This is a genomic window from Micromonospora palomenae, from assembly GCF_007829925.1.
Taxonomy (GTDB): domain Bacteria; phylum Actinomycetota; class Actinomycetes; order Mycobacteriales; family Micromonosporaceae; genus Micromonospora; species Micromonospora purpureochromogenes.
The window spans coordinates 1-230686 of sequence record NZ_VIXA01000002.1 but is presented as its reverse complement, the minus strand read 5'-3'; the positions used below and the strand labels follow the sequence as shown (position 1 = coordinate 230686).

General features: G+C 72.8%; 211 protein-coding genes, 1 tRNA gene and 1 other RNA gene (1 of these 213 cut by a window edge). 132 read left to right on the top strand and 81 right to left on the bottom strand.

Annotated elements, in window-relative coordinates; all coding sequences use genetic code 11:
* The 3 genes from FHX75_RS11980 to purE all read left to right on the top strand — a co-directional run.
* On the top strand, positions 1-562 hold the 3' end of the coding sequence (locus FHX75_RS11980) for a thioredoxin domain-containing protein (protein WP_154939409.1). Its footprint begins 1475 nt before the window's first position; 562 of the gene's 2037 nt are visible here — the last part of the coding sequence; the start codon falls outside the window, past its left edge; the stop codon is at positions 560-562.
* A 75-nt stretch (positions 563-637) separates the two neighbouring features.
* On the top strand, positions 638-1795 hold the full coding sequence (locus FHX75_RS11975) for a 5-(carboxyamino)imidazole ribonucleotide synthase (protein ID WP_154939407.1): 1158 nt from the start codon (positions 638-640) through the stop codon (positions 1793-1795).
* Between the two features lie 53 nt (positions 1796-1848).
* A complete protein-coding gene (purE, locus tag FHX75_RS11970) occupies positions 1849-2340 on the top strand; it encodes a 5-(carboxyamino)imidazole ribonucleotide mutase (protein WP_154939405.1) in 492 nt (163 codons plus the stop codon).
* Between the two features lie 151 nt (positions 2341-2491).
* Here purE and FHX75_RS11965 read toward each other — a convergent pair whose 3' ends face one another.
* Both FHX75_RS11965 and FHX75_RS11960 read right to left on the bottom strand, forming a co-directional pair.
* Positions 2492-7405, bottom strand: a complete 4914-nt coding sequence (locus tag FHX75_RS11965) for an SCO7613 C-terminal domain-containing membrane protein (protein ID WP_154939403.1) — start codon at positions 7403-7405, stop codon at positions 2492-2494.
* A 157-nt stretch (positions 7406-7562) separates the two neighbouring features.
* Positions 7563-8990, bottom strand: coding sequence for a UDP-glucose dehydrogenase family protein (locus FHX75_RS11960; RefSeq protein ID WP_154939401.1), 1428 nt, complete (start codon positions 8988-8990; stop codon positions 7563-7565).
* Positions 8991-9240: 250 nt separating this feature from the next.
* Between FHX75_RS11960 and FHX75_RS11955 the strand changes: the two genes are divergently transcribed.
* Positions 9241-10404 carry an acyl-CoA dehydrogenase family protein gene (locus FHX75_RS11955; RefSeq protein WP_154939399.1) on the top strand — a complete coding sequence of 388 codons (1164 nt, stop codon included), beginning with the start codon at positions 9241-9243 and terminating at the stop codon, positions 10402-10404.
* A 49-nt stretch (positions 10405-10453) separates the two neighbouring features.
* On the opposite strand, the gene FHX75_RS11950 is transcribed toward FHX75_RS11955, so the two are convergent.
* A complete protein-coding gene (locus FHX75_RS11950; protein ID WP_154939397.1) occupies positions 10454-11119 on the bottom strand; it encodes a hypothetical protein in 666 nt (221 codons plus the stop codon).
* 23 nt (positions 11120-11142) lie between these two features.
* Here FHX75_RS11950 and FHX75_RS11945 point away from each other — a divergent pair, with 23 nt between their 5' ends.
* Both FHX75_RS11945 and FHX75_RS11940 read left to right on the top strand, forming a co-directional pair.
* On the top strand, positions 11143-11661 hold the full coding sequence (locus FHX75_RS11945) for an acyl-CoA thioesterase (protein ID WP_154939395.1): 519 nt from the start codon (positions 11143-11145) through the stop codon (positions 11659-11661).
* A 172-nt stretch (positions 11662-11833) separates the two neighbouring features.
* Positions 11834-13825, top strand: a complete 1992-nt coding sequence (locus FHX75_RS11940; RefSeq protein WP_154939393.1) for an acetoacetate--CoA ligase — start codon at positions 11834-11836, stop codon at positions 13823-13825.
* A 40-nt stretch (positions 13826-13865) separates the two neighbouring features.
* Here the strand turns inward: FHX75_RS11940 and FHX75_RS11935 are convergent, their stop codons facing one another.
* Positions 13866-14555 carry a TIGR03089 family protein gene (locus tag FHX75_RS11935; RefSeq protein ID WP_154939391.1) on the bottom strand — a complete coding sequence of 230 codons (690 nt, stop codon included), beginning with the start codon at positions 14553-14555 and terminating at the stop codon, positions 13866-13868.
* A 151-nt stretch (positions 14556-14706) separates the two neighbouring features.
* Between FHX75_RS11935 and FHX75_RS11930 the strand changes: the two genes are divergently transcribed.
* Complete coding sequence (locus tag FHX75_RS11930) at positions 14707-15852, top strand: glycosyltransferase family 4 protein (protein ID WP_154939389.1); 1146 nt, start codon at positions 14707-14709, stop codon at positions 15850-15852.
* Positions 15853-15915: 63 nt separating this feature from the next.
* Positions 15916-17007 (top strand): mannose-1-phosphate guanylyltransferase, encoded by a 1092-nt coding sequence (locus tag FHX75_RS11925; RefSeq protein ID WP_154939387.1) that lies wholly within the window; start codon positions 15916-15918, stop codon positions 17005-17007.
* Between the two features lie 24 nt (positions 17008-17031).
* Here the strand turns inward: FHX75_RS11925 and FHX75_RS11920 are convergent, their stop codons facing one another.
* Entirely contained in the window at positions 17032-17637 is a 606-nt protein-coding gene (locus FHX75_RS11920) for an NUDIX hydrolase (protein ID WP_154939385.1), read from the bottom strand.
* 39 nt (positions 17638-17676) lie between these two features.
* Between FHX75_RS11920 and FHX75_RS11915 the strand changes: the two genes are divergently transcribed.
* Both FHX75_RS11915 and FHX75_RS11910 read left to right on the top strand, forming a co-directional pair.
* Positions 17677-18717, top strand: a complete 1041-nt coding sequence (locus tag FHX75_RS11915) for a DUF4185 domain-containing protein (protein WP_154939383.1) — start codon at positions 17677-17679, stop codon at positions 18715-18717.
* A gap of 277 nt (positions 18718-18994) precedes the next feature.
* On the top strand, positions 18995-19999 hold the full coding sequence (locus FHX75_RS11910) for an ArsR/SmtB family transcription factor (RefSeq protein ID WP_154939381.1): 1005 nt from the start codon (positions 18995-18997) through the stop codon (positions 19997-19999).
* Positions 20000-20010: 11 nt separating this feature from the next.
* Here FHX75_RS11910 and FHX75_RS11905 read toward each other — a convergent pair whose 3' ends face one another.
* Entirely contained in the window at positions 20011-21099 is a 1089-nt protein-coding gene (locus FHX75_RS11905) for a coenzyme F420-0:L-glutamate ligase (protein ID WP_154939379.1), read from the bottom strand.
* The gene (cofD, locus tag FHX75_RS11900) at positions 21096-22043 is read right to left on the bottom strand and encodes a 2-phospho-L-lactate transferase (RefSeq protein WP_154939377.1); all 948 of its coding nucleotides are present in this window, start codon (positions 22041-22043) and stop codon (positions 21096-21098) included. Before cofD ends, FHX75_RS11905 begins: the two co-directional genes overlap by 4 nt.
* Positions 22044-22140: 97 nt before the next feature.
* Here cofD and FHX75_RS11895 point away from each other — a divergent pair, with 97 nt between their 5' ends.
* The 6 genes from FHX75_RS11895 (at position 22141) to FHX75_RS11870 (ending at position 28829) form a co-directional block, all read left to right on the top strand.
* Complete coding sequence (locus tag FHX75_RS11895) at positions 22141-23082, top strand: hypothetical protein (RefSeq protein ID WP_154939375.1); 942 nt, start codon at positions 22141-22143, stop codon at positions 23080-23082.
* A 237-nt stretch (positions 23083-23319) separates the two neighbouring features.
* Positions 23320-25830 carry a bifunctional FO biosynthesis protein CofGH gene (locus FHX75_RS11890; RefSeq protein ID WP_154939373.1) on the top strand — a complete coding sequence of 837 codons (2511 nt, stop codon included), beginning with the start codon at positions 23320-23322 and terminating at the stop codon, positions 25828-25830.
* Positions 25831-25956: 126 nt separating this feature from the next.
* Positions 25957-26238 carry a hypothetical protein gene (locus tag FHX75_RS11885; protein ID WP_088963882.1) on the top strand — a complete coding sequence of 94 codons (282 nt, stop codon included), beginning with the start codon at positions 25957-25959 and terminating at the stop codon, positions 26236-26238.
* A 105-nt stretch (positions 26239-26343) separates the two neighbouring features.
* Positions 26344-27741, top strand: a complete 1398-nt coding sequence (locus FHX75_RS11880) for a DUF4331 domain-containing protein (RefSeq protein ID WP_154939370.1) — start codon at positions 26344-26346, stop codon at positions 27739-27741.
* 16 nt (positions 27742-27757) lie between these two features.
* Positions 27758-28102: a phospholipase gene (locus FHX75_RS11875; protein WP_154939368.1), complete on the top strand. Its 345-nt coding sequence runs from the start codon at positions 27758-27760 to the stop codon at positions 28100-28102.
* Between the two features lie 469 nt (positions 28103-28571).
* A complete protein-coding gene (locus tag FHX75_RS11870; RefSeq protein ID WP_007455784.1) occupies positions 28572-28829 on the top strand; it encodes a WhiB family transcriptional regulator in 258 nt (85 codons plus the stop codon).
* 82 nt (positions 28830-28911) lie between these two features.
* Here the strand turns inward: FHX75_RS11870 and FHX75_RS11865 are convergent, their stop codons facing one another.
* The gene (locus FHX75_RS11865) at positions 28912-29361 is read right to left on the bottom strand and encodes a metallopeptidase family protein (RefSeq protein ID WP_154939366.1); all 450 of its coding nucleotides are present in this window, start codon (positions 29359-29361) and stop codon (positions 28912-28914) included.
* A gap of 153 nt (positions 29362-29514) precedes the next feature.
* Between FHX75_RS11865 and FHX75_RS11860 the strand changes: the two genes are divergently transcribed.
* Positions 29515-29883, top strand: coding sequence for a DUF3499 domain-containing protein (locus FHX75_RS11860; RefSeq protein ID WP_154939364.1), 369 nt, complete (start codon positions 29515-29517; stop codon positions 29881-29883).
* Positions 29884-30016: 133 nt separating this feature from the next.
* Here the strand turns inward: FHX75_RS11860 and FHX75_RS11855 are convergent, their stop codons facing one another.
* The 4 genes from FHX75_RS11855 to FHX75_RS11840 form a co-directional block, all read right to left on the bottom strand.
* Positions 30017-31393, bottom strand: a complete 1377-nt coding sequence (locus FHX75_RS11855; protein ID WP_211364453.1) for an NAD(P)/FAD-dependent oxidoreductase — start codon at positions 31391-31393, stop codon at positions 30017-30019.
* Entirely contained in the window at positions 31393-32112 is a 720-nt protein-coding gene (locus FHX75_RS11850; protein ID WP_154939360.1) for a pyridoxamine 5'-phosphate oxidase family protein, read from the bottom strand. The genes FHX75_RS11855 and FHX75_RS11850 overlap by 1 nt, the downstream gene beginning before the upstream one ends.
* Positions 32097-33443: an aspartate aminotransferase family protein gene (locus tag FHX75_RS11845; RefSeq protein WP_154939358.1), complete on the bottom strand. Its 1347-nt coding sequence runs from the start codon at positions 33441-33443 to the stop codon at positions 32097-32099. The genes FHX75_RS11850 and FHX75_RS11845 overlap by 16 nt, the downstream gene beginning before the upstream one ends.
* Before the next feature lie 176 nt (positions 33444-33619).
* Complete coding sequence (locus FHX75_RS11840) at positions 33620-34132, bottom strand: Lrp/AsnC family transcriptional regulator (RefSeq protein WP_154939355.1); 513 nt, start codon at positions 34130-34132, stop codon at positions 33620-33622.
* 210 nt (positions 34133-34342) lie between these two features.
* Between FHX75_RS11840 and FHX75_RS11835 the strand changes: the two genes are divergently transcribed.
* Genes FHX75_RS11835 through FHX75_RS11800 form a run of 8 tightly spaced genes read left to right on the top strand, consistent with a single transcriptional unit; the run spans position 34343 to position 42349 of the window.
* Complete coding sequence (locus tag FHX75_RS11835) at positions 34343-35527, top strand: polyamine ABC transporter substrate-binding protein (RefSeq protein ID WP_154939353.1); 1185 nt, start codon at positions 34343-34345, stop codon at positions 35525-35527.
* A 5-nt stretch (positions 35528-35532) separates the two neighbouring features.
* Positions 35533-36684: an ABC transporter ATP-binding protein gene (locus tag FHX75_RS11830; protein ID WP_154939351.1), complete on the top strand. Its 1152-nt coding sequence runs from the start codon at positions 35533-35535 to the stop codon at positions 36682-36684.
* Positions 36681-37595 (top strand): ABC transporter permease, encoded by a 915-nt coding sequence (locus FHX75_RS11825; RefSeq protein ID WP_154939349.1) that lies wholly within the window; start codon positions 36681-36683, stop codon positions 37593-37595. The genes FHX75_RS11830 and FHX75_RS11825 overlap by 4 nt, the downstream gene beginning before the upstream one ends.
* Positions 37596-38438, top strand: coding sequence for an ABC transporter permease (locus FHX75_RS11820; RefSeq protein ID WP_246157975.1), 843 nt, complete (start codon positions 37596-37598; stop codon positions 38436-38438).
* Complete coding sequence (locus tag FHX75_RS11815; RefSeq protein ID WP_154939347.1) at positions 38435-39856, top strand: NAD(P)/FAD-dependent oxidoreductase; 1422 nt, start codon at positions 38435-38437, stop codon at positions 39854-39856. Before FHX75_RS11820 ends, FHX75_RS11815 begins: the two co-directional genes overlap by 4 nt.
* On the top strand, positions 39856-41058 hold the full coding sequence (locus FHX75_RS11810; protein WP_154939345.1) for a saccharopine dehydrogenase family protein: 1203 nt from the start codon (positions 39856-39858) through the stop codon (positions 41056-41058). Before FHX75_RS11815 ends, FHX75_RS11810 begins: the two co-directional genes overlap by 1 nt.
* Positions 41055-42068: an agmatinase gene (gene speB / locus FHX75_RS11805; protein ID WP_154939343.1), complete on the top strand. Its 1014-nt coding sequence runs from the start codon at positions 41055-41057 to the stop codon at positions 42066-42068. Before FHX75_RS11810 ends, speB begins: the two co-directional genes overlap by 4 nt.
* On the top strand, positions 42032-42349 hold the full coding sequence (locus FHX75_RS11800; RefSeq protein ID WP_154939341.1) for a hypothetical protein: 318 nt from the start codon (positions 42032-42034) through the stop codon (positions 42347-42349). The genes speB and FHX75_RS11800 overlap by 37 nt, the downstream gene beginning before the upstream one ends.
* A 168-nt stretch (positions 42350-42517) precedes the next feature.
* On the opposite strand, the gene FHX75_RS11795 is transcribed toward FHX75_RS11800, so the two are convergent.
* Genes FHX75_RS11795 through FHX75_RS11785 form a run of 3 tightly spaced genes read right to left on the bottom strand, consistent with a single transcriptional unit; the run spans position 42518 to position 45695 of the window.
* Positions 42518-42865, bottom strand: coding sequence for a DUF779 domain-containing protein (locus FHX75_RS11795; RefSeq protein ID WP_154939339.1), 348 nt, complete (start codon positions 42863-42865; stop codon positions 42518-42520).
* Positions 42865-44370, bottom strand: coding sequence for an aldehyde dehydrogenase (adh, locus tag FHX75_RS11790; RefSeq protein WP_154939337.1), 1506 nt, complete (start codon positions 44368-44370; stop codon positions 42865-42867). The genes FHX75_RS11795 and adh overlap by 1 nt, the downstream gene beginning before the upstream one ends.
* Positions 44371-44408: 38 nt before the next feature.
* Entirely contained in the window at positions 44409-45695 is a 1287-nt protein-coding gene (locus FHX75_RS11785) for a GAF domain-containing protein (RefSeq protein WP_154939335.1), read from the bottom strand.
* A gap of 163 nt (positions 45696-45858) precedes the next feature.
* Between FHX75_RS11785 and FHX75_RS11780 the strand changes: the two genes are divergently transcribed.
* Positions 45859-46053 carry a hypothetical protein gene (locus tag FHX75_RS11780; protein WP_154939333.1) on the top strand — a complete coding sequence of 65 codons (195 nt, stop codon included), beginning with the start codon at positions 45859-45861 and terminating at the stop codon, positions 46051-46053.
* Positions 46054-46252: 199 nt separating this feature from the next.
* The gene (locus tag FHX75_RS11775; RefSeq protein ID WP_246157973.1) at positions 46253-46933 is read left to right on the top strand and encodes a septal ring lytic transglycosylase RlpA family protein; all 681 of its coding nucleotides are present in this window, start codon (positions 46253-46255) and stop codon (positions 46931-46933) included.
* Positions 46934-47053: 120 nt separating this feature from the next.
* Here FHX75_RS11775 and FHX75_RS11770 read toward each other — a convergent pair whose 3' ends face one another.
* From FHX75_RS11770 to FHX75_RS11750, 5 genes are all read right to left on the bottom strand, one after another.
* Positions 47054-48043 carry a transporter gene (locus tag FHX75_RS11770; RefSeq protein ID WP_154939331.1) on the bottom strand — a complete coding sequence of 330 codons (990 nt, stop codon included), beginning with the start codon at positions 48041-48043 and terminating at the stop codon, positions 47054-47056.
* A complete protein-coding gene (locus FHX75_RS11765; protein ID WP_154939329.1) occupies positions 48040-48930 on the bottom strand; it encodes an ABC transporter ATP-binding protein in 891 nt (296 codons plus the stop codon). Before FHX75_RS11765 ends, FHX75_RS11770 begins: the two co-directional genes overlap by 4 nt.
* Positions 48931-48941: 11 nt before the next feature.
* Positions 48942-49358, bottom strand: a complete 417-nt coding sequence (locus FHX75_RS11760; protein WP_154939327.1) for a GntR family transcriptional regulator — start codon at positions 49356-49358, stop codon at positions 48942-48944.
* 128 nt (positions 49359-49486) lie between these two features.
* Positions 49487-50758, bottom strand: a complete 1272-nt coding sequence (gene gabT, locus FHX75_RS11755; RefSeq protein WP_154939325.1) for a 4-aminobutyrate--2-oxoglutarate transaminase — start codon at positions 50756-50758, stop codon at positions 49487-49489.
* Positions 50759-50761: 3 nt separating this feature from the next.
* Positions 50762-52198 (bottom strand): gamma-aminobutyraldehyde dehydrogenase, encoded by a 1437-nt coding sequence (locus FHX75_RS11750; RefSeq protein WP_154939323.1) that lies wholly within the window; start codon positions 52196-52198, stop codon positions 50762-50764.
* 141 nt (positions 52199-52339) lie between these two features.
* Between FHX75_RS11750 and FHX75_RS11745 the strand changes: the two genes are divergently transcribed.
* Positions 52340-53779 carry an aldehyde dehydrogenase family protein gene (locus FHX75_RS11745; protein ID WP_154939321.1) on the top strand — a complete coding sequence of 480 codons (1440 nt, stop codon included), beginning with the start codon at positions 52340-52342 and terminating at the stop codon, positions 53777-53779.
* A 144-nt stretch (positions 53780-53923) separates the two neighbouring features.
* Here the strand turns inward: FHX75_RS11745 and FHX75_RS11740 are convergent, their stop codons facing one another.
* On the bottom strand, positions 53924-55147 hold the full coding sequence (locus FHX75_RS11740; RefSeq protein ID WP_246157972.1) for an SUKH-3 domain-containing protein: 1224 nt from the start codon (positions 55145-55147) through the stop codon (positions 53924-53926).
* An 82-nt stretch (positions 55148-55229) separates the two neighbouring features.
* Here FHX75_RS11740 and FHX75_RS11735 point away from each other — a divergent pair, with 82 nt between their 5' ends.
* From FHX75_RS11735 to ahcY, 14 genes are all read left to right on the top strand, one after another.
* The gene (locus FHX75_RS11735) at positions 55230-55655 is read left to right on the top strand and encodes a YbaB/EbfC family nucleoid-associated protein (RefSeq protein WP_154939317.1); all 426 of its coding nucleotides are present in this window, start codon (positions 55230-55232) and stop codon (positions 55653-55655) included.
* The gene (locus FHX75_RS11730; RefSeq protein ID WP_154939315.1) at positions 55648-55992 is read left to right on the top strand and encodes a hypothetical protein; all 345 of its coding nucleotides are present in this window, start codon (positions 55648-55650) and stop codon (positions 55990-55992) included. The genes FHX75_RS11735 and FHX75_RS11730 overlap by 8 nt, the downstream gene beginning before the upstream one ends.
* A gap of 18 nt (positions 55993-56010) precedes the next feature.
* Positions 56011-60435: a toxin glutamine deamidase domain-containing protein gene (locus FHX75_RS11725; RefSeq protein WP_154939313.1), complete on the top strand. Its 4425-nt coding sequence runs from the start codon at positions 56011-56013 to the stop codon at positions 60433-60435.
* Between the two features lie 10 nt (positions 60436-60445).
* Complete coding sequence (locus FHX75_RS11720; protein WP_246157971.1) at positions 60446-60865, top strand: hypothetical protein; 420 nt, start codon at positions 60446-60448, stop codon at positions 60863-60865.
* Positions 60866-61004: 139 nt separating this feature from the next.
* Positions 61005-61589 (top strand): DinB family protein, encoded by a 585-nt coding sequence (locus FHX75_RS11715; protein ID WP_154939311.1) that lies wholly within the window; start codon positions 61005-61007, stop codon positions 61587-61589.
* 73 nt (positions 61590-61662) lie between these two features.
* On the top strand, positions 61663-61860 hold the full coding sequence (locus FHX75_RS11710; RefSeq protein WP_154939309.1) for a hypothetical protein: 198 nt from the start codon (positions 61663-61665) through the stop codon (positions 61858-61860).
* Between the two features lie 301 nt (positions 61861-62161).
* Positions 62162-62833, top strand: a complete 672-nt coding sequence (gene nfi / locus FHX75_RS11705) for a deoxyribonuclease V (RefSeq protein WP_154939306.1) — start codon at positions 62162-62164, stop codon at positions 62831-62833.
* A 201-nt stretch (positions 62834-63034) separates the two neighbouring features.
* Entirely contained in the window at positions 63035-64114 is a 1080-nt protein-coding gene (locus FHX75_RS11700; protein ID WP_154939304.1) for a hypothetical protein, read from the top strand.
* A 69-nt stretch (positions 64115-64183) separates the two neighbouring features.
* Entirely contained in the window at positions 64184-65566 is a 1383-nt protein-coding gene (locus FHX75_RS11695) for a phosphomannomutase/phosphoglucomutase (RefSeq protein WP_154939302.1), read from the top strand.
* Between the two features lie 62 nt (positions 65567-65628).
* Positions 65629-65814 (top strand): Trm112 family protein, encoded by a 186-nt coding sequence (locus FHX75_RS11690; protein ID WP_088963849.1) that lies wholly within the window; start codon positions 65629-65631, stop codon positions 65812-65814.
* The gene (locus FHX75_RS11685) at positions 65811-67007 is read left to right on the top strand and encodes an SIS domain-containing protein (RefSeq protein WP_154939300.1); all 1197 of its coding nucleotides are present in this window, start codon (positions 65811-65813) and stop codon (positions 67005-67007) included. The genes FHX75_RS11690 and FHX75_RS11685 overlap by 4 nt, the downstream gene beginning before the upstream one ends.
* 73 nt (positions 67008-67080) lie before the next feature.
* Positions 67081-68088, top strand: a complete 1008-nt coding sequence (locus tag FHX75_RS11680) for a cation diffusion facilitator family transporter (protein WP_154939298.1) — start codon at positions 67081-67083, stop codon at positions 68086-68088.
* 2 nt (positions 68089-68090) lie between these two features.
* On the top strand, positions 68091-69254 hold the full coding sequence (gene manA / locus FHX75_RS11675) for a mannose-6-phosphate isomerase, class I (RefSeq protein WP_154939296.1): 1164 nt from the start codon (positions 68091-68093) through the stop codon (positions 69252-69254).
* Between the two features lie 299 nt (positions 69255-69553).
* Positions 69554-71041: an adenosylhomocysteinase gene (ahcY, locus tag FHX75_RS11670; protein WP_154939294.1), complete on the top strand. Its 1488-nt coding sequence runs from the start codon at positions 69554-69556 to the stop codon at positions 71039-71041.
* A gap of 239 nt (positions 71042-71280) precedes the next feature.
* On the opposite strand, the gene FHX75_RS30725 is transcribed toward ahcY, so the two are convergent.
* On the bottom strand, positions 71281-71433 hold the full coding sequence (locus tag FHX75_RS30725) for a hypothetical protein (RefSeq protein ID WP_170285359.1): 153 nt from the start codon (positions 71431-71433) through the stop codon (positions 71281-71283).
* Between the two features lie 284 nt (positions 71434-71717).
* Here FHX75_RS30725 and efeU point away from each other — a divergent pair, with 284 nt between their 5' ends.
* Genes efeU through efeB form a run of 3 tightly spaced genes read left to right on the top strand, consistent with a single transcriptional unit; the run spans position 71718 to position 75174 of the window.
* Entirely contained in the window at positions 71718-72671 is a 954-nt protein-coding gene (efeU, locus tag FHX75_RS11665) for an iron uptake transporter permease EfeU (protein ID WP_154939292.1), read from the top strand.
* 29 nt (positions 72672-72700) lie between these two features.
* Complete coding sequence (gene efeO, locus FHX75_RS11660) at positions 72701-73834, top strand: iron uptake system protein EfeO (protein ID WP_154939290.1); 1134 nt, start codon at positions 72701-72703, stop codon at positions 73832-73834.
* A 23-nt stretch (positions 73835-73857) separates the two neighbouring features.
* Positions 73858-75174: an iron uptake transporter deferrochelatase/peroxidase subunit gene (gene efeB, locus FHX75_RS11655; protein WP_154939288.1), complete on the top strand. Its 1317-nt coding sequence runs from the start codon at positions 73858-73860 to the stop codon at positions 75172-75174.
* 66 nt (positions 75175-75240) lie between these two features.
* On the opposite strand, the gene FHX75_RS11650 is transcribed toward efeB, so the two are convergent.
* A complete protein-coding gene (locus FHX75_RS11650; RefSeq protein ID WP_246157967.1) occupies positions 75241-76233 on the bottom strand; it encodes an RDD family protein in 993 nt (330 codons plus the stop codon).
* Positions 76234-76274: 41 nt separating this feature from the next.
* On the opposite strand from FHX75_RS11650, the gene FHX75_RS11645 reads away from it, so the two are divergent.
* Complete coding sequence (locus FHX75_RS11645; protein ID WP_154939286.1) at positions 76275-77327, top strand: stage II sporulation protein M; 1053 nt, start codon at positions 76275-76277, stop codon at positions 77325-77327.
* A gap of 40 nt (positions 77328-77367) precedes the next feature.
* On the opposite strand, the gene FHX75_RS11640 is transcribed toward FHX75_RS11645, so the two are convergent.
* Genes FHX75_RS11640 through FHX75_RS11620 form a run of 5 tightly spaced genes read right to left on the bottom strand, consistent with a single transcriptional unit; the run spans position 77368 to position 82610 of the window.
* Positions 77368-78678 (bottom strand): DUF58 domain-containing protein, encoded by a 1311-nt coding sequence (locus tag FHX75_RS11640; RefSeq protein ID WP_154939284.1) that lies wholly within the window; start codon positions 78676-78678, stop codon positions 77368-77370.
* Positions 78675-79604 (bottom strand): AAA family ATPase, encoded by a 930-nt coding sequence (locus FHX75_RS11635; RefSeq protein WP_425463508.1) that lies wholly within the window; start codon positions 79602-79604, stop codon positions 78675-78677. Before FHX75_RS11635 ends, FHX75_RS11640 begins: the two co-directional genes overlap by 4 nt.
* A 59-nt stretch (positions 79605-79663) precedes the next feature.
* Entirely contained in the window at positions 79664-81091 is a 1428-nt protein-coding gene (locus FHX75_RS11630; protein ID WP_154939280.1) for a DUF4350 domain-containing protein, read from the bottom strand.
* A complete protein-coding gene (locus FHX75_RS11625; protein ID WP_154939278.1) occupies positions 81088-81762 on the bottom strand; it encodes a DUF4129 domain-containing protein in 675 nt (224 codons plus the stop codon). Before FHX75_RS11625 ends, FHX75_RS11630 begins: the two co-directional genes overlap by 4 nt.
* A complete protein-coding gene (locus FHX75_RS11620; RefSeq protein ID WP_154939276.1) occupies positions 81759-82610 on the bottom strand; it encodes a hypothetical protein in 852 nt (283 codons plus the stop codon). Before FHX75_RS11620 ends, FHX75_RS11625 begins: the two co-directional genes overlap by 4 nt.
* Before the next feature lie 224 nt (positions 82611-82834).
* Here FHX75_RS11620 and mtrA point away from each other — a divergent pair, with 224 nt between their 5' ends.
* The 5 genes from mtrA (at position 82835) to hpf (ending at position 88683) form a co-directional block, all read left to right on the top strand.
* A complete protein-coding gene (mtrA, locus tag FHX75_RS11615) occupies positions 82835-83524 on the top strand; it encodes an MtrAB system response regulator MtrA (protein WP_154939275.1) in 690 nt (229 codons plus the stop codon).
* 72 nt (positions 83525-83596) lie between these two features.
* Positions 83597-85279 carry an MtrAB system histidine kinase MtrB gene (mtrB, locus tag FHX75_RS11610; protein ID WP_246158265.1) on the top strand — a complete coding sequence of 561 codons (1683 nt, stop codon included), beginning with the start codon at positions 83597-83599 and terminating at the stop codon, positions 85277-85279.
* Positions 85276-87096, top strand: coding sequence for an LpqB family beta-propeller domain-containing protein (locus tag FHX75_RS11605; RefSeq protein WP_154939273.1), 1821 nt, complete (start codon positions 85276-85278; stop codon positions 87094-87096). The genes mtrB and FHX75_RS11605 overlap by 4 nt, the downstream gene beginning before the upstream one ends.
* A 7-nt stretch (positions 87097-87103) precedes the next feature.
* The gene (locus tag FHX75_RS11600) at positions 87104-87811 is read left to right on the top strand and encodes a ComF family protein (protein ID WP_154939271.1); all 708 of its coding nucleotides are present in this window, start codon (positions 87104-87106) and stop codon (positions 87809-87811) included.
* Positions 87812-88056: 245 nt separating this feature from the next.
* Positions 88057-88683 (top strand): ribosome hibernation-promoting factor, HPF/YfiA family, encoded by a 627-nt coding sequence (gene hpf, locus FHX75_RS11595; protein ID WP_154939269.1) that lies wholly within the window; start codon positions 88057-88059, stop codon positions 88681-88683.
* A 73-nt stretch (positions 88684-88756) separates the two neighbouring features.
* On the opposite strand, the gene FHX75_RS11590 is transcribed toward hpf, so the two are convergent.
* Both FHX75_RS11590 and FHX75_RS11585 read right to left on the bottom strand, forming a co-directional pair.
* Positions 88757-89866 carry a GNAT family N-acetyltransferase gene (locus FHX75_RS11590; RefSeq protein ID WP_154939267.1) on the bottom strand — a complete coding sequence of 370 codons (1110 nt, stop codon included), beginning with the start codon at positions 89864-89866 and terminating at the stop codon, positions 88757-88759.
* On the bottom strand, positions 89863-91023 hold the full coding sequence (locus FHX75_RS11585) for a GNAT family N-acetyltransferase (RefSeq protein WP_154939265.1): 1161 nt from the start codon (positions 91021-91023) through the stop codon (positions 89863-89865). Before FHX75_RS11585 ends, FHX75_RS11590 begins: the two co-directional genes overlap by 4 nt.
* A 169-nt stretch (positions 91024-91192) precedes the next feature.
* Between FHX75_RS11585 and secA the strand changes: the two genes are divergently transcribed.
* Entirely contained in the window at positions 91193-94120 is a 2928-nt protein-coding gene (secA, locus tag FHX75_RS11580; RefSeq protein WP_154939263.1) for a preprotein translocase subunit SecA, read from the top strand.
* Between the two features lie 259 nt (positions 94121-94379).
* On the opposite strand, the gene FHX75_RS11575 is transcribed toward secA, so the two are convergent.
* The gene (locus FHX75_RS11575; RefSeq protein WP_154939261.1) at positions 94380-94964 is read right to left on the bottom strand and encodes an Rv3235 family protein; all 585 of its coding nucleotides are present in this window, start codon (positions 94962-94964) and stop codon (positions 94380-94382) included.
* Between the two features lie 104 nt (positions 94965-95068).
* Entirely contained in the window at positions 95069-95296 is a 228-nt protein-coding gene (locus tag FHX75_RS11570) for a helix-turn-helix transcriptional regulator (protein ID WP_154939259.1), read from the bottom strand.
* A 197-nt stretch (positions 95297-95493) separates the two neighbouring features.
* On the opposite strand from FHX75_RS11570, the gene FHX75_RS11565 reads away from it, so the two are divergent.
* A complete protein-coding gene (locus FHX75_RS11565) occupies positions 95494-96003 on the top strand; it encodes a DUF6912 family protein (protein ID WP_154939257.1) in 510 nt (169 codons plus the stop codon).
* Between the two features lie 82 nt (positions 96004-96085).
* Here the strand turns inward: FHX75_RS11565 and FHX75_RS11560 are convergent, their stop codons facing one another.
* Positions 96086-97099: a hypothetical protein gene (locus tag FHX75_RS11560; protein WP_154939255.1), complete on the bottom strand. Its 1014-nt coding sequence runs from the start codon at positions 97097-97099 to the stop codon at positions 96086-96088.
* Positions 97100-97454: 355 nt separating this feature from the next.
* Here FHX75_RS11560 and pruA point away from each other — a divergent pair, with 355 nt between their 5' ends.
* The 9 genes from pruA (at position 97455) to FHX75_RS11515 (ending at position 105505) form a co-directional block, all read left to right on the top strand.
* A complete protein-coding gene (pruA, locus tag FHX75_RS11555; RefSeq protein WP_154939253.1) occupies positions 97455-99083 on the top strand; it encodes an L-glutamate gamma-semialdehyde dehydrogenase in 1629 nt (542 codons plus the stop codon).
* A 242-nt stretch (positions 99084-99325) separates the two neighbouring features.
* Entirely contained in the window at positions 99326-99841 is a 516-nt protein-coding gene (locus FHX75_RS11550) for a PadR family transcriptional regulator (protein WP_154939251.1), read from the top strand.
* Between the two features lie 64 nt (positions 99842-99905).
* Positions 99906-101027 carry a peptide chain release factor 2 gene (gene prfB / locus FHX75_RS11545; RefSeq protein WP_154939249.1) on the top strand — a complete coding sequence of 374 codons (1122 nt, stop codon included), beginning with the start codon at positions 99906-99908 and terminating at the stop codon, positions 101025-101027.
* 118 nt (positions 101028-101145) lie between these two features.
* Positions 101146-101826: a cell division ATP-binding protein FtsE gene (gene ftsE, locus FHX75_RS11540; RefSeq protein WP_088969966.1), complete on the top strand. Its 681-nt coding sequence runs from the start codon at positions 101146-101148 to the stop codon at positions 101824-101826.
* 70 nt (positions 101827-101896) lie between these two features.
* Positions 101897-102772: a permease-like cell division protein FtsX gene (ftsX, locus tag FHX75_RS11535; RefSeq protein ID WP_154939247.1), complete on the top strand. Its 876-nt coding sequence runs from the start codon at positions 101897-101899 to the stop codon at positions 102770-102772.
* Positions 102773-102909: 137 nt separating this feature from the next.
* Entirely contained in the window at positions 102910-103389 is a 480-nt protein-coding gene (smpB, locus tag FHX75_RS11530; protein WP_154939245.1) for an SsrA-binding protein SmpB, read from the top strand.
* 106 nt (positions 103390-103495) lie between these two features.
* Positions 103496-103871: a transfer-messenger RNA gene (gene ssrA / locus FHX75_RS11525) on the top strand.
* 186 nt (positions 103872-104057) lie between these two features.
* Complete coding sequence (locus tag FHX75_RS11520) at positions 104058-104522, top strand: hypothetical protein (protein WP_154939244.1); 465 nt, start codon at positions 104058-104060, stop codon at positions 104520-104522.
* Positions 104523-104563: 41 nt separating this feature from the next.
* Complete coding sequence (locus tag FHX75_RS11515) at positions 104564-105505, top strand: hypothetical protein (RefSeq protein WP_154939242.1); 942 nt, start codon at positions 104564-104566, stop codon at positions 105503-105505.
* A 4-nt stretch (positions 105506-105509) separates the two neighbouring features.
* Here FHX75_RS11515 and mdlC read toward each other — a convergent pair whose 3' ends face one another.
* On the bottom strand, positions 105510-107105 hold the full coding sequence (gene mdlC, locus FHX75_RS11510) for a benzoylformate decarboxylase (protein WP_154939240.1): 1596 nt from the start codon (positions 107103-107105) through the stop codon (positions 105510-105512).
* 149 nt (positions 107106-107254) lie between these two features.
* Positions 107255-108058 (bottom strand): S-methyl-5'-thioadenosine phosphorylase, encoded by an 804-nt coding sequence (locus FHX75_RS11505; protein WP_154939238.1) that lies wholly within the window; start codon positions 108056-108058, stop codon positions 107255-107257.
* Between the two features lie 150 nt (positions 108059-108208).
* Here FHX75_RS11505 and FHX75_RS11500 point away from each other — a divergent pair, with 150 nt between their 5' ends.
* The 3 genes from FHX75_RS11500 (at position 108209) to FHX75_RS11490 (ending at position 109286) form a co-directional block, all read left to right on the top strand.
* Complete coding sequence (locus tag FHX75_RS11500) at positions 108209-108799, top strand: YqgE/AlgH family protein (RefSeq protein WP_154939236.1); 591 nt, start codon at positions 108209-108211, stop codon at positions 108797-108799.
* Between the two features lie 89 nt (positions 108800-108888).
* Positions 108889-108961: transfer RNA gene (locus FHX75_RS11495), tRNA-Ala, on the top strand.
* Positions 108962-109142: 181 nt separating this feature from the next.
* Positions 109143-109286, top strand: coding sequence for a GNAT family N-acetyltransferase (locus FHX75_RS11490; RefSeq protein ID WP_154939234.1), 144 nt, complete (start codon positions 109143-109145; stop codon positions 109284-109286).
* Positions 109287-109573: 287 nt separating this feature from the next.
* Here the strand turns inward: FHX75_RS11490 and FHX75_RS11485 are convergent, their stop codons facing one another.
* The 3 genes from FHX75_RS11485 to FHX75_RS11475 all read right to left on the bottom strand — a co-directional run bounded on the left by FHX75_RS11485 (position 109574) and on the right by FHX75_RS11475 (position 112613).
* Positions 109574-110779, bottom strand: coding sequence for a zinc-dependent alcohol dehydrogenase family protein (locus FHX75_RS11485; protein WP_246157964.1), 1206 nt, complete (start codon positions 110777-110779; stop codon positions 109574-109576).
* Positions 110780-110798: 19 nt separating this feature from the next.
* Positions 110799-111263 carry a hypothetical protein gene (locus FHX75_RS31225; RefSeq protein WP_211364452.1) on the bottom strand — a complete coding sequence of 155 codons (465 nt, stop codon included), beginning with the start codon at positions 111261-111263 and terminating at the stop codon, positions 110799-110801.
* Positions 111264-111470: 207 nt separating this feature from the next.
* Positions 111471-112613 (bottom strand): CapA family protein, encoded by a 1143-nt coding sequence (locus FHX75_RS11475; protein WP_246157963.1) that lies wholly within the window; start codon positions 112611-112613, stop codon positions 111471-111473.
* A gap of 140 nt (positions 112614-112753) precedes the next feature.
* Here FHX75_RS11475 and FHX75_RS11470 point away from each other — a divergent pair, with 140 nt between their 5' ends.
* Complete coding sequence (locus tag FHX75_RS11470) at positions 112754-113248, top strand: GNAT family N-acetyltransferase (protein WP_154939232.1); 495 nt, start codon at positions 112754-112756, stop codon at positions 113246-113248.
* A gap of 266 nt (positions 113249-113514) precedes the next feature.
* On the opposite strand, the gene FHX75_RS11465 is transcribed toward FHX75_RS11470, so the two are convergent.
* The gene (locus FHX75_RS11465) at positions 113515-115344 is read right to left on the bottom strand and encodes a glycoside hydrolase family 15 protein (RefSeq protein WP_154939230.1); all 1830 of its coding nucleotides are present in this window, start codon (positions 115342-115344) and stop codon (positions 113515-113517) included.
* 136 nt (positions 115345-115480) lie between these two features.
* A complete protein-coding gene (locus FHX75_RS11460) occupies positions 115481-115723 on the bottom strand; it encodes a hypothetical protein (protein ID WP_154939228.1) in 243 nt (80 codons plus the stop codon).
* An 87-nt stretch (positions 115724-115810) separates the two neighbouring features.
* Here FHX75_RS11460 and FHX75_RS11455 point away from each other — a divergent pair, with 87 nt between their 5' ends.
* Positions 115811-116731, top strand: coding sequence for a lytic polysaccharide monooxygenase auxiliary activity family 9 protein (locus tag FHX75_RS11455; RefSeq protein WP_154939226.1), 921 nt, complete (start codon positions 115811-115813; stop codon positions 116729-116731).
* Positions 116732-116787: 56 nt separating this feature from the next.
* On the opposite strand, the gene mgrA is transcribed toward FHX75_RS11455, so the two are convergent.
* A complete protein-coding gene (gene mgrA, locus FHX75_RS11450) occupies positions 116788-117777 on the bottom strand; it encodes an L-glyceraldehyde 3-phosphate reductase (protein ID WP_154939224.1) in 990 nt (329 codons plus the stop codon).
* A gap of 68 nt (positions 117778-117845) precedes the next feature.
* On the opposite strand from mgrA, the gene FHX75_RS11445 reads away from it, so the two are divergent.
* From FHX75_RS11445 to FHX75_RS11405, 9 genes are all read left to right on the top strand, one after another.
* Positions 117846-118814 (top strand): aldo/keto reductase, encoded by a 969-nt coding sequence (locus FHX75_RS11445; protein ID WP_154939222.1) that lies wholly within the window; start codon positions 117846-117848, stop codon positions 118812-118814.
* Between the two features lie 5 nt (positions 118815-118819).
* Positions 118820-119317, top strand: a complete 498-nt coding sequence (locus FHX75_RS11440) for a hemerythrin domain-containing protein (protein WP_154939220.1) — start codon at positions 118820-118822, stop codon at positions 119315-119317.
* 113 nt (positions 119318-119430) lie between these two features.
* A complete protein-coding gene (locus tag FHX75_RS31970) occupies positions 119431-120732 on the top strand; it encodes a sensor histidine kinase (protein ID WP_154939218.1) in 1302 nt (433 codons plus the stop codon).
* Positions 120729-121379 carry a response regulator transcription factor gene (locus tag FHX75_RS11430; protein WP_154939216.1) on the top strand — a complete coding sequence of 217 codons (651 nt, stop codon included), beginning with the start codon at positions 120729-120731 and terminating at the stop codon, positions 121377-121379. The genes FHX75_RS31970 and FHX75_RS11430 overlap by 4 nt, the downstream gene beginning before the upstream one ends.
* 74 nt (positions 121380-121453) lie before the next feature.
* Positions 121454-122530: a hypothetical protein gene (locus FHX75_RS11425; protein ID WP_154939214.1), complete on the top strand. Its 1077-nt coding sequence runs from the start codon at positions 121454-121456 to the stop codon at positions 122528-122530.
* A gap of 93 nt (positions 122531-122623) precedes the next feature.
* Complete coding sequence (locus tag FHX75_RS11420) at positions 122624-124087, top strand: magnesium chelatase ATPase subunit I (protein WP_154939212.1); 1464 nt, start codon at positions 122624-122626, stop codon at positions 124085-124087.
* A 2-nt stretch (positions 124088-124089) separates the two neighbouring features.
* Entirely contained in the window at positions 124090-126042 is a 1953-nt protein-coding gene (locus FHX75_RS11415; protein WP_154939210.1) for a VWA domain-containing protein, read from the top strand.
* A gap of 71 nt (positions 126043-126113) precedes the next feature.
* A complete protein-coding gene (locus tag FHX75_RS11410) occupies positions 126114-126629 on the top strand; it encodes a hypothetical protein (RefSeq protein WP_154939208.1) in 516 nt (171 codons plus the stop codon).
* An 88-nt stretch (positions 126630-126717) separates the two neighbouring features.
* Positions 126718-127686 carry an FUSC family protein gene (locus FHX75_RS11405; RefSeq protein WP_170285358.1) on the top strand — a complete coding sequence of 323 codons (969 nt, stop codon included), beginning with the start codon at positions 126718-126720 and terminating at the stop codon, positions 127684-127686.
* A 40-nt stretch (positions 127687-127726) separates the two neighbouring features.
* Here FHX75_RS11405 and FHX75_RS11400 read toward each other — a convergent pair whose 3' ends face one another.
* The gene (locus FHX75_RS11400; RefSeq protein ID WP_154939204.1) at positions 127727-128719 is read right to left on the bottom strand and encodes a GlxA family transcriptional regulator; all 993 of its coding nucleotides are present in this window, start codon (positions 128717-128719) and stop codon (positions 127727-127729) included.
* A gap of 1 nt (position 128720) precedes the next feature.
* Between FHX75_RS11400 and FHX75_RS11395 the strand changes: the two genes are divergently transcribed.
* Positions 128721-130070 carry an MFS transporter gene (locus FHX75_RS11395; RefSeq protein WP_154939202.1) on the top strand — a complete coding sequence of 450 codons (1350 nt, stop codon included), beginning with the start codon at positions 128721-128723 and terminating at the stop codon, positions 130068-130070.
* A 4-nt stretch (positions 130071-130074) separates the two neighbouring features.
* Here the strand turns inward: FHX75_RS11395 and FHX75_RS11390 are convergent, their stop codons facing one another.
* Positions 130075-130791: an RICIN domain-containing protein gene (locus FHX75_RS11390; protein WP_154939200.1), complete on the bottom strand. Its 717-nt coding sequence runs from the start codon at positions 130789-130791 to the stop codon at positions 130075-130077.
* Positions 130792-130848: 57 nt separating this feature from the next.
* Entirely contained in the window at positions 130849-131133 is a 285-nt protein-coding gene (locus FHX75_RS11385) for a DUF427 domain-containing protein (protein WP_154939198.1), read from the bottom strand.
* A 182-nt stretch (positions 131134-131315) separates the two neighbouring features.
* Between FHX75_RS11385 and FHX75_RS11380 the strand changes: the two genes are divergently transcribed.
* The 5 genes from FHX75_RS11380 to FHX75_RS11360 all read left to right on the top strand — a co-directional run bounded on the left by FHX75_RS11380 (position 131316) and on the right by FHX75_RS11360 (position 135976).
* Complete coding sequence (locus FHX75_RS11380) at positions 131316-132698, top strand: FAD-binding oxidoreductase (RefSeq protein ID WP_154939196.1); 1383 nt, start codon at positions 131316-131318, stop codon at positions 132696-132698.
* Positions 132695-134041 carry a class I SAM-dependent methyltransferase gene (locus tag FHX75_RS11375; RefSeq protein ID WP_154939194.1) on the top strand — a complete coding sequence of 449 codons (1347 nt, stop codon included), beginning with the start codon at positions 132695-132697 and terminating at the stop codon, positions 134039-134041. The genes FHX75_RS11380 and FHX75_RS11375 overlap by 4 nt, the downstream gene beginning before the upstream one ends.
* Before the next feature lie 96 nt (positions 134042-134137).
* Positions 134138-134698: a winged helix-turn-helix domain-containing protein gene (locus FHX75_RS11370; protein ID WP_154939192.1), complete on the top strand. Its 561-nt coding sequence runs from the start codon at positions 134138-134140 to the stop codon at positions 134696-134698.
* Positions 134691-135545 (top strand): SRPBCC family protein, encoded by an 855-nt coding sequence (locus FHX75_RS11365; protein ID WP_154939190.1) that lies wholly within the window; start codon positions 134691-134693, stop codon positions 135543-135545. Before FHX75_RS11370 ends, FHX75_RS11365 begins: the two co-directional genes overlap by 8 nt.
* 134 nt (positions 135546-135679) lie before the next feature.
* Positions 135680-135976, top strand: coding sequence for a hypothetical protein (locus FHX75_RS11360; protein ID WP_154939188.1), 297 nt, complete (start codon positions 135680-135682; stop codon positions 135974-135976).
* 234 nt (positions 135977-136210) lie between these two features.
* On the opposite strand, the gene FHX75_RS11355 is transcribed toward FHX75_RS11360, so the two are convergent.
* Together FHX75_RS11355 and FHX75_RS31220 are read right to left on the bottom strand one after the other, a co-directional pair.
* On the bottom strand, positions 136211-137416 hold the full coding sequence (locus FHX75_RS11355; RefSeq protein WP_211364450.1) for an RNA polymerase sigma factor: 1206 nt from the start codon (positions 137414-137416) through the stop codon (positions 136211-136213).
* A 5-nt stretch (positions 137417-137421) separates the two neighbouring features.
* Positions 137422-137754, bottom strand: a complete 333-nt coding sequence (locus tag FHX75_RS31220; protein WP_211364449.1) for a YciI family protein — start codon at positions 137752-137754, stop codon at positions 137422-137424.
* Between the two features lie 189 nt (positions 137755-137943).
* Here FHX75_RS31220 and FHX75_RS11350 point away from each other — a divergent pair, with 189 nt between their 5' ends.
* From FHX75_RS11350 to FHX75_RS11315, 8 genes are all read left to right on the top strand, one after another.
* Positions 137944-138237: a hypothetical protein gene (locus tag FHX75_RS11350; RefSeq protein WP_154939184.1), complete on the top strand. Its 294-nt coding sequence runs from the start codon at positions 137944-137946 to the stop codon at positions 138235-138237.
* A 41-nt stretch (positions 138238-138278) separates the two neighbouring features.
* Positions 138279-138512, top strand: coding sequence for a zinc-ribbon domain-containing protein (locus FHX75_RS11345; RefSeq protein WP_154939182.1), 234 nt, complete (start codon positions 138279-138281; stop codon positions 138510-138512).
* Positions 138513-138780: 268 nt separating this feature from the next.
* Positions 138781-140184 carry an MFS transporter gene (locus tag FHX75_RS11340; protein WP_154939180.1) on the top strand — a complete coding sequence of 468 codons (1404 nt, stop codon included), beginning with the start codon at positions 138781-138783 and terminating at the stop codon, positions 140182-140184.
* Positions 140181-141269: a hypothetical protein gene (locus FHX75_RS11335; protein WP_154939179.1), complete on the top strand. Its 1089-nt coding sequence runs from the start codon at positions 140181-140183 to the stop codon at positions 141267-141269. The genes FHX75_RS11340 and FHX75_RS11335 overlap by 4 nt, the downstream gene beginning before the upstream one ends.
* A 49-nt stretch (positions 141270-141318) precedes the next feature.
* On the top strand, positions 141319-142836 hold the full coding sequence (locus FHX75_RS11330) for a hypothetical protein (RefSeq protein WP_154939177.1): 1518 nt from the start codon (positions 141319-141321) through the stop codon (positions 142834-142836).
* A gap of 322 nt (positions 142837-143158) precedes the next feature.
* A complete protein-coding gene (locus FHX75_RS11325) occupies positions 143159-145438 on the top strand; it encodes a putative bifunctional diguanylate cyclase/phosphodiesterase (RefSeq protein ID WP_211364448.1) in 2280 nt (759 codons plus the stop codon).
* A gap of 164 nt (positions 145439-145602) precedes the next feature.
* The gene (locus FHX75_RS11320; RefSeq protein ID WP_154939175.1) at positions 145603-146361 is read left to right on the top strand and encodes a MerR family transcriptional regulator; all 759 of its coding nucleotides are present in this window, start codon (positions 145603-145605) and stop codon (positions 146359-146361) included.
* 85 nt (positions 146362-146446) lie between these two features.
* A complete protein-coding gene (locus FHX75_RS11315) occupies positions 146447-146731 on the top strand; it encodes a putative quinol monooxygenase (RefSeq protein ID WP_154939173.1) in 285 nt (94 codons plus the stop codon).
* Positions 146732-146813: 82 nt separating this feature from the next.
* Here FHX75_RS11315 and FHX75_RS11310 read toward each other — a convergent pair whose 3' ends face one another.
* The 3 genes from FHX75_RS11310 to FHX75_RS11300 all read right to left on the bottom strand — a co-directional run bounded on the left by FHX75_RS11310 (position 146814) and on the right by FHX75_RS11300 (position 151335).
* Positions 146814-148067 (bottom strand): serine hydrolase, encoded by a 1254-nt coding sequence (locus FHX75_RS11310; RefSeq protein ID WP_154939171.1) that lies wholly within the window; start codon positions 148065-148067, stop codon positions 146814-146816.
* A gap of 160 nt (positions 148068-148227) precedes the next feature.
* Entirely contained in the window at positions 148228-149748 is a 1521-nt protein-coding gene (locus FHX75_RS11305; RefSeq protein WP_154939169.1) for a GntP family permease, read from the bottom strand.
* Positions 149749-149796: 48 nt separating this feature from the next.
* Positions 149797-151335: a gluconokinase gene (locus FHX75_RS11300; RefSeq protein WP_246157961.1), complete on the bottom strand. Its 1539-nt coding sequence runs from the start codon at positions 151333-151335 to the stop codon at positions 149797-149799.
* A 194-nt stretch (positions 151336-151529) separates the two neighbouring features.
* Here FHX75_RS11300 and FHX75_RS11295 point away from each other — a divergent pair, with 194 nt between their 5' ends.
* Positions 151530-152669, top strand: a complete 1140-nt coding sequence (locus FHX75_RS11295; protein ID WP_154939165.1) for a hypothetical protein — start codon at positions 151530-151532, stop codon at positions 152667-152669.
* A gap of 171 nt (positions 152670-152840) precedes the next feature.
* Positions 152841-153953: a hypothetical protein gene (locus FHX75_RS11290; protein ID WP_154939163.1), complete on the top strand. Its 1113-nt coding sequence runs from the start codon at positions 152841-152843 to the stop codon at positions 153951-153953.
* Here the strand turns inward: FHX75_RS11290 and FHX75_RS11285 are convergent.
* Complete coding sequence (locus tag FHX75_RS11285) at positions 153946-154365, bottom strand: VOC family protein (protein WP_154939161.1); 420 nt, start codon at positions 154363-154365, stop codon at positions 153946-153948. The two genes, FHX75_RS11290 and FHX75_RS11285, sit on opposite strands and share 8 nt — an antisense overlap.
* 59 nt (positions 154366-154424) lie before the next feature.
* On the opposite strand from FHX75_RS11285, the gene FHX75_RS11280 reads away from it, so the two are divergent.
* From FHX75_RS11280 to FHX75_RS11270, 3 genes are read left to right on the top strand one after another with little or no spacing between them, the layout of a single operon-like run.
* A complete protein-coding gene (locus FHX75_RS11280; protein ID WP_154939159.1) occupies positions 154425-155213 on the top strand; it encodes a PPOX class F420-dependent oxidoreductase in 789 nt (262 codons plus the stop codon).
* A gap of 39 nt (positions 155214-155252) precedes the next feature.
* On the top strand, positions 155253-155639 hold the full coding sequence (yidD, locus tag FHX75_RS11275; protein WP_425463489.1) for a membrane protein insertion efficiency factor YidD: 387 nt from the start codon (positions 155253-155255) through the stop codon (positions 155637-155639).
* Positions 155640-155681: 42 nt separating this feature from the next.
* Positions 155682-156842, top strand: coding sequence for an aminoglycoside phosphotransferase family protein (locus FHX75_RS11270; RefSeq protein ID WP_154939155.1), 1161 nt, complete (start codon positions 155682-155684; stop codon positions 156840-156842).
* Positions 156843-156886: 44 nt separating this feature from the next.
* Here the strand turns inward: FHX75_RS11270 and FHX75_RS11265 are convergent, their stop codons facing one another.
* Positions 156887-157255 carry a VOC family protein gene (locus FHX75_RS11265; protein WP_154939153.1) on the bottom strand — a complete coding sequence of 123 codons (369 nt, stop codon included), beginning with the start codon at positions 157253-157255 and terminating at the stop codon, positions 156887-156889.
* A 137-nt stretch (positions 157256-157392) separates the two neighbouring features.
* Between FHX75_RS11265 and FHX75_RS11260 the strand changes: the two genes are divergently transcribed.
* From FHX75_RS11260 to FHX75_RS11245, 4 genes are all read left to right on the top strand, one after another.
* Entirely contained in the window at positions 157393-158277 is an 885-nt protein-coding gene (locus FHX75_RS11260; RefSeq protein WP_154939151.1) for a LysR family transcriptional regulator, read from the top strand.
* The gene (locus FHX75_RS11255; RefSeq protein WP_154939149.1) at positions 158274-159152 is read left to right on the top strand and encodes a LysR family transcriptional regulator; all 879 of its coding nucleotides are present in this window, start codon (positions 158274-158276) and stop codon (positions 159150-159152) included. The genes FHX75_RS11260 and FHX75_RS11255 overlap by 4 nt, the downstream gene beginning before the upstream one ends.
* Positions 159153-159308: 156 nt before the next feature.
* The gene (locus tag FHX75_RS11250; protein WP_154939147.1) at positions 159309-160835 is read left to right on the top strand and encodes a long-chain-fatty-acid--CoA ligase; all 1527 of its coding nucleotides are present in this window, start codon (positions 159309-159311) and stop codon (positions 160833-160835) included.
* A 49-nt stretch (positions 160836-160884) separates the two neighbouring features.
* Positions 160885-161766, top strand: coding sequence for an SCO6745 family protein (locus FHX75_RS11245; protein WP_246157959.1), 882 nt, complete (start codon positions 160885-160887; stop codon positions 161764-161766).
* A 33-nt stretch (positions 161767-161799) separates the two neighbouring features.
* On the opposite strand, the gene FHX75_RS11240 is transcribed toward FHX75_RS11245, so the two are convergent.
* Positions 161800-162450, bottom strand: a complete 651-nt coding sequence (locus FHX75_RS11240) for a helix-turn-helix transcriptional regulator (protein WP_154939143.1) — start codon at positions 162448-162450, stop codon at positions 161800-161802.
* 137 nt (positions 162451-162587) lie between these two features.
* Here FHX75_RS11240 and folE point away from each other — a divergent pair, with 137 nt between their 5' ends.
* The 3 genes from folE to FHX75_RS11225 all read left to right on the top strand — a co-directional run bounded on the left by folE (position 162588) and on the right by FHX75_RS11225 (position 165923).
* Complete coding sequence (gene folE / locus FHX75_RS11235) at positions 162588-163187, top strand: GTP cyclohydrolase I FolE (RefSeq protein ID WP_246157957.1); 600 nt, start codon at positions 162588-162590, stop codon at positions 163185-163187.
* 21 nt (positions 163188-163208) lie between these two features.
* The gene (locus FHX75_RS11230) at positions 163209-164444 is read left to right on the top strand and encodes an NAD(P)/FAD-dependent oxidoreductase (protein ID WP_154939139.1); all 1236 of its coding nucleotides are present in this window, start codon (positions 163209-163211) and stop codon (positions 164442-164444) included.
* Positions 164445-164582: 138 nt separating this feature from the next.
* Positions 164583-165923, top strand: coding sequence for a nicotinate phosphoribosyltransferase (locus FHX75_RS11225; RefSeq protein WP_154939137.1), 1341 nt, complete (start codon positions 164583-164585; stop codon positions 165921-165923).
* An 87-nt stretch (positions 165924-166010) separates the two neighbouring features.
* Here FHX75_RS11225 and FHX75_RS11220 read toward each other — a convergent pair whose 3' ends face one another.
* On the bottom strand, positions 166011-166970 hold the full coding sequence (locus tag FHX75_RS11220; protein WP_170285357.1) for an endonuclease/exonuclease/phosphatase family protein: 960 nt from the start codon (positions 166968-166970) through the stop codon (positions 166011-166013).
* A 497-nt stretch (positions 166971-167467) separates the two neighbouring features.
* Here FHX75_RS11220 and FHX75_RS11215 point away from each other — a divergent pair, with 497 nt between their 5' ends.
* Positions 167468-168790, top strand: a complete 1323-nt coding sequence (locus FHX75_RS11215; protein WP_154939133.1) for a hypothetical protein — start codon at positions 167468-167470, stop codon at positions 168788-168790.
* Positions 168791-168888: 98 nt separating this feature from the next.
* On the opposite strand, the gene FHX75_RS11210 is transcribed toward FHX75_RS11215, so the two are convergent.
* Positions 168889-169518 carry a hypothetical protein gene (locus FHX75_RS11210; protein ID WP_154939131.1) on the bottom strand — a complete coding sequence of 210 codons (630 nt, stop codon included), beginning with the start codon at positions 169516-169518 and terminating at the stop codon, positions 168889-168891.
* Positions 169519-169649: 131 nt separating this feature from the next.
* Here FHX75_RS11210 and FHX75_RS30720 point away from each other — a divergent pair, with 131 nt between their 5' ends.
* A complete protein-coding gene (locus tag FHX75_RS30720; RefSeq protein ID WP_170285356.1) occupies positions 169650-169820 on the top strand; it encodes a hypothetical protein in 171 nt (56 codons plus the stop codon).
* 30 nt (positions 169821-169850) lie between these two features.
* Positions 169851-170006 (top strand): hypothetical protein, encoded by a 156-nt coding sequence (locus tag FHX75_RS30715; protein WP_170285355.1) that lies wholly within the window; start codon positions 169851-169853, stop codon positions 170004-170006.
* 9 nt (positions 170007-170015) lie between these two features.
* On the opposite strand, the gene FHX75_RS11205 is transcribed toward FHX75_RS30715, so the two are convergent.
* Positions 170016-170369, bottom strand: a complete 354-nt coding sequence (locus FHX75_RS11205; protein ID WP_154939129.1) for a nitroreductase/quinone reductase family protein — start codon at positions 170367-170369, stop codon at positions 170016-170018.
* A gap of 125 nt (positions 170370-170494) precedes the next feature.
* On the opposite strand from FHX75_RS11205, the gene FHX75_RS11200 reads away from it, so the two are divergent.
* Positions 170495-171262: a sterol desaturase family protein gene (locus tag FHX75_RS11200; RefSeq protein ID WP_170285354.1), complete on the top strand. Its 768-nt coding sequence runs from the start codon at positions 170495-170497 to the stop codon at positions 171260-171262.
* A gap of 259 nt (positions 171263-171521) precedes the next feature.
* Positions 171522-173675, top strand: a complete 2154-nt coding sequence (locus tag FHX75_RS11195; protein ID WP_154939125.1) for an MMPL family transporter — start codon at positions 171522-171524, stop codon at positions 173673-173675.
* Between the two features lie 146 nt (positions 173676-173821).
* Here FHX75_RS11195 and FHX75_RS11190 read toward each other — a convergent pair whose 3' ends face one another.
* Complete coding sequence (locus FHX75_RS11190; protein WP_154939123.1) at positions 173822-175357, bottom strand: SagB family peptide dehydrogenase; 1536 nt, start codon at positions 175355-175357, stop codon at positions 173822-173824.
* A gap of 79 nt (positions 175358-175436) precedes the next feature.
* On the bottom strand, positions 175437-176876 hold the full coding sequence (locus tag FHX75_RS11185; RefSeq protein ID WP_154939121.1) for a hypothetical protein: 1440 nt from the start codon (positions 176874-176876) through the stop codon (positions 175437-175439).
* A gap of 723 nt (positions 176877-177599) precedes the next feature.
* On the opposite strand from FHX75_RS11185, the gene FHX75_RS11180 reads away from it, so the two are divergent.
* A complete protein-coding gene (locus FHX75_RS11180; RefSeq protein ID WP_154939119.1) occupies positions 177600-178859 on the top strand; it encodes a DNA sulfur modification protein DndB in 1260 nt (419 codons plus the stop codon).
* 130 nt (positions 178860-178989) lie between these two features.
* Here the strand turns inward: FHX75_RS11180 and FHX75_RS30710 are convergent, their stop codons facing one another.
* The 4 genes from FHX75_RS30710 to FHX75_RS11160 all read right to left on the bottom strand — a co-directional run bounded on the left by FHX75_RS30710 (position 178990) and on the right by FHX75_RS11160 (position 187301).
* Positions 178990-181623, bottom strand: a complete 2634-nt coding sequence (locus FHX75_RS30710) for a hypothetical protein (protein WP_170285353.1) — start codon at positions 181621-181623, stop codon at positions 178990-178992.
* Entirely contained in the window at positions 181620-183164 is a 1545-nt protein-coding gene (locus FHX75_RS11170; RefSeq protein WP_154939117.1) for a hypothetical protein, read from the bottom strand. The genes FHX75_RS30710 and FHX75_RS11170 overlap by 4 nt, the downstream gene beginning before the upstream one ends.
* 169 nt (positions 183165-183333) lie before the next feature.
* Positions 183334-184230, bottom strand: coding sequence for a phosphorothioated DNA-binding restriction endonuclease (locus FHX75_RS11165; protein WP_211364447.1), 897 nt, complete (start codon positions 184228-184230; stop codon positions 183334-183336).
* Positions 184227-187301 carry a DEAD/DEAH box helicase gene (locus tag FHX75_RS11160; protein WP_154939115.1) on the bottom strand — a complete coding sequence of 1025 codons (3075 nt, stop codon included), beginning with the start codon at positions 187299-187301 and terminating at the stop codon, positions 184227-184229. Before FHX75_RS11160 ends, FHX75_RS11165 begins: the two co-directional genes overlap by 4 nt.
* 346 nt (positions 187302-187647) lie before the next feature.
* Between FHX75_RS11160 and FHX75_RS11155 the strand changes: the two genes are divergently transcribed.
* From FHX75_RS11155 to FHX75_RS11135, 5 genes are all read left to right on the top strand, one after another.
* A complete protein-coding gene (locus tag FHX75_RS11155; RefSeq protein WP_154939113.1) occupies positions 187648-188085 on the top strand; it encodes a hypothetical protein in 438 nt (145 codons plus the stop codon).
* Positions 188078-189394: a PIN-like domain-containing protein gene (locus FHX75_RS11150; RefSeq protein ID WP_154939111.1), complete on the top strand. Its 1317-nt coding sequence runs from the start codon at positions 188078-188080 to the stop codon at positions 189392-189394. Before FHX75_RS11155 ends, FHX75_RS11150 begins: the two co-directional genes overlap by 8 nt.
* A gap of 80 nt (positions 189395-189474) precedes the next feature.
* Entirely contained in the window at positions 189475-191595 is a 2121-nt protein-coding gene (locus FHX75_RS11145) for a helicase HerA domain-containing protein (RefSeq protein ID WP_211364446.1), read from the top strand.
* Positions 191595-192950, top strand: a complete 1356-nt coding sequence (locus tag FHX75_RS11140; RefSeq protein WP_154939109.1) for a DNA double-strand break repair nuclease NurA — start codon at positions 191595-191597, stop codon at positions 192948-192950. Before FHX75_RS11145 ends, FHX75_RS11140 begins: the two co-directional genes overlap by 1 nt.
* Complete coding sequence (locus tag FHX75_RS11135; RefSeq protein ID WP_281290808.1) at positions 192950-194074, top strand: DNA methyltransferase; 1125 nt, start codon at positions 192950-192952, stop codon at positions 194072-194074. Before FHX75_RS11140 ends, FHX75_RS11135 begins: the two co-directional genes overlap by 1 nt.
* Before the next feature lie 243 nt (positions 194075-194317).
* On the opposite strand, the gene FHX75_RS11130 is transcribed toward FHX75_RS11135, so the two are convergent.
* The gene (locus FHX75_RS11130; RefSeq protein ID WP_154939105.1) at positions 194318-195193 is read right to left on the bottom strand and encodes an inositol monophosphatase family protein; all 876 of its coding nucleotides are present in this window, start codon (positions 195191-195193) and stop codon (positions 194318-194320) included.
* Complete coding sequence (locus FHX75_RS11125; RefSeq protein ID WP_246157952.1) at positions 195190-196242, bottom strand: DUF5919 domain-containing protein; 1053 nt, start codon at positions 196240-196242, stop codon at positions 195190-195192. The genes FHX75_RS11130 and FHX75_RS11125 overlap by 4 nt, the downstream gene beginning before the upstream one ends.
* 203 nt (positions 196243-196445) lie before the next feature.
* Between FHX75_RS11125 and FHX75_RS11120 the strand changes: the two genes are divergently transcribed.
* From FHX75_RS11120 to FHX75_RS11090, 7 genes are all read left to right on the top strand, one after another.
* Entirely contained in the window at positions 196446-196658 is a 213-nt protein-coding gene (locus FHX75_RS11120) for a hypothetical protein (protein ID WP_088963740.1), read from the top strand.
* Positions 196655-197902 (top strand): FAD-binding oxidoreductase, encoded by a 1248-nt coding sequence (locus tag FHX75_RS11115; protein ID WP_154939100.1) that lies wholly within the window; start codon positions 196655-196657, stop codon positions 197900-197902. Before FHX75_RS11120 ends, FHX75_RS11115 begins: the two co-directional genes overlap by 4 nt.
* Positions 197899-198162, top strand: a complete 264-nt coding sequence (locus FHX75_RS11110) for a hypothetical protein (protein ID WP_246157950.1) — start codon at positions 197899-197901, stop codon at positions 198160-198162. The genes FHX75_RS11115 and FHX75_RS11110 overlap by 4 nt, the downstream gene beginning before the upstream one ends.
* A gap of 160 nt (positions 198163-198322) precedes the next feature.
* Entirely contained in the window at positions 198323-199636 is a 1314-nt protein-coding gene (locus tag FHX75_RS11105; RefSeq protein WP_154939098.1) for an AAA family ATPase, read from the top strand.
* A 240-nt stretch (positions 199637-199876) separates the two neighbouring features.
* A complete protein-coding gene (locus FHX75_RS11100; RefSeq protein WP_170285352.1) occupies positions 199877-201034 on the top strand; it encodes a serine hydrolase in 1158 nt (385 codons plus the stop codon).
* A 160-nt stretch (positions 201035-201194) separates the two neighbouring features.
* Positions 201195-201590 carry a GIY-YIG nuclease family protein gene (locus tag FHX75_RS11095; RefSeq protein ID WP_154939095.1) on the top strand — a complete coding sequence of 132 codons (396 nt, stop codon included), beginning with the start codon at positions 201195-201197 and terminating at the stop codon, positions 201588-201590.
* A gap of 131 nt (positions 201591-201721) precedes the next feature.
* The gene (locus FHX75_RS11090) at positions 201722-202243 is read left to right on the top strand and encodes a GNAT family N-acetyltransferase (protein WP_246157947.1); all 522 of its coding nucleotides are present in this window, start codon (positions 201722-201724) and stop codon (positions 202241-202243) included.
* Positions 202244-202252: 9 nt separating this feature from the next.
* Here FHX75_RS11090 and FHX75_RS11085 read toward each other — a convergent pair whose 3' ends face one another.
* Positions 202253-203239: an aldo/keto reductase gene (locus FHX75_RS11085; RefSeq protein ID WP_154939093.1), complete on the bottom strand. Its 987-nt coding sequence runs from the start codon at positions 203237-203239 to the stop codon at positions 202253-202255.
* A gap of 95 nt (positions 203240-203334) precedes the next feature.
* The gene (locus FHX75_RS11080) at positions 203335-204870 is read right to left on the bottom strand and encodes an NAD(P)/FAD-dependent oxidoreductase (RefSeq protein WP_154939091.1); all 1536 of its coding nucleotides are present in this window, start codon (positions 204868-204870) and stop codon (positions 203335-203337) included.
* A gap of 225 nt (positions 204871-205095) precedes the next feature.
* Between FHX75_RS11080 and FHX75_RS11075 the strand changes: the two genes are divergently transcribed.
* Complete coding sequence (locus FHX75_RS11075; protein ID WP_246157944.1) at positions 205096-206349, top strand: hypothetical protein; 1254 nt, start codon at positions 205096-205098, stop codon at positions 206347-206349.
* A gap of 41 nt (positions 206350-206390) precedes the next feature.
* On the opposite strand, the gene FHX75_RS11070 is transcribed toward FHX75_RS11075, so the two are convergent.
* Complete coding sequence (locus FHX75_RS11070; RefSeq protein WP_154939089.1) at positions 206391-207242, bottom strand: aldo/keto reductase; 852 nt, start codon at positions 207240-207242, stop codon at positions 206391-206393.
* A 163-nt stretch (positions 207243-207405) separates the two neighbouring features.
* Entirely contained in the window at positions 207406-208365 is a 960-nt protein-coding gene (locus FHX75_RS11065) for a LysR family transcriptional regulator (protein WP_154939087.1), read from the bottom strand.
* Between the two features lie 38 nt (positions 208366-208403).
* Here FHX75_RS11065 and FHX75_RS11060 point away from each other — a divergent pair, with 38 nt between their 5' ends.
* Both FHX75_RS11060 and FHX75_RS11055 read left to right on the top strand, forming a co-directional pair.
* Positions 208404-209291: a serine hydrolase gene (locus tag FHX75_RS11060; RefSeq protein WP_154939085.1), complete on the top strand. Its 888-nt coding sequence runs from the start codon at positions 208404-208406 to the stop codon at positions 209289-209291.
* Between the two features lie 155 nt (positions 209292-209446).
* Positions 209447-210415, top strand: coding sequence for an MBL fold metallo-hydrolase (locus tag FHX75_RS11055; RefSeq protein WP_154939083.1), 969 nt, complete (start codon positions 209447-209449; stop codon positions 210413-210415).
* A 59-nt stretch (positions 210416-210474) separates the two neighbouring features.
* Here FHX75_RS11055 and FHX75_RS11050 read toward each other — a convergent pair whose 3' ends face one another.
* From FHX75_RS11050 to FHX75_RS11030, 5 genes are all read right to left on the bottom strand, one after another.
* Positions 210475-210702 carry a TM2 domain-containing protein gene (locus FHX75_RS11050; RefSeq protein WP_154939081.1) on the bottom strand — a complete coding sequence of 76 codons (228 nt, stop codon included), beginning with the start codon at positions 210700-210702 and terminating at the stop codon, positions 210475-210477.
* 132 nt (positions 210703-210834) lie between these two features.
* Positions 210835-211374, bottom strand: coding sequence for a DUF1697 domain-containing protein (locus FHX75_RS11045; RefSeq protein ID WP_154939079.1), 540 nt, complete (start codon positions 211372-211374; stop codon positions 210835-210837).
* Entirely contained in the window at positions 211371-212099 is a 729-nt protein-coding gene (locus FHX75_RS11040; protein WP_154939077.1) for a dienelactone hydrolase family protein, read from the bottom strand. Before FHX75_RS11040 ends, FHX75_RS11045 begins: the two co-directional genes overlap by 4 nt.
* A 94-nt stretch (positions 212100-212193) precedes the next feature.
* Positions 212194-212577, bottom strand: a complete 384-nt coding sequence (locus FHX75_RS11035) for a hypothetical protein (protein ID WP_154939075.1) — start codon at positions 212575-212577, stop codon at positions 212194-212196.
* Entirely contained in the window at positions 212574-213497 is a 924-nt protein-coding gene (locus FHX75_RS11030) for a ParA family protein (protein WP_170285351.1), read from the bottom strand. The genes FHX75_RS11035 and FHX75_RS11030 overlap by 4 nt, the downstream gene beginning before the upstream one ends.
* 148 nt (positions 213498-213645) lie before the next feature.
* Between FHX75_RS11030 and FHX75_RS11025 the strand changes: the two genes are divergently transcribed.
* Complete coding sequence (locus tag FHX75_RS11025) at positions 213646-214740, top strand: hypothetical protein (protein ID WP_154939071.1); 1095 nt, start codon at positions 213646-213648, stop codon at positions 214738-214740.
* Here FHX75_RS11025 and FHX75_RS11020 read toward each other — a convergent pair.
* The 5 genes from FHX75_RS11020 to FHX75_RS11000 all read right to left on the bottom strand — a co-directional run bounded on the left by FHX75_RS11020 (position 214638) and on the right by FHX75_RS11000 (position 219185).
* On the bottom strand, positions 214638-216110 hold the full coding sequence (locus FHX75_RS11020; RefSeq protein WP_154939069.1) for an amino acid permease: 1473 nt from the start codon (positions 216108-216110) through the stop codon (positions 214638-214640). The two genes, FHX75_RS11025 and FHX75_RS11020, sit on opposite strands and share 103 nt — an antisense overlap.
* Positions 216111-216183: 73 nt before the next feature.
* A complete protein-coding gene (locus FHX75_RS11015) occupies positions 216184-216747 on the bottom strand; it encodes an SOUL family heme-binding protein (RefSeq protein ID WP_154939067.1) in 564 nt (187 codons plus the stop codon).
* Positions 216748-216787: 40 nt separating this feature from the next.
* Complete coding sequence (locus FHX75_RS11010; protein ID WP_246157942.1) at positions 216788-217513, bottom strand: YqeB family protein; 726 nt, start codon at positions 217511-217513, stop codon at positions 216788-216790.
* On the bottom strand, positions 217510-218289 hold the full coding sequence (locus FHX75_RS11005; RefSeq protein WP_154939065.1) for an ABC transporter permease: 780 nt from the start codon (positions 218287-218289) through the stop codon (positions 217510-217512). Before FHX75_RS11005 ends, FHX75_RS11010 begins: the two co-directional genes overlap by 4 nt.
* Complete coding sequence (locus FHX75_RS11000) at positions 218286-219185, bottom strand: ABC transporter ATP-binding protein (RefSeq protein ID WP_154939063.1); 900 nt, start codon at positions 219183-219185, stop codon at positions 218286-218288. Before FHX75_RS11000 ends, FHX75_RS11005 begins: the two co-directional genes overlap by 4 nt.
* Positions 219186-219317: 132 nt before the next feature.
* On the opposite strand from FHX75_RS11000, the gene FHX75_RS10995 reads away from it, so the two are divergent.
* The 3 genes from FHX75_RS10995 (at position 219318) to FHX75_RS10985 (ending at position 221853) form a co-directional block, all read left to right on the top strand.
* Positions 219318-220562, top strand: a complete 1245-nt coding sequence (locus FHX75_RS10995) for a sensor histidine kinase (RefSeq protein WP_154939061.1) — start codon at positions 219318-219320, stop codon at positions 220560-220562.
* 68 nt (positions 220563-220630) lie between these two features.
* Positions 220631-221236, top strand: coding sequence for a response regulator (locus FHX75_RS10990; protein ID WP_154941920.1), 606 nt, complete (start codon positions 220631-220633; stop codon positions 221234-221236).
* Positions 221237-221352: 116 nt separating this feature from the next.
* Positions 221353-221853, top strand: a complete 501-nt coding sequence (locus tag FHX75_RS10985; RefSeq protein ID WP_154939059.1) for a hypothetical protein — start codon at positions 221353-221355, stop codon at positions 221851-221853.
* 159 nt (positions 221854-222012) lie between these two features.
* On the opposite strand, the gene FHX75_RS10980 is transcribed toward FHX75_RS10985, so the two are convergent.
* Positions 222013-222798 (bottom strand): D-Ala-D-Ala carboxypeptidase family metallohydrolase, encoded by a 786-nt coding sequence (locus FHX75_RS10980; protein ID WP_154939057.1) that lies wholly within the window; start codon positions 222796-222798, stop codon positions 222013-222015.
* A 325-nt stretch (positions 222799-223123) separates the two neighbouring features.
* Between FHX75_RS10980 and FHX75_RS10975 the strand changes: the two genes are divergently transcribed.
* Positions 223124-223765, top strand: coding sequence for a DUF6642 family protein (locus tag FHX75_RS10975; RefSeq protein ID WP_154939055.1), 642 nt, complete (start codon positions 223124-223126; stop codon positions 223763-223765).
* Positions 223766-223819: 54 nt separating this feature from the next.
* Positions 223820-224284: a PPOX class F420-dependent oxidoreductase gene (locus FHX75_RS10970; RefSeq protein ID WP_154939053.1), complete on the top strand. Its 465-nt coding sequence runs from the start codon at positions 223820-223822 to the stop codon at positions 224282-224284.
* A 3-nt stretch (positions 224285-224287) separates the two neighbouring features.
* On the opposite strand, the gene FHX75_RS10965 is transcribed toward FHX75_RS10970, so the two are convergent.
* Positions 224288-224929: an NAD(P)-dependent oxidoreductase gene (locus FHX75_RS10965; protein ID WP_154939051.1), complete on the bottom strand. Its 642-nt coding sequence runs from the start codon at positions 224927-224929 to the stop codon at positions 224288-224290.
* Positions 224930-224975: 46 nt separating this feature from the next.
* Positions 224976-226208 carry a serine hydrolase domain-containing protein gene (locus tag FHX75_RS10960; protein ID WP_154939049.1) on the bottom strand — a complete coding sequence of 411 codons (1233 nt, stop codon included), beginning with the start codon at positions 226206-226208 and terminating at the stop codon, positions 224976-224978.
* Between the two features lie 78 nt (positions 226209-226286).
* On the opposite strand from FHX75_RS10960, the gene FHX75_RS10955 reads away from it, so the two are divergent.
* The 3 genes from FHX75_RS10955 to FHX75_RS10945 all read left to right on the top strand — a co-directional run bounded on the left by FHX75_RS10955 (position 226287) and on the right by FHX75_RS10945 (position 228685).
* Positions 226287-226880 (top strand): pentapeptide repeat-containing protein, encoded by a 594-nt coding sequence (locus tag FHX75_RS10955; protein WP_154939047.1) that lies wholly within the window; start codon positions 226287-226289, stop codon positions 226878-226880.
* Between the two features lie 402 nt (positions 226881-227282).
* On the top strand, positions 227283-228170 hold the full coding sequence (locus FHX75_RS10950) for a hypothetical protein (RefSeq protein WP_246157940.1): 888 nt from the start codon (positions 227283-227285) through the stop codon (positions 228168-228170).
* A gap of 77 nt (positions 228171-228247) precedes the next feature.
* Positions 228248-228685, top strand: coding sequence for a nitroreductase family deazaflavin-dependent oxidoreductase (locus tag FHX75_RS10945; RefSeq protein ID WP_154939045.1), 438 nt, complete (start codon positions 228248-228250; stop codon positions 228683-228685).
* Between the two features lie 114 nt (positions 228686-228799).
* Here FHX75_RS10945 and dacB read toward each other — a convergent pair whose 3' ends face one another.
* Complete coding sequence (gene dacB, locus FHX75_RS10940; protein ID WP_154939043.1) at positions 228800-230383, bottom strand: D-alanyl-D-alanine carboxypeptidase/D-alanyl-D-alanine endopeptidase; 1584 nt, start codon at positions 230381-230383, stop codon at positions 228800-228802.
* Between the last annotated feature and the right edge of the window lie 303 nt (positions 230384-230686).

The following is a 230686-nucleotide window of genomic DNA, read 5'->3' as shown; positions in this document are numbered from 1 at the left end:
CACCGGCGAGGGGCGCTGGCTGGAGCTGGCCGGCGGGCTGCTCGACGTGGCCCTGGCCCGGTTCGCCGCCCCGGGCGGCGGCTTCTACGACACCGCCGACGACGCCGAGCAGCTGGTCGCCCGGCCGGCCGACCCGACCGACAACGCCACCCCGTCGGGGCGCTCGGCGATCGTGGCGGCGCTGGTGGCGTACGCGGCGCTGACCGGGGAGAGCCGGTACCGGGAGGCCGCCGAGGCGGCGCTGGCCACCGTCGCGCCGATCGTCGGGCGGCACGCCCGCTTCACCGGCTACGCGGCGACGGTGGGGGAGGCGCTGCTCTCCGGGCCGTACGAGATCGCGGTGGCCACCGACGACGCGGTGGGTGATCCGCTGGTGGCCGCCGCCGTGCGGCACGCCCCGCCCGGCGCGGTGGTGGTGGCGGGCCGGCCCGACCAGCCGGGGGTGCCGCTGCTCGCGGACCGGCCGCTGGTCGACGGGCGCCCGACCGCGTACGTCTGTCGGGGTTTCGTCTGCCAGCGGCCGGTGACCTCGGTCGACGACCTGGTCGCCGAGCTCGGCTGACGCCCGGAGTTGACCCGGCGGGCCGGCGCCCCTCGCGGTGATGATCGCCGGCGGCCCGGATAGGCTGGCGGCGCTATGGATTCCCGTACCGGTCTGCCCGTCGTCGGCATGGTGGGCGGAGGCCAGCTGGCCCGGATGACCCACCAGGCCGCCATCGCCCTCGGCCAGTCACTGCGTGTGCTGGCGCTCGCCCCGGACGACGGCGCCGCCCTGGTCGCCTCCGACGTCCAGTACGGCGACCACACCGACCTCTCCGCGCTGCGCACCTTCGCCAAGGGCTGCGACGTGGTCACCTTCGACCACGAGCACGTGCCCACCGAGCACATCCGCGCCCTCGCCGCCGAGGGCGTGAAGCTCTTCCCGGCCGCCGACGCGCTGCTGCACGCGCAGGACAAGCGGATCATGCGGGAGCGCCTCGGTGCGCTGGGCGCTCCGAACCCGGCCTGGCGGCCGGTCGCCGAGCCCGCCGACCTGGTCGCCTTCGGCGAGGAGAACGGCTGGCCGGTGGTGCTGAAGGCCGCCCGCGGCGGCTACGACGGGCGGGGCGTCTGGATGGTCGACGACCCGACCCGGGCCGCCGAGCTGGCCACGACGCTGCTCGCCGGCGGCACCTCGCTGATCGTCGAGGAGCGGGTGGCGCTGCGTCGGGAGCTGGCCGTGCAGGTGGCTCGCTCGCCGTTCGGGCAGGTCGCCGCGTACCCGGTGGTGGAGACCGTGCAGCGGGACGGGATCTGCGTCGAGGTGCTCGCCCCCGCTCCCGACCTGCCGGAGGAGCTGGCGCTCGCCGCCCAGCAGCTCGCCATCGACCTGGCCACCGCGCTCGGCGTGGTCGGCCTGCTGGCGGTGGAGCTGTTCCAGACCGATGCCGGCCTGGTCGTCAACGAGCTGGCCATGCGGCCGCACAACTCGGGGCACTGGACCATCGAGGGCGCCCGCACCTCGCAGTTCGAGCAGCACCTGCGGGCCGTGCTCGACTACCCGATGGGGGACACCTCGCTGACCGCGCCGGTGGTGGTGATGGCGAACGTGCTCGGCGGCGAGCCGGGCGGCATCTCCATCGACGAGCGGCTGCACCACCTCTTCGCCGCCGAGCCGGGCGCCAAGGTCCACCTGTACGGCAAGCAGGTGCGGCCGGGCCGCAAGATCGGGCACGTCACAGTGCTCGGCAACGACCTGGACGACGTACGGGCGCGGGCCGCGCGGGCCGCCCGTTGGCTGCGCGAGGGACAGTGAGCGCGAGGAGTGAGCCTGCGAGCCCCGCAGTCGCGAACGAAGGGAAGCCGCGTGTGAGCACCGTCGGGCTGATCATGGGCAGCGACTCGGACTGGCCGGTCATGAAGGCCGCCGCCGAGGCGCTGGACGAGTTCGGGGTGCCCTACGAGGTGGGCGTCGTCTCCGCCCACCGCACCCCGGTCAAGATGATCGAGTACGGCCGCTCCGCTTCCGACCGTGGCGTCAAGGTGATCATCGCCGGGGCGGGCGGCGCGGCCCACCTGCCCGGCATGGTCGCCTCGGTGACCCCGCTGCCGGTGATCGGCGTGCCGGTGCCGCTGAAGCACCTCGACGGGATGGACTCCCTGCTCTCCATCGTGCAGATGCCGGCCGGGGTGCCGGTGGCCACCGTGTCGATCGGCAACGCCCGCAACGCGGGCCTGCTCGCCGTCCGCATCCTGGCCGCCTCGGACCCGGCCCTGCTGAAGCGGATGACCGCCTTCCAGGCGAGCCTGGAGGAGATGGTGGCCGAGAAGGACGCCGCCCTCCGCGCCTCCCTCGCCTGACCACTCCATCCGACGACGGCACTCACCGTCGCACCGGCATGGTCCCGGCCGCGACGAGGCCCCCGCACCAGGCTCGGCAACCAGTCCGTGATCCCCGATCACCCGGCACGCTCTGCGCAACACGGCAGTCACGCCACAGGGACCCTCCGATTCATCTCATGCCGCGCAGCGCGGTCTGCAACCGCTCCTGGGCGCGGCGGCGGCGCTCGTTGCTCGCGCCCAGCACCAGCAGCACCACGCCGACCGGGATCAGCACCAGCCACGGGCCGAGGCTGAACAGCGCGTGCACCGCGGCGATCGCCGTCACCGTGGCGCCGACGATCACCGGTGCCTGCTGCCGGCTGGTGGTGCCGAAGATCAGCACCGCCACCGCGCCGAGCAGCAGCAGCACCTGCCGCAGCATGCTGGACTCGGTCGCCAGCACGATCGCCAGGGTCGGCACGAACGCGGTGACCAGCGCCGGCCCGTACGCCACCCAGCTCGACAGGTCCGGCCGGTGCCGCAGTTCCAGCACCCCCACCAGCAGGGCGAGTGCCGCGAACGGCAGCGTGTACGCCTCCGGCAGCGCCACGGCGGCGACCCGCATCAGGATCCACCAGGCGGTGATCTCGCAGGCCACCACCGCCCAGAACAGGATCTGCCGTTCCAGCGGGCGGCGCCCCGGCCGGCTCGCGGCCACCCCGAGCACGGCGCCCCAGGCGGCCAGCAGCGCGGCGATGTGCCGGGGCGAGTCGTAGGCCAGCGCCAGGGCGATCAGCGCGGCCGCGTACCCGGTCCACTCCACGGTGGCCGCCTCGGGCTGCGCCTCGGGGCGGCGCAGCCTCGGCAGGGTCGCCGCGAACACCTGCAACGCCGCGCCGACCGCCAGTACCCCGAACGCCGACCAGACGGCGGCGAGGCCGGCGACCAGCCCGGCGGTGAGCACGAAGAGCTGCGCCATCAGCGAGGCGAAGAGCCAGCCGAGGATGCGCGCCCGCTGGGTGGTGCCGTAGAGCGCCGCGACGGCACCGACGCCCACCGCCCCGCCCAGCGTGAACAGGGTCAGGCCCTGGGTACCGAGGCTGCCGGCCAGCCCGGCGCCGCCGCCGGCCAGCCCGATCGCGAATACCAGCACCCGGGTCACCCGCAGCGACCGGGCCGGCTCGGCCAGCGGCGGCGGCGGGGTCAGCGCGAGCCCGAGCATCGAGATGGTGAAGACCGCCAGTGCCGCCAGGGCGCTCTCCGGCCAGGCGTGGCCGAGCGCCACCGGGGTGATCAGCAGGGTCACCGCCAGCCCCGGCAGGACCACCGGCACGGCCCGCGCGCGCCGCCCGCCGCTGAGCCCGGTGGCCGCCAACGCCGCGGTCGCGGTGAGCAGCAGCGCGGTCAGCACGTGGGTCGGGTCGACCGCCTCCGGGGGCGGGGTGAGCAGCTCCGGCGGCGGCCCCTGCCAGATCCGGGAGAGCATTCGGTGCGGTTCCACCAGGGCGATGTAGAGCAGCGGCGCGAGCGAGGCCAGGGCCAGCGCCGTCGGCAGCGCCGCCGCGGCGAAGGCGCCGACGGCCGGGCTGATGCGCCAGCGGCGTCGGGTGCCGTCGTCCGGCAGCCGGCGCAGCGCGCCGTCCAGCAGCACGGCCCACCGGCGTACCGGCTGGGCCGAGCCGACCGGCGGGACGGTGGCCGCCCGGACCAGCTCGGCGAGCACCCCGAGCAGCGCCGCCGCGGCGGCGTACACGCCGGAGGGGAGGTGGGCGAAGATGGCGGCCAGCGCGCTGACGGTCGCGCCGCCGACGATCGCCGCGCTCGCGTACGGCAGGTACTGCGGCACCTGGCGGCGGACCGCGGCGACCCCGGCCAGCCCGATGCTGGACGCCGCCAGCGCGCCGGTCAGCACCACCTGGGCCGAGTGACCGAACTCGGCGGCCAGCGCGGCGACCGCGCCCGGCAGCGCCAGCAGGGCCGCCCCGGCCGCCGCGCCGCCGATCCGCACCAGGTGCGGCGGCATCCCCTCGGTCTCCACGTCCTCCGTCAGCGACGGGGCGAGCCCCCGGGCCAGCGCCGCGACGACCAGGCCGATCAGCGCGATGGCGCCCAGCGCCAGCGCGGTGGTCCACGGCCGGACCAGCCCGGCCGCCGCGGCGTGCAGCGCCACCGCACCGGCCGCGACCGCCCGGGAGAGCCCCGCGCGCGGGTCGGCCGAGGCCACCGCCGCCATGCCGAGGACCGTGGCGACCATCGTCCCGACCAGCACCGGCGACCACCAGGGCAGGTCGAACGCGGCCGGCGCGCCGATGGTGGCGAGCACGACCGCCGCGCCGGCGATGTCGTACTTCCAGGGCGGCGGAAGCAGGATCCCGGCCGCCGTGCCGAGCATCGCGAGTGCCACCGGGGCCTGCCAGGTGGTGCCGCCGGTGGGTGCGGCCGGCCAGCCGGTGAGGTCACCGGCCCAGATCGGGCCGGGTGTGGCGAGCACGCCGACCCCGCCGCGCAGGGCCGACCAGCCGGCCAGCAGGCCGATCAGGGTGCCGCCGACGGCGATCCCGAGCACGGGCCCGCGGCGCCACTCCTCCGGCATCGCCCGGGCGGCGACGGCGACCAGCAGCACCAGCGCGGCGGCCACGGCGAGCTGCCCGCCGGCGGAGATCACCGCCGCGATCCGGGCCAGCGTGGCGATCAGCGCGGCGGTGACCGCCGCGGCGGCCAGGTCGGAGCCGTCGAGGGCGAGGTCGGACCGGCGGCCCGCGTCGATCCGCGGGGCGAGCAGCAGCAGCACGGTGGCGACCAGCAGCAGCCCGCCCACCCAGGCGTCGGCGGCGGTGGTGCCGGGGGCGCCGAAGGCGGCGGCGACGACCGCGAGCGCGCCGAGCGCCGTGCCGGCCGCGTGCGGCAGGGCGATGTGTCGCTGGGAGACCTGCACCATGGCCGCGTAGCCCAGCGTGACGCAGACCGCGAGGAAGCCGGCGGCCAGGATCGGGACGGTCAGCTCGCGCAGCATCGCCGGGGTGGGCGCCGGGACGGCCGGTTCGGTGGCGGCGACGAAGGCGGCCACCGCGCCCGGCAGCGCGAACGACGCCCCGCCGGCCGCCCAGCCGGAGAGGGTGTCGGCCGCCGCCGGGGTGATCCGGACCCGGGGCGCGAGCGCGACCAGCACCCCCGCCACGACGAGGGTGACCAGCGCCGCCGCGGTCAGCGCGGGCCGGCTCAGCGCGGCCCCGGCGCCGATCACGCCCACCACCGTCGCGGTGACGGCGTGCACCAGCGCGGCGCGGGTGGTGGCGGCGGAGAGGCCGAGCACCCCGATGCCCACCGCGGCCAGCACCATCGGCCACGGCGCGGCCGCCCAGCCGAGGCCGAGGGAGGCCGGCACGGCGAGCGCGGTCAGCCCCGCGCCGACCACGGCGAACTCGCGGCGGATCTCCGGCGGCAGGGCGAGCACCGCCGCCACGGTCAGCAGCAGGGCGCTGGCGGCCAGCTGCCAGGCCGCCGGGCCGACCGCCGCCGCCAGCTCACCGGGGAACCGGGTCAGGTCGGCGTTCCAGGCCGGCAGGGCCGCGCGGGCCGGGGCCAGGCCGGCGCGCAGGGCACCGCCGGCGACGACCACCCCGCTGACCGTGAGCGCCGCCGCGGCGGCGAACTGCGGCCCGCGCCGGGCCGCCTCCGGTACGGCCCGCACGGCCAGCCCGGTGAGCGTGATGACGGCGGCGATCAGCAGCAGCGCCCGACCGGGGTAGGCGACCGAGGCGATCCGGCCCAGCGCCCCGATGACGGCCAGCGTCATGATGCCGGCGGCCACGTCGGGCAGCGGCGGTCGCCGGAGCACCAGCGCGCCAGCCAGGGCCACCGCCGCGGCCAGCAGCAGCGCCGCACCGGCCACCGTGGCCGCCGGTACGGTGGCCGCCCGCAGCAGCGCGGTGACCGCGTACGCCAAGGCGAGCGCCACCGCCGCGCCGTGCAGCAGCCAGGTCACCTGGGGCAGCCAGGGCACCGGCCGGACGACCTCGCCCGGTGCCGGGGCCGCCGTCGCGCCGAGCACCTCGCCGGCCTCCTCGGGCGCCGCCTCGGGCCGGCCCTCGGTGACGGTGCGGTGCCGGGGCGCGGTCGGCGCGCCCGGCGGGTCGACCGGCAGGTCGCGGCGGATCGGGCGTTCCAGCAGCAGCGACGAGCGGGCCAGCCAGAGATCGAGCACGGCGACGACGGTCAGCGCCAACGCCCACCCGCCGGGGCCGGTGATCCGGTCGTACGCCAGCAGCGGCACCACCGGTTGGGCGGCGAGCACGGCGGCGAAGCGGGGCGCCCGCAGGCCGGTGCCCCGGGCGTACCCGAGGGCGACGGCGGCGGTGACCGCGAAGATCACCCCGGAGAAGACCGCGCCGGAGGCGCCGCCGGCGCCGATCCGGTCCACCGCCCACAGCGCGTACCCGGCCAGCGGCACCAGCAGCAGGCCGACCGCGGCGATCGTCTCGGCGGTCGAGGTGAGCCCGCGCCGGGCGAGCACGGGTGGGGCGAGCAGCAGCAGCACCGTGGCGAGCAGCAGGATGCCCAGCCGGGCGAGGGCGTCCATCGAGCTGGTCGCGACGGCGGCGAAGACCACCGCGGCCACGGCCAGCAGCAGCGCGCCGAGCCCGAGCGGGATGTTCTGCACCTCGCGGGAGGACGCCTCCGGCGGGTGCTCCGGATCGTCGGCGTCCAGCCAGGTGGCGGTGGCGCGCGGGGGTGGCGGCGGGCCGTCGTCGGACCCGGGCGGCGCGGCGCCCTGCCGGGGCACCCGGGGCGGGGCGCCGGTGGCCGCGGTCGGGGGTCGGCGGCCGGGCTTGCGGCGCAGCACCCGACGCGGGCGGGTGGCCTGCCTGGTCCGCTCCTCACCGGCGTGGGCGAGGATGTCGCGCTGGAAGAGGGCGGCCTGCATCTTGGCGGCGATCTGCCGCTGCTCGGCGAGGATGGCCGCCTCGCGCGCCTTCATCTCCGCGATGGACCGCTCGATCTCGGCCAGGTGCTCCCGCCACTGCGGCTGCTCGGCGCCGCAGTGCGGGCAACGGGCGGCCGGCTGTATCTGCCGCCCGCACGAGGAGCACTGAAAGCTCTCCACGACACCCCTCCACCCGGCCGGCCCGCACTGTGGACCTCCAGTGTCGAGCATGCCCTGCCCCGGCGCGGATTTCGACACCTGGCGTTGGCGTTTCGGCACAACGACGAGCGCCGGCCGGGAAGCGGTGCTTCCCGGCCGGCGCGTCGGCGCGTACCCGTCAGGGGCGGCCCATGCCGCGGTATTCCCAGCCGGCCTGGGTCCACAGTGTGGAGTCGAGGCAGTTGCGGCCGTCGACCACCTTGCGCCCGGCGGCCAGCTCGCCGAGGACGACCGGGTCGGCGTTGCGGAAGTCGGCCCACTCGGTGAGCACGCAGACCAGGTCGGCGCCGGTCACCGCGTCGTTCATGCTGGCCTCGTAGGTCAGCTCGGGGGCCACCCGGCGGGCGTTCTCGGTGCCCTGCGGGTCGTACACGTGCACGTCCGCGCCGGACTTGGCCAGCAGCGCGGCGACGGCGAGCGCCGGGGCGTCGCGGACGTCGTCGGTGTTGGGCTTGAAGGTGGCGCCCAGCACGGCGATCCGGGTGCCGGAGAAGTCCGGGCCGGCCGGGCCGGAGCGGCGGCCGAGCAGGTCGGCGGCGAGCTGGAGGACCCGGGTACGGCGGCGGAGGTTGATCAGGTCCACCTCGTGCAGGAAGCGCAGCGCCTCGCCGGCGCCCAGCTCCTGCGCCCGGGCCTGGAAGGCGCGGATGTCCTTGGGCAGGCAGGCGCCGCCGAAGCCGAGCCCGGCCTGGAGGAACCGGTTGCCGATGCGCGGGTCGTACCCGATCGCCCGGGCCAGCTGGGTGACGTCGCCGCCGGCGGCCTCGCAGACCTCGGCCATCGCGTTGATGAAGGAGATCTTGGTGGCCAGGAAGGCGTTCGCGGCGACCTTGACCAGCTCGGCGGTGGCGAAGTCGGTGACCACCAGGGGCACCTCGCGGTCCTCGGTGGCGGCCAGGTCGAAGACGCCCTTGTGGGCGGCGTAGAGCATGCCGTTGGCCCACTCGGTCTTGACGCCGACCACGATCCGGTTGGGGCGCAGCACGTCGTCGACGGCGAAGCCCTCCTGGAGGAACTCGGGGCTCCAGGCCACCTCGACGCCCAGGTCGGTGGGGGTGTGCTTGCCGACGAGCTGCTCCACCCACTCGGCGGTGCCGACCGGGACGGTGGACTTGCCGACGATCAGCGCCTTGCGGGTCAGGTGCTGGGCCAGGCTGGTCACCGACGCCTCGACGTACGACAGGTCGGCGCCCATCCCGTCGGCGCGCTGCGGGGTGCCCACGCAGATGAAGTGCACGTCGCCGAAGTCGGCGACCTCGCTGATGTCCGTGCTGAACCGCAGCCGACCGGCGGCGAGGTTGCGCCGGAGCAGCTCGTCCAGGCCCGGCTCGTGGATCGGGACCTCGCCCGCGTTCAGCTTGGCGATCTTGTCCGCGTCGACGTCGAAGCCGAGGACCTCGTAACCCAGCTCGGCGTAGCAGATGGCGTACGTCGCGCCGAGGTAACCGGTCCCGAGGAAGGTCACCCGCGGTCGCGGGGCACCCGAGGGCGGCGTCACCGGGGTGATGGCCGGCACCGGCTGGATGTTCGGGTACGGGATCGTCACGCCTGTCTTCTCCGCTCGCACTGGCGGCGCGTCGCTGCGTCGCGTTCGGCTGGGGCGCCATGGCCGGCGCCGAGGGAACTTTTGTCGTCTTGTGTGAGGGTAGTTGTGCCGTGTCGACGCCTGTCGTGCGCGAGCCTACCCGCCGGTAAGGTCCGGTCGGACCTGGTAGCTATCCTTCACTCTGCGGCAGTCGGCGGACCTTCAAAACGCCACAGACTGCGCATGATAGCGGTGAAAGGGGAGGGCCGACATGGCCGCAGAGCAGTCGTTCGACGTCTACCGGTTGCCGGAGGAGCACGAGGCGATCCGGGAGGCGGTCCGTGAGGTCTGTGCCGCGAAGGTGGCCCCCAACGCCGCCGAGGCGGACGAGACCGGTGAGTTCCCCAAGGCGTCCTACGACGCGCTGCGGGCCGCGGACTTCCACGCCCCGCACATCCCCGTCGAGTACGGCGGCGCCGGCGCGGACGCGCTGGCCACGGCCATCGTGATCGAGGAGGTGGCGCGGGCCTGCGCCTCGTCCTCGCTGATCCCGGCGGTGAACAAGCTCGGCACCATGCCGCTGATCCTGGCCGGCTCCGAGGAGCTCAAGCAGCAGTACCTGACCCGGGTCGCCTCCGGCGACGCGATGTTCTCGTACTGCCTCTCCGAGCCGGAGGCGGGCAGCGACGCCGCGTCGATGACCACCCGCGCGGTGCGCGACGGCGACCACTGGGTGCTCAACGGCGTGAAGCGGTGGATCACCAACGCGGGCGTGTCGGAGTACTACACCGTCTTCGCTGTGACCGATCCCACAGCCCGCTCCCGGGGCATCTCCGCCTTCGTCGTGGAGAAGGCCGACGCCGGGGTCAGCTTCGGCGCGCCGGAGAAGAAGCTCGGCATCAAGGGCTCCCCGACCCGCGAGGTCTACCTCGACAACGTCCGGATCCCGGCCGACCGCATGATCGGCGCCGAGGGCACTGGCTTCGCCACCGCGATGAAGACCCTGGACCACACCCGGGTCACCATCGCCGCGCAGGCCGTCGGCATCGCCCAGGGCGCGCTCGACTACGCCAAGGGATACGTGGCCGAGCGCAAGCAGTTCGGCAAGGCGATCGCGGAGTTCCAGGGCATCCAGTTCATGCTCGCCGACATGGGCATGAAGCTGGAGGCGGCCCGGCAGCTGACGTACGCCGCCGCCGGCAAGTCCGAGCGCGGCGACGCCGACCTGACCTACTTCGGCGCGGCGGCCAAGTGCTTCGCCTCCGACGCCGCCATGGAGATCACCACGGACGCGGTGCAGCTGCTCGGCGGCTACGGCTACACCCGCGACTACCCCGTCGAGCGGATGATGCGGGACGCCAAGATCACGCAGATCTACGAGGGCACCAACCAGGTGCAGCGCATCGTGATGGCCCGTCAGCTCCTCAAGGGCTGACGACGACCCGTCGGGCGGGCGGGCCGGTTCTCCGGCCCGCCCGCGGCCGTCAACGGTTGTCGGTGCTGTCGCTCCCGGCCCCGTAGCGGGGCGGCGCGGTCCACGGCGACTCCGTGCCGCTGCGCCGGGGCAGCGGCTCGGTGGGGGTGCCCAGGTCCGGGTAGCCGAGGGTGAGCGGGGCGGTGTCCTGCTCGCTCCGCGCCCCGGGCGGCGGCCAGTCGCCGAGCGTGAAGGTGTTCTCCGGTGGTGTGTCGTCGGCCGGGGTCAGCTCCGCCCCGGTCGAGGGCGCCGCCGGCCACTGTCGCCACCGCTGGACGCTGAAGGTCGCCATCAGCAGCAGCAGGCCGATCAGGAACAGCGTGCCGTTCCGCACCGGCTGGTCCAGCGGCAGCGGGTCCCCGAGCACCTTCCAGCCGTCCGGAATCTTGTCGAGCACGGTGAACGGGGCGATGAACATCCCGACGTACGGGATGACCAGCAGTAGCCCGGCGACGAGGGGGCCGAGCGGCGAGATGCGCAGGGTGCCGAGCAGACCGAGCAGGATGCCGGCGACGCCGAGGTAGACGGCCGGCTCGATCAGGTTGGGCGTGCTGTACGTACCGATCTCCACCCAGCGGTTCACGGTCCGGCCCGACCCGTCCTGCCCGAGAGTGATCAGCACCCAGGTGATGGGCGCCACCACCAACCCGGCGAGGAAGCTCCAGAGATGTCGCATCCGCGCACCGTACCGTTTCCTCCATGACCGAGCACCCCTCCGCCGCCCCGCCGGGCAAGCCCACCTCGTACTCCCGGGTCACGCTGAGCCGCATCATGACCGCCGTCGACGTCAACCTCTACGGGACGGTGCACGGCGGGGTGCTGATGAAGTTCGTCGACGACGTGGCCGGGGCCGCCGCGGCGCGGCACAGCGGGGGCACCGCCGTCACCGCGGCCATCGACGAGATCGTCTTCTCCGAGGCGGTCCGGGTGGGCGACCTGGTGCACGCGCACGCCCAGGTGAACTGGACCGGGCAGACCTCGATGGAGGTGGGCGTCCGGGTGGTCGCCGAGCGCTGGGACTCGGCCGAGGACGAGCCGGTCCGGGTGGCCACCGCGTACCTGGTCTTCGTCGGTGTCGACGTGGGCGGCGCGCCCCGGGCGGTCCGGCCGGTGCTGCCGGAGACCCTGGAGGACGAGCGCCGGTTCCGGGAGGCGGAGATTCGCCGGGCGCACCGGCTGGCCCGGCGCCGGGCCATCCAGGCGCACCGGGCCGGCTGAGGCGTCCCGCCCGTCGCGTCGCGGCGCGCCCCACACAGGTGGCCGGTCCGGCGTGTGGGCCGGCCACGCCCCCTCACCGGCGCCGGGTGCGGAGAATGACGCTTCGAGGTAGGGCAAGATGGCGCCACGGCCCATTCACAGTGTGGTGCGGGGCCCGAGGGAGGGTGGAGCAGTGGGTGACGTGCTGTGGACGCCGCCGGCGGACGTACTCCAGCGGTCGCGGATCGGGAACTACCTGCGCTGGCTGCGTGAGCACCGCGGGCTGGACTTCGCCGACTACGACGAGCTGTGGCGCTGGTCGGTCAACGACCTGGCCGCGTTCTGGCGCTCGGTCTGGGACCACTTCGAGGTCGTCGCGCACACCCCGCCGACGGCGACCCTGACCGACCCGGCGATGCCGGGCACCCGCTGGTTCCCCGGAGCGACGCTCAACTACGCCGAGAACGTGCTGCGGATGCCGGGCCGCTCGGACGACGACCCGGTGGTGATCGCGCACGGCCAGACCCGCGCGCCGGTCACGCTGACCGCCGCGCAGCTGCGCGAGCAGGTCCGCCGGGTGGCGGCCGGGCTGCGCCGGCTCGGCGTGGTCGCCGGGGACCGGGTGGCCGCGTACGCCCCGAACATCCCGGAGACGTACGTGCTGCTGCTGGCCACCAGCAGCCTCGGCGCGATCTTCTCCTCCTGCGCGCCGGAGTTCGGCACCCGGAGCGTCACCGACCGCTGGCAGCAGATCGAGCCGAAGGTGCTGGTGGCCGTGGACGGCTACCGGTACGGCGACAAGCCGGTCGACCGGCGCGGCGAGGTGGCCGCCATCCGGGCCGCGCTGCCCTCGCTGGAGCACACCGTTGGCATCGCCTACCTCGACCCGGCGGGCGCCCCGCCCGACGGTGCGCTGGGCTGGGACGAGCTGGCCGCCGCGACCGACGAGGCGCTGACCTTCACCCCGGTGCCGTTCGACCACCCGCTCTACGTGCTCTACTCCTCCGGCACCACCGGCCTGCCCAAGCCGATCGTGCACGGGCACGGGGGCATCCTGCTGGAGCACCTGAAGATGCTCGCCCTGCACCACGACCTGGGTCCGGCCGACCGGTTCTTCTGGTTCACCACCACCGGCTGGATGATGTGGAACTTCCTGGTCTCCGCCCCGGCGGTGGGCGCGACGATCGTGCTCTTCGACGGCAACCCGGGCCACCCCGACCTGGGTGCGCTCTGGCGGCTGGCCGAGGAGACTCAGACGACGTACTTCGGCACCTCGGCGCCGTTCCTGCTGGCCTGCCGCAAGGCCGGCCTGGTGCCCCGGGAGATCGCCGACCTCTCCGCGCTGCGCGGGGTCGGCTCGACCGGCGCGCCGCTGCCCGCCGAGGGCTTCACCTGGGTGTACGAGACGGTCGGCGAGCGCCTCCAGCTCCAGTCCCTCTCCGGCGGCACGGACGTCTGCACCGGGTTTGTCGGCGGGGTGCCGCTGCTGCCGGTGCACGCCGGTGAGATCACCTGCCGGGCGCTCGGCGCGCGGGTGGAGGCGCGCTCCGCCGACGGCACCCCGGTCATCGGCGAGCTGGGCGAGCTGGTGATCACCGCGCCGATGCCGAGCATGCCGGTGGGCTTCTGGAACGACCCGGACGGCCGCCGCTACCGGGAGGCGTACTTCGAGGTCTACCCCGGGGTGTGGCGGCACGGCGACTGGATCACGATCAACGACCGGGGCGGCTGCGTCATCACCGGCCGCTCGGACGCCACCCTGAACCGGGGCGGCGTGCGGCTCGGCACCGCCGAGTTCTACTCGGTGGTCGAGGGGCTGGACGAGGTCGTCGACTCGGTGGTCGTGCACCTGGAGGACGACGAGGGCGGCGCGGGCGAGCTGCTGCTCTTCGTGGTCCTCGCCGAGGGTCTGGAGCTGGACGACGCGCTGCGCCGGAAGATCTGCCGGGAGCTGCGCACCGCCCTGTCGCCCCGGCACGTCCCGGACGAGATCCACCAGGTCCGCGCCGTGCCGCGCACCCTGTCGGCGAAGAAGCTGGAGGTGCCGGTCAAGAAGATCCTCACCGGCACCCCGGTGGACTCGGCCGCCGCCAAGGGCGCGCTGGCCAACCCCGAGTCGCTGACCGCCTTCGCCACCTTCGCGCAGCGCCGCGCGAGCGACCACGACACCCCCACCCCGGCCTGACCCGCACCGCGCCCGCCGGGCGCGGGTCGCGGGGCCCGGCTCAGGCGAGGATCCGGGTCACCTTCTCGGACGCCACCCGGCCGTCGAGCCGGGTGGCGTCGAGGTTGCCGCAGAGGACGACGCTGGCGCCCCGCACCAGCGGGGCGAGCAGCCAGTCGACCGGGTCGGGGTGCCGGGCGGCGTCGACCAGGAGGCGGTCGCCGGGGGCGATGCACAGCTCCGTCGCGCGGTCGGCCGCCGGGGCCAGCAGCGCCGCGTCGCTTGGGCCACCCTGCGAGTACGGCGTGAAGTGGTCGCCGTGGGTGCGTACCTCGACCACGTAGTCGGCGAAACCGGCCGGCACCTCGCGCAGCGGGGCGGCGAACGGGGCCAACGCCAGGGCGTACCGGTCCCCGGCCGGCCAGGCGGCCGCCTCGGCGACCCGGTCGGCGGCGGCGAAGAGCACGTCCACGTCGCCCGGCGTGTCGGCCACCGTCACCCCCGCCGACCAGCAGCCCAGCAGCACCGCGGCGGTCTGCCAGTGCGGCGGGAGCAGCACCGCGGCGGCGTCGCCGGGGGAGAGGGCGAGCTCGTCGACGAGCAGGTTGGCGGTCTTGGCCACCCAGTTCGCCAGGGTCGCGCCGGACAGTTCGGTGCGCTCGCCGGTGGCGTCGTCGTACCAGGTCAGCAGGGGGCGGGCGGGGTCGGTCGCGATCGCGTCGGCGAAGACCCGGGCAATGTTCTCGGCCATCGGCGCGAACGATACGCCGCCGAGACCCGTACTCGATGACGATGACAAGTCGGCGTACCGTCGGGTCGCAGTCAGCGTCCGGACCGGGCTCCGGCGTAGGCTTGCCCGGAGTGTTGTTCCCCACAGACCCGCCAGTTCAAGGAGTCGCCCCGTGACCGCCGGTCGCCCGCCCCGCGTGCTCATCGACGCCACGAGTGTCCCCGCCGACCGTGGCGGCGTCGGTAGATACGTCGACGGCCTCCTCGGCGCCCTCGGCACCGTGTGCGGTTCGGGGGTGGACCTGGTCGTGGTCAGCCTCCGCACCGACCTGGAGCGCTACACCCGGATGCTGCCGGGCGCGGAGGTCATCCCCGCCCCGGCGGCCGTCGCGCACCGGCCCGCCCGCCTCGCCTGGGAACAGACCGGCCTGCCGCTGCTCGCCCAGCAGGTCGGCGCCGAGGTGCTGCACTCGCCCTTCTACACCTGCCCGCTGCGGGCCGGCTGCCCGGTCACCGTGACCGTGCACGACGCGACCTTCTTCACCGAGCCGGAGCACTACGACAAGTCCCGCCGGACGTTCTTCCGCAGCGCGATCAAGACCTCGCTGCGCCGCGCCGACCGGGTGATCGTGCCGAGCAAGGCCACCCGGGACGAGCTGATCCGGCTGCTCGACGCCGACCCCACCCGGATCGACGTCGCCTACCACGGCGTCGACCACTCGGCCTTCCACGCGCCCAGCGAGGAGGAGAAGGCCCGGGTCCGGGCCCGGCTGGGGCTGGGCAACAACAGCTACGTCGCCTTCCTCGGCGCCAAGGAGCCGCGCAAGAACGTCCCCAACCTGATCCGCGGCTGGGCCCGCGCGGTGGGCGACCGGGACAACCCGCCGGCCCTGGTGGTGGCCGGCGGCCAGGGGCACGACGACGACATCGACCGCGCGGTGGCCGAGGTGCCGTCGCACCTGCGCCTGCTGCGCCCCGGCTACCTGCGCTACGCCGACCTGCCCGGCTTCCTCGGCGGCGCGCTGGTGGCCGCCTACCCGTCGTACGGCGAGGGGTTCGGGCTGCCGATCCTGGAGGCGATGGCCTGCGCGGCCCCGGTGCTCACCACCCCGCGCCTCTCGCTGCCCGAGGTGGGTGGCGACGCGGTCGCCTACACCAGCGAGGACCCGGACCAGATCGCCACCGACCTGGCCGCCCTCCTCGACGACGAGCAGCGCCGGCTCTCGCTGGCCAAGGCCGGTTTCGACCGGGCCAAGGAGTTCACCTGGGGATCCAGCGCCGAGGTGCACATCGCGGCGTGGAGCCGGGCCCGGGCCTGAGCGTGCGAGGACCCAGCGAACGACCCCGCGTCCGCCCCGAGACGGTTCGGGCATGATGTGCTGATGCTTTACGCCGTCATCCCGGCGGGTGGCAGCGGCACGAGACTGTGGCCGCTGTCCCGCGCGGGGCACCCCAAGTTCCTCCACCCGCTCACCGGCACCAGCGCCTCGCTGCTCCAGGCGACCGTCAACCGGCTGGCGCCGCTGACCACCCCGGAGCACATCCTGGTCGTCACCGGCGCGGCGCACGCGGCGGCGGTGGCCCGGCAGCTCGCCGGGGTGCCCGAGGAGAACATCCTGGTGGAGCCCTCGCCGCGGGACTCCTGCGCGGCGATCGCGCTGGCCGCCGCGGTGATCGCGCAGCGGGACCCGGAGGCGGTGATGGGCTCCTTCGCGGCCGACCACCTGATCCGGGACGCCGACGCCTGGGTGGAGACGGTGCGCGCGGCGGTACGCGGCGCGGAGCGGGGTCTGCTGATGACGGTGGGCATCACCCCGACCCGTGCCGAGACCGGGTACGGCTACCTGGAGACCGGCGAGCCGACCGGCGACGGTCCACTGCGCCCGGTCACCGAGTTCAAGGAGAAGCCGGCCGCGCCGGTCGCCGAGGCGTACCTGCGCTCGGGGCGGCACCTCTGGAACGCCAGCATGTTCGTCTGGCGGGTGGACGTCTTCCTCGCCGAACTGGCCCGCCAGCAGCCGGCCCTGCACGCCGGGGTGAGTGCCATCGCCGCCGCCTGGGGCACCCCCGAGCAGGACGACATCCTGGGCACGGTCTGGCCGACGCTGCCGAAGATCTCCGTCGACTACGCGGTGATGGAGGGCGCGGCGACCGCCGGCCGGGTCGCGACGGTGCCCGGCGACTTCGGCTGGAACGACGTCGGCGACTTCCACACCCTCGGTGACGTGCTCCCCGCCGACCCGGCGGGCAACGTGGTGCTGGGCACCGACGCCAAGCCGGGCGTGCTGCTGCACGACTGCGCCGACCTGGTGGTGGTGCCGCAGTCCGGCCGGCTGGTCGCCGCGCTCGGGGTACGGGACCTGATCGTGGTGGACACCCCGGACGCGGTGCTGGTCTGCCCGCGCGACCGCGCCCAGGACGTCAAGGTGCTGGTCGACGCGCTCAAGGAGCGGGGCGAGGAGGGCCTGGTCTGACCCGCCTCGCCGCCGGTCGCCTCCTCAGGCGCGGCGGCGCAGCGCGGCCAGGGCCGGCGCGACGAGCTGGACCGTACCGCCGGCCAGCGGCTCGGGCAGCCGGTCCGGCGGGAACCAGCCCAGCGCCTCGGACTCGTCGCTGACCCGTTCCACCGCGCCGGGCGGCGCGAAGACCGCGAAGCGTACGTCGTGGTGCAGCGAGCCGCCCTGGCAGGCGACCGGGTGGATGTCCACGTCGATCGGCACCGGGTCGACGACCAGCCCGGCGATCCCCGACTCCTCGGTCGCCTCGCGCAGCGCGGCCCCGGCGAGGGTGCGGTCGGCCGGCTCGCAGTGTCCGCCGAGCTGCACCCACCGGCGGAACTTGCCGTGCAGGCAGAGCAGCACCCGGTCGCCGGTGGCGTCCAGCACCAGCGCGCTGGCGGTGACGTGCCCGGGTCGGTGGCTGCGGCCCATCGCCACCGGCCCGGCGGTCAGCAGTTCCAGGGTGCGGTCCCGCGCCTCGGCGGCCGCGGGGCTGGTCGCCGTCCACCCGCTCAGCAGCGCCACCGCGTCGGCGTGCAGTGCCGCCTCGCCGGCGGACGGGGACGGGGGGCCGGCGGGGTCGGTGATGGCGAAGACGTCGGGCACCCCGACACTCTACGAGCGCCGGCTCCGTACCCTGGCCCGGTGACCCTGCGACTCGTCGAGTTCGTCGTGGCCGGCAACGAGGCCAGTGACCTGCTGCCGGTCCGTTCCCCGGCGCTGCTGCGCGCGCACGGCGCCCGGCGCGGGTTCTGGACGGTGCTGGACGAGGGCCCGGTGGAGCGCTGCCTGGCCCTGCTGCTGGAACGCTCCGACGGCGAGTGGGTCGCCCGGCACGTGCCCGCCGACGCCGGCGTCGAGAACGGGCGCACCGAGGACGGCGAGGCGCTGGCCCACCACGACGGCTGGGTGTACGTCTTCGGTTCGCACTTCGGCTCGAAGGCCGGCCCGCTGCGCCCGCGCCGGGCGTTCGTGGCCCGGTTCCGCGAGGACGACGCGGCGGCGGGAACCCTGCCGGTGCGGGTGGTGCGCAACCGGTTCCGGGTGCACCGGGTGGTCAACGACGCGTTGGCGAAGGCGCCCTTCACCCCGCTGCCGCCCGGCGACCGGGTCCGCCGCCGGTTCATCGTCGAGACGCTGGCCCGGGGCACCGCCCGGGCGAAGAGCTGGGTGACCCGGCTCGCCGAGGACGACCTGCCGCTGAACGTGGAGGCCGCCACGTTCACCCCGGACGGCACCGTGCTGCTCGGCCTCCGGTTCCCGGTGACCGCAGCCGGTGAGCCGATCATGGTCGAGCTGGCCGGGGTGCCGGAGATGTTCGCCGGGGACGGCGACTGGCCGGTGGCCGGCCGGGCGTACGCGCTGACCGGGGTGACACCGCCGGGCGCGCTGGTCGGCTTCCGCGCGATCGCCCCGACCGCCGACGGCGGCTACGCGGCGGTGGTCGGCTCGATCGACGCGCTGGGCAAGGGCTCGGTGCTGCTGGACGACCATCCGACCGGGGGTGGGGTGACCTCCCGGCACGTCCGCTTCCGGTGGCGGCCGGGCGCCGAGGAGCACCTGGTCGCCGGGGAGCCGGTGGCCGACCTGGCGCCGTTCCACCACGTGGAGGGTCTGGCCGAGCTGGACGGGAGCTGCTTCTACGTCACCGACGAGGACCACCGGGTCGCGCTCTGGATCGGCTGACCGGCCCGCTCGGCGCGGAGCGCCCGGGGGACACCTCTGCGGACCAGGGCCGCAGACCCTCGTGGTGTCTCCCGGACGCGCCCACCGCCCCCAGGCGTCCCGGTCGGCTGGCTGGTGGACCCTTTCGCACGCCGGACCGGGCAGTAGGAGCATGCCAACCGGCGGTCGGGGGCGTCGAGGTTTTTCAGCTCACGCTTAAAAGTGGAGGTAAGTGCCGGGCGGGTAGAGTGCAGAGGGTCGGTGGGCAATCCCCCTGTCCGCCCTCAGGAGCGCTTCCATGCTGACGATCCACTTCTCTCAGGAGGACATTCTCCGGACCAGGGTGGCCCCCGCGGCCGACCCGATCTGGGAGCTGGTGCTGAGTCTGCACCTGCTGCAGGGCCGCACCCGGGACCCGCTGATGGCGCACTGGCGCCGGGGCGTCGCCCGCGAGCTGCGTCGTGACGTCACCTCCCACCAGCTCCGGTTGCTCTTCGCGCTGAACCCGCCGCGCGGCTACTTCCCCGACTTCCTCACCCCGTACCAGAGCGTGGCGGGGTTCGAGGCGGGGCTGGACGCGGTCCGGTCCACCCCGATCGACCTGCTGAACCGGGACCTGACCGTGCTGGCCGGGGCGAACTCGCTGCCGTCCTCCGCCGCCGCGCTGGCCCGCGGCGAGCCGGAGGTGCTGCAACTGCTGACCGACTCGATGACGCAGTACCGGTCGGTGGCGCTCGAGCCGTACTGGGGGCGGATCCAGGCGGCGGTGGAGGCCGACCGCAACCGTCGCGCCCGTGCCCTGCTCGACGGCGGGGCGGAGGGGCTGCTGGCCAGCCTGCGCCCCACCATGCGCTGGGACTCCGGGCGGTTGGAGGTGCACGACTACCCGGACCGCCGGGAGCTGCACCTGGACGGGCGCGGGCTGCTGCTAGTGCCCTCGTTCTTCTGCGCGCGTACCCCGGTGGCCCTGCTCGACCCGGCGCTGCCCCCAGTGCTGGTCTATCCGGTGGACCGGCTGGGCGGTCTGGTCCCGGCGCCCGGCGAGGGTGCCGGCCCGCCCCGCGAGGGGCCCGGGCGGGAGGCGCTCGCCGCGCTGCTCGGCCGGACCCGGGCCGCGGTGCTGGAGGCCAGCGACGACGGCTGCACCACCGGCGAGGTGGCCCGGCGGCTGCACATCTCGCCGGCCGCCGCCAGCCAGCACACCGCCGTGCTGCGCAACGCCGGGCTGCTGGTCAGCCAGCGGGACCGCAACACGGTGCTGCACACCCTGACCCCGCTGGGCCGGGCCATGCTGGAGGCCTGACCCGGCCGGCGTCAGATCGCCAGGCAGGCGCTGGCCGTGCTGCCCGCCGGGGGCGGCAGCAGCGTCGAGGGCACCCCCTCGGCAGCCAGCGCGGTGCGCAGCCGCTGCAGGTCCGCGCCGAAGCGCACCAGGTCCGGCCGGTCGACCGGGGTGGGCGCCGCGCCGAGAATCAGCCCGGTGGCCCCCGCCGGCCAGCCCGGGACGGTGGCGACCAGGCCGGCGCGTACCTCCTCGTCGGTGACGTGGGTGAAGGCGGTGCCGGGCGCGACCACGCCGGCGACCGCGGCGACGGCCCGCCGGACCGCCTCCGGGTCGGCCGGCGTCGGACCGGTGCCGTCGGCGAGGGTCGCGGCGGACCGGAGACCGGCCGCCCGCGCTTCGGCGGTGCCGAGGGAGAAGAGGTCCATCGTCGCGTCCCGGACCAGGACGCTCGCGCCCGCGCCGTCGTCGGTGCGGCCGGCACCCAGGTAGCCGCGCACCACCGCGACCGGGACCTGGTCGCACTTACCCTTGATCAACTCGCCGGCGCCGGCCAGTTCGTCCACCACGGCCATCTGGGTCAGCTGCAACTCGTTGCCGTACGGGTCGACCTCGCCCCGGTGGTCGCGGATGGCGGACATACCGGCCACGCCGAGCGCCACGTCGGTGAGCCCGTTGCGCCAGGGCCGACCCATCGTGTCGCTGACGATCACCGCCACGTCGACGCCGTACCGCTCGGCCAGGGCGGCGCGCAGCGCCCGGGCCGAGGCGTCCGGGTCCTTGGGCAGCAGCACCAGCCGGGTCTTGTCGACGTTGGAGGCGTCGATCCCGGCGGAGGCCATCACGAAGCCGTGGTGCGTCTGGACGATCCGGGTCGCGCCACGGGTCGCCACCACCCGGGCGGTCTCGGCGGCCAGCACCTCGTCGCGCGCGGCGAGCCGTTCCGGCCCGTCCGCCGGCACGTCGACCAGCCGGCCCTCCGCCTTCGAGACGATCTTGCTGGTGACCACCAGCACGTCCCCGTCGCGCAGCCACGGCGCGGCGGTCGCGATCAGCGCCGCCAGGTCGTCGCCCTCGGTCACGTCGCCGATGCCCAGCACCGGCAGGATCTCCAGTCTCACACCAGCTCCAACGCGGCCCGCACCATCTGCGCGGTCGCCGCCTCGTCGGTCATCCACAACGGCGCGGACCGGACCGCCACCCCCGGCACCGAGGTGCCCTCGTCCTCCGGCGCGACCAGCCAGCCGTCGAGCAGGCCGCCCTCGCTCCGCCCGCCGTAGAGCCGGCCCACCCCGGCGGCGCTGCACTCCACACCCAGCACCGACAGGCACCGGTCGGCCATGCCGCGCACCGGAGCGCCGCCGATGATCGGGGAGACCCCGACCACCCGGGCCGGACCCTGGGCGACCGCGTCGCGCAGCCCCGGCACGGCGAGCACCGGGGCGACGCTCACCACCGGATTGCTCGGCGCGACCAGCACGGCGTCCGCGCCGGCGATCGCCTCCAGCACCCCCGGCGCCGGCTTGGCGCTCTCCGCACCGACGAAGACGAACCGGTGGGTGGGGATGTCCGCCCGATAGCGCACCCACCACTCCTGGAAGTGGATCGCCCGCTGCCCCTCCTCGCCGTCGACCACCACGTGGGTCTCCAGCCGGTCGTCGGTGGCCGGCAGCAGGCGTACGCCGGGCTGCCAGCGGCTGGCCAGCGCCTCGGTCACCGCGGAGAGCGGGTACCCGGCGTTGAGCATGGTGGTCCGCACCAGGTGGGTGGCGATGTCCTTGTCGCCGAGCCCGAACCAGGTCGGCTCCGCGCCGTACGCGGCCAGCTCCGCCTTGACCGTCCAGGTCTCACCGACCCGTCCCCAGCCGCGTTCCGGGTCGGCCCCGCCGCCCAGGGTGTACATGACGCTGTCCAGGTCGGGGCAGACCTTGAGCCCGTGCAGGAGCAGGTCGTCGCCGACGTTGACCACGGCGGTCACCTCGGCGCCCACTTCGCGGGCGTACGCCCGGACGCCGAGCAGGAACCGGGCGCCCCCGATCCCGCCGGTCAGAACCACAATGCGCATGACGTCCATCCTGGCGTACGCGACGCCTGCGGTCCGTCGGTGGCCCGGGAGACTAGGCTCACGTCGGCATCTGTCCGTTTCGCCCGAGGGAGAACTCGTGACCAGCCCCGCCGAGCCGGCGCCGAAAGACGCGACGCAGGCCCGCCAGCTCACCGGTCCACTGCGCGAACTCGCCGCGTTCGTGCTGCTCGGCGCGAACGCCGTGCTGCTCTTCGTCGGACTGATCCGGCTGCTCGCGCCGGCCTCGGAGTACAGCACCTTCTCGAGCCGGGCCGGCAGCACCTTCTTCTCGTTCGTCGGCATCGAGGCGACCGTCCTGCCGCTGCTGGCCGTGCTGCTCGCCACGCACGTCTCGCCGGTCCTGCCGCGGGCGAAGCAGATCACCCAGGTCGCGGTCGGCGAGTACGCCTTCGGCGCGCTCTTCGGCACGCTGACCTTCCTGATCTGGCTGGTCAACCGGCTGGCCGACGCGGAGCTGCTGGACGCCCTGCTCGGCCTGTTGACCCGGGCCGCCTGGTTCGCGCTCTTCGCCCTCGCCGCGTTCGTCGTCTACCGGGTCTGGCGGGCGTTCTACCACGTCCCCCGCCCCAAGCCGCAGCCCGGCGTGTACGGCCAGCCGCAGCCCGGTTGGCCGCAGCAGGCCGGCCAGGGCGGCTACCCCGCCGCCGGTTACCCGCCCCCGGGCCAGCCCGGCGGCCACCCCGGCACCGGCTACCCGCCCGCCGGCCAGCCGTCCGCCGGTTACCCGTCCGCCGGCCAGTACGGCCAGCCCGGCCAGTACGGCCAGCCGGGCCCGTCCTCGGCCCCGCCGTTCGGCACCGCACCGCAGTCCGCGCCGCCGTTCGGCACGCCGCAGTCCGCGCCGCCGTTCGCCGGCCCGAACACCGCTCCGCCGTTCGGCCAGCCGCCGTCGGCCGACCCGACCCAGACCATCCCGCGCCAGCCCGGCGAGGTGGGCGGGCCGGCAGTGCCGCCCGGTGGCGAGGACGTCGACCGGACCCAGCGCTTCCACCGGGACGACCCGAACTCCCCACGCTGAGCTGCGTTGCCCGCCCGCTGGCGCCGGGCGGGCGGGTCGGCTCAGCGAAGCAACACTGTGGTTAGCGGGATACCTCAGCGGCATCAGGATGACGCTGAGGTATCCCGCTCGACGTGCTGCGCCGGGACGGCCCCGCCGGCACCCGACCAGCCGGGCCGGGCCGGCCCGGCACAGGGTTGATCTCACACCGTCTTCCGTGCCCGTCCGGCCGTCCGAGCCAGCGCATAGGCTGAGCGGATGGCTGACCGCACCGATCCCGCCCCGACCGAGGCGAGCGTGCAGCGCGCGCTGCGCCGGGCGGCCACCGGCCGCGCCCTGGACGTCGCGGAGGCGACCGCGCTGCTGGCGGCCCGGGGGGCCGAGCTGGACGAACTGCTCCGCGTCGCCGGGGAGATCCGCGACGCCGGGCTGCGCGACGCCGGCCGGCCGGGCGTGGTGACGTACTCGAAGAAGGTCTTCATCCCGCTGACCCGGCTCTGCCGGGACCGCTGCCACTACTGCACCTTCGCCACCGTGCCGCACCGGCTGCCGGCCGCCTTCCTGGAGCAGGACGAGGTGCTGGCGATCGCCCGGCAGGGCGCGGCGCTGGGCTGCAAGGAGGCCCTGTTCACCCTCGGTGACCGGCCGGAGGAGCGCTGGCCGGCGGCCCGCGAGTGGCTGGACGAGCGCGGGTACGACTCCACCCTGGACTACCTGCGCGCCTGCGCGGTGGCGGTGCTGGAGGAGACCGGCCTGCTGCCCCACCTCAACCCGGGCGTGCTGTCCTGGTCGGAGCTGCAGCGGCTCAAGCCGGTCGCGCCGAGCATGGGGATGATGCTGGAGACCACCGCGACCCGGCTCTGGTCCGAGCCGGGTGGTCCGCACTTCGGCTCGCCCGACAAGGAACCCGCGGTGCGGCTGCGGGTGCTCGACGACGCCGGCCGGGTCGGGGTGCCGTTCACCACCGGCATCCTGATCGGCATCGGGGAGACCCCGGCCGAGCGGGTCGACGCGATCTTCGCGATCCGCCGGGCGCAGCGGGAGTACGGCCACCTCCAGGAGGTGATCGTGCAGAACTTCCGCGCCAAGCCGGACACGGCGATGCGCGGCATGCCCGACGCCGAGTTGCACGACCTGGCCGCCACGGTGGCGGTGGCCCGGCTGCTGCTCGGCCCCAGGGCCCGGATCCAGGCCCCGCCCAACCTGATCGAGGGCGAGTACGACCTGCTGCTGCGCGCCGGCATCGACGACTGGGGCGGGGTGTCGCCGCTGACCCCGGACCACGTCAACCCGGAGCGGCCCTGGCCGCAGCTCGACGAGCTGGCCCGGCACACCGAGAAGTCCGGCTTCACCCTGCGCGAGCGGCTGACCATCTACCCCGAGTACGTCCGGGCCGGTGACCCCTGGCTCGACCACCGGCTGCTGCCGCACGTCGGCGCGCTGGCCGACCCGGAGACGGGGCTCGCCGTCGAGTCCGCCCGGCCGGTCGGCCGGCCGTGGCAGGAGCCCGACGAGACGTACGGCGGGCGGACCGACCTGCACGTCACCATCGACACCACCGGGCGGACCGGGGATCGGCGGGGCGACTTCGACAGCGTCTACGGCGACTGGTCGGAGGTCGCCGGCAAGGTGACCGCGGGGGCCGCCCCCGGCGGCGGGGACGCCGACGTACGGGCCGGGCTGCGGCTGGCCGCCGACGACCCGGCGGCGCTGCTGGAGCCCCGGCACGCCGACCTGGCGCTGGCCCTCTTCGGCGCGGACGGCCCGGCGCTGGACGAGCTGTCCCGGCTCGCCGACGACGTCCGGCGCGACACCGTCGGCGACGACGTCACCTATGTGGTCAACCGCAACATCAACTTCAGCAACGTCTGCTACGTGGGCTGCCGGTTCTGCGCCTTCGCCCAGCGGGAACGGGACGCCGACGCGTTCCGGCTCTCGGTGGAGCAGGTCGCCGACCGGGCCGAGGAGGCCTGGGCGGCCGGGGCCACCGAGGTCTGCCTCCAGGGCGGGATCGACCCGAAGATGCCGGTGACCGGCTACGCCGACCTGGTCCGGGCGATCAAGGCACGGGTGCCGGGGATGCACGTGCACGCCTTCTCCCCGATGGAGATCGTCACCGCCGCCGCCAAGGCCGGCGTGCCGGTGCGGGAGTGGCTGACCCGGCTGCGCGAGGCCGGGCTGGACACCATCCCGGGCACCGCCGCGGAGATCCTCGACGACGACGTGCGCTGGGTGCTCACCAAGGGCAAGCTGCCGGCGGCCGCCTGGGTCGACGTGGTCAGCACGGCGCACGAGCTGGGCATCCGGTCCAGCTCCACGATGATGTACGGCCACGTGGACCACCCCGGGCAGTGGTTGGCGCACTTCCGGGTGCTGGCCGGGGTGCAGGACCGCACCGGCGGGTTCACCGAGTTCGTGGCGCTGCCGTTCGTGCACACCAACGCGCCGATCTACCTCGCCGGCATCGCCCGGCCGGGGCCCACCTGGCGGGAGAACCGGGCGGTGCACGCGATGGCCCGGCTGCTGCTGCACGGCCGGATCGACAACATCCAGTGCTCCTGGGTCAAGCTGGGCGACGCCGGCACGGTGGCGATGCTCCAGGGCGGCTGCAACGACCTGGGCGGCACGCTGATGGAGGAGACGATCTCCCGGATGGCCGGCTCCGGCAACGGTTCGGCGCGTACCGAGGAGCAGTTGCGGGCCATCGCGGCGACCGCCGGGCGACCGGCGCGCAAGCGGACGACCGCGTACGGTCACCACCCGGCGTAGCGTCGAACCTTTCCCCGGCACCGGCCGTACCACTGGTCGCCGGCGGCGGTTGAGGCGAGGGCCGCCGTCGGCAGCCCCTCGCGAGCCACCGCGGGCGCGTACGCGCCGCCGGAGGAAAGGTTCCCCATGACGAGTGACGAGCGGAAGCGGCCCTGGCCGCGACTGACCCGCCGGCAGACGTTGACCGCCGCGGCGAGCGCCACGCTGGGCGCCGCCGCCCTCACCGTGCCGGGCCTGTCGGCCGCGCAGAACGCTCCCTCGGCCGCCGGCGCGAAGGACGACCCAATCGTGGTCCACCTGCGCGACGCCGCCACCGGGACGATGGACGTCTTCGTCGGCACGTCCCGGATCGAGGTACGCGACCGCGGGCTGGCGGACCGGTTGCGGCGCGCCGCCGGGCGGCGCTGACCCGCCGGCGTACCGCCCGCCCCGCCCTCCCCGTCCGGCCCGGCGCGGGCCTTCGGCGCCCGGCCACCCTCACCTCGCTCCTGATCCCGCAAAGGTTGGTCCGCCATGTCCTCCCATCGCGAAGCACCGGAGATAAGCAAGGATCCGGTCGCCGACAGCTCCGACCTGTACGCGTTCGTCAGCCCCGACCGGCCCGACTCGGTCACGCTGATCGCCAACTACGTGCCGTTGCAGCTCCCCTCCGGCGGACCGAACTTCTTCGAGTTCGGCGACGACGTGCGGTACGAGATTCACATCGACAACGACGGTGACGGCCGTCCCGACGTGACCTACCGGTTCGAATTCAGCACCGAGATCACGAATCCGAACAGCTTTCTTTACAACACCGGCCCGATCGAGTCGCTGGACAGCGAGAACTGGAATCGGCGCCAGTTCTACAAGCTGACCCGGGTGGCCGACGGCCGGGAGCACGTGCTCGCGCACAAGCTGCCCTGCCCGCCGTGCAACGTCGGCCCGCTCTCCACCCCGAACTACGCCCAGCTGGCCCGTCAGGCGACGTACAGCCTCTCCACCGGGGAGCGGGTCTTCGCCGGGCAGCGCGCGGACGGCTTCTTCGTCGACCTCGGCGCCATCTTCGACCTGGGTACGCTGCGGCCGTTCCAGCAGTTGCACGTCGCCGGCAAGAAGCTCTTCAAGGCCGAGGGCGAGCCGGTCAACGCCGTGGACCGGATGAACGTGCACAGCATCGCGGTGCAGGTGCCCCTGAGCAAGGTGCGCCGCAAGGCCAACCGGTACGGCCAGGCCGACCGCGCCTCGGTGATCGGCGTATGGACGTCGGCCTCGCGGCAGCAGGTGCGGGTGCTCGGCGACCGGGCCGCCGCGGACACCGCCACCGGCCCGTGGACCCAGGTGTCACGGCTGGGCAACCCGCTGTTCAACGAGGTCATCGTGCCGATGTCCAAGAAGGACCTGTGGAACACCCTGCCGCCGTCGGAGGACAAGCGGTTCGCCCGCTTCGTCGAGCAGCCGGAGCTGGCCGCCCTGCTGCCGACCCTCTATCCGGGCGTCTTCCCCCGGCTGGACGCGCTGAACAAGGCCAAGAAGGTCCGGGCGGACCTGGCGGCGATCCTGCTCACCGGCATCCCGGCCGGGCTGATCGACGGCTTCACCAACAACACCGGCGACGTGCAGGCCGACATGCTGCGGCTGAACACCGCGATCAAGCCGACCGCCAAGCCGGACCGGTTCGGCGTGCTCGGCGGCGACCTGGCCGGCTTCCCCAACGGCCGGCGGGTCGGCGACGACGTGGTGAGCATCGCGCTGCGGGCCATCGCCGGGGTCACCGTGCCGCTGGTGGACAAGGCCTTCACCCCCGACGCGGCGGCCGGCGCGGTCACCCCGGGGCTGAGCGCCGCCGACGTGACCGCCCCCTTCCTGGCCGGCTTCCCCTTCCTCGGTACGCCGTACGACGGGTTCAACAACCCGCCGGTGGCGAAGTCCTGAGCGGAGGGAGGCCGTCATGCACGGGCACGACCACCGGTACGGGCCGACGGAGAGCGGCACCGTCCTGCTCGATCTGGGCGCGGACACCGGCGCGCTGATCGTCCACACCGGCCGTCGGCTGCACGGGCGGGAAATCGAGATCAGCCGGGCCGACCAGCCCGACGGGCCGCGTACCCATTCGGCCGTGCGGGAGCGCGTCGTCCGGGACGGGGTGTTCCACAGTGCCGTGTACCCCGACCTGCCGGCCGGTCTCTATACCGTCTGGTGGGACGAGCGGACACCCGCCGGCGCGATCTCCGTCACCGGCGGCGCCGTCGCCGAGTTCGTCTGGCCGAGCAGCGCTCCGCCGGGGGTGAGCTGATCACCGCTCCGCGTCCGAGCCGTCGCGCCCCGTCCACATCGTGGACGGGGCGCTGTCGGCATTTCCGGCTCGACGGGCGGCCGTGGCCGAACCGCGTTAACCTGTGCCCCACCAAGAACTCGATCTTGATGCTGGTCCACCGGAGCCTCCGCCGGCGTACCCCGGCGGCGTCCACGATGGGCACGCCACGGCAGAAATCTCGGGCAACTCGCCGGAGAGGGCGTTACTCGGCCGGGGTCTGAATCGATAGGGCAGGTTGCGAGGCGGGCGACCGAAGTGGTCGCTCGAACGGTGTCGGGAGGGCGACTCCATTATCAAGTTCAGCTTGACGGCGCACGCATTACACGCGTGTAATTTGAATGGGGTTGTTCGCACGGAACGCAACAAATGGGGACCGTACGGACAAGCACGCCTTTCGCGTGGGGGGTTGCAGCGGCGATGACGCCGGTGCGCGACAAGGAGGCATCTGATGGACGGCCAGCTTGAGGTGGCCGACCTGCTCGGAAACGCGCCGGAGTGGCAGGAGCGGGCGCTCTGCTCGCAGACCGATCCGGAAGCGTTCTTTCCCGAGAAGGGCGGCTCGACCCGCGAGGCGAAGCGGATCTGCTCGCGGTGCGAGGTCAAGACGGAATGCCTCGAATACGCTCTCGGTCACGACGAGCGGTTCGGGATCTGGGGCGGGCTCTCCGAGCGGGAGCGGCGCAAGCTCAAGCGGCGGGCCGCCTGAGCTGACGTGTGGGGCCGGGGCGGTGGGGGCCGCCCGGCTCACGCCCGGGTCGGTGCCGCGGGGGCGGCCCGATCGAGGGGGGTCAGGCCAGCTCGTCCGGGTCGACCCCGAGCAGGTTCGCCACCTGCTCGATGATCACGTCGTGCACCAGGTCGGCCAGGTCCTCGCGGTCCATCGCGCGGAACTCCAGCGGCCGGCGGTAGAGCACGATGCGGGGCGGCACCTCCTGCCGGCCGGGGCGTCCCGGCAGCAGGCGGGCCAGCGGCACCTCGCCGTCCTCGAGCACGTCCGAGTCGTAGACGTTCAGGTCCGGCGGGACGTCCTCGACGGCGAACTCGACGCCGGCCAGCTCCTTGGCGAAGCGGCGCTCCAGCGTCTCGACGGTGTCCAGCACCAGGTCGTCGAAGACCTCGGCCTTGGTGCGGGACAGCGGGACGGTTGCCGGGACCAGCCGCCCCCGCAGGCCACGACCGTGGCGGTCGCGGTGGGTGCGCCGGCCGGAGCCGGGGCGGCGGTGTTCCGGGCTCGTCATGAGGCACAGGGTAGCTCCCGGGCCGGCCTGGCCTGCGGCAGCGCCGCACTCCTGGCGCGGCGGGGCCGAGCGGCGCGAATTGTGATCACCGTGACGGGCGTGTCGCAACGCGAACCGGTGCGCCGGACCCGGTAATGGGGATACCCTGCCGCCGTGAGGTCACCACGGCGCTGCTCCCGTAACGGCTGCCCCCGGCAAGCGGTCGCCACATTGACCTATGTCTACAACGAGTCGACCGCGGTGGTGGGCCCGCTGGCGGCCTTCGCCGAGCCGCACACGTACGACCTCTGCGAGCCGCACGCCCGGAGCCTGACCGCTCCCCGGGGCTGGGACGTGGTCCGGCACGAGGGCGAGTTCGAGCCGCCCCCGCCCACCACCGACGACCTGGTGGCCCTGGCCGAGGCCGTCCGCGAGGCCGCCCGCCCGGTGGCCCCCCGTCCCCCCGAGGACGACCAGTCCGGCCACCCCTCCCCCCACACCGGCCGCCGAGGCCACCTCCGCGTAATCCCCCCCAACCACTAACCCCCACCCTCCCTTTCCCCACCGCCTGTCCGCCCTGCCCCCGGTGATCAAGAAGTTTGCGTCAGGATCAGGGCCCTGGATGACGCAAACCTCTTGATCACCGAGCCGGCACGCGGGACGCGGGGTCGGTGGGTCAGTGGCCGAGGAGGCGGGAGAAGGCGGCGGCGCGGCGGGAGGGGCGACCCTTGCGGGCCTCGGCGGCGTCGGCCGAGAACATCACCTTCAGGCCGGCGTTGACCGCCAGCCAGCGCAGGGGCTCCGGTTCCCACTTCGGGGAGCGGTGGTTGACCCAGGGGAGCGTCGTCAGGTCGCTGTCCACGCCGCGGATCAGGTCGGCGAGGGTACGGCCGGCCAGGTTGCTGGTGCCCACCCCGTCGCCCACGTAGCCGCCCGCCCAGCCGAGACCGGTCGCGCGGTCCAGCCCTACCGAAGCGGACCAGTCCCGGGCCACCCCGAGCGGGCCGCCCCAGGTGTGGGTGACCGGCACCTCGGGGCCGAGCACGGGGAAGAGTTCGCCCAGCACCCGGCGCAGCGCGCGGAAGACCGCGGGCTCCCGGTCGTACGCGGGGGAGACCCGGGAGCCGAAGTGGTAGGGCGCGCCCCGCCCGCCGAAGGCCAACCGGTCGTCGGCGGTGCGCTGGCCGTAGATGATGACGTGCCGGTGGTCGGAGAACGTCTCCCGCTCGGCCAGCCCGATCCGGTCCCAGGTCTGCGCGGGCAGCGGCTCGGTGGCCACCATCAGCGAGTAGACCGGGGCGATGGCGCGCCGCTGCCCGGGCAGCCCGGGCGTGTACCCCTCGGTGGCCCGGACCACCACCGGCGCCCGGACCGTGCCGTACGGGGTGACCGCGGCGCCGGCCCGGATCGCGGTGACCGGGGTGCGTTCGTGCAGGCGTACCCCGTGGCGCTCGACCGCCCGGGCCAGCCCACGGACCAGCTTCGCCGGGTGCACCACCGCGCAGTGCGGGGTGTACGTCGCGCCGAGCACCCCCTCGGCCGCGCACCGGGCGGACGCCTCGGCGGCGTCGAGCAGCACCAGGTCCTCGGGGTCGAGACCGTGCTCGCGGGCCGTGGCCACCTCGGCCCGGGCCCGGCCGAGCTGGGCCGGCGACCGCGCCAGCACCACCGTCCCGCCCTGGTGCCAGTCGCAGTCGATGCCCTCGGCGGCGACCACCCGGCCGACCTCGCGCACGGTCTCCTGCATGGCCCGCTGCATGGCCAGCGCCCGGTCCCGGCCGTGCCGGCGGGCCAGCGCGGGCAGCGAGGTGGGGAAGAGCGCGGAGCACCAGCCACCGTTGCGGCCCGAGGCGCCGTACCCGGCGATCTCCGCCTCCAGCACGGTGATCCGCAGCGACGGGTCGGCGGTCGCGAGGTGGTACGCCGTCCACAGCCCGGTGTAGCCGGCGCCGACGATCACCACGTCGGCGTCGGCGTCGCCGGGCAGCGACGGGCGCGGGTCCAGCGGCTCGTCCACGGTGGACAGCCAGTGGGACAGCTCCTGGTAGCGCATCACCACTCCGGTGGGGGCAGGTCGTGGCGCAGCCGGGGGTCGGGCTGCGGGGTGCCGAGCGTCTCCACCACCGGCACCACCCCGGCCCAGACCGGCTGGTCGAGGTCGTCGTCGGGGTCGTCGGGCGGGCCGGCACTGGCCTTCACCGAGCACTCGTCCAGCGGCAGGGCGAGCACCAGCGTGGCGGCCAGCTCCTTCGCCGACGGCGGCCGGATCGCCGCCCAGCGGCCGGGCAGCAGCTGCTCGGAGATGCGTTCCAGGGCGGCCAGCCGGTCGTCGCCGTCGACCACGCTCAGCTCGCCGAGCACCATGGCGCACCGGTAGTTCATCGAGGAGGCGAAGGCGCTGCGGGCCAGCACGAGACCGTCGAGCAGGGTCACCGTCAGGCAGGCCGGCGCGCCCGCCGCGAGGTGCCGGAACAGTCGGCTGCCGGTCGAGCCGTGCAGCAGCACCCGCTCGCCGTCGCGGGCGTAGGCCACCGGCAGCGCGTACGGCTGACGCCCGTCGGCGATGGCCAGGTGACCGACCCGGCCGGCGTCGAGGACGGCGTGCAGGGTGGCCCGGTCGTGGACGGCGAGCTCGGGCAGCCGGCGTACCCGGGTGCGGTCGGTGCCACCGACGGCCGCGCTGCTCCCGGCCCCGCCGGTGCGGGGCCGGCTCCCGGTGTCCCGGGAACCGGCCCCGTCCAGCCCGGGCCCGCCGCTCAGAGGCGGTTCCATGCCTCGGTCAGCACGGCGCGCAGGATCTGCTCGATCTCGTCGAACTGCTGCTGGTCGGCGATCAGCGGCGGGGCGAGCTGCACCACGGGGTCACCCCGGTCGTCGGCGCGGCAGTAGAGCCCGGCCTGGAAGAGCGCGGTGGAGAGGAAGCCGCGCAGCAGCCGCTCGGACTCGGCCTCGTCGAACGTCTCCCGGGTCGCCTTGTCCTTGACCAGCTCGATGCCGTAGAAGTACCCGTCGCCCCGGACGTCGCCGACGATGGGCAGGTCGTTGAGCTTCTCCAGGGTGGACCGGAAGGCGCCCTCGTTGGCCCGGACGTGGCCGATGAGGTCCTCGCGGGCGAAGACCTCCAGGTTGGCCAGGGCCACCGCGCAGGAGACCGGGTGGCCGCCGAAGGTCACCCCGTGGGCGAACATGCCGGTCTCGGTGAGGAACGGCTCCATCAGCCGCTCGCTGGCGATCATCGCGCCGAGCGGGGCGTACCCGGAGGTGATGCCCTTGGCGGTGGTGATGATGTCCGGCTGGTAGCCGTACCGGACGGCGCCGAAGTACTCGCCGAGCCGGCCCCACGAGCAGATCACCTCGTCGGAGACGAGCAGCACGTCGTACTCGTCGCAGATCTCCCGGACCCGCTCGAAGTAGCCGGGCGGCGGCGGGAAACAGCCGCCGGAGTTCTGCACCGGCTCCAGGAAGACGGCGGCGACGGTGTCCGGCCCCTCGCGCTCGATGGCGCGGCGGATCTCCTCGGCGGCCCAGCGACCGAACGCCTCCGGCGAGTCGCCGTGCTCGGGGGCGCGGTAGAAGTTGGTGTTCGGCACCTTGATGCCGCCGGGCACCAGCGGCTCGAAGTCGCTCTTGATGCCGGGCAGGCCGGTGATCGACAGCGCGCCCATCGAGGTGCCGTGGTAGGCGATGTACCGGCTGACCACCTTGTGCTTGTTCGGCTGGCCGGTGCGCTTGAAGTACGCCCGGGCCAACTTCCACGCCGCCTCGACGGCCTCGGAGCCGCCAGTGGTGAAGAAGACCCGGTTCAGGTCGCCCGGGGTGAGCGAGGCGATCTTCTCCGCCAGCTCGACGGCCTTGGGGTGGGCGTACGACCAGAGCGGGAAGTAGGCCAGCTCGCCGGCCTGCTTGGCGGCCGCCTCGGCCAGCTCGGTACGCCCGTGGCCGGCGTTGACGACGAAGAGCCCGGCGAGTCCGTCCAGGTACCGGCGGCCCTGGGAGTCCCAGATGTACGCGCCCTCGCCGCGGACGATGGTCGGCACCTCGCCGGCGGAGTAGCTGGCCATCCGGGTGAAGTGCATCCAGAGGTGGTCGGTGGCGTTGGCCATGTCAGCCCCATCAGGTCTCGGGCCGGTCAGGGGGTGACACCGGCCGCTCTGCCCACGGTTATCGCACAGTCCGATGGCGCAAAGCAAGTGGGATCGACAGTCAATCGCCCTTGAGGCAACGAATTCTGCGACCGACCATGGCTGGCGCTACGGAATCCGTACGGCCGGCGAAGTGATCAGGCCGTACCCCAGGTGTAGGTCTGCTTGCGCAGCTTGAGGTAGACGAACGCCTCGGTCGCCAGCACCCCGGGGACGGCGCGCAGCTTCTGCAGGATCTCCAGCAGGTGGGCGTCGTTGCGGCAGACCACCTCGGCCAGCAGGTCGAACGAGCCGGCGGTGATCACCACGTAGTCGATCTCCTCGAACTCGGCGAGCCGGTCGGCCACCGTCTCCAGGTCACCGTCGGTACGCAGCCCGATCATGGCCTGGCGGGGGAACCCGAGCTGGAGGGGGTCGGTGACGGCGACGATCTGCATCACCCCGGCGTCGAGCAGCCGCTGCACCCGCTGCCGCACGGCCGCCTCGGAGAGCCCGACGGCCTTGCCGATGGTCGCGTACGGCCGCCGGCCGTCCTCCTGGAGCTGCTCGATGATCTGCTTCGCCACGTCGTCGAGCAGAGCGTGACTGGCGCCCTCACGGACAGCCACCCGCCGCCCGCCGTTGCCGTTCTCCTGCTGCCGGTTCGTCATCGACCACTCCCCATGTCCGTTCCCCCGGGTGAGCCTAGTGCCATCGGGCAGTGTGGCGTATTTCGTCGTCCATTGCTATTCCCGCAACGGAATCCCTTGTGGGGTCGGTCACCTCATGTCAGGATCAGTCGTCCCAGGCACCTGACCCCCTCCCGCCGGCGCGTCACCCCCGTCCCCGCCGCCGACGGACGACCCCCTAGGAGTCGTCACATGCGAACTCCCCTGAAGCCCTTCACCCGGCGTGGACTGCTCACCGGCACCCTCTCCTCGGCCGCCCTGCTCGCCGCGGGCGGCGCGCTCGCCGGCTGCGGCACCAAGGCCGCTACCCAGACCGAGGAGGGCTGCAAGAGCGAGGACCTCTCCGCGACGGAGAAGAAGCTCGCCTTCGCCAACTGGCCGCAGTACATGGACGTGGACGAGAAGGACGAGTCGAAGCGGCCCAGCCTCGACGCCTTCGTCCAGAAGACCGGCATCCAGGTCACCTACACCGAGGACATCAACGACAACAACGAGTTCTTCGGCAAGGTGCAGAACCAGCTCGCCAGCTGCCAGAGCACCGACCGGGACATCATCGTCCTCACCGACTGGATGGCCGCCCGGATGATCCGGCTCGGCTGGATCCAGAAGCTCGACCCGGCGAAGATCCCGAACGTGGCGGCCAACCTGCTGCCGTCGCTGATCAACCGGTCCTTCGACCCGGACAACCGGATCGCCATCCCGTGGCAGTCCGGCCTGGCCGGCCTGGCCTACAACGGCAACGTCACCAAGGAGCTCCGCACCGTCGACGAGCTGCTGACCCGCCCCGACCTGAAGGGCAAGGTGACCGCGCTGTCCGAGATGCGCGACACCATGGGTCTGCTGCTGCAGTCCAACGGGCACGACCCGGCCAACTTCACCGGGGCCCAGTTCGACGACGCGCTCAACAAGCTCAAGAAGGCCGTCGACTCCGGGCAGATCCGCAAGTTCACCGGCAACGACTACGCCCCGGACCTCGCCAAGGGCGACATCGCGGCCTGCATCGGTTGGTCCGGCGACGTCATCCAGCTCACCGGCGAGGACGAGAAGATCAAGTTCGTCTCGCCCGACTCCGGCGTGATGCTGTTCAGCGACAACATGATGGTGCCGAACAAGGCCACCCACAAGGCCAACGCCGAAGCGCTCATCAACTACTACTACGACCCGGCCGTCGCCGCGCAGCTCGCCGCGTACGTCAACTACATCTGCCCGGTCAAGGGCGCGCAGGCCGAGATGGAGAAGATCGACCCGGAGCTGGCGGCCAACCCGCTGATCTTCCCGGACGAGGCCCTGCTGTCGAAGTCCAAGGTCTTCATGGCCTTGGACGAGAAGCAGGAGAAGGAGTACGAAACCAAGTTCCAGCAGGTCATCGGGGCGTGAGGACGATGGGACACGAGTCACCGGCCGGCGACCTGAGGCTGGCCAACCTCACCAAGCGGTTCGGCGTCTTCACCGCGGTGGACGACCTCAGCCTGACCATCCCGCAGGGCTCGTTCTTCGCCCTGCTCGGGGCGTCCGGCTGCGGCAAGACCACCACGCTGCGGATGATCGCCGGACTGGAGGAACCGACCAGCGGGCAGGTGCTGCTCGGCGACCGGGACATCGCCCGGTTGCGGCCGTACAAGCGGCCGGTGAACACCGTGTTCCAGAGCTACGCGCTCTTCCCGCACCTGAACATCTTCGAGAACGTGGCGTTCGGGCTGCGCCGGCGCGGCATCCGCTCGGTCGACGACGAGGTCATGCGGATGCTGTCGCTGGTGCAGCTCGACGACTACGGCAATCGGCGCCCCGCGCAGCTCTCCGGTGGGCAGCAGCAGCGGGTCGCCCTGGCCCGCGCGCTGATCAACCGCCCGCAGGTGCTGCTGCTCGACGAGCCGCTGGGCGCGCTCGACCTGAAGCTGCGGCGGCAGATGCAGATCGAGCTGAAGCGGATCCAGACCGAGGTCGGGATCACCTTCGTGCACGTCACCCACGACCAGGAGGAGGCCATGACCATGGCCGACACGGTCGCGGTGATGAACGCCGGCCGGATCGAGCAGCTCGGCGCGCCGGCCGACATCTACGAGTTCCCGGCCACCGCGTTCGTGGCGAACTTCCTCGGCCAGTCCAACCTGCTGGCCGCCGAGGCCGCGGGCACCGCCGGCACCGAGGTGCCGGTCACCGCCCACGGCGCCCGCTTCTCGGTGCCCGCCGACCGCGCCCGCACCGACCGGGGCGCGGTCTACCTGGGGGTACGCCCGGAGAAGCTGCACCTGGTCGGCTCCGCCGACCAGGTGCCCGACGGGCACCAGCACATCGAGGGTGTGGTCACCGACGCCTCCTACGTGGGCGTCAGCACCCAGTACCTGGTCCGCACCGGCTGGGGGAGCGAGATCTCCGCGTTCGCGGCGAACAGCGGCGCCGGCCGCCAGTTGCCGGTCGGCACCCGGGTGGTGGCGCACTGGCACCCCCGGCACGCCTTCCTGCTGCCCCGCGAGCCGGGCCAGGACGACCGCACCACCCCGCTGCTCGACGAGCCGGTGGGTGCGGCCTCATGACCGCGCTGGCCCACGTACCGACCCCGTCGGGGCAGGCGGCCGCCGCGCCGCCACCGCCCCGGCGGGGGCGGCACCGGCTGCTGCCGTACCTGCTGCTGCTGCCCGGCGCGGCCTGGCTGTTCGTCTTCTTCGGCCTGCCGCTGCTGCAACTGGCCGCGGCCAGCCTCTACGACCCCAGCGGCTCGCTCTCCACCGGGTACGCGCTGACCTGGGCGTTCGGCAACTACCCCGACGCGTTGCAGGCGTACTGGCCGCAGTTCGCCCGCTCCTTCGGCTACGCCGGGATCGCGCTGGTGCTGGCCCTGCTGATGGGCTACCCGCTGGCGTACGCGATCGCGCAGAAGGCCGGCCGGTGGAAGAACCTGCTGCTGGTCTGCGTGGTCGCCCCGATGTTCACCAGCTTCCTGGTGCGCACCCTGGCCTGGAAGACCATCCTGTCGGACAACGGCGCGCTGGTGGGCCTGCTGCGCGACCTGCACCTGCTCGCGCCCGACGGCCGACTGCTCGCCACCCCCGTCGCGGTGATCCTCGGCCTGACCTACAACTTCCTGCCGTTCCTGGTGCTGCCGCTGTACGCCAGCCTGGAGCGGCTGGACTACCGGCTGCTGGAGGCGGCGAGCGACCTGTACGCCAGCCCGGTGCAGGCGTTCCGCCGGGTCACCCTGCCGCTGTCGATGCCCGGCCTGATCGCCGGCACGCTGCTTTTCTTCATCCCGGCCACCGGTGACTACATCAATGCGGAACTGCTCGGCACCCCGAACGAATACATGATCGGCAACGTCATCGACTCGGCGTTCCTGGTGCGGCTGGACTACCCGCAGGGCGCGGCGCTGTCGTTCCTGCTGATGGCGGCGATCCTGGCCGTGGTCTTCGTCTACCTGCGCCGGGCCGGCACGGACGAGGTGGTGTAAGTGAGGCTGTCCCGATGGCTGGCCGACCGCTGGGTGATGGGCGTGGCCCTGCTGGTGCTCGGCTACCTCTCCCTGCCGATCCTGGTGGTGGCCGGCCTCTCCTTCAACCGCCCGTCCAGCCGGCTGTCGTACGACTTCCACGAGTTCACCCTGGACAACTGGCGGCAGCCCTGCGCCACCTCCGAGATGTGCGACGCGGTGCTCCGCAGCGTGCAGATCGGCTTCATCGCCACCGTCGTCGCCACCGTGATCGGCACCCTGATGGCGTTCGCCCTGGTCCGGCACCGGTTCCGCGGCCGTACCGGGATCAACCTGCTGATCTTCCTGCCGATGGCCACCCCGGAGCTGGTGATGGGCACCTCGCTGCTCGCCCTCTTCGTCTCCGCCGGCGTGCCGCAGGGCTTCTGGACCATCGTCATCGCGCACGTCATGTTCTGCGTGTCGTTCGTGGTGGTGACGGTCAAGGCGCGGCTGGCCGGGATGGACCGGCGGCTGGAGGAGGCCGCGATGGACCTCTACGCCAGCGAGTGGCAGACGTTCCGGCGGATCACCCTGCCGCTGGTGCTGCCCGGCATCGTGGCCGCCGCGCTGCTCGCCTTCTCACTCAGCTTCGACGACTTCATCATCACGAACTTCAACGCCGGCACCACGGTCACCTTCCCGATGTACGTCTGGGGCGCCGCCCAGCGGGGCATCCCGCCGCAGGTCAACGTGATCGGCACGGCGATGTTCGTGATCGCGCTGCTGCTGGTCGGGGCCAGCTCGCTGCGCGGTCGAAAGGCCCGGCGCAGCCACCTCGCGGTCGCCCCGGCGGCCGGCCGGCGGGCGAAGAGCCCGTCATGATCCTCCCGCATACCGGCCGGGCGCTCGCCGAGGCGGCGCCCGTGCCCTACTGGCTCGACCGCCCGGAACGGCCCGACCCGCTGCCGCCGCTGCACGGCACGCACACCGCCGACCTGCTGGTCGTCGGCGGCGGCTACAGCGGCCTGTGGGCGGCACTGCTCGCCAAGCGGGACGATCCCGCGCGGGACGTGCTGCTGGTCGAGGCGGGCACCTGCGGCTGGGCGGCGTCCGGGCGCAACGGCGGGTTCTGCGCCGCCTCGCTGACCCACGGGCTGGCCAACGGCGTGGACCGCTTCCCCGGCGAGATCGACGAGCTGGAGCGGCTCGGCCGGGAGAACCTGGCCGCGATCGCGGCGACCGTCGAGGCGTACGGGATCGACTGCGACTTCGAGCGCACCGGCGAGCTGGCGGTGGCGGTCGAGCCGTACCAGGTCGCCGGGCTGGCCGAGGACGCCGAGCTGGCCCGCCGGTACGGCCACGACGTGCGGCTGCTCGACCGCGACGAGGTGCGCGCCGAGGTGGACTCGCCGACGTACCTCGGTGGGCTGTGGGACGCCGACCGGGTGGCCATGCTGGACCCGGCGAGGCTGGCCTGGGGCCTGCGCCGGGCCTGCCTGGACGAGGGGGTCCGGATCCACGAGCACACCCGGGTGACCGGGCTGCGCCGCGACGGCGCCGCGCTGCGGGCGGCGACCGCCGGCGGGCCGGACGCGGCGCCGGGGGCGGTGCGGGCCCGGCAGGTGGTGCTCGCCACCAACGCCTTCCCGCCGCTGCTGCGCCGGCTGCGCGCCTGGCTCGTGCCGGTCTACGACTACGCCCTGATGACCGAGCCGCTGACCCCGGCGCAGCGGGACGCGATCGGCTGGCGCAACCGGCAGGGGCTGGCGGACACCGGCAACCAGTTCCACTACTACCGGATCACCGGCGACGGGCGGATCCTGTTCGGCGGCTACGACGCGGTCTACCACTACGGCAACCGGGTCGCCCCGGAGCTGGAGCAGCGCCCGGCCACCTTCACCGCCCTCGCCGACCACTTCTTCACCACGTTCCCGCAGCTGGAGGGCTTGCGCTTCAGCCACCGCTGGGGCGGGGTGATCGACACCTGCACCCGGTTCTGCCCGTTCTTCGGCACCGCCTACGACGGCCGACTGGCGTACGCGGCCGGCTACACCGGGCTCGGCGTCGGCGCCACCCGGTTCGGCGCGCGGGTGATGCTCGACCTGCTGAGCGGCGAGGAAACCCCGCTGACCCGGCTCGACCTGGTCGGCAGCACGCCGCTGCCGTTCCCGCCGGAGCCCGTCCGGGCCGCCGGCATCAACCTCACCCGCTGGTCGCTCGCCCGCGCCGACGCGCGCGAGGGCCGGCGCAACGTCTGGCTCCGTACTCTCGATCGTCTTGGTTTGGGGTTTGATTCCTGATGCGCATCCTGCTCGTCGGCGCCGGTGGCGTCGGCTCCGCCGCTGTCGCCATCGCCGCCCGCCGTTCCTTCTTCGAGACCATGATCGTCGCCGACTACGACCTCGGCCGCGCCGAGCGTGCCGTGGCCGGGCACGGTGACCGGTTCGTCGCCGCCAAGGTGGACGCCTCCTCGGCCGACGCGGTCGCCGCGCTCTGCCGGGAGCACCGGATCACCCACGTGCTCAACGCGGTCGACCCGCGCTTCGTCATGCCGATCTTCGATGGCGCCTTCGCAGCCGGGGCCGACTACCTCGACATGGCCATGTCGCTGTCCCACCCGCACCCGTCCCGCCCCTACGCCGAGACCGGGGTGAAGCTCGGCGACGACCAGTTCGCCGTCGCCGACCGGTGGGAGGCGGCCGGCCGGCTGGCGCTCTGCGGCATCGGCATCGAGCCGGGCCTGTCGGACGTCTTCGCCCGGTACGCCGCCGACGAGCTGTTCGACGAGATCGACGAGATCGGCGTCCGCGACGGCGCGAACCTCACCGTCGACGGCTACGCCTTCGCGCCGTCGTTCTCCATCTGGACCACCATCGAGGAGTGCCTGAACCCGCCGGTGATCTGGGAGGCGGGCCGGGGCTGGTACACCACCGAGCCGTTCAGCGAGCCGGAGGTCTTCGACTTCCCGGAGGGGATCGGCCCGGTCGAGTGCGTCAACGTCGAGCACGAGGAGGTGCTGCTGATCCCGCGCTGGGTGAAGGCGAAGCGGGTCACCTTCAAGTACGGCCTGGGCGACGAGTTCATCGAGGTGCTGAAGGCCCTGCACAAGGTCGGCCTCGACTCGACCGCTCCGGTCTCCGTCCGGGGCGTCGAGGTGTCGCCCCGGGACGTGGTGGCCGCCAGCCTGCCCGACCCGGCCACCCTGGGCGACCGGATGCGGGGCAAGACCTGCGCCGGCACCTGGGTCACCGGCACCGGCAAGGACGGGCGGCCGCGCGAGGTCTACCTCTACCACGTGGTCGACAACGAGTGGTCCATGCGGGAGTACGGCCACCAGGCCGTCGTCTGGCAGACCGCGGTGAACCCGGTGGTGGCCCTGGAACTGCTCGCCACGGGAGCGTGGTCGGGGACCGGGGTGATCGGCCCGGAGGCGCTGCCGCCGCGCCCCTACCTCGACCTGCTCACCGGGTACGGCTCGCCGTGGGGGATGCAGGAGCGATGAACCGCTACGGCCCGATGTACGGCCCCGACGTCACCTTCCTCGGGGTGGACCGCTGCACCCTGGACGACCCCGCGTCGTACGCCGACGCCGACGTCGTCATCGTCGGGGCGCCCTTCGACGGAGGCACCTCGCACCGGCCCGGCACCCGCTTCGGCCCGTCCGCCATCCGGCAGGCCTGCTACCTGCCGCACGACGGCTCCCGCCCGTCCCTGGCGATGCGCGTCGACGGGCTGCGCGACCTGCGGGTCTACGACGCCGGCGACGTGGAGATGTTCTCCGGCGACATCGAACGGTCGCTAACGTCGCTGGAGGCCGCCGTGTACGCCGTCGCCGCCGCCGGCGCGATCCCGATCGTCCTCGGCGGGGACCACTCCATCGCCCTGCCCGACGCCACCGGGGTCGCCCGGCAGCACGGGCTCGGCCGGGTGTCGCTGGTGCACTTCGACGCGCACGCCGACACCGGACACATCGAGTTCGGCTCGCTGCACGGGCACGGCCAGCCGATGCGCCGGCTCATCGAGTCCGGCGCGGTACGCGGCGACCGGTTCCTCCAGATCGGCCTGCGCGGCTACTGGCCCGACCCGCCCACCCTGGCGTGGATGGCCGCCCAGCGGATGCGCTCCTACGAGATGACCGAGCTGGTGTCACGCGGCCTCGACACCTGCCTGTCGGAGGCGTTCACGATCGCGACCGACGAGTGCGAGGGGGTGTTCCTCTCCGTCGACGTGGACGTGGTCGACCCGGGCATGGCACCGGGCACCGGCACCCCCGAGCCGGGTGGCCTGACCTCCCGGCAGCTGCTCGACGCGGTCCGCCGGGTCTGCTACGAGCTGCCCGTGGTCGGGGTGGACGTGGTCGAGGTCGCCCCGCCGTACGACCATGCCGACATCACCGCGTACCTGGGCAACCGGGTGGTCCTGGAGGCGCTTTCGGCCATCGCCCGGCGGCGCCGGGACGCGGCCGGCGGGCCGCCGTGGGATCCGCGACAGCCGCTGCTGGACGGCCGCTGACCGGCGCGGTCGTCCTGGCGCTCCTCGCGGGCACGGCCCTGTTCTCCGGGGCCGTACCGCCGGGGTGCGGCGACGAGTGCACCTCCGACCGGGACAGGTGGCTGCTCTTCGGGCTCTACACCCTGACCCCGGCGCTGTTCCTGGCGGTGCTGGTCAGCCTCGTACTGCTCTGGCTGACGGTTGCCCGTCGGCCGGTGCGGTCCGCCGCGGTGGCCGGCACGCTGTCCGCCGTACCCGTGCTGCTGTTGCTCGGCGGCCTCGTCCCGCTCGTCGTGCGCTAGTCGCCGGCGCCGGCCGGCTGCGCGCGCTGGACAACGCGGTTATCAGCATCGGCTGACGACCGGCCAGCCACCTCGTTCGGGCCGGACGCAGGTGCGGCGGTGATACCTCTGAGGTATCAAGATGCCTCAGAGGTATCACGCTCGCACCGGTACCTGCCTCCGGCGCCGTCAGCCGGCCAGCCGGGAGCGGATGAGGAAACGGACGCCGTCCGGCGCCTCCAGCGAGAACCCACTGCCCCGCCCCGGCACCACGTCGACCGTCAACCTCGTGTGCTTCCACAGCTCCCACTGGGCCGACGACATCCAGAACTCGACCGGCTCGGGCACCCCGTCGACGGCGAGCGACGCCAGCAGGACGTCCGACGATCCGGTGCGGAACTCGCCGGCCGGGTAGCACATCGGGGCGCTGCCGTCGCAGCAGCCGCCGGACTGGTGGAACATCAGCGGCCCGTGCCGCTCCCGCAGCGACCGGAGCACCTCGGCCGCCGCGGGGGTCACGGTCACGGTGTCGGCCATCAGAAGAAGCCGAGCTTCTTGGTGGAGTAGCTGACCAGCAGGTTCTTGGTCTGCTGGTAGTGCTCCAGCATCATCTTGTGGTTCTCCCGCCCGATGCCGGACTGCTTGTACCCGCCGAACGCGGCGTGCGCCGGGTACGCGTGGTAGCAGTTCGTCCAGACCCGCCCGGCCTGGATCGACCGCCCCGCCCGGTACGCGGTGTTCATGTCCCGGGTCCAGACGCCCGCGCCCAGCCCGTACAGGGTGTCGTTGGCGATCTTCACGGCGTCGTCCAGGTCGGCGAAGGAGGTCACCGAGACCACCGGGCCGAAGATCTCCTCCTGGAAGATCCGCATCGAGTTGTCGCCCTCGAAGATGGTCGGCTCGACGTAGTACCCGCCCGACAACTCGCCGCCCAAATCCGCCCGTGATCCTCCGGTCAGTACCCGAGCGCCCTCCTGGCGGCCGATGTCCAGGTAGGACAGGATCTTCTCCAGCTGGTCGTTGGAGGCTTGCGCGCCGACCATCGTGTCGGTGTCCAGCGGGTGGCCCTGCACGATCCGGCCGGTCCGCTCGACCGCTGCGGCGAGGAAGTCCGAGTAGTGGCCCTGCTGGATCAGCGCCCGGGACGGGCAGGTGCAGACCTCGCCCTGGTTGAGGGCGAACATGGTGAAGCCTTCGAGCGCCTTGTCGTGGAAGTCGTCGTGGGCGGCGCTCACGTCGTCGAAGAAGATGTTCGGGCTCTTGCCGCCCAGCTCCAGGGTGACGGGTTTGATGTTCTCGCTGGCGTACTGCATGATCAGCCGCCCGGTGGTGGTCTCGCCGGTGAACGCCACCTTCGCCACCCGGGGCGAGGAGGCCAGCGGCTTGCCCGCCTCGACGCCGAAGCCGTTGACGATGTTCAGCACGCCGGGCGGGAGCAGGTCGGCCACCAGCGAGAGCCAGTAGTGGATCGACGCCGGGGTCTGCTCGGCGGGCTTGAGCACCACCGCGTTGCCGGCGGCCAGCGCCGGGGCGAGCTTCCAGGTCGCCATCAGGATCGGGAAGTTCCACGGGATGATCTGCCCGACCACGCCGAGCGGCTCGTGGAAGTGGTACGCCACGGTGTCGTCGTCGATCTCGCCGAGGCTGCCCTCCTGGGCCCGGATGGCCCCGGCGAAGTACCGGAAGTGGTCGATCGCCAGCGGGATGTCGGCGGCCAGCGTCTCCCGTACCGGCTTGCCGTTCTCCCAGGTCTCGGCGATGGCGAGGGACTCCAGGTTCTCCTGCATCCGGTCGGCGATCCGGTTGAGGATCAGCGACCGTTCGGCGACCGAGGTGCGTCCCCAGGCGTCGGCGGCGCCGTGCGCGGCGTCGAGCGCCTTCTCGACGTCCTCGGCGGTGCCCCGGGCCACCTCGCAGAAGGTCTGACCGGTGACCGGGGAGGGGTTCTCGAAGTACCGCCCGCCGTGCGGCCTGACGTACTCGCCGCCGATGAAGTGGTCGTAGCGGGACTGCCAGTGGGTGGGGGCGTCGTAGCGCGTCATGGGTACCTCCGCCGTCCGTCAGGGGTGATGGCGGGACGCTAGTTTCCGCGACGTTGCAGCGACGTTGCGCCCTCCAGGTCGTACTCGGCGGAGAGCTGGCCGATGCGGGCCAGGGCGAGCGGCCGGCGCGGCGCGCCCGGCGGCAACGCCCGCGCCAGGGCCTGCCAGGCGGTGAGGTCGTCGGCGCCGGCGGGCGTCGCGGTCCAGGCCGCGAGCAGCGCCGGGTCGCCGGCGGCCAGCACGGCCGCGCGCAGCTGCCCGTCGACCAGCCGGCGCAGCCGGGCCACTCCCGGCGCGTCGGAGGCGGGCAGCAACGGCCCCGGGTACGCCCGGAGCGCGCCCGCCGCGTCGCCGCGTTCCAGCAGCTCGCCGACGGTACGGAAGTCGGCGCGCACGGTGCCGCGCAGCCGGTACGGGCGGGAGTCGAGCAGTTCGGGGCCGAGCGCGCGGCGCAGCCGGGACAGCTCGGCGCGCAGGGTGACCGGGTGCAGCCGGTCGTCGCCGTAGAGGTCGAGGCCGAGCTGTTCGCCGGTGCGCCCCTCGGGGTGGTCGAGCAGCAGCACCAGCAGTTCGCTGTGCCGGCGGCCGAGCCGGACGCGCCGCCCGCCGACGCGCAGCTCGGCCTCGTCGCGGCCGAGGGCGGCCACCGAGATGACGTCGGGGTCGGCCGGGGCGGCACTGGCCAGGAACGCCTCGGCGGCCCGCGCGGTGGCCCGGACCAGGGCGAGGCTCTGCGGGGTGGCGAGGTGGTCGCCGCCGGTGATGTCGATGGCGCCGAGCAGCCGCCCGATGGGGTCGTGGATGGGTGCCGCGGCGCAGGTCCAGCGCTGCACCGGGCGGACGAAGTGCTCGGTGGCGAAGATCTGCACGCTGTGGTCGACGGCGAGGGCGGTGCCGGGGGCGTTGGTGCCGGCGTGCGCCTCGTCCCAGCGGGCGCCGGGGACGAAGTTCATCCGTTCGGCGTGCCGGAGCACCCCCGGATGCCCCTCCACCCAGAGCAGCCGCCCGCCCGCGTCGCAGACCGCCATCAGGTGCGCGCCGTCGTCGGCGATGCCGCCGAGCAGGTCGCGGAAGAGCGGCAGCACCCGGGCGAGGGGGTGGGCGGCGCGGTAGCTCTCCAGCGCGTCGTCGGTGAGGTCGACCGGGGCGGTGGCCTCCGGGTCGAGCAGTGCGCCGGCCGACCGCCGCCAGGACTCCGCGACCACGTCGCGGACCCGGGGCGGCAGGTCACCGGCGGTGAGGAACGCTTCGTGGGCGGCACCGACCTGCGCGATCCGCTCGGCCGGATCGGCACCGAATTCCAGGGCGAGCCACGGGTCGGCCATCGGCGACCTCCTCGCGCCCATCGTGACGCAGCCCACCCCTGATCGCCAATACCGGTTGCCGCGCTGATCGACGCCGGTCATCCTGGTGCCTCGGTCGTCCCGGGTAGGGCGCGGCGTCGTGAGTGGAGAAGGGGCGGTCGTGATGGTCGGGACGAGGGAACGGATGCTGGTGCAGCTTCAGCTGGTCAGCGGCGACCGCCACCTGGTGGCCTGGGTGCGCGACGACCGCCGGGTACGCGTCGGCGTGGAGCTGTCGCTGCGCGACCACGCCGAGCCGGACCGGTTCTGGCGGGTGGTCGCCAAGGGCGAGCCGCGCCCGGCCGGCGAGATCCACCGCAGCTGGCACAACGACATCTGACCTTTCGGCGTGGGCCCGGGTTCTCCCGGGCCCACGCCCTTTCCGCAAGACGGCTTCGTGACCATCGGTGTCGGCGTCGGTGCCACCGCGTCACCGAATCGGCCTTCCGGAAACTCTCCTGCCAGAACCGCTGAACCGCGCAGCGCTCCCACGCCGTACCAGGCGGCGTACGGAGATCACCGGACGACGGGAGACAAAGGTGCAGCGCAAGCACGTGTTGGCGGCAGGGGTGGCGGTGGTCGCCGCGGCGGTGGTGGCGGTCGGGACCGGGTTCGGCTTCGCCGACACCGCCCCCGCCCGGCAGAGTGCCTGCCAGGGCTCGGTGACGTTCTCAGCCGAGGGCGGGGCGCCCGCCGCGACCAGCGACCGGTTCCCGGTCGGCACCCGGCTTCGGGTGACCAACCTGGACAACAACCGGGCGGCGACCGTGACGGTGACCGGCCCGTCCGGGAGTTGCGTGCTGCTCAACGCGGCCGCGATGGAGCTGGTCCGGGAACCGGGCAAGAACGTGATCCGGCGCAACCTGGTGGAGCGCCTGGACGGGGCCGCCGCGCAGCCCGGGGGAGCCGCCCAGCCGGGCGGTCAGACCCGGCCGGGCAGCGCGCAGCCCCCGGCGCAGCCGGGTGGCGCGCCCGCGGCGAGCGTCTGCGCCGGTGCGATCACCTTCTCCGCCGAGGGCGGGGCGCCCGCCGCGACCAGCGGGCAGTTCCCGGTCGGTACCCGGCTGCGGGTGACCAACCTGGACAACAGCAAGGTGGTGACGGTGACGGTGACCGGCCCGTCGGGCAGTTGCGTGCTGCTCAACGCCGCCGCGATGGAAGCGATCCGGGAGCCCGGCAAAAACCTGGTACGCCGCAACACCGTCGAACTGCTCCGCTGACCCGCTGACCCGCTGACCCGCCGGCCCGCTGGTGCGAAGCGGGCCGGATGAGTGGAACACCATGGGTGTCACGCAAAGGGTGTGACACCCATGGTGTTCCACCGGAGGCCCGGGCGGCGGTCAGGCGATGCGGCGGAGGCGGCGTACCGCGAGGTAGAGCAGGAGCGCGGCGAGGGCGACGAAGATGCCGGTCTCGATGCCCTGGAACAGCCAGAACCGGTCCGCCGGCTGGTACAGCTGCCAGTTGTACGCGCCCGGCTGGAGGCCCAGCTCGGCGCCGCAGGCCCTACCCTCCGGCCCCTTACCGCCGGGCGGGCACATGATCCGGGTGTCCTCCGCCATCATCGTCCCGTCGGGGTTGCGGATGCCCTGGCTGAGGATCCAGTCGCCGCGGCTCATGGCGGCCTCCGTGACTCCCTCGATCGGGAAGGTGAGGGTGCGGGCGGGCTGGTAGTGCGGGCGGGCCAGGACCGCCACCGCCGCCCGCACGCCGATGAACCCGGCCAGCGTGATGCCCATGGCGGGCAGCATTCGTTTCCACACGGTGCCGGCGAAGATGCCCAGCGCCACGGCGAAGAGGGTGTATGCGATCGGGGCGACGCCCTGCAGGTCGAACACGATCATGCCGAGCCGGCCCTGGTCCGCGGCCTGGGTGAGCGGTTCGACCCACCATGACATGCCCAGCCCGTAGCAGACCGCGAGGACCACCACGGCCGCGCCGACCAGCCCGAACTTCACCAGCGCCCAGCGGGTCCGGCCGACGCCCTGGGTCCAGACGAACCGGTGCGTGCCGTGCTCCACCTCGCGGGCGACCAGCGGGGCGCCCCAGAACAGGCCGACCAGCACCGGCAGGGTGAGCAGCAGCACGGCCACCAGGTTCAGGCTGCCGTACCGGTTGGTGAAGCGGCGGAAGCCCGCGTCGCAGGTCTCCCGGGTCGCCGCCGCCACGTCGGTGCCGGCGAGCTGGCGTACGCAGTCCGCCAGCCCGAGGTCGGCGAAGGTGTGCCGCATCGACAGGCCGATCGGCACCATCAGGGCGGCGAGCGCCGCGAACCCCAGCAGGGTGAAGAACGCCTGCTTGCGGTGTTGCCGCCAGGTCAGCCAGATCATGCCGGCACCCCCCACTCGCTGTGCCTGGTCTGCGAGGCGCCGTCGGCAAGGTAGGCCAGGACGACGTCCTCCAGGCCGACCTCGCGTACCGTCCAGGCGGGATCGGTGACCGGACCGTCGGTGCGGACCAGCAGCGTGGACTGCCGGTCGGTGTGACTGGCCCGGACCACCTCGGCGACGCCGCCGATCGGGCCGCCGTCGTGCCGTGGGCCGACCAGCTGCCGGTGCGCGGCCACCAGGTCGTCGACCGAGCCGGCGAGCTGCACCCGGGCGGCGTTCAGCACCACCAGGTAGTCACAGACCCGTTCGAGGTCGGCCAGCAGGTGCGAGGAGAGCAGCACGGTGGTCTCCGACTCGGCGACGCTGCCCATCAGCGACTGGAGGAACTCGCGTCGGGCCAGCGGGTCGAGGCTGGCGACCGGTTCGTCGAGCAGCAGCAGCCGGGGCCGCTTCGCCAGGGCGAGCGCCAGCGCGACCTGCGCGCGTTGCCCGCCGGAGAGCTTACCGATCCGCAGGTTGGGCGGGATGCCGAGCTGGGCCAGCCGGTTGCGGGCCAGCGCGCCGTCCCAGCGCCGGTTCAACCGGCCACCGAGGTCGACCAGCTCGGCGGCGGTGAAGTCGCGGTAGAGCGGGGTGTCCTGGGCGACGAACCCGATCTCGGGCAGCAGCTCCGGGTTGTCGTACGGCGACGCGCCGAAGATCCGTACGGCGCCGGCGTCGGGTCGGAGCAGACCCACCGCCAGGTGCAGCAGGGTGCTCTTGCCGGCGCCGTTGGGCCCGACGAGGGCGGCGATCCGCCCGGCCGGCAGGTGCAGCGAGCAGTCCCGCAGCGCCCAGGTCTTCCCGTAGCGTTTGCCCAGCCCTTGGGCCTCCAGGGCGATCTCCATCTGGTGTCCTCTCATCGTGCCGGGGCGGTCTTCGTGCCTTCGGTGCCAGCGGTGAGGGCGGCCCGCATGGTGGTCTCGACGAGGGCGGTGACGTCCTCGGGGGTCAGTCCGGCCGCGCGGGCGCGGTGCAGCCACGCCACCAGCTCCTCGCGCAGCTCGGCCTGGTTGGGCAGGGACGTGCCGGCGAGCGTGCGCCGGACGAAGGTGCCCACCCCCGGGCGACCCTCGACCAGGCCCTCGATCTCCAGCTCCCGGTACGCCTTCAACACCGTGTTCGGGTTGATGGCCAGGGACTGGGCGACGTCGCGGACCTTCGGCAGCTGGTCACCGGGCACCAGCAGGCCCACCCGCAGGGACTGTTTGACCTGCTGGACCAGCTGCACGTACGTGTTCACCTTGGACCTGCCGTCCAGCACGAACTCGATCACCCAGTCGCCCTTCCATTGCCCTACGACAGTAGGACTATAGGACAGGATTGGGTGTCCGGTGGCCCCGTGACACGAAAAAGCGCCACGGGTGTCGTCGACACCCGTGGCGCTCTCTGCCAGACGGTGGCTCAGCCGAAGGCGGCGTCCAGGATGTCCAGACCCCGGTTCAGCTCATCGTCGGAGATGACCAGCGGCGGCAGGAAGCGCAGCACGTTGCCGTACGTGCCGCAGGTCAGGGTGAGCAGGCCGGCGGCGTGGCAGGCCGCCGAGATCGCCGCCGTGGCGGCCGGGTCCGGGACGAGGGTGCCCGGCTGGACCAGCTCCACCGCGAGCATCGCGCCCCGGCCGCGTACCTCGGCGATGCGCGGGTCACGCTCGGCGATGGTGCGCAGCCGCGCGGCCATCAACGTCTCGATCCGTTGCGCCGCGCAGGTCAGGTCCAGCTCCCGCATGGTCTCGATGCTGGCCAGCGCCGCCGCGCAGGCGATCGGGTTGCCGCCGTAGGTGCCGCCGAGGCCGCCGACGTGTACCGCGTCCATCAGCTCCGCCCGGCCGGTCACCGCCGCCAGCGGCAACCCACCGGCGATGCCCTTGGCCAGCGTGATCAGATCCGGCACGACCTCCTCGTGCTCGCAGGCGAACCACTGCCCCGTCCGGCAGAACCCGGTCTGGATCTCGTCGGCGACGAAGACCACCCCGGCCGCCGTCGCCCACTCGCGCAGCGCCGGCAGGAACCCCGCCGCGGGTACGACGAAACCGCCCTCGCCCTGGATCGGCTCGATCAGCAGCGCGGCGACGTTCTCCGCGCCGACCTGCTTCTCCACCATTTCGATGGCCCGGGCCGCCGCCTCGGCGCCGGAGAGGCCCCCGTCGCGCAGCGGGTACGACATCGGCACCCGGTAGATCTCCCCGGCGAACGGCCCGAACCGGTGCTTGTACGGCATGTTCTTCGCGGTCAGCGCCATGGTCAGGTTGGTCCGACCGTGGTACGCGTGGTCGAAGACCACCACCGCCGGCCGCCCGGTCGCGTGCCGGGCGATCTTCACGGCGTTCTCCACCGCCTCGGCGCCGGAGTTGAACAGCGCCGAGCGCTTCTCGAAGTCCCCCGGGGTGAGCGCGTTGAGCTGCTCGCAGACCGCCACGTACGACTCGTAGGGGGCGACCATGAAGCAGGTGTGGGTGAAGCGTTCGACCTGCGCCTTCACCGCCTCGACCACGCGGGGCGCGGAGTTGCCCACGTTGGCGACCGCGATGCCCGCCGCGAAGTCGATCCACTGCCGGCCCTCGACGTCGGTGATGGTGCCGCCGCCGGCGTGGTCCACGTAGGACGAAATGGTGCTGCCGACGCCGCGGGCCACGGCCGCGCCGCGCCGCTTGTGCAGTTCCTCGGACGACGTCATGGGTCAGCCCTCGATGTTGTGCATGACGTGCTTGATCCGGGTGTAGTCCTCCAGGCTGTAGACCGAGAGGTCCTTGCCGTGCCCGGAGTGCTTGAAGCCGCCGTGCGGCATCTCGGAGACGAACGGGATGTGGGTGTTCACCCAGACGCAGCCGAAGTCGAGCCGGCGGGTCATCCGCATCGCCCGGCCGTGGTCCTTCGTCCAGACCGAGGCGGACAGGCCGTAGTCGACGCCGTTGGCCCAGCGCACCGCCTCGTCCTCGTCGGAGAAGCGCTGCACGGTGATGACCGGGCCGAACACCTCGTCCTGGATGATCTCGTCGGCCTGCCGGACACCGGAGACGACGGTCGGGGCGTAGAAGTAGCCGCGCTCGCCGAGCCGGGAGCCGCCGGTCTCCACGCTGGCGTGGTCCGGCAGCCGGTCGACGAAGCCGCTGACCCGGGCCAGCTGGTTGGCGTTGTTCAGCGGGCCGTAGAGCACGTCCTCGTCGTCCGGCGCGCCGGTCTTCGTGGTGCGGGCCTGCTCGGCCAGCGCCGCGACGAAGTCGTCGTACACGCGGGGGCCGGCGAGCACCCGGGTGGCGGCGGTGCAGTCCTGGCCGGCGTTGAAGTAGCCGCCGACCGCGATCGCCTCGGCGGCCGCCGCGACGTCCGCGTCGTCGAAGAGCACCACCGGGGCCTTGCCGCCCAGCTCCAGGTGGGTCCGCTTGAGGTCCGGCGCGGCGGCGGAGGCGACCTCCATGCCCGCGCGGGTCGAGCCGGTGATCGACACCAGCTGCGGGGTCGGGTGCGAGACGAGGGTACGACCGGTGTCCCGGTCGCCGCAGACCACGTTGAACACGCCCGGCGGGAAGAACTCCGACGCGATCTCGGCCAGCAGCAGCGTCGACACCGGGGTGGTGTCGGACGGCTTGAGCACCACGGTGTTGCCGGCGGCGAGCGCCGGGGCGATCTTCCAGACCGCCATCATCAGCGGGTAGTTCCAGGGCGTCACCTGGGCGCAGACGCCGATCGGCTCCCGCCGCACGTACGAGGTGTGCCCGGCCATGTACTCGCCGGCCGAGCGGCCTTCGAGCAGGCGGGCGGCGCCGGCGAAGAAGCGGAACTGGTCCACCGCCGGCGGCAGTTCCTCGTCGGCGGTGAGCTGGCGCGGCTTGCCGGTGTTGCGCACCTCGGCGTCGACCAGCTCGGCGGCGCGGGCCTCGACGGCGTCGGCGAGCTTCAGCATCGCCTTCTGCCGCTCGCCGGGAGTGGTGTCCCGCCAGCTCTCGAAGGCGGTGGCGGCGGCCTTCATCGCCGCGTCCACGTCCGCCGCACCGGAGACGGGGGCCTGGGCGAAGACCTCACCGGTGCACGGGTCGATCAGGTCGGCGTATCCGCCGGCCACCGGTTCGACGTACTGGCCGTTGACGAAGTTGCGCAGCTGCTGCTGGTCGCTCATGAGGATGTCTCTCCAGGGGTGGCCGGGAGTCTGGTCGCGGAGGTATTCGGAATCTCGCTGCCATCTTCGCTACTGAATTCGCGGCAGACAAGGCCTGTGGCGACTGTTTCCGTGCGGCCGGTCGTCGTCTACGCTGCCGACGTGGAGCCGAGAGCCTTCTATGTCGCCGGTCGCCCCGTCCACGGTGAGGGCGAGCTGACCGTCACCCACCCGTACGACGGCCGGACGGTGGGGCGTACCACGCTCGCCACGGCCGACCAGGTCGAGGCCGCCGTCGCGGCGGCGGCCGGCGTGGCCGCGCAGGCCGCGGCCCTGCCCGCGCACGTGCGGGCGGCGGCCCTGGACCACGTCTCCCGGCGGCTGGCGGAGCGGGCCGAGGAGGTCGCGGCGCTGATCACCGCCGAGAACGGCAAGCCGGTCAAGTGGGCCCGGGCCGAGGTGGGGCGCGCGGTGTCGACGTTCCGCTGGGCGGCGGAGGAGGCGCGGCGCTTCTCCGGCGAGTTGCAGCGCCTGGACACCGACCCGGCGGCGACCGGGCGGATCGCCCTGGTGCGCCGGGTGCGGCGTGGTCCCGTGCTGGGGATCGCGCCGTTCAACTTCCCGCTGAACCTGGTGGCGCACAAGGTCGCCCCGGCGATCGCGGTGGGCGCGCCGATCATCGTGAAGCCGGCCCCGGCGACGCCGCTGTCGGCGCTGCTGCTGGGGGAGATCCTGGCCGAGACCGAGCTGCCCGAGGGCATGTTCTCGGTGCTGCCGCTGCCCAACGAGCGGGCCGCCGAGCTGGTCGCCGACCCGCGGCTGCCGGTGGTGTCGTTCACCGGCTCCGGCCCGGTGGGCGCGGCGATCCGCCGTTCCGTGCCGGAGAAGCACGTGACGTTGGAGCTGGGCGGCAACGCGGCGGCGGTGATCTGCGAGGACTGGGCCGCCGACGAGGACCTGACCTTCGCCGCGCACCGCATCGCGATGTTCTCCAACTACCAGGCCGGGCAGTCGTGCATCGCCGTGCAGCGGGTCTTCGTGCACGAGTGGCTCTACGACGGCTTCCTGCCCCGGCTGGTCGCGTCGGTGCAGGAGCTGCGGGTGGGCGACCCTGCCTCCGGGTTGACCGACGTCGGGCCGCTGGTGTCTGAGGAGGCGGCGCAGCGGGTCGAGGCGTGGGTCGACGAGGCGGTCGCCGCCGGGGCCACCATCGAGGTGGGCGGCCGGCGCGACGGCGCCACCTACCCGCCCACGGTCCTCTCCGGGGTGCCCGCCGACGCGAAGGTCTGCACCGAGGAGGTCTTCGGGCCGGTCCTGGTGGTCGCGCGGGTCACCGACGATCGCGCCGCGTTCGCCGCCGTCAACGACTCCGCGTACGGCTTGCAGGCCGGGGTGTTCACCCACCGCCTGGACGTCGCGTTCGAGGCGGCGCGGGTGCTGGAGGTCGGCGGGGTGATCGTCGGGGACGTGCCGTCGTATCGCGCGGACCAGATGCCGTACGGGGGCGTCAAGGGGAGTGGCGTGGGGCGCGAGGGGCTGCGCAGCGCGATGGAGGACTACACCGAGCCGCGAGTGATGGTGCTGACCGGGGTGGCGCTGTAGCCGGTGCCAGGCCGGTGCCCGCCGGCGTGGCGCGGTGCTGGCCGGGCGTGTCGGCGTCGGGGGCCGTCACCTCGTTGAGCGATATGCCTGCCAGGCATATTTATGCCTCTCAGGTATATCGCTCAGGCGGCATGCGACCGCCGCTCACCAGGTGCCGTCGTCGCGGACCCGGGCCGGGGCCAGGCCGAGCAGCAGCGTGGTGAGCGCGGCGTCGATGTCGTCGCCGAGGAACCACTCGCCGGCCTGGTCCAGGGCGAAGATCCGGCCGTGCTCGTCCACCGCGAGGATGCTGTCCTGCCGTTCGGAGCCGATCGGGAACAAGCGCACGCCGAGGACGGCACCGAAGTCGGCGAGGGTGTCGGCGGTGTGCGCCGCATGGAGTGGATCGATGCCGAACCAGGAGATCCACACCTCCCGTCCCGGGCCGCGGCGGCCGGACGTCAGGCCCGGAAACCGCGTGAGCGCTTCCTGAGCAGCCGGAAGGTCCGGATGACCACTGACTCGCTCCTGTGTCTCCAGGATCGCGATCCGGGCGATGTCTGCGTCGCCGCGGCCGGGCCGCCAACCGCCATCCACAAGCGCACTCGCCACCTCAGCTGGGAAGCGGCCCGGCTCCGGTGAGGTGCGAGGCTCCGGTCGCAACTCCCGGGTGTACGCCAGATCCGACCACCCGATCACCGCGAAGTGCACCAGAAAGTTCAGGCAGGAATCGCATGCTCGATCCGCCGGACCGGCGGCCGGGTCTCCCGGTTCCCGCACGCGAAAGATCTGGAGAGGGGATTCGAAGAGAAGCAGCTCCGCCTCCCGCATCGTCAGCGGAGCCTCGCCAGCGGCGGCGCGGCGGTGGTCGTACTCGTGGAGGACGTCGGAGACGACGATCAGCTCGGCGTGGCGGTCGCCGCCCCGCACCAGGTGCCCGGCCGGCAGGTCGTCCAGGTAGGCGCGGACCAGCGGGTGGTGGTGCAGCTCGACGTCGCCCTTGGCGCCGTGGCCGAGGTACGTGCGGCCCTCGACGGTGAGGTGGGCGACCGTGGCGGGCGTCGGCAGCCGCCGGATCTCGCGGAGCAGCTGACTGGCCGGGTCGACCGTACGCGGCGCCGGGCCGTCGGCGGGGCGACTGCGGCGGTACATCTGCTCGACGGCGGCGACCGGCACCCGCGGCCAGGTGGAGACCTCGCCGGTCTCCTTGTCCACCACCGTCGTGGGCAGGTCACCCGGCACGGTGTCGACGTCGGGGGCCACGACGGAGCGGATCACGTACCCGAGGTCGAACTCGTCGATCCTCGGACGGCACTCGTAGCCGAGGCGCTGTGAGTCGCGGCGGGCCCACACCGTGGCGAGCTGCTCGGCCTGCTGGCGATCGATCACGAGCTGAAAACTACCGGACCCCCACGACTTCGTGGCACCCGGTATGGTTCGCCTGACTGAACGTGACCGGGGGAGGGTGGCGTTGGCCGAAAGTGTCGACCGGGAGGCCAATCGCGCGCTCCGGGCGCGGTTCGACGAGGTGTACGGGCAGTACCGGCGGCTCCGGTCCGGTTTGGACGAACTGCAGACCAGGCTGGCGGAGCTGCGGATCACCGAACGCTCCGATGACGGTCAGGTGACCGCCACCGTGGGAGCCCGGGGCGAGTTGATCGCCGTGGAGCTGAGTCCGGCCGTCTTCCAGGCGCGGGACGCGGGAGCGCTGAGCCGGAAGATCACCACGACCGTCCACCGGGCCACCGCTGCCGCCGTCGCCGCCACCCAGGAGCTGGTTGCCGGCTACCTGCCGGCGGGCTCCGGTTCAGTGGACTTCCTCCGCAGCGGTGACTTCGGCGCGCTGCTCGGCCGGGCCGACGCGGCGCTCCGGGGCGAAGGGGAACGGCGTGGCTGAGGGGCAGCTCTGGCTCGACCCGGACCGGGCCCGGCGCGGCGGTACCGACCTCCACCTCGCCGGCGAGGCGGTCGGCACGCGATGTGAGCAGGTCGGCGGTCGCATTGCGGCGGCGAGCGCGCAGCGTCCGTGGGGTCGCGACGACATCGGCGCCGCGTTCGAGAAGAGCTACCGCGGCTACGAGCAGACGCTGCTGCGCGCCTGGGAGGGAGTCGGCCGGGCGCTGGCCGGGCTCGGTGCCGACGTCGTGTCGTCGGTCGAGGCCACAGTGGAGACCGACGCCGCCAGCGGCCGACGACTCGACGGAGTGTCCGGCCAGCACGACTACCGGCGCTGACCTGCGGAGGACCGAGCCGTGAGCCTGCTGCCCAGCCCGATCCCGCACCCGCTCGACTACAGCCCCTGGGACCTGCCGGGCTGGGTCTACGAGGCACTCGACTGGGTCATCGGGGTGGAGTGGCCCGAGGGGGACGAACGCGCCGTCTGGGACCTCGCCGACCAGTGGTACGACGTCGCCGCGGCGCTCGCCGGGCCGCGCGACGACGCGATCGCCGCCGCGGCCGAGGTGCGCAGCGGGTACGGCGGCATCGGCCTGGTGGCCGAAGCATTCGACACCGCCTGGCGGCGGGTTGCCGACGGCGACGAGGCGCCCCTGCTCGTCCTGCTCGCGGTCAGCGACGAGCTCGGCCGGCTGGTCGAGGAGTGCGGCTGCGACATCGAGGGCGCCAAGCTCGAGGTCTGGATCGAGTTGGGCATCCTCGTCGTCGAGCTGCTGGCGATCGCCGTGGCCAGCGTGGTGACCGCCGGCGCCGCGTCACCCGCCGTGGGGGCGGCGACCACCGCCAGCCGGCTGGTGGTCCAGCAGATCTTCAAGCGGCTGTTGGCCCAACTCGCGAAGAAGGAACTGAAGCAGGGCCTCAAGGAGGCCGGGGAGCGGGCCGCCAAGGAAGTGGCCCGGGGCGGCATGCGGGGGCTGGGCAAACGCGCTGCCAGGGGTGGGCTGGAGGAGGCGACGGAGGAGTCCGGGATCAGCCTCGCCACGCAGGCGTACCAGAACTCCACCGGACGCCGCGACGGCCTGGACCTGGCCGACCTCGGCGCGTCGGCGGTCGGCGGGTTCGCTGGCGGCGCGGTGGCGCCACTGGCGGGGCTCGGCCGGCACGCCCACGGTCGCGGCGCGCGGATCGTCGAACACTTCGGCCGGGAGATGACCGGCGAGACCCTCGCCGAGGGCGCGGCGGGCCTGGCCACCGGCCAGGGCGTCATGTCACTGGAGGACGCCGCGCGGGCGGCCGTCTCCGGCGCCACCGGTTCGGCCACCGGACAGGTCGACGCGGCGGTGCGCGCCCGCATCGACGGGCAGTTGAGTGCGCTCGCCGCCCCGCTCCCGCCCATGGAGCTGCCCCTCGTGCCGCCGGTGGCTGCGGGCGACCTGCCCTCGCCCCGCGACGGATCGTCTTCCGAGGCGGGCGCTTCGGCGTTGTCCGGCGGCTCCCGAACGGGCGCGGCGCCTGCAGCCTCGCTCGCGGACGCCGCTCCGCCCGCACCGCAGCCGGACCGGGAGCCAGTGGCGGTCGGCAAGGGGGAAGCAGTCCCGGCTGTGGAGGTCGGATCGGCGTCGGATCGCGGGGCGTCAGCGGCCGTCACCGTGGACGCCGCCGCATCGACTCAGGCGGGGCACGGGCCGTCGTCGGGCAGCCCCACGCTCTCGTCGGTCACCGCCGAACGTCCGCCCTCGCCACAGGTTGGCGAGGTGCCTGCCACCGCGGCTCACTCCACCACCATGCCGACGGCTGCCAACCCGGCGACCTCCGCCCCTGTGACCACCGGCCCCGTGACGACTTCCGCCGCGATTGCGTCGCCCGCGACCGTGACGACGTCCGGCACTCTGACGTCCGCCACCGTGACCTCGTCCGGCACCATGACGTCGCCCGGTACCGGGGTCGTCGGCAGCGCGGCGACCAGCGTCCCTCCGGCCAATGCGAACGGGTCTGCGTCGGCGCACCCGCCGGTGGCCGCCGCGCACGGCAGTCCTCCGGCCGTCACCCCGCCCTCGGTGCAGCGGCCCACCCCGGTGGGTGCGGAAACGCCGCCTCGGCAGGGTCCCGGGACACCGGAGCAGGACGGTGACGTCGCCACCCGGAACCGGTTCCCGTCGCTGGAGGCGCTGGCCCCGGCGACCTCACCACTTCCCGAGGCGCAACCCTCGCCCGTTCCTCCGGGACCGGCCACCGAACTGCCGCGCCTGAGGACCCCCGAGTGGTACGCCGCAAAGTGGGCGGCCGAGCGGGAAGCCCTTGAGCGACGCCGCTACCAGGGCTACTTCGAGTCGCAGCGCGCCTGGTACGAGGACAAGCGGCGGTTCGACGCGGCCAGCCGCCGAAAGGATGTGGCTCGAACCCACGAGGAACGGGCACGCCGGTCCGCCCGTCGCGCGATCGAATTGCAGCGCGAGGGCCGCGTCGAAATGGCGGACTGGTTCCAGCGGCTAGCGAACCAGGACCAGCGTGACGCGTTCGACGAGCAGGATCTGGCCGATGACATCCTGGCCGGCAGGGTCGTGCCGGACGAGGTCTTCATCGACAACCCGGCCGACTTTCAACGGATCAACGACGACGTCGCAGATCTGGCCCTCGGTGCGGTCGAGACGAGCGACCGGTCGGCGCTGACCGGTGCCGACGACGACCCGCCGCCGATCGACCGTTCCCGCCGGTACGGGCAGTGGGGTGGGCTACGCCCGCCGCTGGCACTGCACCAGACCGACCTCGAACGGCAGATGCCCCGCCACCCCGACGGCAGCGTCGTGCGGACCGCCGATCCCCGGCAGGGCGGATGGTTCGCGCTCGCCAACGACGGCGGGCCGCAGGCCGACCCCACGCGCGGCATCAACTGTCTCGACTGCACGCTGTCGCTCTTCGAGACCTGGGTACACGGCCGGCCGCGGGTCTCCGCGCCGCGTACCTTCGACGGCTATGCCGCGGGTGACATCCGGTGTCCGATCATGGGCGAGAAGAACGGCCCGCGGCGGGTGGAGCAGGTCACCGGCGGGCGTTTCCAGAAGCTGGTGGGCCGTCGGGAAGAGGCGACCGACAGTAGGGACCTGCGCGACGCGGTCGACCGTGGCTTCGAGAACCTGCGCGTCCAGCTGAAGATCGGCGGCCACGGCAGCTACGCGTTCCTCATCACGGAGTGGGAGAACGGTGGTTCGCACGCCTGGGTCGCCCTCAACCAGAACGGCACCATCCTCTATCTCGACCCCCAGAGCGGCGCGGTCTACGACCAGCCCCTCTACCGCCACCGGGGCGTCGACGACCCGGACAACGTCATCAGCGTCGACGCCCTCGTGCTCGGCGGTGACGGCCGGCCGATGCCGTTGGGTGGGCTGGCCCGGGGACGATTCAGCGTCCTTCCCGATCTGCCCGACTATCCGTCGACGCCGGAGGACGAGGCCGGGTACGGCGACCCGTACCTGAACCGCCTCCACCTGCTCGACGGCCCGGGCATGGCTTCTCCGGGCGGCGGTGCAGCGGCAGATGGAGGTGGTCCTGCCAGAAGCGGCCTGCCGCAGGAAGCGGACGAGCCGCCAGGCGAACAGCAGAATCTGCGGCGAGAACGCGACCAGGCATTGGCGGCGCGTCTCTCCGCCGGAACCTCGGTCCAGCAGGTTGTCGCGGAAAGCGTCGACCTCGATGCGGTCTTTGCTGCAGGGGTCACCCCTGCGGAAGCCGCCACCCAGCTTGATCCCGCGACGCTCGGCCGACTTGCTCCGCACCTTGACGAACGCGATGCACGGGATGTGGCGAAGCTCCTCGCTGACCCCCAGGTCCGGCGCATGCTCGCCGATACCTGGGAGGAACCACCGCTCGGCGAGCCAATGTTGGCCGAGAGGCTGATGAGGCAACTGGCGCGGCGACCTGACCTCACACGTATCGTCCTGGCCACGCCAGAAGTGACGAACTCGCTGACGGCTCGGCCGGTGACGCTGTACCACCTTCTCGGCTACCAGCAGGCGATTGACACGCTTGGCTCGGTGCTGGAAGACATCGCTGAACGGGGATATGCAGCAGTGTCCGCCGGCGGGCCTACGACGGCGACGCCGACTGTGCTGACTGATGAACAGCGGCAGGTATCAGACGCTCTGGAGGCTCTGAAGCAGCCCGTCAAGCAGGCCAACTTCGATACCTCACGGAGGGATGACGATGATTACCGGCTTGCCTACGTGGACCACCTCTGGGCCGAAGCGGTGCCTGCTCAGGTGGAGCTCAACGAGTTGGCGCGCGCGCTGACAGGCGAGAATGGCATCCCTGGCTGGCGAACCAAACCGAAGGGGCACGAGAGGATTCTCGACAAGCTGATCGAGTACGACAACGACGCGTCCGACTTGAAGGACCTGGCTGCCGCCAAGATTGAGTTTCAAACGCTGGACGAAATATACTCGGCCCTGGCGAGACTGACTCACATGCCTCAAGTGACGATCCTGAACATCAAGGATCGGTTCCGACGACCACAGGGAAGTGGGTACCGGGACGTGCTGCTGAACCTCCGGATGTCGAACGGCCATGTGGCTGAGTTGCGTTTGCACCTGGCTGCTGTTGACCGTGTGGCGAAGTGGGAGCATGTGCTGTACGAGGTTCGCCGCGATCTGGATGCTATCGCGCTTGCCGAAAATAGGCCGTTGACGCCTGTTGAAAAGGCGATCCGCATCGGCTTGCTCAACAGAGTGCAGGAGGCCTTTGGGGATGCGGCACACGGCAACACAAGGGATGGGCGCATTGACTAGGGCTGGCGACATGCAGCTTCCGGCGTTTTTCAGCTACTACGAGTCGCCGGTCAAACTGGTGGAGGCGACGGACGGCGGTATATCCGCGTGGCGGTTGTCGAAGGACACCGGTGGCTGGCAGTCGGCGAACAAGCTCATTGACAAGCTGCTTTTCTCGGGCGATGACAACGTCGAATCCCTGACTCGGGACGAGTTCATCCAACACACTGAGCATGACCGCGGCTACTACCTTCGAGGCGAGGGTCCCGTATTTGCCCTCTATGAGACGGTAAGGGCAATCACCGATGCCCAGGCACGCGAGAGGCGGTATCCGACACCAAACGAGATCGCGCTGGTGCGTGGCATCAGGCGGAAGACCTTCGTCATGTTTGAAGAGCAGTTGCAAAGCGCGGGGGACCCTGGCGCTGATCCCACCCTCGCGGAGGGTTGACTGGTGGCGGATGTCGGTAGGACGTCAGATTTTGTTGGGGCCATGAGGGGCGACCAGCTTCCGGCGCGTCCAGCTGCACTCGAACCTGCAACGGCGGAAATGCCTTGCCGGCGTCCGATGGCTGGGCCAGGGTCGGCCCATGACGGACCCGCACGCCGACACCCCCGCTGACCTCCCCACCCGCTCCTTCGGCTGGTCGGACATGTTCCTCAAGCCCGAGGACGACCCCCGCTCCGACGGTGGGTTCGACGACGAGCGGAGCCTCCTGGTCGGCTATCTGCGTGACCACCGGTTGACCCTGGAACTCAAGTGCGCCGACCTCGACGCCGAGGCGTTGGCCCGGCGCAGCGTGCCGCCGTCGACGATGTCGCTGCTCGGCTTGGTTCGGCACATGGCCGAGGTGGAGCGGGGCTGGTTCCGGCGCACCATGGCCGGCGAGGACGCGCCGCGGATCTGGTGCACCGAGGAAGAGCCCGACGCCGACTTCGACGGCGCGGTCGCCGACCCGAAGGTGGTCGAGGAGGCGTGGGCGGCCTGGCGTGCGGAGGTCGCGTACGCCGAGCGTTTCGTCGACGAGGCTGCCGACCTGGGCGTCAAGGGGCACCGGGGAGACCTGACCATCTCGCTGCGCGAGCTGCTGGTGCACATGATCGAGGAGTACGCCCGCCACAACGGCCACGCCGACCTCCTGCGGGAGCGTATCGACGGTCGCGTCGGTCAGTGACCTGGACGAGTGGTGCGGGCGGCCCGCTCAGCAGGCGCGGCGGCGGGTTGTGAGATCCACATAGGCTCGGGTCATGACGAACTCCGGCGTGTCCAAGCAGCAGTCGACGGCATGGGCGAGCGGCCTTCTGCTGGGCCTCGTCATCGGCCTGGCCCTCTTCCGGGACACTGGCGGGGTGGCCTTCGGCGTCGCGATCGGCGTCGCCCTCGCGGTCGCCTTCGGTGGCACGCGCACGGATGAGCGGCCGGACAAGGCCGACAGCGGCGAATAGGGACAGCCACCAGTCCCCGCCATGTGGCGGGAGTGTCGATGATCCACACCATGTTCGGGAGGTTGCGGTGTCCGTCGCTGGGGAACACCGCAACATCGCGTAAATGGAGTCGATCAAGCCCGAGCATGAGTGAGGCGGACGCCGTCTAAGGCCTACGGCGGCGGGATGAAGCGACACGGAGTCGAGCAGGCCGTGAGCGGAAGACGGCAGGGCCGGTCAGCCGGCGACGACCGACGGCACGGTCCTCGACCCAGAAGCAGCCGGGAACAGAGACGCCCAGCGGGGACGGAGAGGGGCGCCGGTGCAGGTGGACACGCCGAGGACGGTCGCCGAGGCGGTGGCCGTACAGGATCGGTTGCGGCCGCTCGCGGACCTGGTCGGGCCCGGTCCGCGCCGGCCCGCGATGGTTGCCGGCCTCGACGTCGCGTACGCGGAAAGCGGTGACCTGCTCGCGGCGGCCGTCACGGTGCTGGACGCCGCGACCCTGACCGTGGTGGACCGGGCGGTGAGTGTGGGGCGGCCGGCGTTCGACTACGTGCCGGGGCTGTTCGCCTTCCGGGAACTGCCGGCGTTGCTGGCCGCCCTCGACGGGCTGACGGTGCAACCGGAGTTGCTGGTCTGCGACGGGCACGGGCTGGCCCACCCGCGCCGGTTCGGGCTGGCCTGTCACCTGGGGGTGGTGACCGGGCTGCCGGCGATCGGGGTGGGCAAGACGCGGCTGGTCGGCGAGTCGGCGGAGCCGGGGCCGCGGCGCGGTGACAGCACGCCGCTGATCGACGGGGGTGAGACTGTCGGGCGGGTGTTGCGGACCCGGGACGGCGTCAAGCCGGTCTTCGTCAGCGTCGGGCACCGGATGAGCCTCGACAACGCCGTCGACCAGGTGCTTGCGCTCACCCCGCGCTACCGGCTGCCGGAGACCACCCGCACCGCCGACCGGCTCTGCCGCGACGCCCTGGCCGCCGCCCGCACCTGACTCTGCGCGACAACCCTGCGGGCTCCCGTCGTCACCCGATCGCCCTACCCGCACCCCGACAGAGAGGCGGCCGGCGTGATCCAGGACACGGCCGGCAGGGTAATGCGGCACACATCTGGAGCGCTCAATGGGGAGAGGACCCCCCGACCCGGTAGTAGCCTGACCGCCGGACTCCAGCGGGGGAGAGACGGTGAGGTGGAGATGTCCGTGCGTCGGCAGGTCGTACGGCTGGTGACGGCTGCTGCGCTGCTCGGCGGCCTGCTCGTCGTCGGCGTCGCCCCCGCGTACGCCGACTCCGACCGGGTCGGCGTCCGCGCGTCGAGCAGCTTCAGCGCGGGCGGTTCCCCGGGCGGCGTCTCGATGGAGGTGCGCAAGCGCACGGAGGGCTGCGTGCTGCTGCGCAGTTCGCTCGGGTTGCGGCTCACCGGGTTGAATCCGGACCAGGTGCGGGTACAGGTGAACATCGGCGGCCGCTGGTTCCCGGTACCGGTTTCCGGCGGTGGTGGCAGCGTCGCCACCGGCCGTACCTCGCCGGCGAATGCCACGTTGTGCAAGGGGAAGAGCATCACCGTTCGCTACCGGGTCGCGTTCGTCGCGGGCGCCCCGGCGGGCAGGTTGGAGGTGGTCGGCGAGGCGACGACCGCCGTTGGCCGGTTGATCGGCCGGGGCGCCGACACCTCCCGGGTCGGTGGGCGCCTCGCCGCGAGCGCGACCCCCACCCGCAAGCCCACCCCGACGCCCACCCCGAGCGCGACCGAGACCCCGGCCGCCGTCACGGACGAGCCGAACCAGGCCGTCCTCGCCGCCCCGACCACCGGCCAGGCCATCGCCGCTGCCGAAGAGTCCTCCGGAGGATCCATGATCATGTGGTTCGGCATCGCCCTGGTAGCCATCGGCGCCGGGTTGATCGCTCTGCTCATCCGCAACAACCGCAAGGACCGCGGGCCCGCCGGCGAGCAGGCGTACCCGGCTGTCCCGCTGCCCCGGAACCCCGGTCCGACCACCTACCGCTCCGGCGGCGGGGTGCCGGGCGCGACCCCCGCGCCGACCCCCCAGGTGTACGGCCAGCAGCCCGCCCCCGCGCGCCCCAGCGGCCTGTACGGCGGCGCCGGCGCGTACCCGACCGTCGCGCCCACGCCCCGCCCGTCCGGCGGGGTGTACGGTGCGCCGACCTCGGCCCCGCCCGCCGCCACGCCCCCGGCGCCGCAGCAGCCCGCCGCGCCGCCGGCCGCCCCGCCCGACGGTGAGGCGACCACCTTCATGCCCCGCCTCCCCGGCTAGGACGGGGCGGACCCGGCCGCTCCGTTAGGCTCAGGTTCGTTGACGACCTGCTGTCGAGGAGCGAGCCCGGTGTCTGACCTGTCCCAGATCGTGAAGGCGTACGACGTCCGGGGGACGGTGCCGGACCAGTGGGACGAGCGCACCGCCGAGGCGCTCGGAGCGGCCTTCACGCAGGTGCTCAACGACACCGGCGAGCCGGGTGACGCCGTGCTGATCGCGCACGACATGCGGGCCACCGGCCCCGCCCTGGCGAGCGCGTTCGCCACCGGCGTGCGCGCCGAGGGCCGTACGGTGATCGAGCTGGGGTTGGGCTCCACCGACATGCTCTACTACGCCTCCGGCGCGCTGGGCCTGCCGGGCGCGATGTTCACCGCCAGCCACAACCCGGCGCAGTACAACGGCATCAAGATGTGCCGCTCCGGCGCCCGCCCGATCGGGCAGGACAGCGGCCTGGCCGACATCCGGGACCGGGCGCAGGCGCTGCTCGCCGCCGGTGAGCGCGTGGCCGGCGAGCCGCCCGCCCCGGCCCGGCGCCGGGACCTGCTGCCGGACTACGCCGCGCACCTGCGCAAGCTGGTCGACCTGTCGAGCATCCGGCCGCTGAAGGTGGTCGTCGACGCGGGCAACGGGATGGGCGGCTACACCGTGCCCACCGTGCTCGGCGAGGCCGCCCTGCCGGCCCTGCCGCTGGAGATCGTGCCGCTCTACTTCGAGCTGGACGGCACCTTCCCCAACCACGAGGCCAACCCGCTCGACCCGAAGAACCTGGTCGACCTCCAGCGCGCGGTGGTGGCGCACAGCGCCGACATCGGGCTCGCCTTCGACGGCGACGCCGACCGCTGCTTCGTCGTCGACGAGCGCGGCGAGCCGGTCTCGCCGTCCGCGATCACCGCCCTGGTGGCGGCCCGGGAGCTGGCCAAGCACCCCGGCTCCACGGTGATCCACAACCTGATCACCTCCCGCGCGGTGCCGGAGATCATCCGCGAGCACGGCGGCCAGCCGGTGGTGGCCCGGGTCGGCCACTCGTTCATCAAGGCCGAGATGGCCCGCACCAACGCCGTCTTCGGCGGCGAGCACTCCGCGCACTACTACTTCCGGGACTTCTGGTTCGCCGACACCGGCATGCTCGCCGCCATGCACACCCTGGCCGCCCTCGGCGAGCAGTCCCAGCCGCTGTCGATCCTGGCCAGCATCTACGAGCGGTACTCCGCCTCCGGTGAGATCAACTCCACGGTGGCCGACCAGGCGGCGAAGGTCGCCGAGGTGCGCGCCGCGTACCCGGAGGCGGAGGTCGACGAGCTGGACGGCCTCACCCTGCGCTTCCCGGACGGGGCCTGGTTCAACCTGCGCCCCTCCAACACCGAGCCGCTGCTGCGGCTCAACGTGGAGGGCCCGACCGAGGAGCGGATGATCTCGCTGCGCGACGAGGTGCTGGAGCGCGTTCGCCGATAAGATCGCCTGCGCCGGTCGGCACCGCCGACCGACGAGACCGCACACGTGGAAGGAGCCGCACCGTGGCCCTGGACCCGCAGTTGCTCGAGATCCTCGCCTGCCCGGACACACACCACGCCCCGCTGGACTACGACGCGCAGGCGCAGACCCTCACCTGCACCGAGTGCGGTCGCGTCTTCGAGGTACGCGACGACGTGCCGGTGCTGCTGCTGGACGAGGCGCGCGGCGGCCCGGAGGCGCAGCGGTGATGGACGGTTCGGCCGGGGTCAGCGGCCGGCGGGTGGCCGACGAGTCCGTCCTGGACGACCCGGACACCTTCGCCGAGCAGGACCCGGGCGGCATGCTCCGCTTCACCGCCTCGGCCGGTGCCCAGGTGCGCGAGTCGGCGAGCCTGGCCGCCGAGGCCAACCTGTCGCTGCTGGAGGACGATGGCCGCCCCCGGGCGGTCGTCATCGCCGGCATCGGCACCGCCGGGCGGACCGGTGACGTGCTCGCCACGGTCGCCGGGCCGCGCTGCCCGGTGCCGGTCATCCCGCACCGCAGCGCCGGCGTGCCCGGCTGGGTCGGCGCGGCCGACGTGGTGATCGCGGTCAGCGCCTCCGGTCGCAGCCCCGAGGCGCTCGGCGCCGCCGAGGCCGCGCACCGCCGGGGTGCCCGGCTGGTCGCCGTCGGAGCGCCCGACTCGCAGCTCCAGTCGGTCGCCGAGCGGGCCCGTGCCCCGTTCATCCCGGTGCCCCGGCGTGCCCCGGCCCGGGCCAGTCTCTGGGCGCTCACCGTGCCGGTTCTGCTCGCCGCCCGTACGCTCGGCCTCGTGAAGGTCAACGAGGCGGATCTGGCGGAGACCGCGGCCCGGCTGGACGCCGACGCCGACCGGTGCCGTCCCACCGCCGAGTCCTTCGTCAACCCGGCGAAGTCGCTGGCCCTCGGGCTGGCCGGGTCGATCCCGATCGTCTGGGGGTCGTCCCCGCTGGCCACCGTCGCGGCCCGGCGCTTCGGCGACACGCTCTCGGCCAACGCCCGCTACCCGGTGGTCACCGGGGCGCTCGGCGAGGCCGGCCGCGGGCGCGTCGGCCTGCTCGACGGCGTCTTCGGCGGCCTGGTCGAGTCGGCGCGGGACATCTTCGCCGACCGGGACGAGGCCGAGGGCGACCCGACCCGGCTGCGGCTGGTGCTGCTGCGCGACGGCGGGCTCAACGCCGAGGACGACACCGACGAGCCGCTCGCCGTCGAGGAGCGCCGCGCCGAGGCCGTGCAGACCCTTGCCGAGCGGCGCGGGGTGCGCTGCGACGTGGTGACCGCCGAGGGCGGCTCCGCGCTGGAACGGCTCGCCTCGCTGGTGGCCGTACCCGACTTCGCCTCGGTCTACCTGGCCCTGGCCCACGGCCTGGACCCGATGGCGGTCCCGGCGATCACGGAGATGAAGGAGCTGTCGAACCAGTGAGCGAACGCAAGGGGCGAACCGTCCTGCTCAGCGGCGTGGCGACCGATGTCACGCGGCGGAACGGAGCGGGAGCGTGAGCGCGAACGGCGGGACGAAGGCGATCGTCGCCGCGCTGCTGGCCAACGTCGGCATCGCCGTCACCAAGTTCATCGCGTTCCTCCTGACGGGTTCCTCGTCGATGCTGGCGGAGTCGATCCACTCCGTCGCCGACTCCGGCAACCAGGGCCTGCTGCTGCTCGGCGGCAAGCGGGCCAAGCGCGAGGCCACCCCGCAGCACCCCTTCGGGTACGGCCGGGAGCGCTACATCTACGCGTTCATCGTGTCGATCGTGCTGTTCAGCGTCGGTGGTCTCTTCGCGCTCTACGAGGCGTACCACAAGTGGCACGAGGGGGGTGGCATCGAGGAGTACAAGGCGGTGCCGGTCGTCGTGCTGGTGGTTGCGATCATCATGGAGTCGTTCTCCTTCCGGACCGCCATCAAGGAGTCGAACCACGTCCGGGGCAACCAGTCCTGGGTGAAGTTCGTCCGCCGGGCCAAGGCGCCCGAGCTGCCGGTGGTGCTGCTGGAGGACCTCGGCGCGCTGGTCGGTCTGGTCTTCGCGCTCTTCGGTGTCAGCATGACCCTGATCACCGGTGACGGGGTGTGGGACGCCCTGGGCACCGCGATGATCGGTGTGCTGCTGGTGGCCATCGCGATCATCCTCGCCATCGAGACGAAGAGCCTGCTGCTCGGCGAGGGCGCGGAGACGCACGACGTCGCCGCCATCGAGAAGGCGATCACGGAGGGCCCCGAGGTCGAGCGGATCATCCACATGAAGACGCTCTACCTCGGCCCCGAGGAGCTGATGGTCGCCGCGAAGATCGGCGTGTCGGCCCGCCACAGCGCCGAGGAACTGGCCCGCGGCATCAACACCGTCGAGGCCCGCATCCGCGCCGCCGTGCCGACCGCCCGGGTGATCTACCTGGAGCCGGACATCTACTCCGCCGCCGCCGCGAGCGCGGGCACGGGCACGGCCGCGCACACCGCCGTACCGGGGTCGGAGACCGAGCCGGGCGACGTCGCCGGGCGGGCCGGAGGCTGAGCGTGGAGCTGCTGCACGGCCCGATCCGCGACTACGCCTGGGGGTCCCGCTCGGCCATCGCCGAGTTGCAGGGGCGCCCGGTACCCAGCGACGGGCCGGAGGCGGAGCTGTGGCTGGGCGCCCACCCGGGCGCCCCGGCCACGGTCGAGCGCGGCGGCGAGCGGGCGAGCCTGGTCGACCTGGTCGCCGCCGAGCCGGGCCACTGGCTCGGCGCGCAGGTGGTCGACCGGTTCGGCGCCCGGCTGCCGTTCCTGCTGAAGGTGCTCGCCGCCGACGCACCGCTGAGTCTGCAGGCCCACCCGGACCCGGAGCAGGCCCGGGCCGGGTACATCGCCGACGGCGCGCGCGTCCAGGGGCGGCGCAACTACGTCGACCCGTACCACAAGCCGGAGCTGCTGGTCGCGATCGCGCCGATGGAGGCGCTCTGCGGGTTCCGCGACCCGGCGGACTCGGCGGACGTGCTCGCCGCGTTCGGCGTACCCGCGCTGGAGCCGGTGGTGGCCGCGTTGCGCACCGGACCGACGGGCCTGCGGGACGCCGTGCGCCTGCTGTTGACCTGGCCGCCGGCGCAGCGCGCCGGGCTGGTCGACGCGGTGGTGGCGGCGCGCGTCGCCGGCCCGGACGCCGAACTGGCCCGGTCGCTGGCGGCCGGCTACCCGGGCGACCCGGGGGTGCTGGTGGCGTTGCTGCTCAACCACGTGCGGCTGGCGCCGGGGGAGGCGATCTGGATGCCGGCCGGCAACCTGCACGCCTACCTGCGCGGCACCGGGGTGGAGATCATGGCGGCCAGCGACAACGTGCTGCGCGGCGGACTCACGCCGAAGCACGTGGACGTGGACGAGCTGCTGCGGGTGCTCCGCTTCGAGGTGCTGACCGAGCCGGTGGTCATGGCGCGGCCGGTGGCGCCGGGCGTGGTCTGCTGGCCGGTGCCGGTCGAGGACTTCGCGCTGCACCGGGTGACGGTGGACGCGGCCACGCCCGAGGTGCGGCTCCCGCTGCCGGGGCCCCGGGTGGTGCTCTGCCGGGCCGGTCGGGTCTCGGTGGACGACGGGACCGGCCTGGTCACCCTCGCTCCCGGCCAGGCCGCCGTCGGGCCGGCCGCCGCGGGCCCGCTGGTCTTCACCGGCGCGGGTGAGGCGTTCGTCGCCACCGCCGGCCTCCGCTGACGCCTTCTCGAACTGACTTCCGGCCCTCGCGCGCCACGACACGAGTCCGACTTTTCCGAAATAGCTTGACTCACCTCTGGCGCAGTGTGACTCTATGGGTACGCAGCGTTGTCGCGACGAAGGTCCGGTAGCGCGCGGGGAACCAAACCGGGGGGATGCACGGGGCGGCCGGCTCGTGGACGGAAAGTCTGTCCATCACCGACCGCCCCGTGCGCTGTCTCCGGCGGCCGCCCGTGCGGGGCTGGACCATGCGCGTAAGGTGGAAGGTCGCGCAGCACACCCGTTCGACAGGAGCTTCCATGACCAGCACCCTCCCGGCGTCCACCAGTGGCGCGCGGCCGAGCACCCTCGCCGAGGGCGACTACAAGGTGGCGGATCTGTCGCTCGCCGAGTTCGGGCGCAAGGAGATCCGGCTCGCCGAGCACGAGATGCCCGGCCTGATGGCGATCCGCCGCGAGTTCGCCGACGCCCAGCCGCTCGCCGGCGCCCGGATCACCGGCTCGCTGCACATGACCATCCAGACGGCCGTCCTGATCGAGACCCTGGTCGCGCTCGGCGCGCAGGTCCGCTGGGCGTCCTGCAACATCTTCTCCACCCAGGACCACGCCGCCGCCGCGATCGTCGTCGGCCCGAACGGCACCCCCGAGGCTCCGGCCGGCGTACCGGTGTACGCCTGGAAGGGCGAGAGCCTGGAGGAGTACTGGTGGTGCACCGAGCAGGTGCTCGCCTGGCCCGACGGCGCCGGCCCCAACATGATCCTCGACGACGGCGGTGACGCCACCCTGCTCGTGCACAAGGGCGTCGAGTTCGAGAAGGCCGGGGTCGTCCCGCCGGTCGAGTCCGCCGACTCCGAGGAGTACGCGGTCATCCTCGGGCTGCTGCACCGCTCGCTCGCCGAGGACGGCCAGCGCTGGACCCGGATCGCCTCCGCCATCAAGGGCGTGACCGAGGAGACCACCACCGGCGTGCACCGGCTCTACGAGATGCACCGCGCGGGCACCCTGCTCTTCCCGGCCATCAACGTCAACGACTCGGTGACCAAGAGCAAGTTCGACAACAAGTACGGCTGCCGCCACTCGCTCATCGACGGCATCAACCGGGCCACCGACGTGCTCATCGGCGGCAAGATGGCGGTCGTCATGGGCTACGGCGACGTGGGCAAGGGCTGTGCCGAGTCGCTGCGCGGCCAGGGCGCCCGGGTCGTGGTGACCGAGGTCGACCCGATCTGCGCGCTCCAGGCGGCGATGGACGGCTACCAGGTCGCCACCCTGGACGACGTGGTCGAGCAGGCCGACATCTTCATCACCGCGACCGGCTGCTTCGACGTCATCACCAACGAGCACATGGCCCGGATGAAGCACCAGGCCATCGTCGGCAACATCGGCCACTTCGACAACGAGATCGACATGGCCGGTCTGGCCAAGCGCTCGGACGTCACGCGGGAGAACATCAAGCCGCAGGTCGACCTCTGGAAGTTCGACGACGGCCACGCCATCATCGTGCTCTCCGAGGGCCGCCTGCTGAACCTGGGCAACGCCACCGGCCACCCGAGCTTCGTGATGTCGAACTCGTTCGCCAACCAGACGATCGCCCAGATCGAGCTGTTCACCAAGACCGACGAGTACCCGACCGGCGTGTACGTGCTGCCGAAGCACCTGGACGAGAAGGTCGCCCGGCTGCACCTGGGCGCGCTGGGCGCCAAGCTGACCCAGCTCACCAAGGAGCAGGCCTCCTACCTCGGTGTCGCCATCGAGGGCCCGTTCAAGCCGGAGCACTACCGCTACTGAGTTCCACCTCGACGAGGACCGGGTCGGCCGCCGCGCGGCCGGCCCGGTCCTTTTCGCGTACGCCCACGGTCAAGTCCCCCGGCGCTCCGCGCCGGCTCCCGTCGCTCCCCGCCCGCTGCCCGCCTCCGTCCGCGCCCGTTGCCCCCGTTTGCGGCGTGTCGCGGTGTCCGGGCGTGGGGATGCCCCGACACGCCGCATCTCGCGCGACGGCACGTCGTGCCGCGGGCGTGACGGGGGGTTCAGCGTGGGGTGCGGCGGGTGGGCCGGATCCAGGTCCAGACGCACCAGGCCAGCCATGCCAGTGACACGGCGGCGGCCAGCGGGCGCAGCCGCAGCTCGCTGAGCACCACGACCAGCGCCAGCACCGCCAGCCAGGGCAGCAGGCCCCTCACGGTCGGCGTCCGGTGGCGTGCGGCCGGTCGGTGGTGGACCGTCGTCGGTGTGCGGGGTCGGCGGTCGCCGGCGTGGGGGCGGAAATCCCTGGCGGCGGTGGGTCGGCCGGCGTGCTGGTGGAAGTGGTCAAGGGGCCTCGTCCCGTCCGGTGAACGTCGGGCCGATCCTGTCACGGGACGGACAGGTGAACTCGTGGCGATCGACTTGACGGCCCCCCGGGAGCAGGAGGAAGGTAAGTCTGCCCTAAGTTAAGTGAGGCAACCCTCATCAACCCGGAGCATCGATGTTCGCCACGTACCTGATCGGCCTGCGTGAGGGCCTGGAAGCGACCCTGGTGGTCAGCATCCTGGTCGCCTTCCTGGTGAAGTCGCAGCGCCGGGACCGGCTGCCCCAGGTGTGGGCCGGTGTCGGTCTGGCCGTGGTGCTGTCGGTGCTCTTCGGCTGGCTGATCGAGTACACCTCCACCTCGCTGCTCGCCCGCTCCGAGGACCGCGAGCTGTTCGAGGCGGTGACCTCCGTCGCGGCCGTGGTCTTCGTAACCTGGATGATCTTCTGGATGCGCAGGGCCGCCCGGACGATCGCCGGCGAGTTGCGGGGCAAGCTCACCGAGGCGCTGGCGGTCGGCTCGCTCGCGGTCGCCGGCATGAGCTTCCTCGCGGTGATCCGGGAGGGGCTGGAGACCGCCCTGATCTTCTACTCCGCCGCCCAGGGCGCGGCGGGGGACAGCGGTCCGCTGCTGGCGCTGATCGGCGGCATCGTCACCGCCGTGGTGATCGGCGTCCTGCTCTACGCCAGCGCGCTGCGGATCAACCTGTCGAAGTTCTTCACCTGGACCGGCGCGCTGCTCATCCTCGTCGCCGCCGGCATCCTCAAGTACGGCGTGCACGACTTCCAGGAGGCCGGTGTCCTGCCCGGCCTGAACGACCTGGCCTTCGACATCACCTCGGTGCTCGACCCCAACACCTGGTACGCCGCCCTGCTCGCCGGGATGTTCAACATCACCGCCACCCCGAGTGTGCTGGAGATGGTCGCCTGGGTCGCCTACGCCGTGCCGGTGCTGTTCCTCTTCCTCCGCAAGCCGTCGCCCGCCGGCAAGCCGACCCCCCCGGCCGCGACGCCGACTCCGCCCACGACCGCCCCGGCCGGCGAAGCCGCCCCGGACACCGACGCCGCCCCGGCCGATGAGCCCGCCGGGTCCGACATCGAGCGCCCGGCCGCCGCGCCGCAGCGCGCCTGAACCCACCTGCTCCGAGGAGACAGAAACTGATGCGTACCACCCGCTTCCTGGTGCTCGCCGCCGCCGGCGTGCTGGCCGTCACCGGTGTGACCGCCTGCAGTGACGGCAAGGAGCAGGACGGCGCGAAGGGCGCCAACGCGGTGAAGGTCAAGGCCAGCGACACCACCTGCGAGGTCGACGTCACCGCCCTCGACGCCGGCCAGGCGACCTTCACCATCACCAACTCCGGCAGCAAGGTCAACGAGTTCTACGTGTACGCCGCCGGTGACCGGGTGATGGGCGAGGTGGAGAACATCGCCCCGGGGCTCAGCCGCGAGCTGCGCGTCGAGCTGCCCGCCGGGACGTACGAGACCGCGTGCAAGCCCGGGATGAGCGGCCGGGGCATCCGGGGCGCGCTGAAGGTCAGCGGCACCGCCGCGACCGTCGCGCCGGACGCCGCGCTGGCCCAGGCCACCGCCAGCTACCAGCGGTACGTGGCCAGCCAGACCGGTGCCCTGCTGACCAGGACCGAGGAGTTCGTCGCCGCGGTCAAGGCCGGCGACGTGGCCAAGGCCAAGGCGCTCTACCCGGTCGCCCGCACCTACTGGGAGCGGATCGAGCCGGTGGCGGAGATCTTCGGCGACCTCGACCCCAAGATCGACGGCCGCGAGGAGGTCATCGAGGAGGGGATGGAGTTCACCGGCTTCCACCGGATCGAGAAGGACCTCTGGCAGTCCGGCGACATCAGCAAGGACGGCCCGATCGCCGACCGGCTGCTGGCCGACGTCAAGGAGATCGTGGCCAAGGCCAACGCCGAGAAGCTCAACCCGCTCCAGCTCGCCAACGGCGCCAAGGAGCTCCTCGACGAGGTCGCCAGCGGCAAGATCACCGGCGAGGAGGACCGCTACTCGCACACCGACCTCTGGGACTTCAACGCCAACCTGGAGGGTTCGAAGGCCGCGATCGCCGCGCTGCGCCCGGCCCTGGAACAGCGCTCGCCCGAACTGGTCACCCAGCTCGACACGGAGTTCGCCAATGTCGAGAAGGCGCTCGGGCAGCACCGGGCCGGTGACGGCTGGAAGCTGCACACCGAGCTGAGCAAGGACCAGCTCAAGGAGCTGTCCGACAGCATCAACGCCCTCGCCGAGCCGATCAGCAAGGTCGCTGCCGTCGTCGCCCGATGACGGCCGGTCCCACAGGAGAACCGATGAGCGAGCAGAGCAGCGCGTCCACCCCGTCCGCCGAGGCACCTCGGGGCGGGCTGTCCCGGCGGCGGGCCATCACCCTCGCCGGGGTCGGGGTCGCCGGGGTGGCCGGCGTCGCCGCCGGCGCGGGTGCGCTGCTGGTCCGCGACGCCGACCAGGCGGTGGCCGGCGACGTGGCGGCCGGCGCGGTGCCGTTCCACGGCGAGCACCAGGCCGGCATCACCACCCCCGCGCAGGACCGGCTGCATTTCGTCGCGTTCGACGTGATCACCAAGGAGCGGGCCCGGCTGGTGGCGCTGCTCCAGGAGTGGACGGCCGCCGCCGCCCGGATGACCGCCGGCCGGGACGCCGGGGTGATCGGCGCGGTCGACGGCATGCCGGAGGCCCCGCCGGACGACACCGGTGAGGCGCTCGGCCTGCCGCCGTCGCAGCTCACGCTCACCATCGGCTTCGGCCCGACGCTGTTCCGGGACGCGCAGGGCCGGGACCGGTTCGGCATCGCCGACCGGCGCCCCGCAGCGCTGGCCGACCTGCCGCACTTCGCCGGGGACGCGCTGCGTCCGGAGATCTCCGGTGGCGACCTCTGCGTCCAGGCCTGCGCCAACGATCCGCAGGTGGCGGTGCACGCCATCCGCAACCTGGCCCGGATCGGCATGGGCGTGGTCAGCGTCCGCTGGTCGCAGCTGGGCTTCGGGCGTACCTCGTCGACCTCGCGGGACCAGGCGACGCCGCGCAACCTCTTCGGCTTCAAGGACGGCACCGCCAACCTCAAGGCCGAGGACGCCGGGCTGCTGCGCGAGCAGCTCTGGGCCCAGCCGGGCGACGGCCCGGACTGGATGACCGGCGGGTCGTACCTGGTGACCCGGAAGATCCGGATGCACGTCGAGACCTGGGACCGCACCTCGCTGGTCGAGCAGGAGCAGATCGTCGGGCGGACCAAGGGCGTCGGCGCGCCGCTGGGCCGCCGCGACGAGTTCGACGAGCCCGACTTCGACGCCAAGGGCGACGACGGGGAGCCGGTGATCGCCGACGCCGCGCACGTGCGGCTCGCCCACCCCAGCCGCAACAACGGCGCCCGGCTGCTGCGCCGGGGCTACAACTTCGTGGACGGCTCCGACGGGCTGGGTCGCCTCGACGCCGGGCTCTTCTTCATCGCGTACCAGCGGGACCCGCGCAAGCAGTTCGTGCCGATTCAGACCCAGCTCGCCCGCAACGACGTGATGAACGAGTACCTGCGGCACGTGTCCAGCGCGCTCTTCGCCTGCCCGCCCGGCGTCCGGGACGCCGCCGACTGGTGGGGCCGCTCGCTCTTCAGCTGACCGTTTCGCACCGCCGCCGCCGTCCGGTCGAGCGGGCCGTCGTGCCCGCAGCCGGTCCGACGGGCGTCAGGCCGGGGGTGCCGGCGGACCGGACGCGGGGCGGGGGGCCGGGACCGCGGGCCGGAGGCCGGCCGGGGTGGCGTCCGCGGTCGCCCCGACGGGTACGGCGGATGTGGCCGGAGTCGGGGACAGCTCGGGCCAGAGGCTGGCGGTGAGCGTGCGGGCCCGCCGCAGCCGCAGGGCCCCACGGCGGTTGCGTTCGGCCAGCACGGCGGCCAGCAGCAGCGGCTCCGGTACGCGGGCCGGCGGTGGCGGCGTCGTCACCGCGGCCACCTCGCTCCACAGTGCCCGCGCCAGCAGGGTCCGCGACGGCTCGGCGAACCGGTGCGCCCGGGTCAGGTACTGCCGCAGGGCCAGCGCCAGCGGGTCGTCCAGCCGGGTCAGGTCCAGGCGGACCGCCCAGCCGGCCAGCGGCGGAATGATCATCGGTGCCGGCAGCCAGGGCTGCTGGGTACGGGTGTGCACCACCATCGTGCCGGCCACCAGGTCGCCCAGCCGCCGGCCGCGCCGGTCGGTGAGCATCACCGCCACGCCGGCGACCCAGCTCAGCAGCGGCAGCACCAGACCGGGCCACTCCACCGCGACCCCGACCAGCGCCCGGCTCAGCGACTGCCGTACCCCGACCGGGCCGCCGTCGGCGCTGACCACCCGCAGCCCGACGGCCATCTTGCCCGGCGTACGGCCGTGGTTGAAGCGTTCGAAGAGCACCGGGTAGCCGACCAGCAGCAGCACCAGGAAGACGGTCGTCAGCGCGTTCATCAACGCCTCGTCGACGCCGGGCAGCGCGTTGAGCGCCAGGCCCGTCAGCGCCATCCCGAGCAGCACCACCAGCACCAGCTGGACCGCGACGTCCAGCAGCAGCGCCAGCACCCGGGAGCCCAGCCGGGCCGCCCGCACGTCCAACTGGACGGCCTCGCCACTGACCAGGCCGGCGTCGGCGCCCGTCGGGGAACGGTCGGCCGCGCCGGTCGCGGCGGGCACCGGTGGTTGCGCTCTCACCCGCACAGTGAACACTATGAGTGCCGGACGGGGGAGGACGAGTGGATCTCGACGCGTACGTCGCCGAGCACCAACACGAGTGGCGGCGGCTGGAACAGCTCTGCGACCGGCGGCGGCTGGACGCCGACGAGGTTGACGAGCTGGTGGCGCTCTACCAGCGCGCCGCCACCCACCTGTCCGCGCTGCGCAGCCGCTCACCCGACCCGGGGCTGGTCAGCCGGCTCTCCCAGCTGGTGCTGCGCGCCCGGGCCCGGGTGACCGGGCGGCGCGGCGCGTCCTGGTCCGCGGTGGCCCGGTTCGTCACCGTCGGCTTCCCGGGCGCCGTCTACCGCGCCTGGCCGTGGTGGTGCGCGGTGGCGACCGGGTTCAGCCTGCTCAGCGGCTTCCTCATCTGGTACGTCGCCGGCCACCCGGAAACCGCCGCGGCGTTCATCGGCCCGCAGGCGGCGGCCGACCTGGTGGAGTCCGGCTTCGCCGGCTACTACACCGAGTTCTCCGCGCCGACCTTCGCCTTCCACCTGTGGACCCACAACGCCTGGATCGCCGCCCAGTGCCTGGCGTCCGGCGTGCTGGTGGTGCCGGTGTTCTACCTGCTCTGGCAGAACGCGCTCAACGTCGGCGTGGTCGGCGGCGTGATGGTCTCCTACGGCCGGGCCGACGTCTTCTTCGGACTGATCACCCCGCACGGCCTGCTGGAGCTGACCGGGGTCTTCGTCGCCGCCGGGGTGGGCCTGCGGACGGCGTGGGCGTGGATCTCCCCGCCGGCGCACCTGAGCCGGGGTCGGGCCGTCGCCGAGGCGGGCCGCTCGGCGATCCTGGTCGCCATCGGCCTGGTCGGGCTCTTCGCGGTCTCCGCGCTGCTGGAGGCATTCGTCACCCCGGCGCCGGTGCCGATCGCGCTGCGCGTGGCGCTCGGGGCCATGGTCTGGCTGGGCTTCCTCGGGTACGTGGTGGTCCTCGGCCGTCGGGCGGTCGCCGCCGAATCGCTCTCCGCCGAGCGGACCGACCCCTGGCTGGCCGAACTCTGGCCCTCCACCGACCCCGCCCGCGCCTGGCACCGACCGACGCCGACCGCCGACCCCGCTGGTCGCTGACCTGACCCACACCACCCGGACCGCCGGGAGGGCCGGGTGGTCAGAGTTGGCCGAGGGCCTTGAGGCGGAGGTAGGTGTCGGCGACCGTGGGGGCGAGGCGGTCCGCCGGGGCGTCCACCACGGTCACGCCGTACCGGGCGAGGGCGGCGCGCACCCGGTCCCGCTCGGCCAGCGCCCGCCAGCCCGCCGCCGCCGCGTAGGCGTCCTCGGGCCGGGTCGGCGCGGCGGTGGTCAGCCGGGTGAGTACCGGGTCGTGCACGGCGGCCACCACCACCCGGTGCCGGGCGGCCAGCCGGGGCAGCACCGGCAGCAGGCCCTCGCCCAGCGCGCCGGCCTCCAGGGCGGTGAAGAGCACCACCAGGCTGCGTTGCCGCTCCCGGCGGAGGATCTCCCCGACGATCAGCTCGAAGTCCGTCTCCACCAGCGCCGGTTGCAGCGGCGCCAGCGTGGTCACCAGCTTGCCGAGCAGGGCGGGGCGTCCGCTGCCGGTGACCGTGGCCCGGATCGCGGCGTCTGCGGCGATCAGGTCGACCCGGTCGCCGGCCCGGGCGGCGAGCGCGGTGAGCAGCAGCGCCGCGTCGATCGCGGTGTCCAGCCGGGGCTCGTCGCCGACGCGTACCGCCGAGGTGCGGCCGGTGTCCAGCACGCAGACCAGCCGGCGGTCCCGCTCCGGCCGCCAGGTGCGGACCAGTACGTCGGCGCGCCGGGCGCTGGCCCGCCAGTCGATCGAGCGGACGTCGTCGCCGACCACGTACTCGCGCAGGGTGTCGAACTCGGTGCCCTGGCCGCGTCCCCGGGTGACCTGCATGCCGTCGATCACGCGCAGCCTGGAGAGCTTCTCCGGCAGGTGCCGCCGGGAGTCGAAGCGCGGCAGCACCCGCAGCGTCCAGGCCGGGGTGACCGGCCGCCCGGCGCGCTGCCGGAAGGCCAGCCCCAGCGGGCCCAGCGAGCGCACCGCCAGGGCCACCGCGGGCCGGTCGCCGCGCCGGGTCGGGGTGAGCCGGCTGGGCAGCAGCGCGTCGCCGCCCGCCGGCACCGGCACGACCCGCTCCGGTGGCACGTCCGGCCGGGTCCCCGCCGAGGGCACCCAGGCGTCGCGGACCTGGGCGCGCAGCGTACGGGCGGAGGTGTTGGTCAGGCGCAGCGCGACGGTGGCGGTGCCGCCGAGCCGGACGGTCCGGTCGCCCTCGCGGGTGGCGGTGACCGCGTGCAGCGGCGCGGCCAGCGCCCAGTCCAGGGCGCAGAGCAGCAGCACCGCGCCGGTCATCAGGACGACCCCGAGGAACGGGTCCGGCCACACCGGCAGGGTCAGCGCGCCCCCCAGCAGCAGGACGGCCGCCCGCCAGGTCATCGCGGCGTCGGCACGGTGGCGAGCACCGTGTCCAGCACCGCGTCCACGCCGACGCCCTCCAGCTCCACCTCCGGGCGCAGCCGCAGCCGGTGCCGCAGCGTCGGCCGGGCGGTGGCCTTGACGTCGTCCGGGGTGACGTGGTCCCGCCCGGCCAGCCAGGCCCACGCCTTGGCCGTGTTGAGCAGGGCCGTCGCGCCCCGGGGCGAGGCGCCCAGCTCCAGCGCCGGGGTGGCCCGGGTGGCCCGGCACAGGTCCACGATGTAGCCGAGGACGGCCTCGGCCACGTACACCCGGCCGACCGCCTCCCGGGCGGCGGCCAGGTCGGCGGTGGTGGCGACCGGTCGTACGCCGGCGGCGGCCAGGTCCCGCGGGTCGAAGCCGGCGTGGTGGGCCCGCAGCACGCCCAGCTCCTCGTCCCGGGTGGGCAGCGGCACGGTGAGCTTGAGCAGGAACCGGTCCAGCTGCGCCTCCGGCAGCGGGTACGTGCCCTCGTACTCGATGGGGTTCTGGGTGGCGGCGACGATGAACGGGTCGGGCAGCGGCCGGCGGGCGCCCTCGACGGAGACCTGCCGCTCCTCCATGACCTCCAGCAGCGCCGACTGGGTCTTCGGCGGGGTCCGGTTGATCTCGTCGGCGAGCAGCAGGTTGGTGAAGACCGGCCCCTCCCGGAAGGTGAACGCGGCGGTGTGCGGATCGAAGATCAGCGACCCGGTGACGTCGCCCGGCATCAGGTCGGGAGTGAACTGCACCCGCTTGGAATCCAGGTCCAGCGCCGCGGCGACCGTCCGGATCAGCAGCGTCTTGGCCACTCCCGGTACGCCCTCCAGCAGCACGTGCCCCCGGCAGAGCAGCGCGATCACCAGCCCGGTGACCACGGCGTCCTGCCCGACGACCGCCTTGGCCACCTCGGCGCGCAGCCGGTGCAGGGCAGCCCGGGCGTCGTCCGCGCCGGCGGTCGCGGTCGCGGCGGATGCGACGGGGTGGGTCACCGGAGGTCTCCTTCGATCGGGTGGTCGGGGGGTGCCGCGACCGTACGGGTCACCCGGTCCAGCGACCGGGCCAGTGCCAGCAGTTCGGCGTCGGAGGACGGCTCCCCGCCGTACAGCAGCTCGTGCGCCTCGTCGGTGGTGCCACCGGTCCGCGCGGCGACCAGCGCGGCCACCTCCGCGGGCGGGGTGGTGGCGGGCAGGTTGAGCCGGGCGGCGAGCCGGTCGAGCGCGGCGGCGCGCAGCGTGTCGGCGGCCGGGCCACGGGCGCGGGCGCGCTGGTAGAGCCGCGCCCGGCCGAGGACCGTCTCGGCGGAGCGCACTTGCACCGGCAGCGGCTCGGCGACCGGCGGGCCGAGCCGGCGGGCCCGCCAGAGCACCACCAGCAGCGCGGCCAGCGCGAGCTGCACCAGTAGCGCCCAGAACCAGGCGGGGAACGCCGCCCAGAGCGGGTTCTGCCGGTCCGGCGGTGGGCCCTGCCCCTGGTCCTGCTCGTCGCCGGCGGACGGGCCGTCGCCTTCCGACGGGTCGCCGGAGTCGCCGGAGCCGCCCGGGTAGCCGTCGCCGGGCTGCCCGCCGTTGCCGTCACCGCTGCCGTAGGTGGTCGAGCCGCCGGGGGTGGGCGACCAGGCGGGTTCGCCGCTGCTGCCGGTGCCGAAGTGCGGGGGCGGGGCGGGTCCGTCCAGGTCGAGCCAGACCACCCGGCCGTGGCCGCCGAGCAGCCCGGTGGCCAGCGCCTGGTTGCCCCACTCGCCGATCCGGTCGTTGCGGAACGGGTCGCCGGCGCCGATCACCACCACGTCGGCCGCCCAGGGCAGGTGCACCAGCCCGCCGGAGTAGCAGGTGCGCAGGGTGTTCGCGAAGCCGGTGCGCGGGGCGTACCGCTGGAGCTGGGCGGCGGCGGTGCCGGCCCGGGCGGCCTCGGGCAGCGGGCAGGGCACCCCGTCGGCGTCCGGGGCGACCGCCCGGGTGGCCCAGCGCCGGTCGGCCCGCACCACCGGCAGGTCCACCGACTCCAGCACCCGCAGGGACGGGTCGACCAGGACCAGCCGGCGGCCGGCCGGCAGGTCGGCCAGCGCGCCGACGGTGTCCGGGTGCAGCAGCTCCGGCGCCGGTACGAAGAGCGTCGCCGGCCCGGTGTCGAGCGCCAGCAGGGCCCGCAGGGTGTCCGTCTCCCGCTGCACGGTGACGCCCTGCCCGCGCAGCGCCTCGGCCAGCCGGCTGCCGCCGTCGTCGTCGGTCACCACCGGGGAGAGGTAGCCCCGCTCCGTGGCGTCCGGCTGGTCGACCGCGTGGGTGACCACGGTGATCGTGAGCAGCGCGGCGGCCAGCGCGAACGGGATCACCAGCCGGTGCCAGCGGCGTCGCCGCCGGGGCGGGGTCGGGGCGGTCGAGGGGGCGGCCGGCGGTGCGGCGGTGGCGGTCATCGCGGCTCCTCCGGACCGCCGGCCAGCACCCGGTCCAGTTCGTCGGCGAGCTCCCGCATCCGCCGGTCGTGCTCGGCGGAGGCGGTACGCCGGGCGTACCAGAGCTCGGAGAAGATCGTGCCCGCCGCGCGGAGCGTCGGGTCGACCGGGGGCCGGTTGCGGGCCGCCGCCTCGGTCAGCTCGGTGACGGTCATGCCGGGGCGCTGCTCGACCGCTCCGGTGGCGACCAGCCGGCGGACCATGCCGCGCAGCCGTTCCCGTACCGCCTCGGCGAAGCGGCCCTCGGCGGCCAGCCGGTCGGCCAGGGAGAGCGCCGGCCCGGGGGTCGGCGCCGCGTCGCCCGCCCGGGGCCGGGGCAGCTCCGGGGTCTCGGCGGCGGACCCGGTCCGGCGGCGCCGCCGCCAGCGGGGCAGCCGGAAGCGGAGCCGGGGCAGCCGGAGCCGGGGCAGCCGGAAGCGGAATCGGGGCAGCCGGAGGCGGCGGCCGGGCAACCGGAGGCGGCGCCGGCGGAGCGAGAGCCGGGGCAGTCGGCGCGGCACCCACGCCGGCCAGTGGTACCAGGCCAGCGCGGCCAGCCCGGCGGCCAGCAGGAGCAGCAGCGCCGCCAGCGGCAGCGGCAGCAGGTCGCCGAGCGCGGCGGTGGCCTCGGTCCACCAGCGGCTGAAGCTCATCGGTCGGCCGCCAGCAGGACGGGCTCGGCGAGGCCGGCCGGGGAGCGGGCGAGCCGGATGTCGAGGCCCTCGGTGCGCATCCGGTTGTCCAGGTGGATCACCGCGTCCAGGCAGGCCAGCGCCGGGTAGGCGACGGTGTTCACGCCGGCCCAGACCGTGATGGCGGCGACCTGGGCCAGGGCCGGGTCACCGAGATCGATCAGGTCGAGGGAGTCGAGCCCGGTGAGGACGCCCAGGCCGAGGCCGATCCGCAGGATCCACCAGCCGAGGTAGCCGAGCAGCCGGACGGCGCCGGCCTGCCCGCCGCCGCGCACGGCGAGCCGCGCCGCGCGGCCGACCGCCCGCTCCACCGGCACCCGGTCCACCGCCAGGGCGGCCGCGACGGAGCCGAACAGGGCGTACGCGACGAACCAGAGGGGGCCCATCAGGCCGGCGAGCATGACGACGAGGCCGACCAGGAGCGCGAGGAGCAGGGTGGCGCCGTAGCGGGCATCCCGGGGGCGGAGCAGTTCGCGTACGCCGGCGCGGCGGCCGAGCAGCGCGGCGCCGGCGGCCCGGGCAGCCGGGTTGCCGAGCAGCGTGACGATCACCGCCTCGCTCGCCGCGCCCACGGCCAGCAGGAACCACAGCGCGGGGAACCCGTCGACGCCGAGCAGCCAGCTCGGCGGCTCGACGCCGGCGGCCAGCCGCAGGGGGTGGAGCAGGAGCTGCTCGCCGATGGCGAACAGGGCGCCCAGCGGGAGCAGCAGCCGGCCCTGGGTACGCAGCAGCAGCACGGCCGAGTCGAGCAGCTCGCCGACGGTGAGCGGGCGCCTCGGGAGCACGGCGGTCGGGCCGACGTCGGGCACGCGTACTCCTGCTCCTGACGGGTCTCGGTGGCGGGCGGCGGGCACCCGGGGGATCATGGTGACACGGCCCGTCCGATCGGGTGGACCCGCACGCCGCGCGGCCCTCGCAGATGACCTTCGGCGGCGGTCTTCCGCGTGGGACGTGCGGTGACACCACTCACGGCAGTACCGTGCCGGGTGACGCCGATCCCACCGAACTGAACGGGGATGGAAACATAAATCCCATGAGAGCCCGGGTACTGGTGGTCGACGACGACCCCGCGCTCGCCGAGATGCTCGGCATCGTCCTGCGCAGCGAGGGCTTCCTGCCCTCGTTCGTCGCCGACGGGGAACGGGCGTTGGCCGCGTTCCGGGACAATCGACCCGACATCGTGCTGCTCGACCTGATGTTGCCCGGTATGAGCGGTATCGACGTGGCCCGGGCGATCCGGACCGAATCCGGCGTGCCGATCGTGATGCTGACCGCCAAGAGCGACACCGTCGACGTGGTCCTCGGCCTGGAGTCCGGCGCCGACGACTACGTGGTCAAGCCGTTCAAGCCCAAGGAGCTGGTCGCCCGGATGCGGGCCCGGCTGCGGCGCGGCGAGGACGTCGCCCCGGAGATGCTGACGATCGGGCCGCCCGGCAACCAGATCACCATCGACGTGCCAGCGCACACGGTCAGCCGGGACGGCGAGGAGGTGAAGCTGACGCCGCTGGAGTTCGACCTGCTCGTCGCGCTCGCCCGCAAGCCGCGCCAGGTCTTCACCCGCGAGGTGCTGCTGGAGCAGGTCTGGGGCTACCGGCACGCGGCCGACACCCGGCTGGTGAACGTGCACGTGCAGCGACTGCGCGCCAAGATCGAGCCGGATCCGGAGCGCCCCGAAATCATCCTCACCGTTCGGGGCGTGGGCTACAAGGCGGGTACCGGATAGCCTGGTCGCACCGTGACCAGCTCACCGACCCCCCACTCCCGCACCCCCGCCGGCTGGCGACCCGCCGCGCGGGTGCTCTGCCGTGCCCTGGTGAGTCAGGGCCTCGGCCTGCACCAGACCTGGCGCCGGTCGCTGCAGGTGCGGGTGGTCACCATCACGCTGGTGGCCTCCAGCCTGCTGGTCGGCGGCTTCGCCTACCTGATCGCCGACAAGATCACCAACATCCTGGTGGAGAACGCCCAGACCGACGTGCTGCTGCGGCTGCGCAGCGGCAGCGACTACTCGGCGAAGCAGTTCAACCTCTACAGCCAGCCGCAGGAGGCCCAGCTCCAGGACACCATCGAGGGCACGGTCAACTATCTGGCCGGCGGTGACCCGCAGCAGACCAGCGGGGTGGTCGTGGCGATCACCGCCGACAGCTACGCGGGGATCATCGAGACCCGGACCTCCCCGGCGACCGACGTCCGGCCGCTGATCAGCCGGGAGCTGCGGGCCGCCGTCGCGGACGGCAAGGTCGCCCACCAGGTCCGCACCGGCCGGCTCGGCGGCCCGAGGACCAAGTACCTGGTGTACGGCTCGCCGGTGCCGACCCGCTTCGGCCAGCTGGAGCTCTACTACCTGGTGCCGCTGACCCGGCAGGACGCCACCGCCGCCGACGCCCGGGCCACCGTGCTCGCCACCGGGGTGGCCCTGGTGCTGCTGCTCGGCCTGCTCGCCGCCCTGGTCACCCGCCTGGTGGTGACCCCGGTACGGGTGGCCGCCCGCACCGCCCAGCGACTCTCCGCCGGCCTGCTCGACCAGCGGATGGTGGTCAACGGCGAGGACGACCTGGCCCTGCTGGCCGCCTCGTTCAACCAGATGGCGACCAACCTGCAACGGCAGATCCTCCGGCTGGAGGAGATGTCCCGGTTGCAGCGCCGGTTCACCTCGGACGTGTCGCACGAGCTGCGTACCCCGCTCACCACCGTCCGGATGGCCGCCGATCTGATCTTCGCCGAGCGCGACGAGTTCGACCCGGCCGTCGCCCGCAGCGCCGAGCTGCTCCAGGCCGAGCTGGACCGGTTCGAGGAGCTGCTCACCGACCTGCTGGAGATCAGCCGCTTCGACGCCGGCTTCGCCATGCTCGACGCCGAGCCGACCGACCTGGTTCCGGTGGTGCACCGGGTCGCCGACCGGCTGGCCGGCCTGGCCGAGCGGGTCGGCGTACCGATCCACCTCGACGTGCCGACCACGCCGGTCATCGCCGAGGTCGACCCCCGCCGGGTCGAGCGGGTGCTGCGCAACCTGGTCGGCAACGCGGTCGAGCACGGCGAGGCGAAGCCGGTGCTGATCACCCTCGGCATGGACCAGACCGCCGTCGCGATCACCGTGCGCGACCACGGCGTCGGGCTCAAGCCGGGGGAGGAGAAGCTGGTCTTCAACCGCTTCTGGCGGGCCGACCCGTCCCGGGCCCGGCAGACCGGCGGGACGGGCCTGGGCCTGTCGATCAGCCTGGAGGACGCCCGGCTGCACGGCGGCTGGCTGGAGGCGTGGGGCGCGCCCGGGCAGGGCGCCCAGTTCCGGCTCACCCTGCCGGCCCGCGCCGGGGACCGGCTCACCACCTCGCCGCTGCGGCTGGTGCCGGCCGACGCCGCGTTGCCGTTCGGCGGCCCCCGCCCCGGCGACCTGCTGGCGATCGGCCCCGCCGGCGAGGGCGCGCTGGCCATCGGGCCGGCCCCGGCCGACGACGACCGGGCGGCGGAGGTGCGCTCATGAGTGCGCCGCGCGGGCGGACGCTGGCCGGGGCGCTCTGCGCCGCGCTGCTGGCCGTGGCCGGCTGCGGCATCCCGGAGAACACCGAGGTGCAGGTGGACGGGTCCGGGCCGGCGGTGGAGGCGGGCGCGTCCAGCTTCCGCCGCAGCGAGCCGCCCGCCCGCGCGGCCGCCGGCACCGACCGGGAGACCTTCGTCCGCAACTTCCTCTCCGCGGCGGCGGGCGAGCCGGACCGGGCGTACGCGCGGGTCAAGCAGTTCATCGCGCCGGAGAACAAGAGCCGCCTCCAGGAGAAGCAGGGCAGCGAGGTCGCGGTCAACGTCATCCGGCTGACCGAGGACCCGGTGATCACCGAGAACGCCAACGGGCTGTTCTCCGTGCTCCTGCGGGTGCAGCAGATCGGCGTGCTGCGGTCCAACGGCGTCCTGGCACAGCCGGTGGCGACCGAGCGGGAGTACCGGTTCACCCTGCGCGGCGCCGTCTCGCCGGGGCAGCAGGGCACCGAGGAGGCCGGCCTCTTCGTCACCGACCCGCCGAACGTGCTGCTGCTCAGCGAGCAGGCGCTGCGGGAGTACTACCAGACCAAGGCGGTCTACTTCTGGAACTCCGACCAGACCCGCCTGGTCGCCGACCAGCGTTACCTGCCGCTGGCGGTGCCGGACGGGCGGCGGGTCAGCGAGGTGGTCAAGTGGCTGCTCGCCGGCCCGTCGGAGTGGCTGCGCCCGGCTGCCCGGCCCCTGCCGGACCGTACCGCGCTGATCAACAACGCGATCGAGACGGACGGCCGCTGGGAGGTCACCCTCGAACTGCCGGGTGACGACAACCGCGAGCTGGGCAGGATCGGCATCCAGCTCGCCTGGTCGCTGCCGGAGCTGGACGGCCAGCTCCAGCTCACCACCCGCAACCAGTCCCGGGTGGCGATCGCGGACCTCAAGCAGCACCGGCTGGCGCACCCGCTCTACCCGATCGACGACACCCCGCAGCGGTTCACCGTCTACGACGGCGCGGTCCACGCCCTGAGCTTCCCGGGCGAGGCCGGCGGGGTCGTTCCGCTCGTGCCGGCCGTCAACCGCAACGTCGTCTCGGCCGGGCTCAGCCGGGTCGACGACAGGATCTTCGCCGCCCTGGTGGTCGGCGCCCCGGGCGGCCGGCAGCGGCTGGCCGTCGGATCCGGCACCGACCCGGTGCAGGTCGTCCACCGGGGCACCCAGACCTTCGGCGTCATCGGGCGCCCGGTGTGGCTGCGCTCGCTCGACCCCGGCCAGCCGTACGGGCTGATGGTCGCGGACGGCCAGCTCTACCGCTTCGACGACCGGGCCCGGACGGTCCCGGTGCCGTTGACCGTCTCCGGCCGGGTGACGGCGGTGGCCGGCTCGCTGGACGGGCACCGGCTCGCCCTGGTGATCGGGGGTCGGCTCCACCTGGCGGCGGTGAACCTGGCCGGCGGCCTGGTCTCGGTCGGCCCGGCCCGCGCGGTGGCCACCTCGCTGCGCGATCTGTCCGCGGTCGACTGGGCGGCGGAGAACACCCTGGTCGTGGCCGGTACGGCGGACCGTTCGGCGGTCTACTACGTGAGCACCGACGGCGCGCTGGAGACCGCGTTGGTGGCCGACGTGGGCGCCCGGGTGACGCACCTGGCCGCGTACCCGACGAACCCGGTGGTGCCGCTGCCCAGCGCGCTGATCATGTATGAGGCGAACGGGGTCGCCTACCGCTATCCCTCGCCGGACACCATCCGGCGCGACCAGGTGCTGGAGGTGACGCCGCCACCGGCCGGCGTCCGCCCGGGCAGCCCGACCGCCCCCTTCTTCCTGTACTGAGGGCGTCGTGCGGGCGGTCGGCGGGCTCTGGGCGGACCTGACCGACCTGGTGCTGCCGAGCGGGTGCGCGGGCTGCCGGCGGACCGGTTCGGCGAGCCGGCGGGGGTTCTGCCCGGCCTGCGCCGACGCGCTCCAGGCGCTGCGTCCCGCCCCGGTACGCCCCACCCCCGCCCCGCCCGACCTGCCGCCCTGTCACGCCCTCGGCCCGTACGCCGGGCCGTTGCGGGAGGCGCTGCTCGCGTACAAGGAACGGGGTCGGCACGGTCTGGCCGGGCCGTTGGGCGCGCTGCTGGCCGAGGTGGTGGCCGACGCGGTGGGCCCGGCGCGGCCGGTGCTGCTGGTGCCGGTGCCGGACACCGCGGCGGCGGCCCGGTCCCGCTACGGCGACCACCTGGGTCGGTTGGCGCGGCACGCGGCCCGGCGGCTGCGCGGGGCGGGGTGGGACGTGCGGACGGCCCGGCCGCTGCGGGCGCTGCCCCGGCCCGACTCGGTGGCGCTGGACAGCGCCGGGCGGGCCGCCGCGGCGGCGTCGGCGTTCCGGGGCCGCGCGGGCCGGGGCGGGCGCGAAGCCGGCGGGCGGAGCGTGGTGGTGCTCGACGACATCCTCACCACCGGGGCGACCCTGGCCGCGGTGGCCCGCACATTGCGGGGCCTGGGAATAACGCCAAACGTCGCGGCGGTGCTCGCCGCAACGCAAAAACGACGCCATTGGTGACGCTTCGTGTTTCCGTTTCACCCCATGGTGTATGAGGTGTGAAATCCCTGAGCGTTCTCGACAACTGGGGGTGACTGCCGGCCGAACAGGAGTTAGCGTTTTGCTGTCGGGGGTAGGAGTTCCAAACCCACCCCCGGCGGTGGAAGGAGGCGTAGCCGTACCTGACCGGTCGACGCCACAGGGATGCTCCCAGGGTCGGTCGACCGGATTGAAGATCAGACGACCATCCGAAAAAGGGAGGTCACGTGGACATCGTGGTCAAGGGCCGAAACGTCGAAGTGCCGGACCATTACCGGGTGCACGTAGCTGAGAAACTCGCAAAAATCGAACGCTACGACCACAAGCTCATCCGAGTCGACGTGGAGTTGTTCCACGAACGCAATCCCCGCCAGTCCGACACCTGCCAACGCGTGGAGATCACCTGTGTCTCCCGGGGGCCGGTGATCCGGGCGGAGGCCTGCACGAACGACTTCTACAGCGCGCTCGACGCGGCCATCGCCAAGCTGGACACCCGACTGCGCCGGGCGGCCGACCGCCGCCGCGTGCACCGGGGCCGGCACGCGCCGCTCTCCGTCGCCGCCGCCACCGCCGATCTGCCGGTGGCCGAGCTGGCCGCGCCGTCCGGCGCCACGGCCACCGCGGTGGCCGAACGGGTCGAGGAGGAGCCCGCCGACGAGTACGACGACCAGCCCTGGCACATCGCCCGGGCCAAGGTGCACCCCGCCGAGCCGATGACCGTGGACGACGCCCTGTTCCAGATGGAACTGGTGGGGCACGACTTCTACCTGTTCCACGACAAGGAAACCGGCCGGCCGAGCGTCGTCTACCGGCGGCACGCGTACGACTACGGCATCATCTCGCTCGACATCTGACCCCTTCCACCCCTCGCAGCCGGTCACGGAGCCGGGTGGTTCGCCCATCCCGGCTCCGGTGGCCGGCGCGCGTTCAACGTGGGTCGTCGGCGAGCAGCGCGTAGAGCACCGCGTCCGCCCGGAGCCCGTCCCGACCGGGGAGCCGACCCCGCATCAGCCCCTCCCGCCGGAACCCGGCCCGCTCCAGCACCCGCTGGGAGCCGACGTTCTCCGGCGCGGTACCGGCCCAGAGTCGGGCGAGTCCGACCGGTCCGAAGGCCCAGTCGGTGAGGAGACGCACCGCGCGGGTGGCCAGCCCCCGGCCGCGCGCCTCGGGCAGCAGGCTGTAGCCGAGCATCGCCTGGCCGGTGGCCGGCTCGTCGTGGATCATCGCGCAGCCGCCGGCCAGTTCCCCGGTCCGCGCGTCGCAGAGCGCGACGTCGGCCGCGCTGCCGACCAGCCATTCGCTCTCGGCGACGGCGCAGCGCCGCGCGATCGCCGCCCGGGTCGGCGGGACCTGCCGGACCCGGCTCGCCACTACCTCGGGCAGCGTGTGCAGCCGGTACAGCGCGTCGGTGTCCGCGGGGGTCAGCCGGCGCAGCGTCACCACGCCGTCGGTGAGCCGGCCGTCGGGCAGGTCCGGCAGTGCCCGGGGCGTCGGGCCGGCGGGGGCGTCGGCGAGGCGTACCCAGGCCCACAGGTCGTGCCGCCCGCCGCCGCGCGTCGGGTTCGCGGCCCGGCGGACCCCCTCGTACCGGAAGCCGGCGGCGAGCGCCACCCGCATGCTCGCCGCGTTCTCCTCGTGGGTGAGCAACTCCAGCCGGGCGGTGCCGGCGGCGAAGGCGTGCCCGGCCAGCGCGCGGGTGGCGGCGGTGGCCACGCCCCGGCCGCGGGCCCACGGCGCCACCCAGTAGCCGATCTCCGCCTGGCCCCGGGCCGGGACCGGCTGGCTCAGCCCGATCCCGCCGAGCAGCCGGTCGGAGGCCGGGTCGGCGATCGCGTACGCGGCGCCGCCGGTGGCCCAGGCGGCCGGCGCGCCCTCGGTGATCCACCACCGGGCGCTCTGCTCGGTGTACGGATCGGGCATGCCGGAGATGAACCGCCGGGTGAGCGGGTCGGCGCAGGCGGTGGCGGTGTCCACGACGTCGTCGAGCCGGAACGGGCGCAGCCGGACCTCGTCCGCCTCGATGGTCTCCGGGGTCACCGGGCCAGGTCCTCGGCGACCAGGGCGGCCACCCAGGCGTCCGCCCGGCCGCCGTCGCGGGCGGTCAGCCGGGCCCGGGCGGTGCCCTCGAACGAGAACCCCGCCTTCTCCGCCACCCGGCGGGAGGCGGTGTTGCCGACCAGCGCCAGCCACTCGATCCGGGCCAGGCCCAGGGTGGTGAAGCCCCAGGCGGCCAGCGCGCCCACCGCGGCGGGCATGTAGCCCCGGCCCCGGGCGTGCGGGGCGGTCATGAAGCCGACGTTGCCGCCCAGCGGGTCGGGGCCGATGCGCAGGTCGACCGAGGCCACGTACCGGTCGTCGGGGTCGGCGACGGTGTAGTACGCCCCGGTGCCCCGGGCCCAGGCCGCCTCGGCGAAGTCCCGCAGGAAGCCCTCGGCGTGCTCCCGTTCGTACGGGTGCGGCACGGTGGTCCAGCGGACCGTGTCGGGGTCGCGGCAGCTCTCCACGATGGCGTCGAGGTCGCGTTCCTCCATCGGGCGCAGCCGCAGCTCGGTGTCGCCGGCCGTGGCGAAGAGGACCGGCTGCGGCCGGCCGAAGACGGCGGCCCGGCGGGCGTCGAGGGTGTCCGGGCCGGCCGGCCCGGGTTCGCCCGGCGCGGGCACCTCGCCGGGCAGCAGCGAGCCGATCCAGCCGGCCGTCCGGCCGCCCTCGGCCGGGTGGGCCAGCCGCAGCTCGCCGGAGACCCGGAAGCCGGCGCGCAGCGCGACCAACCGGGAGTAGTGGTTGCCGACCTCGGCCTGCCAGACCAGCCGGCGCAGCTTCAGCGCGTCGAACGCCCAGCGGGCGACCGCCCGGGTGGCCCGCACGGTGACGCCCCGCCCGCGCGCCCAGGGCGCGGTCCAGTAGCCGATCTCGGCCGAGTCCAGGTCGCGGTGGATCGAGACGAGGCCGCAGGAGCCGAGCAGCTCGCCGGTGCCGGCGTCGCAGACCGCCAACGGCGCCCCGGAGCCCTCGGCCCAGGCCGTCGGGGCCCGGTCGGTGACGAACCCGTGGGCGTGTTCCGGCAGGTACGGGCGCGGTACGGTGGTCCAGCGCTGGATGTCCGGGTCCTGGCAGGCGCGGTGCACGGCGTCCGCGTCGGTGGCCTGCCAGGGGCGCAGCAGCAGGCCGTCCTCGATGATCTCCACAGGCTCCATCCGAGTCATCGTGCCGGATCGTTCGCGGTGGGCGTAACCGGATAACCGCCGGTGGCGGCGCTGCCTGCGCGATATGTCGGGTTCGCCGGGCCGGACCGCCGCCACCAGTGACCATCGCGCCGATGGAGCGCCTACGATGGTTCGAGACTGTCTAGGGGAGCGTTGATCCGTGTCGATTCTGGAAAAGGTCCTCCGCGCCGGCGAGGGCCGTATGGTGCGTCGGCTCAAGGCCATCGCCGCCGCCGTCAACTCGATCGAGGACGACTACGTCAACCTCACCGACGACGAGCTGCGCGGCCTGACGGAGCAGTACAGGGAGCGGCTCGCCGACGGTGAGACGCTCGACGACCTGCTGCCGGAGGCGTTCGCCACGGTTCGCGAGGCGGCTGCCCGGGTGCTCGGCCAGCGCCCGTACGACGTCCAGGTGATGGGCGGCGCGGCGCTGCACTTCGGCAACATCGCCGAGATGAAGACCGGTGAGGGCAAGACCCTGACCTCGGTCATGGCGGTCTACCTCAACGCCCTGTCCGGCAAGGGCGTGCACGTGGTCACGGTCAACGACTACCTGGCCCAGCGCGACGCCGCCTGGATGGGCCGGGTGCACGAGTTCCTCGGCCTGACCGTCGGCGTGGTCCTGCCCAACCGGCCGGCCGCCGAGCACCGCGCCGCGTACGAGTGCGACATCACCTACGGCACGAACAACGAGTTCGGCTTCGACTACCTGCGCGACAACATGGCCTGGTCGCGCGACGAGCTGGTCCAGCGCGGCCACAACTTCGCCGTGGTCGACGAGGTCGACTCGATCCTCATCGACGAGGCCCGGACGCCGCTGATTATCTCCGGCCCGGCCGAGCACTCCGCCCGCTGGTACTCCGAGTTCGCCGGCGTGGTGGCCCGGCTCCAGCCCGGCACCGACGGCGAGGGCGACTACGAGGTCGACTACGCCAAGCGCACCATCGCGGTCACCGAGCGCGGCGTGGCCAAGGTCGAGGACCGGCTCGGCATCGACAACCTCTACGAGTCGGTGAACACCCCGCTGGTCGGCTACCTCAACAACGCGATCAAGGCCAAGGAGCTCTACAAGCGCGACAAGGACTACATCGTCAGCGACGGCGAGGTCCTGATCGTCGACGAGTTCACCGGCCGCATCCTGCACGGCCGTCGCTACAACGAGGGCATGCACCAGGCGATCGAGGCCAAGGAGGGGGTGGAGATCAAGCAGGAGAACCAGACCCTGGCCACCATCACCCTCCAGAACTACTTCCGCCTCTACGAAAAGCTCTCCGGCATGACCGGTACCGCCCAGACCGAGGCGGGCGAGTTCAACAAGGTCTACAAGGTCGGCGTCGTGACCATCCCGACGCACCGGCCGATGGTCCGGATCGACCGCGCCGACGTCATCTACAAGACCGAGCGGGCCAAGTTCAACGCGGTCATCGAGGACATCGCCGAGCGGCACGAGAAGGGCCAGCCGGTGCTGGTCGGCACCGTCTCGGTGGAGAACTCCGAGATCCTCTCCCAGCTGCTGCGCCGCCGCGGCATCCCGCACTCGGTGCTGAACGCCAAGTTCCACGCCCGCGAGGCGGAGATCGTCGCCCAGGCCGGCCGCAAGGGCGCGGTCACCGTCGCCACCAACATGGCCGGTCGTGGCACGGACATCCTGCTCGGCGGCAACCCCGAGTTCCTCGCCGCCAGCGAGCTGCGCCAGCGCGGCCTCGACCCGCTGGAGAACGACGAGGAGTACGCCAAGGCGATGGAGGAGGTCCTCCCCGCCTGGAAGCAGGCCTGCGAGACCGAGGCCGAGGAGGTCGCCGACGCCGGTGGCCTCTACGTGCTGGGCACCGAGCGGCACGAGTCCCGCCGGATCGACAACCAGCTGCGCGGTCGGGCCGGCCGGCAGGGCGACCCGGGCGAGTCCCGCTTCTACCTGTCGCTGCAGGACGAGCTGATGAAGCGCTTCCGCGCGGGTGCGGTCGAGGCGGTGATGGAGCGCTTCAACATCCCGGAGGACGTGCCGATCGAGTCGAAGATGGTCACTCGCCAGATCAAGAGCGCCCAGGCGCAGATCGAGGGCCAGAACGCCGAGATCCGCAAGAACGTCCTCAAGTACGACGAGGTGCTCAACAAGCAGCGCCAGGTGATCTACGCCGAGCGGCTGCGGGTGCTCAACGGTGAGGACCTCTCCGACCAGGTCCGCAACATGATCGACGACACGGTCACCGCGTACGTCACCGGCGCCACCAGCGAGGGCTACGCCGAGGACTGGGACCTGGAGCAGCTCTGGTCCAGCCTCAAGCAGCTCTACCCGGTGGGCATCTCCATCGAGGAGATGGAGGAGGAGGCCGGCGGCGCCCGCGCGAGCATCGACGCCGACTTCCTGCTGGCCCGCCTCAAGGAGGACGCGCACGCCGCGTACGACCGGCGTGAGGAGCAGCTCGGCGAGGAGGCGGTACGCCAGCTGGAGCGGATGGTGCTGCTCCAGGTCATCGACCGCAAGTGGCGCGAGCACCTCTACGAGATGGACTACCTCCAGGAGGGCATCAGCCTCCGGGCGTACGCCCAGCGCGACCCGGTCATCGAGTACCAGCGCGAGGGCTTCGACATGTTCGCCACCATGATGGACGGCATCAAGGAGGAGACGGTCGGCTTCCTCTACAACCTGGAGGTGCAGGTCCAGGAGCCGGAGCCGGAGGCCGAGGAGGTCCAGCTGCTGGAGAAGCCGGTCGAGATCCGGGCCAAGGGTCTCAACCGCGCGCCGCAGCAGCAGGGCCTGCAGTACTCCGCCCCCACCATCGACGGCGAGGCCGGCCAGGGTGCGGTGGCCGTGGAGCGGCCCGAGCAGCAGGCGCCCGCCCTGGGTGTCGGGCGTTCGGAGACCCCGGCCCGTCCGGCGGCGCCGGGGGCGTCCGGCGCGTCGCGTCGTCCGGCGGCCACCGGGGCGAGCGGTCAGGCCGTCGCGGCCAGCACCGCCCGGCGCGGGTCGGTGCCGGCGGAGCGTGCCGAGGGCGGCAACGGCCCGTCCCGCAACGCGCCCTGCCCGTGCGGCTCCGGCCGCAAGTACAAGCGCTGCCACGGCGCGCCCAACGGCGGCGCCTGATCCCGACGCGGGGCCCTGCCCCGCCGAGTCGGTACGACGAGAGCCGCAGTCCTTCGGGACTGCGGCTCTCGCCGTCCTGCCGCTCGCACCGCCCCCACCCGCGACCCCGGCGCGCGGCCCGGGGCTTCAGCCCGCCGCTGCGGAGGGCGCGGTTGGCTCCGCCGTTCCGGCGATGTGGCGGTGTCGGTGCCGTGCCGATACCAGCATGTCGGCGAGCTGGAGTGGATCATGCCGCGCCCGGGCGCGACGGGCGAGGTGGTCAGAGCACCTGGAGGGCGGTGCAGAGCCAGCCGCCCCGGCGGTGTTCGAGGCGTACCGCCAGCGCCCAGGTGCGGCCGGCGCCGGCGAGCACCGCGGCGGCCTCGACGGCCGCCGACCGTGGCTCGCAGACCCGGAGCCGGCGCAGGTGCACCACCGGCCGGCTCGACCGACGCCGGTGCGGGCCGGTGCGGGCCGACGCCCGAGCCAGCTGCTCGGTGACCTCGGCGGCCCGTCCGGGCTCGACCAGGGACCGGAGCTGCCCGGGCGGGCGGTAGCCGTTGAGGATCTCCAGGAAGGTGGCGACGAAGCGCTGGGCGGCGCGGCCGGCCTCGGGCGTGGCCGTGGCGAGGGCGCCGGGCGGCGGGCCGGAGCGGGGCCGGGGCGGCCCCGGGCGGGAGTCGTGCCGCCGCCCGGGCGGGCGGCCGGCGGGCTGGTGCGCGGCACCGAAGAGGTCGAGGGCGAGCTGGCCGCTGGGGCGGGGCCAGAGATCCGGCGACTCGTCGACGTAGGGCGGGTCGCTGACCGGGGCCGGGCGCAGCCGGACCGGGGGCCGGGAGGGGCCGGGACGGCGGGAGTCGACCATGTTGTTCACCTCTGATCGTTGCGTTTGCCTTCGTTTGCCTCCGGCACGCTTCGATACTCGGGCATGACAGTGTCCGCCGTCAATGGCGGTCAGCGTCGGGGCGGCTACTCGGTGTCGCGGTCGGCGAGCGGGTTGCCGCGTACCCACTCGGCGGTTTCGGCGTACTTGCGCTGGATGTACTCCTCCAGCTGGGCGCGCTCGACGCGCCACTGGCCGCGACCACCGATCTTGATCGCCGGCAGCTCGCCGCTGCGCACCATGTGGTAGACCTGCGAGTCCGACACGTTCAACTCGGTGGCCACGTCGGAGAGCAGGAGAAACCTCGGCTCCACGGATAACCCCCGGTGTTGACGTCGTTTGCCTCAGTTTGCCACCGCCGGCCGGACCCGCCCAGCACCCACCCGGCCGGCGCTGCGGTGCGGCAACTTCCACCGGGCCGGTGCGGGGTGTATGACGGTCTCGGCGTACGGCATGATCGGCGCCCGGACCGGCAGACCCGCCCGTCCGCGAACGATCGGGGGATACGACGGTGAGCGACGAGCTGGTCCGGGTGTACGTCCCGGCGACCGTGCCGATGCTGGCCCGGCTGCGGGAGCAGGGGCTGTCGGCCGACCAGGCGCACGCCGTCACCCCCGCCCTGCGCGAGTGGTACGCCGAGGGCGACGAGGAGGAGTTGGAGTACGTCGCGTTCACCCGCGCCGCCCAGGACGCCCTCCAGCTGCTGCGGGAGGACCCGGCCGCGCCCCGGCGCCGGGTGGTGGTCTCGGTGGACCTGCCCCCGTCGGCGGTCGGCCGGGGCGACGGTGATCTCGGCTCCAGCACGGTGCGGCTCGACCAGCCGGTGCCGGTGCGGTCGGTGGCCGCGCTGCACGTGGACGGGGCGGACGCGGTGGACGACGTGGCCGCCGCCGTCGAGGTGATCGCCGAGGCCGTGGCGGGCGACCCGGACGCCCAGTTCACCGTCGACAGCGCCGAGGACCACGAGCTGGAGTGGTACGACCCCTCCGAGCTGGACCTGCTGCTCCGCGCCGCCTCCTGATCCAACCCGCCCACGGGCACCCGGCCCGCTCCGGCACCGGCCATGCCACCTGCGGAGCGGGACGCTCCGGGGCGGAGTCGCCTCAGTCCTCGACCGGCTCCGGCTCGTCGTCGTGGGGCGCCGGGCCGAGGGTGCGGCCGAAGGCGACGAGCGCGGTCAGCGCGCCGACGAACAGCACCCAGATGCCGTTGTCGACCCGGGAGGTGCCGAGGCTGGTCTGGGCGACCGCGTCCGCCTCGCTCAGCGCGCTGGCCAGGTCGAGCAGGGTCCGGCCACCGATCCGGATGATCACCTCGGCGAGCAGCAGGAGCAGCCCCGGGCCGGCCCCGGCAACCAGGTACGCCGGCCAGCGCAGCGCCGGCGTCGCCGGGTCGCGGCGCAGCGCCCGGCGACGGGCCCAGGTCAGGTAGCCGAAGGCGAGCAGTCCGGCGAGCAGTCCGGCGAGCAGCGACTCCGTGCGGGAGACCCACTTGGCGGCGCTCACCAGCGACGCCTGGGAGCCGTCGGCGCCGAAGAGGTCGAACAGCGGGTCGCGGGCCCGGCTGAACGCCACCACGAAGACCAGCGTGCCCAGGGCGGCGGTGACCACGGCGCCGACCGGGGCGGCGTCGCGGGCTCCGGCCAGTGCCCCGCCGATGATGGCCGCGGCGGCGCTGGTGCCGGCGATCGTGTTGGTGGTCGCGTTGTCGGCGTAGGTCAGGTTGATCGCGAGGGCGGCGGCGAGCCCGACCAGCAGGCCGGTGCCGACCGCCACCACGAAGCGCAGGGTGGCCCGGTCGACGCCCCGCCGGGCCAGCAGCCCGGTCACCGCCAGGGCGACGGCGGCCCCGGCCACCAGGGCGGCCGAGATGACCCCGGGCAGGGCGAAGGCGGAGAGGCTGATCGCAGTGAGGCCGGCCGCCGCCGAGCTGATCGCCTCGCGGGTCGACCAGAGCATCGCCGCCAGCCAACCGATCGCCAGCAGGGCCAGCACGGGTGCGCCCGGGGCGCGCGCCGGCCGGGGGGCCTCGGCCACCGGCGCGACCCCGTCGGCCGGGTGGGTGGTGTCCGGCTGGTCCGACTGCGCGGCCGTCGAGCTGCCGGGCTGCTTGCTCATCGTGTCCCCTTCGACGGGCGCCCGACCGCAGCGGCGGGCCGGGGCAGGTCACCGGCCATCCAGCGTACGCGCCCGGCCCGGCCGGCTCCGCGCGCCCGCACCCGCGCCGCCGGCCTGCTTTCCTTCGGCCGAAAGGGCCGTTCGGGTACGGATCGCCGCCCGGCGCGCACCCGCACTTCTCGATCTATGGTTTCCGGGCGGGCGGGGCGCGATCGGCGGGGAGCGGGCGTGGGAGAATCGCCGGAGGTCCCGCCGCCGCGACGCCTCACCCGCGCGGCGCCCGGCGTCCGGCCGTCCGGTCGGCGCCCGCGGGTCCGATTTCGCCACCGCCGTCGAGATCGCACAGGAGCCTGTGATGGACGCCGTGTTCTCCGTACCCGAGCCGCGCAACGAGCCGGTACGCACCTACGAGCCGGGCAGCGCCGACCGGGAGCGGCTGCAGCGGCGGCTGACCGAACTCGCCGCCGAGCGGATCGACCTGCCGATGACGATCGCCGGCGAGCAGCGGATGGCCGGCGGTGAGTCGATCAACGTGGTCCAGCCGCACAAGCACGCCCACGTGCTCGGCGTCACCGGCCACGCCACCCACGACGACGCCCGCGCCGCCGTCAAGGCCGCCAAGGACGCCGCGCCGATGTGGCGCGCGCTGCCGTTCGAGGAGCGGGCCGCGATCTTCCTGCGCGCCGCCGAGCTGCTCGCCGGCCCTTGGCGGGACACGCTCAACGCCGCCACCATGCTCGGCCAGTCCAAGACCGCCGTCCAGGCGGAGATCGACTCGGCCTGCGAGTTCATCGACTTCCTCCGGTTCAACGTGCACTTCGCCCGGCGGCTGCTCGAGGAGCAGCCGATGTCGTCGGCGGGGGTGTGGAACCGCTTCGACCACCGCCCGCTGGAGGGCTTCGTCTACGCGGTCACCCCGTTCAACTTCACCGCGATCGCCGGCAACCTGCCCTCGGCGCCGGCCCTGCTCGGCAACACCGTGGTCTGGAAGCCGGGCCCGACCCAGCAGTTCGCCGCGCACTTCACCATGCGGCTGTTCGAGGCGGCCGGCCTGCCGCCCGGCGTGATCAACATGGTCACCGGGCGCGGCGAGGAGGTCTCCGACGTCGTGCTCGCCGACCCGGACCTGGCCGGCATCCACTTCACCGGTTCCACCAAGGTCTTCCAGCACCTGTGGCGGACCGTCGGCGAGAACATCGCCGGCTACCGGGGCTACCCGCGGCTGGTCGGCGAGACCGGCGGCAAGGACTTCGTGGTCGCGCACACCAGCGCCGACGTCGACGCCCTGCACACCGCGCTGATCCGGGGCGCCTACGAGTACCAGGGCCAGAAGTGCTCGGCCGCCTCGCGGGCGTACGTGCCGCGTTCGCTCTGGGAGGGCGGGCTGCGCGACCGGCTGGCCGCCACCACGGACTCGCTGACCTACGGCGACGTCACCGACTTCAGCAACTTCGGCGGCGCGGTGATCGACGAGAAGGCGTTCAGCCGGCACACCGCCGCGCTGGAGCTGATCTCCGACGACGACACCTGCCGGATCCTCGCCGGCGGCACGGCCGACGACTCGGCCGGCTACTTCGTCCGGCCCACCCTCTTCGAGTGCAGCGACTCCGCGCACGAGACCTTCACCACCGAGTACTTCGGTCCGATCCTCGGCGTGCACGTGTTCGACGACGCCCGCTTCGACGACGTGGTCGCCCAGGCCGAGTCGATCGCGCCGTACGCGCTGACCGGCTCGATCTTCGCCAACGACCGCCGGGTGGTGGAGGCGGTCGCCGAGCGGATGCGGTACGCGGCCGGCAACTTCTACATCAACGACAAGCCGACCGGCGCGGTGGTCGGGCAGCAGCCCTTCGGCGGCGCCCGGGCCAGCGGCACCAACGACAAGGCGGGCTCCTGGCTCAACCTGGTCCGCTGGCTGTCGCCGCGGACGATCAAGGAGACCTTCGTGCCGCCGACCGACCACACGTACCCGCACATGGGCTGAACCGGCGACGGCCGCCGGTGGCGCGCGCAGCGTCACCGGCGGCCGGGCCGGCCCTCGGGCGGGTCGCTGGCCGCGCGGCGGAGCCCGGCCCGCCGTCCGGGGACCCCGGACACCGTCCGGCCGGTAGGCATCGATAGTCCTGGCAGCACTGTCGTCCGCCGACAGTGCACATTGGAAATCCTCCCGGGTGGCAAATCCGGAAATCCTGGACGCTGCGACGGCAAAGTGGCAGCTTAGAGGGCATGGCGGAATCCGGAGTCAACCCCACCGCGGCAGCCCTGCTGGGGCTGCTGCACGAGGGCCCGATGACTGGCGGCCAGCTGATGGCCGCCGCTGAGCGCCGACTGGCGCCGTACTGGTCGATGACCCGCAGTCAGGTCTACCGCGAGTTGCCGGTGCTGGCCGAGCGGGGTTTCGTGCGGCTGGGCAAGCCCGGGCCGCGGATGAGCCAGCCGTACGCGATCACCGCCAGCGGGAAACGGACATTTTCCCGCTGGCTGGCGGAGAACCCGGGTCGGGACACCATCCGCAACCCGATCGCCCTGCGGATCGCCTTCGGCAACTTGCACTCGGCCAGCCAGCTCAAGAACCTCTACGCCTCGGCCAACGAATACCACACCGAGGCCCTGGCGCACGTGCGCGAGCAGGTGAAGAACGCCAAGAAAGAGGGCGACACCTACGACGCCAGCGCGCTGGAGTTCGCCGTCGCCTACCACAAGGCGGCACTTTCCTGGCTCAAGACCGCCCCGGTCGGCTGATCATCTGCCCGGGTCGGCGGTGTGACGTGAGCGGACCGCCGCACGCACAGTACGCTTGTCTGTCGTGACCGCTGCCGATTACGCCGAACAGCTCAAGGACCTCGACGCCACCCTACGCAACATCGAGGCGGTGCTCGACCTCGACCGCCTGCACGAGGAAAAGGCCCGGCTCGAGGAGCAGGCGTCCGCGCCCGACCTCTGGGACGACCAGGCGAAGGCGCAGCAGGTGACCTCGCAGCTGTCGTACGTCAACGGCGAGATCGGCAAGCTCGGCAGCCTCCGCTCCCGGCTCGACGACGCCGGTGTCCTGCTGGAGCTGGCCGAGGCCGAGGCCGACCCGGGGGTGCTCTCCGAGGTCGAGACGGAGATCGGTGGGCTGCGCAAGGCCATCCAGGAGATGGAGGTCCGCACCCTGCTCTCCGGCGAGTACGACTCCCGGGAGGCGCTGGTCGCCATCCGGGCCGGCGCCGGTGGGGTGGACGCCGCCGACTTCGCCGAGATGCTGCTGCGGATGTACCTGCGCTGGGCCGAGCGGCACGGCTACCCGACCGAGGTCTACGAGACCTCGTACGCGGAGGAGGCCGGCCTGAAGTCCGCCACCTTCACCGTCAAGGTCCCGTACGCCTACGGCACCCTCAGCGTCGAGTCGGGCACCCACCGGTTGGTCCGGATCAGCCCCTTCGACAACCAGGGTCGCCGGCAGACCAGCTTCGCCGGTGTCGAGGTGCTGCCCGTGGTGGAGCAGACCGACCACATCGACATCCCCGAGAACGAGATGCGGATCGACGTCTACCGGTCCTCCGGCCCGGGCGGGCAGAGCGTCAACACCACCGACTCCGCGGTCCGGATCACCCACATCCCCACCGGCATCGTGGTGACCTGCCAGAACGAGAAGTCCCAGCTGCAGAACAAGGCCTCCGCGCTGCGCGTGCTCCAGGCCCGGCTGCTGGAGCGCAAGCGGCAGGAGGAGCAGGCCAAGCTCCAGGGCCTCAAGACGGACGCCGCCGGCTCGTGGGGCGACCAGATGCGCTCCTACGTCCTGCACCCGTATCAGATGGTGAAGGATCTCCGAACCGAGCAGGAGACCGGCAATCCGTCCTCGGTCTTCGACGGGGAACTGGACAGCTTCATCGAGGCCGGCATCCGCTGGCGCAAGCAGCAGCAGCTCGCCAACGACGCTGCGTGATCAAGCGAGGGCGGAGCGCGTCGTCGATCTCCTGGTGGGAGAGGTAATCGATGACGCGCCTCGCACAGGTGGGGCGTAGGACTTGGCTCAGCGGTTACACCGCGTAGACTCACCACCCGTGATTCAGCTTGAGCAAGTGACGAAGACGTACCCGAAGGCGTCCCGGCCTTCGCTCGACAACGTGTCCGTCTCGATCGAGAAGGGCGAGTTCGTCTTCTTCATCGGTCCATCCGGCTCCGGCAAGTCCACGATAATCAAAATGCTGCTGCACGAGGTCAGCCCCAACAAGGGCCGGGTCGTCGTGAACGGCAAGGACGTCACCACGATGCGCTCCTGGAAGCGACCCCACTTCCGGCGCTCGATCGGCTGCGTCTTCCAGGACTTCCGGTTGCTGCCCAACCGCACCGCCTACGAGAACGTGGCGTTCGCTCTCGAGGTGATCGGCAAGACCAAGGCGGTCGCCCGCCGGGTCGTGCCCGAGGTGCTGGAGCTGGTCGGGCTCGGTGGCAAGGAGCACCGCTACCCGCACGAGCTCTCCGGTGGTGAGCAGCAGCGTGTGGCCGTCGCCCGGGCGTTCGTGAACCGTCCGCTGATCCTGCTGGCGGACGAGCCGACAGGAAACCTGGACCCGGACACCTCGATCGAGATCATGCGCCTGCTGGACCGGATCAACCGCACCGGCACGACCGTCGTGATGGTCACGCACGACTCCAACATCGTGAACCAGATGCGCCGCCGCGTCGTCGAGATCGAGAGCGGCCGCATCGTGCGCGACCAGGCCCGCGGCGTCTACGGGTGAGCCGGCGCTCCACCCCTGCCGTACACCCTGACGACGAACACCTCATGCCGGAGAGCCGGAGGAACACCCGATGCGGATGAAATACGTCCTGTCCGAGGTACTGGTCGGACTGTGGCGCAACGTCACCATGACCATCGCCATGATCATCACCATGGCGGTGTCGCTGTTCATGCTGGGCGGAGCCGGCCTGCTGTACCAGAAGGTCGGCGACATGAAGGACCTGTACTACGAGAACGTGCAGGTCTCGATCTTCCTGGCCCCCGACGTCAGCGAGCAGCAGCGCAACGACCTGGACGCGAAGCTCAAGAGCGACCCCCTCGTCAAGGAGGTCCTCTACGTCAACAAGGACGAGGCGTACAAGCGGTTCCAGGAGATGTACCAGGACGCCCCGGACCTGGTGAACGCCGTCAAGGCGGACCAGCTGCCCGAGTCGTTCCGGCTCAAGCTGGTCAACCCGGAGCAGTACAAGAGCATCTACGACCAGTACAAGGACACCGAGGGGGTCGACGAGATCGTCGACCAGAGCCGGCTGCTGGACAAGGTCTTCGGCGTCCTCACCGGCATCCAGACCTTCGCGCTGGTCATCGCGGTGTTCATGGCCGCCGCGGCGCTGCTCCTGGTGGCGAACACCATCCAGGTCGCCGCGTACAGCAAGCGGCGTGAGGTCGCGGTCATGAAGCTCGTCGGCGCGTCGAACTGGTTCATCCAGGCGCCGTTCGTGCTGGAGGCGGTGGTCGCCGGTCTGATCGGTTCGGTCCTCGCGCTGGTGTTCATGGCGGTCGGGAAGTACTTCGGCGGCAGCGGCTCGATGGCCGCCCTGGAGGGCCTGATCACCCCGGTCTCGTGGGGCGACATCCTGCTGATGTTCCCGATCATGGCGGGCGTCGGCGCCCTGTTCAGCGCGGTCACCGGCTGGATCACGCTCCGCTTCTACCTGCGGGTCTAGTTACCCGACGGCTCCGCCGAGGGCCCTTCCGCGCCGGAATAAACGGCGCGGGAGGGTCCTTGTCATTCGGGTAGCATGATCTCCGCCCCGCGGCCGGTCGCACCGGTCGTGGGTCACCGCGAAAGGGGGTGGCGCCGATGCCACGGGAAAAGGGTCGCAAGGTGGTCGCCTCCAACAAGAAGGCGCGCCACGACTACGCCATCCTCGACACGTACGAGGCGGGCATGATGCTGACCGGCACCGAGGTCAAGTCGCTGCGGGCCGGTCGGGCCTCCCTGGTCGACGCGTTCGCCCAGGAGCGCAACGGCGAGCTCTACCTGCACGGCATGCACATCCCGGAGTACACCCAGGGCACCTGGACCAACCACGAGCCCCGGCGTACCCGCAAGCTGCTGCTCAACCGGCTGGAGATCGACCGGCTGATCGGCAAGACTCGCGAGGGCGGGTTGACCATGGTGCCGCTGCAGGTCTACTTCTCCGACGGCTGGGCGAAGGTGGAGATCGCCCTGGCCAAGGGTAAGAAGTCGTACGACAAGCGTCAGGACCTCGCCAAGCGGGACGCCGACCGGGAGATCGCCCGGGTGGCCGGCCGGCGCGGCAAGGGCATGGACGACTGATCTGTCGTCTTTGTCCGAGTCGATGAAGTCGGCCGGGGGCTCGGGATGAATCCCGTTGCGGCAGGCGTTAGTCTTGACAGAGCCGCCAACAGGGGCGGCCGACCGAGGGGGTGACTGGTTTCGACTTCGTACGTTGCGGCAGGGGAAGCGAGCCGAGGAAGCCGACGTCGTCTCGAGAATCGTTCGTCGGAAACCAATAAGCGCCAAGAACAATCGCGCTGACTTCGCTCTCGCCGCCTGAGGCGAGTAGTGAGTCTGTCGGCCTGGGAGCGCCTTCGACCCAGTTAGCCGGCATCAGCTAGAAGGCTGGCCAACCGGACCCGGTCGCGGGGTCCGTGCGGCGAGATCAATCAGCGACTGGGCCCGTCACACCAACTTGCTCGCGTGAGCGGTGGGGCCGAGTAGAGGCACAGCGAGCTGCGCTCGGAGAAGCCCTGACAAACCGGCGAAGGACCCGGGTTCGATTCCCGGCACCTCCACCACCTCATGTGCGCCCCGGTCCATCGGACCGGGGCGCACAGTCGTCTCCGGATACTTCTGGGCCACCAGGAATACTTCTGGGGCCACTGGGACCGATGGGGCCAATGAGGCGTTCCGGCCCCCTGGACAGCGCCCGAGCAGGGGTTCACCATCGCTGTACGCGGTAGCACGCAGCGCGGGAGGTGCCCATGGTCACCGGTCCGATCCAGCAGCCGTCCGTCGCTCCGCCGGCGGTCCGCCCGCCCGCCGCGCGCCGGCCCAGCCCGCCCGGCGACCTGCCCGCCCTGGCCCGGGCGCTCGCCGTACCGCCGGGGGAGCCCCGCTGGCGGGAACGGGTCATCGTCCACCTCGCCCCGGTCCGCCGGGGCTTCGCCGAACACGTCCGGATCACCGAGGGCCCGGCCGGCCTCTACGCGGAGGTGCTCGCCCAGGCGCCCCGGCTGCACCGCGGCGTCCGGCTGCTCACCCGGGAGCACGCGGCCATCGTCGCGGCGCTGGCCGACCTCCAGCGGGCCGTCGAACGGCCCGGGGTGTGCGCCGAGGAGCTGCGCCGGCGCACCGACGACCTGCTGCGGGCGCTGTCCCGGCACCGGCAGCGCGGCGCGGATCTGCTCTGGCAGGCGTATCAGACGGACCTCGGCGGGGAGACCTGACCGGCGGGAACCGGCCCGTGCCGGGCGGCGTCCAAGTGGGTATGCGTCGACTCATCGCCCTGCTGGGCCTGCCCCTGGTGGTCACCGTGGCCGGCTGCGCGCCGGCCGGCTCCGACCCGGCCGGGCCGTCGGCCGGCCCGGACCACCGCTGGGAGGCGTTCCACCAGCGGGCCGCGGAGGTCGCCGAGGACTGGCGCCCCGCACCGGCCTGGCGGAGCGGGTACGTGCCGTTGCAGGACCCGACCGTGCTGGTCGGCGACCCCGGGTTCACCGCCGACACCGAGACCGCCTTCCTGGCCGGCTGGTACCGGGATCAGATCGAGCTGCCGGCCGCCCGCCCCGCCGACGGCACGATCCGGTTCCCCGACGGCACGATGACCGCGCCGCTGCTCAGCGCCGCCGAGGCGTACCGGCAGCTGGACCAGGGCGACCCGCCGCCGTGCGAGGGACGGCCGAAGGCGCCCGGCCCGACGATCGAGCCGGGGCCGGACGGCTCCGTCTCCAGCCCGGTCGCCACCGCCTGCGTCCCGCTCACCGTCACCGCCGTCCGGCTCGGCACCGCCTCGGTCCGGACCAGCCGCGGCGCGGCCGACGTACCGGCCTGGTTGTTCACCGTGGAGGGACTGGCCGCCCCGGTGGCCCGGGTGGCCGTCGCGCCGCAGTCGGTCACCCCGGTGCCCGAGCCGACGGCTCCCGCCCGGCCCGCTCCCGCCGACGTGGTGGGCGCCCAGCACACCGAACGGGTGGACGGCACGCGGCTGACCTACGTGCTCGGGGTGGGCGCCTGCGACACCGGCATCACCCCGCTGGTGCAGGAGCGCGAGGACGTGGTGGTGGTCGGCGGCGGGGTGGTCCGGGCCAGCGGCGTCTGCACCGACCAGTTGAAGCTGGAGCCGGTCACCGTCACCCTCTCCGCGCCGCTCGGCGGCCGGCCGGTGCTCGACGTGCTGACCGGGCGGGTGCTGACCCAGCGGGTCGGCTGACCGGTCAGAGGATCCGGGGCAGCTCGCCGCTGATCGGCGCCGGGAGCACCGTCGGGCCCTCGGCGCGCAGTGCGTCGGCCAGCGCGTCGGACAGGTCGTCCGGCGTGCTGACGACCCTGGTGGCGCAGCCGTACCCCTGGGCGATCGCGGTGATGTCCAGGCCGGGCAGGTCCAGCCCGGGCACGCCGGGGGTGTGCTTCAGCTCGGCGAACGACTTGAGGATGGCGTACTGCTGGTTGACCGGCACCAGCACGACCACCGGCAGGCGCAGCCGGGCGGCGGTCCAGAGCGCCTGCACCGAGTAGTGGAACGAGCCGTCGCCGATCACCGCGACCACCGGCCGGCCGCGACCGGTGTCCCGCTCGGCGAGGGCGATCCCGACCGCCGCCGGCAGGCCGTACCCGAGCCCGCCGCTGGCCATGGTGAAGTACGACGCCGGCCGGACCATCGGCAGCCGGCGGCGCAGCGCGGCAAGGTTGGACGGCGACTCCTGGACCAGCACCCCGTCGGTGGGCCAGCAGGCGGCCAGCGCGGCGAAGAGCGTGTCCGCGTCCGGCGGGTCGGCCGGCTCCGGCGGCGCCACCGCCGGCCGGGGCTCCGGAGCCGGTCGGTCGGCCGCCGGGAGCAGGTCCAGCAGCGCGGCGAGGGTCAGCCCGGCGTCACCGAGCAGGCTGTCGCCGACCGGTGCCCGGGCGGCCTCGTCCGGGTCGTCGGTGACGTGCAGCAGCCGGGCGCCGTCGGGCAGGTGCGTGCCGGGGACGTACGGGTAGTACCGGAACACCGGGGCGCCGACGACCAGCACCGTGTCATGCCCGCGCAGCTTCTCCGCCAGCGGCGCGATGGCGAAGGGCAGCACCCCCCGGTAGTGCGGGTGCCGCTCCGGGAACACGGCCCGCTCCGGCGCCGGTGCGGACCAGACCGGGGCGGCCAGCCGCTCGGCCACCGCCACCGCCAGCGGCCAGGCCGCGGCCCGGTCCACCGCCGCGCCGAGCACCAGCACCGGGGAGCGGCTGGCGGCCAGCAGCGCGGCGAACTCCCGCAGCCGCCGGGGGTCGGGCCCGAACCGGGTCGCCACGGTACGCACCTGGGGCGCCGCATCCGCCGGCTGGTCCCAGTCGTCCAGCGGCAGGGAGAGGAAGACCGGCCCGGCCGGGGGCTGGGCGGCGCTCGCGTACGCCCGCATGAACGCCGCCGGGAGGTCCTGCGCGCGGACCGGCTCGTAGCTCCACTTCACGTACGGCTGGGGCAGCTCGGTCGGTGCCCGGCTGGTCAGTCGGGGCTCCGTCAACAGCATCTCCCGGCTCTGCTGGCCGGCCGAGACGATCAGCGGCGTGCGGTTGTGCCAGGCGGTGACGAGGTTGCCCATGCCGTTGCCGGTGCCCGGCGCGGTGTGCAGGTTGACGTGCGCCGGACGGCCGGTGGCCTGCGCGTACCCGTCGGCCATCGCCACCGCGGACGCCTCGTGCAGGGCGTGCACGTAGCGGAAGTCCGCCGGGAAGTCCCGCAGGAACGGTTGCTCGGTGGAGCCGGGGTTGCCGAAGACGGTGGTCATGCCGAGGGCGCGGAGCAGTTCGTAGGTGGTGTCCCGGACGGTCGCCATCGCCCCCCGCCTCCCTGTCCCGGCGCGTGCCGGCGCCCGTCGGCGCCCACGCCAACAGAGGGTTCCCGACCTGCCGAATCTATCGGTGGCAGGTGGACAAGTCGGGCGCTTTGCCGCTCACCGGGGCGGGTGCACCCGGCCGGGGACGGTCAGGGCAGCGGGAAGGGGGTCTTGATGCCGTCCAGGGCGTGCCCGCACGGGCAGTCCCGGTCGGTCGGCAGCGCGCCCACCGCGTCCAGCAGCACCCCGCGCAGCCGGTCGGTGTTCTCGGCGAAGACCCGGAACACCTCCTCCTGGGTGACCGACTGGCCGGCCTCCACGCCGGCGTCCAGGTCGGTGACGAGCGCGATCGAGGTGTAGCAGAGGGCCAACTCGCGGGCGAGCACCGCCTCCGGGTGGCCGGTCATGTTGACCACCGTGCCGCCCATCGAGGCGTACCAGCGGGACTCGGCGCGGGTGGAGAAGCGCGGACCCTCGACCACCACCACCGTGCCGCCGTCCACCGCCGCCACGTCCCGACCGGCTGCGGCGGCCAGCAGCGTACGCCGGCCGACCGGGCAGTACGGGTCGCCGAACGGCACGTGCACCGCGCCCCGGTCGTAGTAGGTCTGCGCCCGACCGCTGGTCCGGTCGATCAGCTGGTCGGGGACCACGAAGCTGCCCGGGCCCAGCTCCGGCCGCAGACCGCCCACCGCGCACGGGGCGACGACCTGGCGCACCCCGAGCGACCGCAGCGCCCACAGGTTCGCCCGGTACGGGATCAGGTGCGGCGGGTACCGATGGTCGCGGCCGTGCCGGGGGAGGAAGGCCACCGGCCGCCCGCCCACCTCCGCGACGGTGATCGGGTCCGAAGGCGCCCCGTACGGTGTCTCGACCATGTGTTCGGTGGCACCGTCCAGGAGCGCGTAGAGCCCCGACCCGCCGATCACCGCGATGTCCGCCGTCGGACCCATCGACCCTCCCTCGTTCCCGCTCGATCACCCGCCGGTCAGACCTTAGCCACCACCCCGGGCGCAGGCTATGGTGCCAGGCATGGCGGTGACAGCGCGGATGGCCGACGGCAACCGGTTCCACGACCCGGCGCGCGGCTGACGGTGTCCGAGATGCAGGAGGAGGGACGGGCGATCGGCGGTCGAGCCATGGAGTCCATGACCGGGCGACTACTGGTCGCCACCCCGGCCCTCAAGGATCCGAACTTCGATCGCACGGTGGTGCTGCTGGTCGCCCACGAAGCGGGCGGGGCGCTCGGCGTGGTGCTCAACCGGGCGACCGAAGTGCCGGTCGCCGACGTGCTGGGTGACTGGAGCGACCTGGCCCGGCACCCCGCGGTGCTCTTCGAGGGCGGCCCGGTGCAGCCGGACTCGGCGATCTGCCTCGCCCGGATGCGGCACCCGATGCGCCGGCTCAAGGGCTTCCAGCAGATCTCCGGCGCGGTCGGCACCGTCGACCTGTCGGCCGACCCGGAGAAGCTGCGCGACGGCATCGGCGGCATCCGGGTCTTCGCCGGCTACTCGGGGTGGGGTTCGGGTCAGCTGGAGCAGGAGATCGAGGACGGCTCCTGGTTCGTCTTCGACGCGCTGCCGGGGGACGCCTTCGTCGACCGGCCGGACGACCTGTGGCCGATGGTGCTGCGGAGACAGGGCGGAATGATGGCGGCGGTCGCCCACTTCCCGCCCGACGTGGCGCTGAACTAGCCGCGGCGGGGTGGGGACCCCGCGAGATGACCATGCCGGGCGGCGTGTGTATAGTTCTCTGCGTGCCCGGGACACCGGGACGACAGCAAGGGGCCGTGGCGCAGCTGGTAGCGCACCACACTGGCAGTGTGGGGGTCAGGGGTTCGAGTCCCCTCGGCTCCACCCTTGAGACCAGGGCGTTCGTCAGAGATGACGGACGCCCTTGTCGTTCCTGGCGGCGGGAGGACGGGGATGCAGGTCACGGTACGTGAGGCGACGGCGGCCGATGCTGCGGCGTTAGGCGGCCTCAGGTGGCCGGCTGACCGAGGAACGCGGCTATACCGGGACAGACCGCGCCGCCTTCATGGAGCTGTTCTCCGCTTGGGTCACCGACCATCTCTCGACCCTGGAGCACGTGACCGTCCACTCCAGCGAACGCGCAGTGCCCTTCTACCAGCGGGTGGGCTTCCAGCACGACCAGCGCTGGCTCCGCTGGCAACCGGAGTGAAGCTGCTTCGCCACTGACGCACGTGATCATGTCGAACATGTAATGGGACGGGACCGTCACGCATGTCCCGTGACGGACACGGCCGGCTGCCGGCAATGTCGGGGTCTCAGGACGTCCGTGACAGATCTGTCTCGGGATCTGGGTGACATTTCCGGCTATCCGGGTGGTGACGGCGGCTCCATTGGGAAGCCGACGGTCTGGCCGCCTAGACGAGGTGTCGTGACAAGGCGTTCGCCCGCTCCGCTGTGACGACGCGGGGCGGGCGGAAGTGCGCGAGGGGTCGCGTCTCAGACGGTGAGGAGCACCTTGATGGCGCGCCGCTCGTCCATTGCCTTGTAGCCCTCCGCGGCCTGGTCGAGCGGCAGGGCGAGGTCGAAGACCTTGCCGGGGTCGATCTTGCGGTCCCAGATCAGCTGGATCAGGTCGGGTAGGAACCGGCGTACCGGGGCGGGCCCGCCGTGCAGATGAATTTCGGCGAAGAAAAGCTCCAGGCCAAGCAGCTCGACCCCGTGGGTAACGCCGACGAAGCCGAGGTGCCCGCCGGGGCGGGTGGACCGGATGGCCTGCATCATCGACTCCTGCGTGCCGACCGCCTCGATCACACTGTGCGCACCCAGTCCGTTCGTGAGCTCCTTGATCTTCGCCACGCCCTCGTCGCCGCGCTCTTCCACGATGTCGGTCGCGCCGTAGAACCGAGCCAGCTCCTGCCGCTCAGGATGGCGGGACATGGCGATGATCCGTTCCGCGCCCAGCTGCTTGGCAGCGAGGACGGCCATCAGGCCAACAGCGCCGTCACCGACGACCGCGACTGTCTTGCCGGGGCCGGCCTCGGCGGCGACGGCACCGAACCAGCCGGTGCCGAGCACGTCGGACGCGGCCAGCAGCGACGGGATCAGCTCCGGGTCCGGCTGCCCCGGCGTAGAAACCAGCGTGCCATCCGCCAGCGGAATACGGGCCTTCTGGGACTGGGTGCCGATCGTCGACACGAAGGTGCCGTGCACGCACTTGGACTGGTAGCCGGACCGGCAGATCTCGCACGTGTTGTCGGAGATGACGAACGACCCGACAACGAAGTCGCCGACCTTGAGGTTCTTCACCTCGGAGCCGATCTCCTCGACGACACCCACGTACTCGTGGCCCATGACCTGATCGTTGACGGCCTCGATACCCCGGTACGGCCACAGGTCGGACCCGCAGATACAGGTCGCGGTCACCCGGATGACCGCGTCCGTGGGCTCGATGATCTTTGGGTCCTCACGCTCCTCGACGCGGACGTCGCCGGGGGCGTACATGACTACTTGACGCATCGGGTGTTTCTCCTTGCTCTGTACGTAGCGCCCACAGCGCGCTCTCCGTCGCAGCAGCGGCCTGCACGAGCTGGGTGGGCGCGGCACGTTGGCCGCGACGAGGAGCGCCTTGACAGCGCGCGTGCCGAGCCGTCCACACAGGTGGGCCGGGGCCCGGACGTGGCCGAGGCGATGCCGCTCCGGCATCGCCGGGACCGGCGGACCGTCAGCGGTTGGTCTTGCGGGCCGTGCGCCGGTTGCCGAAGGTCTCCATGGTGGTGGCCTTCTTCGCCGGCGCCCGGGTGGCCGTGGTCGTCCGCGCGCGGGCAGCCGCGGCCTTCTTCGCCGGCGCCTTCTTCGTCGCCGCCCTCGTCCCGGGCGCCGCCTTCTTGGCGGGGGCTGCCTTCTTGGCGGCGGGCGCCTTCTTGGCGGCGGCCGCCTTGGCGGTCGGGGTGCGGGTCGGGGCGGCCGTCGCGGAGGTCGCCTTCTTCCGGGCCACCCGCGCCGTCGTCGGGGTGGGCTTCTCGCCTGGGGATTTGGCCAGGCTCGCCCCGGTGGCCCGCTTCGTGGCGGCCGCGACCTTCTTCGCCGCCGCCTTGCGGTTCATCGGGGCCTTGCTGGCCCCGGTGGCCTTCCGGGCGCTGGTGGGCCTGGCGGCGGCCCCGGTCGTGCTCCGTCGAGCGTCGGCCATCGTCGCTCCTCCTCGGAATGTCCTGCCGAGGCCCGCACCGACGATGCCGCTGACGGGACGGACCGGTCCAGCCGGGTCGAGCCGACCGGCCCGCTCGGCGCCGGTGTCTTCCCTCACCCCCGGCAGCCAAACTCTCCCTACGGCGGGGACCCGCTCGGCCTACCGACCGGGGCTTTCCCGCCACGGTCGGAGCCCCGCAGGCATGGCCTAGCGGGCAATGTGCAGGCCGTCGTTGATGCCCCCGCGGGCGTCGAGGTAGCCGCTGATCCGGTCCATGGCGGCCCGGTACGTCTCTCGCCGCCGGTCGACCGCCGGGAGCCGGGCGAGGTCGAGGACCCGGATGGTGGGCTTCAGGGAGAGCCAGATGGGGATCGCCTCCGCCCGGGTGGCGGTCCATCGGCGGTCCGCCTGCTCGGTGAAGGTGAACTTGGCCAGGACGCCTTCACGGTTGGCGTCCTTGGGAAAGTCGTGCCGGGCGAGGGTGTTGCCGACACCGTAGGCGATCCACTTGCCGCCGACCTTCTCGAAGGGCTGCACGACGTGGGCGTGGTGTCCGATGATCAGGTCGATGTCCGGATCGGTGATCAACTCGTTGGCCCAGCGCAACTGGTCCTCGTCGGGGGTGTGTTCCATCTCGGTGCCCCAGTGGGCGGACAGGACGATGATCTGCGCGCCGGCCTTGCGGGTCGCTGCGGCGGCCCGCTTGATGGCGGGCACGTCGATGCGGTTGGCCAGCCACGGTTTTCCCGGTGGCGGCGGGTGGCCGTTGAAGTGCGCAGCCCAGGACAGGTGGCCGATCTTGACGCCCTTCACCTGGTAGATGGTGGGGGTGGCCTGTGCGGCGCTGCTGCGGAAGGTGCCGGTGTGCTTCAGCCCGGCGGCGTCGAGCGCGTCGAGGTTGGCGTAGACGCCCTGCTCGCCCTGGTCGAAGGAGTGGTTGCTGGCCGTCGAACAGGTGTCGTAGCCGGCGGTCCTGATGGCCGGTCCCAGGTCGGTGGGGGCGCGGAACCGGGGAAAGTCCGCCGGCGCACCGGGACCCATTGGCGCCTCCAGGTGGCAGATGGCCAGGTCGGCGGACTCGACCGCGGGCCGGATGGGGGCGAACATCGGGTCGAAGTCGTAACCGGGCCGACCGGCCTTGACGGCGTCGGCGCCGGCCTGCTGCCAGGTGGGTGGGTGCACCAGGATGTCGCCGGAGCCCAGGATGGTGACCTGCCGAGCCCTCGCCGGGGCCGCCGACGCGGAGGCGGGCAACCCGTCGTGGATCACTTCCGCACGGGCTGCGCCGACCCCGGGGGGCGGGGCCACCAGCGCGGCGACGAGCAGCATGCGGATGACGGGAAGGCGCACGCCGGGCTCTTCCCGATCAGCGGCGAATGATGCCGCACCGCCGCTGACGGAGGTGCCCGCCGGCCGACAGGGCCCGGTCGGCACGCCTCGTCACCGGATACCAGGTTGTCGGCTCCCCACATCTGCGGCATCCTCCCCGCATGATCGAGACGCGGGTGCTCAGCGAGGCCGACTGGAAGATGTGGCGGGAGCTGCGGCTCGCCGCGCTGGCGGAGGCGGCGTACGCGTTCGGTTCCCAGCTGGCGGACTGGCAGGGCGAGGGCGACCGCGAGGAACGCTGGCGCGGCCGGCTGGCCATCCCCGGCTCGTACAACATCATCGCGATGCTCGACGGGCAGCCCGCCGGGATGGCCAGCGGCGTGCCGACCGATCAGGACGGCGTCGTCGAGCTGATCTCGATGTATGTGGCGCCGGTGGGGCGTGGCCGGAGCGTGGGCGACCATCTCGTCCGGGCGGTCGAGCAGTGGGCTCGGCTGGTGGGCGCGGAGACACTGCGCCTGGCCGTGGTGGAGGGCAACCGGAACGCCTGGGCGCTCTACCAGCGCAACGGCTTCCGTGACACGGGTGAGCTGGGCGATCTGATGCCCGACGGGGTGCGTCGGGAGCACATCATGGCCAAGATTCTCGTGGCCTGACCGTCGGCATCCCGGGGCTGGCTGGTCCAGCCAGATGTTCACCCTGCGGTCTTGCGGGCGGTGCGCCGGTTGCCGAAGGACTCCATGGTGGTGGCCTTCGCCGCCGCCTTCTTCGCCGCCGCCTTCCGGCTCGTCGGGGCCTTGCTGGCCCCGGGTCGAGCCGACCGGCCGGCTCGGCGCCGGTGTCTTTCCCCACCCCCGGATCCAAACTCTCCCTACGGCGGGTACGCCTTCAGGGCGGCCCTGAACGACCCGCGAGCGTCGAGCTATCGCCGATGAGTGAGCAGGTGGTCGAGGGTGACCGCCGCGTTGATGAGGGAGAGGTGGCTGAACGCCTGCGGGTAGTTGCCGACCTGGTCGCCGCTGGGGGCGATCTCCTCCGAGTAGAGGCCGAGGTGGTTGCTGAAGGTGAGCATCTTCTCGAAGATCAGCCGTGCCTCGTCGAGGCGTCCGGCGGTGGCGAGGGCTTCGACGTACCAGAAGGTGCACATGTTGAAGGTGCCCTCGTTGCCGGGGAGCCCGTCGGGCGAGGCGGTGGGGTCGTATCGGTAGACGAGGCTGTCCGAGACGAGGTCCTGACCGATGGCGCGCAGGGTGGACTGCCACGCCGGGTCCGTGGGCGTTACGAAACCGACCACCGGCATGATGAGCAGCGCGGCGTCGAGGACGCTCTCCCCGTAGCTCTGCACGAAGGAGCGGCGGCCGGGATCATAGCCACGCTCCATGATCTGGCTGTAGATGGCGTTGCGCTGGTCGGTCCACCGGTCGGTGTTGCCGGGCCGGCCGAGGCGGGCGGCGAGGCGGATCGCCCGGTCGAAGGCGACCCAGGACATGAGCCGACTGTAGGTGTAGTCGCGGGGATGGTGGCGGCTCTCCCAGACGCCGGCGTCGGGCTGGTCCCAGTTGTCGCAGAGCCAGTCGATGAGTCGGACTGTGCTCTGCCAGACCCGGTGGGAGGCGTCGAGGCCCTGGCCGCCAGCCAGATGGATGGCGAACATGGCCTCGCCGTGGATGTCGAGCTGCAGCTGGTCGGCCGCGCCGTTGCCGATTCGGACCGGCCCGGAACCGCGGTACCCCTCGAAGTGGTCGAGAGTCTCCTCGGTCAGGTCGGACGACCCGTCCACCCGGTACATGATCTTCAGGGGTGCGGCGTTGTCGCCGGCCTCGCGCACCCGGTCGTCGAGCCATTCGGCGTACTGCTGGGCTTCCTCGGTGAACCCGAGGCTCAGCAGCGCGTGCATGGAGAACGACGTGTCCCGGATCCAGGTGTAGCGGTAGTCCCAGTTGCGGTTGCCGCCGATCTCCTCGGGCAGCGCGACGGTCGGCGCGGCGATCATCGCGCCGGTCGGGGCGTACGTCATGAGCTTCAGCATGATCGCGGACCGTTCCACCATCTCCCGCCACCGCCCGTGGTACCGGGACCGGTCCAGCCAGCGGCGCCAGTAGTCGCGCGTCTGCTCCAACATGTGCTGGACTTCCTCGAACGGCATGACGTGCGGCTCTGCCGGGGAGGCGGTGTCCATGACGATCGCGCCGGTGTCACCCTCGTGCAGAGTGGTGAACGCCAGCAGGTCCCCGTCCTCGTTGTGGATCTGCTCCTGGGGAACCAACCGGCCGCGCGGACGTGACGTGTGCAGCGTCAGGGTTGCCGACGCACTGCGAAAGACGCTTCCGCCGGGACGTAGGTCCAGCTCATGTGGATCGCGGCCATAGTTGAAGCGGGGGCGAACCGCCATCCGGAACCGCATGCTGCCCCGGACCATGTTGATGATCCGGACGAGGCGGTGCCGGTCGGTGGGCTGCTTGCCCGTGACCGGCATGAAGTCGATGACTTCTCCCACGCCGTCGGCGCTGATGAAGCGGGTGATCAGAATCGGCGTGCCGGGCAGGTAGAGCTGCTTGGACAGGTACCGGACGCCGTCGGGGGAGATGCGAAAGTACCCGCCACGATGCCGGTCGAGGAGACCGGCGAAGATGCTCGGCGAGTCGAAGCGCGGGGCGCAGAACCAGGTCACCGTGCCGTCGCGAGCCACCAGTGCGGCCGTCTGCAGGTCACCGATGATCCCGTGGTCCTCGATGGCTGGGTATTCCTCCACGCCGACCCCTTCTCCGCTGTGCCGTCGGAGGGTGAAACGGGCATGCCGGCGAAAGGTGATGTTGGAACTGGAGGGCCACCCGGGAGGTGCCGACACGACCTGTCCCGCGATGGGCGGTGGGGCGCGTCGTGGCCGGCTAGTCCAGCCAGATGTTCACCACACCGGCCGCGCCGATCAGGCAGCCGAGGACCAGGAACGCGATTCCGCCCCGGCGCTCCTCCTGCCGAGAAGGGTTCGACCGCTGAGCGGCGCGCCACAGCAGGAACCCGCCGATCGCGACGAGGGCCAGGCCCAGGATCGGCACCTGGCTCGGCGACAGGGCGTTCACCGCCTGCGGTGGCAGGTCGGTCGGGGACGAATACGCGGGAAGGCAAAGCACGCGGCCAGGCTACTCAGCCGGCGCCAGCACCACCGCCCGTCGAACCTTTGGCGGCTCCCGCCCGTACCAGTGCTCGGGAGGTCCATCATGACCGTACGCCGAGTGCTCGCCGTCCTCGCGGCCGTCGCCGCGAGCGTCCTGCCGACCGCGACCCCCGCCGCCGCGCACGGCGCGCCCACCAGCCCGCTGAGCCGGTCCGCGGCCTGCGGCCCCGAAGGCCCGCACGCCGCGACGCCGGCCTGCCGGGCCGCCGTCCGGGCCGGAGCGGCGGTACGCGAGTGGGACAACATCCGGGTCTTCGGCGTCAACGGCAAGGACCGGGACCGGATCCCGGACGGAGAGCTGTGCAGCGGCGGGCTGTCGGCGTACCGGGGGTTGGACCTGCCGCGCACCGACTGGCCGGCGACGGAGCTGACCGCCGGGGCGAAGTTCACCTTCCGCTACCGGGGGACCATCCCGCACAAGGGCACGTTCCGGCTCTACGCCACGCGCCCCGGCTACGACCCGCAGAGCAGGCTGACCTGGGCGGACCTCTCGCCGCGTCCGTTCCTGACGATGATCGATCCGCCGCTGCGCAGCGGCTCGTACCAGCTGGCGGGCCGGCTGCCGGCCGGGCTGACGGGGCGGCACCTGATCTACACCGTGTGGCAGAACTCCGACACCCCGGACAGCTACTACTCCTGCTCCGACGTGGTGTTCCGCACGCCCGGCGGGGCCACGCCCACCGCAGCGGCCAGCCCGGCCGGCCCGGCCGTCGCGCCGCGCGCCGCCAGCACCGCCGTGCCCGGGTTGACCGCGGCGCCGGTGGCGGGCGATCCGGGCGTACCCGTGGCGTCGGTGACCCGCCTCGGCGGTGACAGCCTCCGGCTGGTGGTCGGCGCGGCGGCGGCGGTCACCGTGCTGCTCGCCGCGATGGTCGCCATGCGGCTGCGCCGGGCCGGCACCGTCCCGCCCGGCCGCGCCTGCGAGGTGCGCAACCACCGCGCCGGCCGCCGCCGGATCTGGTGACCCGCGCCCCGGCCGCGCCCACCAGCGGTGGACGGCGGCCGGGACGCCTCGGCGGCTCAGCCGAGCAGGCCGTCGATCTCGGCCAGCTCCTCGGCGGTGAAGTCGAGGTTCTCCACCGCGGCGACGTTCCCCTCCAACTGGGCCACGCTGCTCGCGCCGATGATCAGGCTGGTCATCCGTGGGTCGCGCAGCGCCCAGGCGAGGGCGAGCTGGGCGAGGGTCTGCCCCCGCCGCTCGGCCACCCGGCCCAGGCCGCGGATGGTGGCCAGCTTCTCCTCGGTCAGGTCGCTCTCGTTGAGGAAGACGCTGGTGCGCACCCGCGAGTCCTCGGGGATGCCGGCGAGGTAGCGGTCGGTGAGCAGGCCCTGAGCCAGCGGGCTGTACGCGATGCAGCCCGCGCCGACCTCCGCCAGCGTGTCGAGCAGGCCGTCGTCCTCGGTCCACCGGTTCAACATCGAGTACGACGGCTGGTTGATCAGCAGCGGCGTGCCCAGGTCACGCAGGATCGCCGCCGCCCGGGCGGTCTGCTCGGAGTCGTAGTTGGAGATGCCGACGTAGAGCGCCTTGCCGGAGCGGACGACGGCGTCGAGCGCGCCCATCGTCTCCTCCAGCGGGGTGTCCGGGTCGAACCGGTGCGAGTAGAAGATGTCGACGTAGTCCAGCCCCATCCGGCGCAGCGACTGGTCCAGCGAGGAGACCAGGTACTTGCGGGAGCCCCACTCGCCGTACGGGCCGGGCCACATCAGGTAGCCGGCCTTGGTGGAGACGACCAGCTCGTCCCGGTAGGGCTTGAGGTCGGTCGCCAGCAGCCGGCCGAAGGCCTCCTCCGCCGCGCCGGGCGGCGGGCCGTAGTTGTTGGCCAGGTCGAAGTGGGTGACCCCGAGGTCGAACGCGCGTCGGACGATGTCCCGCTGCCGCTCGAAGGGCCGGTCCGGCCCGAAGTTGTGCCACAGGCCGAGCGAGACGGCGGGCAGCCGCAGCCCGCTGCGTCCGGTCCGTCGGTAGGTCATCGAGTCGTAACGCTGATCAGCGGCGAGGTAGGTCACGACGCCGACCCTATCCGGCGTCCCGGAACGGGCGTGCCGTCCCGGTGTGCGGGGGTAGCTTCGAGCCCATGCGCTTCGTCCCGCTCGACACGCCCAAGCCGATCTCCAAGATCGGTCTCGGTACCTGGCAGTTCGGCTCGAAGGAGTGGGGTTACGGCCCCGACTACGAGCGTCGGGCGGCGGACATCGTGCGGCGGGCGCTCGACCTGGGGGTCACTCTCTTCGACACCGCCGAGGTGTACGGCTTCGGCCGCAGCGAGCGGATCCTCGGGGCCGCCCTCGGCGCCGACCGGGAGAAGGTCGTGGTGGCCAGCAAGGTCTTCCCGGTCCTGCCGGTCGCCCCGGTGGTGCAGCAGCGGGCGGTCGCCTCGGCCGCCCGTCTCGGCGTGCAGGGCATCGACCTCTACCAGGTGCACCAGCCCAACCCGGTGGTCGCCGACACCACCACCATGCGCGGCATGCGCGCGTTGCAGGACGTCGGTCTGGTCGCCGAGGTCGGCGTCAGCAACTACAGCCTGCGCCGTTGGCGGTTCGCCGAGGCCGCGCTGGGCCGGCGGGTGCTGAGCAACCAGGTCCGCTACAGCATGATCGACCGGGGCCCGGAGGAGGACCTGATCCCGTACGCGGAGCAGGCCGGCCGGATCGTCATCGCGTACAGCCCGCTCGCGCAGGGCTTCCTCTCCGGGCGGTACGACGCGAAGCACCCGCCGAGCGGGGCGGTGCGCCGGGCGAACCCGTACTTCCTGCCGGTGAACCTGGAACGCGGCACCGCCCTGATCGCGACGCTGCGCGAGGTGGCCGACGCGCACGACGCCACCCCCAGCCAGATCGCGTTGGCCTATCTGCTGCACCACCCGAACGTGGTGGCCATCCCCGGCGCGTCCGGTGTGGAGCAGATGGAGCGCAACGCGGCCGCCGCCGAGATCGACCTCGGCGCCGACGAGTACGCCGCCCTGGCCGCCGCCGCCCGGCAGTTCCGGCCGGTCACCGGCCTGGCCGCGGTGCCGAGGCTGATCCGCGCCCGAGTGGGGAAGTGAGCATCATGGACGACATCACCGCGCTGATCCTGGACGACCACGCCGCCTTCCGGCGCGGTTTCGCCCGGCTCGACGACGCCCGCGACGAGACCGAACTCCTCGCCGTCTGGGAGGCGCTCGCCCTGCACCTGGACATCCACGCCGAGGCGGAGGAGGCGATCCTCTATCCGCACCTGGTGCGGCACGGCGACGACGGCGAGGACGAGACCACCGACGCCATCGGCGACCACAACGAGATCCGCGACGCCATCGCCGAGTCGAAGCTGCACCCGGTGGGCTCCGACGAGTGGTGGGCGGCGGTGTGGAAGGCCCGCCGGGAGAACAGCGAGCACCTCGCCGAGGAGGAGGACGGGGCGCTGCCGGACTTCCGCCGGCACGCCAGCGTCGAGCTCCGCGCCGAGCTGGGCGCCCGCTGGCTGACCTTCTACGGCGAGCACAAGAACGGGCGCAACCTGACCTTCGACGACAAGGACCCGCAGAAGTACGTGCAGGAGCACCGCTGAGCCGCAGACGGACGGGGGACCGCCGCCCGGAGTGATCCGCGGGCGACGAGGCGGCGCCGGAATCCCCGACACGGGGGAGTCGGCATGGCGTGGCGGGGCGGGAGAATGGCCCGGTGACTCCCCGGGCGCTGATCGCGCCGCTCGTCCGTGCGAGCACCTGTCGCCGTGGCGTGTTCCTCCTGCTCGGCGGGGTGCTGGCCCTGCCGTACGCGCTGCTGGCCGGCACCTTCGTCCAGCTCCTCACCCGCGGCGAGGTGCCCCGGCTGCTGGTCTTCGCGCTGATGGTGGTGGCCGCCGTCATCGGCGCGGTGCCGTTCTTCCTCGACGGCAGCCGGACGCTGGAGATCGCCGCCGCCCGCGCCCTGCTCGGCGTGCCGCTGCCGGAACCCGCCGCCGGGCACCCGGCCGACCGGGAGACCCGGCTGCGCGCCGCGCTCTGGATCGCCCTGCACATGACCGTCGGCGGAACGGTGATGTTCGCGCTGATCAGCGCCCTGCCGATGGCGCTGTCGTTCATCGCCCAGCAGTTCGGCGTCGGCACCCAGCTGGTCGCCCAGGAGAGCTGGGGGCCGCTCGACGGGCGGGACACCGGCTGGCTCACCCTCACCGGGGTGCTGATGCTGCTCGGCCTCGGCTACGCGGTCGCCGGGCTGGGCACGCTCGCCGCCTCGATGGCGCCGGCGCTGCTCGGCCCCTCGGCGGCCGAGCAGCTCGCCGCCCTGGCGGCGCGGGCGGCCCGGCTCGCCGAGCGCAACCGGCTGGCCCGGGAACTGCACGACTCGGTGGGTCACGCGCTGACCGTGGCCACCCTGCAGGCCGGTGCGGCCCGCCAGCTCCTCGACGGCGACCCGGAGTTCGCCCGCCGGGCGCTCGCCGCGATCGAGGAGACCAGCCGGCACGCGATGGACGACCTGGACCACGTGCTGGGCCTGCTCCGGGAGACCGAGGACGCCGGCCGTGCCCCGGCCGCCACCGCCCCGCAGCGGACCCTGGCCCAGCTCGACCGGCTCGTTGCGGACACCCGGGCGGCCGGGCTGCGGGTCGACGCGCGGGTCGACGGGGAGCTGGCAGAGCTGCCCCCGGCGGTGTCCCGGGAGGGCTACCGGATCGTGCAGGAGGGGCTGACCAACGCCGCCCGGTACGGTCGCGGCCCGGTGCGCCTGCGGGTGGACGTACCCGAAGACGCGGCAGTGCCCGCACCTCGCGCGGCGTCCGACGCGCCGAGCCGGCGCTGGTTGGAGATCGAGCTGGAGAACGTGCTGGGCGGCGCGGCGCGGCCGGGACGCGGCGGCCGGGGCCTGGACGGCATGCGGGAACGGGTGCTGCTGCTCGGCGGGCGGATCACCGCCGGCCCGGAGGATGGTCACTGGCGGGTCCGGGTGCGGCTGCCGGTGCCGAGGGGGGAGACGCGGTGAGCACGGACGTGCTGATCGTCGACGACGACGAGCTGATCCGGGTCGGGCTGCGGGCGATCATCGACGCCCAGCCGGACCTGCGGGTGGTGGGCGAGGCCGCCGACGGCGCCGAGGTGCCACCGCTGGTCGCGCGGCTGCGGCCCCGGGTGGTGCTGATGGACGTGCGGATGCCCGCCATCGACGGCATCCAGGCCACCCGGCTGCTGCTGGCCGCCTCCGCCGACCCGCCCCGCGTCCTCGTGGTCACCACCTTCGAGAACGACGAGTACGTCTACGAGGCGCTGCGCGCCGGCGCGAGCGGCTTCCTGCTCAAGCGGGCCCGCCCGGCGGAGGTGGTCACCGCCGTCCGGGCGGTCGCCGCCGGTGACTCGCTGCTCTTCCCGGCCGCGATCCGCCGCCTCGCCGGGGCGTACGGGTCCTCGGGCGGGGACCGGCTGCGCGCGGCCCGGCTGACCGAGCGGGAGGCGGAGGTGCTGCGGCTGATGACCACCGGCCTCTCCAACACCGAGATCGCCGGGCAGCTCGTGGTCGGGGTGGAGACGGTCAAGACGCACGTCGGCAACGTGCTGGCCAAGCTCGGGGTGCGGGACCGCACCCAGGCCGTGATCGCCGCCTACGAGTCGGGTTTCGTCGTCCCCACCGGCTGATCCCCCTCGGCCGGGGGAGCGGGTTCGTCACCGCTCGGGAGGGTTTCCCGGGTGCGTCGGCCGAGGCTGAGAGCATGACGACGACCGATGTTCCCACCCACCGTCCGGCCCTCCGCCGGCTCGACCGGCTCGCCCCGCTGGCCGCGGGCTGGCTCGGTCTCTGGGGCGCACTCGCCCTGCTCTGCACGCTGACCGGCGCCGGCTACCCGTTCGGTGCGAACGACCGGGACGGCGGCGGGGCGAACCTGCTCCGGCTGGTTCCCGTCGACGTCGCGCCGCCGCTCTTCGCCGGGATGCTGCTGGCCGCCGCGGTCGCCGCGCTCGCCATGAGCAGCCAGGGCGCCCGCACCCCCGGCCCGCTGCGTGCGCTGCTGCTCGGCTACGGCTGGACGGTCGCCTTCGTCCTGGCCGTGGTGGTGCCCGACGCGCGGGTGCTGGTGATCCTCGGCTACGCGCCGATGCTGATCCTCGGCGCCCCGTTCGGCTGGCCGCCGGTCGACTACGCCGACGTCTTCACCTGGTCGCTCGGCGTCAAGGTGGCCGCCATGGCGGGCGGAGTGCTGCTGGCCGGGGCGCTGCTGGTCTGGCAGCGGCGGACCGCCGACGCCTGCGTGGCCTGCGGCCGGGGCAGTGCCGACCGGGGCTGGACCACCCGGGCGGCCGCCGCCCGCTGGGGACGCTGGGCCGCCTGGACCGCCGCGGCCATCCCCTTCGCGTACGCGCTGACCCGGTTCGCCTGGGCGGCCGGCATCCCGCTCGGCATCTCCCCGGAGCTGCTGGACGACTTGCGGGAGACCGGACAGGTCTGGGCCGGCGCCGGGCTGGGCGCCTTCGCCACCGTGGGCGCGGTCCTCACCCTCGGGCTGGTGCAGAGCTGGGGCGAGCTGTTCCCGCGCTGGATGGTCGGTCTGGCCGGCCGGCCGGTGCCGGTGAAGCTCGCGGTCGTCCCGGCCACCCTGGTCGCGCTCGCGGTCACCGCGGCCACCCTCGGACTGGTCACCACGCCCGAGTTCTGGCGGCTGGGCGGCGGCTTCAGCATGGCCAGCGCCCCGATGCTGCTCTGGCCGTTCTGGGGCGCCGCGCTCGGTGCCGCCACGTATGCGTACCACCTGCGCCGCCGGGGCGGCTGCGCCCGCTGCGGTCGCGGCTGACGCCGCGGGCCGGCGCCCCGCCGCCGGCCCCGGCCACCGGGGGACGAGGGTGCGCCGTCGATCGACGGGGCACCCTCGTTTTCCTGCGCTAGCCTGGGTCGGGTGACTGCGCCGAACCAGGTTCTCCCGGTCCCGCCCGCCGACCTGCCGGGCACGCTCGGCGAGCTGCGCGCGGCCGGGCACCGGCACCGCACCGTCAAGCAGGAACTCCGCGACAACCTCCTCGCCCGGATGCGTTCCGGCTCCGACCGCTTCCCCGGCATCGTCGGCTACGACGACACCGTCCTCCCCGAGGTCGAGCGGGCCCTGCTCGCCGGCCACGACATGGTGCTGCTCGGCGAGCGCGGCCAGGGCAAGACCCGGCTGATCCGCTCGCTGGTGGCGCTGCTCGACGAGTGGACCCCGGTGATTCCCGGCTCCGTGCTCAACGAGCACCCGATGCACCCGCTCACCCCGGCCTCCCGCGCGCTGGTCGCCGAGGCCGGCGACGACCTGGCGGTCGGCTGGCTGCACCGCTCGATGCGCTACGGCGAGAAGCTGGCCACCCCGGACACCAGCGTCGGCGACCTGATCGGCGACGTCGACCCGATCCGGCTGGCCCAGGGCCGTACCCTCGGCGACCCGGAGACCATTCACTTCGGACTGGTGCCGCGTACCAACCGGGGGATCTTCGCCGTGAACGAGCTGCCCGACCTGGCCGAGCGGATCCAGGTGGCGCTGCTCAACGTGCTGGAGGAGCGGGACATCCAGGTCCGCGGCTACCAGCTGCGACTGCCACTGGACCTGTTCCTGGTGGCCAGCGCCAACCCGGAGGACTACACCAACCGGGGCCGGATCATCACGCCGCTCAAGGACCGCTTCGGCGCGGAGGTCCGCACCCACTACCCGGTCGACCTGGAGCTGGAGCTGGCGCTGATCCGGCAGGAGGCCGAGCTGGTCGCCGAGGTGCCGGAGCACGTGCTGGAGGTGCTCGCCCGGTTCGCCCGCGCCGTGCGGGAGTCGCCGTCGGTGGACCCGCGCTCCGGCGTCTCCGCCCGCTTCGCGATCGCCGCCGCCGAGACGGTCGCCGCCGCCGCGCTGCGCCGATCCGGCCTGCTCGCCGCCGGTCCCGCCGCCCAGGGGGTACGCCCCGAGGCCCCGGTCGCGCGGGTCGGCGACGCGGTGTCGGTGACCTCGACCCTGCGCGGCAAGGTCGAGTTCGAGAGCGGCGAGGAGGGGCGCGAGATCGAGATCCTGGCCCACCTGCTGCGTACCGCCACCGCCGAGACGTTCCGGGCCCGGCTGGCCGGGCTGGACCTGTCCGGCTTCACCGGCCTGGTCGCCGAGGGCACCGTCGTCGAGACCGGTGAGCTGGTTTCCTCGGCGGAGCTGCTGCGCCAGGTCGGCACCGTGCCGGGGCTGGCCAAGGCGCTGGACCGGCTCGGGCTGGGCGACGCGCCCACCCCGGAGGAGGCCGCCGCCGGGATCGAGTTCGTCCTGGAGGGGCTGCACCTGACCCGCCGGCTTGGCAAGGACGTCACCGAGTCGGGCCGTACCGTCTACGGCGGCCGGGGCTGAGCGTGACCGGCAACCGGTTCCGGTACGGCCAGTGGCGCGGCGGGCCCGACCCGCTCGCCCCGCCGTACGACGTCCGGGCCGCGGTGGACGCCGTCGGCGCGGAGGTGCTGGCCGGCGGCAGCCTGCGGGACGCGCTGCGCGACCTGCTGCGCCGGGGCCCGCAGGGGCGTGGCGGCCTGGACGACCTGGCCGCCCGGGCCCGCCGGCTGCGCCGGGAGGCGCTGCGCCGGGGCGACCTGGACGGGGCGGTGACCCGCTCCCGGGCGCTGCTCGACCAGGCGCTCGCGGCGGAACGCGACGAGCTGCGCGGGCGCGCCGACGACGACGCGCGGTTCGCCGAGGCGGTGCTGGACAACCTGCCCCGCTCCACCGCCCGCGCGGTGCAGGAGCTGGCGGGCTACGAGTGGGCCAGCGACGAGGCGCGGCAGGCGTACCAGAGGATCCTCGACGGGCTGCGCGGCGAGGTGCTGGAGCAGCGCTTCGCCGGGCTGCGCGACGCGGCACGGGCCGCCGGCGACCCGGCGGTGCAGCGGCAGCTGGCCGAGATGATGCGTGACCTCAACGACCTGCTGGCCCGGCACGCCCGCGCCGAGGACACCACCGACGCGTTCGCCGAGTTCATGCGCCGGCACGGCGAGTTCTTCCCGGAGCGGCCGAAGGACGTCGACGAGCTGGTCGACGTGCTGGCCCGCCGCTCGGCCGCCGGGGAGCGGCTGATGCGGTCGCTGTCGGACCAGCAGCGCGAGGAGCTGGCCGGGCTGATGCGGCAGTCCCTCGGTGACCGGCTGGCCGGCGAGCTGTCCGCGCTGGACGGGCACCTGCGGGCGCTGCGCCCCGACCTGAACTGGCGGCGCGGCGAGCGGGTCCGCGGTGACCAGCCGCTCGGCTACGGCGAGGCGGCCGGCGCGCTCGACGAGATCGGCGAGCTGGACGACCTGCTCGACTCCCTCGACCAGGAGCACCCCGGCGCGACCCTCGACGACGTGGACGTCGAGGCGGTGGCCCGGACGCTGGGCCGCGACGCCGCCGACGACGTCCGCCGGCTGCGGGAGCTGGAGCGGGAGCTGCGCCGGCAGGGGTGGGTGAGCCGGGACGCCGACGGGCTCACCCTGAGCCCGAAGGCGCTGCGCCGGCTCGCCGGCACCGCGCTGCGGCGGGTCTTCGCCGATCTCACGGCCGGGCCGCGCGGCCAGCACGACCTGCGCTCGGCGGGCGCGGCCGGCGAGGTCAGCGGGGCGTCCCGACCCTGGGAGTACGGCGACGAGCAGCCGCTGGACGTGGTCCGGACCCTCACCCGGGCGGTCCGCCGGGCCGGCCCCACGGTGCCGGTCCAGCTCGACGTCTCCGACTTCGAGGTGGTGGAGACCGAGCGCCGGGCCTCGGCGGCGGTGGCGCTCTGCGTCGACCTGTCGTACTCGATGATCTCGCAGGGGCGCTGGGGGCCGATGAAGCAGACGGCGCTGGCGCTGTCGCACCTGGTGGCGACCCGCTTCCCGCAGGACGCCCTGGAGATCGTCGGCTTCGGCCGGGAGGCGCTGACGCTGACCCAGCAGGAGCTGGCCGCGGTGGAGCCGGACATGCAGCAGGGCACCAACCTCCAGCACGCGCTGCGGCTCGCCGGGCGACACCTGCGCCGGCACCCCGGCGCGGAGCCGGTGGTGCTGGTGGTCACCGACGGGGAGCCGACCGCCCACCTCGACCCGGACGACGGGGAGGCGCTGTTCCACTGGCCGCCGCTGCCGGAGACGATCGAGGCGACCATCCGCGAGGTGGACAAGCTGACCCGCTACGGCGCCACGCTCAACCTCTTCATGCTCGGCGACGATCCGGGGCTGCGCCGCTTCGTCGACGCGGTGGCCCGCCGCTCGAAGGGCCGGATGTTCACCCCCGACGTCGACGACCTCGGCGAGTACGTCGTCTCCGACTACCTGCGCGCCCGGCGGGGCCGGCGCTGAACCGCCCGTCCGGGTGATCCCGGTGCGGTAACGCCCCGGTCCGCGCCGGTCGGCGGGGTTGACTGGGGGACGTGGAGAGCGCGGGGCTGCGGCGGATCTACGACGAACTGCTCGCCGAGGTGGAGGCGGGCGGCTTCGGCGAGCCGCCGCACGGGCAGCTGACCGCCGAGCAGATCGTGGCCCACCTGGCGGCCAACGACGAGCTGATGAGCGAGGCCACCGAGGCGGTCCTCACCGGCTCGCCCTTCGCCTACTACGACCTGGAGACCATCCACCGCCCCCAGGTGGACGCGCTGGTCGTCGACTGCGGCGGCCTGGACGGGCTGGCCACCCTGCTGCGGGCCACCAGTCAGAAGCTCTGCGCCCTGGTGGACCGGCTCGGCCCGGCGGCGGACACCCCGGTCGACACCCACCTGCGGGAGGGCTTCGACCTGGTGGTCGACGACACCCTGCCGTGGTCGCGCACCCTGGACCTGCACGCCCGCGTCCACCTGCCGAAACACCTCGCGCAGCTCCGGGTCCTGCGGACACCGCCCGGGGCGCCCACCGTCGACCGGCCGACCGTCGACCGGTCGGTCGGGTCGTGAGCCAGCCGGTGCGGTGAGCCGGCGCGGGGCGGGCCTGCGCAGAGCGGCCCGGTCGGTCGTCCCCGCGCTGTTGCCGCACCGGATCCGGATGGCGTTGCCGCTGATCGGCCAGTGCGCGCTGACGGCCGGCGTGGCCTGGTGGATCGCGGCGACCATCTTCGGTCACCAGGCGCCCATCTTCGCCGCCACCGGCTCGTTGATCTGCCTGTCGGCGGGCCTGGGCGGGCGGGGTCGGCAGGCCGTCGACCTGTTCGTGGGGGTGCTGGCCGGGGTCGCGGTGGGGGAGGCCGTCCAGGCCCTCGACCTGGGCATCGGATTCCTGGTGATGGTGCCGGCGCTCGCGCTGGCGATGTCGATCGCCGCCCTGATCGACCCACGGCCGCTGACCTACGTCCAGTCCGGCACCGCCGTGCTGATCGTGGCCGCGCTGGGGCCGGCGCGGTCGCCCGCCGGCTATCTGCTGGACGTGGCGGTCGGTGGCGCGCTGGGTCTGCTCGGCAGCCAGGTGCTGTTCAGCCCCGATCCGGTGAAGCTGGTCGCCGCGCCGGTCCCGGAGATCCTGCGGGACACCGCGGTCGCGCTGCGGACGGCGGCCGAGGCCCTGCGCCGGGGCGGGCCGGGGCTGGCGGCCACCGCCTGCAAGCAGGCCCGGCACGCCAACGCCCGCCTCGGCCGGCTCGCCGAGGCCCGGGTCGAGGCCCACCGGGTCACCGGCCGCACCGTACGCGGGCGCCGGCGGGCCGCCCGGTTGCACCGGGCCGACCGCTCCCTCGACAGCGTCCACGTGCTGGTCGCCGCCGCCCTGCTGCTCTGCGACGACGTGCACCGACAGCTCACGTCCGACCCCTCCGTGGCGTCGGGCCCGTTGCCGGACCGGTTGACCGAGCTGGCCGACGGGCTGGCGGAGCTCTCCGCCGCCACCACCGACCGCTCCGGATCCCGGCCCGGGTCCACCGCACCCGTGCCGTCCGGCCCCGGCGACCGCCCGGTGATCGAGGTGCACCTGCGCGACGCCACCGCCGCCCTGCACCGGCTCCGCGCCGCCGCCCCACCCTGACCCCGCCGACCGAGCGGTCCCGCAGGTGCGGGAACGCGGATCAGGGGTGCCGGTGGAAGGCTCGGCGGTACGCGCTCGGCGCGACGCCGATGCGCTGGCGGAGCTGCTGGCGCAGGGCGGCGGCGGTGCCGAAGCCGCAGCGGTGGGCCACCTGGTCGACGGTCAGGTCGGTGGTCTCCAGCAGCAGCCGGGCGTGGTCGGTGCGCTCCTGGAGCAGCCACTGGGCGGGGCTCAGCCCGGTCTCGGAGCGGAAGTGCCGGGTGAAGGTGCGCACGCTCATCCGCGCGTGCTCGGCCAGGTCGCGCAGGGTGACCGGCTCGTGCAGCCGTTGCCGGGCCCACTCCCGGGTGCCGGCGGTGCCGGTCCCCGCCCGGTGGGGCACCGGCCGCTCGATGTACTGGGCCTGGCCGCCGTCGCGCCACGGCGGCACCACGCAGCGCCGCGCCGAGCGGTTGGCCACCTCGCTGCCGTGGTCGGTGCGGATGACGTGCAGGCACAGGTCGAGGCCGGCGGCCACCCCGGCCGAGGTGAGCACGTCGTCGGAGTCGATGAAGAGCACGTCGGGGTCCAGGTCGACCGCCGGGTACAGCCGGCGGAACAGGTCCGCGTACGCCCAGTGGGTGGTGGCCCGCCGGCCGTCGAGCAGCCCGGCGGCGGCCAGCACGAACGCGCCGGTGCAGATCGACATGATCCGCGCGCCCCGCTCGTGGGCCGCCCGCAGCGCCGCCGCCACCTCGGGGTCGAGGATGCCGTCGGTCAGCGCCGGACCGCCGTGGATGCCCGGTACGACCACCGTGTCGGCGGCCTCGACCAGCTCGAGCCCGTGGTCCGGCAGCACCTGGTACCCGGCGGTGCTGCGTACCGAGCGGCCCCCCGGCGTGCAGGCGTCGACCGTGTAGAGCGGCCGCAGGTCCTTGGTGCGGGCGGTGCCGAAGACCTGGGAGGGGGTGCCGAGGTCGAGGCCGACCACCTGGTCGATGGCGAGCACCGCCACCCGGTGCGGGACGATCGTCATGGCCCGATTATTGCGCATGATGGCTTTCCGGCCACTCGTCGTCCGCGGCCCCGCCGTCGAGACTCGTATCGTGAACCGCACCCGCCGTCTCCACCCCGCCTGGCTGGTCGCCGCCGTCGCGTTCGTCGCGCTGGTCGGCGCCGCCGGCTTCCGCGCCACCCCCTCGGTCCTGCTGCACCCGCTGCACGCCGAGTTCGGCTGGCCGCTGGCCACCGTCTCCGCCGCCGTCTCGGTCAACCTGCTGCTCTACGGGCTGACCGCGCCGTTCGCCGCCGCCCTGATGGACCGGTTCGGCGTCCGACGGGTGGTGGCCGGCGCGTTGGCGCTGGTGGCGGCCGGCAGCGGCCTGACGGTGTTCATGACGGCCAGCTGGCAGCTGATCCTCTGCTGGGGGGTGCTCGTCGGGCTGGGCACCGGGTCGATGGCGCTCGCCTTCGTGGCCACGGTCACCGGGCGCTGGTTCGTCCGCCGTCGCGGGCTGGTCACCGGGGTGCTGACCGCCGGCGGGGCGGCCGGTCAACTGGTCTTCCTGCCGCTGCTCGCCGTGCTGGTCCGCGACCACGGGTGGCGCACGGCGGCGCTCGTCGTCGCCGGGGCGGCGCTGGCGGTCGTACCGCTGGTGGCCTGGCTGCTCCGGGAGCACCCGGCGGATCTCGGCCTGCCCGCCTACGGCGCGGCGGAGGTCGTGCCGCCCGCGCCGACGACGGGCGGCGCGGCCTCCCGGGCCGTCGGCGCGCTGGCCTCGGCCGCGCGGACCCGGCCGTTCTGGCTGCTCGCCGGCGGGTTCGCGATCTGCGGCGCGACCACCAACGGGCTGGTCGGCACGCACTTCGTGCCCGCCGCGCACGACCACGGGATGCCGGAGACCACCGCCGCGGGGCTGCTCGCCCTGGTCGGGCTCTTCGACATCGTCGGCACCATCGCCTCCGGCTGGCTCACGGACCGGGTGGACAGCCGGCTGCTGCTCGGCGCCTACTACGCGCTGCGCGGCGGGTCGCTGCTGGTGCTGCCGGGCCTCTTCGCCGGCACGGCCGAGCCGAGCATGCTGGTCTTCATCATCTTCTACGGCCTGGACTGGGTGGCCACCGTGCCGCCGACCGTCGCGCTGTGCCGGGAGTACTTCGGCGCGGCGGGCGCGGTGGTCTTCGGCTGGGTCTTCGCCGCCCACCAGTTCGGCGCGGCGGTCGCCGCGACCGGGGCGGGCCTGGTCCGCGACCGGCTCGGCGACTACGCGCTGGCCTGGTACGTCGCCGGGGCGCTGTCGATCGGCGCGGCCGGGCTCTCGCTGCTGCTGCGCCGCCGGGAACCGGTGCCGGTGCCGGTGCCCGTGGTGGCGGGGCCGGCCCGGGCCTGGAGCTACCGGGGCTGAGGCGTCAGCCCACCGTCCACTGCTGCGGGGCGGCCCCGGTGCAGGGGACCTGGACGAGTTCGTCGCCGGACTCGGTGCCGCCGTCCTTCACCTCGGCGCACTTGCCCGAGTGGACCGCGACCAGCAGCACCGGGCCGCTGCCGACCGGGGTCAGCCGCCACTGCTGGTTGGCCTGCCCGTGGCAGGGGAACTGCTGGAGCTTCGCGCCGTCGTCGGTGCTGCCACCCTCGACGTCCAGGCACTGCGCGTGCGCCGCGTTGGTGAGGGTGACCAGGTCCGGGGCGACCGGGTTGGCCACCCACTGCTGCTCCGGCCCGCCTGAGCAGCCGGCCAACTCGGCCTTGGCCTTCTCGTCCTCGTCGTCGGTGCCGACGCAGAGGCCGGAGGCCACCGCCCGGAACACCTTCGGCCCGGCCACCGGGGCGGGCGGGGTGGTGGGCGCGGCGGTCGGCGAGGGCGCGGCGGGGGTGGTCGGGGCCGGCTCGGTGACCTCCGGCGACGGCGGCTCCGCCGGGGGCGCGGAGGCGGCCGACGCCGGCACCACCGGCTGGTCGCCGCCGCCGAGCACACCGGTGGCGAAGAAGACCCCCACCAGTACGCCGACCAGCCCGGCAGCCAGCGCGAACCGCATCAGCGGGTCCCGGGGCAGCCCGGGTCGGGCGGACCGGCGGGCGCCGTAGACGGTGCCGGCCGGGTCGTGGTGTTCGTCGGGGGCGGACATGGGGGCATCCTGACCCACCGGACCGGTCGATGGCCACCCGCCCCGGCCGACGGTGACTCAGTCGACGACCGTGACGTCCTTCCAGAACGCCACCCGATCACGCACCATCTCGGCGTCGGGCTTCGGGTCCGGGTAGTACCAGACGGCGTCGGCGCTGGTCCGGCCGTCGTGCTCGAGGCTGTAGTAGGAGGCGGTGCCCTTCCACGGGCAGAACGTGTGGGTCGCGGACTCCCGGATCACGTCGTCGCGCAGGGCGCCCCGGGGAAAGTAGTGGTTGCCCTCCACCAGGACGGTGTCGTCGCTCTCGGCGATCACCAGGTCGTTCCAGACGGCTTTCGGCATGGGTCCACGCTATGCCGTCCGCCCCGGACCGACCACCGATCGGCGGCGGATCAGCGCGCAGCTTGGGCCAGGAGATCACCCGACGGCACGTCCGCCACGGTGACGGGATCGTCCGATCGTGGTGGCGAAAAGGCCACCATGGACATCCCACGCGCGGGCCGTTCGGCGCGTAAGGTGATCTCATGCGCGCGCTGCGTGATCATGACCTGGCGGTGGACACGTTGCGGCGGTCGTACGCCGCGGTGCCCCTCGGGGAACCCGTCCGCCTCGCCAAACGCACCTCGAATCTGTTCCGCCCCCGGGCGGCCACCAGCTCACCGGGCCTGGACGTGTCCGGGCTGGACGGCGTGCTGTCGGTCGACCCCCGGGCCCGCACCGCCGACGTGCAGGGCATGTGCACGTACGAGGACCTGGTCGCCGCCACCCTCCCGCACGGACTGATGCCGCTGGTCGTGCCGCAGTTGCGCACGATCACCCTGGGCGGCGCGGTCACCGGGCTGGGCATCGAGTCCACCTCGTTCCGCAACGGCCTGCCGCACGAGTCGGTGACCGAGATGGACGTGCTCACCGGCGCCGGCGAGATCCTCACCGCCCGCCCGGAGGGCGAGCACGCCGACCTCTTCGCCGCCTTCCCCAACTCGCTGGGCAGCCTCGGCTACGCCACCCGCCTGCGCATCGAGCTCCAGCCCGTACGCCACGCCGTGGCGCTGCGCAACGTGCGCTTCAGTCGGCTGGAGGAGCTGACCGAGGCGATCGGCGACGTGGTCGCCAAGGGCGAGTGGGAGGGGCAGCCCGTCGACGCGATGGACGGGGTGATGTTCAGCCCCGGTGAGGCGTACCTGACCCTGGGCACCTTCACCGACGACGCGCCGCAGCTCAGCGACTACACCGGCCAGGAGATCTACTACCGGTCGCTGCGCCGGCGCACCCGCGACGCGCTGACCACCCACGACTACCTCTGGCGCTGGGACACCGACTGGTTCTGGTGCTCGGCGGCGTTCGGGGTGCAGCACCCGGTCGTCCGGCGGCTCTGGCCGGCCCGGTGGCGGCGCAGCGACTTCTACCACCGGCTGGTCCGGCTGGAACACCGGCACCAGGTCGCCGCGCGGGTCGACCGCTGGCGCGGACGCCCGGCCCGCGAGCGGGTGGTGCAGGACGTCGAGATCCCGCTGGAGGCCACCGCCGACTTCCTCCGCTGGTTCGCCGCCAACGTGGGCATGAACCCGGTCTGGCTCTGCCCGCTGCGGTTGCGTGAGCCGGCCGGGCCGGGCTCGGCGCGGTCCTGGCCGCTGTATCCGCTCCGGCCGGGGCAGACCTACGTCAACATCGGTTTCTGGGGAAGTGTGCCGATCGCCGACGGAGCGGCCGACGGCGACGTGAACCGCTCGATCGAGCGGGCGGTGTCCGACATGGGTGGTCACAAGTCCCTCTACTCGGACGCGTACTACGACCGAGCGGCCTTCGACCGGCTCTACGGCGGGGAGACCTGGCGTGCCGTGAAGGACCGCTACGACCCGGATCACCGGCTCACCGGACTCTACGAGAAGGCGGTTGCACGAAAATGAGCCTGACCGACCGAGAACAGGGGGCGAGCAGTTCCCCCGCCACACCACCGCCGGCCGGGGGCCGGCGCGCCGCCCCCACCGTCGCCGACGTCGTCCGGGCGCTGACCACCGGCGAGCTGCCGGTGCGGATCACCGGGTACGACGGCAGCGCGATCGGCCCGGCCGACAGTGGGATCACCCTGTCCATCTGCTCCGAGCGTGGTCTGACGTACCTGCTCACCGCCCCCGGTGACCTGGGCATGGCGCGGGCGTACGTCAGCGGGGACCTCCAGTTGCAGGGCGTGCACCCCGGCGACCCGTACGAGGCGTTGCGGGTGCTCAAGGACGAGCTGCGGGTGCGCACCCCGTCGCTGGCCGAGGGGCTGGCGCTGGTGCGCGGGCTGGGCTGGGAGCGGCTGCTGCCCCCGCCGCCCCCGCCGCAGGAGGCGCAGCCGCGCTGGCGGCGGGTGATGAACGGGCTGCGCCACTCCCGCCTGCGGGACAGCACCGCCATCTCGCACCACTACGACGTCTCGAACGCCTTCTACGAGAAGGTGCTCGGCCCGTCCATGACGTACACCTGCGCGGTGTTCCACAGCCCGGGCGACACGCTGGAGCAGGCCCAGGCGGCCAAGTACGACCTGGTCGCCGGCAAGCTGGCGCTCAAGCCGGGGATGCGGCTGCTCGACGTGGGCTGCGGCTGGGGCGGCATGGTCCGGCACGCCGCCCGGGAGTACGGCGTGAAGGCGCTCGGCGTCACGCTGTCCCGGGAGCAGGCGCGCTGGGCGCAGGCGGCGATCGAGCGGGAGGGGCTGACCGAGCTGGCCGAGGTGCGCCACCTGGACTACCGGGACGCCCCGCGGCAGCAGTTCGACGTGGTCTCCTCGATCGGGCTGACCGAGCACATCGGGGTCCGCAACTACCCGGCGTACTTCGGGGCGCTGCGGGACCGGCTGCGGCCGGACGGCCGGCTGCTCAACCACTGCATCACCCGGGCCGACAACCGGGCCCCGCACCGCTCCGGCGCCTTCATTGACCGGTACGTCTTTCCGGACGGCGAGCTGGCCGGGCCGGGCCGGCTGATCAGTGAGATCCACGACGTGGGGCTGGAGGTGCACCACGAGGAGAACCTGCGGCAGCACTACGCGCTGACCCTGGCCGCCTGGTGCCGCAACCTCGTCGAGAACTGGGACTTCTGCGTCTCCGAGGTGGGGCAGGGCACCGCGCGGGTGTGGGGCCTCTACATGGCCGGGTCCCGGCTGGCCTTCGAGACCAACGGCATCCAGCTGCACCAGGTGCTGGCCACCCGCAACGGGCCGGCCGGGCAGACGTCGTACCCGCTGCGCCCCGACTGGACGCCCTGACCGGGAAACCGCCCGAGGGAAGCCGCGCCCGGGTCGGCGCGGCTTTCCTCGATCCTATTGACAAAGAGAGTTTTTACGTACAAGCTCATTTGTGCGATGAGAGACGTCATGTACCTGGAGCAGATCGAGCAGGCCGAGGTCCTGCTCAAGCCGCAGCGCGTCGAGGTGCTGCGGCAGTTGGCCGAGCCCCGCACCTGCACCGAGGTCGCCGCCCGGCTGGAGCAGACGCCGCAGCGCGTCTACTACCACGTCAAGCAGTTGGTGGCGGCCGGGCTGGTCGAGCAGGTGTCGAGCCGGAAGGTGCGCGGCATCAGCGAGGGCATCTACCAGGCCGCCGCCCGGTCGTACTGGCTCTCGCCCCGCCTCGTGGGGCGGGTCGGCGGGGTGCGCCGGGCCCGGGACGAGCTCAGCCTGGGCTACCTGCTCGACCTGATGGAGGAGGTCCAGGCGGACGTCGCCGCCCTCGACCGGTCCGCGCCGGAGCTGCCCTCCATCGGGGTGTCCGGCGAGATCCGGGTGCCGGCCGAGCGCCGGCAGGAGTTTCTGCACGACCTGCAGTCCACGCTGCGGGACCTGTTCACACGCTACGGCGGCGCCGAGGGGGACGCCTTCAAGCTCGCCGTTGCCTGCTACCCCAAGGGGGACGACCGTGAGTGATCTGTTGAAGCTGGGTGCCCGTCTCGCCGCGCCGGTCGAGGCCGTCCGGCGCGCCCTGACCGACCCGGCCGAGCTGCGCGTCTGGTTCGCCGAGCACGCCGAGGTGGAGCTGCCCCGACGGTACGAGTTCTGGGGCCGCTTCACGCCCGAGGGCGACGCGCCGCACCAGCGCCTGCTGCACGCCGACGACGACACGCTGCGCTTCGCCTGGCTGCTCGACGGGGTGGAGACCACCAGCGAGATAGCCCTGACGCCCGAGGGGCCGGGCAGCACCCTGCTGACTCTCACCCAGAGCCACTTCAACTTCGCCGAGGCGATGGACGGCAGCACCATCCGGGGGGTGCTCCAGACCTGGTGGAGCCTGTCGATCGCCAACCTCGCCGCGCACCTGGAGGGGCGCCCGCTGCTGCCGAAGACCGACTTCACCTCCGCCGACCTGCGCGGCGAGCTGCTGATCGGCGCGCCGGTCGAGCGGGTCTGGCAGTCGCTGACCGACTCCGCCCAGGCCAGCGCCTGGTTCGGCTACCCGATCGGCATCGAGCCCTGGGTCGGCGGCCGGTACGCCATGGGCGGCTTCGAGGCCGGGTACGCGGCCAAGGTGGTCGACCTGGAGCCCGGCCACCGGATGTCCGTCGACTGGGGACCGACCGGCATCAGCACGTGGGAGCTGGCCGAGTCCGACGGGAAGACCAAGCTGACCTTCGTGCAGAGCGGCTTCGACGAGGGCAACCCGCCGTACGCGGCCTGGAGCGGGTCGGTGGCCGGCCTGTCCGAGCTGCGCCGCTACCACGAGATGGCCGACTGGCAGCCGATCTGGGTGCTGGAGGAGCTTCCGGCCGGCGCCTGACCGTCCGGCCGTCTCTACCGGCGCGGGCCGCACCCCCTCGTGGATTTGGTGCGGCCCGCGCCGTCCGTGCAGCCCGAGCCGGCGCGACCCCTGCCGCGTCGACCGGCGGTCGTCTGGCGGGATGCCGCTCCGGGGTGCTCGTGCTTGTGCGGGGGTGCCCGCCCGAGCTTGTCAGGCGGGATGGGCTGATCGGGTGTGGCCGGGCGGCAAGGGCGCTGTCGGCGCCCTTTCGAGCTGATGACGCAAACGATTCATCCGCCACCGGCACCGGTACCGGCTCCGGCTCCGGCATCGGCATCGGCATCGGCATCGGCACCGGCATCGGCACCGCCTCCGGCATCGGCACCGCCCCCGGCATCGGCACCGCCTCCGGCACCGCCACCGGCGCCGGCGCCAGCGCCGGGCGGCCCGCGGTGTGGTCGCCTCGCTAGCCCGATTCGTTTACGTCATCAGCTCGAAAGGGCTCGCACACCCCATGCCATGGTGGCGGCGGGCTGGTGACGCCTGCCCCTGAGGCCGCCCAACAGGTGTGCCTGGGCCGCTGCTGGTCGATCACCACGGCCGCCCGGCCGGCAGGCACCTGCGCGCTGGTCGGACCGCCGGCCGTCCCGCCGGTGCCCACCGACCCCGAACCCGGTGGGTGTCGGCGGGACGGGCCCGCGCGGTCAGCGGTCCAGCTCGCCCGCGCGGCGCAGCAGCGCCCGGCGTTCCGGCTCGGAGCCGACCAGGTCGGCGGCGGCGCGGAACAGCGCGGCGGCGCGTACCGGGTCGCCGTGGCGGGCGGTCAGCTCGGCCTGCGCGGCGAGCGCCGGCGGGTAGCCGTCGAGCGCGCCGCCCGCGCGGGCCTCGGCGATCAGGGCCAGCCCCGCCGCCGGCCCGTGGGCGTAGCCGTGTGCCACCGCCCGGTTCAGCCGGATCACCGGGGTGGGCCGGATCCGGGCCAGCTCGTCGTAGCAGCCGGCGATGGCGACCCAGTCGGTGTCGGCGGCGGTCGGGGCGGTGGCGTGCGCGGCGGCGATCCGGGCCTGGAGCGCGTACGGGCCGTGGCCGGCGCGGTCCAGGGCGGCGAGTCCCTCGGCGATGGCGGCGTAATCCCAGCGGGAGCGGTCCTGCTCGTCGAGGGTGAGCAGGTCACCGGCCGGGTCACGGCGGGCGGCGCGGCGCGAGTTCTGGAACAGGAACAGGGCCAGCAGCCCGGCGACCTCCGGCTGGTCGGGCATCAGCCGGTCGAGCAGCCGGGCCAGCCGGATCGCCTCGTCGGCGAAGGCGGGTTCGCCGTCGGCGTCGTACCCGCGGGTGAAGAGCAGGTAGAGCACGGCCAGGACGCCCGGCAGCCGCTCGACCAGCGCGGGCCCGGTCGGCACCCGGTAGGGGATGCCGGCCGTGGCGATCCTGGTCTTTGCCCGGGTGATCCGCCGGGTCATGGTGGACTCGCTGACCAGGAAGGCGCGGGCGATGTCGGCGGTGGGCACCCCGGCCACGGTGCGCAGGGTCAGGGCGACCCGCGCCTCCAGGGCCAGCGCCGGGTGGCAGCAGGTGAAGACGAGTCGCAGCCGGTCGTCCACCACGTCCTCCTCCGTCCCGGTCGGCGGTTCGGGATCGGTCAGCAGGGCCAGGTCCCGCAGCCTGCGCCGCTCCACCGCGGCGCGGCGCAGCACGTCCACGGCCCGGTTCCGGGCGGTCGTCATCAGCCAGCCGCCCGGATTGCCGGGCACGCCGTCGCGGGGCCACCGCTGAAGCGCCGAGGCCAGCGCCTCCTGGGCGCAGTCCTCGGCGAGCGTCCAGTCGCCGGTGACCCGGATCAACGCGGCGACGATCCGCGGGTACGCCTCGGCACCCGCGTCCGCCACCGCGTCCGCCGCGTCGACCACCCGCGTCAGTCCAGGCCGGCGAAGGGGCGCAGCTCGATCCGGCCGCCGTACGCCATCGGGTGGGCCCGGGCGACCTCGATCGCCTCGTCCAGGTCGGCGCACTCCAGGATGTCGAACCCGGCGATGACCTCCTTGGTCTCGGCGAACGGGCCGTCGCTGAGCAGCAGCTCGCCACCGCGTACCCGGACCGTGGTGGCCGCCGAGGGCGGCACCAGCACGTCGCCCGTCAGGCGCTGGCCGCTGGCGTCCCGCTCGGCCACCCACCGCTCGATGTCGGGCGCGGCGCTCGGGTCGGTGTCCGGCTCGGTGTCGGTGCAGACGAACATCATGAACTTCATCGGTCGGCGCTCCTCGGTGTCGTGGTCTCTCACCAGGGTGACGAACGCCGGACCCGGATCCGGACACCGACCGGCGAGAAATCTTCGCCGACGCACCGGTACGGCGGGTCCACCGGGTCGGGGCCGGACACGGGTGGATCATGTCATCGGCACCGCTCACCGGCGACGGAGTTACCGAGGAGGACCGCGATGCCCCGCGACGACTGGAAGGGCTTCGTCAACCAGATCCTCTACGGGTTGATCTTCACCGCCGAGCTGGACGACGCGGCCGCCGCCCGGATGGCCGAGGCGATGGTCGAACGCCGGTCGTTCGGCGCCGGTCCGCGCGTCTACGCCGCGGCGATCGCGCGGGCCCGGCGGCACCGCGGCCCGCTCACCGACGAGCTGCCCACCCCACACGGCGAGGAGCGGTTCCGGGAATTCCTGGAGCTGCTCGCCGTCCAGCTCGACGCCCGCCGGCCGTGGCGGCGAACCACTTCCTGAAAACGGGTGTGTGAGCCCCCTCCCGTGGGTACAGGCCGGCGATGTTCTTCATCTTCGGACTGCGCACGTCCGTCAACCGGTCCGGCGTGGTCACCGCGGTCTGTCGCAACTGCGGCAACCGGGCCGCGCAGGTGATCACCCGCCGGTCGACGAAGTTCACCCTCTTCTTCATTCCGCTGATTCCGGTCCGCACCCGCTACGTGCAGCAGTGCTCGTTCTGCGGGGCCGAGTACGGCATCTCCAAGGACGAGGCCCGCAGCCTCCCGGTCGGCTGACCCGGCGATGGCCCGCTTCCTCTGCTGGCTGATCGGCCGGCAACCGGTTGTGCCGGCTCCCGCGCCGGTGCACACCGTCTCCCGTCCGCCCTGCACCCCGGGCCGTCGCCGGCACCGCCGCCGCAGCCGGCCGCTGGCCGGGGCCCGCTCGCCCCGCTCACCCTGGAACCGATCCGCCGAGCGCTGACCATGTGATCTTCCGCCCGTATCGGATGCCTGCTGACCTCCGCGTCTTAGGCTGGGGCCGCCGTCCGAACGGGGAGAATCTTTGCGTAACCACCCGGCCGTCGTGCTGGTCGCCGTCCTGCTGTCCACCCTCTCGCTGCCGGTCTCGCTGACCGGCGCGTCGGTCGCGCTGCCGGACATCGGGCGGGACCTCGACGCCGGACTGGCCGGCGTGCAGTGGGTGGTGAACGGCTACAACGCCACCTTCGCCAGCTTCATGCTGGCCACCGGGGCGCTGGCGGACCTGCTCGGCCGGCGCCGGGTCTTCGCCACCGGCGTCGCGATCTTCGCCGGCTCCGGGCTGCTCGCCTCGGTCGCCGGGAACATCGTGCTGCTCGACCTGCTGCGCGCGCTGGCCGGCGTCGGCGCGGCCGCCGCCGCGACCAGCGCCTCCGCCCTGCTGGCCCACGCCTTCCCGGGCCGGGCCCGTGCCCGGGTGTTCAGCATCTTCGGTACGACCATCGGCGTCGGCCTCGCCTTCGGGCCCTCCATCGCCGGCCTGCTGATCTCCGCGTTCGGCTGGCGGGCGGTCTTCGCCGCGCCGGCGCTGGCCGCCGTGGCGGTGCTGGCGCTCACCCCGCTGCTGCCCGAGTCCCGCCAGCCGCACGCCGGGCGGATCGACTGGCCCGGAACGGTCACCTTCACCGCCGCGCTGCTGCTGCTCATCTTCGGTTTCGTGCAGGGCCCCGAGCTGGGCTGGTCCGCCCCGGTGATCGTGGCGGCCTTCGCCGCGGCGGTCGCCCTGCTGGTGGCCTTCGTCCGGGTGGAACGCCGGCGGCCCGAGCCGATGTTCGACCTGGCCCTGCTGGCGAGCCCCCGCTTCCTCGGCATCTGCCTGGCGGCGGCCACCATCGTCGCGGTGCTGGTGCCACTGCTGGTCTACCTGCCGTCGTACCTGACCACGGTGGTCGGGATGAGCCCCGGCGCCGCCGGCGCGACGCTCATCCTGCTGACCGCGCCGACGCTGGTGCTGCCGTTGCTCAGCGGTGCCCTGACCCGGCTGGTGCCGGCCCCGGCGGTGATCGTCACCTCGGTGGCGATGGTCGCGGTGGGCGCCGCCTGGGCCACCGTGCTCGCCCCGGACAGCGGTACGGCCGCCCTGGCCGGCCCGCTGCTGACGATCGGCGTCGGGGTGGGGTTGTCGATCGGCCTGCTCGACGCCATGGCGATCGGCAGCGTCGCCGCGCACCGGGCGGCCACCGGCGCCGGGATGATCAACACGGCTCGGCTGGCCAGCGAGACGGTCGCCATCGCGGTGGTCGGCGCGGTGCTGGCCAGCACCACCGCCGGCCGGCTCGCCGATCCCGGCTTCACCGGCGGCCTGCACACCGTGCTCTGGGCGATGGCCGCCGTGGCCCTGCTCGCCGCGGTGGCGACCGCCGTGCTGGTCCGCCGGGCCCGCGTCCCGGCCGAACCGGCGCTGAGCGCCTATCCTGGCGGATCGTGACGAGCACCGCGCAGCGCCTGGCCGCGATCCGCGGCGACCTGCCTCCGAAACGGCACAACGCCCGGACCATCGCCGCGCTCACCGGCAACCCGGGCTGCGCCCGCCGGGCGGTGCTGGACGGTGCCGGGGTGGACAAGCCGAGGCTGGCGGAGGCGATCGGCTTCCCGGCCCGCTTCGGGCAGTCGCGGTTCGCCATCACCCGGGGCAACGCCTTCGAGGCGCAGGTGAAGGCCGACGGCGGGGCGGAGCTGCTGCGGCTGGTCGCCGAGCGGCTCGGCGTACCGGTGCCGGAGCGGGCCGGCTGGACGGACCTGGGCGGCGCGGACGACCTGCCGGACCGGCACGAGCGGTCCCGCCGGGCGCTGACCACCCAGGGGCCCGAGGCGGCGCTCTTCGACCACCCGTTGCTCGGGCTGGACGTCGCCGGCCAGCGGGTGCACCTGGAGCCCGACCTGGTCGCCGCCCGACTCGGTGGCCGGTTCCACGTGGTGGAGATCAAGTCGTTCCCGGTGGTCGACGGGCAGGCCGACCCGGCGAAGGTGGCCGCCGCGGCCATCCAGTCCGCCGTCTACGTGCTGGCGCTGCGCGAGCTGCTCGCCGCCGAGGGGCACCCCGAGGAGCTGGTCTCGCACGACGTGGTGCTGATCTGCCCGCGCGACTTCGGCAACCGACCGGTGGCCAGCCTGCTCGACGTCCGCAAGCAGCTGCTGGTGCTGCGCCGGCAGCTCGACCGGATGGCGAAGCTGGACGCGCTGCTCGACACCGTGCCGGCGGACTTCACCGCCGACCCGACCGCCGACCCGGCGACGCTGGCGGCCGGCCTGCGCACGGTGCCGGCCCGCTACGCGCCGGAGTGCCTGGCCAGTTGCGAGCTGGCGTACTTCTGCCGCAACGAGGCGGGCGGGCACACCGGGGCGCTGGGCCGGCCGGTCCGCGAGGCGCTGGGCGGCGTCGCCACCGTCGCCGAGGTGCTGGCGCTGGCGACCGGCGAGCGCGCCCCCGAGCCCGAGCAGGAGGAGGCCGCCGCGCTGCTGCGGGCCGCCGCCCGGCTGCGCGCCGACGCCCTCGCCGGAAACTCCGCATGAGTACGCCCCGCGCCCGCCGCGCGCCGGCCGCCCCGATCCGGCGGACCGCATGAGTACGCTCCGGGCTCTCGCCAGGGCGCAGGCGCTGGCCGCCGGGGTGGCCCAGCCGGTCGCCACCGTCCGGCACCTGCACCTGTCCGAGCGCCCGCTGGTGGTGGTGCCGCTGGCCATGGCCGGCGAGGCGAACGCGCCACTGGCGGCGCTGGTCGGCGCGGCCCCCGACGAGGCGCGGCTGCTGATCGTGCCGCAGCCCCGCAACCGGGACCAACGCTTCCGCTTCGCCGCCGAGCTGGCCGCCACCGTGCTGCCGTACCTCGACGAGTTCCGCGACGTCACCGAGGCGGTGCCGATCGACCGGGGCCGCGACGTCCGGCACCGGTACGTCGACGCGCCGCAGCTGCTGGTGCCGAACCCGGCCGGGATCACCTTCCTGCGGCTGCTGGGCCGCTCCACCCGGTTCCGCCGCCCGGACGGCGACTATCCGGTGCACCCGTCGGTGCCGCTGCTCGGCCGCTGGCTGACCTTCTTCACCGAGCGGGCCGAGCACCCCGGCTCGTCGGCGCTGGTGGCGATGACCGACGCGCTGAGCCTGCACTGGGCCACCGGCCAGAGCGTGGTGGAGGACCTGCACCTGCCGGCGCTGCTCGGCTGGATCGATCCGCCGGCCGGCATGACCGGGGCGCAGGCGGCCGCCCGGGCCGAGGACCCGACGGTCTGTCCGCCCGCCGGCCCGGCCACCGACCCGGAGTTCGACAACCGGGTGCTCGCCCCGGCCGTCGCCGCGTACGCCGACGCGGGGGACGACCCGGTGGCGCGCGGCGCGGCGTACGCGGAGCTGGAGCGGGTGCTGCGCGACCAGCTGGCGCCCACCTGGGAGCTGATGTGGCGCGGCGTCGGGCTGCTGCGGACCCTGCCGCCCGGGGCCCGGGTGGCCGGCCGCTGGGACGGCGACAAGGATGCCTTCACCGGCCACGCCGAACACGTCGACGCCGGCGGCGGCCCGCAGCCACGGCGCGACGGTGCGGTGGTGGCCGCCCAGCGGCTGCACCGGCTGGAACGCGCCCTGACCACGTACGCGGTGCAGCGCGCCTACGACGACCCGCTGGTGATGGCCGAGCACCGGCTGACCGGGGAGGCGTTCGTCGGGGACGTGACGCTGGCCGACCCGAAGCGGGTCGACGACACCGGGAAGCGGCCGGTGCTGCGCCCCCGGATCCAGCTCGTCACCACCGAACCGGTGCTGGTGCCGGTCGGCACGACGCTCCACTCGCCGGCCCGGCCGACGCAGAAGGCCAGGGTGGTCTTCCTGACCCCGGCGGCGGACGGCAAGACCGAGGTGGTGCTGGAGCTCTCCGGCGCGATGGGCCGGGGGCTGACCGCCGCGCCGGGCAGCGTGCCGGAGGTGGGGGAGCGGCTCTGCTACACCACCCTGTCCGAGGCGTTCCTGCCCGCCGGGGCGTTCCCGACGCCGGAGGAGACCCCGTGGACGCACGGCGGCCCGCCGCCCACCCGCGCCGACGACGCGCCCGCCCCGAGCGACGCCGACCCCGCCGAGGACTGGGCCTGAGCAGCCGCGGCCCGGGCACCGCCACCGTTTACGCGCCCGGCCCGGGCACCGCCACCGTTTACGCGCTCCGCCCGGGCACCGCCACCGTCCACGGGCCCGGGCCGGCAGACGGCTGACCGCCGCGACGCCCCGCGTCCCTTTTGGCCGGACAGCTCGTCGCGCCCGCCGTCGCGCCGGTCTGACCGTCCTGGACGGACGGTCCTCCCTGGGTCCATCGGCCCTGGCGAGGTGCCCCGGTGCTGGCTAGGCTGCGATGGTTCGCCGCCCGTGACCGGTCCTCACCGTCGAGGTGCGCACAGGAGAGAGAGCCGGAGCGACCATCGTGCTGCCCGATGACGCCCGCCGAGAGGCCGTCGCGCCGCCCCGCTCGACCCGCGCCCGGCGGGTCGGCGCGGTTGCCGCGGCGCTGGTCGTCCTCGTCGAGGCGGTCTGGCTGGCCGCCGCGCTGCCCGGCGCCGCCCTAGCCGGCGACGTCGGCGCGATCACGGTGGCCGGATGGTCGGCCGTCGCCTGCGTCGGCGCGGCCCGCCGTGATCCCGCGACGCTGCGCCGGTTCTGGACGCTGCTGGCGGTCACCATGGCCCTCGCCGCCGCCGGCCGTACCCTGTGGACCGTTCAGCGCCTCGGCAACGAGACCCTGCCGCACACCCCGCTGATCGGTGCCATCTTCACCGCCGGCATCCTCACCGGCACCACGGCCCTGCTCTGCTCGCTCGCCGCCCCGCGCAGCGCGGTGGGCCGGGCCCGCACCCTGCTCGACGGGGTGATCGTCGCGCTGGCCCTGATCCCGATCGGCTGGGTGGTGGTGTTCCAGGACATCGCCGACGCCGACCTGGCCGATCCGCTGCGCACCTTCGGCCTGCTCTACCCGATGCTCGACCTGATGCAGCTGACCATCCTGGTGGCGGTGGCCGGCCCGTCCCGCCCGATCTGGCGGCCGCTGACCCTGATCGGCGCGAGCCTGGCCACCCGTGCCGGCGCCGACGCGGTCTACGTCTCGCTCGTCGCGCACGGCACCTACGCCCCCGGGCACGTGATCGACGTCTGCTGGCCGCTGAGCTACCTGCTGATCGGCGTGGCGACCACGTACCCGCCGCCGCCGGCCGGCGAGGGCGGCGACGAGGGCATCGAGTCGCCGTTGCCACCCTGGTGGCGGGTCGCCCTGCCGTACCTGCCGGTGGGCGGGGCGATCATCGCGGTGGTGCTCGCCCGGCACCCCACCGGGCAGACCCCGCACCTGGTCTTCATCGGCATGATGGCGCTGCTCGGCGCTCTGGCGCTGCGGCAGGGGCTGGCCGCCAACGAGAACCTCCGCCTGGTGGCGCGGCTGCGCCGGCTCGCCTACGCCGACCAGCTCACCGGCCTGCCCAACCGGCTGATGTTCAACCGGCGGCTGCGCCGGGCGCTGCGCGACGGGCCGCCGGTCGCCGTCCTGCTGCTCGACCTGGACGGGTTCAAGCAGGTCAACGACCGGTTCGGGCACGCCACCGGGGACAGCCTGCTGACCACCATCGCCGACCGGATGCGGGACGCGGTCGGCGACGACGGCACCATCGCCCGGCTCGGCGGGGACGAGTTCGCCGTGCTGGTCGACGGGGACCGCCCGGTCGCGCCGGAACGGCTCGCCGAGCGGCTGCTTGCCGCCCTGCAACCCTCCGCGGGCGAGGAGGACGTCGGCATCCACCCGTCGGCCAGCATCGGCATCGCCGAGTACGGCCCGCAGCACGCCTCCCACACCGACCTGCTGCGCGACGCCGACATCGCGATGTACGCGGCCAAGGCCGCCGGGAAGTCGGCGTACCGGACCTGCACGCCGGGGCTGCGCGAGTCGGCGGTGACCCGGGCGGAGCTGATCGCCGACCTGCGCCGGGCCGTCGACGAGCAGCAGCTGCACCTCGACTACCAGCCGATCGTCGACCTGGCCACCGGCGCGGTCCGCAGCGCCGAGGCGCTGGTCCGCTGGCGGCATCCCCGGCTGGGGCTGCTCGGGCCGGCCGCGTTCCTGCCGCTGGCCGAGGAGACCGGCCTGATCGTGCCGATCGACCGCTGGGTGATCCACGAGGCCTGCCGGGCCGCCGCGACCTGGCGGGAACGGGCGCCGGAGGCCACCGTGGCGGTGAACATCGCCGCCGCCCACCTGCGCCGGCCGGACCTGATCGCCACCGTCACCGCGGCCACCGCGAGCGCCGGGCTGGCCCCCCGCGCGCTGACCCTGGAGCTGACCGAGTCGGCGCTGATCGACGGCAGCGAGGCGGTGCTGGAGCGGCTGGGCCAGCTGCGCGAGCTGGGCATCCGGATCGCCATCGACGACTTCGGCACCGGCTACTCGTCGCTGAGCTACCTGCACCGCATCCCGGCCACCGAGCTGAAGATCGATCGGTCGTTCGTCTCCCGGCTCGACACCGACACCCGCGCGTACGCGACGGTGGAGATGGTGACCCGGCTGGCCGGCGCGTTCGACCTGGCGGTGGTGGCCGAGGGGGTGGAGACCGAGGAGCAGCACGCGGCGGTCACCGCGATCGGCTGCGTGCACGGGCAGGGCTACCGCTACGGCCGCCCCGGCCGCCTGGCCGACCTGCGCCCGGCCTCCGCCCCGGTCTGACCCCGCCCCGGACGCCCCCGGCCGCTCCACCCCCTCGGAGGCCGGGGGCGTTCGGGTGTGCCGCCGCGCCGATCCCCGGCGAGGGTGTGACGCGGCGCGCAGAATCGGGCTTGACCCTCACGCAACGGCAGGCGGGAGCCTTGGTCGCGGAAGGGAGGGAAACCATGGCGTACACGGTGGGTCAGGTGGCGAAGGCGGCCCGGGTGACGGTCCGGACGCTGCACCATTACGACGAGATCGGGCTGCTGTCGCCCAGCGGACGCACCGCGGCGGGCTACCGCCGCTACGACGACGCGGACCTGGAGCGCCTGCAGCACATCCGGTTCTACCGGGAGCTGGGGTTCCCGCTGGAGGAGATCGCGGCGATCCTCGACGACCCGACCGCCGACCCGGCGGCGCACCTGCGCCGGCAGCACGAGCTGCTCAGCGGGCGGATCGGGAAGCTCCAGGAGATGGTCACCGCGATCGAGCTCGCGATGGAGGCGAGAAGAATGAACATCAATCTGACCCCGGAGGAGCGGTTCGAGGTCTTCGGGGACTTCGACCCGGACGCGCACGCCGAGGAGGCGGAGCAGCGCTGGGGCGGCACCGACGCGTACCGGGAGTCGAACCGGCGGGCGGCCAGCTACTCGAAGGAGGACTGGCTGCGCAACAAGGCCGAGAACGAGGACTGGGGGCGGCGGTTCGTCGAGGTGATGGCGTCCGGGGCGGCGGCGGACTCGCCGGAGGCGATGGCGCTGGCCGAGGAGCACCGGCAGCTGATCGGCCGCTGGTTCTACGACTGCTCCTACGAGATCCACACCGGGCTGGCCGACATGTACCTGGCGGATCCGCGGTTCACCGCGCACTACGAGGCGATCGCGCCGGGGATGGCCGCGTACCTGAACGAGGCGATCCACGCCAACGCGATCACGCGCGCCTGAGCCGGTGTGGGCGGTGCGGGTGCCGCCTGGCGGGCATATTGGTGCCTGTCAGGCGGACCGCCCCACCACACCACCGGAGGTCACCGTGCTCATCGTCGCGGGCAGTCTCTACGTCGACCCGGCCGGGCGGGACGCCTACCTGGCGTCCTGCGCCGAGGTCGTCCGGCAGGCGCGCTCGGCGCCCGGCTGCATCGACTTCGCGATCAGCGCCGACCTGGTGGAGCCGGGCCGGATCAACGTCTACGAGCGCTGGGACACCGACGACCAACTGCTCGCCTTCCGCGGTTCCGGCCCGGCGGAGGAGCAGGTGGCGGCGATCCTCGGCGCCGAGGTGCACCGCTACCGCATCTCCGCCGTCGAAGCCCCCTGACCGCCGCCCGCCCGCCCGCGGGCTCACTGGCTCACCTACCGCCGCCCGTCGGGTCACGGGCCGCCGACCGCCGCCCGCCGGCTCACGGGCCGACGACGTAGTCGTAGACGGTGCGGGCGAGTCGACGCACGGTTTCGCTGCCGCTGTCGTACGGGCCGGCGGTGAGGAAGGCGACCGCCGTCTCCGCGCCGGGGACCAGGTAGTAGCCGACGTCGTGCGAGGCGTCCGGCAGGTCGCCGGTCTTGTGCGCCACCGGGGTGCCGGGCGGCAGCGCGGCGGGGATCTTGCTGTTCAGGGTCTGCTCGCGCATGAATCCGATCATCAGGTCGCGGGAGGCCCGGGTGAGGATCCGGGCGTCCCACACCGCGCCGAGCAGCGAGACGACGTCGTCCGGGCTGGTGTAGTTCTCCTCGCCCCGGGCGGCGGCCTCGGTGTCGAGCATCTTGCGGGCGAGGATGGTCTCCCGCTGGTTCATCGAGTCGATCAGCGCGTTGACCGGCGCGAACCGGCCGAGCTGGTCGATCAGCACGTTCGCGGCCGTGTTGTCGCTGTACTCGATCATGTATTCGGCGAGCTTGTGCAGGCTCGCCACCTGCGGGATCTGCTCGAACTGCAACTGGCCCGTGCCGCCGACCACGTCCGCGGCGGTCACCAGCACGCCCTGGTCCAGCGACACCTGCCCGCAGTCCACCCGGCGCAGCAGCTCCACCAGGATCCACAGCTTGATCACGCTGGCCGCCTTCGGGCGCAGCGTGCCGTTGACCGAGACCTGCTGCTGGCCGTACCGGCCGGAGAGGTCGCGGACGGTGACGCCGGCCGGGTTGGCGGTGGCGGCGTCGACGACCTGCCGGAGCTGCCCAGCGAGGGGGAGCAGTGCCCGGCCGGCCGCCGGGTCGGTGGGCGGCAGCGGGTCGGTGACCACCTCGCCGACCTGCCAGTCGGGCCGGGTGTGGGGGCGGAACAGCACGACCACGCCCTCGGCCCGGCCGACCAGCGGGATGTCGTACCGGTAGCTCGTACCGCCGATCGTGACCTGGCCGCTCGCGGACCGGGCGGTGACCCGCATGCCCGGGTCGGCGACCCGGCCGGTGTCGCGGTCGCAGGCTCGGTAGCGGACCGTGCGCGCGGCCGCGTCGACCGAGAAGACCCCGCCGGGAAAGGCCAGCCAGGCCAGCGGGTTGGCCGGCGGCCGCGACCCCGCCCCCGGCCCGCCGTCCGCGACGGCCGGACCCGACCCCCCGACCACCGCCAGCACCGCCGCCACCAGCACCGCCACCAGCTTCGAACCGGGTACGCGCCGCGCGGAAGATGAGGCCCACTTGTCTGTTCTGTTCACCTTCGCACCGTAAGCGAAGGTCACCCCCGCCCCGCCACCCCGAAGTGCCCCGTCACCCGTCCGGGCGGCCCTCGCGGATCACGCCTCGGTGATCAAGAAGTTTGCGTCGGGGAAGGGCGCCTCCCCGACGCAAACCTCTTGATCACTTCCCGGTGGGCCGCTACAGGAGGAGGTCGAGGACGAGGACGCCGAGGAAGCCGACCACCGAGATGATCGTCTCCATCACCGACCAGCTCTTGATGGTCTGTCCGACCGTCAGTCCGAAGTACTCCTTGACCAGCCAGAAGCCCGCGTCGTTGACGTGCGAGAAGAACAGCGACCCGCAGCCGATGGCCAGCGCCAGCAGCGCCACCTCCGGTCCCTGGAGGGTCTCCGCCAGCGGCGCGACGATGCCGGCGGCGGTGATGGTGGCGACGGTGGCCGAGCCGGTCGCCACCCGGATGCCGACGGCCACCAGCCAGCCCAGCAGCAGCGGCGAGAGGTTCGCGCCCTCGGCCGCGTCCGCGACCAGGTTCCCCACGCCGGCGTCGACCAGCACCTGCTTGAAACCGCCACCGGCGGCGACGATCAGCAGGATGCCGGCGATCGGCGGCAGCGACCCGCCGAGGAAGCCCGAGACCTGCGAGCGGCTGAAACCGGTCCGGTAGCCGAGGAAGATCATGGCGAAGATGACGCCGGCGAGCAGCGCGACGATCGGGGTGCCGACGATGTCCAGCGCCTTGCGGCCGGCGGTGCCCTCGTCGAGGGTCAGCTCGCCGATCGCCCGCAGCAGCATCAGCACCACCGGCAGCAGGACGGTGATGACCGCGGCCCACAGGGCCGGCGCGCGGCGCGCCCGTACCCGCTCGGTGGCGGCCTCGTCGATCGGCTGCCCCGGGCGGCCGGCGCCGGGGTTGGCCAGGTCGTCCTCGGTGACCAGGTCGCCGTCGGCGTCGAGCGGGCCGCGACCGGTGGCCGCCGGACCCCGCCCGCCGGCGAGCGCGACCGGTCGCCGGGTGGGCAGCAACGCCTCCGGGGCGGTGGCGGGCACGTAGCGGGCGATGAAGTTGCCGAAGATCGGACCGGCGACGATCACCGTCGGGATGGCGACCAGCAGTCCCAGCGCGAGGGTCTGGCCTAGGTTGGCGCCGAGGGCGTCGATCGCGACCAGCGGGCCCGGGTGCGGCGGCACCAGGCCGTGCAGCACCGACAGGCCGGCCAGCGCCGGGATGCCGATCTTCATCAGCGGTACGTCGGTGCGCAGCGAGACCAGCAGCACGATCGGTACCAGCAGCACGACGCCGACCTCGAAGAAGAGCGGCAGCCCGATGAGGGCGGCGACCCCGGCCATCGCCCAGGGCAGCGCCGTGCCGGAGACCCGGCCGACCACCCGTTCGACGATGCTGTCCGCGCCGCCGGACTCGGCGAGCAGGCCACCGATCATGGCCCCGAGCGCGATCAGCAGGCCGACCCCGCCCACTGTGGAGCCGACGCCGCCGCTGAACGAGGTGACGATCTTGTCCGGGGCCACGCCGGCGACCACGCCGAGCACCGCCGCGCCGAGGATCAGCGACAGGAACGGGTGGACCTTGCCCCAGGCGATCAGGAGCACCACCGCAGCGATGCCCAGCAGGGCCGCGACGATCAGTTGGGCGTCACCGGCGTCGGTGAGCTCGGCCGGTGCGGCGAGGAGAGTGGTCACGGCAATCACGACCTTCGGACGGCGTCCGGTCCCGCGCGGGACGGGCGATCACATGGGTGCGGGGGTGGGTGACGGCTCCGGCGGCAGGCTCGGGGCCAGCCGTCGCAGCGACGCGAAGGTCGGGACCAGCGCGTCGTACAGCTCGGAGAAGAGCGGAAGCAGCGCGGCGTAGGTGGCGGCGGCGGAAGGATCGGGGCGTACCGTCTCGTCGATCTCCACCAGGTCGGCGGCGACGTCGATGGACGGGATCAGCCCGAGCGCCTGCATGCCGAGCAGCGCCGCGCCGAAGCTGGAGCCCTCGTGCACGGCGGGGAAGCGCACCGGCATGCCGAGCGCGTCGGCGAGGATCTGCCGCCACAGCGGGCTGCGCGCGAAGCCGCCGCTGGCCCGGATCTCGCGTACCTCGTTGCCGGCCGCCCGCACCGAGGCCAGCACCAGGGCGAGCTGCTGGCACACCCCCTCCAGCGCCGCCCGGACCAGATGCTCGCGGCGGTGGCCGTGGGTCAGCCCGACGTACGCTCCGCGCGGCAGCGCGCTCCAGTGCGGCGCCCGCTCGCTGAGCAGGTACGGCAGCATGATCAGCCCACCGGAGCCGACCGGTGCCCGCTCGGCCAGCGCCAGCAGCTCCTCCTCGGAGTCCTCGCCCAGCTCCGGAGCCAGCGCGTCGCCGGCCCACTGGAGCACGATGCCGCCGTTGTTGATCGCGCCGCCGACCACCCAGCGGTCCTCGGTCAGCGCGTAGCAGAACACCCCGCCGAGCGGATCGACGGCCGGCCGCTCCACGGCCACCCGCATCGCCCCGGAGGTGCCGATCGAACAGGCCACCACGCCCGGCCGGACCGCCCCCAGGCCGAGGTTGGCCAGCGGGCCGTCGCCCGCGCCGACCACCACCGGGGTGTCGGCGGGCAGCCCGGTCGCCACGGCCGCCTCGGCGGTGAGGCCGGGCAGCACCGTGGTGGTCGAGACCAGCTGCGGCAGCTGCTCCTCGACGATGCCGGCGATGCCCAGCGCCTCCGCGTCCCAGACGAGGTGGTGGATGTCCATCAGCCCGGTGGCCGAGGCCACCGAGTGGTCGGTCACCAGCGCGTCGGTCAGGCGCAGCAGCACGTAGTCCTTGATGCCGACCCAGTGCGCGACCCGCTGGAAGATCATCGGCTCCTGCTCGGCGAACCAGACCAGCTTCGGCAGCGGCGCCATCGGGTGCACCGGCGTGCCGGTACGCCGGTGCAGCGCCAGCCCCGGCGGGGCGGCCCGCAACCGCTCGGCCTGCGCGCTGGACCGGGAATCCGCCCAGGTCACCGACGGGGTCAACGGGACGCCCTCGGCGTCCAGGCCGATCAGGCTGTGCATGGCGGTGCTGAACGACAGGCCCGCCACCGGCCCGGGCAGCTCACCGGCCACGGTACGGACGCACTCGACGACCGCGTCGAAGATGGTCGACGGATCCTGTTCCGCCCAGCCCGGGTGCGGCTCGTCCAGCGGATAGCCCACGGAATGGTGGCCGAGCTGCTCGCCTTCGGTGTCGTAGGCGACCACCTTGGTGCTGGTGGTGCCGATGTCGACGCCGAGCACGACCCTGTCGCTCACGGCCCACCTCCGCGCCACGATGCCGGGTGGCCCCGTCGCCGTCCGGCTGGGGCTGACGTTACCGACGGTTCGGGCACCCCGCATGGCGCACGAGATGATCCCGGACGGGACTGGCTCAACGGCGGTGACGAGGTGATCGCGCCGACCATCCGGGTGCCCGTGCCAGTCTGATCACGCCGGAGAAGGGAACGTTGATGGCCGTCGTCGTACTGCCCGAGATCGACCGGGAGCTGCGGGAGTCGCAGAGCCTGCTGATCGAGGTCCGGTCCGACGACGGCCAGCTCCCCTCGGCCGTGGCGGCGCTACGTCAGGCGCTGCTGCGGCTGACCGGCACCGGCCCGGACGGGCAGCCGGAGGGCGTCGCGTTCCTCCCGCCGCCGGTGCCCCTGCCGGGGGCGCAGCTCCTCCTGGTCGACTTCGGTTCCCTCCCGGACGAGCAGGTGCTCGCCGTCCCGCGGCTGCTCGCCGAGCACCTGGGCGACGGCGGCGTACGCGATGCCGTGATCTCGCTGGCGGAGCCCGCGGAGCTCGACGAGTTGGCGGGCTTCGGGACGGCGGCGCGGGCCTACCTGGCCGGACCGGTCGGGGCGCCGTTCGGGCCCGCGCCGTCCCGACCGCCGGTGCCGCTGCTCGACGTCGCGGTCGACTGGCTGCACGCCGCCCGGAATCCGACGGCCGACCTCGCCGCCGTCGTCCTCGGGGTGCGGACACCGGTGCCGGCGCGGTCCCTGCGCCCGGTGGCGGAGGCCGTGCTCACCACACCGGGCGGCGCGACCACGGTGACCCTGGTGGCCGGCGGCCCCGCCACCGGCCTGGTGGCGGCGAGCGTCGGTGCCGCCCACGGCAACGGGCTGCCCGCGGCGACCCTGACCGTGGCACCGGCACCGGATGACCGGGCCGAGCTGACCCGCCGGATGCGGCAGCTGCGCGACAGCGTCCGCGCCCACGCCGAGCTGCTGGTCTGGGCGGGTGTCGACGCCGAGCCGGACACCCGCCTGGTGCTGCGGCACGACTGGGTGCCGCGAATCGACCGCGGACCGTCGCGACCGGACGTCGCGCCACTGGCCGACGTCCTGGTACCCGACGCCATGTGGCACCAGCTTCTCTCGCCCGGCCACCTGGAGCGGCTCGGCGGACTGCCGGAGGGCGCGGTGGGGTTGCCCGGCGGTCGGGCCGAGCTGACCATCGGCGAGCCGGAGCAATGGCTCCCCGGGCACCCGGACGGCGCCGCCGTCCGGGAACACGGCCGGCGGATCCTCGCCCCCTGCCTGGTGGGCGCGGCGCAGGCGGTCGCCATGGCCGCCGATCGGCTGCGCCGGTTCAGGGCAGGGTGACCCGCGCCGCCGTCCCGACGCCGAACGTGAATCGACGCAGCGCATCCGCCAATCGTCCGGATTGGTCCCCCGATCGGGTGGTTCGCGCGCTTCGGCGTGTCCGCCGGACTCGCCGCCACCGTTGATCCGGATGACACCCCGGTTGGTGGCTCGCGCGGCGAAGGAGTCGGCGTGGCAGATACTGATTCGACGGGTTCCACCTGGCGTTACACCTGGGCGCGCAAGCAGAACGAGCGCCGGCAGCGGGCATACCGCGAAGCCGAGCGCGCGTGGCGACAGCGCGACGACGAGCTGCGGCGACTGCGTACCCTCGCCGTCGACCTGCGCGGCTCGGTCGCGGCCGGCCACGGCCTGCCCCTGGAACTCGCCCCCGGCGAGGTGGTCTTCTGGGCGCTGCCCGCCGCGCAACTGGTCGAGGTCCGGCACACCACGGTGCTGCCCGCACCCGACCTGACCGTCGAGCCGCTGCCGGCGCCGCTGCGCCACCGGCTCCCCGACGGCGTCCGGGCCACCGACGCCGGCGTGGCCGTGATCACCAACCGCCGGCTGGTGCTGCTCGGCGGGCGCGGCCGGCGCGACTGGGCGTACGGGAAGATGACCGGCCTGTCCCACGACCCGGCGGCCCCGGTGTCGCTGATCCAGGTCCTCGACCGGCGGCGCACCTGCGGCCTGCTGGTGCCGCCCACGGCGGCGGCCGAGTTCCGGTTCACCCTCACCCTGGCCTTCGCCGACGCCATCGAGCAGCGCGCGGCGGTGATCGCGCAGCTCGACGAGCTGATCGCCGAACACGAGCAGACCCGGCCCTTCCGGCCGGCGATCGCCACCCCCGGGCAGGCCCGGCTCGCCGGGCGCATCCCCGGCGGCCGGCGCACCGTCGCCGTCGCCGCCGCGCTCGCCCTGGTCGTGCCCGCGGTCCTCTTCGAGTCCGACCCACCGGTCAGCCCCGGCTCCGACGTCGCCGTCGCCGCCACGGTGGCCGCGCCCCGCGCCGTCGCGCCCTCGCCGTCCGCCGCGCCGAAGCCCCGCCGCTCGCCGGCCGCACCCGCACCGTCGGGCGAGCGGCGCTGCGGCGCCCCGACCAACCCCATGGGGTACGACTTCTGCGGCGGCAAGCGCGTCCGCCGGCCCGACCACCGGATCTGCGACTTCTTCGACTGCGCGCAGAACTTCTGGGCGGGGCGCGGCTACCTGGTGCAGTGCAAGGACGGCGCGGTCAGCCTCACCGGTGGGCGGCGCGACGCCTGCGCCGGGCACCGGGGCGTGCGGCGCACCGTGTTCAGCTGAAGTCGGGCAGGGTGAGCGTGCCGTCGTCGGCGAGCGGGAAGCCCGGGTTCCAGGCGATCTCCCAGACGTGACCGTCGGGGTCGGTGAAGAAGCCGGCGTAGCCGCCGTAGAAGGTCTCCGCCGCCGGGCGGGTGATCCGCGCGCCGGCCCGCTCCGCGGTGGCCAGCACCGCGTCGACCTCGGCGCGGGTACGGACGTTCTGCGCCAGCGTCAGGCTGCCCGGGCCGGTGTCCGGCACGCCCGCGTCGGCGGCCAGCTTGTCCCGGCCCCACAACACCAGGGCGAGGCCACCGGCCTGGAAGAAGACGGTCTCCTCGACCTCCTGGCCCCGCCAGCCGAGGCGCTCGTAGAACTCCCGGGCGCGCGGGAGGTCGGCGACGCCGAGGGTGATCAGGCTGATCCGCTGTTCCATGCCCCGGACCGTACCGCCGGGGACCGTCACGTTCTCCTACGGCGTTCCGTCAGGTCGGCATGAGGAGCTTCGTCCGGGCCGCCTGCGCCCTGCTCGGGTTGACCGCACTGGTGGTCGGAGGGTGGGCGCTGCGCCGACCGGACGGTTTCGCCGAGGCGGTCGACTTTCCCGGCAGCCACCACTTCGTCCACGACGTCGGCGCGTTTCAGCTGGGCATCGGGGTGACCCTGCTGCTCGCCGCGATCTGGGCCGACGCGCCGGCGGTCGCCCTGGCCGGCTACCTCGCTGGGGCGCTCGCGCACACCGGCACCCACCTCGCCGACCGGCACCTCGGCGGCAGCGCCGGCCAGACCTGGCTGGTCGGGCTCTCCGCCGCGCTGGCGGCGGCGGCGCTGGTGGCCCGGTGGCGCGAACTCGGCGGCGTGCTCGGCGCGGTCGAGGTCGGCGCGGCACCGGGGTGGGCGCCGTTCACCCGACAGAAGACCGTGCTGCTGACCAGCTTCCGCCGCGACGGCACCCCGGTCGGCACGGCGGTGAGCATCGCCGTCGACGGCGACCGGGCGTACGTGCGCAGCTTCGAGCGGGCCGGCAAGACCCGGCGCGTCCGCAACGGCCCCAGGGTCACCGTCGCCCCGTGCACCGCTCGCGGCCGACCGACCGGCCCTGCCGTCGGGGCCACCGCGCGTCGGCTCACCGGCGACGAGGAGCGGCTCGCCGCCGGGCTGCTGGTCGGCAAGTACCCCGTGCTGCACGGCGTGCTCGTGCCGCTGGCGCACCGCCTGGGGCGGCGGCGCACCGGCCGTACCGTCCACTTCGCCCTCACCACGCCGCCGGACCGACCGGCCTGACCAGCACCCGGGTGGCGGGACTGCCGCACCATGTACGGCGTGATCAACAAACTGTGGGGTCGGCGCACCGCCAAGAGCAAGAAGAAGCGCGACTGGGCCTACGCCGGCTGCGACGCCTGCGAGTGCGACGGTCCGAACTGCTGCGACCTCGGGCTCTTCTCCTTTCTGCTCACCCTCGGCGCGACCACCGCTCGGGTCAGCCGGGCGCCGGTGGTGGACCGGGCCGGTCGGGCGGCCATCCTCGGCTACCGGCGCTGGCTGTCGCACCGCTGGCCGGGCCAGTGCCGGTTCACCCCGACGTGCAGCGCGTACGGCCTCACCGCCGTCGAGCGGTACGGCCTGGCGGTCGGCGGGCGGATGGCGGCGGACCGGCTGCGCCGGTGCAGGCCCGGAGTGCCGCGGGGCACCCACGACCCGGTGCGATAACCGCTCGCTGCTGACCCCGCCCCGGCGCTACGGTCGGCGACCGTGACCCGCACCGTGACCCTCGTCCTGGTCGACCCCGCCGGCCGGCTGCTCGGGGCACTGCCTCCGTACGAGGTGCCGACGCCCTGGTGGCAGGAGGTCGACGCCGTCGTCTGCGGGGCGCCCGTCGAGGTCGCGGTGCTGCGGCTGCTCTCCTGCGTCAGCGACCGCCCAGGGATCGGCGGCGCGGTGACGTACCTGGCCGAGGTGGCCGCCCCACCCGCCGTACCGCTGCGACCGGTGGACCTGGAACTCCCGCCGCACCCGCTGCGCGCGCCCTACGCCGAGCCGGGCGGACCGGCCGCCACCGTCGGGTGGGCCACCGCCGCCCTCGACCGCCTCGGCCGGCCGGCGAAGGAGGTGGCGCAGCGGCGCACCTGGAACCTGTCGGCGATCTGGCGGCTCGACGGTCCACACGGCCCGGTCTGGCTCAAGCAGGTTCCCGGCTTCTTCCGGCACGAGGCGGCGGTGCTGCGCTGGCTCGGCGCGGTCACGCCCGGCCTGGTGCCGCCGCTGCTCGCCGCGGACGACGACGGGCGGATGCTGCTCGACCACGTGCCGGGGGAGGACCGCTACGGGGCGGACCCCGCCGAACGCGCCGCCATCGCCGCCGACCAGCACGTCCTTCAGATGCGCGCGCTGCCCCTCGTCGACGACCTGGTGGCGGCGGGGGTGCCCGACCTGCGCGGCGGCGCCCTGGCCCGCTGGATCCGCGCCGCGCTCGCCCCGCACCACGCCGACGTCGTGCTGGATGGGCTGGAGGAGCGGCTGGCGCAGGCCCGGCGGTGCGGCGTGCCGGACACCCTGGTGCACGGCGACCTGCACCCCGGCAACGTCCGGAGCGACGGTGACCGGCGGGTCATCATCGACTGGGGCGATTCGTTCGTCGGGCACCCGGCCTTCGACATCCTGGTACTGACCATCGGGCTTCCGGCCGACGCCTCGGACGCGCTGGTGGCCGCGTGGTGCGCCCGGTGGCGGGCCGACGTGCCCGGCTGCGAGCCGGAACGGGCCGTGGAGCTGCTGCGGCCGGTCGCGGCGGTGCGGTCGGCGGCCGTGTACGCGGCCTTCCTCGCCGCGATCGAGCCGAGCGAGCGGGTGTACCACGACGCCGACGTGCCGCACTGGCTGGCGCAGGCCGCCAGCCTCCTCGGGCGGGGATGAGCCGTCGAGATCCAGGCGGGATCCCGGCTAGGACGCCGGCCTCGTCACTCGGGGGCGTGGCAGACGGCCTCGACGTTGTTGCCGTCCGGGTCGCGCACGAACGCGCCGAAGTAGGTCGGGTGGTACTCCGGCCACAGTCGGGGCGCGTGCAGCACCTCGGCGCCGGCGGCGACCGCGGCGTCGTGGAACGCCTGCACGGCCGCCCGGTCCGGCGCGGTGAACGCGATGTGCGCCTCGCGCGCCTCACCGCCGGTGTTCACCGGGCCGAGCCAGAAGTCGGGGCTGTCGGTGCCGTACCCGATGACCGGGCCGAACTCCATCACCCGGCGACCGCCGAGCGGGGTCAGGACGGCGTCGTAGAAGGCGGCGCTGGCCGCCACGTCACGGGCCTGGATGGACAGGTGGTCGAGCATGGGTGCCTCCTGCGGCGTCGGGTCCGGGGCAGGCTAAAACCGCGCTACGACACTCTGCCGCCACGCCTGGCGGCTCGGGCAGAACCTACCGGTAACATCCGTGCTGACCGGGCCCTAGCTGAGTCATCGGGAACGCATTGGACGTCAGGCAGGTCTCCTACTTCCTCGCGGTAGCCGAGCACGGTGGCTTCAGTCGGGCGGCCTCGGCGCTCGACGTCGCCCAGCCGACGCTGTCGCAGTCGGTGCGCGCGCTCGAGCGCGAACTCGGCACCGAGCTGTTCCACCGGGTCCCACACGGGTTGGTGCTCTCCTACGCGGGCAGGGCCTTCGTCGGCCCGGCCCGCCAGATGCTGCGCGGCATCACCGCCGCCCGCGAGGCGGTGGGGTCGCACGCCCGAGCCACGCCCGCCCTCGACCTGGTCGCCGTGCCCGTGCTGGCGGCCTACCCGGGAGCGTCCCTGGTCGGCTCCTTCCGGCGCGAAAATCCGCACATCGTCGTCCACATCGACGAGCCGGAGACCGACGACGGCCTGCACATCCTCGTCCGGGACGGGCACAGCGAGCTCGGCCTGACCCACCTGCCCCTGCCGCACCTCGGGCTGCACGTCGTCGAACTCGGCGTACAGGAGCTGTGGCTGGCGTTCCCGCCCGGCACCGACGTCGGCCCGGGTGATGCCGTTCCGCTGGCCCGGCTGCACGGCGCCGACGTCCTCGGGGTGCCGCGCGGGAACTGGCAGCGGGACGACGTCGAGCGGGCGCTGCGCGATCAGGGCGTCCGCACCCGGCTCGTGGTCGAGGTGGCGCACCCGGAGGCGCTCGCGCCGCTCGTCCTCGGCGGTGCCGGCGCCGCCTTCCTGGTGCGGGAGACCGCGCACTCGGCCGCCTCGCTCGGCGCCGTCGTGCGCCCGGTCGATCCGCCGCTGCGGCAGGCGTACGGGCTGGTGCACCGGCCCGGTCCTCTGTCGCCGGCTGCCCGCGCGTTCGTTGCACACGCCCGCGCCAGGTGCCGGGCGGGGCGATGACGGTCGACCTGCGCCAGCTGGAGTACTTCCTCGCCGTCGTCGACCACGGCGGCGTCACCCGCGCGGCCGCGGCCATCCGCATCGCCCAGCCGTCCCTGTCCCAGGCGATCCGGGGGCTGGAACGCGAACTCGGCATCGAGCTGTTCCACCGCACCGGGCGCGGCCTGGTCCTCACCGTCGGCGGCGAGGCGCTGGTCGCCCCGGCCCGGCAGGTCCTTCAGGACGCCACCGCCGCCCGGGCCGCCGTCGCCGACGTGGTGAACCTGCGCACCGGACGGCTCGACATCGCCGCGCACGCCGCACTGACCGTCGACCCGCTCACCCCGGCGATCGCCACCCTGCGGCGACGCTTCCCCGGCATCGCGGTGCGCGTGCTGGAGCCCCGCGACGACGAGGACCTGGCCCGGCTCGTCCGCGACGGAAGCTGCGAGCTGGCCCTGACGTACCTGCCCATCCCCGACCTCCGGCTGCCCGTGCGGGAACTGGGCGCACAGCAGGTGTGGGCGGTGCTGCCGCCCGGCACGCCCGCGCCCGACGGGCCGTTGCCGCTGCGGGCGCTCCAGGACACCCCGGTGATCGACATTCAGGGGCACAGCGCGCTGCGCGCGACGGTCCTGGCCGCGCTCGGCACGGCCGGTGTGCGGATGCGTCGCGCGGCGGTGACCCGGCACCGCGAGGCCGTTGTACCCATGGTCCTGGCCCAGGCCGGCGCCGCGTTCCTGACCCGGTGGTACGCCGACGAGGCGGCCCGCGGCGGGGCCGTCGTGCGGGCGCTGGACCCACCGGTGGTCTGCCGGTTCGCGCTGGTCCATCGGTCCGGGCGGCTGTCGCCGGCCGCCCAGGCCCTGCTGGAGCTGCTGCCCGGGCCGGAGTAGGCCGGCCCCACACAGTGGAGCGCGCCGGCCATAGTTGCCGCCTATGGGGCGGGTGACGGCTCGTCTTTGCTTTCGCCGGCCCGCCGGTCTTCGATCAGTGGACCCCACCCGCGTCCGGTCCGTGACGCCGCCCGTCCCCTTCGACAGCGAGGAACCATGGCCCAACTGTCGCTGGCTACCGTCCTGGCCGAGTCCGCCCGCCGCCGACCCGCGCATCCCGCGATCGTCTGCGGCGACGAACGCGTCACGTACGCGGAGCTGTGGGCGCAGACCCGGGGCTACGCGGCGGCGCTGGCCGAGCGGGGGGTACGCCCCGGTGACCATGTCGCGCTCATGGCCGCGAACGTCCCGGACTTCCCGCGCGCCTACTACGCGATCCTCTCGCTCGGCGCGGTCGTGGTGCCGATCCACCTGCTGTTGACCGCCGAGGAGGTGGCGTTCGTCCTGCGTGACAGCCACGCCCGCGCCCTGGTGCACGGCGGCGGTGATCCGGCGACGGCCGCGAAGGCGGCGGAGCTGGCCGGCGTGCCGGCGGTCCCACTGGACCCGGCCGATCCGGACTCGCTGGTCGCGGCGGCCGCCCGGCTGGCGCCGCAGCCCGGGCTGGTGCCGACCGCGCCGGACTACCCCGCCGTGGTGCTCTACACCAGCGGCACCACGGGTCGACCGAAGGGCGCGGTGCTGACCCATTTCAACCTGACGATGAACGCCACCGTCAACGCCTTCGACGACCTCGGGGTACGCCGCGACGACGTGCTGCTCGGCTGCCTGCCGCTGTTCCACAGCTTCGGGCAGACCGCCGCGATGAACACCGCGTTCCGCGCCGCCGCCACGCTCGTGCTCCAGCCGCGCTTCGACCCGGCCCAGGCGTTGGAGCTGATGGTCGCGCACGGCGTGACGGCGTTCCTCGGCGTGCCCACCATGTACATCGCGCTGCTCGACGCGGCCCGCAGGGGCGCACCGCGCCCGTCGCTGCGGCTGTGCGTCTCCGGCGGCGCGTCGCTGCCGCCCAGCGTGCTGGACGAGGTCGCGGCGACGTTCACGACGACCGTCTACGAAGGCTACGGGCTCTCCGAGACCTCACCGGTGGCCACCACCAACCAGCCGACCTTCGGCACGCGGCCGGGCAGCGTCGGCTGCCCCATCTGGGGTGTCGACGTCGAGGTGGCCCGCGCCGACCGGGAGGACCGCGTCGAACTGCTCCCGCCGGGCGAGATCGGCGAGATCGTCATCCGTGGGCACAACGTCTTCGCCGGTTACCTTGGCCAGCCACGGGCGACCGCGGAGGTCCTCCGGAACGGCTGGTTCCGCACGGGCGACCTCGGTATGCGGGACGAGGCCGGGTTCGTCACGATCGTCGACCGGAAGACGGACCTCATCATCCGGGGCGGATTCAACGTCTATCCCCGCGAGGTCGAGGAGGCGCTGCTGCGCCACCCGGCGATCGGGCAGGTGGCGGTGGTCGGCGTACCCCATCCGACGCACGGCGAAGAGGTGTGCGCGGTGGTCATCCCGGCGGCGGAGGTGACCGCCGACGAAATCATCGAATGGGCGCGCGAGCACGTGGGCCGCCACAAGTACCCGCGGCGGGTGGAGTTCGTCGACGAGTTCCCGTTGGGCCCGAGCATGAAGGTCCTCAAGCGGGAGCTACGGTGGCGCTTCGCGCAGGACCGGACGCCCTGACCCGAGACCCGCACGTGACCGTCGTCGAACAGTGATGCGAGGAGTTGCAGTGGTCCGATCCCCCCTCGACCCCGCGGTCGCCCGCGCCGCGTGGCGCCGCGCCGAACCGATCCACGCCATGATCTATTTCGCCCCCGAGGCGCGGGAGCGGTACGACGCGCTGGGCCTGGACGGCCTGACGGGCTACTTCGCGTCCCGGTCGGCCGCGTTCGGCGCGGTACCGGCCGAGCCGGTCATCGCGACGTTCTTCAACTTCAAGCCCGCACTGGTACGCGCGGCGCTGCCCGCCGCGTGGGAGCGGGCAGACCCGCCGGCCGTGCTCCGCGCCCGCCTGGACGCCGCGGACGCGGCCCTGAGCCGGGCCTTCTCGGCTCTGGAGGACGCAGCCGATGCCGTCGCCGAGGCGGCCGGGCTGGCCCGCCGGGCCGCCGAGTCGGCGTGCGAGCAGCTGCCCGGGCGCTCGCTGTTCGCCGCCCACGCGGCGCTGCCGTGGCCGGACGAGCCGCACCTCGTGCTCTGGCACGCGCAGACGCTGCTGCGCGAGTTCCGCGGCGACGGGCACGTGAACGCCCTCGTCGTCGCCGGCATCACCGGCCTCGACGCGCTCGTGCTGCACGCCGCCACCGGTGACGTACCGGTGCGGTTCCTGCGTCGCAGTCGCGGCTGGACCGGCGACGAGTGGGCCGCGGCAGTGGACGACCTGCGGTCCCGCGGCCTGCTGGCCGACGGTGACGCCGACGACCTGGCGCTCACCGACGCCGGCCGGGAGTTGCGTCAGTCGGTCGAGGACCGGACCGACGCTCTCGCCGAACCCGCCTACCGGGTGCTCGGCGAGGACGGGTGTGTGCGGCTCGCGGAAGCGGCGCGGCCGCTCAGCCGCGCCGTCGTCGACGCCGGGCTGCTGGATCTGAAGGCCACGCCCAGCGGGTGATGACCGCGGCCGCCGGTGCGGTGGAGCGAGTACTCATGACGGCAGGTTCAACTCCACGCAGCAGGCACCGGGGCGGGGGGCCAGGCGGGCCTCGACATCGGCGGCGCCGAGCCCGTCGAGCAGGCCGGTGAGGAAGGCGTGGTTCAGCCCGCACACCAGTGCGGTGTGCCGGGTGGCCAGGGCGTGGAACGGGCAGTTGTGCAGCAGCACCCGCCGCTGCGCGTCGGGCCGCGGCTCGAATCCGAGGCCGCCCAGGGCCGACAGGACGTCGCACCCGTCCTCGGCCAGTCCGGCGCCCAGGCTGCGGCCGCGCTGCCCGGCGAGCCGACGCGCGGCGTCGTCGGCGTGGGCCGGGTCGTCGACGACCGCGTCGGCGAGGATCTCGGCGATCAGTTCGTAGCGGCGTTCCGGGACCGTGACGGCGAGACCGTCCCCCGCCGGCTCGTACACCTTGGGGCTGCGGCCCCGCCCTCTCGGCTGGTCGGATGGGGCCTGATAGCGGGCCCGCAGCAGGCCGGCGTCGACGAGCTTGTCGAGGTGGAAGGCGGCCAGTCCGCGGGAGATCCCGGCGGCGTCGGCGGCCTCCTCCCGGGTGACGGGGTGGTCCTGGTGGCGCACGTGGTCGTACAGCGCCCGCCGGGACGGATCGGCGAGCGCGGCGACGGCTGTCCATCGGTCCGGCATCCCACCGAGATTATCACCAGCGCCGGCTATTGAAATTCTTCCGCCCGGGGTACAGCATGAATAACGACAACGTTGGTTGGCGAAAACGGGTGGGTGGTCGACATGGAACCACCCACCGCCCGTCGATGGGAGTAGAGGTGGCCCTCAGTCCGCTACAGGTCGACCGGCGGCCAGCCACAAAGGACCTGGTCGCCGCCGAACAGGCCGCGGCCGCGTTCCTGACGGCACTCGGCGTGAACCTCGACGCCAACGGGCTGGCCGAAACGCCGGGCCGGATGGCCCGCGCCTACGCCGAACTGCTCACTCCGCGCGAGTTCCGGCTCACCACCTTCGACAACGACGAGGGCTACGACGAGCTCGTCGTCGCCCGGGCCATCCCGATCCGCTCGGTGTGCGAGCACCACCTGCTGCCGTTCATCGGCGTCGCCCACGTCGGGTACCTGCCCGGCGAGCGGATCCTCGGGCTGTCCAAACTCGCCCGAGTGGCGGAACTCTTCGCCCACGGCCCGCAGGTCCAGGAACGGCTGACCAAGCAGATCGCCGACTGGCTCACCGCCCATCTGCGCCCGAGAGGCGTCGGGGTGGTCGTCGAGGCGCAGCACCTGTGCATGACCCTGCGTGGAGTGCGGGCGGTCGGCGCCACCACCATCACCTCCACGCTGCTCGGCGCGCTACGCGACGACTCGCGCTCCCGCGCCGAGTTCTTCACCCTCACCGGAGTCGGCGCTCACGCCTGACACGTCCCGCTAGGAGAATCCGTGACCCAGCAGCGTCCGTTCGTGATCGTCGGGGCCGGGCTGGCCGGAGCCAGAGCCGCGCAGATGCTCCGCGAGGAGGGATTCGACGGCAGGATCGTCCTGCTCGGCGAAGAGACCGAGCGCCCGTACGAACGGCCGGCACTGTCCAAGGGCCTGCTGCTGCGCACCACCGAGCGCGACAGCGTCCACGTGCACGACGCCGGCTGGTACGCCAACCACGACGTCGACCTGCGTACCGACACCCGCGTCACCGCCCTCGACCGCCGGTCCCGGCAGGTCACGGCGGCCGACGGGCAGCGCTTCCACTACGACAGGCTGCTGCTGGCCACCGGGTCACGGGCCCGGGCCCTGCCGATTCCCGGCGCGCACCTCGACGGTGTGCTGCGGCTGCGTACCCTCGCCGACAGCGACCGCATCTCCGACGCCCTCGTCGACGGGGCGAACGTCGTCATCGTCGGCGCCGGCTGGATCGGCCTGGAAGTCGCCGCCGCCGCGCGCACCCGCGGCGCCACCGTCACCGTCGTCGAGACCGCCGACCTGCCCCTGCAGCGCGTCCTCGGCGACCAACTCGCCACCGTCTTCGCCGACCTGCACCGCGCCCACGGGGTCACCTTCCACTTCGGCGCCCAGGTCCACGAGTTCCAGGGGGCCAACCGGGTCACCGCGGTACTGCTCGCCGACGGCACCGTCCTGCCCGCCGACCTCGTGGTCGTCGGCGTCGGCGTCCAGCCCAACACCGAACTCGCCGAAGAGGCCGGCCTCGCCGTCGACAACGGCGTCCTCGTCGACGACACCCTGCGTACCAGCGACCCGGACATCTGGGCCGCCGGCGACCTGGCCAACGCCCACCACCCGCTGCTGGGCACCCGGGTACGGGTCGAGCACTGGGCAAACGCCCTGCACTCCGGGCCCGCCGCCGCCCGGGGGATGCTCGGTCAGGCCGTCAGCTACGACCGGCTGCCCTACTTCTACACCGACCAGTACGAACTGGGCATGGAGTACACCGGCCACGCCCCGCCCGGCTCCTACGACCGGGTCGTCGTCCGCGGCGAGCTCACCAGCGGCGAGTTCATCGCGTTCTGGACCGCGCAGGGGCGGGTGCTGGCGGGCATGAACGTCAACGTCTGGGAGGTGACCGGCCCGATCCGGCAGCTGATCCGCTCCCGGCAGCACGTCGACCTCGACCGCCTGGCCGATCCCACCGTCGCCCTCGACAGCCTGATCCGTCAGGGGTGAGCGGACCCCGGCGAACTGGTCGGGACGGGTCGCGGGAGGGAGCCACGCCGTAGGTGTATCAGCGGCCCGAAGGGGTACCCGCGCCCGACACATTTCACCAGACAGGGTGGTCGCGGTGCCCGTGCCGATGGAGGACCCATGACCGGGTTGCGTACCGACCTGTACGAGCTGCGGATGGCGGCCAGCTACCTGCGCCGGGACATGGTGGAGCGCGCCACCTTCAGCCTGTTCGTCCGCCGCCTACCGCCGCAGCGTGGCTTCCTGGTGGCCGCCGGGCTGGCCGAGGCGCTGGCGTTCCTGGAAGGCTTCGCGTTCGACGATGGCGAACTCGGCTACCTGCGCGACACCGTCGGGCTCGACGAAGCGACGCTGGCAGCGCTCGCGGGGCTGCGGTTCACCGGTGACGTCTGGGCCGTACCCGAGGGCCGCGTGGTGTTCGCCGACGAACCGCTGCTGGAGGTCACCGCGCCGATCGCCGAGGCGCAGCTGGTGGAGACCGGCGTGCTCAACCTGATCACCTTCCACACCACGGTGGCCAGCAAGGCTGCCCGATGCCGCCTCGCCGCCGGCGACGCGCAGTTGGTCGACTTCGCGTTCCGCCGCACGCACGGCATCGAGGCCGGCGCGGCCGTGGCGCGGGCGTCCGCGATCGCCGGCTTCGCCGCGACCAGCGACGTCGAGGCCGCTCGACGCTACGGACTGCTGCCGTCCGGGACCATGGCCCACTCGTACGTCGAGGCGTTCCCCGACGAGCGCGCCGCGTTCCGCGCGTTCGCGACCGACTTCCCCACGAACCCGGTGTTCCTCGTCGACACCTACGACACGCCCGCCGGAGTGCGCGCCGCCGTCGAGGTCATCGCAGAGCTGGGCCTGACCGGCCCGGTGGGCGTGCGGCTCGACTCGGGAGATCTCGCCGCGCTGGCCGGGCAGACCCGCGCGATCCTCGACGACGCCGGGCTGGCCCAGGCCCAGATCGTGGCCAGCGGCAGCCTCGACGAGGACGCCATCGCGGCGCTCGTCGCCGCGGGCGCACCGATCGACGCGTACGGCGTCGGCACCCGCATGGGCGTCTCCTTCGACGCGCCGTCCCTGGACAGCGCCTACAAGCTGGTGGCCGTCGGGGACCGGCCGGTGCTCAAGCTGTCGCCCGGCAAGGCCACCCTGCCCGGTCCCAAGCAGGTCTTCCGCGATCCCACCGGTGCCAACGGCGACGTGGTGGGGCTGCGCGACGAACCCCCACCCGGCGACCGCGAGCCGCTGCTCGTGCCGGTCATGCGCGGCGGCCGTCGCCTGGCCGCCGCCGACCCGGCCGGTGAGGTACGCGCCGCGCGCGGCCGGTTCGACGCCGACCTCGCCTGGCTGCCCGAGCCGGCGCGCCGGCTGGCGGACCCGGCGCCGCTCACCGCCGCCGTCAGCCCGGCCCTCGCCGCGCTGCACGAGCGGGTGGCCGCGCAGGTGGCACGGGGCGGGACCTACTGACAGCCGGGCCGCTCACGCTGTGCCGCTCTGCGCCGGTGGCTGCTCCGGGCTGGCGCGTCGGCGCCAGCCCGGGGGCAGCGTCCGGGGTTACCGCAGGGCCAGCACGGCCAGGTAGCCGAGGTGGTCCGAGGCCCACCGGCCGTCGGGGGTCTGCCGCTCGTTGCCGAAGATGAGGCTCGAGACGGGTACGACCTCCCCCCGGAACAGGACCATGTCGATCCGGTGTTCCACGGCGTCGGCGGGCTGGTTCAGGTCGTCGCCCAGACCCGCGGTGTAGCCGGGCTCATCCGGGTGGAGGATCTCCCACGTGTCCCGCATCCCGCCGGCCACCAGCGCGGCGTAGGCGAGCCGGTTCTCGGCGACGGGCAGGTCGGGGCCCGTGTTGAGATCACCGGCGAGGATGACGTCACCCGGCGCGGTGGCCAGCGGCCCGGCCAGCAGTTCGCGCGCCTGCAGCACCCGGACACCGGGGTGGAAGGCCTCCAGGTGGGTGTTCACGAACCGGAACGGACGTTGCCCGTGCACCACGTCCACCGCGGTCCAACCGCGGGTGCTGGTCACGGTCCCGCCCGTTGCCGCGAGGGTGAAGGTGAGGTTGTTGGCGAAGGTGCCGGACGAGGAGTCGGTCACCTTCACCCGACCGCCGTGGCGGACCAGGATCACGTCGCGCATCGTGAGCCGTACGTCGAGGAAGTGCGGCGCGCCCGCCGGCGCCTCCAGATCCGCCTCGGCCTGTACGACGGCGACGTCGTACGCGTGGCCGGAACGGCTCAACTCGCCCATGAGCAGCGCCAGGTAGTCGTACCGGATCTCGGTGGCGGGTGCGGGGTCAGCGAACGTGCCGGTGCGCCACAGGGCGACCTCCTGCAGCCCGACCAGATCCGGCTTGTTCTCGGTGATCTCCCGAGCGAGCAGCTTCGCCCGGGCCGGAAAGTCGACCAGGCCGACGTGGCTGAACAGCGCGGCGTTCGCGGCCAGGAACGCCCCGGGTGTCGGCGCGCCGATGGACGGCGTCAGATCGCCACCCAGATAGAGGTTCCGGGTCATCACGGTGACTTTGGACTGTCCCTGGGCATGAACGGGCGCGCCGAAAATGCCGAGGCTGACCAGTGCGATGGCGGCGGCAACGGTGACTCTCGCCGCTCGCCAGCGGGAGGTGGTGGGTGTCGGGAGCATCCTCTTCGATCCTCTCTCCCGGCGACTACGCCGGCGTCGGACGTGAGATCGATCCGGTGGTGCGGATGGGGACGCGTAAGGCGGCGTCGCGACCTGTCGGCGGGGCGCGGCCCGAGGCGGTGCGTGCACCGTATCGCCGCGCGCCGGGCGGGGACAGCGGTGGATATCGGCGGTTCGGTCCCACCCGCCAACCGTTACGGGTACCCGACGACGACGCCGGCCTCCGCGTCGAGCAGGGCGCTGTGGATGTGGGGCGGCGGCACCTTCACGAATCAGCCCCCACGGAACCAGCCGAACCGGTCGACGGCTACGGCGTGTCCTGCGCCGTCGCGCGCGGTTGTACCGGGTGGACGCGGAACCCCTTCACGATGAGAGGCGACCCGGTGGCGACGCACGCGACGGCTGTGGGCTGGCGGGCCCGTTGGGCCACCCGAGAGAACGAGCGGCGGCGCACGGCGTACGAGGCTGCGGTCGAGGCGTGGCGGCGACGCGACATCGAACTACGGGAGTTCTGCGCGCGGGCCGAGGAACCCGAACAGCGGGCGGAGACGCCGGTGGGGCTGCCGGTGGCCCTCGACCACGACGAGGTCGTGGCCACTGTGCAGGCCGGGGCCGAACTTCTCGAGGTGACGGCTCGGCACACCGCCGGCCTGCCCGCGCCGGAGCTGGCCGTCGTTCCCGTGGGGGACCCGGTCCGGTCACCCGGGCGGACGAAGAGCATCGCGGTGGTCGACGCCGGCCTGGCGGTGGTCACCGACCGGCGGCTGATCCTCATCGGACGCCACGGGGTCCGGGAGTGGCCGTACCCGCAGCTCACCGGGGTGGCACACCATCCGGAGGAGCCGTTCACCCTGCTGCACGAGCACGGCCCGGGCCGGATCCGGGGAGTACGGGTGCCGCCGGCGGCCGCGTCCGCCTTCCGGCTGCGACTCACCGTCGCGTACGCCGACGCCGTCGGGGAGCGGGACGCGCTCCTGGACCGGCTTGACGAGGCGGTGGTGGCGCACTGGCGTACCCAACCGGCGGCACCGACACCGGCCACCCCCGCCGAGGCCCCGGCCGTCGCCCGCCTCGCCCGTCCGGCCCTGGTCGCGGCCGTCGCGGTGCTGGTGGCCCTGGCGGGGGTCGTGGGCACGGTCCGCTGGTCCACGGGGGACCGGCCGGTGGTCGGGATGAACATCGACGGCCGCCCCGGCGCGGCCTCGACCGACCCCGATGAACCCTCGCCGTCCACCGCCGTCGAGGGGCCGCTCAGCTCCACCGAGCCCAGCGCGGCTCCGCGGCCGGACGCCACCACCGCGCCCGACACCGGTACGGCACCGGGGCCCAGTGTCGGGCCGGGCACCTCGCCCGGACCGGGCCCGAACGGTGGCGCCGCGCCGACCAGCCCCTCGGGGCAGCCGTCGGCCAGCAGCACCGGCGGCCGCCCGAGCCCGTCCACCGGCTCGCCGAGCCCGACTCCGGTGGACCTCTGCGGCGCACCGGAGAACCCGTACGGCTACAACTACTGCGGCGGCTCCTACATCTACGAGCCGGCCGCGGACGTCTGCGACTGGTTCGACTGCGTGGACACCTTCTGGGACGGCAGGGGCTACCTGGTGCAGTGCGAGGACGGCCTGATCAGCATGACCGGCGTACCGGGCGGGCCGTGCGCCGACCACGGCGGCACCCGACGCCCGGGCTATGTCTGACCGCGGCGGTGGTGCTGGTCGACGCCCGGCTCACGGCGGCGGCTGTCGGAGCCGGCCCGGTCGGGTGTCCGCCTGCACCGGTGGGGATGGTCGACTCGTCAGTCAGGCAGGCAGGTCCCATCTGGCAGGAGGCCGACGATCTCCTCGCCGCCCGCACCGCCCGGCACCTGCTCGAGGTAGCCGACGACGCAGACGTCATCGAGGCGAGCCGCATAGAGCAGCGCGCCCACCTGACCTGGATCGCCCGGACGAGCCAGCCGTGCCGTGCTCGCCGAGGTCTCCGTCCGGCTCAGCCACAGCCGAGCCGCGTCGACATCGTCCTGCGTCGGTGCGTGTGACGCCGGCCGACGGGCACATTCCGGCTGACTGCCGGTCATGCACCAGCCGGCGTGCGACGCGGCGAGGCGAATGGCCTTGGCCCTGTCCCGGACCGCCGTCCGCTGCCCCTCGGTCACCCGTGCGCGGCGCGGGTCCAGGGCCGCGGGTGGCCCGCACTCCTGGGGAGGGCCCGGGTCCAAGCCGAACACGGGGCATCCGTAGCCGACCGACTGCTTCCCACCCGCGGCCGGATCGGGTTCGCCGACGAACCACCGGACACCCGCGGTGGCGGCCACGACGGCGACGACCGCGCCACACAGGACCAGGACCAGCCGGGTACGGCCCAGCCACCGCCGACCCGAACTCTCCTGGCCTGCGGGGAACTCACCATCATCGCGCACGACGTGCATCGTAGAAGTCGATCGATCACCGCGGAGGAACAGGACGCGACGAACCGCCCCGCCACCCGGTGCGTCGACCGTCGTTGGGCTCCGGAGCGATGGCTCACAGAGCGATTGACCATGGTCAAGGGGAACCAGTGATGGATGATCGGGCCGAGTGGGACGACCTGCGCGAGCGCCGGGTGGCGGAACCGGGCGCCGCCGAGGCGTACGAGGCCGCCCGGATCGCGTTCGAGCTGAGCCAGGCGGCGCGGAAGCTGCGGCAGCGCGCCGGCCGCGTGGTCCTCCGCCGGCGCGCGACCCGCCCGTGAAGAGCCTGGTGCCAGGACGACGCTGTCGTCGTGATCGTCAGCGCGCATCCCCACGCCGACGGCGAGGCGTGCGGGGACATCGGAGCGCGGCGGACCGCCACCGTCGAGCTGGTGCGACCGCTGGGGGAGCGGGCGGTCCTGGAGGTCCAGCAGGGCATGCCGGTCGCCCTGACGATCACCGGCTGATCCGACGGGCTACGTGAGGGAGACCTGAACGGCGACGTCGCGCTTCGGGTAGCTCTTGTCCACCTGGTCCGAGCCGTACTTCTCGCGGAACATCTTCACCACGTGATCGACCCGGTCCGGTTCGGTGATCGGGGTCGCGGTCGAGCTCACCGCCGTCCCGTTGACGGCCAGCTGCACGAACGGTGTCTGCTGTACGTTCTTGTACCAGTCGCTGTCCGAGCCGGTGATCGGGACCAGGAAGGCGCTCTCCTCCTCCTGGACGAACCAGACGGGGTGGGTGATCTGCCGCCCGGTCTTGCGGCCGGTCACGGTCAGCTCGATCTCGCTGACGCCCTCAAGCGCTTCCCTGACGGCCTTGGTCACGGTGTCCTCCGGCAACTCCTCGAAGTGCTCCCACCTGCCAGGCTATGGACGTTCGCGCTGGCCTGTTGCGCGATCCGCAAATCACGTCGGCCCGGAGCCGCTGTGACGGGCCCATACTGACGGACGTGGATGGTGTGCTCGACTGGGCGTGGCGACTCGATGTCGGCCAGGTGGTCGGGCTCGCTCTGCTCGAGAACGTGATCCTCTTTCTGGTCGCCGTCGGCGCCGGCAACGCCATGCTGCGGCTGCCGACGGTTGTCCGGCTGCTGCCGGACCCCGGCCGGATCAGCCGGCTGCAGGTGTGGCTCGCCGGTGGGGCGATCCTGATGAACTCCGTGGTCACCATCGCCGGCTGGGCGCTGTGGAAGGCCGGGATCATCCATCTGAACGCGGACCTGGGCCTCCGCGCCTTGGCCGATTTCGTCCTGCTGCTTTTGCTGATGGACCTGCTGATGTACGCCGGCCACGCGGTCGCGCACCGGCCCCGGATCTTTCCGCTCGCCCACGCGCTGCACCACCGCTTCGTCGACGCCCAGCCCGCCACGCTGTACGCGCTGCACCCGCTGGAGATCCTCGGCTTCGGCGGGCTCTGGCTGGCGGCGCTCGCCGCACACGCGTTCTCGTTCTGGGCGATCGTCGCCTACACCACGGTGAACCTCGTCTTCGGGATCTTCGGCCACCTCGGCGTGGAGGTGCTCCCGCCGGCGGCCCGGCGCAGCCCGGTGTTCCGCTGGGTCGCCACCCCGACGCTGCACGCGGGGCACCACGTCGAGCCGGCGGTCAACCTCGGCTTCTACACGTCGATCTGGGACCGGCTCTTCGGCACGCTCGCCCCCGACTACGACCAGCGCCGCCTGTCGCCCGAGCCCGAGCCGTACGCCCTGGTTGCCTGATCCGGTTCCGTCTTCTCCTGCCTTGGTGCGCGGCAAGGCCGGCCGGCGTCCGGACCGGGCCGGCAGGAAAGAGCCGGTGTACGGGTATCGACCAGCTACGGGCTGACACGCCCCGCGTCTTCGCGCGTCCGAAAAGGATTGCCTGCCGTCGGTAGGATGCACACGGGGTAGCGAGGGCTACCCAGCGTAGTGACGGGCGGGCGCCCAGCGGCGCCCGACGCCTCAGATGTCGGTGGTGCCGAACAAACGGGGGAAAACCATGTTCGAGCGGCTGGGCAGATTCGTGGTACGCAGGGCCTGGTGGGTGATTGCCGGCTGGGTGCTCGCGGCAGTCGCCATCGTCGTCACCACGCCGTCGCTGAGCGACATCACCTCCGCCGATCAGGGCAGCTTCCTGCCCCGCTCGTACGAGTCCGTGCAGGCCATCGAACTTGCCAAAAGGACGTTTCCGCAGCAGGCCACGGCGACGGCGACCATCGTGGTCAAGCGCGCCGACGGGCAGCCGCTCACGCCGGCCGACGAGGCGAAGGTGGGCCAGCTCGCCCAGTCGCTCAAGGCGAAGAACATCTCGCACACCTCCGGCTACCTGACCGGCCCGCAGGCGGTGGCGCCGGACAAGTCGGTGCAGGTGGTGAACGTCGGGCTGGATGCGGTCGCCCCGGACGACCCGGCGCTGCTCGACGCCGTACGCGATCTGCGGGCGGCCATCGGTCCGGAACTGGCGGGCAGCGGGCTGACCGCCGGCGTGGCCGGCGACGTAGCGAGCTTCGTCGACAACGAGGACACCTTCAACCAGGCCTTCGCCGTGGTCGGCATCGCGACGATCATCCTGATCATCGGACTGATCCTGATCATCTTCCGCAGCCCCATCGCCGCGCTGCTGCCCGTGGTGGTCATCGGCGTTGTCATGGCCGTCACCAGCGGACTTGTCGCCGCAGCGGGTAAGGCGTTCGACCTCAACGTCAGTCAGGATCTGCAGACGGTGCTGCTGATCGTGCTGTACGGCATCGGCACCGACTACATCCTGTTCCTGCTCTTCCGCTATCGCGAGCGGCTGCGTGCCGGAGACGACAAGCGCAGCGCGATGATGGTCTCCGTCGAGCGGGTCGGCGAGGTCATCACGTCGGCCGCGGGAGCGGTCATCGTCGCGTTCCTCGTGCTGCTCCTCGCTTCCCTGGGCTTCTTCGGCTCCCTCGGCCCGGCGCTCGCGATCGCCGTCGGCGTCATGCTGGTCACCTCGCTCACGCTCATCCCGGCGGTCGTCTCGCTGCTCGGCCGGTACGTCTTCTGGCCGTCCAAGGCGTGGCAGCGGGCCCCCAAGGCCACCATGGCGCGTCGCCTCGGGACCGCCATCGGTCGCCGTCCGGCGCTCGTCGCGGCGGCATCCGGCGCCCTGCTGGTCGCGCTCGCCGCCGGATCCCTGGCCTACAAGGCCGACTACGACTTCAGCTCCGGCTTCCCCCAGGACACCGAGTCGGCGAAAGCCGCCGCAGACCTGCAGCGCGGGTTCGCCGCCGGTGCGCTCGCCCCGACCGAGGTCTACCTGACCACCGACAACGGGTCGCCGCTGACCGAGCAACAGGTCAGCGAATTCGCGGCGGCCGCGGCCGGCGCCCCGGGAGTGGGCCGGGCGCAGCCCCCGGAGCGCAGCAACGACCCGAGTGTCGCCCGGGTCAACCTGTTGCTCGACGAGAACCCGGTCTCCAACGAGGCGATCACGCTCGTCCGCGACGACCTGCGCGACGCCCTGCACGCGGCAGCCCCGCCCGGCACCCGGGCGGTGGTCGGCGGACCCACCGCAATCTTCGCGGACATCAACTCGGCGAACAACCGTGACCTGTCGGTGATCCTGCCGGTGGCGGCCGGCCTGATCGCGCTCATCCTCGCGCTGCTGCTGCGCAGCCTGGTCGCGCCGATCTACCTCGTGATCGCGGTGCTGCTCAACTTCGCCGCCACGCTGGGCGCGACGGTCTACCTCTTCCAAGGGCTGCAGGACAAGCCCGGGATCACCTTCCAGCTGCCGATCATCCTCTATCTCTTCGTGGTGGCGATCGGGACCGACTACAACATCCTGATGATCGCCCGACTGCGGGAGGAGGCGCGGGAGGGCAACGAGCCGCACGAGGCGGCCGCCATCGGGGTCGAACACGCCGGGCCGACGGTCGCGGCGGCGGGGCTGATCCTTGCCGGGACGTTCGGGGTGCTGATGCTCGCGCCGATCTCGTTCCTGCAGCAGATGGGGTTTGCGGTGGCGATCGGCATCGTGCTGTCGGCGTTCGTCATGTCGATGTTCTTCGTCCCGGCGCTGACCGCGCTGATCGGGCACAAGGCGTGGTGGCCGGGGCACGGTGACGAGCGGCCGGCCAGCGGGCGGCACGCGCCGCCGGAGCCGGCGAGCGTGGCGAAGGCGTAGCGCGAGTTGTCACCGCGGAGGCCTCGCCCTTTTTCCGGGACGGGCTGACGCGCATCCTCGACGCGTACCGGCTTCCAGGTGGTCGAGGCGGTCGCCGGCGGGCCGTCCGTGCTGCCGGCGTTCACCCGGCACCGGGGCGGGATCCGTCAGCGGGTGAGCCGCCGGGGCCGGCCGGGCGGGCCGCCCGGCTTCGGCCGGTAGGCGGGTAGCCCGATGGCGATGGCGAGCATGCAGGCCGCACGAGTGTCAAACGCATCCGAGACGTCCTGGTCGCAGAACGTCAGGCCGGTGCCGCCGTGGCCGAGGGTGAAGGCGGCCAGTTGCAGGCGGCCGGCGGCCACCCCCGCCTCGAACTGGGCGACCCGGTAGCCGCGCTCGCCGTACCCGTCGAGCACCTGGTCGAGATCGGCGCAGGCGAAGCCGGTGTACGCCGAGTCGCCGCCGAGCGGCTGGTCGAGGCAGAGCGCCTGGCTCAACGTTCGTACCTCGGGTTCCGGCGCCGGCCGGCGCAGCTGCGGCCGGCCGTCGACCTGCTGGTACAGGCCCGGCTCCGTGCCGTGCACCGCGTGGACCGCGACCTCGTGGGAGAGCAGGGTGGTCCCGGTCGGGATCGCGTCGGCGGGGACCGTGCGGGTCGCCGCGGCCATCGCCCAGTGCAGCAGCTCGGCGGGGGCGACCTGGCGGCGCATGCGCCGGGTGGAGCCGCGGCGCAGGATGACCGACTCGATCGGCTCGCTGCCGGCCGCAACCGGTGCATCCACGGTGTCGGTGGCGCGGGGCAGGCCCGCGACGGCGGACGCTCGCCAGCCGGTCACGTCGTCGCCCGTGGTGAGCTCACCGGCCTGCTGCACCCGGATGACCAGCGGGAAGTCGACCGGCGCGGGGGAGAGCGGCGTCGGTGGGAACTGCGGCGGAGGTAGCTCGACCGGTTCGGCGGCGGCGCTCGCGGTGGGTCGGCCGCAGGTGATCACCGCCACCGGGAACTCCGTCACGCCGTCGACGCCGAGCAGGCGAGACACGGCGGCGTCGACGAAGCCCAGCCGTACCCGCACGGGTAGCCCGTGGCCTTCGGCGACGGCGAGCAGATTCGCCAGCATCGTCCCGGCGTCCCAGTAGACGTGCCGCCAGCCCCGTTCGGCGTACTTCCATGCGGTGCGCCACGGGAGGCCGGTGACGACGAGGGCGAGCGGGCTGGCCGCGACGTCCGGGTCGGCGGTGGCGTCGGCCAGCGCCGGGCGGTGGTCCCCGGCCGCGAGTGCCTCCAGGCCGAACACCTCCGGCGCGAAGTGGTACAGCCCGGCGTCGAGCCCGGCCACCTCGCCGACCACCGCGTACATCTCAAGGGGGTGGAGATTGCCGGCGGAGGGGGCGGCCCGGAACCAGAGGTCGTCTCCGGCGGTTCGGGTGACGCCGGCCGAGTAGAACAGCAGCCGGGCGAGGAGTTCGCCGTCGATGGTCGGGTCGCTCGGCGGTACCCGTCCGGACAGGGTCACCGCGGCCGGCGCCCCGGTCGGCGGCAGGTCGCGGGGGAGGGGATGCACCGGCGCCCCGAGGTGGCGTTTGAAGGGCTGGGGACGGTTGCTCGGGTCCACCGGGACGAACCCCGGGATGCCCGGCGGCCGGCCGTCGCGACACTGGTTCGTCTGGTGGTGGTAGAGCCGGGTCACCTCGCCGGTGCGCATCCGCCGCACATACCCGCCGGCGCCCGGCGTACGCCCGAACGAGCGCGGTGCCGGGCGCCCCACCCGCCGCGCAGCCGTCTCAGTTCGGTGCTGCCGCCGGCGGCAGGTACACCTCCCAGCCGGAGGTGGTGAGGTTCGGCACCGGAATCCGGTGCCAGTCCCTGGCCCAGCCGGGCGGGGCGGAGTTCTTGACCAGCAGGGCGAAGCGTCCGGTCGCCGCGGCCTGCCGCAGCTGCGCGGTGCTCGCGTTGCGGTTGTATCCCCGGTCTTCCAGCGCCTGGCATCCCGCGTAGTAGGCGATCGGGATGGCCTCGTGGCCGGAGATCACGCACGGCGGTCGCACCCCGTGCGATCGCAGGGTCTGGACGAGGCGGGTCCAGTCGCCGCGGCTGCGGACCTGCTCCGCCACGACGTGGTGCAGGATGCCGGCCTGGATGGCGAGGTGACCGGCGAAGCCCAACGCCACCACGGCGGCGACGACCCGCCGCCGCTGACCGACGGCCGTGGAGAACAATGCGGCGAGCCCCGGAATGGCGCCGACCAGAGCCACGGCGTAGGTCGGCAGCAGGAACCGGGGTGCGGAGTATCCGATCAGGAACAGGTAGGGGAAGGCCAAGGCGGCGGCGACCACGAGTGGCAGCCATGCCGTCCGTGCCACGCCCGCCCGATGGGCCGCCCGGACAGCCAGTGGCACCAGCACCGCCAGCGCCAGCCACCACAGCACCGCCGGCCACCGCACGGGGCTGCCGCACGGGCGGCACAGGATCGGCCCGTCCAGGGTGCTGATCACGTGCCCGAGGGAGAACTGCAGCGTCGTGCCGCCCTGCACGTGACCGGCCTGACGGATGCGCTCCAGGAGCCCGCCGTAGCGCAGCTCAGCCTCGACCACCCATGGTGCGCCGCCGAGCACGAGGCCTGCGACCACTGCCGCGGTCAGCCGCCACCGCCGGAACGCGGGCACCGCGACGGTGGCGGCGAGCAGCGGGAACCCGAGCCAGAAGGCGTCGGCCGGACGCATCAGGGCGGCCACCGCGAGGGCGGCGACGACCCCGAGGTACGCCCCGGGCCGGGCCGGCTCGGCCACGGCCAGCAGGAAACACCCGACCGCTGCCACCGCCGCCATCGCCGTGTAGTGGTTGGGCATTGCGGCGTTCGCGTAGAACAGGGCGGTCCAGAGGCTCGCGTACAACCCGGCGGCGATCGCGGTGGTGCCGGGCCGCCGGGACACCCGCGACCACACCCAGAACGCCAGCCCGAGCGACGCCGCCGCGGTGACGGTGAGGAACAGCCGGAGGACGACGGTGGAATCGAGCCAGGACGCCACGGGCCACACCAGCAGAGTCACCCCCCGGGCGCGCGGTGCGCTCATGAACGCCGGAGGCGCATGGTTGCCGTGCTGGCTCACATAGACGACCTCGTCCCAGCCGAGGTCGAGACTGGCCGGCACCGCGAGCAGCGACGCGGCGGCGAAGATCACGCACACCGCGACCAGGGGGCGTGCGCCGGACCGGGATGTCACGGATGCGCACCTCGCTCGACGAGTCACGCCAGGCCGCGCCCAGCGAGGAGGGTGGGGATTGTCCGAGCAGTCCTCACCTTAGTGGGAAACGGGATCTACCGGGTCTTCTCCACGAACCTTGCGTATTTCCGCGAATCGACCATCGATCAGACCTTGATCGGTCCGTAACCCGGTGATCTGCTCGGGGAAGCCGATGCCGAGCGGCGCACGACGCTCTCGGGCGTCACGTGATCAAGGGCCGTAAACAGCCAGTACGTCCTCGACTGGAGACCGGCGACGCGCTGCGGGCCCGGCTCGGGCCGGGGTAACCCGGGTGGATCCGGTCCTGCAGCACCTCGGCGACCTGCCGCAGTTCGGCGCAGCGCGCGACTCCGCCCAGAGCCGCTTCAGCCGGGCGTCGCGCTCGGCGACGGGCGGATGACCACGTGAGGGAAGGACCGATACGACGCCAACACCGCGGAACGCGCGGTGATCGCCGCCGACCACCATGCCCTCAGGTCCGCGCGCGGCCACTCGTCGATGAGCTGGTGACGCCGGTGTGTCGGACCCGCGTGGCGCCGCAGAGGCCCGGTCGATGCGGTGCCGGAGTGCCTGGCGCATGCGACGCAGGTACTACCTTCGTCACCCGCAACTCCTTTCTCCGTACTACGTGGACCTATTGACGTAGTACGGAGCTGCGGCTACGTTCATGCTTCGAATCCATAGAGGACGGGGTAATACTCGATGTTCTTCGCTGAGCTGGGGCTCACCCAGCATGACTCGCTGACTGCCGCGCAGCTTGCCGCCAGTGAGGCCGCCTCGGCCGCCGGTGGCCGAGTCTTCACCTGTGTCGTCTTTCAGCAGGGTGGGCGCCTCATGCTGACGACGGCCTTCTCGAACGCGTTTCTCGTCAAGCATGTGGTGGCTGAGCCGGCCACCAAGGGCGGCAACCCCCGGATGGCGACGAATCGTCCGATGGACCCTGGGCATGTCCGCGCCATCAGCAAGTACCTCGCTGACAACGAGCACAACTACATACTCCCGCCCGTCACCCTCAACGTGCGCTCGGTGCCTGCCATCCACATCCCGCGTGGAAACTTCGCCATGACCGCCGGATTCGTCGTCATCGGGGACGAGACCAAGTTCTCTGTGACCGACGGACAGCATCGCCTCGCCGCGATCACGAAGCGCAGCGAAGCGCTGACGGAAACCGACTCCAAGTTCATGAGTGACAGCGTCTCGGTGGTCATCGTCGTCGAACCGGATCTCGCGCGGATCCATCAGGATTTCGCTGACGCGGCCCAAACGAAGCAAATCCCTGCCAGCCTGTTGGCGGCGTTCAACACCCGGGAGCCGTTGAACCGGGTGCTCACGAAGATCGTGGATGGATCGACCCTGTTCCGGGGACGCATCGACGAGACTTCCAAGAGCCTGTCGCAGCTGTCGCCAGCAATCTTCCTGCTCAACCAGGTCCGGGGGATGGTCAAGGAGCTGCTCTTCCGTGACTACGCTCTGAGCGAGGCGAGTATCCCCGCCCGCACCAACCAGGTCATCGGTTCTGCAGCGAGCCAAGATGCCTTCGTTGAGCGGACGCTGTCGATGATGGCCGTCTTGACCGAACACATGACCCCTTGGAAGGCTATCGCCGCGCTACCGACGTCGGGCGGCCCGGCCAACCAGGTCGTTGACTTCCGTAAGCACTACATCAACATGACGGCCACCGGGTTGGTCATCATCGGTCATGTCGCCTATGAGATTGAGAAGAATCAGGATCCGGAGTGGCGTACTGCGCGCTATATCGACCTGGCTACGAAGATCGACTGGCGCCGTAACGCCGACATTTGGCACGGCACCATCATCACGGGCGACAAGATCAGCACCACGCGGGCACCCGGTCGTCTCGCTGCGAAGAAGGTTATGGCGGCTATCGGTCTGCCGGGCGCCGACCTCGCCGACAGTGCTCTCCCAGGCATGGAGCCTCTGGTGACCAGCGCCGGCGTCTGAGCCGGGTGGTTGAGCTTCGTTGCAGCTCGCGCTGATGACGAGAACTGCGACCAAGGGCCGGCCTCGTAACTGCCAGTCGCGAGGCCGGTCCTTCGCAGCTCAGTTCCATCGCCCCCTAGCCCGCGATGGCTCACCGGCTACTTCTGATCCGCCTCGCCAGCACCGCCAGGTCAACGCCTACCTGTTCGCTCAGACCCCGCACCTCGGCCGGAGGCGATGTGAGTGGGGTGGTGCGAGCGCCCGGTGGCGGTCCGGGGCACTCGGCGGTCATCGAGAGCGGCGTCCTGGTACCGGACAGCTGATAGAGCCGCCAGACGGCCATCCGCGAGTCGACCAGCACCATCGTCCGATCGACGCGCGCGATGAGTACGGTGCACCGCGGGTTACGGGCCACCGCGACGATGCGGCCGGTTGTCCGCCCGAGTTCCGTCGCCACTCGAGCTGCCGCCCGGTACGGGTTACCGAACTCTCCCTCTACCCACCAGGCGCCCTCGTCGAGACGGACGGCTAAACCGGCTTCCGTGAGCGCCGCCCGGGCCTCGGCGTAGGGATCCTGCCTGGTCTCCTGGGCCAGCACGATGGTGTCCCAGAGCTCCCGGGCGCTGATGACGCGGGCGAAGGGCTGGCTGGCGGGGAGGAGTTGCTGCTCGGCCAGTTCGGCGTCGGCCTCCGCGACCCACTCGGACGCGTCCCGCCAGGCATCGGTGGCGAGCACGTCCGCCTCTCGTCCGCCCCGGAGGTGCGCGCCCTGCCGGAGCGTCGCCATGGCGACCGCTAGCAGAGAGTAGAGGTGGTCGAAGGCCTCGGGCGGCAGCTCATCGAGCATGGCGTCGTCGGGGATTAGCGCCCAGACCAGCCACCGGAGGTCGGTACGCCAGTCCTCGTCCTCCTGCCACACCCCGGCCGCGAGTAGCGTCAGGTACAGCGCGGTGACCGTCATCCGCAGATGCACCGGCGGCAGGGTCGACCAGTCGTCCTCCACCGCCGGCTCGGTCACCGAGGCGACCCAGCGGGCCGCGAACCGGCGGTACCGGACGCGCTCGTCTGGACGGATGTCGGGCACGGACCTGGCCGAGGCGGTATCCGGCTCCTCCACCAGGCCGTCGAGCACACCCTCGTCCTCGTCCTCGGTGAGCTCGCCCTCGTCGGTGTCGTCGATGGACCAGCCTGCTGCCGTGGCCTGATTCGTGGCCGACGTGCGCGGGAAGATGAGCCCGGACAGCCCCGGCCCGAGCAGCCGGTCGCAGTCTTCGAGGTAGTCCGCCCACCGGTCACCCGGTGCGACCTCGCTGCTCACTGTCGAGGTCGAGGATGCGGGCACGGACCCGCCGGTCGCTCCGGCCAGTTCCACCAGTCGAGCCAGGTCCGCGGTAAAACGCTGAGCGATCAGCGGATCGGTGAAGAGTTCGTCAGGCTCGTACGACCGGGACAGCCGTGGCTCGTCGGAGGCGTCCCGGCGGGGCCGGCAGCGGGACGCGTCGGTGATGAAGACCGCAGCCGACTCCCGGCGCACACCGTCGATCTCGACGACCGCGCGGACCGCGCCCCCGATGAGCTCCGGGACCACGAAGCGTGCGGTCTGCTGCCCGACGGGCACGGCGCCCACGGCGAGCCAGCTGCCGGGCACCGCCGACGGCGAGGTCTCCACGACCACCCGCTGCGCCGCCGGAGCGGCCAGCTCAACGACGAGCGTGCCGTCGCTCAGCGCGCAGCCGAGGAGCACCGGCGCGGCACCGACGGGATCGGTCGCCGTGGGCGGAGCAGACGCCAGCTGCCGGAACGTCGTATCCGGCTGCGGGTCGCCCTCTGGAAACAGAGAATCGGTGTGCGGCGCGATGACGGCCAGCTCGCAGTTGCCACCCTGCACGGTGCTGAGCAGCAGCGCGGACGTGGTGACGTTCGCGCTGCCGGTCATTCCGGCGGTCGTGCCGTCGGTGGTGTCCCACTCGATTAGCTTGCCGTGCCGGGCCGGTCCCGGACCCAGCAGCCGGAACTCCTGATCAACGGTCGACTCGGTGGCCCGGACCAGTGCGGCGCCGTCGAACATGGCGATCGAGGGCTGCACGGCCACGCGCACCGAGCGTGGTTTGGTCCGGTTGACCAGGGCGCTCACCGCGCGGGCGGGCGGGTCATAGAACGGGGCGGCAAGGCGCAGCTCGTCGATGGGATCGGCAGGCAGCCGTTCCAGCAGCGGTAGACGCAGGTTGCCGTAGGCGCGTACCGGCGACCAGCGATCGTCGACCCTGGCCGGCTGCATCTGGTCCGCCACCTGCCGCAGCGTCGCCGCGATCCAACTCGCCATCCCGACCACACCGGGCAGGTCGTGCAGCCAGTCCGCCACGTCCGCAATGAGCTGGGGCCCGTACTGCCGGGTGCCGCGGGCGGTCACCCACAGCTCGCGGTTGTAGCCCCAGCCTGACAGCGTCGGGTTGCCCGATCCGACCGCCAGCCAGACGTCGTCGTCGCCGAGCAGCACGACCAGCTTCGGGTGGAATGCGCGCGGGCAGACCGCGTGGCCATGCTGGTAGGCCACCCCGGCCCGCCGCACGTCCACCGGGTCGTGCACGGCCTGCCCGGCGTCGCCGAGCACGGTGATTCGCGCGCCGAGCGCCCGCGCCGTCGGGATGGCGAACTTCTCCAGGAACCCGAGGTCGACCGTGTAGCCGGTGATGACCACCTCGCGCAGCCGGGCGCCGTCGGCCCGGTCGCGCCACTGCTCCAGCAGGGTCAGGGGTGAGCGGAAGGACCGGGACACATCGCTCATGCCGGCACCTCCAGCAGTTGCCGCCCCCACGGGGTCACCGGTTCTTCCCGTTCGGGCGTGAGCAGACCGACCTGTACCGCGATCTCGGCGAGCTGGTGGACGCGTAGGCCGATGTTGCCGCTGCCCTCTGAGGAGTCGGCGAAGTACACCCCGTTGCGCTCATGCAGCCGACTGAACAGCGAGATGGTGCCGTCCGGGTTGAACGCCACCTTGCGCAGCGCCACCCGCCGCGACTGCGCGAGCATGTCGTCAACGAGCCGTCGGCCCAACTCGGCGATGGGGCGCTGGGCGAACTCCCGCCGCAGCTGCGCCACCCAGGTGGGGTCGAGGTAGGTGGGCCGCCGCCCCTTGAAGGTGCGCAGGGTGAGGCCGGTCAGCGAGTCGAGTCGGCGGGCTCCCAGCAGCAACAACGCCACGTCAGTGACCACGCCAGCATCGTCACCGAGTAGTGCTTCCTCGGCCGGCATTGGATCGCCCTGTCCGTCGACGACCGGGGGTAGGCCGGCCTCGAAATCGGCAACGTTACCGCCGGGCAGCTGCCCGGCAATCCAATCGTGCAGGTGGCCCCGGGAGGCGTTCTCCGCGTCGCGGACCTCGTTGACCAGCGCTGCCCAGAGGTGCCGCCACGCGCCGACGGAGTGGTGCCGGAGCACCACACCCCGCCATGCGGCCGTGCGTTCCTCGCCAGCGAGCAGCGGGTCCTCGCGGGCCGCCGATCCGTAGGCCACGCCGGCCGCGAATGCGGCCAGCCAGGTGTCCGCATCGGGATTGAGCTGCCAGGACCGGGCCAGAATGCGTAGCGTCGCGCGTCTGGTCCGGTCGTCGCCGGTCCACGCCTCCGGGTCGTGCCGGCCGTCGACGGTCGCGCTGAACACGCTGCCCAGCGGCTCGAGGTCAGGCGTGTCCTCGTCCTGCTGGAGGCTCAGCCGGCCGAGCGCCGCCGACGGGAGGGAGAGGCCTGCGCCACGTTCGGCCGCGGCGATCAGCGGGGCGTACATCTCGGTGATCTGAGGTGGGCAGGGGTGCCGGCCGGGGCGCAGCGCCCCGCCGTCCATCGTCGCCGTACCGAGCGCCCCGCTGGGTCCGTTGTACTGCGACCAGAAGCCCCAAGCGCGCGGCGAGTATGAGCGGGAGCCGGTGGCGTCGGCCACCGAGAATTCGGCACCCGCGTCGGGGCCGAGCCGCGCCAGTGCTTCCACCCCGTGCGCCAGGCCGAGCGAGTGGTCGGACTCGTCGTACGCCTGGGAGATCCGCGCCATGCCGACCTCCGCCCGGCGGATCAGCCGCCGGCAGGCGTCGCGGTCCAAGCCGGCATCCTCGGCGTGGGCGGAGAGGGCCCAGTAGAGGCTGTAGTAGCGGGCGTAGCGGGTCACCGTCGAAACGCCTGGGACGAGCATGTCGACGGCGGCCATCACCGGCGCCTCCACGGCGAGCGGGTACCGGCCGGCGCGGGCAAGCAGACCCGGCTCGCACCAGTCCGGTCCCTCGACGAGCGATCGTGAGGCGGCGGGTCCGGTCGCGTCGATCGGCGCGGTCGTCATGGCGACCATCCTGGCTCAATGGAAGTGCGCGGGGAATGCCCCATCGAGGTTGATCGGGAACCACTCGGGGCGGCAGGACGTGACGAAACGAGCCCATTGGTGGCCATCCGAGGAACAGCGGGCGTCCGATTCTGCCGCAACTGAAGCTCGTCACCATCTGGCTCGGCCACTATGCGGCGAGCGGTTTCCCCTTGAACACTTCACGGCGGTGCCAAAGGACATGCTCGACGGCTGGAATCAGGGTGCCCGGGCGTGGCCGCAGGACCCGTCCGTGGAGGTTATACACCGCTCTCCCGAGCTCGGTGCGTGCAGTGAAGGCGGTCGAAACGTGGATGTGTGACGTCGCGTCGAGCCCCAGCGCGCCGAAGTCGAAAAGCTTGTGGTGTAGAACGCAAAGCGCTAGGCCGTTGTCGAGGCTGTCCGGACCGTCGAAGGCCCACCAGCGCACGTGCGCCGCTTCCACTCCTACCGAGGCGTTGCCGAGTTGGCCGTCGTATCCGCAGAAGGCGCATTGCCGGTCCCAGGCACGAAGGACTGCGGCCCGCCAGGCGGGATCTCGCCGGCGCGGAGGAGCCGCCACCTGGCCAGGCGCGTAAAGGATTTCGTCGGGGTCCAATCCGGCCGCGGTGAGGACGTCGGGAGCGATGGTGGCCGGGAACTGGCTCTCGACCAGGGCACGCGCGACTGACCGGAGCGCGTTGCGGTCCTTGTGAAGTGCCGCCTCGATGGAGACATCGAACTGGCCCACGACGTCGTCCGCGGTCAGTGGCCCGACGAGATCCATGGGCACGTCCCGGTTCAGCGTCCAGACGCCATCGCTGCGCAGCCGGGTGAACGGGTAGGCGGCGCTCTGTGCCCGGCCCGTCTTCGAGTCGGGACCAAACTCGGCAATTAGGTCACTCAACCGCTTCCGCGCCTCGGACCACTGCAGCGCACTGGAACCTTTGCTGATGAGTCGACCGAGCGCCAACAGCACCAGCAGCGGCTTGTGTGGCGCACGTCGACCACTTTGCTGGTGCAGGCGCAGGGACAAGAGCCGGTCGAGGACTCTGGGGTCCGAGGTCACGCCGCGATCGCCCGGGCTGCGGCGTAGATGTCGGCCGGGAGCGAATGCGCCAGCTCCCACACGATGCGCATCGGCCGGTCGCCGCTGTGCGACCGGTACGTCATCGGCCCGGCGTAGAGGTACGCCGGTGCGCCGAGGTCCCGGTCGGGGAGCCGCGTCTCCCGCACAAACAGGTGGATGGTCGAGCCGCGTTCAATGTGGTTGATGTAGCGCTGCCCGGTCGCCGACGCCGACGACGTGGTGCTCTGCGACTCCCACTGGAACAGGCTGTCGGTGATGGCCCGGTCGGCGTACATCGTCGTGGGGGAGTAGTGCTCCTCGGACTTGACCAGGGTGACGAAGAAGAGGTCGGCCTGCTCGTCCGGCAGCCACTTCACGCCTTCGCGCAGGGATCCCGGGTTCGTCATTCCGAAGGCCGCGCACGCCTCATTGCGGCTGTAGCGCGCGTGCACCCGCAGCGGCACCCGCGCCGGCTCCGGCTCCACCGTGACCCGGTGGATGCGGTCTCGCAGCACCTCGGCGACCTGGCGCAGCTCCGTGCATCGCGCTGGCTCCGCCCAGAGCCGCTTCAGCCGGGCATCGCGCTCGGTCAGCGGCACCGACGGCCCCCAGAGGCTGAAGTGCAGCATGTCCAGCAGCCGGCCGCCGCCGGGGTGTTCGCCGCCGGCGACCCGGGCCAGCAGGTCGAGCCGGTCAACGTCGTCGATGTGCAGCATCCGCCCGATGGCCCGGCCGAGCTCGCGGTCGTCCGGGCCGGCGGCCGAGCTGTCGATGCCCGCGAGACGGCGCAGCCCGCCCCACCCGCCGATGCTCGCCGACCGGTAGACGTCCTCGATCTCCAGGCCGGTCTCGCGCAGGAACTCGGCCAGGCTCACGTCCCCGAGCTGCCGCAGCTCGGCCACCAGGCCGTTCTTCGAGTTCGGCAGGGCCGACTTCAGGTTGGCGAGCACGACCTCCTTCGCCACCCGGTCCAGCTCGACGTGGCAGCCGCTCGGCAGCGACGGGAAGTCGTCCCGGACGGCCGCCTCGACGGCCCGCCGGCTGACCCCGGTCAGCGCCCGCCAGCGCAGGTCGAAGCGGAAGTTGGCGTTCTGGCCGCCGATGAAGTCGAGCACGGTCAGGCAGGGCTTGTCGTCGTCCAGGCGCAGGCCGCGGCCGAGCTGCTGCAGGAAGATCGTGGCGCTCTCGGTGGGCCGCAGCATCAGGATCGTGTCGACCATCGGCAGGTCGACGCCCTCGTTGAACAGGTCGACGGTGAACAGGACCCGCAGCTCACGGTTCCGGAACGCCGTCAGCAGGGCCTGTCGGCCGGCGGCGTCAACCCGCGAGGTCACCGCCGCCGACGGTACCCCCGCCTTGGTGAACCAGTCCGCCATGAACTCGGCGTGCCCGATGCTCACGCAGAAGCCGAGCGCCCGCATCCGCCCCACGTCGGCGGTGTCGCCTACCGCCCGCAGGATCATCCGGGCCCGGGCGTGGTTGCCGGTGTAGACGCCGTCCAGCTCGGCCGGGTCGTACCCCTGCCCGCGCTTCCAGCGCAGCTGCGACAGGTCGACGTCGTCGTGCAGCCCGAAATACTGGAACGGCGCCAGCAGTTGCCGCTCCAACGCCTCCCACAGGTGCAGCTCCACGGCGGCGCGGCCGTCGAACCACCGGCGCACGTCGCCGCCGTCGCTCCGGTCGGGGGTCGCGGTCAGCCCCAGCAGTACGCGCGGCCGCAGCCGCTCCAGCAGTCGGGCGTACGTCGGCGCTTCGGCGTGGTGGAACTCGTCGACGATCACCATGTCGTACGCCTCGGGGTCGATCTCCTGCCGGTACAGCGACTGGATCGAGGCGAAGACGTACTTCCAGTCCTTCGGCCTATCGCCGCCGACGAGGGTCTCGCCGAAGCTGCCGTCCCCCATCACCTGCCGGAACACCGAGCGGCTCTGCCGCAGGATCTGCTCCTGATGGGCGACGAAGAGCAGCGAGTCGACCTGGGCGGCCTTGCGAAGCCGCCGGTAGTCCAACGCCGCCACCACGGTCTTGCCGGTACCGGTCGCCATCACCACCAAGTTCCGCCAGCGGCCGTGCACCATCCGCTCGGCGTCCAGGTCGTCGAGAATCTCCTGCTGATACGGGAACGGCCGCACGTCGAGGTTGGCTATCTCGGTCGGCGCCTCGTCAGGGCGCTCACCGCGCAGCGCGATGCGCAGCCGCTCAGCGTCCTTCGCCGGGTCGTACGCCTCGAAGGCCGAGTCGTTCCAGTAGTCGGTGAACGTCGCCTCGAAGGTGTCGATGACGTGCGGCTGCTCCAGGTTCGAGACCCGCACGTTCCATTCCACGCCGTCGACCAGCGCGGCCTTCGACAGGTTCGATGAACCGACGTACGCAGCGGTGGTGCCGTTGTTGCGGCGGAACAGCCACGCCTTGGCGTGCAGCCGGGTGGTTCTGGTCTCGTACGAGACCTTGATGTCGGCACCCAGCTCCGCGAGCCGGTCCAGGGCCCGCTGGTCGGTCGCGCCGAGGTACGTCGTGGTGATGACCCGCAGCCGGCCGCCGCGGGCGATCAGGTCGCGGATCGCGGGCTCGACGATGCGCAGGCCGTGCCACTTGATGAACGCGCAGAGCAGGTCGACCTCGTCGGCGGAGGCCATCTCGTGGGTGACCTCGTGGCCGATGCGTGGCTGGTGGCGACCGTTAACCAGCAGGGCGCCGGTGGAGAGCGGGGTAGTGGGGCGTACCGGGAAGGTGGGTGCGGCGGGCGGAGTGGGCGGGGCGGCGATGGCGTGCAGCAGATGCTGCGCGTCGGCGACTTGGTCGTGGGCGCCGACGGCACGAGGCTCGGCCTGGGCGATGCTTTCGGCGATGCGGTTGGCCAGCTCGACCTGGCGAGCGAGCTTGTTGTCACCACCGGGTACCGCGAGCAGCGCCCGGCGAGCCAGCGCCGCGATGTGCCGGGCGAGTACGTCGTGGGTGTCGGCTGGATCGAGCTTGTTGTGCTGGACCCGGGCGGGATCGGCTTGCTGGAGCCGCTCGGCGAGCTCGCGAGTGATCAGGTGGTCGTAGATGCCCGGCTCAAGATCCGTCACCTGCGCAACCTAGCCGGCCAAGGGGCTGAGGCGCTGTCCCGCCGCGGAGCAAAAATCCTGCTGTCGGGTCCACGACAGATCTCCCCTACATCGTCGCGGTAGTTGTCCGTCCTTCATTCGCTGTCGGCGAGGCCTGGTGGAGCAAGTTCTCCATGACCTACCTTGTGACCTGGGGAAAGCCCGTCGCCTTGACAGATAGTTGCCCTTGTGCAACGACAACTTCGTAGGTTGTTGACAGTGTAGAGAGGCGATGTGGGACGGGCTGAAGGGTGAATATTCGGGGGTCCCGCTGGCAGGAGCTCTGCCGGTAATCTGCCCGACACACCTTGTGGGGAGGTGAGGGGCGATGCTTGCTGGGCTGGAGGTACCGCCGGCGGCCCAAGCGGAACGGGTGATCACCTCAGTGCTGCCCGACCGTGGCCACCACCGACGCGTACAGGTCGACTCGCCGCCCGGAGCCGGCAAGTCCAGGCTAGTGGTGCGCCCCGCCATCGAGCTGGCCACCGCCGCCGAGCCGCTGATCATCGGCTCGCAGACCAACCAGCAGGTCGACGACCTCATCGACCGGCTGGCGCAGATGGCGCCCGAGCCGTGCGTTGGCCGTTTCTCCGGCACCGAGTCCCAGCCCTGGGACCGAGTCAACGTCCGTGGGAAGGCGGGCGTCGCCGCCAAGGCCGCCGACCTCGGCGGCACGGCCATCCTAATCGGCGCAGCCGCCAAGTGGGCCACCGTCACGCTCTACGCCGTGGGTAGCCCCACCCGTGTATGGAGTCTGCATGGATGACGGACAGCCAGACCCAACCCTTTGGACCCGTTACCGGTCTTGGCTGGCCCCAAGCCACAATGACGCCCCTCCCAGCACTACCCGCCACTTCTTTGAGCAATCGAGAGTAATTCCGGACGCAAATGTCCTGCTTGACCTCTACCGATATACCAAGGACGGGCGCGAGCAGGTCCTTGCAGCGTTCGAACTCTTCAGCCGAAGAAAACGACTTTGGCTGCCGCACCAGGTCGGTCTGGAGTTCTCGCGGAATAGAGCCAAGGCGGTTCAGGGGCGCCTAACGGCCCTAAGCTCGGCGGGCAAGGCCCTCGACGCAAAATTCCGATCGGCCATCAGACTGATTGGGGAAGCGCGCGACGACGTCGTCGAACTAATCCGAGACATGACACAAGACGACGCTGTTGCCGATTCATTGGGTGAGTCTATAGCCGATGACGTGATAGGCGGTGCATTAGGGGATTGGCAAACTGTCCTTGCCAATAGCTTGAAGGCGCTGCGTGCCGCAGAAGCTATTAGTCCGCGAAGCGTCGTCGGCAACGATCCACTCCTTCCGCGAATCGGGGCCCTGTTTGGCGACGAAATTGGTGACGCCCCACCAGAGAGCGTTGTGCGTGAATGGGTGGAAACAGCAGTCAACTACCGATATCCCAATCGAATTCCTCCAGGGTTTGCTGACGCCAAGAAGGGAACAGCCTTGGCGGCAGCGGGCGATTACATAATCTGGGAACAAATCATCGAGTTTGCCAACACGCTGCCCGCGCCTCGCCGCCTGATCTTCGTGTCTGGAGACACAAAGGGCGATTGGTATGAGCAGGATGAGAACGGCAAGGCGATACGCCCTTGGCCAGCGCTCGATCACGAGATGTCGACCCGGGCAAAGGCCGAGATTCTCATTCTGACGCCGAGAGCGTTTCTTCGAGGCGCACATGACATTTTGGGCGCGCCAATGCAGGAGGAGACTTACGACGAGGTTGAGCGAGTCTCGCAAGCCAGCAAAGGCAGCCCCTTAAATGAGAACTTCAACTTCACTTCGCCCCTCGGGCCGGTCGAACAGGCTCACAAGTTATGGGCAGCCTTCCCTTCAAGCGAAAAACCAGAGTTGACGCGGCTCCGATACCAGCTAGAACAAATAACAAGAGAGCAGGAGCAGCTCGAGACGCGGGTAGCGGAGCTCGAATCAGATCCGAACTACCTTGCCGACCTGGCTGATCCTCGATCATACGCTAAGGCGATTGTCTCGAGAGCGGAGGCCCTCAAGACGCGAGCGGATGCGCTTCGGCAGAGAATCAACACATTAGGGGGTTCGGGATAAGGAGTTCGATTATGGGCAAGATCGGCGTGTCTCAGGAAATGTCCCAATCTTAGACGGCAGCAGACGTTCGGGGTGATCAAGTGGGAATCATTAAGTCGATCAAGGACCAGATCTCGCCAGACAAGCCCGAGGAGTCCAGTGATCTGATAGGGGGCATGCTACTGGACCTGATCGACTTCGAGGCGTACGTAGGAGAGGTCTATTCGCTCGGCTACAACGAAGCGCTCGTCCAAATTCACGACCATCACCGTCGACAGGTGGGCGGGATACCTGCGTTATCGTTTCTGTTAGCAACACGCCTTATCGAGGGACAGTCGATCGATGTCTGGGATGAGGATTCCTCTGTCATTCTATTGCGAGTGTTAGACCACGCTAATCTTCCGAATGCACAGGAGGCCTTGCGAGTCCGGGTAGAAACTGCCCAACGGGTCGCCGGTGAGAGAGCGAAGAGCTGGGATCACAAAGACGTCATGGACCCAGCAACCAATCATCTGTTGAGCTACGCAGGTGTTAAGTCTCGAGTCCTGGGCACGTTCCACGTCGATGAGGTAGAGGGCAGCCTGGCCCTGACCTTCGGTGCTGATCTTAGCAACTACTATCCGAATCGAGGACTAAAGGTCTTCAAGCCTCGATCTGAGACACTGGGGAGAATCGTCAATTATCGTGACCCTCGCCGTCATGAAGGCGGTGAAGGACCCCAGGTCCCAGTGGGGAAGGTAAGGTACGCGTCTACGAATCGCCGGTTCCAGCAGATCAGTTCCGTAAATGTATCGATCACTCCCACGGACCTACTTGCCCAAAAGACCGCTCTTTTTGGTATGACCCGCATGGGAAAGTCGAACACGACGAAGATCGTTCTGCGATCTATCTTCGCGCTTCGCTGGGCTGCTACGCCGCTGCGGATCGGGCAAATCGTTTTCGATCCCGACGGTGAGTATGCGAACGAGAATACGCAAGATGCGGGGAACAAGAAGAACCCCACTGCAATAAAGAATGTTTGGGCCCTTGGGCCTATTAATGCACAAGACTCTCTGAGGAGGGACGTTGTTACGTACGGCATCCTCCCGCACCCAAACGATCCGAATCGGAAGCTAATGCTTCTGAACTTTTACGAAACCGACAACTTGCAGGTTGGCAAGCAGATAATCGATTCAGCTCTGGCGGGGGATTCAACAAAGTTCATCGCGAATTTCCGGGACGTGGCCCTCTCGCCGCCAGGCAGCGACTCCGGGTCAGCGGCAATCCGCTATCACCGGCGGGTTCTGTGCTACCGAGCACTCTTGGTTAAGGCGGGTTTCGAGGTGCCTGCCCGTATCCGCCCAACACTCAGGCACGGACCGACTCCGTTGTTCGGTCAGGACTTCATTGGTGCCCTTCGCCAATCGGGGGGTAAGGATCCGAAGCAGTATGAGGCATGCGCAACGATCCTTTCTAAGAGCGCTCCCACATGGTCAGAGTTGATCCAGGCGTTCACGATCTTGCGAACCTACATTCTTGATGGTGGCTCAGCGTACGGCGACTTCGATCGCGAATATATCAAGAAGAGTTCTTCGGGATCGTGGGCCGATGATGACCTGAAGAAGATTCTGGAGATGTTTTTTTATCCAAATGGGTCCAAGCAGATCGGGCGAGTTGCAGAGCAGCATACCGACACCACAGATACCGATTACGCCGATGATATTTACGATCACTTGACAAACGGTCGCCTAGTCATCGTCGACCAATCAAGTGGTAACCCGCTGATCAACAAGACGTCGGCAGACAGGATCATGTGGCGGATCTTTGCGAGGAACCAAGACGAGTTTCGTAACGGGAAAACCCCCCCTGAGATCCTTGTGTTTGTAGAGGAGGCGCATAACGTGCTTCCCTCGTCTAACGAGACTGATTTTGCAGATGTATGGGTACGGACCGCGAAAGAGGGCGGCAAGTACAGGATCGGCCTTGTGTATGCCACACAGGAGGTAAGTTCGATCCAACGGAACATCCTTCGAAACACGGCGAATTGGTTTATTGGTCACCTGAACAATACCGACGAGACCAAAGAGTTACGGAAGTTTTACGACTTTGCGGACTTCGAGGCGAGCATTCTGAGGGCTCAAGACCCCGGCTTTATCCGCCTAAAGACACTGTCGAATCCGTACGTTGTTCCGATTCAAGTTGACAGGTTTACGATTGACTCGAGCGACCGGAGTCCGTCCTGATGCCGTATGAGGGCGAATTTGCCGCGTACCTGCCGCTGCAACGGATCGCAGATTCTGATCAGGTCAAAGCTCTGCTGAAGCGAGCGAAGCGAGCGTTGTCGGAGAGCGAGGGCGGTAAACTTCCAAGACCCCAAGTTCTTCCGGTAGCTGATTCTCCACTGCCTGATCTGGTCCTTGCGATAGACGGCAGCAATGCCGAGGTGAACGTGGCAAATGGATACCCAGGCGCAAGGGTCGGCTATATCACTGTTGCCAGTGTCTTGCTCAACCTCAAGCTTGTGGATGCCCTTGACGAGTACCGGCCCGTCGATCCGGTCAAATTTCGGACAACTGAAGAGGCTGCGACTCGTCCGGCCGCCCTTCCTGGGAGCAACGTGGTCACCCGGGAACATATATCAGCCCGCGACTCCTTTAGGGCCGAGCTATACGACTTAATACACAACGCCGTTGTGGATGACGACGACCATGCTCGTTTGATCGAGACATACGAGGAGCTGCTGCGATATAAGCCGCGGGAGAAGCAGCAGAGATGCCCGTACTCGTATGACGGTTGCGAAATAAGGCTTTCTGTCCCGGCTGGCTTGACCGAATGTCCCTGCTCCAAGCGTCGGGCCATATTTTCCACCGACGCGCTGCGGATTCACGAAGGCTTCAGGGACGACTCCTCCAACGGTCAGGCGCTGGGCGAGACGATGCAGGTTTGGGAGCAACTGTTACTTGTACATCTCTTGCGCTGCCTCGAAATTCGAGGAATGCTAGAGCAGGCGCAGAAGATAGCTTTCTTCATTGACGGGCCTCTGGCGGTGTTCGGGCATCCCGCCTGGTTGAGCGCTGCTATCAGCACCGAACTTAAGCGGCTAAATGCTGAGGCTAGGAAGCTGACGGGTAGAGACCTAACAATAATCGGTATTGAGAAGAGCGGAACATTTGTCGATCACTTTTCCGACATAGATATCGTGCACGGCCGGGACGAGCCATTGTTCGAAGATCGATCTTTCTTCATGCCAAACGATGACTATATCAAGCAGCGCATAATTTATTCCGCTAGCGAGAAGCGATACGGCGCGGACACTTACTTTGGTCGCAAGTTTTTTTATAAGACTAAAAACGGGTCTCGCATTGTAGCCAACATCCCGTTTCTCGATGATGAGCAGGATAGCTTGTTGTCGTCTGAGTTGTCCCTATATCCGCAGATCCCTGTTATTTGCGGACTTCTGGACAAACTTGTTTCGTCTCGGTTTGAGAATGCCGTCACCCCTATTGTTTCTGCTCACGCTCATGCGGCTATCCCTTTGCATTTGGGAGAGAAGGTTCTCAAGCAACTAGCCGCCGCCCTTATGAAGGATGGGAAGTAGTGCTCCGTCAACGCGACTATGCGAATGCCGTACGTCGCTGGGAGGGCGTTGGGCCATACTATGCGATGTTCCCGACGTGGTTCGCCGACGACGTCATTTCCCGCTACACAGAAATTGGCGACACGGTCTTGGACCCTTTCGCTGGAAGGGGTACGGCAATCTTCAGCGCCGCCTGCCAGGGCCGGAATGCGTTCGGCGTTGAGATTAATCCCGTTGGTTGGTGCTATGCGAAGGCTAAGCTCACCCCAGGATCGTTCGAAAGCGTCTCTGAACGTCTTCGCGCTGTCTCGCTGGCTGCCCCGAGGCAAAGGCATGCCGCTTCCGAGCTTCCCGAGTTCTTTCACTTCTGCTTTTCCCAAAGCGTACGAGAATTCTTGCTGGCCGCGCGAGAGCTGCTCGACTGGCGGCAGAACGATGTTGACCGGACTGTAATGGCTCTGCTTCTCGTGTCCCTCCACGGCAAAAGCGGGTCTGCGCTGTCCAATCAAATGCGGCAAACGAAGGCGATGGCACCCGACTACGCCGTGAGGTGGTGGAAAGAGCGGGGCATGGAGCCGCCAGACATCAACCCTCTCGAATTCATGACCAGGCGGGTGTCCTGGAGATATGCTAGGGGTATACCAGCGACTGCTGAAAGTGAAGTACTTTTGGGCGACGCAGAGGCTCAGGTTTCGGCAATCTCCGGCTATCTGCAGGAGCGTAAACGAGGTGCTGCGCTGCTGCTGACGTCGCCGCCCTACTTCGGACTGACTAACTACCACTATGATCAATGGCTACGCCTCTGGCTTCTTGGTGGCCCGCCAAATGCTTACCGAGTTCCAGGATCACACGAGCTGCAAGGTAAGTTTGAGAACGCGAGGCGGTATTGTGAACTTCTGCGCCGGGTTTTCACTGGCATTGCTCCCGCAGTTGCGAGTGATGGAATTGTTTATGTGCGGACGGGTAGGGGTGAGCCAACTCTCACGGCAACAAGGGATGCACTCCGGAAGGCATTTCCGTCGCATGCACTAGAGGAGATCGCTCGGCCATATACCAGGCCGACCCAAACGAGTCTTTTCGGTGACACGGGCACGAAGGTTGGCGAGGTTGACCTCATAATGACTCCAGTCCTGACTCCTTCCTGAGTCTTCAGCTAAAGGTGTCAACAATTAGAGGACATACCTGACGACAAGGCTAAGCGATGTCTCGTAACCCGGCGTCTGTCTATGAACCGGTTGAGGTGGGTGCAGATGTCCCCCAGCCTGCTTGTAGTGGATCCTTGCAGTGGCCGGTTTGAAACAAGTTCAGGTCCGCCGGCTGGTCCGGCTGGGCGCCGAACGCGGCGGGCATGCCATTGCCGACGGCCGGCCGGGGCCGGCAGTGGGCCCTCAACCTGTCGGACCGGTTGCTGCCGGTGGGGGCGGACTGTCTGGGACTGTGCCTGAGCGGTTGAGCGGATGACTGACGACATCTACGGCCGAGGCGGCTTTCCGGTAGACAGCGAGCACAGCGTCAGAGAGCGCAGGCGTTGCTGCGAGCGTCACGGCGGAGTTGACGTCGTGGTCGGCACCGTCTTGATCGATAACAGCGGCCCCCGCCTCCCGCGCGATGACGACCCCGGCCGCCATGTCCCACGCATGGTTGGACAACGTCAGCGCTGCGTCGAATCTGCCCTCGGCGAGCCATGCCAAATCGATTGCCGCGCTCCCAGTCATGCGCACGCGCTGCGCCTCGGCGGCGAGCTGGGCGGTCAGGGCGAGGCGCAACCGGTTCATTGCTTCGGCGTCCGGACCTACGGCGTAGTCCCCGATGGCAACGATGGCCACGCCAACCTCGCTCGTGCTGCTGACTCTGATCTCCTGTCCGTTCGCGTAGGCACCGTCACCCCTAGCGGCGGTGTATCGCGAAGCCAGGAAGGGCAGCTCGATAACGCCGAGTACCGCCTCGGTACGGTGCACCAGCGCGAGCGAGACGGCGCACAAGGGCAGACGCCGAACGAAGTTCGCCGTGCCGTCGATCGGATCGAGGACCCACTGCATGTCGGCCGAGCCGGTGCGCCCTTCCTCCTCGCCGAGGAATCCGATGTCAGGCGTTTGAGCGCTGAGGAAGGCGCGCATGTCGCGTTCGATCGCGTAGTCCAGCTCCGAGGCGAAGTCGCGGTCGCCCTTCACCGTCAACGCGCCTGGGGACCGGTGCCGCATCGCCTCCGCGGCGCGGTTCACGGCCTCCACTGCGATCGGCAGCAGCTCCCGGTATTCGCTCACAGCCGCCGCCCGCGCTGCCACTGCGACTCGAAGACCTGCTCGAATACCGGGTACAGCCCAGTGCCTTGCGGGTCTCGGCGGATGACGAAGGCGGGGGAGTCCACTCCACGGCTCTCCGTCAGGTAGGGCTGCGCCACACACAGATCGTCCACGAGCACGATATTGAAGCGAAGCGTCTCGTCGTACGTCGCCAGCCCCATGCTGTCCCGCAGGTCGGCGGGAAGCCGGTCGCGGACCCGAAGCAGCGTCTCGACGTTGAGCTTGGTCAGCGCCGACAGTTGCCCGGGCGCGAAGCCTTCCTCCACCTCCCGAGCCTGGATAGCCGAGCCGGCGGGGTCGAGGAACAGGCAACGAACATGAGCGCCGCTCTCCAAGAGGCCGTTCCAGCGCCGGTCGGCGTAGTCCTGGCAGAGCATGTTGAGGGACAGGCCGACCGCCCGAATATCCTGGGCACCGTCGAGGATCTGGTCAGCCGGAAGGCGCGCGGAGAGCTGAGACCGGCTGGGGTAGACCGCCGTCAGGCCGGCGAGGCCATCAGAGGATGGCGGGACGGGGCCTTGGCCCAGCGCCTCGAGCGCGAGCATCACGTTCCCCGGTGGCGTCTCGCTGGTCTCCCAACGCAGCACCGCCTCGGCGCTGGGTCGCCAGCCGAGGGGCGAGGCCAGCACATCGGCGAAGCTGTCAGGGGTCAGCCCGGCAGCGGCCCGGACCGCACCCACCCGCTGACGCGCCACCGCCCCCAGGTCCGACCGAGTCGCGCCGGCCGGTGGCAATGCCTCGCCGACGTGGAGCGCCGCGACGAACCGGTCGCGAACGTCGGTGCTCGCCTTGCCGAGCGCCGTGTCGAGTGCGGCCTGCATCTCCGGACGCGGACGAACGCCATCCTGCCCGGCCTCCCACTTTGACACGGTCCGCTCGGCAACGCCCAGGTGCGCCGAGAAGTCCCGAATACTCATCCGTAGGGCTTGGCGCAGCGCTCGCGTTTCCCGGCCGGTCCACCGGTGGACGGTCGTCATCGTGCCGCCTTCGATCACGTCGAGATCGGTCATTGGGCAGCCTAGCGCCGGCAGGTGCAGCGCAGTTACCGCGAAGGTGCATTCCGTAGTCATATTGCCTCCCCGGCGGTCTGACCAGGGTGGATGCATGGCCCGGGGCGGGTGCTGGGCTCCGGCCGCGTCGACCCGAACGACGACGACCGTCCCCGCCCGCCCCAGCGCCACTCCACGCACCACGACGCCGGAGGCGCCCACCCATGTCCGCCGTACTCGCCGATTTTCCCGTCCTCACCCCGGTCACCGACGAGGACCTGGTCCTCGCCGCACGGGCGGTCCGCGTCCATGTCCCGGAGAGCTGGCCACACGGCCTGCTCTGCCGCAGCGAACGCGTCCCGTACCCGTGCCGCCTGGCCCGCTGGGGCCGAGCCACCCTCGCCGCCGCCGGCCTCACCGAGGAGGAGATGGCGTGACCGAGCCGGAGGTACGCGAGGCGGTCGCCCACTGGCTGAGCCTGCTTGTGGGCGACGCGGAGCTGTCCCCATACCTGATCGGGGTGGACTGGGACCGGCTGACGGCGCATCTGGCGCCGACGCTTACCACCGCGCCCGGCGGCGCAACTCTGCTCGACGGGTGGCACGGCCTGGGCTGGTCCGAGGCGCAGCACCGGCGGGCAGTCAACTACCTGGTCCGGGTGTTGGAAGCGCGTGGCGAGCCGACAGTCGCAACCCCGACCGCTAGCGCCGACCAGTTCTGGGCGGCGGTGGAGGACCTTTGCCCGGGCCTGCTGCCCGAGCGTGAGGCACCCCTGGTCCACGCCGCGCTGGACCGCCTCATGACCGGTGGCGACGACCGCGCCGGGCGGTTGGCGCTGCTAGCGGTGCTCGGCCGGACGTACCGTCGTTACGGCCTGCGCCCGGCGCATGCCGTCATCCTTCGACAAGCATTGGGAACCAGCGAAGGGTGGAAAAGGGCGTGGCGGCTGGTCGAGTGGGCCGCCGGGCGGGTGGGGGACGGCCCGGCCTGGTGGCCGGCCGAGGTGCTCGACCACGACCGGGCCTGCGACGGCGTCGCCATCCTCACCGTACGGCCGTGGCGGCGGCTACCGCACCGGCCCGGCCAGGCGGTGCCGATGTGTACGCCGCGCCGGCCCGGCCGGTGGCGCTGGTACTGCCCGGCGAACGCGCCGCGCCCAGACGGCACCCTCGAGCTGCACGTCCGCGCGGTCCCCGCCGGCGCCGTCTCCACCAGCCTGGTCCATGAGGTACGCCCCGGAGAGCTGCTCCACCTCGGCCCACCCATGGACACTGGCCTGTACCTGAGCGACGAGCGGGAGCTGCTACTGGTGGCCGGCGGCACCGGGCTGGCCCCGCTGCGCGCCCTGGTCGAGCAGGTCGCTGCCGCCCCGGACGGCCGGCGGGTGACCCTGGTCGTCGGGGCCCGCACGGTCGCCGACCTGTACGACGCGGTCAGCCTCGACAAGCTCCAGGGCGCCCACGACTGGCTGCGGATCGTGCCCGTGTTCTCCCACGACCCCCTCGCCGAGCCGGGGGAGCGGGGCGACGCCCTCACCGTCGCCCTCGACCACCTGCGCCCCGACCAGCAGGTGTACGTGTGCGGGCCGCCGCCGATGTTGGCCGGGTCGCGGCTGCGGCTGCTCGCCGCCGGGGTGCCCGCCGCGCGAATCCACCTGCCGGATCGGATCCCCTGGCGATGACCGTCTACCGCAGCCGCCAAGCCCTGCGCGACCCGCTCACCCCGGACCGGATCACCACCGTGCCGCTGCCGTTGACCCGGCGCGGGCGGCGCGGCTACCAGGTCGACGACGTCGACGCACTGCTGCACCGGCTCGCCTTCGAGCTGTTAAAGCAGTCCCGCCAGCTCGAAGACGTACGCGCCGAGAACCAGCGCATCAAGCGGGCCCTGCGCACCTGGCAGTCCGATCACGTCGCCTGCGCTACCCGCCGTGAGGAGTGACGGCCGCAGCAGGGTGGCCTGCTGGCACAGGCACCGAGGAGCGTTCCGTCGTCCTCGGGTGGCCCGGCACAACCGGGACGGGCTGGATTGGGTCGGGTACAGCGGCCGGACCTCTGGTCAGGGCCGGTATCGTGCGGAACGCCTGCGAGGAGGTGACGGCATGCTGACCGGGTTGGCGATACCGCCCGCTGCCGAGGCGGAACGAGTCATCACCGCCGTGCTGGCCGACCTGCGCTCCGGCAACCACCGCGGCGTGGTCGTCGACTCCCCGCCCGGCGCCGGCAAGTCCACCCTCGTCGTCCGCGCCGCCGTCGAGCTGGCCGCCGCCGGCGAGCCGCTGATCATCATCGCGCAGACCAACGAGCAGGTCGACGACCTCATCGACCGCCTCGCCCGTAAGGCCCCCGAGCTGCGCATCGGCCGCCTCTCCGCCGCCGACTACCAGCCTTCGGAGCGGGTGAAGGGCCACGAAACGGTCAAGGTCGCGGCCAAGGTCGCCGACCTCGGCGGCCCGGCCGTCATCATCGGTACGGCCGCCAAGTGGGCCACCGTCACCGAGGGCTCCTGGCCGTGGGCGATCGTCGACGAGGCGTACCAGATGCGGTCAGACGCCCTGCTGCGCGTGGCCCGGCGGTTCGAGCGGGCGCTGTTCGTGGGCGACCCGGGCCAGCTCGATCCGTTCTCCACCGTCGAGACCGCGCGCTGGACCGGTTTGACCTGGGATCCGATGCAGGCCGCGGTGGCCGTGCTGCTGCGGCACAACCCCGACCTGCCGGTACACCGTCTGCCGGTGTCCTGGCGGCTGCCCGCGTCGGCGGCGCCGGTGGTCGCGGCCGCGTTCTACCCGTTCACCGGGTTCCGCGCCGGCACCGGCCCCAGCGACCGGGCGCTGTCGTTCACCGAGCCCGGACCGGGGGACGCGCTCGACGCGGCGGTGGAGTCGGCCGCTACGACGGGCTGGGCGCTGCACGAACTGCCGGCCCGGCACACCCTGCGCACCGACGCGGAGGCTGCCTCGGCGTGCGCCGCGCTGGCGCTGCGCGTGTTGCGGCGGGGAGCGGTCGCCGTCTCCGAGCACGCGCCGGCCGGCGCGCCGGTCACCGCCGACCGGATCGCCGTCGGCGCCGCGCACCGCGACCAGGTCGCCGCCATCCGGGCCCACCTCGGCGAGGCCGGGGCGGGCGTCACCGTCGACACCGCCAACCGGCTCCAGGGCCGCGAGTACGACGTGACGATCGTGCTGCACCCGCTCTCCGGGCGGCGGGACGCCACGGCCTTCCACCTGGAGTCGGGGCGGCTGTGTGTGCTGGCGTCCCGGCACCGGCACGCCTGCATCGTGGTGGCGCGGGCGGGCATCGGCGAGCTGCTGGACGCCCACCCCTCGACCGAGTCGGTGCACCTCGACGTGCCGGTCAAGTTTCCCGACGGCTGGGTGGCGAACCAGACCATGCTCACGCACCTGGGCGCGACGTAGCCGGGTCCAGCGCCCCGGCCCGTTCCTGGAACTCCTCGGTTCGGACGGGTGACACCGGCACCGCCGCCGCCGACGGGACGGTGAGCTACATATCGTACGGAAATGACGAAGATGCGACCCGGGCACTCATCTTCGCCGTCACGGGAGAGGGCTGTTCGCGTACCACCGAAAAGGCGGCGATGGACGGCGGTCGGGGCCGCCGCGTTGCTCGCGCTGCTCGGCACGTCGGGGTCGACCCCGGTGGACGGCATCGGGCCGGCGCCGGCGTGGGGGCCGGTGCGGGGGCCGGCCAGCGCTGCGGCGTGGCTGGCCTTCCCCAGCGGGGTCTTCTCGGTCGACACGGCCGCCCGCACCGTCCGCTACCGGGCCTGCGACGGTGACACCGGCCGGATCGCCGACCCGGGGATGCGGGTCGCCGGCGGCTCGGCGAGCGGCCGGGTCACCGCCGCGGGCAAGACCTACACCTACCGGGCGCCGCTGGTCGGCCGCACCCGGGGCTTTGTCGAGGTGGTCCGCCCACGTCAGCAACCCCACCGGCTGGTCGGCGAGGTGGTCACCGACCCGCAGCCGCCCACCGACCCCGCCGCCGGTCGTCGGCTGCCCCCGCTGACCAGGCAGCTCGCCCAGGTCGTGGCCGCCGCGACCAACAACCGGGCCGGCGTCACGGTGCGCGACCTCTCCGGCCGGTACGGCAACCAGCAGATCGCGGTCAACGGCACGTTCCGGCCGAAGGCGGCCAGCGTGATCAAGCTGTGGATCCTGGTCGAGCTGCTGCGCCGGGTCGACTGCGGGCAGCTGTCGCTCGACCGGGAAGTGCGGGTCACCCGCGCCGACGTGGTCGGCGGCGCGGGCAAGCTGAAGTCCGAGCCGATCCCGCAGCTCGTGACCACTCATCGGCTGGCCGAATACATGATCGAGTACAGCGACAACACCGCCGCCAACGTGCTGATCGACCAGCTCGGCGGGTTCGCGCCCGTCAACGCCCTGATCGACTCGATGAACCAGCGCGACACCGTCCTGGCCCACAAGCTCTTCGACGGTGGCGCCGACCGGGGCGAGGAGAACTACACCAGCCCGGACGACGTCATCTCGCTGCTCGGCGCGGTCTGGGACGCCCGGATCCTCACCGAGCCGTCCCGTGACCTGATGATCGGCTTCATGCGCAACCAGACCCGCAACTCCAAGATCCCCGCCGCCCTGCCGCCCGGTACCCCCCTCGCGCACAAAACCGGCGACGATACCGACGCCTCCCACGACGTCGGCTACTGCCTCACCCCGGGCGCGGAGACAGCCGTCGCGTTCCTCACCACCGGCCCGTTCCGCAGCGGCAGCGAGACGGTTCGACAACTCGCCCGTACCGTCTCCGACCACGTCACCCCGGGGTGCGGCCCGGGGTGAGATTCTCCATTTGGACCTCGTGTTCTGCCGCATCGCCGGCTGGCTGGCACTGCTCGCCCGCCGGAAGACGTGGCGGTCCGATGCGTGAAGAGACCTGCGTCGTCCCCGCGAACTTTCGCCGAGGCTGCCGACCGTGGCCCCGCCTCGGTAACGTCCGGGGATGGCCGAGATCACACACGAGGACCTGCTGACGGGCTTCACCGTTTCCCGCCCGTACACGATGGATGTTGTCGCGGATGCGCCCCGCGCCGCCGGCGTGCACGTGGTGGTCGCCGGCGACACGGTCATCTACGTGGGGCAGACGTCGAACCTGAAGGACCGGCTGCGCCAGCACCTGACCGGCAGCCGCGCTTCCTCCGTGCTGCACGACCAGGTCGGTCAGCTGCTCGACCGGTCCGGGCCGGTGGCGTCGGCCGCCGACATCGCGAGCTGGCTCGGCCGGTGCATCGTCCGCTGGCGGGAGAGCGACCACCCGGAGGCCGACGAGGACGCCCTGGTGGTGGCCCTGAAGCCGCGCTTCAACCGGCAGGTTCCCCGGCAGCGCCCGACCCCCTGAACGGATCGTCGCGCTGAATCGTTTGCGACATCAGCTCCACAGCGACCGCACCACGCACCGCCGGTCGGCCGCGCACGTCGGGCCGGCTCGTGACCCCTGAACGTCGGTGGGGGTTGCTTCAATGGGCGCCCATGACGGACGGGGGACGGATGACCGAGGTGCGCATCGCGCGGTGGGACGAGGACGACCTGGATCTGCTGCGCCGGCTCAACACCCCGGAGGTCCGGCACCACACCGGCGGCCCGGAGACCGACGAGCAGGTGCTGGCCCGGCACGAGCGGTACCTGCAAGGGCCTGGTCCCCGCAGCGGCTCGATGTTCACCGTGGTGCTGCTGCCCGACGGGGTGAAGGTCGGCAGCGTCGGCTACTGGGAACGCGTCTGGCACGACGAGCCGGTCTACGAGATGGGCTGGGCGATCCTCCCCGAGCACCAGGGGCGGGGCCTGGCCACCGCCGCCGTCCGTGCCGTGGTGGCCGAGGCCCGCGCCCACGGCCGGCACCGGTGGGCGCACGCGTACCCGTCGGTGGACCACCCGGCCTCGAACGCGGTCTGCCGCAAGGCCGGGTTCACACTGCTCGGCGAGACCGAGTTCGAGTACCCGCCCGGGCGCCTGATGCGCTCCAACGACTGGCGGCTCGACCTGAAGGCCTGACGACGCCTATCAGCGCGCGGCATCCAGCCGTTCCCGCTGCGCGGCGGTCAGCTCCAGCTCCACCGCTTCGAGGCTCTCGTCGAGCTGGGCCACCGAGGAGGCGCCCACCAGCGGGATCGACGGCGTCTCGCCGCCCATCAGCCAGGCCAGCACCACCTGGTTGACCGTCGCGCCCGTCTCGGCGGCCACCTCCCGCAGCGCGGCCAGCCGGCCGGGCGCGCTCGGCAGGTCGTACTCCGGGCCCAGCGGCTTGTCCGGCCGGGTGTAGCCGCCCCTCACCAGCGGCGAGTACGCCACCAGCGTCAGCGTCGGCTCCGCCCGCAGGTAGCTGGCCAGGTCACCGCCGACCGAGCCGGGGTCGCCGTCCGGGTCCAGCTCGCTGGGCAGGTCGGTACGCCGCTGGAGGTAGGTGTGGTGGTACTGGAGCACCTCGTACCCGGGCAGGCCCGCGGCGGCGGCCAGCGCGCGGGCCCGCTCCACCCGCCACGCCCGGTGGTTGCTCGCCCCCAGCAGCCCGACGGCGCCCTCGGCGACCAGCTCGCCGAAGGCGGCCACCGTCTCCTCCAGCGGCACCGTGCGGTCCTCGATGTGCGCGTACAGCAGGTCCAGCTTGGCTATGCCGAGCCGTTCCCGGCTGCGCTCCGCCGACTCCCGGATCACCTTGGCCGACAGCCCCTCGGCGTTGTCGGTGTAGCTGGTGCCGGGGGCGAGCGGACGCGCCCCCAGCTTGGTGGCGACGACGATCTCGTCCCCGACGCCCCGGCTGCGCCGCCAGCGGCCGAGCAGCTCCTCGCTCTCGCCGCCCTGCCCGCCGTTCATCCAGAACGCGTAGTTGTCCGAGGTGTCGACGAAGGTGCCACCGGCCTCGACGTACCGGTCGAGGATGGCGTACGAGGTGGCCTCGTCGGTGGCGGTGCCGAAGAGCATCGCGCCGAGGCTGAGCACGCTCACCTCGCGCCGGGTCCGTGGGTCCGTGCCGATCGTGCGGTACCGCATGAGGTCTCCCATCTTTCGACGTGGAGCCTCCACCCTGGACGTTCGAGCGTGCTCGAAGTCAAGGGCTCACCAGCGGACCGCCCGCAGCGTGAGGATCAGTTGACCCCGGTCGGTCGACGCTCCGCCGCGCGGCCGGCGGTCGTCGTGCCGACGGTACGTGCCGGCACGGTCGGCGCGTCCCGGCCGGTGCCCCGCCGCCCGTCGCCGCCCTTGTCGTTGCTCTGCTCGTGGTAGTCCTGCTCGACGTTCACCGTCCAGACGTCGTGGCCGGCGCCGTGGGCGATGTTCTCGGCGGTCAGCATGGCGGTCAGCATGGAGTGGTCCTGGTTGTTGTAGCGGTGCATCCCGTTGCGCCCGACGGGGTGCACGTTAGGCAGCTCCCGCGCCAGCCACGCCCGGATGGTGTCGACGTTGTGCTGGTAGCGGTCGTCGTACACCGGGTAGGCCTTCGGCATTCGCACCACGTACCCGCTCTCCACCGCGCCGGGCCGCACCAGGCCGAGCTGCTCCAGCTCGGCGGTGGCCCGCGCGACGAGGTCCGCGTCGGAGGTCCGCCAGGTCTCGTCGTCCTCGAACACGAAGTACTCCAGCCCCAGGCAGGTGCGGCCGTCCTTGACCAGGTACGGCGACCAGGAGCCGAAGTTCTGGATCCGGCCCACGTTCACCGCCGGGTCGTGCACGTAGATCCAGTTGTCCGGGAAGGAGAACTCCTCCGGCACCACCAGCGCCACGGTCAGGAAGTCCCGGTAGCGCAGGTCGGCGGCGCATTCGAGCACCTCGGGCGGGGCGGCCGGGCGCACCGCGGCCACCAGCTCGGAGATCGGCATGGACGAGATGACGTGGTCGGCGGGGAGCCGGCGTTCCCCGCCCGGCCCGTCGACGGTGACCGCCACCGCCCGCCTGCCCTCGCGGTGCACCGCCTTCACCCAGGTGCCGGTGCTGACCTCGCCGCCGCGCTTGCGGATCTCCTCGGTGCAGCGCTCCCACATCATGCCGGGCCCGAACTTCGGGTACTGGAACTCCTCGATCAGGCTGGTCACGTCCTTGCGGTTGCGGCGCGGCAGCAGCGCGTTGAGCACCGCGCGGGCCAGCGACAGGTTCTTGATCCGCTGGGCGGCCCAGTCGGCCTGCAACTGGTCGGCCGGCATCCCCCAGACCTTCTCGGTGTAGGTCTTGAAGAAGATCGAGTAGAGCCGCCAGCCGAAGCGCGCCGACACCCAGCCCTCGAAGTGCGACTGGTCCTTCGGCGGGCGCAGCCGCGCCCGGGCGTACGAGCCCATGCAGCGGGCCGCCTCCCGGACGCCGAGGTTGCGCAGGGCGTTGCCGGCGTTGAGCGGGTAGTCGTAGAGCGCACCCCGGTAGAAGATGCGGCTCATCCGGGGCCGGAGCAGGAACTCCTCGTCGGGCAGGATCTCGTGCCAGAACTCCTCGACCCGGCCCACCTTGGTGAAGAACCGGTGCCCGCCGATGTCGAAGCGCCAGCCGTCCCGCTCGACGGTACGGCTGATCCCGCCGACCACGTCGTCGGCCTCGAACACCCGTACCGTCTCGCCGTGCCTGAGCAACTCGTACGCGGCGGTCAGGCCCGCCGGGCCCGCGCCGATGACCACCGTGCCGTGACGCTCGTCCATCCTCACGCCGCTCCCTGCCCTCGGGTCCTGTCGGACAGGCGCGGTTACCCGTTCTCTGCGCTGTCTCACATCCACCGGCCCGGAACTCCTGATCATGCCGGTCGCGGCCGGGCGGTGGGGGGCGCAGAGGTGTCAGCCGCCGTAGGCGGGGGATGCCCGGCCGGCAGGTTCGCGGCCCGCCGTGGGTGGGTCGCGGGTCGGACCGACTCCGTGAGGAAGCGCCAGATGACCGACGGGCCGCGGGACGCCGCAGCGGACGGCCGCGCGCCCGCGACCGGTCTCCCGGCGCGCTGGGACCGCCTGCTCGGCCACGCCGGCGACCTCGTCGCCCGGGTGCCCGAGCGCTGGCGGTACGTGCTCGCCGTGTTCGTCGGCGCGAAGGTCGTCCTCAGCCTGGTCGGGGTGATCGCCCTGGCCGCCTGGGACGGGGCGCCCGCCGCGCCCCCGGCGGACGAGATCAACACGCGCCTCGACCAGACGGAGATCTCGCCGCACCGCTGGATCTCGATGTGGTTCGCCTGGGACGCGCTGATCTACGACGGCCTGAGCCGGCAGCCGCTCACCGGCGAGTGGAAGGGGGGCTTCGGCTTCCCGCTGCTCTACCCGTTCCTGGCCCGGGTGGTGGCGGTCCCGCTGGGCGGTAACACCGCCCTGGCGCTGCTGCTGATCAGCAACGTCGCGTTCCTGCTGCTGCTCTACTACGCCCTGCGGCTGGGCGAGACGCTGCTCGGCGACGACGCCGCGGCGCGCCGGTTCACCCGCTACCTGGTGCTGCTGCCCACCGCGTTCCTGTTCCAGGCGGCGCTGACCGAGTCGCTGTTCCTCTGCCTGGCGCTGGCCACCTTCCACTACGCCGAGCGGGGGCGGTGGGTGACGGTGGGGGTGGTGGGCTACTTCCTCGGGCTCAGCCGTTCGGTGGGCTTCCTGGTGGTCGTGCCGTTGGCTCTGGTGCTGCTGCGCCAGCACCGTTACCGGCTCGACCCGCGCAGTCTCTGGACGTACGTCCGCACCGGCTGGCCGTTGCTGCTGATCCCGGCCGGCTGGCTCACCTTCATGGCGTTCTGCCGGTGGAAGGGCGGGGACTGGTTCGCCTACAAGCACGCCCAGGAGAAGGGCTGGGGCATCGTCGTGCAGAATCCGCTGCCGGTGATCCGGAACGGCCTCACCGGCGACCACCGGGACGCCGTACGGGTCTGGTTCGCCGTGGCCGTGCTGGCGGTGGTGGTCGCCGGCTTCCGCCGGCTCGGGCTGCCCTACTTCGTCTACGCGGTGCTGATGGTGCTCGCGCCGCTGTCGATGGGGCCGCCGGTGTACAAGAGCCTGCTGCGCTACCTGATCGCCGCGTTCCCGGTCGGCCTGGTCCTGGCCCGGTGGGCCAGGAACGCCACGGCCGACGCCTGGCTGAGCGCCTCGCTGGGGCTGGTGCAGGGCGCGCTGTTCGTGGTGTGGCTCGCCTACTGGACGCACTTCATCATCTGAACCGGCGAGGGGCCCGACCGAGGCCCCTCGCCGGGCACCCGTCAGCTCGGCACGTAGTCGAACTCGTCCGGGTTGGGGCCCTGCCGGCCGGCCTCGCCCCGGTCCAGCCCGCTGATCCGCTCCATCGCCGCGTCGTCCAGCGCGAAGTCGAAGATCTGGAAGTTCTCCGCGATCCGCTGCGGGGTGATCGACTTCGGAAAGACGATGTCGCCGCGCTGCACGTGCCAGCGCAGCACCACCTGGGCCGGGGTACGGCCGACCTCGTCGGCGACGTCGACCACGGTCGGGTCGTCGAGCACCTTGCCCTGGGCGATCGGCGACCACGCCTGGGTGAGGATGTTGTGCTGCCGGTCGTATGCGCGCACCTCCTCGTTGCCGAAGTACGGGTGCACCTCGATCTGGTTGACCGCGGGCACCACGTCCGCCTCGGCGGCGAGCCGCTCCAGGTGCGGCACCTGGAAGTTCGACACGCCGATCGAGGTGGCCCGGCCGTCGCGCTGGAACTCCTCCAGCACCTTCCAGGTGGAGACGAAGTCGCCGTCGTAGAGGGTGGGCAGCGGCCAGTGGATCAGGAACAGGTCGATGTAGTCCATCTTCAGCGCGGACAGCGTCGACTCGAACGCGCGGCGGGCGTCCTCCGGCCGGTGGAACGCGTTGTTGAGCTTGCTGGTCACGAAGACCTCGCGGCGGTCCAGGCCGGAGGTGCGGACCGCCTCGCCGACCTCGGCCTCGTTGCCGTACATCTCGGCGGTGTCGATGTGCCGGTAGCCGATCTCCAGCGCCCGGCCCACGGCCTCGACGGTGTCCTTCGGCTCGATCTGGAAGACCCCGAAGCCGAGCTGCGGGATCGTGTTGCCGTCGTTGAGGGGGATGTTGGGAATCGTGTTCGCCATCCGGCTCTCTCTCCCATCGTCAGGGGCACCCGGCCGGCCGCCGGAAGCGCTTCCACGGCGTCCGCCGCAGTGGTGCCACCAGCCTGTCCTACCCGGTCGGGCCGCTCCCTCACTCCGCCCGTCCGGGTGATCTGTGACAACCCCGGTCCTCGGGCCACACCGCTCAGTCGGCCGTGGCGTCGAACAGCACCGGCCAGGGCCGGGCCGACGGTGCCACCGCGGCCGGCGGCGCGGGCTCGACAGTGGCCAGCACCTCGGCCGCGAACTGGCCGAACATCGGTGCCGCGGGGTGCGGCGCGCGGTCCGGCCAGGCCGCCGCCGTCCGCTTCACCAGCGGTCGCCCGGCCAGCGGGCGCCAGGCGATCCGGGGCTCCCGGCGAGCCAGCGACTCCGGCTCCAGGGCCACCGCGCCGCCCGCCAGCAGCAGACCGAAGATGAACTCCGGATTGCGGGCCGGCCGCACCCGGCCCGGGGTGAAGCCGTGCCGGCGGCAGACGTTCAGCACGTGGTCGTACCAGCCGGGAGCGGTGGACCGGGGCGCGGCGACGAGGTCCAGCCCGGCCAGGTCGGCCAGCGCCACCTCGCGCGGCCGGGCCAGCGGCGACGCCCGGGGCAGCAGCACCCCCACCGGTACGGTCACCGGCGGGCCGAAGCGCAACCCGTCCGGCTCCTCCGGATACTGCAGCAGCCCGGCGTCCAGCCGCCGCTCGGCGAGCATCCGCACCTGCTCGGCGCTGGTCAGCTCGTGCAGGTCGACGTCGAGCCCCGGCGCCGCGGCGGCCAGCCGGTCCAGCAGGGCCCGCAGCGTCACCGCCGGCGTCTCCGGCGGCACACCGGCCCGGAACACGCCCAGCGCGCCGTCGCGGACCTGACGCATCAGGTGGCGTACCCGGAGCTCGCCGGCCAGCAGCTCCTCGGCGTCGCCGAGCAGCAGCTGCCCGGCGGTGGTCAGCCGCACCTGCCGCCGGGACCGGTCGAACAGTTCCACCGCCAGCTCGCGCTCCAGGCGCTGGATCGACTGGCTCAGCGGCGGCTGTGCCATGCCCAGCGCCTCGGCCGCCCGGCCGAAGTGCAGCTCGCGGGCGACCACCACGAAGTGCCGCAGGTGGCGGAGCAGGTCCACGCCCGGACCCTACGGCAGCCACCGGTTACCGTGCCGGGGTGGCAGCGGAGCAGCGCGTCGAGGAGATCTTCGCCCGGGCCGGCATCACCGGCAGCCTGCACGTCGTAGGCGTGGACGGTCCGGCCGGGCGGGAGGTCGCCGTGCGGGCGGACGAGCAGACCCCGATCGCCTCGGTGTTCAAGATCCTGCTGGTGCTGGAGTTCGCCCGGCAGGTCGCCGCCGGGCAGCTCGACGCGAGCGAGCGGGTGCTGGTCCGGGCCGACGACCGGCTCGGCGGGTGGGGGGTGGCCGGCTGCGCCGACGACGTCGAGGTGTCCCTGCGGGACCTCGCGTACTTCGCCATGTCGGTCAGCGACAACACCGCCGCCGACCTGCTGCTGCGCCGGGTCGGCGCGGACGTGCTGCCGATGCTCGCCGCCGAGCTGGACCTGCCGCGTACCCGGATCCTCGGTGGACCGAGGCAGCTGGTGGAGCTGATGCTCGCGGACGTGGGCGCCCGCACCGAGGCGGACTTCGCCCGGATCTTCCCGACCCTGCCCGAGGAGCGGGTCCGGGCGATGCGGGTCTTCGACCCCGCGCACACCACGTCGAGCACGCCCCGGGAGATCACCCGGCTGCTCGGCCTGATCTGGCGGGACGAGGCGGGCCCCGCCCCGGCCTGCGCCACCGTCCGGGAGCTGATGTCGCGGCAGCTCTTCTGGACCCGGCTGGCCTCCGGTTTCCCGGCGGGGGTACGCGTCGCCGCGAAGACCGGCACCCTGCCGGGGCTGCACCTGGAAGCCGGGGTCGCCGAGTACCCGGACGGCAGCCGGTACGCGCTGGCGGTCTTCGCCCGCACCGACCGCCTCGCCACCCGCCGGATCGACGTCGACCTGGCCATGGGGGAGGCCGCCCGGACGGCGGTGGAGGCCTTGCGGGCGGCCTGACTTTTCCGCACACCGACCCGCCACGTCGGCGGCGGTGAGCTGGACCGATATCGCTCCGGATATCGCCCACGCCGGCCTTCGATCTTGGACGTGGCGGCGGGCGCGGTGGTGGGGTGGGAACCGACCGCGCACACCGCAGACGGGGAGGATCCACCATGTCCGCACGCCCGCTAGACCGCCGCCGATTCCTGCGCACCACCGCCGCCGGGGCCGCCGTGGTGACCGCCGGCGGACTCGCCACCGGGACGCCGGCGCAGGCCGCACCGACCGCCGCCGCCGGCCGCGCCCGCCAGGGCGCGGTGAGCTTCCGCTGGTGGGGCACCTCCGGCTGGCGGATCGACATCGGCGACCGCACCGTCCTGGTCGACCCGTACCTGAGCCGCTACGACACCGGGCTGTTCCGCGGCGCCTTCGACCCGGCCACCCCGCTGACCGTCGACACCGCCGTCGTCGACTCCCTCGTGGACCGGGCCAGCACCGTGCTGGTCACCCACACCCACTGGGACCACTACAACGACGTGCCGCACATCGCGAAGAAGACCGGCGCCCGGGTCTTCGGCACGCTGACCGCGTACCACCTCGGGCTGGCGTACGGGCTGCCGGCGAGCCAGCTCAGCCCGGTCAAGGGCGGGGAGGTGCTCGACTTCGGCGACCACACCGTCGAGGTGGTCAGCTCGCTGCACAGCCGCAACGCCGGCTGGTCGATGGCCTTCCCCGGCGTACGGGTCAGCCAGCCGACCCGGCCCGCCACCATCGCCGACCTGCCGGAGGGGGACACACTGGCGTACCAGGTGCGCGTCGACGGCGGTCCGTCGGTGTTCTTCATGGGTGCCAGCGACTTCGCCGAGCGCAACCTCACCGGGCTCGCCCCGGACGTGGCGATGGTGGCGTTGCAGTCCACCACCGCGACCGCCGACTACGTGCCCCGGCTGATGGCCGCCCTGGACCACCCGAAGGTCGTGGTGCCGGTGCACTGGGACAACTTCGAGACCCCGCTGGCCAACCCGCCGGTCGTCGGCCCCGCCGACCGGCGGCGCCTCGACGACCTGGTCGCCGCCGTCCGCCGGGCCTCGCCCCGCACCCGCGTGCTGGTGCCGGAGTACGGGACGGCGTACCACTTCTGAGCGGGGACGCGGCGGGGCCGGGATCGCGAGGATCCCGGCCCCACCGGCGCACGCCCGGGTCACTTGGCGAGCGGCTGGCCCTGCTTGTCCTTGAAGGAGCCGATCAGGATCATGATGAAGTCGATCAGGGTCCAGATCCCGAGGCCACCGAAGGTGACCAGCTGGAGGACGCCGGTGCCGACCTTGCCGACGTAGAAGCGGTGCACGCCGAGGAAACCGACGAAGAAGCAGAGCAGCAGCGCGACGACCCAGGACTTCTGGGTGCCGACGGTAACGGGAGCGGTCACTGCGGTCCTTTCTCAGGTGAGATAGCCGCGGGAGCGTATCGAGGGGCACCGACCCGAGGCAAGATCGTAAAATCGCCGATCAGCCGGACGGACGAGCGGTTCCGGGCCGATATGGTGGCTCGGCCGCTCCGGTCAGGACGCGGTCAGGTCCCGCAGGGCCCGCACCGACTTCCAGTTGCGGGTCGTGGCCACCACACCGAGCTGCTTCTCCAGGTAGGCGTTGGTGAACTTCGACCGGCCGTACCCGCCGTCGGGGAAGTGCAGGTGGACCTCCCGACCGGCCACGGTGAACTCGACATTCTCGTTACCGGGCACGGTCAGCGCCGCGACCTTCGCCTTCGTCGGCGCCGTGGCCAGGAAGGCGACCAGCAACCGGGTCGGGTCGTCCTGCCGGCCGGCGTACGGGCTGCCGTCGACCACCGCCGCCAGCTCCGCGCCGCTGCGGACCAGCACCGGCACGGTCAACCCCAGCTCGCCGGCGAGCACCTGCTCGATGCCCTTCGCCAGCCGGGCGGCGTCGGTGGAGGTACTGCCGAACACGACGTTGCCCGACTGGAGGTAGGTCTTCACGTCGGCGTGCCCGAGGTCGGCGACCAGACGGCGCAGGTCGGCCATGGACAGCCGGGTGGAGCCGACGTTGACGCCGCGCAGCAGCCCCGCGTACCGGATCATGCCGGCTCCCCGGCGGTGCTCAGGTGCCGGTCGAAGAAGGCGACGATGCGGCGCCGGGCCTGGGTCGCCGACGGCTCGTGCGGCCCGCCACCGACCCGGGCCACCACCTGCTGCATCCGGGGCAGCTCGCCCGGCCGGTGGTGGTTGAGGAAGCCGTGCCGCGCCTGCGGGTAGACGGTGACCTCGTGCGGGACCTCATTGGCGGTCAGCGCCGACTCCAGTCTGGCCGGGGCCGACCGGAGGCTGACGTCCTTTCCGCCGAAACTGCCGATCACCGGGCACGCCTCGGCCAGCAGCCGTTCGGCGTCCCTCGGTACCTGCCCGTAGTTGATGCTCGCGGCGGCGAACCCGTGCCCGGGCGCGAGTTGCAGAGCGAAGCCGCCGCCCATGCAGAAGCCGATGACCCCGACCCGGCCGGTGCAGTCCGGCCGTCCGGCGAGCCAGGCGCGGGTCGCGTCCAGCTCGTCGAACGCGCGGCCGGTGCCGCTGAGCAGCGCGCGGAAGGTCGCGCGCACGCAGCGGCCCCGCTTGTCCCACGAGTAGAGGTCCGGGGCCACCGCCAGGAAACCCGCGCCCGCCAGCCAGTCCGCCTGACGGCGGACATCCGGCGTCAGGCCGAAGGCGTCGTGGACGACGACCACGCCGGGCCGCGGCCGGTCACCCTCCGGTTCGCTCAGGTACGCGGGCAGCGTCCCCGGAGCGGTCGGGATCTCCACGTCGGCCACGGAGCCTCCTCACCTGTCGACGTCCGGTACCGCCCAGCCTAGGCAGACCGTCCACTCACGTGAAGGCGCGAAGCGCCCGGGCGCCGGGTCTCCTTCAGAGTCGGCGGATGGCGGCGGAGTCCAGCCGGAAGCCGACCGTCCGGTCGACCAGCCGGTCCACCAGGTCGGCCTTGCGCAGCCCGGCCACCCCGCGCAACCCGATCCGGGCGGCCAGCGCCCGCAGGTCCTTCGTCGGCCAGGACGTCAGGTACGCCGTACCCTCCGCCCGGCTGGTCATCGCGGTCAGCGCCGGCACCGCCGCGTCCAGGCCGGCCGTCGGCGGGGGCGCCGGCGGCCGGACGGCGACGGTCGGCGCGACGGGCACCACGGCCAGCCGGGCGCGGCCCTCGGTCAACGCCGCGACGTCGGCGGCCGGCAGGTCGGCCAGCAGCTCGGCGACCCGCGCCAGCAGCGCGGCGGCGCGCACGCCGTCGGTCACGCCGCCACCTCCGCCGGCTGCAGGTGCGCGATGAACTCGGTGGTGATCTGGCGCAGCTCCTCCTGCACGGCCGCCGAGGTCACCCGGTGCCGCAGCACCGCCGGAACGCCGCGCGGGGTGTTGGCGGCGAAGAGGGTGACGTTCTCCCGCAGCACGGTGGGGAAGACGGGCAGGCCGAGCGCGCGCACCTGGTCCATGTAGCCCTGATGGGCGGCGATCGGCCGCTGCGCCATCAGCTGGATCATCGTGAAGACCACCCCGGCGATGCCGGGGGCCACCTTGTGGTGGCGGCGGATGGTGGCGAACCGCCGCGAGTCCGCGTTGTAGCGGTCGACCAGTTCCCGGACGTTTCCGCAGAGGTAGTCGATGCCGAGGGTGGACAGGTAGTCGGCCTTCGCGGGGATGAGCAGGTGGTCGCTGGCGATGATGGCGGACTGGGTGACCACGTTGAAGTTCGGCGGGCAGTCGATCAGCACCAGGTCGTAGCCGCCCAGCGCCTCGTCGTGCAGCCCTTCGGCGAGCGAGCCGCGCACCCGGAACAGCTCCGCGTCGTACTCGTCGCCGTCGGCCACGCCCCGGGCCAGCGCCAGGTCAATGTCGGTGAGACCGAGGTGCGAGGCGATCAGGTCGAGCCGCCCGGCGCCGGTGAGGTGGGCGTTGGCCGGACCGGGAGAGACGACCAGCTCGCCCAAGGTCACCGCCGGGGTGTCGCCGCGCAGCCCGTCGTACCAGCGCTTGACGGTACGCCCGTCGCGCAGCCGCTCCCGCCAGTCGTCCGGGTCGTAGAAGCTGAAGGTCAGGCTGGTCTGCGGATCGAGGTCGATCAGCAGCACCTTCATCCCCCGGTTGGCCAGCTCCGCCCCGAGATTGGCGGTCAGGGTGGTCTTGCCCACCCCGCCCTTGTAATTGATAACGGACACCACGTACACCGATGGCACCTCCCCAGTGGAGGGAACCGTAGCGGGCGGCGCCCGGCGGCGGGAGCCCGGGAAGGGCCCCGGGCGGAGGTACGTGGCCCCGACCCGGGCGGGGACGGCGATCACGACGGCGGGGGACTACCGTGCCAGGATGCGCGCCCTACGCCCCGTCGCCGGCCTGCTCATCGCGGCCACCGCCGTGGTGCTCTGGGCGGTCGGCATGACCGTCCTGCAACCGCTGACCGAGCCGATCGGGCCGTGGCCGGAACGGTTGGCGGGCAACAACACTTACTGGGCGCGCGACGTCCGCTTCCTCGCCATTCTGCTGGTCGTCCTCGGGTTGGTGCTGGCCGGCGGGGGCGACCGCCGGTGGACCCACCCCGCGCTGGTGCTCGGCGCCGGGGCGGTGGTGGCGGACGTGCTGCTCGACCGGGCCGACGTCACCGGCGTCCCGGCGACCGTGCTGCTGGTGGCCGGCGGTTGGGCGGCGGTCGGCCTGCTCGCCGCGTTCCTGGTCCGCCGGCACGGGCGACCCGGCCGGCCGGTCCACTGGCAGCACCGCCGCGCTCTGGGCATGGCGGCGGCCGTCGCCGCGACGCTGGTCGTGGTGGCCGGCGCGCTGCAGTCGCCCACCGACCGGGAGCCCGAGCTCACCCCGGCCTGCCTCGCCGCCGCGGCGCTGTCGCTCGCCACGTCGCTGGGCTGCGCACTCGCCGCCGCCCCCGCACCCGGCCGGGAGCGCCGGTGGTGGGCGCTCGGCCTCGCGCTGGCCGGCGCGGCCGGCCTGGCCGTCGGCCGGCTTCTCCCACCCGGTCACCGCTGGTGGCCAGTCCTCGCCCTCGGGGTGGTCCTGCTGACCGGTACGACGCTGCTGTCCTGGGACCGCCCAGGCGGCCGTCCGCCGTGGCGGCGGCACGCCATGGCCGGCGTCGCGATGCTCCTCGGCCTGCCGGCCGTGGGCCTGCTGGCGCTGCTGGCCCAGGCCGCCCTGCCGGTGGGCGCCGTGCTCACCGCCCGGGCGGGCAACATCGCGGTCGACGCCAGGGACACCGACGCGCTCTGGTCACTGGCCGGCCTGCTCACCGGCCTGGTGCTGGGGCTGCTGCTGGCCTGGCCCAACGCCCTCGGGCACCCGGCCGGAGGTCAGCCCCGGCCGGAGGCACCGCCCGGGCCGGAGGGGCCGCCGGGACCGGACGGGCCGCCGGGACCGGACGGGCCGCGCCGGGCCAGCGCCGAGCGGCGGTAGCCGTACAGGGCGTAGACGACCGCGCCGATCACGAACCAGACCGCGAACCGCAGCCAGGTCTCCGGGGCCAGGAAAGTGATCAGCCAGACCGAGAAGAGCGCGCCGATCGCCGGCACCACCGGCATGCCCGGCAGCCGGAACGTGCGCGGCGCCTCCGGGCGGCGGTAGCGCAGCACGATCACCGCGATGCAGACCACCACGAAGGCCAGCAGGATGCCGATGTTGGTCAGCTCCGCCGCCTCCCGGATCGGCAGGAAGCCCGCGATCAGCGCGGAGCCCGCCCCGACGATCCAGGTGACCCGGGTCGGCACCCGACGCACCGGGTGCACCTTGGCGAACCACGCCGGCAGCAGTCCGTCCCGGCTCATCGAGAACCACACCCGGGTCACCCCGAGCATGAAGGTGAACATCACGGTGAGGATGCCGATGATCGCGCCGACGGCGATCACGCTGGCCAGGCCGGAGAGGCCCACCGAGGCGAACGCCGAGGAGAAGCCGCTCTCCGGGTCGATCTCCCGGTAGTTCTGCATGCCGGTGAGCACCAGCGTGGCCAGGACGTACAGCACCATCGAGATGAGCAGCGAGTAGATGATCGCCTTGGGCATGTGCCGGCGGGCGTCCCGGGACTCCTCGGCGGCGGTGCTCATCGCGTCGTAGCCGAAGACGGCGAAGAAGACGGTGGCCGCGCCGGTGAACGCCCCGCTGATGCCGAACGGGAAGAACGGCGAGTAGTTCGCCGTCCGGATGTGGAAGAAGCCGACCACGATGACCAGCAGCACCACGGCGACCTTCAGCCCGACCACGAACGTCTCGAAGCGGGCCGCCGTCTTGATGCCCAGGGTGAGCAGGAACGCGATGAACAGGCAGAGCACCACGGCGAACAGGTCGACCACGTGCCCGTCGCCGGTGCCCGGCGCGCCGAGCATCCAGGCCGGCAGGTCGAGGCCCAGTTCGCCGAGGAGGAAGCCGAAGTAGCCGGAGATGCCGATCGCGACCACGGCCACGATCGCGGTGTACTCCAGCAACAGGTCCCAGCCGATGAACCAGCCCACCGCCTCGCCGAGCACCACGTAGCCGTAGGTGTAGGCCGAGCCGGCCTTCGGGATCATGCCGGCGAACTCCGCGTACGACAGCGCGGCCGCCGCGCTGGCCAGGCCGGCGATCAGGAACGACACCAGCACGGCCGGGCCGGCGGTCTCGCTGGCGACCGCCCCGGCCAGGGCGAAGATGCCGGCGCCGATGATGCCGCCGATGCCGATCGCGGTGAGCTGCCACAGCCCCAGCGAGCGGGACAGCTGCTCAGTCGTGTCGGCGATCTCCTCGACCGGCTTGCGGCGGAAGATGCCGGTGCCGTTGCCTGCGGAGGTCATCGTCGTCCCCTTCACCCTCAGTGTCGAGTCCCGCCGAGGGACGTACGCCCCAACGACGCGACCCGGGCCCCGGTCACTCGACGACCGGAAGCACGACCTCGTTGCGGCGCAGGAACCAGGGCTTCCACGGTGGGTCGAAGCGGGCGTACCGGATCGCGCCGGTGGGGCTCAGCCCCGCCGCGGTGACCGCCCGGCCCAGCGCGGTTGCCCGCTGTTCGAACGCCTTCTCGCTCCACCGGCCGGAGAACCGCATGGCGGCGGCGAGCTGTGCGGGGATCTCCCGGACGGTGATCCGGGGATCCTCCGGTTCGGGCGCGGTGGCGGCGGTGAGCGCGGCCGGCAGCACGAAGCGCACCACCCAGCAGTCGGGTCGCTCACCCTCCTCCTGCACCACCGGCGCCGTCCGCGCGATCTGCTCGGAGCCGGCGGACTCCTGCACCACCGGGGCGGTCATGCCGACCTTCCGGCGGGACCGGTTCGCCCCGGAGATGTACGCGGCCAGCGGCCGGAACCCGGCGTTGCCCGCCTCGAGGAACGACCCGTCGACGCGCAGCTCGGCGACCAGGTGGCCGGGGTACCGGCGCAGCTCGAAACCGGGGTGCCTGGCCACCACCCGGTACGGCTGCTGCTCGGTCATGGGCCACGCTCCCGGCCGTCAGGGCTCCTCGACAGCCACGCTACCGGCCGTCACCGGTTTCCTCCGGGTGAAGCGGAAGCCGGACCAGCCGCCAGTACTGCCGCCCGTTCTCGTCGCGTACCACCACCCCGAGCCGGGCCAGTTCCCGGCGCAGGTCCCGCGTGTCGTCGCGGCGGCGCGCGTCGACGGCCCGCTGCCGGGCGCGCAGCAGCGCGTCCGCGCCGGCCGGCAGCCCCGGCAGCCCCTCCACCCACCGCCGGTACGCGTCGCGGTGCGGGTCGGTCTCCTGCCACGGCCAGCCCTGCGCGGTGAACGCGGCGCGCAGCCGATCCCCGCTCAGGTCCGACTTCTCGCGGGCCAGTTCGGCGCCGTTCCGGTCGAGCAGCACCAGCGCCTTGCCGTCGACGAAGACGCAGGCGACCGGGGCGCGGGCGACGTCCCGGCCGTGGCCGTCGCGGTGCAGCCGCACCGCCGTCCGGTCGACCGTCACGGTGAGCCGTTCCCGCGTCCCGACGTACGCGACGAACAGGCCGGCCAGCGCCGGCAGCGCCGTACCGCCGGCCAGCGCCTGCCGCTCCGGCAGCCCGGCCAGCAGTTCGAACCAGCCCTGGAACGGCACCCACGGCAGGTCGGCGAGCCAGCCGGACACGGCGGTCAGCGCCGCGCCCAGCCCCGCGCCGAGCAGCGGGAACCCGGCCCACATCAGCACCAGCTCGCCGACGCCGCCGTCGACCACGCTGGCCTGCTCCTCGGCGCGCACGCTCACGCCACCTCGCGGCGCAGGGTGCGGACCAGGCCGGCGGCGAGCGGTGCCACCATCCAGACCAGCAGGGACACGGCCAGCCGCCCCCACTGCCCGGCGGTCACCTCGGGGCCGAACAGCGGCTCCATGGTCACCGAGGTGTCCAGCCAGCGGGCCGGTCCGCGCAGCGCCGCGACCATCATGGCGAGGATGCTCCACACGGTGGGCAGCAGCAGGTAGGTCACGATCGCCAGCGGGGTGTTCAGCAGCAGCAGGCCGAAGGCGGCGCCCATCAGCGCGCTGGTGACCTGGAGTACGGCCGCGTGCCCCAGCAGGGACCAGTCGAAGGTCCAGCTGCCCGCTCCGCCGGTGGCCCGGGCGGCCAGCGTGCCGGCGGTGGCCACCGCCAGGCTGACCGCCACCGAGGCCAGCGCGGCCAGCACCACTGCGGCGAGCTTCGCGACCACCACCCGTTCCCGGCGTGGCACCAGCGCGAAGGTGGTCAGCGCGGTGCGCTGCGACCACTCGGCGGTGATCGACAGGATGCCCAGCACCGGCAGCAGCAGCCCGACCGGCAGCAGCGACGCGGTGAAGAACGCGGTGAACGTCTGCGCGGCCTCGTCGAGGACGAAGAGCTGCACGGTGGCGATGGCGGCGGCGATCAGCCCGATGGTGGCCAGCAGCCAGCGGCCGGCCCGGGTGTCGGCGAGCTTGCGCAGCTCCACCTCGGTCAGCCGGACCAGCGACGGTCCGGGCGGCGCGGGACGGACGGTGACGGCGGGTGCGGTGGTGGTGGTCATTTCACGGCTTCCTTCGTCGACGTGCCGGCGGTGAGGGTGAGGAAGAGCTGTTCGAGGCCGCCGCTGCCGGCGGGCCGCAGCTCGGTCAGGACGAGACCGGCGTCCGCGGCGGCCTGGCCCACCGCCTCGGCCTCGGCCCGCACCACGAGCCCGCCGTCGGTGCCGGCGGTGGCGGGCAGGCCGGCCCGGTCCAGGGTCAGCCGCAGCGCCCGCGGGTCCCGGGCGCGGACCAGGGTGCCGGTGCCGGCGAGCAGGTCGTCCTTGCCGCCCTGCGCGACCACCCGGCCGGCACCGATCACCACCAGGCGGTCGGCGACGGCCTCCACCTCGCGCAGCAGGTGCGAGGAGAGCAGCACGGTGCCGCCCCGGTCGGCGAAGTCGCGCAGCACGCCGCGCATCCAGAAGATTCCCTCCGGGTCGAGGCCGTTGGCCGGCTCGTCCAGGATCAGCACCCGGGGGTCACCCAGCAGCGCCAGCGCCAGGCCGAGCCGCTGCCGCATCCCCAGCGAGTACGCCCCGACCCGCCGCTTCGCCGCCGCCGCGTTCAGCCCGACGAGGTCGAGCTTGGCGGCGACCTGCCGCCGGTCGACGCCCATGGTCCGGGCGGCCAGGGCCAGCGCCTCCCGGCCGGTGCGCCCCGCGTGCTGGGCGGAGGCGTCGAGCAGCACGCCGATCTCCCGCCCCGGATTGGCCAGCTGTCGGTAGGGGCGTCCGGCGACGGTGGCCCCGCCGGACGTCGGCGGGGTCAGCCCGCAGATCATCCGCATGGTGGTGGACTTGCCGGCGCCGTTCGGGCCGAGGAAGCCGGTGACCGTGCCCGGCTCGCAGCGGAACGACACGTCGTCCACGACGGCGTGCGGGCCGTACCGCTTGGTGAGGTGTTCGACCGTGATCATGCCGTCGAGCCTGTCGGGGCCACCCGGTGTCGCGCTGCGGCCGGCGGTCGAGAGCCGGGTACACCTGTGGCCACGGCGCTCGTCGACTTTGGTAGCTGTCGCCGACGCCGGACGGCTACCTAGCATTGGTGGGTGAGCAGTGCCGTCGTACCCGAACTTCCCTGGCTGTTGCCGGGGGCCCTGACCCGCGCGACCCCGGTCGCCCGCCGCACCACGCGGGACTGGCTGGTCGACGGGCTCGCCTTCCTGCTCGCGCTGGGCTGGGTGCTGCTGGCCTTCGGGGACTCGGTCGGGCCGGCACCGGAGTTCGCCCTCAACGCCGGGCCGTCCTGGCTCAACGAGGTCGACCTGGTGGTCGGCCTGCTCACCACGGCGGCGCTCTGGCTGCGCCGGCGCTGGCCGGTCGCGCTGGCCGTGGCCAGCCTGCCGCTGGCGGTCTTCTCGGTCACCGCGGCGGTGGCCCTGCTGATCATCCTGTTCACCGTGGCGGTGCACCGGCCGTTCCCGGTGGCGGCCGCGCTGGTCGGCGCGCACCTGCTGGTCACGCCCGTCTACAACCAGGTCCGGCCCGACCCGGCCCTGCCGTTCTGGGCGGCGATGATCTGGACGGCGTCGTTCCTCGGCGGGGTGCTGGCCTGGGGGATGTTCGTCCGGGCCCGCCGCCAGCTGGTGACCTCGTTGCGGGAGCGGGCGCACCGGGCCGAGGCCGAGCAGCAGCTCCGGGTCGCCCAGGCGCGCCAGCTCGAACGCACCCGGATCGCGCGCGAGATGCACGACGTGCTGGCCCACCGGATCTCCCTGCTCAGCCTGCACGCCGGGGCGCTGGAGTTCCGGCCGGACGCGCCACCGGAGGAGGTGGCCCGGGCGGCCGGGGTGATCCGGGCCAGCGCCCACGCCGCCCTGCAGGACCTGCGCGAGGTGATCGGGGTGCTGCGCGCGGAGGTCGGCGGGGCGGAGGTGGAGACGCCGGAACGCCCGCAGCCGACGCTCGCCGACGTACCGGCGCTGATCGGCGAGTGCCGGGCGGCCGGCGTACGGGTGAGCACCGAGGACCTGGTCGTCGAGCCGGCGACGGTGCCCGCCGCGGTCGGGCGCAGCGCGTACCGGATCGTGCAGGAGGGGCTGACCAACGCCCGCAAGCACGCCCCCGGCGCGGTGGTCCGGGTCCGGCTGGCCGGCCGGCCGGGCGACGGGCTGACCGTGGAGATCCGCAACCCGTGGCCGGTGGGGGAGCCGCCCGAGCCGGCCATCCCGGGGGCGGGCACCGGCCTGGTGGGCATCGCCGAGCGGGTCACCCTGGCCGGTGGCCGGCTGGCGTACGGGCGGGACCTGGCGGGCGACTTCAGGCTCGCCGCCTGGCTGCCGTGGCCGGCGTGACGGGGGAGGGCGCACCGGTCCGGGTGCTGATCGTCGACGACGACGCGCTGGTCCGCGCCGGGCTGTCGATGATCCTCGGTGGGGTGCCCGACGTCCGGGTGGTCGGCGAGGCCGCCGACGGCGCCGAGGTGCCGGCCGCGGTCGAGGCGTACGCGCCCGACGTGGTGCTGATGGACATCCGGATGCCCCGGGTGGACGGGCTGGCGGCGACCGAGGCGCTGCGGGCGCTGCCCCGGCCGCCGGAGGTGCTGGTGCTGACCACCTTCGACGCCGACGACCAGGTGCTGCGGGCGCTGCGCGCCGGGGCGGGCGGCTTCCTGCTCAAGGACACCCCGCCCGCCGAGATCGTCCAGGCGGTGCGCCGGGTGGCGGCCGGGGAGGCGACGCTCTCCCCGACGGTCACCCGCAAGCTGATCACCCACGTCACCGCCGGCGGGCCGGCCGGCCCGGATCCCCGCCGGGAGCGGGCGCTGCGGCTGCTCGACGGGCTGACCGGGCGGGAACGGGAGGTGGCCGTCGCGCTGGGGCAGGGCCGGACGAACGCGGAGATCTCCGCCGAGCTGTACATGAGCGTGGCGACGGTCAAGGCGTACGTGTCGCGGCTGCTGACGAAGCTGGAGCTGAACAACCGGGTGCAGGTGGCGCTGCTGGTGCACGACGCGGGCCTGGTCTGACGACGACACCCACCGCGTGGCGCGATTGAACTTTCGTCCGGTTCGGGCCGTACCACTGGCCGAGGATGCGCTGCGGCGATCAGCCGCAATCGCTGCCGAGCTGCGGGAGGCCTGCCGTGCGAGTTGGTGAGCAGTCGACGGATCCCATCGATCAGATCCTGGGCGAGGTGCCGGTGCCGGCGTCGCTGACACCGGAGGACGTCCGGCTCGCGGTCCGGGCGGTGGTGGTGCACGCCGCCGAGGAGTGGCCCAACGGGCCGCTGTGCCGCAACGACGGCGCGTCGTACCCGTGCCGCCTGCACCGCTGGGGCCGCCGCGTGCTGGAGACGCACGGGCTCAACGAGCGTCAGATCGACGCGCTGATCCGGCACGGCAACCCCTTCGTGCACGTGCCGTTCCCGTTCACCTTCAACGGTCCCGCCACCGCCCGGGGCGACCGGCCGGCCCCGGTCCACCCGGGCCGTGCCCCGACCGACCGGCCGGCCCACGGCCATCCGACGCGCGGCCAGACCGGCCGGGTCACCGCACCGGGAGTCCGGCCCGTCGTCCGGTCCGGTGGGCCCAGCCGTCCGGTGGCACCCCCCGCCACCGCGCCGCGCTGGCCCCGGGCGAGCTGAGCGGAGGTACGACCGCCCGCATCGCCCGGGCGCCACCTCGCCGGCCGGCCCGATGGTCCCCTACCCCCGGGCCGGCCGGCGATGTCCTCACCGACCGGTGTGCGCGACGTGGCGGCGTCCCACGGAGGGGGCACCGCCACGTCGGGTGGATCGTCCGGCTCAGCCGCCGCTGCTCACCCCGCAGTTCGGGGCGGACCAGGTGGTCCCGTTGGTCGTCCGGTCGCTGTTGTTCTCCCGCCGCGAGTCCACGTGCACGTGGGTGCTGTGGCCGGGGTACCCGGGGCCGAGGATCCCGCTGAACCCGTGGTTGCGCGAGGCCCGGGCGAGCTCGCACAGCGACCTGTTCCGCGAGGTCAGGTCGGCGGCGTTGCCGTAGAGGTGCTGGCTGTCCGACGCGCCGCCGACCTGGTTGTTGCAGGCGGTGCTGCGGAAACCGCTGGTGACGTTGATCGGCTGGTCGCCCAGCCCTCGGCGCAGTGCCTCCAGCTTCCACATGGTCCGCACCGCGTTGGCCCGGGTCTGGTCCGCCGACAGCGGGCCCCCGCTCCACCCGCCGCGGCCGCAGCCGTCGTCCAGCTCCGAGTAGCTGAAGTGCGCCGGGGTGCAGTCGTTGTCCTGCAACTGGTAGAGCTTGTTGAAGGTCTGCGGCCCGGCGATGCCGTCGCTGCGCAGCCCGTACGCCGTCTGGAACCGCTTGACCGCGGCGGCGGTCTCCGGTCCGTAGCGGCCGTCGATGCGGACGATCCCGCCGGCGCCGGCCCAACCGGCGACCCGGATCTGCAGCTGACGCACGTCGTTGCCGGAGCTCCCGGCGGAGAGGGTGCGTTGCCAGGTGTAACAGCCGTCGGCGTGGGCCGCTGGAGCCGCGACCACCGAGGCGATCGCGGCGCCCGGCAGTGCCAGGGCGAACGCGACGGCAGCTCGCTTCAAGGTGTTCACGCGCACAGAAGTCCTCCCGATAGGAGAGCGATTGAGGTGACCCGTCAGGACATCGACCGGAACGTCCCGCGCTTCTCACCCTGACAGTTCCGCTGCCGGTTGGTGGCGATTAATGAGAATTGTCCTCACGATCGGCCGTCCCTGGGCATTGCCTGTGAATTGCGGTGAATTGCGAAACAGCCATTCGGAGCAGACATCGCGGGATCGGAATGGACGACCCGGCAGGTCGGGAAGGTGACATCGGGGAGCCGGTGGGCACACTCCGGGTGATGTCGCCGCCCGGTCCCGGCCCGGTAACGTCAGGCGCGGCGGTGTGACGGGGGAGGTGGACGTGGCACGCGGTGGCGTCTTCTGCGTCGAGGGCCAGTGGCACCGGGACCTCAACGAGCGCGGCTCCGTGCTGCCCACCCTGGAGCTGCTGGAACGGCTCGGCCGGATCCGCTTCATCCACAAGGACGCGGCCACCCGGGACGAGCTCTTCTACTTCCTCGACCGCTGGCTGCTCAAGCAGTACGCCGACTACCGGGTCGGTTTCTTCGCCATGCACGGCGAGCCCAGCCGGCTCTGCCTCACCGACTGGGATTCCGTCGAGCTGACCGACGTGGCGCAGCGGATGGCCGGCCGGTGCGAGGGGCGCCGGCTCTATTTCGGCAGCTGTTCGGTGCTGCGGGCCTCCGATGCCGTGCTGCGCGACTTCCTCGAGGTCACCGGAGCGGCCCTGATCTGCGGTTTCACCCGCGACGTCGACTGGGTCGAATCGGCCGCCTTCGAAACCGTGCTGCTCGACGTGCTCGCCAACGGCCAGCGGCACAACGCCGCCGAGCTGCGGATGGGCTCGGCGCACTGGGCACCGCTCGCGGCGTACCTCGGTTTCCGGGTGATCTACGCCAACGGCCGCGCCTGGCGCCCGCCGGCCCGGCCCCGGGTCCCCGCCCAGGCGGCTCCCGGCGGGGTCGCCGACCGGGCCCGCTGACCCGCCCCGGCCCGCGGCCGGAGCACGCCCGCCCCGGCCTGGTAGAACCGACGCATGGCACGCACCATCGCGAGCAACACCCGGGTCGACCGGGACGCCCTGATCGAGTTCATCCGCCCGCGACACCGGGTCCTGCTGATGACCACCCGGTCCGACGGCCGGCCGCAGTCCTCGCCGGTCTCCTGCGGCGTCGACGCCGAGGGCCGGCTGGTCATCTCCACCTACCCGGAGCGGGCGAAGGCGGCCAACATCCGCCGCGACCCGCGCGTCTCCGCGTGCGTGCTCTCCGACGACTGGGACGGCCCCTGGGTGCAGGTCGACGGCACCGCCGAGGTGCTCGACCTGCCGGACGCCGTGGAGCCGCTGGTGGAGTACTTCCGCAGCATCTCCGGCGAGCACCCGGACTGGGACGAGTACCGGCAGGCGATGGTCCGCCAGGGCAAGTCCCTGATCCGGGTCACCATCGAGAGCTGGGGACCGATCGCCACCGGCGGCTTCCCGGCCCGGCTGGCCGACTGAGCCTCAGTACGCGGCGGTGAACCGCATGTTCTCGAAGCGCGGGTTCTCGATCTCGTCGACGATGGCGACCGCCAGATCCTCGTAGGTCAGCACCGAGCGGCCGCCCTCGTCGACCACCGGGTGCTCGGTGCCGGTGCGGTAGCGGCCGGTCCGCTCGCCCGGATGGAACTCCACCGGCGGCGGGGAGAGGTAGGTCCAGGTCAGCCCGTCGGCGGAGGACCGGTAGAGGGCGAGGGCGTCGGCCTGGCCCAGCGCCGCGTCCCGGTACTCGTCGGGGAAGTCCGGCTCGTCGAGGAGCGGCGTGTCGTTCGGCGTCAGCAGGGTCGCCCCGCCGCCGACGTGGATGAGCCGGGGCGGGTTCGGCACGTCCCGCAGGACGGTGACCAGGTTCTCCGCCGCGTCGCGCCAGAGCGCCCGTTCCCCGCCGCCGATCGCCACCACGATGACGTCGGCGTCGGTGGCCAACTCCCGGACGCTCTGCGCCGAGGTGGCGTCCCCGGTCACCACCTTCACCCCGGCGGGCAGCCAGGTGAGCGCCTCCGGGCGGCGGACCGCCGCCGTGACCCGGTGTCCCCGATCGGCCGCCTCCGTGACGATCCGCGAGCCCGCGGTGCCACCGGCGCCGTACACCACGACGTTGCTCATGCCGTCCAGGCTATGGACCGGTCCGGCCGTCCGTCGGCGGAACGGCTCAGTCGACCAGGGCGGAGTAGACCAGCTGGCGCAGCTGCGAGCGCAGCGGGTAGGTGCTCGACGGCATCAGCTGGGTGAACAGCAGCGCGGTGATCTCCTCCACCGGGTCGACCCAGAAGGCCGTGCTGGCCAGGCCGCCCCAGTAGTACTCGCCGACGCTGCTGGGCACCCGGGCGGGCACCGGGTCCTGCACCACGGCGAAGCCCAGGCCAAAGCCGATGCCGTCCAACACCGTCTCGGCGAACCCCTCCGGCTCGAACGACGCCAGGTCGCCGCCGCCGGGCAGGTGGTTGCGGGTCATGTAGCGCACCGTGCGGGGCGCGAGCAGGCGTACGCCGTCCAGCTCGCCGCCGCGCAGCAGCAGCTGGGTGAACCGGTGGTAGTCGGCGGCCGTGGAGACCAGCCCGCCGCCGCCGGAGAGGCAGTCGGGGCGGTTCAGCGCGGCGGCCCCGATCCGGTCGACGCGGACCGCCTGCCCGGTGCCGGGGTGCGGGGTGTAGAGGGCGGCGAGCCGCTTGGCGTCCGGCTCGTCGACCCACCAGCGGGTGTCGGTCATGCCCAGCGGGGTGAGGATCCGCTCGGTGAAGAACGCGTCCAGGCGCTGCCCGGAGACCACCTCGACCAGCCGGCCCAGCACGTCGGTGGAGACGCCGTAGTTCCAGCCGGTGCCGGGCTGGAACATCAGCGGCAGTCGGGCCATCCCGGCCGAGGCGCCGGCCAGGTCCAGCCCGGCCGGCACGCCCAGGTCGTAGCCGGCGGCGCGGTAGAGGGCGTCGACCACCGAGGCCTGCGCGAAGCCGTACGTCAGGCCGGAGGTGTGGGTGAGCAGGTGCCAGACCCGGATCGGCTCGATCGCCGGCACCGTGTACGGCTTGAGCGCCGAACCCTTGTCGAAGACCCGGACGTCGGCGAACTCCGGCAGCCAGCGGCTGATCGGGTCGTTCAGCTCGAAGTGGCCCTCCTCCCAGAGCATCATCGCCGCGACGGAGGTGATCGGCTTGGTCATCGAGTAGATGCGCCAGAGGGTGTCCCGCTCCACCGGCGCGCCGGCCTCCACATCCCGCATGCCGTACGTCGAGGAGTGGGCGATCTCGCCGCGGCGGGTGACCACGATCTGCCAGCCGGCGAGCCGACCGTCGTCGACGTACCGGCCGAAGTGTCGGTCGATGCGCGCGAGCCGCGCCGGGTCGAAGCCGATGAGGTCCGGGTCGGTAGTACGTGCCACGCTCACGTCGCCGAACCTACTAGTCGGTACGCCGGCGGCGGAAGGCCCACCGCCGCTGTCGGTGCCGCCGCATAGGGTGGTGCGATGCCCGAGCCGACCGAGGACGTCACCTTCCGCCAGCAGGACTGGTACGCCGAGGAACTGGTCGACCGGCACTTCGTCAACTGCGTCTTCCACGACGTCGACCTCACCGAGGCGGTCAGCCGGAACGCCTCCTTCACCGGGTGCACCTTCGGCAACGTGCGGTTCAACTCCTCCCGGCACGTCGACTCGGCCTTCACCCGTTGCGTGTTCCGGCGGTGCAACTTCTTCGAGGCGGAGTTCACCGGCTGCAAGCTCGTGGGCAGCACCTTCGACCAGTGCGACCTGCGGCCGCTGCGGGTCGCCGGCGGCGACTGGTCGTTCGTCGCGCTGCCCGGGGCGGACCTGCGCGGGGTGAGCTTCACCGACGTACGGATGCGGGAGGCCGACCTGACCGGGGCCAACCTGACCGGGGCGACGGTGACCGGCGTCGACCTCTCCGCCGCGCAGCTGCACGCCGTCCGGCTGGGCCGGGCGGACCTGCGCGGCAGCGACCTCACCGCGCTGGACCCGACGGCGGTCGAGCGGGCCGGCGCGGTGATCGACCCGGAGCAGGCGCTGGTGCTGGCCCGAGCGCTGGGCTTCGAGATCCGCTGACCCGCGCAGCCCGCAGCCGCAGCCGGGCGGCCGGCGCGCGCCGCAGTGCGCTTGGTGCGCTTCGTCGGTTTCGCGCCCGGGACAGCCCTGAAGTACCGTCATGTCGGTCGCCGGCGTGGACGTCCGGTTCGGCGAGGTGTGCGGCCTCCTGTTGGGTAGCGGGGGAAACCGGCGCTGGCCTGGTTGATCTTCGTCGAGGCGCGGCGCGGCGAAGCGGTCTACCGCCCGGACGGCATTACTGATAGGAAAGTTTCCGTTACTACCGCTTGGTAACGAACTGGAAACGCCCCTGCCCCCGCAGGTGGCGCAAGAGGCCGTTCGGATGAAAACGTGAGGCGGCTCACGCAGCGACCCCGGGACCGCCGCGCGGGCGCGACCGTGGGTGGGGAGAGCGGAGAAGCGGTGACGGACGACGAGCCGAGACGGACGGGATGTGACCGGGGCCTGAGCACGGCACGTCGGATCGCCCGGCACCGGCAGCGTCGTCGGTGGACCGTCGAGGCGCTGACCGCCGTCGTCTGCCTCGCCGCGCTGGTGGCGTACCTCAGCATCGATCCGGAGCCCGAGCCGCGCGGCGAGGGCGCGGCGCTGCCCGGCGCGGCCTCCACGCCGGCCGGCCGCCCGACCGGCCTGCCCGGCCAGGTGACCGAGGCCGGGGTCGCGTCGCCGGGGCTGAAGCCCCGGCAGCGCCCACCCACGCCCCCACCGTCGCCCTCGCTGACCCCGACGCCGGCGCCGCAGCCGACGGCGCCGCTGTTCAGCGTGGCCCGGGCCGACGTGCCGGCCATGGTGGACCTGACCCACCTCGGCACCCGGGACTGGGTGCACTGGGGGCTGCGCGGCCCGGACTCCGTCGTCCGCAAGCGCGGGGGCTCGGGCGAAATCCGCGACGAGGGCGGGCCGGGCGCGCGGAGCAGCTACGACACCGACCCGGAGCTGTTCGGCTGGCGCGACGGCGCCCCGGTGCAGGGCGAAGGTGGCACCTCGACCGGCATCCACACCTGCGACGTCGGCAACGGGTTCCGCCTCGCCGTGCTCGGCAGCGGCGAACTCCGCACCGTGCACCTCTTCGCCGGACTCTGGATGGCCCGCGGCCGGCTCGACGTGCGCCTCTCCACCGGCGGCCCGACCAGCACCCTGCGCCTGGAGGACCCGCACACCAACCACAGCGCCCAGTTCGTCGTCCGGTTCCGGGTCGCTGCGGGGCAGAAGCTGCTGATCTCCTGGACCAACGAGGAGACCTTCAACGACTGCGGCAACGTCGCCCTGCGCGCGGTCGCCCTGCGCTGACCCGGTTCGCCGGCTCTGGCGCGGCGGGCCGGAGTAGCGTGGGCGCGACGACGGCGACGAGGCGCGGGAGGCGGGCCGTGACGGCGAGCGAGCAGGTGCTGGACAGCCCCGAGGGCTGGGTGGCCGACCACATCCGACGGTACGTCGAGACCGGCGGCGAGCAGGGGCACGAGTGGCGGCCGGGCGTCTTCACGCTGCTGCTGACCACCCGTGGTCGCCGCAGTGGCAAGCTGCGCCGGACCGCGCTGATCTACGGCCGCGACGGCGACGACTACCTGGTCGTGGCCTCGCAGGGCGGCGCGCCCCAGCATCCGGCCTGGTACCTGAACCTGCTCGCCGATCCCGAGGCCGAGGTGCAGGTGGGCGCGGAGACCTTCGCGGTGCGGGCGCGGACCGCCGGGCCCGAGGAGAAGCCCCGGATGTGGCGGACGATGACCGACATCTGGCCGGCGTACGACGGCTACCAGACCAGGACCGACCGGGAGATCCCCGTGGTGGTGCTGGAGCGGGTCTGATTCTTACCCGCGAGGTAATCGACGGGCCACGGTGACCGGCGCAGAATCGTCCCCAATGGCCCGGCGACACGCGCCGACCCCACGGGGAGAGACGACGCGACCCGGCACCCGTTCTCAGCAGGCGATCGGCTTCACCCAGGAGCACTCCAGCCCCTCGGGCGCGCGCGGCGCGTCGGGTGCCACCGGCGGCGCCACCCGCGCGGTGCTCACGCTCTTCTCGGTGTACGACGCCAGCGCGATGGCGATCTGGTCCTCCAGCCCCTTGACCGACGAGGCCAGGTAGTTGTTGAGCACCACGGAGAAGGCGAGCACCCGGCCGTCGGCGTCGGTGACGTAGCCGGAGAGGCCGGAGACCCCGGTCAGGCTGCCGGTCTTGGCGTGCACGTTGTTCGCCGCCGGCGTGTTGCGCATCCGGCTGCGCAGCGTCCCGCCGACGAAACGCTCGGCGTTGCCGGCGATCGGCAGGGCGGCGTACCAGTCGGCGAACCAGGGCTCGGCGCGGACCGCGGCGAGCAGGGCGACGAACTCGGCCGGCGGGATGAGGTTGCGCCGGGACAGCCCGGAGCCGTCGCGCTGGCGCAGGGTGCCGGTGTCCATGCCGGTGTCGGCGACGTACTCGCTGATCGCCGTCAGCCCCGCCGACCAGGTGCCCGAGCCGGAGATGACCCGCCCGATCTCCTTGGTGAGTACCTCGGCGTGCCCGTTGTTGGACAGCTTCAGGAACGGCACCATCAGCTCGGCCAGGGTCATCGAGTCGTGCCGGGCCACCGGTGCCGCGTCGTCCGGGGTGGCCCGGCCGAGCACGGTACGCCCGAGCACCCGCACGCCGTGGCGGCGCAGCGCGGCCCGGAAGACGTCGGCGGCGTACCCGGTCGGCTCCCAGACGGTCATCCAGTCGCTGGACGGCGCGTCGCCGACGGCGATCTGGCCGGTGACCACCACGGTGTTGGTGCCGTGCTCCCGTTCGAAGGTGATCGTGGTGTCGCCCTCGGCCACCGTCTCGGCCCGGTTGTCGATCCGCACGTAGCCGTTGGGCGGCGTCATGGTGATCGTCGGCGGGGCGCCCGCGCTCGCGGCCGGGGCGGCGTGCACGATCACGTTGCCGGCATCGTAGTCGGTGTCCGGGGCGACGGTCAGCGCCGAGACCTGCGCCGCGTAGTAGTACGACTCGTCGTCCCACGTCCAGTCCGGACCGAGCCGGGTGCGGTCGTAGCGGGTGTCGTCGGCGACCAGGTTGCCGGTCACCACCCGTACGCCGTCCGCGGCCACCTCGGCGGCGAGCGCGTCGTAGTCGGCGGCGAGCATCGTCGGGTCGCCGCCGCCGCGCAGGTAGAGGTCGCCGGAGACCAGCCCGGCCCGGCGCTGCCCGGTGGAATGCACGTCGGTGGTGAACCGGTGCCCCGGGCCGAGCAGTTCCAGCGCCGCGGTCGAGGTGAGCAGCTTGGTGTTGGAGGCGGGGATCAGCCGGCGATCACCGTTGCGGTCGTACAGGGTCTGCCCGGTGGCGGTGTCCACCACGACCACGCCCGCCTGCGCCCCGGTGAGCCGGGCGTCGGCGAGGATCGCGTCGATGGTGGCGTGCAGCCGGGTGGCCGCCGGGGTCGGCGACTCGGCGGTGGCGGGGAGGGCGCCGGCGGCGGCCGCGGTGGCGGCGAGCGTCGCCAGCGCCAGACTCCGGGTAAAGAGACGACGATGCATGCCCCGACGCTGTCATGGAGATTTCCGCCAGGCAAGACTCCCCACCGAAAGTTTTTTCCGGATCTCGGTCCGGGTGCGGCGGGGCGACGGCTGACCGGCCCCGGCCACCTCGCTCCCAGCGTACGGCGACAGCGGCGCTGAGGAGCGGAAACGCCGCAGGCGCGGGGGCGCTCCCACAGAGCGCGCTCTATTTGACGGACGCCCGCCCAGGGGGCACCGTGGGTGAGGGGGCCGCGCGATGCGCCCCGATTCGCCGGGCGACGACCGATTCGCCGTCAGGTGCGCGCTTCGCAACTCCGCGCG

Bases quoted from the DNA above. Each gene is read 5' to 3' on its own strand.
- FHX75_RS11190 (WP_154939123.1), bottom strand. From the start codon at position 175,357: ATGCGCACCGGCGAGGTGACCCGGCTCTACCACCACCAGACGAACCAG.
- FHX75_RS11210 (WP_154939131.1), bottom strand. From the start codon at position 169,518: ATGCACGTCGTGCGCGATGATGGTGAGTTCCCCGCAGGCCAGGAGAGT.
- FHX75_RS11640 (WP_154939284.1), bottom strand. From the start codon at position 78,678: ATGACCTGGCGGGCGGCCGTCCTGCTGCTGGGGGGCGCGCTGACCCTG.
- FHX75_RS11875 (WP_154939368.1), top strand. From the start codon at position 27,758: ATGCACGGGCACGACCACCGGTACGGGCCGACGGAGAGCGGCACCGTC.
- FHX75_RS11105 (WP_154939098.1), top strand. From the start codon at position 198,323: ATGCTGACCGGGTTGGCGATACCGCCCGCTGCCGAGGCGGAACGAGTC.
- FHX75_RS11500 (WP_154939236.1), top strand. From the start codon at position 108,209: ATGCAGGAGGAGGGACGGGCGATCGGCGGTCGAGCCATGGAGTCCATG.
- FHX75_RS11950 (WP_154939397.1), bottom strand. From the start codon at position 11,119: ATGCGACATCTCTGGAGCTTCCTCGCCGGGTTGGTGGTGGCGCCCATC.
- FHX75_RS11350 (WP_154939184.1), top strand. From the start codon at position 137,944: ATGCCCCGCGACGACTGGAAGGGCTTCGTCAACCAGATCCTCTACGGG.
- efeB (WP_154939288.1), top strand. From the start codon at position 73,858: ATGAGCGAGCAGAGCAGCGCGTCCACCCCGTCCGCCGAGGCACCTCGG.
- FHX75_RS11785 (WP_154939335.1), bottom strand. From the start codon at position 45,695: ATGGCCGACCCGTGGCTCGCCCTGGAATTCGGTGCCGATCCGGCCGAG.
- FHX75_RS11865 (WP_154939366.1), bottom strand. From the start codon at position 29,361: ATGACGAGCCCGGAACACCGCCGCCCCGGCTCCGGCCGGCGCACCCAC.
- FHX75_RS11700 (WP_154939304.1), top strand. From the start codon at position 63,035: ATGTCCGTGCGTCGGCAGGTCGTACGGCTGGTGACGGCTGCTGCGCTG.
- FHX75_RS11715 (WP_154939311.1), top strand. From the start codon at position 61,005: ATGACGGACCCGCACGCCGACACCCCCGCTGACCTCCCCACCCGCTCC.
- FHX75_RS11120 (WP_088963740.1), top strand. From the start codon at position 196,446: ATGTCCGCCGTACTCGCCGATTTTCCCGTCCTCACCCCGGTCACCGAC.
- FHX75_RS11910 (WP_154939381.1), top strand. From the start codon at position 18,995: ATGCTGACGATCCACTTCTCTCAGGAGGACATTCTCCGGACCAGGGTG.
- FHX75_RS11925 (WP_154939387.1), top strand. From the start codon at position 15,916: ATGCTTTACGCCGTCATCCCGGCGGGTGGCAGCGGCACGAGACTGTGG.
- cofD (WP_154939377.1), bottom strand. From the start codon at position 22,043: ATGCGCATTGTGGTTCTGACCGGCGGGATCGGGGGCGCCCGGTTCCTG.
- FHX75_RS11395 (WP_154939202.1), top strand. From the start codon at position 128,721: ATGGCTTTCCGGCCACTCGTCGTCCGCGGCCCCGCCGTCGAGACTCGT.
- FHX75_RS11445 (WP_154939222.1), top strand. From the start codon at position 117,846: ATGCGCTTCGTCCCGCTCGACACGCCCAAGCCGATCTCCAAGATCGGT.
- FHX75_RS11025 (WP_154939071.1), top strand. From the start codon at position 213,646: ATGCGCGCCCTACGCCCCGTCGCCGGCCTGCTCATCGCGGCCACCGCC.
- FHX75_RS11455 (WP_154939226.1), top strand. From the start codon at position 115,811: ATGACCGTACGCCGAGTGCTCGCCGTCCTCGCGGCCGTCGCCGCGAGC.
- FHX75_RS11945 (WP_154939395.1), top strand. From the start codon at position 11,143: ATGACCGAGCACCCCTCCGCCGCCCCGCCGGGCAAGCCCACCTCGTAC.
- adh (WP_154939337.1), bottom strand. From the start codon at position 44,370: ATGACGCGCTACGACGCCCCCACCCACTGGCAGTCCCGCTACGACCAC.
- FHX75_RS11840 (WP_154939355.1), bottom strand. From the start codon at position 34,132: ATGACGAACCGGCAGCAGGAGAACGGCAACGGCGGGCGGCGGGTGGCT.
- mtrA (WP_154939275.1), top strand. From the start codon at position 82,835: ATGAGAGCCCGGGTACTGGTGGTCGACGACGACCCCGCGCTCGCCGAG.
- FHX75_RS10955 (WP_154939047.1), top strand. From the start codon at position 226,287: ATGCCCGAGCCGACCGAGGACGTCACCTTCCGCCAGCAGGACTGGTAC.
- FHX75_RS11885 (WP_088963882.1), top strand. From the start codon at position 25,957: ATGACGAGTGACGAGCGGAAGCGGCCCTGGCCGCGACTGACCCGCCGG.
- FHX75_RS11095 (WP_154939095.1), top strand. From the start codon at position 201,195: ATGGCCGAGATCACACACGAGGACCTGCTGACGGGCTTCACCGTTTCC.
- FHX75_RS11255 (WP_154939149.1), top strand. From the start codon at position 158,274: ATGACGGTCGACCTGCGCCAGCTGGAGTACTTCCTCGCCGTCGTCGAC.
- FHX75_RS11870 (WP_007455784.1), top strand. From the start codon at position 28,572: ATGGACGGCCAGCTTGAGGTGGCCGACCTGCTCGGAAACGCGCCGGAG.
- FHX75_RS11810 (WP_154939345.1), top strand. From the start codon at position 39,856: ATGCGCATCCTGCTCGTCGGCGCCGGTGGCGTCGGCTCCGCCGCTGTC.
- FHX75_RS11195 (WP_154939125.1), top strand. From the start codon at position 171,522: ATGTTCGAGCGGCTGGGCAGATTCGTGGTACGCAGGGCCTGGTGGGTG.
- FHX75_RS11720 (WP_246157971.1), top strand. From the start codon at position 60,446: ATGCAGCTTCCGGCGTTTTTCAGCTACTACGAGTCGCCGGTCAAACTG.
- FHX75_RS11630 (WP_154939280.1), bottom strand. From the start codon at position 81,091: ATGACCGCCACCGCCGCACCGCCGGCCGCCCCCTCGACCGCCCCGACC.
- FHX75_RS30710 (WP_170285353.1), bottom strand. From the start codon at position 181,623: ATGAGCGATGTGTCCCGGTCCTTCCGCTCACCCCTGACCCTGCTGGAG.
- FHX75_RS11020 (WP_154939069.1), bottom strand. From the start codon at position 216,110: ATGACCTCCGCAGGCAACGGCACCGGCATCTTCCGCCGCAAGCCGGTC.
- FHX75_RS11380 (WP_154939196.1), top strand. From the start codon at position 131,316: ATGCGCGCGCTGCGTGATCATGACCTGGCGGTGGACACGTTGCGGCGG.
- FHX75_RS11170 (WP_154939117.1), bottom strand. From the start codon at position 183,164: ATGACGACCGCGCCGATCGACGCGACCGGACCCGCCGCCTCACGATCG.
- FHX75_RS11855 (WP_211364453.1), bottom strand. From the start codon at position 31,393: ATGCGCTACCAGGAGCTGTCCCACTGGCTGTCCACCGTGGACGAGCCG.
- FHX75_RS11045 (WP_154939079.1), bottom strand. From the start codon at position 211,374: ATGATCCGGTACGCGGGGCTGCTGCGCGGCGTCAACGTCGGCTCCACC.
- FHX75_RS11835 (WP_154939353.1), top strand. From the start codon at position 34,343: ATGCGAACTCCCCTGAAGCCCTTCACCCGGCGTGGACTGCTCACCGGC.
- FHX75_RS11390 (WP_154939200.1), bottom strand. From the start codon at position 130,791: ATGTCCGCCCCCGACGAACACCACGACCCGGCCGGCACCGTCTACGGC.
- FHX75_RS11975 (WP_154939407.1), top strand. From the start codon at position 638: ATGGATTCCCGTACCGGTCTGCCCGTCGTCGGCATGGTGGGCGGAGGC.
- FHX75_RS11575 (WP_154939261.1), bottom strand. From the start codon at position 94,964: ATGGTCGACTCCCGCCGTCCCGGCCCCTCCCGGCCCCCGGTCCGGCTG.
- FHX75_RS11880 (WP_154939370.1), top strand. From the start codon at position 26,344: ATGTCCTCCCATCGCGAAGCACCGGAGATAAGCAAGGATCCGGTCGCC.
- FHX75_RS11485 (WP_246157964.1), bottom strand. From the start codon at position 110,779: ATGCCGGAGCGGCATCGCCTCGGCCACGTCCGGGCCCCGGCCCACCTG.
- FHX75_RS11080 (WP_154939091.1), bottom strand. From the start codon at position 204,870: ATGGACGAGCGTCACGGCACGGTGGTCATCGGCGCGGGCCCGGCGGGC.
- FHX75_RS11385 (WP_154939198.1), bottom strand. From the start codon at position 131,133: ATGCCGAAAGCCGTCTGGAACGACCTGGTGATCGCCGAGAGCGACGAC.
- FHX75_RS11110 (WP_246157950.1), top strand. From the start codon at position 197,899: ATGACCGTCTACCGCAGCCGCCAAGCCCTGCGCGACCCGCTCACCCCG.
- FHX75_RS11935 (WP_154939391.1), bottom strand. From the start codon at position 14,555: ATGGCCGAGAACATTGCCCGGGTCTTCGCCGACGCGATCGCGACCGAC.
- FHX75_RS11295 (WP_154939165.1), top strand. From the start codon at position 151,530: ATGGCCGTCGTCGTACTGCCCGAGATCGACCGGGAGCTGCGGGAGTCG.
- FHX75_RS11225 (WP_154939137.1), top strand. From the start codon at position 164,583: ATGACCGGGTTGCGTACCGACCTGTACGAGCTGCGGATGGCGGCCAGC.
- FHX75_RS11585 (WP_154939265.1), bottom strand. From the start codon at position 91,023: ATGGAGCCTGTGGAGATCATCGAGGACGGCCTGCTGCTGCGCCCCTGG.
- FHX75_RS10970 (WP_154939053.1), top strand. From the start codon at position 223,820: ATGGCACGCACCATCGCGAGCAACACCCGGGTCGACCGGGACGCCCTG.
- FHX75_RS11000 (WP_154939063.1), bottom strand. From the start codon at position 219,185: ATGATCACGGTCGAACACCTCACCAAGCGGTACGGCCCGCACGCCGTC.
- smpB (WP_154939245.1), top strand. From the start codon at position 102,910: ATGCCACGGGAAAAGGGTCGCAAGGTGGTCGCCTCCAACAAGAAGGCG.
- FHX75_RS31225 (WP_211364452.1), bottom strand. From the start codon at position 111,263: ATGGCCGACGCTCGACGGAGCACGACCGGGGCCGCCGCCAGGCCCACC.
- FHX75_RS11005 (WP_154939065.1), bottom strand. From the start codon at position 218,289: ATGACCACCACCACCGCACCCGCCGTCACCGTCCGTCCCGCGCCGCCC.
- FHX75_RS11375 (WP_154939194.1), top strand. From the start codon at position 132,695: ATGAGCCTGACCGACCGAGAACAGGGGGCGAGCAGTTCCCCCGCCACA.
- FHX75_RS11055 (WP_154939083.1), top strand. From the start codon at position 209,447: ATGTCCGCACGCCCGCTAGACCGCCGCCGATTCCTGCGCACCACCGCC.
- speB (WP_154939343.1), top strand. From the start codon at position 41,055: ATGAACCGCTACGGCCCGATGTACGGCCCCGACGTCACCTTCCTCGGG.
- FHX75_RS11285 (WP_154939161.1), bottom strand. From the start codon at position 154,365: ATGGAACAGCGGATCAGCCTGATCACCCTCGGCGTCGCCGACCTCCCG.
- FHX75_RS11490 (WP_154939234.1), top strand. From the start codon at position 109,143: ATGGAGCTGTTCTCCGCTTGGGTCACCGACCATCTCTCGACCCTGGAG.
- FHX75_RS11400 (WP_154939204.1), bottom strand. From the start codon at position 128,719: ATGCGCAATAATCGGGCCATGACGATCGTCCCGCACCGGGTGGCGGTG.
- FHX75_RS10990 (WP_154941920.1), top strand. From the start codon at position 220,631: ATGATCCTCGGTGGGGTGCCCGACGTCCGGGTGGTCGGCGAGGCCGCC.
- FHX75_RS11330 (WP_154939177.1), top strand. From the start codon at position 141,319: ATGAGTACGCTCCGGGCTCTCGCCAGGGCGCAGGCGCTGGCCGCCGGG.
- FHX75_RS11520 (WP_154939244.1), top strand. From the start codon at position 104,058: ATGGTCACCGGTCCGATCCAGCAGCCGTCCGTCGCTCCGCCGGCGGTC.
- ftsX (WP_154939247.1), top strand. From the start codon at position 101,897: ATGCGGATGAAATACGTCCTGTCCGAGGTACTGGTCGGACTGTGGCGC.
- pruA (WP_154939253.1), top strand. From the start codon at position 97,455: ATGGACGCCGTGTTCTCCGTACCCGAGCCGCGCAACGAGCCGGTACGC.
- FHX75_RS11155 (WP_154939113.1), top strand. From the start codon at position 187,648: ATGCTTGCTGGGCTGGAGGTACCGCCGGCGGCCCAAGCGGAACGGGTG.
- FHX75_RS11955 (WP_154939399.1), top strand. From the start codon at position 9,241: ATGGCCGCAGAGCAGTCGTTCGACGTCTACCGGTTGCCGGAGGAGCAC.
- FHX75_RS11220 (WP_170285357.1), bottom strand. From the start codon at position 166,970: ATGACCCGGAACCTCTATCTGGGTGGCGATCTGACGCCGTCCATCGGC.
- FHX75_RS30720 (WP_170285356.1), top strand. From the start codon at position 169,650: ATGGATGATCGGGCCGAGTGGGACGACCTGCGCGAGCGCCGGGTGGCG.
- FHX75_RS11550 (WP_154939251.1), top strand. From the start codon at position 99,326: ATGGCGGAATCCGGAGTCAACCCCACCGCGGCAGCCCTGCTGGGGCTG.
- FHX75_RS11265 (WP_154939153.1), bottom strand. From the start codon at position 157,255: ATGCTCGACCACCTGTCCATCCAGGCCCGTGACGTGGCGGCCAGCGCC.
- FHX75_RS11215 (WP_154939133.1), top strand. From the start codon at position 167,468: ATGAGAGGCGACCCGGTGGCGACGCACGCGACGGCTGTGGGCTGGCGG.
- FHX75_RS11750 (WP_154939323.1), bottom strand. From the start codon at position 52,198: ATGAGCGACCAGCAGCAGCTGCGCAACTTCGTCAACGGCCAGTACGTC.
- FHX75_RS11560 (WP_154939255.1), bottom strand. From the start codon at position 97,099: ATGAGCAAGCAGCCCGGCAGCTCGACGGCCGCGCAGTCGGACCAGCCG.
- FHX75_RS11815 (WP_154939347.1), top strand. From the start codon at position 38,435: ATGATCCTCCCGCATACCGGCCGGGCGCTCGCCGAGGCGGCGCCCGTG.
- FHX75_RS11795 (WP_154939339.1), bottom strand. From the start codon at position 42,865: ATGGCCGACACCGTGACCGTGACCCCCGCGGCGGCCGAGGTGCTCCGG.
- FHX75_RS11440 (WP_154939220.1), top strand. From the start codon at position 118,820: ATGGACGACATCACCGCGCTGATCCTGGACGACCACGCCGCCTTCCGG.
- FHX75_RS11140 (WP_154939109.1), top strand. From the start codon at position 191,595: ATGCCGTATGAGGGCGAATTTGCCGCGTACCTGCCGCTGCAACGGATC.
- FHX75_RS11845 (WP_154939358.1), bottom strand. From the start codon at position 33,443: ATGGCCAACGCCACCGACCACCTCTGGATGCACTTCACCCGGATGGCC.
- FHX75_RS11470 (WP_154939232.1), top strand. From the start codon at position 112,754: ATGATCGAGACGCGGGTGCTCAGCGAGGCCGACTGGAAGATGTGGCGG.
- FHX75_RS11505 (WP_154939238.1), bottom strand. From the start codon at position 108,058: ATGGGTCCGACGGCGGACATCGCGGTGATCGGCGGGTCGGGGCTCTAC.
- FHX75_RS11070 (WP_154939089.1), bottom strand. From the start codon at position 207,242: ATGGCGAACACGATTCCCAACATCCCCCTCAACGACGGCAACACGATC.
- FHX75_RS11515 (WP_154939242.1), top strand. From the start codon at position 104,564: ATGCGTCGACTCATCGCCCTGCTGGGCCTGCCCCTGGTGGTCACCGTG.
- FHX75_RS11770 (WP_154939331.1), bottom strand. From the start codon at position 48,043: ATGATCTGGCTGACCTGGCGGCAACACCGCAAGCAGGCGTTCTTCACC.
- efeO (WP_154939290.1), top strand. From the start codon at position 72,701: ATGCGTACCACCCGCTTCCTGGTGCTCGCCGCCGCCGGCGTGCTGGCC.
- FHX75_RS11250 (WP_154939147.1), top strand. From the start codon at position 159,309: ATGGCCCAACTGTCGCTGGCTACCGTCCTGGCCGAGTCCGCCCGCCGC.
- FHX75_RS11085 (WP_154939093.1), bottom strand. From the start codon at position 203,239: ATGCGGTACCGCACGATCGGCACGGACCCACGGACCCGGCGCGAGGTG.
- FHX75_RS11605 (WP_154939273.1), top strand. From the start codon at position 85,276: ATGAGTGCGCCGCGCGGGCGGACGCTGGCCGGGGCGCTCTGCGCCGCG.
- FHX75_RS11280 (WP_154939159.1), top strand. From the start codon at position 154,425: ATGAGGAGCTTCGTCCGGGCCGCCTGCGCCCTGCTCGGGTTGACCGCA.
- FHX75_RS11180 (WP_154939119.1), top strand. From the start codon at position 177,600: ATGTTCTTCGCTGAGCTGGGGCTCACCCAGCATGACTCGCTGACTGCC.
- ahcY (WP_154939294.1), top strand. From the start codon at position 69,554: ATGACCAGCACCCTCCCGGCGTCCACCAGTGGCGCGCGGCCGAGCACC.
- mdlC (WP_154939240.1), bottom strand. From the start codon at position 107,105: ATGGCGACCGTCCGGGACACCACCTACGAACTGCTCCGCGCCCTCGGC.
- FHX75_RS11780 (WP_154939333.1), top strand. From the start codon at position 45,859: ATGCTGGTGCAGCTTCAGCTGGTCAGCGGCGACCGCCACCTGGTGGCC.
- FHX75_RS11090 (WP_246157947.1), top strand. From the start codon at position 201,722: ATGACGGACGGGGGACGGATGACCGAGGTGCGCATCGCGCGGTGGGAC.
- FHX75_RS11240 (WP_154939143.1), bottom strand. From the start codon at position 162,450: ATGCCGGACCGATGGACAGCCGTCGCCGCGCTCGCCGATCCGTCCCGG.
- FHX75_RS11075 (WP_246157944.1), top strand. From the start codon at position 205,096: ATGACCGACGGGCCGCGGGACGCCGCAGCGGACGGCCGCGCGCCCGCG.
- FHX75_RS11765 (WP_154939329.1), bottom strand. From the start codon at position 48,930: ATGGAGATCGCCCTGGAGGCCCAAGGGCTGGGCAAACGCTACGGGAAG.
- efeU (WP_154939292.1), top strand. From the start codon at position 71,718: ATGTTCGCCACGTACCTGATCGGCCTGCGTGAGGGCCTGGAAGCGACC.
- FHX75_RS11850 (WP_154939360.1), bottom strand. From the start codon at position 32,112: ATGGAACCGCCTCTGAGCGGCGGGCCCGGGCTGGACGGGGCCGGTTCC.
- FHX75_RS11425 (WP_154939214.1), top strand. From the start codon at position 121,454: ATGACGACGACCGATGTTCCCACCCACCGTCCGGCCCTCCGCCGGCTC.
- FHX75_RS11890 (WP_154939373.1), top strand. From the start codon at position 23,320: ATGGCTGACCGCACCGATCCCGCCCCGACCGAGGCGAGCGTGCAGCGC.
- FHX75_RS11150 (WP_154939111.1), top strand. From the start codon at position 188,078: ATGGATGACGGACAGCCAGACCCAACCCTTTGGACCCGTTACCGGTCT.
- FHX75_RS11345 (WP_154939182.1), top strand. From the start codon at position 138,279: ATGTTCTTCATCTTCGGACTGCGCACGTCCGTCAACCGGTCCGGCGTG.
- FHX75_RS11015 (WP_154939067.1), bottom strand. From the start codon at position 216,747: ATGACCGAGCAGCAGCCGTACCGGGTGGTGGCCAGGCACCCCGGTTTC.
- FHX75_RS10965 (WP_154939051.1), bottom strand. From the start codon at position 224,929: ATGAGCAACGTCGTGGTGTACGGCGCCGGTGGCACCGCGGGCTCGCGG.
- FHX75_RS11370 (WP_154939192.1), top strand. From the start codon at position 134,138: ATGAGAGACGTCATGTACCTGGAGCAGATCGAGCAGGCCGAGGTCCTG.
- FHX75_RS11710 (WP_154939309.1), top strand. From the start codon at position 61,663: ATGACGAACTCCGGCGTGTCCAAGCAGCAGTCGACGGCATGGGCGAGC.
- dacB (WP_154939043.1), bottom strand. From the start codon at position 230,383: ATGCATCGTCGTCTCTTTACCCGGAGTCTGGCGCTGGCGACGCTCGCC.
- FHX75_RS11320 (WP_154939175.1), top strand. From the start codon at position 145,603: ATGGCGTACACGGTGGGTCAGGTGGCGAAGGCGGCCCGGGTGACGGTC.
- FHX75_RS11830 (WP_154939351.1), top strand. From the start codon at position 35,533: ATGGGACACGAGTCACCGGCCGGCGACCTGAGGCTGGCCAACCTCACC.
- FHX75_RS31220 (WP_211364449.1), bottom strand. From the start codon at position 137,754: ATGAAGTTCATGATGTTCGTCTGCACCGACACCGAGCCGGACACCGAC.
- FHX75_RS11625 (WP_154939278.1), bottom strand. From the start codon at position 81,762: ATGAGCTTCAGCCGCTGGTGGACCGAGGCCACCGCCGCGCTCGGCGAC.
- gabT (WP_154939325.1), bottom strand. From the start codon at position 50,758: ATGACGTCGTCCGAGGAACTGCACAAGCGGCGCGGCGCGGCCGTGGCC.
- FHX75_RS11825 (WP_154939349.1), top strand. From the start codon at position 36,681: ATGACCGCGCTGGCCCACGTACCGACCCCGTCGGGGCAGGCGGCCGCC.
- FHX75_RS11405 (WP_170285358.1), top strand. From the start codon at position 126,718: ATGGCGTTGCCGCTGATCGGCCAGTGCGCGCTGACGGCCGGCGTGGCC.
- FHX75_RS11125 (WP_246157952.1), bottom strand. From the start codon at position 196,242: ATGACCGATCTCGACGTGATCGAAGGCGGCACGATGACGACCGTCCAC.